The organism is Pseudomonas sp. MPB26, from assembly GCF_046605355.1.
GTDB lineage: Bacteria > Pseudomonadota > Gammaproteobacteria > Pseudomonadales > Pseudomonadaceae > Aquipseudomonas > Aquipseudomonas cedrina.
In genome coordinates this window covers 1-230,686 of the sequence record NZ_CP176793.1, presented here as the reverse complement: position 1 = coordinate 230,686, position 230,686 = coordinate 1, and the positions used below count along the sequence as shown (strand labels likewise).

General features: G+C 61.5%; 194 protein-coding genes and 3 pseudogenes (1 of these 197 cut by a window edge). 96 read left to right on the top strand and 101 right to left on the bottom strand.

The features are described 5' to 3' along the window. From ACLH0H_RS00985 to ACLH0H_RS00965, 5 genes and pseudogenes are all read left to right on the top strand, one after another. Positions 1-446 carry the 3' portion of an IS110 family transposase gene (locus ACLH0H_RS00985; protein WP_411380618.1) on the top strand. Its footprint begins 46 nt before the window's first position, so 446 of the gene's 492 nt are visible here — the last part of the coding sequence; its start codon lies beyond the left edge, outside the window; the stop codon is at positions 444-446. A gap of 117 nt (positions 447-563) precedes the next feature. Beyond that, positions 564-965: a transposase gene (locus ACLH0H_RS00980; protein ID WP_411380617.1), complete on the top strand. Its 402-nt coding sequence runs from the start codon at positions 564-566 to the stop codon at positions 963-965. Between the two features lie 377 nt (positions 966-1,342). Continuing rightward, positions 1,343-1,825: pseudogene (locus ACLH0H_RS00975) on the top strand (anaerobic ribonucleoside-triphosphate reductase activating protein); the annotation flags it as partial. A 67-nt stretch (positions 1,826-1,892) separates the two neighbouring features. Then, positions 1,893-3,512 (top strand): methyl-accepting chemotaxis protein, encoded by a 1,620-nt coding sequence (locus tag ACLH0H_RS00970; protein WP_411380616.1) that lies wholly within the window; start codon positions 1,893-1,895, stop codon positions 3,510-3,512. 297 nt (positions 3,513-3,809) lie between these two features. After that, on the top strand, positions 3,810-4,019 hold the full coding sequence (locus ACLH0H_RS00965; protein ID WP_411380615.1) for a DUF3079 domain-containing protein: 210 nt from the start codon (positions 3,810-3,812) through the stop codon (positions 4,017-4,019). On the opposite strand, the gene ACLH0H_RS00960 is transcribed toward ACLH0H_RS00965, so the two are convergent. Next, positions 4,008-4,298: a hypothetical protein gene (locus ACLH0H_RS00960; RefSeq protein ID WP_411380614.1), complete on the bottom strand. Its 291-nt coding sequence runs from the start codon at positions 4,296-4,298 to the stop codon at positions 4,008-4,010. The two genes, ACLH0H_RS00965 and ACLH0H_RS00960, sit on opposite strands and share 12 nt — an antisense overlap. Positions 4,299-4,390: 92 nt before the next feature. Then, positions 4,391-4,867, bottom strand: a complete 477-nt coding sequence (locus tag ACLH0H_RS00955) for a hemerythrin domain-containing protein (protein ID WP_076950605.1) — start codon at positions 4,865-4,867, stop codon at positions 4,391-4,393. Positions 4,868-5,133: 266 nt separating this feature from the next. Here ACLH0H_RS00955 and ACLH0H_RS00950 point away from each other — a divergent pair, with 266 nt between their 5' ends. After that, a complete protein-coding gene (locus tag ACLH0H_RS00950) occupies positions 5,134-5,340 on the top strand; it encodes a PLDc N-terminal domain-containing protein (RefSeq protein WP_076950604.1) in 207 nt (68 codons plus the stop codon). Between the two features lie 135 nt (positions 5,341-5,475). Here ACLH0H_RS00950 and ACLH0H_RS00945 read toward each other — a convergent pair whose 3' ends face one another. Together ACLH0H_RS00945 and ACLH0H_RS00940 are read right to left on the bottom strand one after the other, a co-directional pair. Then, complete coding sequence (locus ACLH0H_RS00945) at positions 5,476-6,036, bottom strand: type 1 glutamine amidotransferase domain-containing protein (protein WP_411380613.1); 561 nt, start codon at positions 6,034-6,036, stop codon at positions 5,476-5,478. Between the two features lie 30 nt (positions 6,037-6,066). Then, entirely contained in the window at positions 6,067-6,570 is a 504-nt protein-coding gene (locus ACLH0H_RS00940; protein WP_411380612.1) for a DUF4142 domain-containing protein, read from the bottom strand. A gap of 194 nt (positions 6,571-6,764) precedes the next feature. On the opposite strand from ACLH0H_RS00940, the gene ACLH0H_RS00935 reads away from it, so the two are divergent. From ACLH0H_RS00935 to ACLH0H_RS00920, 4 genes are all read left to right on the top strand, one after another. Continuing rightward, positions 6,765-6,989, top strand: coding sequence for a hypothetical protein (locus ACLH0H_RS00935; RefSeq protein ID WP_411380611.1), 225 nt, complete (start codon positions 6,765-6,767; stop codon positions 6,987-6,989). Positions 6,990-6,991: 2 nt separating this feature from the next. Then, positions 6,992-7,423 (top strand): DNA methylase, encoded by a 432-nt coding sequence (locus ACLH0H_RS00930; RefSeq protein WP_411380610.1) that lies wholly within the window; start codon positions 6,992-6,994, stop codon positions 7,421-7,423. Then, entirely contained in the window at positions 7,420-8,142 is a 723-nt protein-coding gene (locus ACLH0H_RS00925) for a DUF72 domain-containing protein (protein ID WP_411380609.1), read from the top strand. Before ACLH0H_RS00930 ends, ACLH0H_RS00925 begins: the two co-directional genes overlap by 4 nt. Positions 8,143-8,240: 98 nt before the next feature. Further along, a complete protein-coding gene (locus ACLH0H_RS00920; protein WP_411380608.1) occupies positions 8,241-9,401 on the top strand; it encodes an L-lactate dehydrogenase in 1,161 nt (386 codons plus the stop codon). Positions 9,402-9,593: 192 nt separating this feature from the next. Here the strand turns inward: ACLH0H_RS00920 and ACLH0H_RS00915 are convergent, their stop codons facing one another. Continuing rightward, a complete protein-coding gene (locus ACLH0H_RS00915) occupies positions 9,594-10,520 on the bottom strand; it encodes an alpha/beta hydrolase (protein WP_411380607.1) in 927 nt (308 codons plus the stop codon). A gap of 182 nt (positions 10,521-10,702) precedes the next feature. Between ACLH0H_RS00915 and ACLH0H_RS00910 the strand changes: the two genes are divergently transcribed. After that, positions 10,703-11,290 (top strand): NUDIX domain-containing protein, encoded by a 588-nt coding sequence (locus tag ACLH0H_RS00910; RefSeq protein WP_411380606.1) that lies wholly within the window; start codon positions 10,703-10,705, stop codon positions 11,288-11,290. A gap of 154 nt (positions 11,291-11,444) precedes the next feature. Here ACLH0H_RS00910 and ACLH0H_RS00905 read toward each other — a convergent pair whose 3' ends face one another. From ACLH0H_RS00905 to ACLH0H_RS00885, 5 genes are all read right to left on the bottom strand, one after another. Then, positions 11,445-11,855, bottom strand: coding sequence for a hypothetical protein (locus tag ACLH0H_RS00905; RefSeq protein ID WP_411380605.1), 411 nt, complete (start codon positions 11,853-11,855; stop codon positions 11,445-11,447). A gap of 125 nt (positions 11,856-11,980) precedes the next feature. Then, positions 11,981-12,298 (bottom strand): contact-dependent growth inhibition system immunity protein, encoded by a 318-nt coding sequence (locus tag ACLH0H_RS00900; RefSeq protein WP_411380604.1) that lies wholly within the window; start codon positions 12,296-12,298, stop codon positions 11,981-11,983. Beyond that, positions 12,295-12,666 (bottom strand): RNase A-like domain-containing protein, encoded by a 372-nt coding sequence (locus ACLH0H_RS00895; protein WP_411380603.1) that lies wholly within the window; start codon positions 12,664-12,666, stop codon positions 12,295-12,297. Before ACLH0H_RS00895 ends, ACLH0H_RS00900 begins: the two co-directional genes overlap by 4 nt. A 7-nt stretch (positions 12,667-12,673) precedes the next feature. Next, the gene (locus ACLH0H_RS00890; protein WP_411380602.1) at positions 12,674-13,033 is read right to left on the bottom strand and encodes a hypothetical protein; all 360 of its coding nucleotides are present in this window, start codon (positions 13,031-13,033) and stop codon (positions 12,674-12,676) included. 7 nt (positions 13,034-13,040) lie between these two features. Then, the gene (locus ACLH0H_RS00885) at positions 13,041-17,864 is read right to left on the bottom strand and encodes an RHS repeat-associated core domain-containing protein (protein WP_411380601.1); all 4,824 of its coding nucleotides are present in this window, start codon (positions 17,862-17,864) and stop codon (positions 13,041-13,043) included. A gap of 202 nt (positions 17,865-18,066) precedes the next feature. On the opposite strand from ACLH0H_RS00885, the gene lexA reads away from it, so the two are divergent. Genes lexA through ACLH0H_RS00865 form a run of 4 tightly spaced genes read left to right on the top strand, consistent with a single transcriptional unit; the run spans position 18,067 to position 23,786 of the window. Then, positions 18,067-18,684: a transcriptional repressor LexA gene (gene lexA / locus ACLH0H_RS00880; protein WP_169376630.1), complete on the top strand. Its 618-nt coding sequence runs from the start codon at positions 18,067-18,069 to the stop codon at positions 18,682-18,684. Next, positions 18,684-19,298 carry a translesion DNA synthesis-associated protein ImuA gene (gene imuA, locus ACLH0H_RS00875; RefSeq protein WP_411380600.1) on the top strand — a complete coding sequence of 205 codons (615 nt, stop codon included), beginning with the start codon at positions 18,684-18,686 and terminating at the stop codon, positions 19,296-19,298. Before lexA ends, imuA begins: the two co-directional genes overlap by 1 nt. A 7-nt stretch (positions 19,299-19,305) precedes the next feature. Next, the gene (locus ACLH0H_RS00870; RefSeq protein ID WP_411380599.1) at positions 19,306-20,718 is read left to right on the top strand and encodes a Y-family DNA polymerase; all 1,413 of its coding nucleotides are present in this window, start codon (positions 19,306-19,308) and stop codon (positions 20,716-20,718) included. Further along, the gene (locus ACLH0H_RS00865) at positions 20,694-23,786 is read left to right on the top strand and encodes an error-prone DNA polymerase (protein WP_411380598.1); all 3,093 of its coding nucleotides are present in this window, start codon (positions 20,694-20,696) and stop codon (positions 23,784-23,786) included. The genes ACLH0H_RS00870 and ACLH0H_RS00865 overlap by 25 nt, the downstream gene beginning before the upstream one ends. A gap of 104 nt (positions 23,787-23,890) precedes the next feature. Here ACLH0H_RS00865 and ACLH0H_RS00860 read toward each other — a convergent pair whose 3' ends face one another. Then, a complete protein-coding gene (locus ACLH0H_RS00860) occupies positions 23,891-24,400 on the bottom strand; it encodes an Lrp/AsnC family transcriptional regulator (protein WP_411380597.1) in 510 nt (169 codons plus the stop codon). A 199-nt stretch (positions 24,401-24,599) separates the two neighbouring features. On the opposite strand from ACLH0H_RS00860, the gene ACLH0H_RS00855 reads away from it, so the two are divergent. From ACLH0H_RS00855 to mdeB, 4 genes are all read left to right on the top strand, one after another. Next, positions 24,600-25,616, top strand: coding sequence for a 1-aminocyclopropane-1-carboxylate deaminase (locus tag ACLH0H_RS00855; protein WP_186689263.1), 1,017 nt, complete (start codon positions 24,600-24,602; stop codon positions 25,614-25,616). A gap of 155 nt (positions 25,617-25,771) precedes the next feature. Then, positions 25,772-26,233, top strand: a complete 462-nt coding sequence (locus ACLH0H_RS00850) for a transketolase (RefSeq protein ID WP_411380596.1) — start codon at positions 25,772-25,774, stop codon at positions 26,231-26,233. Between the two features lie 17 nt (positions 26,234-26,250). Then, positions 26,251-26,682: a hypothetical protein gene (locus tag ACLH0H_RS00845; RefSeq protein ID WP_186689257.1), complete on the top strand. Its 432-nt coding sequence runs from the start codon at positions 26,251-26,253 to the stop codon at positions 26,680-26,682. Beyond that, positions 26,666-29,365: an alpha-ketoglutarate dehydrogenase gene (gene mdeB / locus ACLH0H_RS00840; RefSeq protein WP_411380595.1), complete on the top strand. Its 2,700-nt coding sequence runs from the start codon at positions 26,666-26,668 to the stop codon at positions 29,363-29,365. The genes ACLH0H_RS00845 and mdeB overlap by 17 nt, the downstream gene beginning before the upstream one ends. Before the next feature lie 10 nt (positions 29,366-29,375). On the opposite strand, the gene ACLH0H_RS00835 is transcribed toward mdeB, so the two are convergent. The 7 genes from ACLH0H_RS00835 to ACLH0H_RS00805 all read right to left on the bottom strand — a co-directional run bounded on the left by ACLH0H_RS00835 (position 29,376) and on the right by ACLH0H_RS00805 (position 37,433). Further along, positions 29,376-30,530 carry a M20 family metallopeptidase gene (locus ACLH0H_RS00835; RefSeq protein ID WP_411380594.1) on the bottom strand — a complete coding sequence of 385 codons (1,155 nt, stop codon included), beginning with the start codon at positions 30,528-30,530 and terminating at the stop codon, positions 29,376-29,378. Then, positions 30,527-31,951: a M20 family metallopeptidase gene (locus ACLH0H_RS00830; protein ID WP_411380593.1), complete on the bottom strand. Its 1,425-nt coding sequence runs from the start codon at positions 31,949-31,951 to the stop codon at positions 30,527-30,529. Before ACLH0H_RS00830 ends, ACLH0H_RS00835 begins: the two co-directional genes overlap by 4 nt. Then, entirely contained in the window at positions 31,948-32,937 is a 990-nt protein-coding gene (locus tag ACLH0H_RS00825; protein WP_411380592.1) for an ABC transporter ATP-binding protein, read from the bottom strand. Before ACLH0H_RS00825 ends, ACLH0H_RS00830 begins: the two co-directional genes overlap by 4 nt. Then, positions 32,934-33,950, bottom strand: coding sequence for an ABC transporter ATP-binding protein (locus ACLH0H_RS00820; RefSeq protein WP_411380591.1), 1,017 nt, complete (start codon positions 33,948-33,950; stop codon positions 32,934-32,936). Before ACLH0H_RS00820 ends, ACLH0H_RS00825 begins: the two co-directional genes overlap by 4 nt. A 31-nt stretch (positions 33,951-33,981) precedes the next feature. Beyond that, the gene (locus ACLH0H_RS00815; RefSeq protein ID WP_186689240.1) at positions 33,982-34,884 is read right to left on the bottom strand and encodes an ABC transporter permease; all 903 of its coding nucleotides are present in this window, start codon (positions 34,882-34,884) and stop codon (positions 33,982-33,984) included. 9 nt (positions 34,885-34,893) lie between these two features. After that, a complete protein-coding gene (locus ACLH0H_RS00810; protein WP_186689236.1) occupies positions 34,894-35,811 on the bottom strand; it encodes an ABC transporter permease in 918 nt (305 codons plus the stop codon). Positions 35,812-35,912: 101 nt separating this feature from the next. After that, entirely contained in the window at positions 35,913-37,433 is a 1,521-nt protein-coding gene (locus ACLH0H_RS00805) for an ABC transporter substrate-binding protein (protein ID WP_411380590.1), read from the bottom strand. Positions 37,434-37,619: 186 nt separating this feature from the next. On the opposite strand from ACLH0H_RS00805, the gene ACLH0H_RS00800 reads away from it, so the two are divergent. The 3 genes from ACLH0H_RS00800 to uvrA all read left to right on the top strand — a co-directional run bounded on the left by ACLH0H_RS00800 (position 37,620) and on the right by uvrA (position 42,931). After that, a complete protein-coding gene (locus tag ACLH0H_RS00800; RefSeq protein ID WP_411380589.1) occupies positions 37,620-38,537 on the top strand; it encodes a LysR substrate-binding domain-containing protein in 918 nt (305 codons plus the stop codon). A gap of 165 nt (positions 38,538-38,702) precedes the next feature. Next, positions 38,703-40,415 carry an ATP-binding protein gene (locus ACLH0H_RS00795; RefSeq protein ID WP_411380588.1) on the top strand — a complete coding sequence of 571 codons (1,713 nt, stop codon included), beginning with the start codon at positions 38,703-38,705 and terminating at the stop codon, positions 40,413-40,415. Further along, positions 40,412-42,931 (top strand): excinuclease ABC subunit UvrA, encoded by a 2,520-nt coding sequence (gene uvrA / locus ACLH0H_RS00790; protein WP_411380587.1) that lies wholly within the window; start codon positions 40,412-40,414, stop codon positions 42,929-42,931. Before ACLH0H_RS00795 ends, uvrA begins: the two co-directional genes overlap by 4 nt. Before the next feature lie 114 nt (positions 42,932-43,045). Here uvrA and tkt read toward each other — a convergent pair whose 3' ends face one another. Next, complete coding sequence (tkt, locus tag ACLH0H_RS00785) at positions 43,046-45,109, bottom strand: transketolase (RefSeq protein ID WP_411380586.1); 2,064 nt, start codon at positions 45,107-45,109, stop codon at positions 43,046-43,048. A 176-nt stretch (positions 45,110-45,285) separates the two neighbouring features. Between tkt and ACLH0H_RS00780 the strand changes: the two genes are divergently transcribed. Next, positions 45,286-45,510, top strand: a complete 225-nt coding sequence (locus ACLH0H_RS00780; RefSeq protein WP_137200603.1) for a DUF465 domain-containing protein — start codon at positions 45,286-45,288, stop codon at positions 45,508-45,510. Between the two features lie 56 nt (positions 45,511-45,566). Here the strand turns inward: ACLH0H_RS00780 and ACLH0H_RS00775 are convergent, their stop codons facing one another. Beyond that, positions 45,567-46,943: a VOC family protein gene (locus ACLH0H_RS00775; RefSeq protein WP_411380585.1), complete on the bottom strand. Its 1,377-nt coding sequence runs from the start codon at positions 46,941-46,943 to the stop codon at positions 45,567-45,569. A gap of 243 nt (positions 46,944-47,186) precedes the next feature. On the opposite strand from ACLH0H_RS00775, the gene ACLH0H_RS00770 reads away from it, so the two are divergent. After that, complete coding sequence (locus tag ACLH0H_RS00770; RefSeq protein ID WP_411380584.1) at positions 47,187-49,823, top strand: MGH1-like glycoside hydrolase domain-containing protein; 2,637 nt, start codon at positions 47,187-47,189, stop codon at positions 49,821-49,823. A 125-nt stretch (positions 49,824-49,948) separates the two neighbouring features. Here the strand turns inward: ACLH0H_RS00770 and ACLH0H_RS00765 are convergent, their stop codons facing one another. Continuing rightward, complete coding sequence (locus ACLH0H_RS00765; RefSeq protein ID WP_411380583.1) at positions 49,949-50,263, bottom strand: SCP2 sterol-binding domain-containing protein; 315 nt, start codon at positions 50,261-50,263, stop codon at positions 49,949-49,951. Between the two features lie 56 nt (positions 50,264-50,319). Further along, complete coding sequence (locus tag ACLH0H_RS00760; protein ID WP_411380582.1) at positions 50,320-51,030, bottom strand: histidine phosphatase family protein; 711 nt, start codon at positions 51,028-51,030, stop codon at positions 50,320-50,322. A gap of 207 nt (positions 51,031-51,237) precedes the next feature. Between ACLH0H_RS00760 and sohB the strand changes: the two genes are divergently transcribed. Further along, positions 51,238-52,263 carry a protease SohB gene (gene sohB, locus ACLH0H_RS00755; protein WP_307392419.1) on the top strand — a complete coding sequence of 342 codons (1,026 nt, stop codon included), beginning with the start codon at positions 51,238-51,240 and terminating at the stop codon, positions 52,261-52,263. Between the two features lie 272 nt (positions 52,264-52,535). Here the strand turns inward: sohB and ACLH0H_RS00750 are convergent, their stop codons facing one another. After that, on the bottom strand, positions 52,536-53,651 hold the full coding sequence (locus ACLH0H_RS00750; RefSeq protein WP_411380581.1) for an MDR/zinc-dependent alcohol dehydrogenase-like family protein: 1,116 nt from the start codon (positions 53,649-53,651) through the stop codon (positions 52,536-52,538). A gap of 68 nt (positions 53,652-53,719) precedes the next feature. Next, positions 53,720-54,727: a substrate-binding domain-containing protein gene (locus ACLH0H_RS00745; RefSeq protein WP_411380580.1), complete on the bottom strand. Its 1,008-nt coding sequence runs from the start codon at positions 54,725-54,727 to the stop codon at positions 53,720-53,722. A 479-nt stretch (positions 54,728-55,206) separates the two neighbouring features. Between ACLH0H_RS00745 and ACLH0H_RS00740 the strand changes: the two genes are divergently transcribed. Then, positions 55,207-56,775, top strand: a complete 1,569-nt coding sequence (locus ACLH0H_RS00740; RefSeq protein WP_411380579.1) for a TerC family protein — start codon at positions 55,207-55,209, stop codon at positions 56,773-56,775. Positions 56,776-56,827: 52 nt separating this feature from the next. On the opposite strand, the pseudogene ACLH0H_RS00735 reads toward ACLH0H_RS00740, so the two are convergent. Further along, positions 56,828-57,088, bottom strand: a pseudogene (locus ACLH0H_RS00735) (thioredoxin family protein); the annotation flags it as partial. Between the two features lie 73 nt (positions 57,089-57,161). Next, on the bottom strand, positions 57,162-57,410 hold the full coding sequence (locus ACLH0H_RS00730; protein WP_076950578.1) for a hypothetical protein: 249 nt from the start codon (positions 57,408-57,410) through the stop codon (positions 57,162-57,164). Between the two features lie 321 nt (positions 57,411-57,731). On the opposite strand from ACLH0H_RS00730, the gene ACLH0H_RS00725 reads away from it, so the two are divergent. The 8 genes from ACLH0H_RS00725 to ACLH0H_RS00690 all read left to right on the top strand — a co-directional run bounded on the left by ACLH0H_RS00725 (position 57,732) and on the right by ACLH0H_RS00690 (position 64,326). Then, complete coding sequence (locus ACLH0H_RS00725) at positions 57,732-58,580, top strand: transporter substrate-binding domain-containing protein (protein ID WP_076950577.1); 849 nt, start codon at positions 57,732-57,734, stop codon at positions 58,578-58,580. Positions 58,581-58,632: 52 nt separating this feature from the next. Then, positions 58,633-59,295 (top strand): amino acid ABC transporter permease, encoded by a 663-nt coding sequence (locus ACLH0H_RS00720; RefSeq protein WP_411380578.1) that lies wholly within the window; start codon positions 58,633-58,635, stop codon positions 59,293-59,295. Between the two features lie 11 nt (positions 59,296-59,306). Continuing rightward, on the top strand, positions 59,307-59,969 hold the full coding sequence (locus ACLH0H_RS00715; RefSeq protein ID WP_186689209.1) for an amino acid ABC transporter permease: 663 nt from the start codon (positions 59,307-59,309) through the stop codon (positions 59,967-59,969). Beyond that, a complete protein-coding gene (locus tag ACLH0H_RS00710; protein ID WP_307392443.1) occupies positions 59,966-60,748 on the top strand; it encodes an amino acid ABC transporter ATP-binding protein in 783 nt (260 codons plus the stop codon). Before ACLH0H_RS00715 ends, ACLH0H_RS00710 begins: the two co-directional genes overlap by 4 nt. A gap of 15 nt (positions 60,749-60,763) precedes the next feature. Next, positions 60,764-61,153 (top strand): RidA family protein, encoded by a 390-nt coding sequence (locus ACLH0H_RS00705; RefSeq protein WP_010210958.1) that lies wholly within the window; start codon positions 60,764-60,766, stop codon positions 61,151-61,153. Positions 61,154-61,319: 166 nt separating this feature from the next. After that, positions 61,320-62,084, top strand: coding sequence for an IclR family transcriptional regulator (locus ACLH0H_RS00700; protein WP_307392448.1), 765 nt, complete (start codon positions 61,320-61,322; stop codon positions 62,082-62,084). A 9-nt stretch (positions 62,085-62,093) separates the two neighbouring features. After that, a complete protein-coding gene (locus ACLH0H_RS00695; RefSeq protein ID WP_411380577.1) occupies positions 62,094-63,302 on the top strand; it encodes an amino acid deaminase in 1,209 nt (402 codons plus the stop codon). A 118-nt stretch (positions 63,303-63,420) separates the two neighbouring features. Continuing rightward, the gene (locus ACLH0H_RS00690; protein ID WP_411380576.1) at positions 63,421-64,326 is read left to right on the top strand and encodes a sugar kinase; all 906 of its coding nucleotides are present in this window, start codon (positions 63,421-63,423) and stop codon (positions 64,324-64,326) included. A gap of 159 nt (positions 64,327-64,485) precedes the next feature. On the opposite strand, the gene ACLH0H_RS00685 is transcribed toward ACLH0H_RS00690, so the two are convergent. From ACLH0H_RS00685 to ACLH0H_RS00630, 12 genes are all read right to left on the bottom strand, one after another. Further along, the gene (locus ACLH0H_RS00685; protein WP_411380575.1) at positions 64,486-64,761 is read right to left on the bottom strand and encodes a peptidylprolyl isomerase; all 276 of its coding nucleotides are present in this window, start codon (positions 64,759-64,761) and stop codon (positions 64,486-64,488) included. A gap of 44 nt (positions 64,762-64,805) precedes the next feature. Continuing rightward, on the bottom strand, positions 64,806-67,301 hold the full coding sequence (locus ACLH0H_RS00680; RefSeq protein ID WP_411380574.1) for a PAS domain-containing protein: 2,496 nt from the start codon (positions 67,299-67,301) through the stop codon (positions 64,806-64,808). 135 nt (positions 67,302-67,436) lie between these two features. Further along, positions 67,437-69,395: an acetoacetate--CoA ligase gene (locus tag ACLH0H_RS00675; RefSeq protein ID WP_411380573.1), complete on the bottom strand. Its 1,959-nt coding sequence runs from the start codon at positions 69,393-69,395 to the stop codon at positions 67,437-67,439. 121 nt (positions 69,396-69,516) lie between these two features. Continuing rightward, complete coding sequence (locus tag ACLH0H_RS00670) at positions 69,517-70,290, bottom strand: 3-hydroxybutyrate dehydrogenase (RefSeq protein WP_411380572.1); 774 nt, start codon at positions 70,288-70,290, stop codon at positions 69,517-69,519. Positions 70,291-70,297: 7 nt separating this feature from the next. Beyond that, complete coding sequence (locus tag ACLH0H_RS00665; RefSeq protein ID WP_186689175.1) at positions 70,298-71,689, bottom strand: GntP family permease; 1,392 nt, start codon at positions 71,687-71,689, stop codon at positions 70,298-70,300. Positions 71,690-71,977: 288 nt separating this feature from the next. Then, positions 71,978-73,384 carry a sigma-54 interaction domain-containing protein gene (locus tag ACLH0H_RS00660; RefSeq protein WP_411380571.1) on the bottom strand — a complete coding sequence of 469 codons (1,407 nt, stop codon included), beginning with the start codon at positions 73,382-73,384 and terminating at the stop codon, positions 71,978-71,980. A 141-nt stretch (positions 73,385-73,525) separates the two neighbouring features. Further along, positions 73,526-75,097, bottom strand: coding sequence for an ABC transporter ATP-binding protein (locus tag ACLH0H_RS00655; RefSeq protein ID WP_411382479.1), 1,572 nt, complete (start codon positions 75,095-75,097; stop codon positions 73,526-73,528). Between the two features lie 10 nt (positions 75,098-75,107). Then, on the bottom strand, positions 75,108-76,130 hold the full coding sequence (locus ACLH0H_RS00650; protein WP_076950563.1) for an ABC transporter permease: 1,023 nt from the start codon (positions 76,128-76,130) through the stop codon (positions 75,108-75,110). Then, positions 76,130-77,191 carry a microcin C ABC transporter permease YejB gene (locus ACLH0H_RS00645; protein ID WP_411380570.1) on the bottom strand — a complete coding sequence of 354 codons (1,062 nt, stop codon included), beginning with the start codon at positions 77,189-77,191 and terminating at the stop codon, positions 76,130-76,132. The genes ACLH0H_RS00650 and ACLH0H_RS00645 overlap by 1 nt, the downstream gene beginning before the upstream one ends. Beyond that, positions 77,191-79,050: an extracellular solute-binding protein gene (locus tag ACLH0H_RS00640; protein ID WP_411380569.1), complete on the bottom strand. Its 1,860-nt coding sequence runs from the start codon at positions 79,048-79,050 to the stop codon at positions 77,191-77,193. The genes ACLH0H_RS00645 and ACLH0H_RS00640 overlap by 1 nt, the downstream gene beginning before the upstream one ends. 130 nt (positions 79,051-79,180) lie before the next feature. Next, entirely contained in the window at positions 79,181-79,462 is a 282-nt protein-coding gene (locus ACLH0H_RS00635; protein ID WP_076950560.1) for a peptidylprolyl isomerase, read from the bottom strand. Between the two features lie 98 nt (positions 79,463-79,560). After that, entirely contained in the window at positions 79,561-80,055 is a 495-nt protein-coding gene (locus ACLH0H_RS00630; protein WP_411380568.1) for a DUF1543 domain-containing protein, read from the bottom strand. Between the two features lie 106 nt (positions 80,056-80,161). Here ACLH0H_RS00630 and ACLH0H_RS00625 point away from each other — a divergent pair, with 106 nt between their 5' ends. After that, positions 80,162-80,983, top strand: a complete 822-nt coding sequence (locus ACLH0H_RS00625; RefSeq protein WP_411380567.1) for an aldo/keto reductase — start codon at positions 80,162-80,164, stop codon at positions 80,981-80,983. Positions 80,984-81,034: 51 nt separating this feature from the next. On the opposite strand, the gene ACLH0H_RS00620 is transcribed toward ACLH0H_RS00625, so the two are convergent. After that, entirely contained in the window at positions 81,035-81,550 is a 516-nt protein-coding gene (locus ACLH0H_RS00620; protein WP_411380566.1) for an Hcp family type VI secretion system effector, read from the bottom strand. Between the two features lie 478 nt (positions 81,551-82,028). Between ACLH0H_RS00620 and tssA the strand changes: the two genes are divergently transcribed. From tssA to ACLH0H_RS00540, 16 genes are read left to right on the top strand one after another with little or no spacing between them, the layout of a single operon-like run. Beyond that, positions 82,029-83,582 (top strand): type VI secretion system protein TssA, encoded by a 1,554-nt coding sequence (gene tssA, locus ACLH0H_RS00615; protein ID WP_411380565.1) that lies wholly within the window; start codon positions 82,029-82,031, stop codon positions 83,580-83,582. Positions 83,583-83,614: 32 nt separating this feature from the next. Next, the gene (gene tssB / locus ACLH0H_RS00610) at positions 83,615-84,112 is read left to right on the top strand and encodes a type VI secretion system contractile sheath small subunit (RefSeq protein ID WP_411380564.1); all 498 of its coding nucleotides are present in this window, start codon (positions 83,615-83,617) and stop codon (positions 84,110-84,112) included. A 29-nt stretch (positions 84,113-84,141) separates the two neighbouring features. Beyond that, positions 84,142-85,617 (top strand): type VI secretion system contractile sheath large subunit, encoded by a 1,476-nt coding sequence (gene tssC, locus ACLH0H_RS00605; RefSeq protein ID WP_411380563.1) that lies wholly within the window; start codon positions 84,142-84,144, stop codon positions 85,615-85,617. A gap of 14 nt (positions 85,618-85,631) precedes the next feature. Further along, complete coding sequence (gene tssE / locus ACLH0H_RS00600) at positions 85,632-86,033, top strand: type VI secretion system baseplate subunit TssE (RefSeq protein WP_411382478.1); 402 nt, start codon at positions 85,632-85,634, stop codon at positions 86,031-86,033. Continuing rightward, a complete protein-coding gene (gene tssF / locus ACLH0H_RS00595; protein WP_411380562.1) occupies positions 86,023-87,810 on the top strand; it encodes a type VI secretion system baseplate subunit TssF in 1,788 nt (595 codons plus the stop codon). Before tssE ends, tssF begins: the two co-directional genes overlap by 11 nt. Further along, positions 87,774-88,781 carry a type VI secretion system baseplate subunit TssG gene (tssG, locus tag ACLH0H_RS00590; RefSeq protein ID WP_411380561.1) on the top strand — a complete coding sequence of 336 codons (1,008 nt, stop codon included), beginning with the start codon at positions 87,774-87,776 and terminating at the stop codon, positions 88,779-88,781. The genes tssF and tssG overlap by 37 nt, the downstream gene beginning before the upstream one ends. Positions 88,782-88,793: 12 nt before the next feature. Next, the gene (locus ACLH0H_RS00585) at positions 88,794-91,226 is read left to right on the top strand and encodes an AAA family ATPase (protein WP_411380560.1); all 2,433 of its coding nucleotides are present in this window, start codon (positions 88,794-88,796) and stop codon (positions 91,224-91,226) included. Beyond that, positions 91,223-92,755: a sigma-54 interaction domain-containing protein gene (locus tag ACLH0H_RS00580; RefSeq protein ID WP_411380559.1), complete on the top strand. Its 1,533-nt coding sequence runs from the start codon at positions 91,223-91,225 to the stop codon at positions 92,753-92,755. Before ACLH0H_RS00585 ends, ACLH0H_RS00580 begins: the two co-directional genes overlap by 4 nt. A gap of 42 nt (positions 92,756-92,797) precedes the next feature. Beyond that, on the top strand, positions 92,798-92,929 hold the full coding sequence (locus ACLH0H_RS00575; RefSeq protein WP_411380558.1) for a type VI secretion protein: 132 nt from the start codon (positions 92,798-92,800) through the stop codon (positions 92,927-92,929). 15 nt (positions 92,930-92,944) lie between these two features. Then, positions 92,945-94,114, top strand: coding sequence for a type VI secretion system-associated FHA domain protein TagH (gene tagH, locus ACLH0H_RS00570; protein WP_411380557.1), 1,170 nt, complete (start codon positions 92,945-92,947; stop codon positions 94,112-94,114). A gap of 5 nt (positions 94,115-94,119) precedes the next feature. Further along, a complete protein-coding gene (gene tssJ, locus ACLH0H_RS00565) occupies positions 94,120-94,620 on the top strand; it encodes a type VI secretion system lipoprotein TssJ (protein ID WP_411380556.1) in 501 nt (166 codons plus the stop codon). After that, positions 94,607-95,935 (top strand): type VI secretion system baseplate subunit TssK, encoded by a 1,329-nt coding sequence (gene tssK, locus ACLH0H_RS00560; protein WP_411380555.1) that lies wholly within the window; start codon positions 94,607-94,609, stop codon positions 95,933-95,935. The genes tssJ and tssK overlap by 14 nt, the downstream gene beginning before the upstream one ends. A gap of 5 nt (positions 95,936-95,940) precedes the next feature. Beyond that, a complete protein-coding gene (icmH, locus tag ACLH0H_RS00555; protein ID WP_411380554.1) occupies positions 95,941-96,801 on the top strand; it encodes a type IVB secretion system protein IcmH/DotU in 861 nt (286 codons plus the stop codon). Continuing rightward, positions 96,802-100,140, top strand: coding sequence for a type VI secretion system membrane subunit TssM (gene tssM, locus ACLH0H_RS00550; protein WP_411380553.1), 3,339 nt, complete (start codon positions 96,802-96,804; stop codon positions 100,138-100,140). It abuts the gene before it with no gap. Next, complete coding sequence (locus ACLH0H_RS00545; RefSeq protein ID WP_411380552.1) at positions 100,137-100,850, top strand: PP2C family protein-serine/threonine phosphatase; 714 nt, start codon at positions 100,137-100,139, stop codon at positions 100,848-100,850. Before tssM ends, ACLH0H_RS00545 begins: the two co-directional genes overlap by 4 nt. Then, positions 100,847-101,692 carry a serine/threonine-protein kinase gene (locus ACLH0H_RS00540; RefSeq protein WP_411380551.1) on the top strand — a complete coding sequence of 282 codons (846 nt, stop codon included), beginning with the start codon at positions 100,847-100,849 and terminating at the stop codon, positions 101,690-101,692. Before ACLH0H_RS00545 ends, ACLH0H_RS00540 begins: the two co-directional genes overlap by 4 nt. Positions 101,693-101,696: 4 nt before the next feature. Here ACLH0H_RS00540 and ACLH0H_RS00535 read toward each other — a convergent pair whose 3' ends face one another. Next, complete coding sequence (locus ACLH0H_RS00535; protein WP_076950542.1) at positions 101,697-102,026, bottom strand: DUF6388 family protein; 330 nt, start codon at positions 102,024-102,026, stop codon at positions 101,697-101,699. A gap of 284 nt (positions 102,027-102,310) precedes the next feature. Between ACLH0H_RS00535 and ACLH0H_RS00530 the strand changes: the two genes are divergently transcribed. After that, positions 102,311-104,386, top strand: coding sequence for a PTS sugar transporter subunit IIC/EAL domain-containing protein (locus ACLH0H_RS00530; RefSeq protein WP_411380550.1), 2,076 nt, complete (start codon positions 102,311-102,313; stop codon positions 104,384-104,386). On the opposite strand, the gene ACLH0H_RS00525 is transcribed toward ACLH0H_RS00530, so the two are convergent. From ACLH0H_RS00525 to ACLH0H_RS00515, 3 genes are read right to left on the bottom strand one after another with little or no spacing between them, the layout of a single operon-like run. Then, positions 104,383-105,216, bottom strand: a complete 834-nt coding sequence (locus tag ACLH0H_RS00525; protein WP_411380549.1) for a metal-dependent hydrolase — start codon at positions 105,214-105,216, stop codon at positions 104,383-104,385. The two genes, ACLH0H_RS00530 and ACLH0H_RS00525, sit on opposite strands and share 4 nt — an antisense overlap. 15 nt (positions 105,217-105,231) lie before the next feature. After that, complete coding sequence (locus ACLH0H_RS00520) at positions 105,232-106,122, bottom strand: SDR family NAD(P)-dependent oxidoreductase (RefSeq protein ID WP_411380548.1); 891 nt, start codon at positions 106,120-106,122, stop codon at positions 105,232-105,234. Further along, positions 106,119-107,657 carry a flavin-containing monooxygenase gene (locus ACLH0H_RS00515; RefSeq protein ID WP_411380547.1) on the bottom strand — a complete coding sequence of 513 codons (1,539 nt, stop codon included), beginning with the start codon at positions 107,655-107,657 and terminating at the stop codon, positions 106,119-106,121. The genes ACLH0H_RS00520 and ACLH0H_RS00515 overlap by 4 nt, the downstream gene beginning before the upstream one ends. Before the next feature lie 202 nt (positions 107,658-107,859). Between ACLH0H_RS00515 and ACLH0H_RS00510 the strand changes: the two genes are divergently transcribed. The 10 genes from ACLH0H_RS00510 to ACLH0H_RS00465 all read left to right on the top strand — a co-directional run bounded on the left by ACLH0H_RS00510 (position 107,860) and on the right by ACLH0H_RS00465 (position 121,517). Then, positions 107,860-108,921: an alpha/beta fold hydrolase gene (locus tag ACLH0H_RS00510; protein ID WP_411380546.1), complete on the top strand. Its 1,062-nt coding sequence runs from the start codon at positions 107,860-107,862 to the stop codon at positions 108,919-108,921. A 294-nt stretch (positions 108,922-109,215) separates the two neighbouring features. Then, positions 109,216-110,496: an alkane 1-monooxygenase gene (locus ACLH0H_RS00505; protein ID WP_411380545.1), complete on the top strand. Its 1,281-nt coding sequence runs from the start codon at positions 109,216-109,218 to the stop codon at positions 110,494-110,496. A gap of 130 nt (positions 110,497-110,626) precedes the next feature. Then, on the top strand, positions 110,627-111,121 hold the full coding sequence (gene praA, locus ACLH0H_RS00500) for an alkane oxidation protein activator PraA (RefSeq protein WP_411380544.1): 495 nt from the start codon (positions 110,627-110,629) through the stop codon (positions 111,119-111,121). Between the two features lie 131 nt (positions 111,122-111,252). Beyond that, a complete protein-coding gene (praB, locus tag ACLH0H_RS00495; protein WP_411380543.1) occupies positions 111,253-111,777 on the top strand; it encodes an alkane oxidation protein activator PraB in 525 nt (174 codons plus the stop codon). Between the two features lie 121 nt (positions 111,778-111,898). Continuing rightward, positions 111,899-113,341, top strand: coding sequence for an outer membrane protein transport protein (locus ACLH0H_RS00490; RefSeq protein ID WP_411382477.1), 1,443 nt, complete (start codon positions 111,899-111,901; stop codon positions 113,339-113,341). A 229-nt stretch (positions 113,342-113,570) separates the two neighbouring features. Further along, a complete protein-coding gene (locus ACLH0H_RS00485; protein ID WP_411380542.1) occupies positions 113,571-116,096 on the top strand; it encodes an acyl-CoA dehydrogenase in 2,526 nt (841 codons plus the stop codon). Positions 116,097-116,249: 153 nt separating this feature from the next. Next, on the top strand, positions 116,250-117,593 hold the full coding sequence (locus tag ACLH0H_RS00480) for a 3-oxoacyl-ACP reductase (protein ID WP_411380541.1): 1,344 nt from the start codon (positions 116,250-116,252) through the stop codon (positions 117,591-117,593). A 3-nt stretch (positions 117,594-117,596) separates the two neighbouring features. Beyond that, positions 117,597-118,487 (top strand): MaoC/PaaZ C-terminal domain-containing protein, encoded by an 891-nt coding sequence (locus tag ACLH0H_RS00475; RefSeq protein ID WP_411380540.1) that lies wholly within the window; start codon positions 117,597-117,599, stop codon positions 118,485-118,487. After that, on the top strand, positions 118,484-119,782 hold the full coding sequence (locus tag ACLH0H_RS00470; RefSeq protein WP_411380539.1) for an acetyl-CoA C-acetyltransferase: 1,299 nt from the start codon (positions 118,484-118,486) through the stop codon (positions 119,780-119,782). The genes ACLH0H_RS00475 and ACLH0H_RS00470 overlap by 4 nt, the downstream gene beginning before the upstream one ends. 31 nt (positions 119,783-119,813) lie before the next feature. Then, positions 119,814-121,517, top strand: coding sequence for an AMP-binding protein (locus ACLH0H_RS00465; RefSeq protein ID WP_411380538.1), 1,704 nt, complete (start codon positions 119,814-119,816; stop codon positions 121,515-121,517). 357 nt (positions 121,518-121,874) lie between these two features. Here ACLH0H_RS00465 and ACLH0H_RS00460 read toward each other — a convergent pair whose 3' ends face one another. Further along, positions 121,875-122,990 carry a Gfo/Idh/MocA family protein gene (locus ACLH0H_RS00460; RefSeq protein ID WP_411380537.1) on the bottom strand — a complete coding sequence of 372 codons (1,116 nt, stop codon included), beginning with the start codon at positions 122,988-122,990 and terminating at the stop codon, positions 121,875-121,877. A gap of 308 nt (positions 122,991-123,298) precedes the next feature. Between ACLH0H_RS00460 and ACLH0H_RS00455 the strand changes: the two genes are divergently transcribed. From ACLH0H_RS00455 to ACLH0H_RS00430, 6 genes are all read left to right on the top strand, one after another. Continuing rightward, positions 123,299-124,339, top strand: coding sequence for a WD40/YVTN/BNR-like repeat-containing protein (locus ACLH0H_RS00455; protein WP_411382476.1), 1,041 nt, complete (start codon positions 123,299-123,301; stop codon positions 124,337-124,339). Positions 124,340-124,354: 15 nt separating this feature from the next. Further along, entirely contained in the window at positions 124,355-126,730 is a 2,376-nt protein-coding gene (locus ACLH0H_RS00450; RefSeq protein WP_411380536.1) for an efflux RND transporter permease subunit, read from the top strand. A 196-nt stretch (positions 126,731-126,926) separates the two neighbouring features. Continuing rightward, the gene (locus ACLH0H_RS00445; protein WP_411380535.1) at positions 126,927-127,214 is read left to right on the top strand and encodes a DUF5629 family protein; all 288 of its coding nucleotides are present in this window, start codon (positions 126,927-126,929) and stop codon (positions 127,212-127,214) included. Beyond that, positions 127,204-128,376: a lactonase family protein gene (locus ACLH0H_RS00440; RefSeq protein WP_411380534.1), complete on the top strand. Its 1,173-nt coding sequence runs from the start codon at positions 127,204-127,206 to the stop codon at positions 128,374-128,376. Before ACLH0H_RS00445 ends, ACLH0H_RS00440 begins: the two co-directional genes overlap by 11 nt. Positions 128,377-128,532: 156 nt before the next feature. After that, the gene (locus ACLH0H_RS00435) at positions 128,533-128,712 is read left to right on the top strand and encodes a hypothetical protein (protein ID WP_076954567.1); all 180 of its coding nucleotides are present in this window, start codon (positions 128,533-128,535) and stop codon (positions 128,710-128,712) included. Positions 128,713-128,881: 169 nt separating this feature from the next. Beyond that, positions 128,882-129,007, top strand: coding sequence for a hypothetical protein (locus ACLH0H_RS00430; RefSeq protein ID WP_267903512.1), 126 nt, complete (start codon positions 128,882-128,884; stop codon positions 129,005-129,007). Here the strand turns inward: ACLH0H_RS00430 and ACLH0H_RS00425 are convergent. From ACLH0H_RS00425 to ACLH0H_RS00415, 3 genes are read right to left on the bottom strand one after another with little or no spacing between them, the layout of a single operon-like run. Next, positions 129,004-129,612: a glutathione S-transferase gene (locus ACLH0H_RS00425; protein WP_411380533.1), complete on the bottom strand. Its 609-nt coding sequence runs from the start codon at positions 129,610-129,612 to the stop codon at positions 129,004-129,006. The two genes, ACLH0H_RS00430 and ACLH0H_RS00425, sit on opposite strands and share 4 nt — an antisense overlap. Then, positions 129,609-133,247 carry an AAA family ATPase gene (locus tag ACLH0H_RS00420; RefSeq protein ID WP_411380532.1) on the bottom strand — a complete coding sequence of 1,213 codons (3,639 nt, stop codon included), beginning with the start codon at positions 133,245-133,247 and terminating at the stop codon, positions 129,609-129,611. Before ACLH0H_RS00420 ends, ACLH0H_RS00425 begins: the two co-directional genes overlap by 4 nt. Continuing rightward, positions 133,244-134,485, bottom strand: coding sequence for an exonuclease SbcCD subunit D C-terminal domain-containing protein (locus ACLH0H_RS00415; RefSeq protein WP_411380531.1), 1,242 nt, complete (start codon positions 134,483-134,485; stop codon positions 133,244-133,246). The genes ACLH0H_RS00420 and ACLH0H_RS00415 overlap by 4 nt, the downstream gene beginning before the upstream one ends. 403 nt (positions 134,486-134,888) lie before the next feature. On the opposite strand from ACLH0H_RS00415, the gene ACLH0H_RS00410 reads away from it, so the two are divergent. Beyond that, positions 134,889-135,125, top strand: a complete 237-nt coding sequence (locus ACLH0H_RS00410; protein WP_411380530.1) for a hypothetical protein — start codon at positions 134,889-134,891, stop codon at positions 135,123-135,125. 99 nt (positions 135,126-135,224) lie between these two features. On the opposite strand, the gene ACLH0H_RS00405 is transcribed toward ACLH0H_RS00410, so the two are convergent. Beyond that, the gene (locus ACLH0H_RS00405) at positions 135,225-135,524 is read right to left on the bottom strand and encodes a DUF6124 family protein (protein ID WP_411380529.1); all 300 of its coding nucleotides are present in this window, start codon (positions 135,522-135,524) and stop codon (positions 135,225-135,227) included. Between the two features lie 433 nt (positions 135,525-135,957). On the opposite strand from ACLH0H_RS00405, the gene ACLH0H_RS00400 reads away from it, so the two are divergent. Then, positions 135,958-136,566: a hypothetical protein gene (locus tag ACLH0H_RS00400; protein WP_411380528.1), complete on the top strand. Its 609-nt coding sequence runs from the start codon at positions 135,958-135,960 to the stop codon at positions 136,564-136,566. A 101-nt stretch (positions 136,567-136,667) separates the two neighbouring features. On the opposite strand, the gene ACLH0H_RS00395 is transcribed toward ACLH0H_RS00400, so the two are convergent. The 7 genes from ACLH0H_RS00395 to ACLH0H_RS00365 all read right to left on the bottom strand — a co-directional run bounded on the left by ACLH0H_RS00395 (position 136,668) and on the right by ACLH0H_RS00365 (position 144,157). Next, the gene (locus tag ACLH0H_RS00395; protein ID WP_411380527.1) at positions 136,668-138,308 is read right to left on the bottom strand and encodes a BatD family protein; all 1,641 of its coding nucleotides are present in this window, start codon (positions 138,306-138,308) and stop codon (positions 136,668-136,670) included. Beyond that, positions 138,305-140,044 (bottom strand): tetratricopeptide repeat protein, encoded by a 1,740-nt coding sequence (locus tag ACLH0H_RS00390; RefSeq protein ID WP_411380526.1) that lies wholly within the window; start codon positions 140,042-140,044, stop codon positions 138,305-138,307. Before ACLH0H_RS00390 ends, ACLH0H_RS00395 begins: the two co-directional genes overlap by 4 nt. Beyond that, positions 140,041-141,129, bottom strand: coding sequence for a vWA domain-containing protein (locus ACLH0H_RS00385; RefSeq protein ID WP_411380525.1), 1,089 nt, complete (start codon positions 141,127-141,129; stop codon positions 140,041-140,043). The genes ACLH0H_RS00390 and ACLH0H_RS00385 overlap by 4 nt, the downstream gene beginning before the upstream one ends. Next, positions 141,122-141,616 (bottom strand): DUF4381 domain-containing protein, encoded by a 495-nt coding sequence (locus tag ACLH0H_RS00380; protein WP_076954577.1) that lies wholly within the window; start codon positions 141,614-141,616, stop codon positions 141,122-141,124. The genes ACLH0H_RS00385 and ACLH0H_RS00380 overlap by 8 nt, the downstream gene beginning before the upstream one ends. Continuing rightward, positions 141,613-142,545, bottom strand: coding sequence for a DUF58 domain-containing protein (locus ACLH0H_RS00375; RefSeq protein ID WP_076954578.1), 933 nt, complete (start codon positions 142,543-142,545; stop codon positions 141,613-141,615). The genes ACLH0H_RS00380 and ACLH0H_RS00375 overlap by 4 nt, the downstream gene beginning before the upstream one ends. A 5-nt stretch (positions 142,546-142,550) precedes the next feature. Beyond that, positions 142,551-143,510 carry an AAA family ATPase gene (locus ACLH0H_RS00370; RefSeq protein ID WP_003174327.1) on the bottom strand — a complete coding sequence of 320 codons (960 nt, stop codon included), beginning with the start codon at positions 143,508-143,510 and terminating at the stop codon, positions 142,551-142,553. A 293-nt stretch (positions 143,511-143,803) separates the two neighbouring features. Further along, positions 143,804-144,157: a hypothetical protein gene (locus ACLH0H_RS00365; protein ID WP_411380524.1), complete on the bottom strand. Its 354-nt coding sequence runs from the start codon at positions 144,155-144,157 to the stop codon at positions 143,804-143,806. Positions 144,158-144,412: 255 nt separating this feature from the next. On the opposite strand from ACLH0H_RS00365, the gene ACLH0H_RS00360 reads away from it, so the two are divergent. Next, positions 144,413-146,020 carry a dermonecrotic toxin domain-containing protein gene (locus ACLH0H_RS00360; protein ID WP_411380523.1) on the top strand — a complete coding sequence of 536 codons (1,608 nt, stop codon included), beginning with the start codon at positions 144,413-144,415 and terminating at the stop codon, positions 146,018-146,020. 459 nt (positions 146,021-146,479) lie between these two features. Continuing rightward, positions 146,480-151,339, top strand: coding sequence for an NAD-glutamate dehydrogenase (locus ACLH0H_RS00355; RefSeq protein ID WP_411380522.1), 4,860 nt, complete (start codon positions 146,480-146,482; stop codon positions 151,337-151,339). 86 nt (positions 151,340-151,425) lie between these two features. Here the strand turns inward: ACLH0H_RS00355 and ACLH0H_RS00350 are convergent, their stop codons facing one another. The 4 genes from ACLH0H_RS00350 to ACLH0H_RS00335 all read right to left on the bottom strand — a co-directional run bounded on the left by ACLH0H_RS00350 (position 151,426) and on the right by ACLH0H_RS00335 (position 155,484). Continuing rightward, positions 151,426-152,475 carry a hypothetical protein gene (locus ACLH0H_RS00350; protein WP_411380521.1) on the bottom strand — a complete coding sequence of 350 codons (1,050 nt, stop codon included), beginning with the start codon at positions 152,473-152,475 and terminating at the stop codon, positions 151,426-151,428. A gap of 104 nt (positions 152,476-152,579) precedes the next feature. Next, positions 152,580-153,272, bottom strand: a complete 693-nt coding sequence (locus ACLH0H_RS00345) for a GntR family transcriptional regulator (protein ID WP_411380520.1) — start codon at positions 153,270-153,272, stop codon at positions 152,580-152,582. 15 nt (positions 153,273-153,287) lie between these two features. Beyond that, positions 153,288-153,989: a FadR/GntR family transcriptional regulator gene (locus ACLH0H_RS00340; RefSeq protein ID WP_411380519.1), complete on the bottom strand. Its 702-nt coding sequence runs from the start codon at positions 153,987-153,989 to the stop codon at positions 153,288-153,290. A gap of 169 nt (positions 153,990-154,158) precedes the next feature. Beyond that, positions 154,159-155,484 (bottom strand): C4-dicarboxylate transporter DctA, encoded by a 1,326-nt coding sequence (locus ACLH0H_RS00335; RefSeq protein ID WP_411382475.1) that lies wholly within the window; start codon positions 155,482-155,484, stop codon positions 154,159-154,161. A gap of 217 nt (positions 155,485-155,701) precedes the next feature. Here ACLH0H_RS00335 and ACLH0H_RS00330 point away from each other — a divergent pair, with 217 nt between their 5' ends. Beyond that, positions 155,702-156,331 carry a DNA-3-methyladenine glycosylase I gene (locus tag ACLH0H_RS00330; RefSeq protein WP_411380518.1) on the top strand — a complete coding sequence of 210 codons (630 nt, stop codon included), beginning with the start codon at positions 155,702-155,704 and terminating at the stop codon, positions 156,329-156,331. Between the two features lie 341 nt (positions 156,332-156,672). Here ACLH0H_RS00330 and ACLH0H_RS00325 read toward each other — a convergent pair whose 3' ends face one another. From ACLH0H_RS00325 to ACLH0H_RS00315, 3 genes are all read right to left on the bottom strand, one after another. Beyond that, positions 156,673-157,074, bottom strand: coding sequence for a cupin domain-containing protein (locus tag ACLH0H_RS00325; RefSeq protein ID WP_411380517.1), 402 nt, complete (start codon positions 157,072-157,074; stop codon positions 156,673-156,675). Between the two features lie 96 nt (positions 157,075-157,170). Beyond that, on the bottom strand, positions 157,171-157,452 hold the full coding sequence (locus ACLH0H_RS00320; RefSeq protein WP_411380516.1) for a putative quinol monooxygenase: 282 nt from the start codon (positions 157,450-157,452) through the stop codon (positions 157,171-157,173). A gap of 84 nt (positions 157,453-157,536) precedes the next feature. Next, on the bottom strand, positions 157,537-158,970 hold the full coding sequence (locus tag ACLH0H_RS00315; RefSeq protein WP_411380515.1) for a PLP-dependent aminotransferase family protein: 1,434 nt from the start codon (positions 158,968-158,970) through the stop codon (positions 157,537-157,539). 154 nt (positions 158,971-159,124) lie between these two features. Here ACLH0H_RS00315 and ACLH0H_RS00310 point away from each other — a divergent pair, with 154 nt between their 5' ends. Beyond that, on the top strand, positions 159,125-159,568 hold the full coding sequence (locus tag ACLH0H_RS00310; protein ID WP_411380514.1) for a carboxymuconolactone decarboxylase family protein: 444 nt from the start codon (positions 159,125-159,127) through the stop codon (positions 159,566-159,568). Positions 159,569-159,684: 116 nt separating this feature from the next. Here the strand turns inward: ACLH0H_RS00310 and ACLH0H_RS00305 are convergent, their stop codons facing one another. From ACLH0H_RS00305 to ACLH0H_RS00290, 4 genes are all read right to left on the bottom strand, one after another. Then, entirely contained in the window at positions 159,685-160,452 is a 768-nt protein-coding gene (locus ACLH0H_RS00305; RefSeq protein WP_122488127.1) for an SDR family oxidoreductase, read from the bottom strand. An 18-nt stretch (positions 160,453-160,470) separates the two neighbouring features. Then, on the bottom strand, positions 160,471-161,538 hold the full coding sequence (locus ACLH0H_RS00300; RefSeq protein WP_411380513.1) for a phosphotransferase family protein: 1,068 nt from the start codon (positions 161,536-161,538) through the stop codon (positions 160,471-160,473). 129 nt (positions 161,539-161,667) lie between these two features. Next, positions 161,668-162,621 (bottom strand): 2-hydroxyacid dehydrogenase, encoded by a 954-nt coding sequence (locus tag ACLH0H_RS00295; RefSeq protein WP_411380512.1) that lies wholly within the window; start codon positions 162,619-162,621, stop codon positions 161,668-161,670. A 123-nt stretch (positions 162,622-162,744) separates the two neighbouring features. Then, positions 162,745-163,269: a cysteine hydrolase family protein gene (locus tag ACLH0H_RS00290; protein WP_411380511.1), complete on the bottom strand. Its 525-nt coding sequence runs from the start codon at positions 163,267-163,269 to the stop codon at positions 162,745-162,747. A gap of 397 nt (positions 163,270-163,666) precedes the next feature. Here ACLH0H_RS00290 and ACLH0H_RS00285 point away from each other — a divergent pair, with 397 nt between their 5' ends. Beyond that, positions 163,667-164,944 carry a serine/threonine transporter gene (locus ACLH0H_RS00285; protein ID WP_411380510.1) on the top strand — a complete coding sequence of 426 codons (1,278 nt, stop codon included), beginning with the start codon at positions 163,667-163,669 and terminating at the stop codon, positions 164,942-164,944. Between the two features lie 215 nt (positions 164,945-165,159). Here the strand turns inward: ACLH0H_RS00285 and acnB are convergent, their stop codons facing one another. After that, the gene (acnB, locus tag ACLH0H_RS00280) at positions 165,160-167,769 is read right to left on the bottom strand and encodes a bifunctional aconitate hydratase 2/2-methylisocitrate dehydratase (protein ID WP_411382474.1); all 2,610 of its coding nucleotides are present in this window, start codon (positions 167,767-167,769) and stop codon (positions 165,160-165,162) included. Positions 167,770-168,165: 396 nt separating this feature from the next. On the opposite strand from acnB, the gene ACLH0H_RS00275 reads away from it, so the two are divergent. Continuing rightward, a complete protein-coding gene (locus ACLH0H_RS00275; RefSeq protein WP_186688897.1) occupies positions 168,166-168,639 on the top strand; it encodes a DUF1289 domain-containing protein in 474 nt (157 codons plus the stop codon). Between the two features lie 131 nt (positions 168,640-168,770). Here ACLH0H_RS00275 and ACLH0H_RS00270 read toward each other — a convergent pair whose 3' ends face one another. Beyond that, positions 168,771-169,634, bottom strand: a complete 864-nt coding sequence (locus tag ACLH0H_RS00270; RefSeq protein WP_411380509.1) for a universal stress protein — start codon at positions 169,632-169,634, stop codon at positions 168,771-168,773. Positions 169,635-169,784: 150 nt separating this feature from the next. Here ACLH0H_RS00270 and ACLH0H_RS00265 point away from each other — a divergent pair, with 150 nt between their 5' ends. Next, the gene (locus tag ACLH0H_RS00265; RefSeq protein ID WP_411380508.1) at positions 169,785-170,387 is read left to right on the top strand and encodes a tRNA-(ms[2]io[6]A)-hydroxylase; all 603 of its coding nucleotides are present in this window, start codon (positions 169,785-169,787) and stop codon (positions 170,385-170,387) included. On the opposite strand, the gene ACLH0H_RS00260 is transcribed toward ACLH0H_RS00265, so the two are convergent. Further along, positions 170,343-171,542 carry an MFS transporter gene (locus tag ACLH0H_RS00260; protein WP_411380507.1) on the bottom strand — a complete coding sequence of 400 codons (1,200 nt, stop codon included), beginning with the start codon at positions 171,540-171,542 and terminating at the stop codon, positions 170,343-170,345. The two genes, ACLH0H_RS00265 and ACLH0H_RS00260, sit on opposite strands and share 45 nt — an antisense overlap. Before the next feature lie 157 nt (positions 171,543-171,699). Here ACLH0H_RS00260 and ACLH0H_RS00255 point away from each other — a divergent pair, with 157 nt between their 5' ends. Next, the gene (locus tag ACLH0H_RS00255; protein WP_411380506.1) at positions 171,700-172,407 is read left to right on the top strand and encodes a winged helix-turn-helix domain-containing protein; all 708 of its coding nucleotides are present in this window, start codon (positions 171,700-171,702) and stop codon (positions 172,405-172,407) included. Next, positions 172,408-173,685, top strand: coding sequence for an ATP-binding protein (locus tag ACLH0H_RS00250; protein WP_411380505.1), 1,278 nt, complete (start codon positions 172,408-172,410; stop codon positions 173,683-173,685). Positions 173,686-173,835: 150 nt separating this feature from the next. On the opposite strand, the gene ACLH0H_RS00245 is transcribed toward ACLH0H_RS00250, so the two are convergent. The 5 genes from ACLH0H_RS00245 to ACLH0H_RS00225 form a co-directional block, all read right to left on the bottom strand. Further along, on the bottom strand, positions 173,836-174,627 hold the full coding sequence (locus ACLH0H_RS00245; protein WP_411380504.1) for a MipA/OmpV family protein: 792 nt from the start codon (positions 174,625-174,627) through the stop codon (positions 173,836-173,838). 16 nt (positions 174,628-174,643) lie between these two features. After that, a complete protein-coding gene (locus tag ACLH0H_RS00240; protein WP_411380503.1) occupies positions 174,644-176,458 on the bottom strand; it encodes a serine hydrolase domain-containing protein in 1,815 nt (604 codons plus the stop codon). Positions 176,459-176,841: 383 nt separating this feature from the next. After that, entirely contained in the window at positions 176,842-177,990 is a 1,149-nt protein-coding gene (gene ampC, locus ACLH0H_RS00235) for a class C beta-lactamase (protein ID WP_411380502.1), read from the bottom strand. A 61-nt stretch (positions 177,991-178,051) separates the two neighbouring features. Then, positions 178,052-178,939, bottom strand: coding sequence for a YghX family hydrolase (gene yghX, locus ACLH0H_RS00230; protein ID WP_411380501.1), 888 nt, complete (start codon positions 178,937-178,939; stop codon positions 178,052-178,054). A gap of 44 nt (positions 178,940-178,983) precedes the next feature. Then, complete coding sequence (locus ACLH0H_RS00225) at positions 178,984-179,478, bottom strand: PaaI family thioesterase (protein ID WP_411380500.1); 495 nt, start codon at positions 179,476-179,478, stop codon at positions 178,984-178,986. Positions 179,479-179,565: 87 nt separating this feature from the next. Between ACLH0H_RS00225 and ACLH0H_RS00220 the strand changes: the two genes are divergently transcribed. Then, complete coding sequence (locus ACLH0H_RS00220) at positions 179,566-180,117, top strand: YceI family protein (RefSeq protein ID WP_411380499.1); 552 nt, start codon at positions 179,566-179,568, stop codon at positions 180,115-180,117. Here the strand turns inward: ACLH0H_RS00220 and ACLH0H_RS00215 are convergent. Next, on the bottom strand, positions 180,114-181,004 hold the full coding sequence (locus ACLH0H_RS00215) for a DMT family transporter (protein WP_411380498.1): 891 nt from the start codon (positions 181,002-181,004) through the stop codon (positions 180,114-180,116). The genes ACLH0H_RS00220 and ACLH0H_RS00215 overlap by 4 nt on opposite strands. 91 nt (positions 181,005-181,095) lie before the next feature. On the opposite strand from ACLH0H_RS00215, the gene ACLH0H_RS00210 reads away from it, so the two are divergent. Further along, positions 181,096-182,421 (top strand): PLP-dependent aminotransferase family protein, encoded by a 1,326-nt coding sequence (locus ACLH0H_RS00210; protein WP_411380497.1) that lies wholly within the window; start codon positions 181,096-181,098, stop codon positions 182,419-182,421. A 28-nt stretch (positions 182,422-182,449) separates the two neighbouring features. Here the strand turns inward: ACLH0H_RS00210 and ACLH0H_RS00205 are convergent, their stop codons facing one another. Next, positions 182,450-182,881, bottom strand: coding sequence for a nuclear transport factor 2 family protein (locus ACLH0H_RS00205; protein ID WP_076954624.1), 432 nt, complete (start codon positions 182,879-182,881; stop codon positions 182,450-182,452). A 213-nt stretch (positions 182,882-183,094) separates the two neighbouring features. Here ACLH0H_RS00205 and ACLH0H_RS00200 point away from each other — a divergent pair, with 213 nt between their 5' ends. After that, positions 183,095-184,192 carry an SMP-30/gluconolactonase/LRE family protein gene (locus ACLH0H_RS00200; protein WP_411380496.1) on the top strand — a complete coding sequence of 366 codons (1,098 nt, stop codon included), beginning with the start codon at positions 183,095-183,097 and terminating at the stop codon, positions 184,190-184,192. 96 nt (positions 184,193-184,288) lie between these two features. Next, positions 184,289-184,507, top strand: coding sequence for a DUF6434 domain-containing protein (locus ACLH0H_RS00195; protein ID WP_411380495.1), 219 nt, complete (start codon positions 184,289-184,291; stop codon positions 184,505-184,507). A 559-nt stretch (positions 184,508-185,066) separates the two neighbouring features. Here ACLH0H_RS00195 and ACLH0H_RS00190 read toward each other — a convergent pair. Continuing rightward, positions 185,067-186,776: an amidase gene (locus ACLH0H_RS00190; protein WP_411380494.1), complete on the bottom strand. Its 1,710-nt coding sequence runs from the start codon at positions 186,774-186,776 to the stop codon at positions 185,067-185,069. 54 nt (positions 186,777-186,830) lie between these two features. Beyond that, on the bottom strand, positions 186,831-187,625 hold the full coding sequence (locus tag ACLH0H_RS00185) for a helix-turn-helix domain-containing protein (RefSeq protein ID WP_411380493.1): 795 nt from the start codon (positions 187,623-187,625) through the stop codon (positions 186,831-186,833). 77 nt (positions 187,626-187,702) lie between these two features. On the opposite strand from ACLH0H_RS00185, the gene ACLH0H_RS00180 reads away from it, so the two are divergent. Continuing rightward, the gene (locus ACLH0H_RS00180; protein WP_411380492.1) at positions 187,703-188,008 is read left to right on the top strand and encodes a DUF2834 domain-containing protein; all 306 of its coding nucleotides are present in this window, start codon (positions 187,703-187,705) and stop codon (positions 188,006-188,008) included. A gap of 181 nt (positions 188,009-188,189) precedes the next feature. Here the strand turns inward: ACLH0H_RS00180 and ACLH0H_RS00175 are convergent, their stop codons facing one another. Genes ACLH0H_RS00175 through ACLH0H_RS00165 form a run of 3 tightly spaced genes read right to left on the bottom strand, consistent with a single transcriptional unit; the run spans position 188,190 to position 191,125 of the window. Further along, positions 188,190-189,113, bottom strand: coding sequence for a sugar ABC transporter substrate-binding protein (locus tag ACLH0H_RS00175; RefSeq protein ID WP_411380491.1), 924 nt, complete (start codon positions 189,111-189,113; stop codon positions 188,190-188,192). Positions 189,114-189,155: 42 nt separating this feature from the next. Beyond that, complete coding sequence (locus tag ACLH0H_RS00170; protein WP_411380490.1) at positions 189,156-190,289, bottom strand: phytanoyl-CoA dioxygenase family protein; 1,134 nt, start codon at positions 190,287-190,289, stop codon at positions 189,156-189,158. After that, positions 190,289-191,125 (bottom strand): SDR family oxidoreductase, encoded by an 837-nt coding sequence (locus ACLH0H_RS00165; RefSeq protein ID WP_411380489.1) that lies wholly within the window; start codon positions 191,123-191,125, stop codon positions 190,289-190,291. Before ACLH0H_RS00165 ends, ACLH0H_RS00170 begins: the two co-directional genes overlap by 1 nt. Positions 191,126-191,248: 123 nt before the next feature. Between ACLH0H_RS00165 and ACLH0H_RS00160 the strand changes: the two genes are divergently transcribed. Then, positions 191,249-192,274, top strand: a complete 1,026-nt coding sequence (locus ACLH0H_RS00160; protein WP_411380488.1) for a LacI family DNA-binding transcriptional regulator — start codon at positions 191,249-191,251, stop codon at positions 192,272-192,274. Positions 192,275-192,317: 43 nt separating this feature from the next. After that, on the top strand, positions 192,318-193,322 hold the full coding sequence (gene iolG, locus ACLH0H_RS00155; protein WP_411380487.1) for an inositol 2-dehydrogenase: 1,005 nt from the start codon (positions 192,318-192,320) through the stop codon (positions 193,320-193,322). Positions 193,323-193,357: 35 nt separating this feature from the next. Here the strand turns inward: iolG and ACLH0H_RS00150 are convergent, their stop codons facing one another. After that, complete coding sequence (locus tag ACLH0H_RS00150; protein ID WP_411380486.1) at positions 193,358-194,482, bottom strand: ATP-binding protein; 1,125 nt, start codon at positions 194,480-194,482, stop codon at positions 193,358-193,360. A gap of 114 nt (positions 194,483-194,596) precedes the next feature. After that, positions 194,597-195,808 (bottom strand): MFS transporter, encoded by a 1,212-nt coding sequence (locus ACLH0H_RS00145; RefSeq protein ID WP_076954631.1) that lies wholly within the window; start codon positions 195,806-195,808, stop codon positions 194,597-194,599. A 98-nt stretch (positions 195,809-195,906) separates the two neighbouring features. On the opposite strand from ACLH0H_RS00145, the gene ACLH0H_RS00140 reads away from it, so the two are divergent. Then, a complete protein-coding gene (locus tag ACLH0H_RS00140; protein ID WP_411380485.1) occupies positions 195,907-196,728 on the top strand; it encodes an AraC family transcriptional regulator in 822 nt (273 codons plus the stop codon). Between the two features lie 12 nt (positions 196,729-196,740). Here ACLH0H_RS00140 and ACLH0H_RS00135 read toward each other — a convergent pair whose 3' ends face one another. The 3 genes from ACLH0H_RS00135 to proP all read right to left on the bottom strand — a co-directional run bounded on the left by ACLH0H_RS00135 (position 196,741) and on the right by proP (position 201,478). Beyond that, positions 196,741-199,314 (bottom strand): EAL domain-containing protein, encoded by a 2,574-nt coding sequence (locus ACLH0H_RS00135; RefSeq protein ID WP_411380484.1) that lies wholly within the window; start codon positions 199,312-199,314, stop codon positions 196,741-196,743. Between the two features lie 106 nt (positions 199,315-199,420). Then, positions 199,421-199,924, bottom strand: a complete 504-nt coding sequence (locus tag ACLH0H_RS00130) for a GAF domain-containing protein (RefSeq protein ID WP_411380483.1) — start codon at positions 199,922-199,924, stop codon at positions 199,421-199,423. Positions 199,925-199,975: 51 nt separating this feature from the next. After that, positions 199,976-201,478, bottom strand: a complete 1,503-nt coding sequence (proP, locus tag ACLH0H_RS00125; RefSeq protein WP_411380482.1) for a glycine betaine/L-proline transporter ProP — start codon at positions 201,476-201,478, stop codon at positions 199,976-199,978. Between the two features lie 268 nt (positions 201,479-201,746). Between proP and ACLH0H_RS00120 the strand changes: the two genes are divergently transcribed. Together ACLH0H_RS00120 and ACLH0H_RS00115 are read left to right on the top strand one after the other, a co-directional pair. Continuing rightward, the gene (locus ACLH0H_RS00120; RefSeq protein WP_411380481.1) at positions 201,747-202,277 is read left to right on the top strand and encodes a GNAT family N-acetyltransferase; all 531 of its coding nucleotides are present in this window, start codon (positions 201,747-201,749) and stop codon (positions 202,275-202,277) included. A gap of 142 nt (positions 202,278-202,419) precedes the next feature. After that, complete coding sequence (locus tag ACLH0H_RS00115) at positions 202,420-203,823, top strand: MFS transporter (RefSeq protein ID WP_076954637.1); 1,404 nt, start codon at positions 202,420-202,422, stop codon at positions 203,821-203,823. Here the strand turns inward: ACLH0H_RS00115 and ACLH0H_RS00110 are convergent. Next, positions 203,810-204,787, bottom strand: coding sequence for an EamA family transporter (locus ACLH0H_RS00110; protein WP_411380480.1), 978 nt, complete (start codon positions 204,785-204,787; stop codon positions 203,810-203,812). The two genes, ACLH0H_RS00115 and ACLH0H_RS00110, sit on opposite strands and share 14 nt — an antisense overlap. Positions 204,788-204,881: 94 nt before the next feature. Here ACLH0H_RS00110 and ACLH0H_RS00105 point away from each other — a divergent pair, with 94 nt between their 5' ends. Continuing rightward, on the top strand, positions 204,882-205,787 hold the full coding sequence (locus ACLH0H_RS00105; protein ID WP_411380479.1) for a LysR substrate-binding domain-containing protein: 906 nt from the start codon (positions 204,882-204,884) through the stop codon (positions 205,785-205,787). A gap of 30 nt (positions 205,788-205,817) precedes the next feature. Here ACLH0H_RS00105 and ACLH0H_RS00100 read toward each other — a convergent pair whose 3' ends face one another. Together ACLH0H_RS00100 and ACLH0H_RS00095 are read right to left on the bottom strand one after the other, a co-directional pair. Beyond that, the gene (locus tag ACLH0H_RS00100; RefSeq protein WP_411380478.1) at positions 205,818-207,110 is read right to left on the bottom strand and encodes a PQQ-dependent sugar dehydrogenase; all 1,293 of its coding nucleotides are present in this window, start codon (positions 207,108-207,110) and stop codon (positions 205,818-205,820) included. Then, the gene (locus tag ACLH0H_RS00095) at positions 207,107-207,532 is read right to left on the bottom strand and encodes a DUF2231 domain-containing protein (RefSeq protein WP_411380477.1); all 426 of its coding nucleotides are present in this window, start codon (positions 207,530-207,532) and stop codon (positions 207,107-207,109) included. The genes ACLH0H_RS00100 and ACLH0H_RS00095 overlap by 4 nt, the downstream gene beginning before the upstream one ends. A gap of 361 nt (positions 207,533-207,893) precedes the next feature. Here ACLH0H_RS00095 and ACLH0H_RS00090 point away from each other — a divergent pair, with 361 nt between their 5' ends. Then, positions 207,894-208,922, top strand: a complete 1,029-nt coding sequence (locus ACLH0H_RS00090; RefSeq protein WP_186688828.1) for a UV damage endonuclease UvsE — start codon at positions 207,894-207,896, stop codon at positions 208,920-208,922. A gap of 18 nt (positions 208,923-208,940) precedes the next feature. Further along, the gene (locus ACLH0H_RS00085) at positions 208,941-209,420 is read left to right on the top strand and encodes an AAA family ATPase (protein ID WP_411380476.1); all 480 of its coding nucleotides are present in this window, start codon (positions 208,941-208,943) and stop codon (positions 209,418-209,420) included. A gap of 589 nt (positions 209,421-210,009) precedes the next feature. On the opposite strand, the gene ACLH0H_RS00080 is transcribed toward ACLH0H_RS00085, so the two are convergent. From ACLH0H_RS00080 to ACLH0H_RS00070, 3 genes and pseudogenes are all read right to left on the bottom strand, one after another. Next, the gene (locus ACLH0H_RS00080) at positions 210,010-210,777 is read right to left on the bottom strand and encodes a methyl-accepting chemotaxis protein (RefSeq protein WP_411382473.1); all 768 of its coding nucleotides are present in this window, start codon (positions 210,775-210,777) and stop codon (positions 210,010-210,012) included. A gap of 87 nt (positions 210,778-210,864) precedes the next feature. Next, positions 210,865-211,866, bottom strand: a pseudogene (locus ACLH0H_RS00075) (cache domain-containing protein); the annotation flags it as partial. A gap of 230 nt (positions 211,867-212,096) precedes the next feature. Beyond that, positions 212,097-216,071, bottom strand: a complete 3,975-nt coding sequence (locus tag ACLH0H_RS00070) for a molybdopterin-dependent oxidoreductase (protein ID WP_411380475.1) — start codon at positions 216,069-216,071, stop codon at positions 212,097-212,099. Between the two features lie 573 nt (positions 216,072-216,644). Here ACLH0H_RS00070 and nirB point away from each other — a divergent pair. After that, entirely contained in the window at positions 216,645-219,185 is a 2,541-nt protein-coding gene (gene nirB / locus ACLH0H_RS00065) for a nitrite reductase large subunit NirB (protein WP_411380474.1), read from the top strand. Next, on the top strand, positions 219,185-219,547 hold the full coding sequence (gene nirD / locus ACLH0H_RS00060) for a nitrite reductase small subunit NirD (protein ID WP_411380473.1): 363 nt from the start codon (positions 219,185-219,187) through the stop codon (positions 219,545-219,547). The genes nirB and nirD overlap by 1 nt, the downstream gene beginning before the upstream one ends. A gap of 199 nt (positions 219,548-219,746) precedes the next feature. On the opposite strand, the gene ACLH0H_RS00055 is transcribed toward nirD, so the two are convergent. Further along, a complete protein-coding gene (locus tag ACLH0H_RS00055; RefSeq protein ID WP_411380472.1) occupies positions 219,747-220,316 on the bottom strand; it encodes a TetR/AcrR family transcriptional regulator in 570 nt (189 codons plus the stop codon). Positions 220,317-220,456: 140 nt separating this feature from the next. Between ACLH0H_RS00055 and ACLH0H_RS00050 the strand changes: the two genes are divergently transcribed. Then, entirely contained in the window at positions 220,457-221,149 is a 693-nt protein-coding gene (locus ACLH0H_RS00050) for a glutathione S-transferase (protein WP_411380471.1), read from the top strand. 202 nt (positions 221,150-221,351) lie between these two features. Here the strand turns inward: ACLH0H_RS00050 and ACLH0H_RS00045 are convergent, their stop codons facing one another. Beyond that, positions 221,352-221,915: a cysteine hydrolase family protein gene (locus ACLH0H_RS00045; protein WP_411380470.1), complete on the bottom strand. Its 564-nt coding sequence runs from the start codon at positions 221,913-221,915 to the stop codon at positions 221,352-221,354. A 276-nt stretch (positions 221,916-222,191) separates the two neighbouring features. On the opposite strand from ACLH0H_RS00045, the gene ACLH0H_RS00040 reads away from it, so the two are divergent. Further along, on the top strand, positions 222,192-222,668 hold the full coding sequence (locus tag ACLH0H_RS00040) for a DUF6882 domain-containing protein (protein WP_411380469.1): 477 nt from the start codon (positions 222,192-222,194) through the stop codon (positions 222,666-222,668). 106 nt (positions 222,669-222,774) lie between these two features. On the opposite strand, the gene ACLH0H_RS00035 is transcribed toward ACLH0H_RS00040, so the two are convergent. The 7 genes from ACLH0H_RS00035 to ACLH0H_RS00005 all read right to left on the bottom strand — a co-directional run bounded on the left by ACLH0H_RS00035 (position 222,775) and on the right by ACLH0H_RS00005 (position 230,511). Beyond that, a complete protein-coding gene (locus ACLH0H_RS00035; protein ID WP_411380468.1) occupies positions 222,775-223,341 on the bottom strand; it encodes a TetR/AcrR family transcriptional regulator in 567 nt (188 codons plus the stop codon). Positions 223,342-223,366: 25 nt separating this feature from the next. After that, a complete protein-coding gene (locus tag ACLH0H_RS00030; protein ID WP_411380467.1) occupies positions 223,367-225,007 on the bottom strand; it encodes an AMP-binding protein in 1,641 nt (546 codons plus the stop codon). A gap of 70 nt (positions 225,008-225,077) precedes the next feature. After that, on the bottom strand, positions 225,078-226,367 hold the full coding sequence (locus tag ACLH0H_RS00025; protein WP_411380466.1) for a methyl-accepting chemotaxis protein: 1,290 nt from the start codon (positions 226,365-226,367) through the stop codon (positions 225,078-225,080). Positions 226,368-226,378: 11 nt separating this feature from the next. Next, complete coding sequence (locus tag ACLH0H_RS00020; protein WP_411380465.1) at positions 226,379-227,626, bottom strand: GTP-binding protein; 1,248 nt, start codon at positions 227,624-227,626, stop codon at positions 226,379-226,381. Then, positions 227,623-228,285: a nitrile hydratase subunit beta gene (gene nthB, locus ACLH0H_RS00015; protein ID WP_411380464.1), complete on the bottom strand. Its 663-nt coding sequence runs from the start codon at positions 228,283-228,285 to the stop codon at positions 227,623-227,625. Before nthB ends, ACLH0H_RS00020 begins: the two co-directional genes overlap by 4 nt. Positions 228,286-228,326: 41 nt before the next feature. Then, a complete protein-coding gene (gene nthA / locus ACLH0H_RS00010) occupies positions 228,327-228,920 on the bottom strand; it encodes a nitrile hydratase subunit alpha (RefSeq protein ID WP_411380463.1) in 594 nt (197 codons plus the stop codon). 76 nt (positions 228,921-228,996) lie between these two features. Next, positions 228,997-230,511, bottom strand: coding sequence for an amidase (locus ACLH0H_RS00005; RefSeq protein WP_411380462.1), 1,515 nt, complete (start codon positions 230,509-230,511; stop codon positions 228,997-228,999). Between the last annotated feature and the right edge of the window lie 175 nt (positions 230,512-230,686).

The window sequence follows — 230,686 nt, the reverse complement described above, 5'->3', positions numbered from 1 at the left end:
TCCACTTGCACGGCCAAGACGCACAAGGCCATCAGGTATTGCGCAAGAAGCTCAATCGCCGACAGTTGCTGCCATTACTTGCACAAATGCCACCCTGCAAAGTTGCCATGGAATCCTGTGGCGGATCACAGTTTCTTGCCAGAGAAATCACCAAGCTCGGTCATCAGGTCCAACTGATTGCGCCGCAGCATGTGAAGGCTTACGTCACCGGCAACAAGAACGACTTCATTGATGCCGAGGCTATTTGCGAAGCCGCATCACGTCCCAGAACGCGATGTGTACAGGTGAAATCAGTTGACCAGCAGGTGCTGTCGACCGTGCATAAACTGCGTAAATCACTGGTGAGTCGACGCACTGGAGTGATCAACCAGGTGCACGGGTTCTTACTTGAGTTGGCGTTATCTTTCCCGCCGGCTATGCTGCGTTGGAGCGGGTTCCTGCATTGATGGAAGAGCACAATCTACCTCTGCGCCTGCGGCAGGCTATTAGTCGGATGCTTGATGACATTCGTCAATTGACTCGCGAAATCAAAGCGCTGGATACCGAGATCAAGCAGCAAGTAAATGGGAGTGACGCCGGCAAAAGATTACAAGCATCCCGGCATCGGCCCCCTCATCGCTAGCGCGCTGGTGGCCGATGTCGGGACGCTTCGATGTATAAATCGTCCCGAGATTTTCGGCGTCCTTAGGGTTGGTGCCGCGGCAATACTCGACTGGAGGGCAAATCACTCTCCTGGGTATCAGCAAGCGTGGGACAGGTATTTGCGAACCTTGCTGATGCAGGGCGCCCAAACCCTGCTTTATCGAATCGATAAACGAAACGATGCCCTTGGGGTCTGGGCCAGAAGTCTATTAGCTCGAAAACCGCTCAACAAAGTTGCCTGTGCGCTGGCTAATAAAATGGCCAGGATTGTCTGGGCGCTATTGACCAAAGGTGGCACCTACAACGGGCATGCCACCGCATAATCCGGCTTTACCACCAGCTTTTGCGACGTCAGTAGCTGATGACGATAAACGGCAGACATCCTGGCTGAGAACCTGATAACCAAAGCAGCTTTCGCAGCTGAAGCGCTTTTAAGGACAGGCAGGAGCGAATACTCATCAAGGGCCGAGCGTGTACCGCGCTCACGAGGAGCCCGGATACATTAGCGCAAGCCTGATTTACCGTTCATCGTGACTGGATAGCAAAAGGTGGGCTGACCATACATTTGGTTACTTTGGGGCTCTTTTCCAAAGTGACCCGCCGTAAGGGCGGAACCAATAGCCGCCGTTACCCAAATAACGGATATGTACACGATCAACCCGCCCGAAGGCCGCCACGTCCCCCCCAAAGTGCGACCCCAGTGTTCAGCGGGGGCGAACCGACGCTGCAGGAAGGCCTGTCGGCGGCCATGGACGAAGTGCGCGCCATGGGTTTCCACATTGGCCTGCACAGCGCGGGGATCAAGCCGGGCGGGTTTACCCATGCCTTGCGCCATGCCGACTGGGTCGGGTTTGACGTCAAGGCGCTGGCCGAAGACTGCCAATCGATCACACAGGTCAGGGGCAGCGGCGCCGCCAACTAGCGCAGCCTCGATGCCTTGCTTGCCAGTAGCGTGGAGTACGAATGCCGCACCACGGTGCATTGGCACCTGATCGACCGATCGCGCCTTTTGCTGCTGGCCCAACGTTTGCAAGCCCTCGGCGTGCAACGCTTCGCCGTGCAGATGGTGCGCACGGCCAGCATGCTTGACACGCAATTGCCGAGTGCACCGCTACAGGCCGCATTGCCGGAGTTATGGGGCCGCTTGCGCGAGTTGTTTCCCGCTTTTGTATTGCGTGGGTGATCAGTGCCCTCAGCGATTTAATAGATGCTGCCCACGCTGGGCAGGTGTTCATCAAGGAATGTTAAGAATGAAACAGTTAACCACGGCACAACGCATCGTCATCGGCTTTGCGATTGCGCCGTTGGCCCTGGTCGGCTTGGTGTTCTATGCCTTGCACGACCTGGCAACCCTCAAGCAGCAATCCGAGCAGATCGTGCAGCAGGACTGGCCCCGAATCGCACCGATCATGGTGATCGCCACCGGCGTGCGCGATAACGGCCGCAACACCCGCGACCTGCTGATCGACCAGGACAACAGCCAGGCCCAGGAGGCCATCGGCACCACGCGGCAGCGCATCACCCAGGCGTTCGCCACCCTCGAGCCGTTGCTCGACACCGCCGAAGGCAAGGCTGCCTACGCGACCTTGAAGGCGCATCGCGAAACCTACGTGGCCGCCTTCACCCAGGTGCAGGCGCTGATCAAACAGGGCGCCCGCGAGCAGGGCCTGGCCCAGCTCAAGCAACAGGTGATGCCGGCCGAGCTGGAAGTGTTCAAGAGCCTGGACGCGTTGATGGCCATGCAAGGGCGCCTGTTTGCCGAGCGCGAGCAGGCGGCGCAGGTGCTGTACGACGAGGCCCGGCGCAACATGCTCGGGCTGTTCCTGCTGTGCATGGCTTTGGTAGTGGCTGCCGCCGTGATCGTCACGCGCAGCGTGATCCGGCCCTTGGGTGGCGAGCCGGACGAAGCCGCCCGCGTGCTGAGCCATATTGCCCAGGGCGACCTGACCGTTGTGGTGCCACTGGGCAACAGCGTCGAAGGCAGCGTGATGCGCAACCTGCACCAGATGCAGCAGAGCCTCAACCAGATGGTGCGGCACATCGCAGCATCGGTGGACGGCGTGGCCAGTTCGTCCGAAGAGCTGAGTGCGGTGAGCGGCCAGACCAGCAGCAGCTTGCAGGCCCAGGGCCAGGAAATCGAACAGGCGGCCACGGCGGTGAACCAGATGACCGCCGCCGTGGACGAAGTGGCGCGCAATGCGGTGAGCACCAGCGAGGCCTCGCGCCTGTCGGAACAGACCGCCCACCGCGGCCGGGCCCATGTGCAGGAGACCGTGGCGTCGATCAACACCCTGGCGAGCGGCGTGGTGGAGACCTCGGAACGTATCCAGCAACTGGCCGGGCGCGTGCAGGACATCAGCAGCGTGCTGGACGTGATCCGCAGCATCGCCGACCAGACCAACCTGCTGGCCCTCAACGCTGCCATCGAAGCGGCCCGTGCCGGCGAGGCGGGGCGTGGGTTCGCGGTGGTGGCCGATGAGGTGCGGGCATTGGCGCATCGCACCCAGGCGTCGACCCAGGAGATCGAACAAATGATCGGCAATATCCGCCAGGACACCGAGCAGGCGGTGGCCGCCATGCATAGCAGCAGCGAGCGGGTACAGGCCACCCTCGGCGTGGCGCAGCGCTCCGGCGAGGCGCTGGATGAAATCACCCGGTCTATCTCGCAGATCAATGAGCGCAACCTGCTGATCGCCAGCGCCACCGAAGAGCAGGCGCTGGTGGCGCGGGAGGTGGATCGCAACCTGGTGGGTATTCGCAACCTGTCGCAGCAGGTGTTGCAGGGGGCGATGCATACGCAGACGGCGGGGCAGGACCTTGCCGGAATGGCGGGCGCGCTGCATCAGATGGTGGGGCGGTTCAAGGTGTAGCGGCGACTCTCCAAAACTGTAGTGAGCGGGCTTGCCCCGCGCCGGGTGGCGAAGCCGCCCTAAATCAGCCGACTCGGTGATAGCTGGAAAACGGAGGTGCCTTTGTTAGGGCGGCTTCGCCCCCCAGCGCGGGGCAAGCCCGCTCACTACGTCGACAGTGCCGCACCACCCTGAGGCGCCAACACCAAACCAAAGGGCCGAAACAGTGCGAGATCACCCTGGCTTGATGCGGATCAAGGTCACGCGTTCGCTGCATGATTAAAGTGAACACACCGTTCGCCGGCAAGGACTCCCATCATGGCCAAGCCTTTTCCTCTGCATCCCAAACACCCCGAGCGCATCTGCTGGGGGTGTGACCGCTATTGCGCCGCGACCGACCTGGCCTGCGGCAACGGCACCGACCGCACCATGCACCCGGCAGAAATGCTCGGTGACGACTGGTACGAACACGGCGACTGGGGGCTCGCGCCCGAGTCGCCGACTGTGGATGAGCCGTCAGCTGCCTGATCGGGTTTTTGACCGGCTGTCTTCTTCGGAATCTTCAGGGGGCTGGGCAGGCTCAGCCGGTCTGCGCGGCTGCTCGTCGGTGTCTTTGCTTTTCTTGTCGCTGTCCGAGGGGCTGCTGGGAAAATTTCCCGGCGGCAGCGCGGAGCCAGCGGCGCTGTCACCACTCAAGAGGTTCGCGGCAGGTTCAGGGTTGTCGCCAAAGGCGGCGAGGGCGGGGCCGGTGAGCAGGGCTGACAGGCCGACGATAAGCAAAATCCGTTGGGACAATCTGGTCTTCATGACGCAATCCCCTATCGTGTAGATAATTCGTCTGATAACTCTCGCAATAGACCCGAAGCCTGGATCATCTCCAGGCCCCGGTCATGCCTGGGTCATGCCGCCAATGGCTTGGCCGACTGCGACTTCTTGTACGCCGCCTTCATGGCTTCCATTTCGGCACCCAGCTCTTCGAGTTGCGCCTTGCCCAACAGCTTTTTAGCCTGCGGGAACATCTCGCTTTCCTCTTCTTCGATATGGTGCTCGAGCAACTCCTTGACCACTTTGACGCGCCCCGAGAACTCGGTGGTGGACGGGTCGGTCTGCTTCAGGTCCGGCAGTACCAGTGAGTCCACGGTGCGGTGCTCTTCCTTGGCTTCGTGGTACATGATGTCCTGTTCCTTGCCGCCGGCTTTGCGGAAAGCCGGGTAGAGGATTTCTTCTTCAAGCTTGGTGTGCAGGGTGATTTCCATCTCCAGCTTGGCCAGCAGCTCAGTACGTTTTTTAACCCCGCGTTCGGTGGACTCACTCAATTGAGTCAACAGGGCCTTCACGCGTTCGTGGTCGGCGATGAGCAGGTCAATGGCATTCATGGGTGACACCTCACGGAAAACTCAGGGCGTGTCGAAATGCACGCCTCGTCCATGGGAGTAGTGCATCAGGTGTACCAACTCTAAAAATCTATAAATATCTATTAAAATCAATTAGATACTGTGATGTTGAGACGAAGCTTGTCGTGCAGGTTGCATGGTTGGCCGCGCGGGACATTGCATTCCACAACGAAGCGGCGGCGTCGCAAATTTAATGGAACCCTGGCGGCAAATACTTGACCTAATGCATACGACCTAGGAGGTGAAGCATGGAAATCCACTATATCTGGATTGGTTTGGCAGTGATTCTGCTGTTGTTGGAATTGTGGGCGATCAATGTCGTCTTGCGCAGCACCGGTGGCTGGGAGACCAAAGGGTTGTGGCTGATCATATTGATCTTCGTGCCGTTGTTCGGCCTGATTGCCTGGGCGATGTTCGGGCCCAAGCGTGAGATGCCGGAACACCGCAGGAGCTGAGGCAAGCCCCTCCGGCAACCTGCACACAGGCTCCGTATCGTAAGATGCGGAGCCTGTTTCGTTTCGGTTGCAGCCAGCTTTGTAACGCACAACGCCCCGAAATCATTCGGGGCGTTGTTTTCCATCGCAGCCGGCTCAGCCAGCCAGTGTCTTGGCAATCGCCTCGTTGAACGCCGGCAGATCGTCGGGCGTGCGCGAGGTGATCAGCGTCCAGCCATTGGCCGTGCACAGCTTGACCTCGCCATCGACCCAACCGGCGGCGCCGGCGTTTTCCAGGTCGATGCGTACGCTCTTGTAGGAGGTCAGCGTCTTGCCCTTGACCACGCCCGCATCGATCAGCGTCCATGGGCCATGGCAGATGGCGGCAATGGGCTTGCCGGCCTCGGCGAAGTCCTTGATCAAGCGCAGCGCTGCTGCGTCCTGACGCAAGGTGTCGGCGTTGACCGTCCCGCCTGGGATCACCAGGGCGTCAAAGTCCTTGCTGACCACATCCGACAATTGCACGTCGGACTCCACGGTCTGGTCCTTTTCGGTGTCGCCGACAAAGGTCTGGGTAGTTCCGCCTTTGCTGGAGCCATGGGTCACGGTGGCGCCAAAACCGCGCAGCGCTTCCAGGGGCTTGAGCAATTCATCGCGCTCGATGCCGGTGTTGGACGTGATGATCAGGATTTTCTTCCCGTTGAGTTGCGCACTCATGTTCGGATGCCTCCTGTGCAGTGAATGAAATTACTTGGCGTACTTGCTTTGCAGTTCCTTGGCTTTTTGCAGGTGCTGTTCCAGGGTCGGCAGCTTCTGACTGGCGAAAGCCTTCAGCTCGGCGTTGTCCGAGGAAGTGGACTCTTTCTTGAACAGTTCGACCGCCTGTTCATGAGCGTTGACCTGGTTGTTGGCGTAGGCCTTGTCGAACGATTCATCACGCATTTCGAGGATGGCTTTCTTGGCCTTGTCCATCAGGGCGGCGTCGTCCGGCACTTCCAGATCGTGTTTCTTGGCCAGGGCCATCAGCTCCTGGTTGGTTTTAGTGTGGTCATCAATCATGTGCTGGGCGAAACTTTTCACGTCAGCCGAGCCGCTCTTTTGCAGCGCGAGCTTGCCGGCTTCGATTTCGGTGATACCGCTTTGCGCAGCCCCTTCGACGAAGTCATTGGAGGTTGCCGCCATGGCGACGGAAATCGAACCGGCGACCAGTGCGAAAGTCAGGCCCATCTGTTTCATCAGCTTGGTAGTCATGGTGTATCTCCTTGTGGATGACGTGATGTCGTTACCTGAAAATTGAGCGGGGGGCTGTGCAAAAGGTTTAATTTTTTTTGGATTTTTTTCGCCAGTGGTGGGCCGGGCAATTTACTTGAACTATCGAAATGCGCCGGGCTCTGCTGCATAGCTGCCCGTTGTTTTAGCGGGCTTTCACTGCCAGGAGATGCACCGTGACCGATCACAACCCCGCCGACAAAACCCCCGACCCCATCAGCTCCGAGCAGACGCAAAAAGGCAGCGAGCGTCCGTCGAAGGGGCAGACCCTGGAAAACCCGAATCCCGACACCAAAACCGTCGACAAAGTGATCACTCCCACGTCCATCAAGGACACCGAGCGCCAGACCGACGCGATCAATGAACAGGCCGCCAAGGCCGAGCGCAAGCTGGACCGCTGAACATGGCCAAGGCTATTTCGGCGTCCGAACTGGGCATCGAGCTTCAGCGCGAAGATGACGCCAGCCTGTTCAAGTGGTTTATCGCCAGTTTCCTGATGGGCAAGCGAATACAGGCGCCGATTGCGGCGCAGGCCTACAAGGTAATCGTCGAAGAACAAGGTTGCGACACCGCGCGCAAATTGCAGCACTGCACCTCGCGTGAGTTGGTGGCCATGCTCGGCCGTGCGCATTACGTGCGCTATGACGAGACCACGGCGCAACGCCTGCTCGACCTCAGCGCCAAGCTCAACGCTGAATACGCCGGCAGCATCACCCGCATGCGCAGCGCCAGCGATAGTCCTGAAGCCTTTGAAAAGCGCCTGGCTGAATTTGACGGCGTCGGGCCCAAGACCATCGAGATTTTCATGCGCGATGCGGCCAAGGTGCTGTTTTGACCGCAGCGCTTTACATTGGCTGTGCGGGCTGGAGCCTGCCGCGTGAGTCCTGGCCGGCCTTTGCCGGTGAAGGCACGCACTTGCAGCGCTACGCTTCACGCTTCAATGCGGTGGAAATCAACAGTTCGTTTTATCGCCCGCACTTGGCCAAGACCTATGAGCGCTGGGGGCAATCGGTGCCGCCGACGTTTCGTTTCTCGGTCAAGGTGCCCAAGCGCATCACCCATGAATTGCGCTTGCAGCGCTGCGAAACAGCGTTGGATGAGTTTCTTGCTCAATGCGTGCAATTGGGCGCGAAACTTGGCTGCCTGTTGGTGCAATTACCGCCTTCGCTGCACTTCGAACCGGTAGTGGCCAGTGTTTTTTTCAGGGCCTTGCGCCAGCGCTTTACCGGCGATGTGGTGCTCGAACCGCGTCATCCGAGCTGGCTGGCCGCTGAAGGCCTGCTGCAGGACTTGCAAATAGGCCGCGTGGCCGCCGACCCGCCGGTGATCGAAACGGGCGATGCGCCGGCCGGTTGGCAGGGCGTGCGGTATTGGCGCCTGCATGGATCGCCGCGTATCTACCACAGTGCTTATGGACCGCAACGGGTGCAGGCACTGTCGCGGCTGTTGAGTCGGTCTGTGCAGGACTCCGTTCCCACCTGGTGCATCTTCGACAACACCGCCAGCGGCCATGCAACGTCCGACGGCCTGCGCTTGCTCGACCTCCACTCATAGGCGTCCACGTCGCCGTCTAAACGATATAAGCGTAATGGCTGGTTGCGCAGCCGATGGGCGGCTACTCTCAGCGTTCAGTTCAGGGAGAGGTGACCTCGATGTCGTTGATGACCACCATCGAAGATTTACGCAGGCTGGCGCAAAAACGTGTCCCACGGATGTTCTACGACTACGCCGATTCCGGCTCTTGGACTGAAAGCACTTACCGCGCCAATGAAAGCGATTTCGCCAGTATCAAATTCCGCCAGCGGGTAGCGCGCAATATCGATGAACGATCGATCCGCGCGACGATGATCGGCCAGGACATGGCCATGCCGGTGGCCCTGGCGCCGACCGGTCTGGCCGGCATGCAGCATGCTGACGGCGAGATCCTCACCGCCCGCGCCGCCGCCGCCTTTGGCCTGCGTTACACCTTGTCGACCATGAGCATCTGCTCCCTGGAAGACATCGCTGAACACGTCGGGAAGCCCTTCTGGTTCCAGTTGTATGTGATGCGCGACCGTGCCTTTATCGAGCAATTGATCGAACGCGCCAAGGCTGCCGGCGTGGATGCCTTGGTGCTGACCCTCGACTTGCAGATCCTCGGGCAGCGCCACAAGGACCTGATCAACGGCCTGTCGGCACCGCCCAAACTGACCTTGCCGAATATCCTCAATATGGCCACCAAGCCACGCTGGGTAATGGGCATGCTCGGCACCCGGCGCCGTGGCTTCGGCAATATCGTCGGGCATGTAAAAGGGGTGGCCGACATGAGTTCACTGTCTTCCTGGACTGCCCAACAGTTCGACCCGCGCTTGAGTTGGGACGATGTGGAGTGGATCAAGAAGTGCTGGGGCGGCAAATTGATCATCAAGGGCATCCTCGACGTGGAAGATGCGCGCCTGGCCGCTAATTCCGGTGCCGATGCATTGGTGGTGAGCAACCACGGTGGTCGCCAACTGGATGGTGCGCCGTCGAGCATCAGCCAACTGCCTGCGATTGTGGCCGCGGTGGGCGAGCGCATTGAGGTGTGGCTTGATGGTGGCATTCGTTCCGGCCAGGACGTGCTCAAGGCGATGGCCCTGGGCGCCAAAGGCACCATGATCGGCCGCGCGCACCTCTATGGCTTGGGTGCGATGGGCGAGGCGGGCGTGACCAAGGCACTTGACATCATCGCCCGCGAGTTGGATGTGTCGATGGCGCTGTGTGGGTATAACGATATACGCGATGTGAATCGCGAGATTTTGTTGCCGGGTACCTTTCCAGAAACAGTTTATTGAGCAAAAAAAACGTAAAAATATAAAAAGAGTTGTCCACGGAAACCGTGGGTATCTCTGTGGATAACTTTGCGAAGCCCCGGCAGGGTTGGCGATTTGAGCCGAGGTCATTATTTGATCAACTCTTGTTTTGGCCCAGCATGGGCTGGGTTTGCGCTTGACAGGCAAGCGCGAACCCAGTGCCGAAAAGCTTTTTTACGAGTCGCCGCGACGGCCTGTTGAGTGCGTGACAACCCGGGGCGGCATCTTCACGTGCATCAGCTTGTCGAGCGCCTGGCCATAACTGCGCCCGGCCAGGCTCATGCTGTTGTTATGGCTGGCGCCGGGCACCAACAGCAGGCGCTTGGGTTCCTGGGCGGCTTCAAACAGCTGCTGGCTGAAACGCGGTGGTACGTAGCGGTCGTCCAGTCCGTGAACCACCAGCAGCGGCATATGGATATCGGCAATCTTGTCGATGGAATCGAATTTCTGTGACAGCAGCCAACGCACGGGCAACGAAGTGTTCGCCACCGCCGTGGCCACATCCGCAAGCGAAGTAAAGGTGGATTCGATCACCAGGCCGCGCACCGGCAGCGGCGTTTGCCTGCCCAGCTCGGCAGCCAGGTCGATAGCCACCGCGCCGCCCAGGGAATGACCGTAGATCAGGCGTTTGCCGGGGTCCGGTTGCAGCACCTGGAAACGTTCCCAGGCGATGCGCGCGTCCTCATACACGGTGGTTTCCGACGGCAGCTCGCCGTGGCTCTGGCCAAAACCGCGATAGTCGATGGCCAGTACCGAATAGCCCAGGGCGTGCAATTGTTCGATGCGAAACAACTGCCCGGTCAGGTTCCAGCGCACGCCGTGCAGGTAGAGGATGGCGGGTGCGTCCTTGTTGTCCGCCGGGTACCACCAGCCGTGGATCGTCTGCCCCGATTTGAAACTGGCCGGCTTCAGTTCGAATTCCTGCACGGCCTTGGGCAAGCCGCTGTACCAGCTGGCGGTACCCGGTTCGATGCGAAACACCAGTTCACGCTCCTTGTGCTGCAGCATGGCGCAGCCCACCGGCAGGCCGACGATCAGCAAAGCCATGCACAGCAGGGGAAACCAGCGCAGGCTCAGGCGCGAGAAAAAACGAGAGGACATGAAGGTTCCAGGGAAAAGGTGAAGCAGGGGTTTTACCAGATGGCGCCCACGGGCAGGAATTAATACGACAGCCGTATACGGGGATTGCTTGCAAAGTGTTACAGCTTCGCAAGCGCGCCGTCACCTTGACGCTGACGCCGCCCCCACGACATGCTCTTGCTCCTTTGAGCCAAGGACTGATCATGGACAACAGCCCCGTTCGCATCACTGCCGAAGAGACACTCTCGGAAAACTGGTACCTGCTGAAAAAATACAGCTTCGACCTGCGCCGCCGCGACGGCAGTTGGCAAGCCCAGACCCGCGAGGTATACGACCGCGGTAATGGCGCGACCATCCTGCTGTACAACCGCGAGCAGCGCACGGTATTGCTGATTCGCCAGTTCCGCATGCCCACCTTCGTCAATGATTACCATGGCTACCTGATCGAAGCGGCGGCCGGGTTGCTCGACAATGCGAGCCCCGAGGAACGTATCCGCCTGGAAGCGGAAGAAGAAACCGGCTACCGCGTGAGGCATGTGGAGAAGGTCTACGCGGCGTTCATGAGCCCGGGTTCGGTGACGGAGCGGGTTCACTTTTTTATCGGTGAATATCAGCCTGGAGATCGGGTTGGAACCGGTGGCGGGTTGGCGGAAGAGGGGGAGGATATCGAGGTGCTGGAGTTGGGTTTCGAGCAGGCGTTGGGGATGGTGCAGGGCGGTGAGATTGTGGATGGAAAGACCATCATGCTGCTGCAGCATTTGGAGTTGCGGATGCTTAAAGAGGGATGGTGAGCCCGCATTCTCCCGGGCAAACCTGCGTTGCCATTGATCGTTCCCACGCTCCGCGTGGCAACCGCCTGGGACGCTCCGCGTCCCGCCGTGTGACGCAGAGCGTCACGGGATGCGTTACCACGCGGAGCGTGGGAACGATCACATGGAATGCTTACTACATAGACCCTGAACCATATCGCTGTTCCTGGAATGATTCGGCCCAGCGCAGACAGAAGTCATGTTGCCCCTGTATGTCGTTGGTCAGATCACATTCTTCGTAGGCAAAGATATGGACAAGTTCACCGTCTGGCTGTCCCATCGTCAGCTCATACGCGACAAGGCCGTTTGACATATGGGAAGACATGCCGGATGTATGCACATTGATCCTGGCGCCCTTGCACAAGAATTGGATGTCTTTCAAATCGGCTCTCATCAGGCCGAAGCTGTCGTACAGATCGAGTGCGGTATAGGTTTTACGCAGCCCGTTGTTCAGCAGTAAGTTAAGGGTTGGCTTGCCCGCTTCGTATTCGACCACTGCGTTTTCACGGATACCGTTTTTGATGAGGGTGATCTCACGTGATTTCATGGGTATGTCCTATTAGGATTCAATATCGTGTACCCCTTGAAGGTGCCATCTTAATTGTTCGGATTGGGGCCGCTGTGCGGCCCAACGCGAGCAACAGGAGTGGGTGTCGCTTCCTTGGGCATCGTTCAGAGTTTTCCATTTGACGGGGTTGCGTTTTTGAGGATTGATATAACATGCCTCAACCAAGTTATTCCGTCGGGCCATTCGCTGCGATAATAATAGTAGCAGCCGATATCGCTGAGTAAGTAATCTTCAAGCTCTTGTTCTGTCTTTCCGCTGCGCATCAGCTTATCTAGTTCTGCTTGCACTTCTAATAATGTCTCTTCAGACGATTCGGAGATGAAGAAATCAATAACATCGTCTGCTTTTTTGTGGTCATCAACCCAGTCTTGATTGAAGAAGCCAGCAAGAAACTGCTGTAATTCGGGATAGTCTTTATTCATGGGTTTGGAAATCCAGTATGAATTCGGTAGCCAGTTTTCATGTTATGGTCTCTGCGGATTATCAGATAAATTTCCTTTCCAGAAACCGCTGTTGTGCTGTTCTTTTTAAAGCTCGTGCCTACGGGGCATTTGGTTTTTTGAATGATGACAATTTGATTACTTGTTCCTTTTAAAAACTTATCGATTTTTGCTTTGTTTTCGTCCAGTACGATCGATACTTCCCGCTCCGCTGTTGCTCTATCGTTGATCGTTCCAACGCTCCGCGTGGGAATTCCGCCTGGGACGCTCCGCGTCCCGCCGCACAGTGTGTATAGGTGATGCAGAGCGTCACGGGATGCGTTACCACGCGGAGCGTAGGAAACGATCAAGTTGTTTTTAACATTCTGGCTTCGAAGTGTTGTAATAGTTTTTTAAGCAGTTTAAAAGAACTTGCATGAATTTATTTTGATCAATTACAGGTGCGCTGAAATAAGTCGCCATTGTTTTAAAAATCGAATCAAAACTGTCGTTTGTGGCGAGAAAATGTGTTATTGAGTCGATGAACCACTCTTGCTCAGCTTTCGTGTAACTCTGGAAGTCTGGTTTGGTTAGTTTGTCAAAAAGTTCTATGAGTTCTTTCTCGTTGTTTATGTTCTTTGATGCGATAAATTTTTCTCGCTCTATATCATCTGTGTTTTCAATGTCGTAAGTGAACAGTAGTCCACGGATTATGGACATGCTGGGCTTGTTTTTCATTTTTTCATCACTCCGTGTAAGCTGTTTTTGGGTCGCCTTGGTTATTTAATATCACCCTTGCTTTGCGCTTCTGACTGTATCCCATTCCATTATTTGAGTATCCTTCCCCAGTAATCTTGTCCATGTCCATAGGTCTCATTGATGCGGCGAGTCCGTTTCTTCTAAAGATGAGCTGGGCTCGGTATATCGAATTTAATTGGTCCCGGTGGCTGAGATATTTGGTTGCAGCCGGTGGGTATTTAGGTTCCCCTGTCTTCGGACCTGACGTGTAGCGTTCAATAATTCCTGTCGTCGGGTTTTTTGCGGTATTCAATCGTTCGAGCTGAGATTCGAGTGTTGTTTGCGCGCCATGTTTCTCAAGGAAATGTGCTCCTGGAATTGATTTCTCAAGTTCGTCCAGGCGCCTATAGGCGTTTGCTTCGGCAAGCGCATCAATTTTTGCCTGACGCTCAGCGCGCGTCAGTTGGGGTAAAGCGGCCTCTCCGTCGTTAACACTTGGCGCAGAGCTTTGTGCAGTCGCGTGCGGTTTGCAACCATCTTTACCAGGACATGAGTTCAATCCTAACGGATCTATCCATCCCGTAGGATTTGGCACGTACTGGTAAACGTTGATCCCACCCGCCAACTTCACCGGGTCGGGCGTTAGGTAACGACCAATATCCGGATTATAGTAGCGATGGCGGTTGTAGTGCAGTCCGCTTTCCTGATCGAAGTACTGCCCTTGGAAGCGCAATGGATTGTCGATTTTGTTTACGTCGAGCCGGGTGATTTCGCCGTAGGCGCGGTAATGCGCTGACCAGACGATTTCGCCGTCCGGCGCGGTGAGTTCCTGTGGCGTGCCGAGGTGGTCGAGTTGATAGTAGTAGGGCTTGGTTTCTTTTGGACCGAAGCCTTCCAGCAGCGCCAGCGGGCGGAAGCTGTCCGGTTCGTAGAGATAACTGCGATGCCGGCCCGCGTGGTGTTCGGCGATGAGTTTGTCGCCTTGCCAGAAGAACTCGGTGGTGATGCCGTCTACCGTTTTGCTGATTCGACGGCCAAACGGGTCGTAGCGGTAGCTGGCGGTTTTTCCGTTGGGTTGGGTGAGGCCGATCAGGCGGTGCTGGCAGTCGTAGCGGTATTCGGTGACGAGTTGTTGGCCTTTGCCGCGTCGCTCGCGGATGAGGTTGCCGAAGGCGTCGTAGTCGTAGTGGCGGTCGCCCTGGATCATCAGGCGGTTGCCGGCGACGATGTCGGGGCCGGGGCGGTCTTGCATGAGGAGGTTGCCGGCCGGGTCGTGGGCGAAGCGTTCCTGTTCACCGTAGGAATGGTCGGCGCGGGTGAGGCGGTTGAGTGGGTCGTAGTGGTAGTGGTGTTCGCCTTTGCGGGTGTCGCTGAGCCGGGTGAGGTTGCCGGAGTTGTCGTAGTCGTAGTGGCGCTCGTAAAGGTAATGCTCCTGCTGAGTAATGGCGTGGGTGTGCAGGCGCTGCTGATCGTCGTAGTGGTAGCGACTGATCAATTGGCCTTGTTGGCGTTGGTGTTCCTGGCCGGATTTGAACAGGTGTGAGGTGAGGGTTTCACCATTCAGTTCGACGGTGGCGAGATGACCGCCCTTGTCGTGGTTGAAGGTGAGGCGGTTGTTGTCGGGAAGGCGCAGTTTTTGTAACTGGCCGCAGGCGTCGTAGCCGTAGCGCAGGGTGCCCCAGCCTTGGTGCTCGGCGGTGAGGCGGTTTTGCGCGTCGTATTCGTAGGCCAGGGCCCAGTGGCCGTCGTCGACGCTGAGGAGATTGCCCTGGCGGTCGTAGGCGTAATCGATGATGTTGCCGTCGGGCAGGGTTTTTCTGACGAGGCGCCCGGCATGATCGCGTTCGTAGCGGGTGATTAGCTGGCTGCCGTCGTCGCCGTGTTCGGTTTTTTCCTGCAGGTTGCCGTTGAGGTCGTAGACGTAGGCGGTGCGTTTTCCGTCAAACCCGACTTCCTGTTGGATCAGGCCATTGGCGTGGTAATCGAGTCGGTAGGTCTCGCCGGCTTCGTTTTCGATCTCGGTCAGCAACAGCCGGGCGTTGTTGTAGCGGTATTTGACCTGAGTGCCGTCGGCATTGATGCGGCGGCTGATCAGGTGCAGGCCGTCGGCGTATTCGTAGCGGGTGATGTGGCCCAGTTCGTCGCGTTCGGAGGTGATTTTTCCGTAAGCGTTGTAGGTATATTTACGGGTGTCGCCGCTCGGCAGGACGATTTGGACTAGCCGCCCGACGTTGTTCCATTCAAATTTCGTGAGCGCGCCGTGTTCATCTTCGTGCGCAATCTGCCGGCCTAGATCGTCATAGCGATAGCGCTTTACGCCGCCATTGGGCAACTGCTCTTCCAGCAACTGGCCACGCGCATTCCACACCAAGCGATGACAGCTGTGATCAGGGTACCAAACGCCAATCAGTTGGCCGTGTTTGTTGTAGGTATAGTAGGTGCAATTGCCGTCAGGATCAGTCCTGCGCGTAACGTCGCCCTGATCATTGCGCTTGTATTTCCAGACCGCTTCACCACGGCGCACAACACGAACGAAACCGTTGTCATGTTCGTAGGAAGTCGGTTCGTCGTCCCCTGGAAACAACGCCACCAAGCGTCCGACTTCGTCGTACTGATACGCCGTGATTGCCCCGAGCGGATCCTGCTCAACCGTCAGCCGGCCTTTGTCGTCGTAGGATTTGAAGTGCTGGGCACCGTCCGGATCGATGCGTTGCACCAGCCGTGCACGATCATCGTGGACATACACTTCTTGGCTGCCATCAGCGTTGTGAACGACAACGCTGCCGTCATCACTCCAGGCATACTGCGTGTCCATCTGCGAAAAACTCGCCCAATGCCGGACACACCGCGCCGCCTTGCCAGTCCTTTCCCACTCCCAATAGAAACTCGCCCCACCGGCCAACCCACGCTCAAGAATGACGTGCTGCTCGTCGTACCGATAAACCTCACTTTCGCCGACAGCATTGGTCGCCGAAACCAACCGTCCAAGGTCGTCATAGGCGTAGGAAACAATGGTCTTTTTCGTCACCCAGACAAACGGACCGTCGTCCACCGCCCTCTCAATCTGGTAATCCACCGCCACGATGCGGCCCGACGCGTAGCGCAAAAACAGCGAACGCCCGACGCCGTTATCCAGCCGCTCAATGCGCCCCAGAAAATCTCGGGAAATACGCAGCCGGTTGTCATACGCATCGCTGATCGCTATCAGCACACCGTCGCGAAAGTGGTAGAAGCGCGATGCCTGGGCCAGCACCAACTCATCCGGCAACGACCCTAGATAAATCGCAGCTTCCGCCAGGCTATTGGTAATGGCTGGTCGAGACACCGTGGGCAAGGGCAGGGTGGTCGACCGATTTTCATGGTCGATCCAGACCACTGAATCCCCCTCAACCACCAGCCGATGCGCCAGTGAGTGACTCCAACCAAACCCCAACCCGCCATCCACTTCCACGGCACTGGTGCGGTACAACCGTGTCCATTCAAACGGCAAAACCCCGTCCAGCACCCCATCGGTCAGCGTCAGCAATTCCTCGCCAGTGACCATCGACACCGGGCAACCGTTGGTCGCGGTCTTGTCCGAAGCCGCCGCCGCATCCCCCGCCGGATTCTTCGCCACCGCAGGCACGTCATCGACATGTTCCTGCCGCACCAACGCCGTCCGCTGGGACTTGTTGCGCACCACCGGCACCGGATTCGAAACCAACTGATCCCCAGCCTTCAATGGCGCAACCGGCACGGCCTTGATCGGCGTCGCCGCGCTCCCCAGCAACAACGGTTTGGCGGCTTCGACATGCGGCTCCAACCCAGGCCCCACAAGCTGATCCGCCATCCTTTGCAACCACGTGCGCACCCACCCGGACTTGATAGGCCCCAGCGTCTGGACCCCCAGCCGAACCTGCACCCCCATGCCCCGCGTCGCCCAGGCCAGGAACAGATTGATCAGCACCTCGCCGGTGATCTCGCCGAGCAGCTCGTACATCTGCGGCGGCGGCAGCAGGCGTATCCAGGCCACCATGGCTGACAGGTAGATGAACAACAGCGGCTCATCGCTGAGCACCAGCAGGCCTTTGGCAACGGCGTCCTTGCCCAGCTTCAGCAGCGCATCGAGTTCGGCCTGGGAGAGGTATTGCAGCAGCTTCTGGCTGTTCGCCTTGAGGTCCGCCAGCAGTCCATACAACTGCGTGAGATCGTCCCAAAGGTTGTAGAGTGCCTTGCCGATCCCGGTCGAGAACGCCAACCCTTGCATGGCGCTGCGCTCGAAAGGCGTGGCGTTGGCAAACTCATCCCATTGCGGCTTGAAGGTCTTCTTCCATTCCTCGCGCAGGCGCTCGTCCAGCCCCGCGATCAGCGACTGATAAGACGCATACAGCGCCTTGACGTGATCCTTGGAAACGTTGGGGTAAAAGGTGATCTGGTATGGCTGATCGCGGGTGCAATCGTCGATTTGAAGAATGCCGTTGGGGCCGATCGTTCGATGGAGCGGCGCGCCCGTTGGACTGCCATCCGCAGCAATCGCCTGCAGCATCACCGGCGTGTTGCCGATGGGCACAAACCGCGTGCTTTCGAACATGTGCACCAGCGTCAGCGAGCCCTGGGCCTTGCACACGGCAACGGTACGACTGGGTTCTTTAGACGACGCGGGAGCGACGAGGGAGACTTCGTCACCCACTTTGAATACCTGCTCCACTTCCAGCGCCGAACCCGTCCAGAAACTTTCGGCCCATGCGTCAAAGGTGTTCAGGCACTGGCGCAAGTCACGAAAAACGCTGCCGACGTCCGGCTGCCTGACGTCCATGGGGGACAGGACGAACTTGCCGATCACCGGAATCAAGAGGCAACCCCACCCACCGGGGCCCATACAAAAAACATCATCTGCAATCCCTCGCACTGTGTATTCAGGCGAGGGACTTTGCAGAGGTTCCCGGAGCAGGGCAGTAGAGCTAATCCGGCCGTAACGTGGGACGCTTCGACATCGCTCGTCCTCCCCCCAAGCGACTGGCGGCTATTGTCAGAAATTTCCCGCAGGAGTACAAATGTACTCCATGACGACTCTAACGCCCCGCCGTACCGCCATCCTGACCTTCATCCGCGACCGCATCGCGCAGCAAGGCCAGCCCCCCAGCCTCGCCGAGATCGCCGAGGCGTTCGGCTTTGCCTCGCGCAGCGTGGCGCGCAAGCATGTGCTCGCGCTGACCGAAGCCGGGTTTATCGAGGTCAACCCCCACCAGGCCCGAGGCATTCGCCTGCTCAACCAACCGGTGCGCCCGGAATGGCTGGATGTGCCGGTGCTCGGGCGCGTCGCTGCCGGCTTGCCCATCGGCGCCGATGCCGAAGTGCACAGCCGCCTGCAACTGGACCCGTCGACCTTCGCCAAAACCCCGGACTATCTGTTGCGGGTGCAGGGCGACTCCATGATCGAAGACGGCATTCTCGACGGTGACCTGGTTGGCGTACGCCGCAGTGCCGAGGCCCTGAACGGGCAGATCGTGGTGGCGCGCCTGGATGGCGAAGTGACCATCAAGCGTTTCGAGCGTAATGGCGACAGCGTGCGCCTGTTGCCGCGCAACCCCGCGTATCAACCCATCGTCGTCGGGCCCGACCAGGACCTGGCCATCGAAGGGGTGTTCTGCGGCCTGGTGAGGCAAGGCTGATGGGCGCAGTGGTTGCCCTGGACACGCTGTTCAATGGCGGGCGTGTCTGGAAGGGCCGGCCCGCCGCACCGCCGGCCAGCGTGCACCCCACCGGGCTGGCGGCGCTGGACGCGGTGTTGCCCACGGGCGGCTGGCCGGAGGCGGCCTTGAGTGAAATCCTGATGGCCAAGGAGGGCGTGGGCGAACTGCAACTGGTGCTGCCGACCCTGGCGCGCTTGTCAAAGGCGGGGGAGCGCATTGTGCTGGTGGCGCCGCCTTATACGCCGTATCCCCACGCCTGGCAGAACGCCGGGGTGGATTTGCGCCTGCTTTCAGTGGTCCAGGCGCAGGAGCGCGACGCCTTGTGGGCAGCGGAGCAGTGCCTGCGTTCCGGCAGTTGTGGCGCGGTGTTGTGTTGGCCGCGCAAAGCCGATGACCGTGCGCTGCGGCGCCTGCAAGTGGCGGCGGAAACCGGGCAGACCCTGGCGTTTGCCTGGCGCGCCTTGAGTGAGGCGGTCAATGCATCGCCCGCCGCCTTGCGCCTGGCCGTGGAGGCCAGGCCCGCCCAGGTGCGCGTGCTCAAGTGCCGGGGCGGCTTGGCCCATCCGGCGCCGATTGCGCTGGCGGCGCACTGAGCTTGCCATGCGCTGGGTGTGTATTGTCTTCCCGCAATTGGCGCTGGACGGAGTGCAGCGTGTGCACCCCGAGCCGGACCAGCCGCTGGCCCTGCTGGCCGGCACGCCGCAGCGGCGGGTGCTGCAGACCGTCAATGACGCGGCCCGCGCCCTGGGCCTGCGCCCCGGCCAGTCGCTGACGGCGGCGCATGCCCTGGCCAAGACCTTTGCCTGCGCCGAATACGATCCCGCCGAGATTGAACGCAGCCAACAGTTTCTGGCCGCATGGGCCTACCAGTTCAGCTCCCAGGTCAGCCTGTACTATCCGCGCGCCTTGTTGTTCGAGATTGAATCGAGCCTGGGCCTGTTCGGGCCCTGGCCGCGGTTCGAAGCGCGCTTGCGCAAGGAATTGACCGAACTGGGTTTTCGCCACCGCATCGTCGCCGCGCCCAACCCGGCCGCGGCGCGGGTGCTGGCCAATCTCTATGATGGCCTGGCGGTGCAGGATGACGGCTTGCCGCAGGCCCTGGCGCCGTTGCCCATCGACCGCACCGGTCTCGATCCGCAGGCCGCCACTGCCTTGGCACGCATGGGCCTGCGCAGCCTGGCCCAGGTGCAGGCGCTGCCCCGGCATACCTTGGCGCGGCGTTTCGATGCCGGCCTGCTCAAGCACCTCGATGCCCTGGTCGGGCAGCGACCACTGGCCCTGGCGTTCTATCAACCGCCGGACCGCTTCGATGTGCGCATCGAGCTTAATTTCGACGTGCAGTCCCACCAGGCGTTGCTGTTTCCTCTAAGGCGTCTGACTGGTGATCTGTCCGCGTTTCTGTGTGGCCGCGACAGTGGCGTGCAGCGCTTCGACCTGCACCTGGAACACGCCCAGGCGCCGGACACTGTGATCAAGGTCGGCCTGCTCAGCGCCGAGCGCGAACCGGCGATGTTGTTTGAATTGGCCCGAGGCCGCCTGGAGCAGGTGCAAGTTACTTCACCGGTGCGCGGCTTTCGCCTGGTGGCGCAGGACTTGCCGGTGTTCGTGCCGCAGCGCCAGGACCTGTTCGACGACCGCCCGCACCAGACCCTGCCGTGGGAGCAGTTGCGCGAACGCCTGCGCGCCCGTTTGGGCGATGAGGCGGTGCAGGGCCTGCGCTTCCATGGTGACCACCGTCCCGAATGCGCCTGGCAAGCGGTGGCGGATAAACACCCGTGCCCGGCCTTGAGCCCCGTACAACGTCCCGGCTGGCTGCTGAACGAACCCGTGCTCCTGGCCGAGCACGGTGTGCACATCCTCATGGGCCCGGAACGCATCGAATCCGGCTGGTGGGACGGTGCCGATATCCGCCGCGACTACTACCTGATCCAGACCCGCGCCGGCCAGCAAGGCTGGGCGTTCCGCAACGTTGGCCAACACGATGGGTTGTGGCTGCAAGGCTGGTTTGCATGAACTACGCCGAACTGCATTGCCTGTCCAACTTCAGCTTTCAGCGCGGTGCGTCGAGTGCGCTGGAGTTGTTCGAACGCGCCAAGCGTCAAGGCTACGGCGCCCTGGCGATCACCGACGAATGCACCCTGTCGGGCATCGTGCGTGCCTGGCAGGCAGCGAAGGCGGTGCAGTTGCCGCTGATTATCGGCAGCGAGGTGCGCATCGAGAACGGCCCGAAACTGGTGCTGCTGGTTGAAGACCTCAGCGGCTACCAACACTTGTGTCGCTTGATCACCCTGGCCCGGCGGCGTGCCGAAAAAGGCCGCTATCGCCTGTTGCGCGAGGACTTCGAGCAACCGCTGCCTGGCCTGCTGGCGCTGTGGGTTGCCGAAGACAGCGACACCCAGGCCTCGATCCAGTGGCTGCGCCGCACCTTCGCCGAGAGCTTGTGGCTGGCGGTGCACCTGCATTGCGGCCAGGACGATGCGCGCCTGCTGGAGCAACGCCTGGGCCTGGCCGCCAGCCTGCGCATCCCGGCGGTGGCCTGTGGCGATGTGCATATGCATGCGCGCGGCCGCCGGGCCCTGCAAGACACCATGACCGCCATCCGTCATCACGTGCCGGTGGCCGACGCGGGCACGCGCCTGCACCCCAATGGTGAGCGGCATTTGCGTAGCCTGGAGGCGTTACAGGCGCTGTATCCCGCGTCGCTGCTTGAGCAAACCGAGGTCATCGCGCGGCGTTGCACCTTCGACCTCAGCCAATTGCGTTACCACTACCCGCGCGAGCTGGTCCCCGCCGGCTACGACGCCAAGACCTGGTTGCGTGCCGTGACCGAGGAAGGCATGGCCCGGCGCTGGCCGCAAGGTGTCGACGCCAAGACCTTGCAGCAAATCAACAAAGAACTGCAACTGATCAGCGAGCTGGGCTACGAAAGCTATTTCCTCACGGTGCATGACATCGTGCAGTTCGCCCGCAGCCGTTCGATCCTGTGCCAGGGCCGTGGCTCGGCGGCCAACTCGGCGGTGTGTTTTGCCTTGGGCATTACCGAGATCAACCCGAGCCTTTCGAACGTGTTGTTCGAGCGTTTCCTGTCCAAAGAGCGCAATGAGCCGCCGGACATCGACGTGGATTTCGAACATGAACGCCGCGAAGAGGTGCTGCAGTACGTGTTCCAGCGCTATGGCCGCACCCGCGCGGCATTGACGGCGGTGGTCAGCACTTACCACGCGACCGGCGCGGTGCGCGATGTGGCCAAGGCCCTGGGTTTGCCGCCGGACCAGATCAACGCGCTGGCCGAGTGTTGCGGGCGTTGGAGTGACGACGCGCCGCCTCTGGAGCGCCTGCGTGAAGCCGGTTTCGACCCCCAGAGCCCGATCCTGCGCCGCGTGCTCACCCTCACCCAGCAACTGATCGGCTTCCCCCGGCACCTGTCTCAGCACCCCGGCGGCTTCGTGATTTCCGAATACCCGCTGGACACCCTGGTGCCGGTGGAAAACGCCGCCATGGCCGACCGCACCATCATCCAGTGGGACAAGGACGACCTCGATGCCGTCGGCCTGCTCAAGGTGGATATCCTGGCCCTGGGCATGCTCAGCGCGATCCGCCGCTGCTTCGACCTGCTGCGCCGCCATCGCAATCGGGACCTGTCCCTGGCCGGCATCCCCAAGGAAGACCCGGCCACCTACGCAATGATCAGCAAGGCCGACACCATCGGCGTGTTCCAGATCGAGTCGCGGGCACAGATGGCGATGTTGCCCCGGCTCAAGCCGCAGACCTTTTATGACCTGGTGATTGAAGTGGCCATCGTGCGGCCGGGGCCGATCCAGGGCGGCATGGTGCACCCGTACCTGCGCCGGCGTAACAAGGAAGAGCCAACCACTTACCCTTCGCCGGAACTCGAGGCCGTGCTGAAACGGACCCTGGGCATCCCGCTCTTTCAGGAACAAGTGATGCAGATCGCCATGGTCGCCGCCGACTACAGCCCCGGCGAGGCCGACCAGCTGCGCCGTTCCATGGCCGCCTGGAAACGCCACGGTGGCCTGGAGCCGCACCGGCAACGCCTGCGCGCCGGTATGCTGGAAAACGGCTACACCGAAGCCTTCGCCGCGCAGATTTTCGAGCAGATCAAGGGCTTTGGCAGCTATGGCTTCCCCGAGTCCCACGCCGCCAGTTTCGCCTTGCTCACCTACGCCAGTTGCTGGCTCAAGTGCCATGAGCCGGCGGCATTTGCCTGTGCGCTGATCAACAGCTGGCCCATGGGGTTCTACAGCCCGGACCAGATCCTGCAGGACGCGCGGCGCCATCGCTTGCAGATCCGCCCGGTGGACGTGCAAGCCAGCGACTGGGATTGCAGCCTGGAGCCCATCGACGGCGCGCAGCCGGCGATTCGCATGGGCCTGCGCATGATCTCGGGGTTTCGCGAAGAGGATGCGCGGCGCATCGAAGCCGCACGCCAGCGTCGCGCGTTCAGCGGCATTGCCGACCTGGACGAGCGCGCCGGGCTGGATGCACGCGCCCAGGCGTTGCTGGCGGACGCCGGCGCCTTGCGCGCCCTGGCCGGCAACCGGCACACGGCACGCTGGGAAGTGGCGGGCGTGCAAAAACAACTCGGGCTGTTTGCCGGCCTGCCCAGCCCGGAAGAAGCGGTGGTGGAATTACCGGCACCGACAGTGGGCGAGGACCTGCACGCCGACTACGCCACGGTCGGTACTACCCTTGGCCCCCATCCGTTGGCGTTGCTGCGGGCTGAATTGCGCAAACGGCGCTGCCGCAGTTCGCAGGAGCTGATGTGGGTCGAGCACGGGCGCAATGTCAGCGTCGCCGGGCTGGTCACCGGTCGGCAGCGCCCAGGCACCGCCAGCGGGGTGACCTTCGTGACCCTGGAAGATGAATTCGGCAACCTCAATGTGGTGGTCTGGCGCGACCTGGCCGAACGTCAACGCCAGGCCCTGGTGGGTTCGCGCCTGTTGAAAGTGGACGGGCGTTGGGAGGCCGTGGGCGAGGTGCGGCACTTGATTGCCGGGCGACTCACCGACCTGACGCCGTTGTTGGAAGGGATAAACGTGCGCAGTCGGGATTTCCACTGAGGCCAGTGGCGTGTGCAGCCGTAACCTCTCGCTGCACAATGTTCTAGCCGCTGCGTCGGCTGCACAGATTCATGCCCGGCCGCCTGTCCGGGCCGGTCTGAACCTTAAAAAGGGATATGGGTGGTCGACAAGACCTGGCGTAACCCCATGAACGAGCGGATCTGGCGAACCCCAGGCAGGTAAAGCAATTGTTCCGCGTGCAGCCGGTTGAAACTGTTGCTGTCCTTGGTGCGTAGCAACATGAAATAGTCAAACTCTCCCGTCACCACATGGCATTCCATGCAGCCGGACACCTTCTGTGCGGCCGCCTCGAATGCGGCGAAAGACTCCGGTGTGGAGCGGTCCAGCACGACACCGATCAAGACCACCATCCCCGCATCCAGCGCTTCATTGTCCAGCAACGCGACGATGTCCTTGATCAGGCCGACCTGCTTGAGCCGCTCAACGCGCCTGAGGCAGGCCGGGGCGCTCAATTTCACCTTTTCCGCAAGCGCCACATTGGAGAGGGAAGCATCTCGCTGCAGGAGCTTGAGAATGGCGCGGTCGGTTCGATCCAGTGGCTGCGGCGCCGGGGCTGTATCGCCTGTCTTCTTGTGACTGTTTGTTGCTTTCATGTGCAGTTCTGCGCAATTAAAGTGTGTTTTATAGGTTTATCAATAAATTATGGTTCTTGAAACGATTAAAACTTGCAACACATATTTTCTGATTTTTTCTTAAGATTGAACTCATCGGAGCCCATCCTCAAAGCGCTCGCCATGCGGCCTTTGGTTGTCGGTCTGGCGCTTGGATATCCAATCATCAAGGAGCAAAGTCATGAACCTGAGTCGTTTCAAGCGTTACCCATTGACCTTCGGTCCATCTCCCATCACGCCCTTGAAGCGCCTCAGCGAACACCTGGGTGGCAAGGTCGAGCTGTATGCCAAGCGTGAAGACTGCAACAGTGGCCTGGCTTTTGGCGGGAACAAGACACGCAAGCTCGAATACCTCATTCCCGAAGCGCTCGAGCAAGGCTGCGATACGCTGGTTTCCATTGGCGGCATCCAGTCGAACCAGACCCGTCAGGTCGCTGCAGTCGCCGCGCACTTGGGCATGAAATGCGTGTTGGTCCAGGAAAACTGGGTGAACTATTCCGACGCCGTGTATGACCGCGTCGGCAATATCGAGATGTCGCGGATCATGGGCGCAGACGTGCGGCTTGACGCAGCAGGCTTCGACATTGGCATTCGGCCAAGTTGGGAAAAAGCCATGAGCGATGTGGTGGAGCAGGGCGGTAAACCGTTTCCGATTCCGGCGGGGTGTTCCGAGCATCCCTTTGGCGGCCTCGGTTTCGTCGGCTTTGCCGAAGAAGTGCGACAGCAGGAAAAAGAACTGGGCTTCACATTTGACTACATCGTGGTCTGCTCGGTGACCGGCAGCACGCAGGCAGGCATGGTGGTCGGTTTCGCGGCTGACGGCCGTTCGAAGCATGTGATTGGTATCGATGCATCGGCCAAACCGGAACAGACCAAGGCACAGATTCTGCGCATCGCTCGACACACGGCTGAGCTGGTGGAGTTGGGGCGCGAGATTACGGAGGAGGATGTGGTGCTCGATACCCGTTTCGCCTACCCGGAATATGGCTTGCCCAACGAAGGCACCCTGGAAGCCATCCGACTGTGCGGCAGCCTTGAAGGGGTGCTGACGGACCCGGTGTATGAAGGCAAATCAATGCACGGCATGATTGAAATGGTGCGTCGTGGTGAATTCCCCGAAGGTTCCAAAGTGCTCTACGCCCACTTGGGCGGCGCACCGGCGCTGAACGCCTACAGCTTCCTGTTCCGCAACGGCTGACGTAGTGAGCGGGCTTGCCCCGCGCTGGGGGCGAAGCCGCCCTAATCCAAACACCGCGGTGTACCAGGCGAAATTGGGGCGCCTGGTTTTGGGGCGGCTTCGCCCCCCAGCGCGGGGCAAGCCCGCTCACTACAGGTTATGTCGGGGGTACCACCATGCATGGGATGTCGCAGTCTGCACTCTGGGTGAAAGAACCGCTGGCGGAGAACGGGGTGGTCATCGTGACCAGCGCCGCATTGCCCACCTCCATGATTGACGCGCTACACAGGGCGATCGACGACTGGGACCAGGTTGCTTACCTGGTGGTCAAGCAAGCCGAGGTGTTTATGCTCGACTGGCTGCGGTTCGGGGCCGACCCGATAGCGCCGGCGCCGGTCAGCACCTGCAGGGCCAGCCAACTGCTGTGCGGCGTGTCCAAAGGCTGCTTTTTATTGGCTGTGGAAGACAGCCCGGTACCCGCATTCACCTGGCTGGGATCCGTCTGCGGTCACCCACTGCGTGTCTTCCAACGTGGAGACGCAGGCTCCCAGGCAGCGATTGATAAACAGGTGGAAGAGATTTTATCGGTGACGCGCACGCTGGTGAAAAGCGTGTTGCAGGAACGTTGTTTCAGTTAGATAGAAAGGCCACGCCCATGAGCCGTTCCGGCGACTGTCGTTCCAACACCGTGAAGTGGATGCGTGAACCATCGAGCTGTACGCGCATCGTTGTTATCGTGGCCGCCATTGACAGTGATCATATTGACCTCATGCATCATGGCTTCAGCTGTTTTGACAATATCGCGCTGCTACAGGTTGAGGCTTCGGATATGAGGGCTGACAGGGGCGTGGAAGTACCCGTCGCGACGTGTGATTACCGCGTTGTGGTTTGCGGTGAACTGGATGCGTATCTGTTGGACTCACTTTCCATCGGCAACCCGAGTATCTACCGGATAGGCCAAGACTGCCGGGCCGAGCGTTCTGTGATTGAAGCGATAGAGCAGGTCAAGAAACTCGCCCGATTGAGCTATTCGCGCCTTGAAGCGTTACCCGACATGACAGGAGATGCCTGTGACCTCGTCCAATAGTTATGCCCAATGGCCGGGCCAGACCGCCGAAGATGCTCAAGAGCTGGCCGAATGGCGCGACGCCTTGCTGTCGGTGATCGCCCATGGCGGCACGGCTCAGGCCAAGCAGATCCTCGACATGCTGATGGCGGTGGCAAGTGCCTCGGATATCGGTTGGCAGCCCAGCCATGCCACGCCCTACATCAATACCATCAGTGTCGAGCACCAGCCGGTATTTCCCGGGGACCTGGCCACCGAAGAGCGGCTGGCCTCGATCATGCGCTGGAACGCGTTGGCCATGGTTGCCAGGGCCAACCACGCCTATGGCGAATTGGGCGGCCATATCGCCAGTTATGCCAGCGCGGCGGATCTGTTCGAAGTGGGCTTCAACCATTTTTTCAAGGCGCGAACCGACAGTTTCGGTGGCGATCTGGTGTTCTATCAGCCGCACTCGGCGCCTGGGGTCTATGCGCGGGCGTTTCTTGAGGGACGCCTGGAAGAAAAGGATCTGCTGCACTACCGGCAAGAGATCGGCGCGCGTGCCAAGGGGGCCCGAGGTTTGTCGAGTTACCCGCATCCCTGGTTGATGCCGGACTTCTGGCAGTTTCCGACGGGCTCGATGGGCATTGGCCCGATCAGCTCGATCTACCAGGCGCGCTTCATGCGCTATCTGCAGCATCGAGGCCTGCAGGACACCGCCGGGCGCACCGTGTGGGGCGTGTTTGGCGACGGTGAAATGGATGAGCCGGAAAGCATGTCGGCCCTGACGGTGGCCGCCCGGGAAGGCCTGGACAATCTGGTCTGGGTGGTCAATTGCAACCTGCAACGGCTGGACGGGCCGGTACGTGGCAATGGTCGCATCATCGACGAGTTGGAGGCATTGTTTGACGGTGCTGGCTGGAACGTCATCAAACTGGTCTGGGGTTCCGACTGGGACGGTTTGTTTGCGCGCGATACGGAGGGGGCGCTGGTCAAGGCCTTGTCCGCTACCGTCGATGGGCAGTTCCAGACATTCGCGGCAAAAGACGGGCGCTTCAACCGTGAACATTTCTTCGGCCAGAACGAGGCCTTGGCGCAGTTGGCGCACGGCCTGAGCGATGAGCAGATCGACCGCCTGAAGCGCGGCGGTCACGACATGGTGAAAATCTTCGCGGCCTATGAAAGCGCACGGCGCGAAGGCAGGAAACCCACGGTGATCCTGGCGCAGACCAAGAAGGGCTACGGCATGGGCGATGCCGGGCAAGGCAGGATGACCGTGCACCAGCAGAAGAAGCTCGACCGCGAGGCGCTGATCGCGTTCCGCAACCGGTTCAACCTGCCGCTGACCGATGAACAGGCCGCTTCGTTGAGTTTCTTCAAACCCGCGCAAGACAGTGCTGAAATGCGCTACCTGCATGAGCGTCGCCGTGCATTGGGCGGATACATGCCATCGCGGTCTTCGGCTGGCCAATCATTGGCGGTGCCTGACATCGGCAGCTATGGCGGGTTTGCCATTAACGCCGAAGGCAAGGAAATGTCCACCACCATGGCGTTCGTGCGGATGCTCAGCGGCCTGCTGCGCGACAAGCAACTGGGCCCGCGCATCGTGCCGATCGTGGCGGATGAAGCGCGTACGTTCGGCATGGCCAGCCTGTTCAAGCAAATCGGCATCTACTCCAGCGTGGGCCAGCGCTATGAGCCGGAAGACATCGGTTCGATCCTGAGCTATCGAGAGGCGCTGGACGGCCAGATACTCGAAGAGGGCATCAGCGAGGCCGGGGCGATCAGTTCCTGGGTCGCGGCGGCGACCAGCTATTCGGTGCATGGTTTGCCGATGCTGCCGTTTTACATTTATTACTCTATGTTCGGCTTCCAGCGCATCGGCGACCTGATCTGGGCGGCGGCGGATCAACGGGCCCGTGGCTTTCTGCTCGGGGCCACCGCCGGGCGCACGACGCTGGGCGGCGAAGGCCTGCAACACCAGGACGGCAGCAGCCACCTGATGGCGGCCATGGTGCCCAATTGCCGTGCCTACGACCCAGCCTTTGCCGGCGAATTCGCGGTGATCCTGGACCACGGCATGCGCCAGATGCTGGAGCATCAGGTGGACGAGTTTTACTACGTCACCTTGATGAACGAAAACTACCCGCAGCCGAGCCTTCCCGAAGGCGTCGAACAGGCGATTATCAAGGGCATGTACCTGTTTGCCCGGCATGAAGTCGAGCAGGCGCGTGGCAGTGTGCAGTTGCTGGGTTCCGGCGCGATCCTGCGCGAAGTGATTGCCGCCGCCGAGTTGCTGGCCAGCGATTGGGGGGTCGACAGCCAGGTGTGGAGCGTGACCAGCTTCACCGAATTGGCACGCGATGCGCGTGAAGTGGAACGCTGGAATCGGCTGCATCCAGGGCAACCTGCGCGCTGCAGCCATGTCCAGGCGTCACTCAACCAGGCTGCGCCGATTATCGCCTGCACCGACTACGTTCGCGCCTTGGCGCAGTTGATCGCCAGTTATCTCGATGCCCGCTACACGGTGCTCGGCACCGACGGATTTGGCCGTAGCGATACCCGCAGTCAGTTGCGCGGCTTTTTCGAAGTGGACCGCCACCAGATTGTCCTGAGTGCACTGACTGCCCTGGTGCACGAAGGGCACCTCGAGGCCAATGTGTGTGTGCAAGCCATTGAACGCTACGCGATTGACGTTGATGCGGTGGCCCCATGGGACGCCTGAAACCGGACAATCAAGCGTTATCGCCGACGGCCAGAATGGTCGCCACCAACGCCAGGGCGCGCGGCACCAGCGTGTCCAGTTCCAGGTATTCACGGTCGGTATGCACCTTGCCACCCACTGGCCCGAGACCGCACAGGGTGGGAACGCCCAGGCTGGCGGTGAACCCGGAGTCGGCACAACCGCCGGTGAATTCGCCTTCGACGCTGAACCCCAGCGCCCGTGCGTTTTGCTGGTAGAGGTGCAGCAGGCGTTCGCTGTGGCGTGCTTCCATGGGGAGAAAGGTGGTTGCCTGCGTGAGCACGGCGCGGGTGCCGGCGAGCTCTTCTTCGGCGACGATGGCCTGGATTTGGGTAAAGAGGCGATCCCAGTGCTTGAGTTCAATGAAGCGTACGTCCAGCCGGGCGCTGGCGCCAGGCGCGACGGTGTTGCTGGAGGTGCCGCCGGTAATCAGGCCGACATTGGTGGTGATGCCTGCCGCGTAATCGGTCAAGGCATGCAGCTTGATGACCTTGCGCGCCAGGGCTTCGATGGCACTGGCGCCGTCGGCATGGTTGACCCCGGCATGCGCCGCGCGGCCGCTGACTTCGATGACCAGCGTGGCGCCGCCCTTGCGTGCGCTGACCACGTTGCCGCTGGCCCGGCCGGGTTCGGTATTGAGCACGGCACGTGCGCCACGCGCGGCTTTTTCGATGTGTAGCCTGGCGCTGCCGGAACCGATTTCTTCGTCACCGGTGTACAGAACCTGCACCGGGTAGGGCAGCTCACCGGCGCGTTTAAGGGCCTTGAGCGCGAAGCAATTGAGCACCAGGCCGCCTTTCATGTCGGCGACACCGGGGCCATAGGCGCGTTGGGCGTCGCGGCTGTAGCCGCGCGTCGTGGTGGTGCCCTTGGGGAACACCGTGTCGCGATGGCCCAGCAGCAGCACCGGCCTGGCGGCCTTGCCGGGGACTTCGGCGAGTATCACGTCGCCAAAGTCGTCGACCGGCATGCGCGTGAGCAGGATGCCATCGGCTTCCAGCTCCGCCGCAAGCAGCGCGCCGACTGCGTCTACGCCCACCTTGTCATAGCTGTTGGAGTCGGTGTCCACGAGACGCTGCAGCAGCGCTTCCATGGCCTGGCGCTGGCCGGCCAGCCAGTCCAGCGCCTGTTGCGACGTGGCGCTCATTGCGCCTGCTCGCGCAAGTGATGTTCCTGGGTCAGGCGCGCCGCGTCATCGCCCAGGTCCCAGAACAGACCGGCCATGATTTGCAGGCTTTCCTTGACCACCGGCGCCAGCAGGTGCTCGTTGGGCGCATGTTGCGAGCAGGCCGGGTACGAGTGCGGCACCCACAAGGTAGGCAGGCCGAGCACATCCGCGAACACATCGTTGGGCAGCGAGCCGCCGAGGTTGGGCAGCAGCGCAGGTTTTTTGCCGGTGGTTTGTGTCAGGGAGCGCAGGGCCCAATCGACCCACGGGCTTTGCGGGTCGAGCCGCGTGGCATGCATCACGTCGATACGGCTTGGCTTGACCTCCACATTACTGAAACCATGCGCATCCAGGTGAGCGCGCACCGCCGGAATAAAGGTTGTGTAGTCGCTGTTGACCACGAAGCGGATGTGGCAATGGGCATTGGCTTTACCGGGGATCGCATGCACCGGAGCTTCCGGGTTGCCGGTCTTGAAGGCGATGACGTCGAGGGTGTTCCAGCCGAACACTTTTTCGCTCAGCGAGAGCTGCGGGTTACCCCAGTTGGCGTCGATTTCCGGATCGCCCGGCCCGCCACCCACGTCAATATCGGCCAGTGCCTGTCGCACCGGCTCGGGCAGTGTCTCGGGCTGCAGGCCGGCCACCTTCACCCGGCCCTGTGCATCGATCATGCTGGCGATGGCGTTGGCCAGGATGATGCCCGGGTTGGCCAGCAACCCGCCCCAGTTGCCGGAGTGATGGGCGCCTTCGCGCAAATTCACCGCCAGCTCGAAGTTGAACACCCCGCGCGAGCCGAGAAACAGGGTCGGGCGCGAGGCCGCCAGGCGTGGGCCGTCCGAAGCGATGAAAATATCCGCCGCGAGCGCTTCACGGTGCGCGGCACAGAACGCATTCAAACCCGGCGAGCCTTCTTCTTCGCCCATTTCCAGCAGCAGCTTGACGTTAAATCCCAGCTTGCCGCTGCGCGCCTTGAGGGTTTGCTCCAGCGCGGTCAGGTTGATCAGATGCTGGCCTTTGTTATCGGCGGTGCCACGCCCGTACCAGCGATCACCTTCGACTGTGACTTGCCACGGTGACAGGCCTTCGCGCCATTGGGCTTCATAGCCACGCACCACATCACCGTGGCCATAGCTGAGTAGCGTCGGCAGTTCCGGATGCTCGATGCGCGTGGCGATCATGAAGGGGCCACGCTCTGCCACCGGGTTGTCATGGATCGTGACGCAAAAGCCCATCGCCTCGACATGTGGGGTGATGAAGTCCCTGAGGTAGCGATACAACTCGGGCTGGCTGTCCGCTGCCTGGCTTTCGGTGTGCAAGGCCACGCTGCGTTCGAGCAGGCTGAAGAATGCGCCGTTGTCGAATTGCGCGGTGGTGTTGCTGATGGCCAATGAACGACTCATGAGTGGGCAAGCTCCAGTGTTTGGGCAGGACTGTCGTGAAGGTGGCAACGCACGTTGCCGCCGATAATGGAATCGCTGGCCGGGTAGGCTGTTTTGCACGGTGCGGAGCAGCTCGGGCAGCGCGGGTGGAACGCGCAACCGGACGGCGGTGACATCGGGTTGGGAAAGGTGCCGTGCAGGCCGATATCGGGAATGCCCAGGCGTGGATCGGGCGTGAGTACCGAGTCCAGCAGCGCACGGGTATACGGGTGGCCGGGCTGGGCAAACAACGCTTCGCGCGTGCGTTCCTCGACGATGCGTCCCAGGTACATCACCGCCACCCGGTCGGCGAGATGTTCGATGACCGCGAGGTTGTGGCTGATCAGCAGGTAGGTCAGGCCGAATTCGCGCTTGAGGTCTTGCAGCAGATTGAGAATTTGCGCCTGCACCGACACATCCAGCGCGGAGGTGGGCTCGTCGCAGATCAATACATCGGGGCGCATGATCAGTGCCCGTGCGATCGCGACGCGCTGGCGTTGACCACCGGAAAGCTGGCTCGGGTAGCTGTCGATCACGCGCTTGGGCAGGCCGACCACATCGAGCATCGCTTCGGTCTTGCGGCGCCGCTCGGCGGGGGCGCCGATGGCATGCACGATCAGCGGCAGGGTAATGATCTCGCGCAGGGTCTTGCGTGGGTTCAACGAGGAATACGGGTCCTGGAATATCGGCTGGATGTGCCGCGACATTTGCTTGCGGTCAGTTGCCGCCAGATGTTTGCCATTGACCAGCACATCGCCGCTGGTGGGCGTCAGCAGACCGAGCAGTAGCTTTGCCAGGGTACTTTTTCCGCAACCGGACTCACCTACCAGGCCGAGGGTCTCGCCACGCATCAGGCGCAGGGACACGCCATCCACGGCTTTCAGGGTGGCGGCGGGTTTGAAAAAGCCCTGGTTGATCCGAAACTCACGACGGATGTCGCACAGCTCCAAAGCGATGTCTTTCTTCATGACCTTGCACGCTCCTGAAGGCGAATCGGTGCCGCGGCCGGTGCCGCAAACAGGCAGCGGGCCATGTGCCCGTCCTGTTCGACTTCGGGGACGTCTTGCCCGCACGCCGGTATCGCCTTGGCGCAACGATTGCGGAACGCACACCCGTGCTGCTCGCCTACCAGGCTGGGCACCAGGCCTGGAATCGAACCCAGCGCCTCACCCGGCCGGGTCTGGCCGGGGATTGGAATACTGGCCAGCAAGCCACAGGTATACGGATGCTGCGGGTTCTCGAACAGTTGCCGGGCAGGTGCGGTTTCGACGATTTCCCCGGCGTACATCACGGCGACCCGATCGGCGATCCGTGCCACCAGCCCCAGGTCGTGAGTAATGAAGATCACCGCCAGGCCGAACTCTTTCTGAATGTCGCGAATCAAGCGCAGGATCTGCGCTTGAATGGTCACATCCAGGGCGGTGGTGGGTTCATCCGCGATGATCAGGTCCGGTTCGCACATCAACGCCATGGCAATGATCACCCGCTGGCGCAAGCCGCCGGACAGTTGATGCGGGTACTGGCGCAAGCGCTCGGTGGCATTGCTGATGCCGACTTTCTCCAGCATTTGCCCGGCGCGCACCAGGGCTGCCTTGCGTGACACCTTGCGATGCCGGGTCAGCACTTCGCTGAGCTGATCGCCAATGCTGTAGGCCGGGTTGAGCGACGTCATCGGTTCCTGGAAGATCATCGCCAGGCGGTTGCCGCGCAGGTCGCACATATGCCGTTCGCTCTGGCCGATCATGTCGATACCGTCCAGCATCAGCCGCGACGCGGTGCGCGTGGCCTTGCGCGGCAACAGGTCCATCAGCGCCAGCGAGGTCAGGGATTTACCGCAGCCGGACTCCCCGACGATGCACAGCATTTCACCGCGCTCGACTTCAAAGTTCAGCCCACGCACGGCATGCAGCATGTCATCCGGCGTCGGGCTGTTGCCCATGGGAATATCCACGCGCAGGTTTTCTACATGGAGTAGTGCCATGTTCGGTGCCCTCTATTTGTTACGGCGTCTATCAGTTGCGCCCGTCGGGCAGGATCAGGTCGCGCAGGCCATCGCCGACCAGGTTGATGCCCAGCACCAGAATCATCAGGGCGACACCGGGAATGGCGATAACCCACGGGGAAAAGAACATGTAGGGTTTGCCTTCCGCGATCATCAGGCCCCAGGACGGCGTTGGCGGCTGCACGCCAACCCCGAGGAATGACAGCGCCGACTCCAGCAGGATCGCGTGGGCCATTTCCAATGTCGCGACGACGATCAGCGCGCCGACCAGGTTGGGCAAAATTTCACTGACCAGAATGCGCAGGGTCGAACAGCCAAGCGCCTGGGCCGACGCCACATATTCCGCGTCGCGAATCTGTTGCACCGACGCCCTGACCACCACGGCGAAGCGATCCCACAACAGGCAACCGAGCAGCACGATGACCACTTTCAGCGAGCCGCCCATCAGCGAGGCCGAGGCCAGCGCAACCATCACCACCGGCATCGCCAGCCGCGTGGTGATCAGGTAGCTGATAAACGCATCGACCTTGCCGCCGTAGTAGCCTGCCAACAACCCCATGACGGTGCCGATAAAACCGGAAATAAGCGCTGCCGCAATGCCGATGAATAATGAAATTCGCGCGCCGTAGAGCAGGCGTGACAGGTAGTCGCGGCCCAGCTTGTCGGTGCCCAGGATGTACTCCCAGGTGCCATGGGCCATCCATACCGGCGGTTTCATCCGCAGCATCACGTCTTGCGCATAAGGGTCATAAGGCGCCAGCCATGGCGCAAAGAGTGCGCCCACGAAGATAAGCAGTAGCAACGCCATGCCGATGGCAAAGCCACGGTGACGCAAGCTCTTGCCGAGCATTCGGCCCAGGCTGCTCGGGGGTGGCAGATAGTCGTTGATCGCGAGGGTAGTGGGGGTGCTCATGTCAGCCTCCTAGCGCACACGAATGCGCGGGTCGAGCAGTGCGTTGAGTACATCGGCCAGCAAGGTGAGGACGATGTAGATCACTGCGATGAGCAGGACCACCGCCTGTACCACCGGGAAGTCATCACGGGCGATGGCGTCCCAGGCGAGTTGCCCGATGCCTTGCAACGAGAATACGGTTTCGATCACCACCGAACCGCCGAGCATGAAGCCAAACTCCACCGCCGCCAGCGCGACGACCGGAATCAACGCGTTGCGCAGTGCATGCTTGAACAGCACGCGGGCAGGGCGCAGGCCCTTGGCGCGGGCGGTGCGGATGTAATCGGAACCGAGCACATCGAGCATGCCCGCGCGCGTCAGGCGCATGATGGCCGGCGTCGCGTAGTAGCCCAGGGCAATGGCCGGCATGACGAAGTGCAGCAGGGTCGAATTGCCGGACACGGGCAGCCATTTGAGCGTCACCGCGAATACCACGATCAGCATCAGCGCAAACCAGAAGCTCGGCATGGCCTGGCCCAGTACCGCAATGCTCAGGGCCAGTCGGTCAACCCAGGTGTCGCGCTTGACCGCGGCCAGCACGCCCAGTGGAATCGCCACCAGCAGGGCGATGCCCAACGCCATGGCACCCAGCCCGAGCGTAATCGGCAAGCGGCTGGCGACGAGGTTGTAGACCGATTCCTGAAAGAAAAAAGAGTTGCCCAGGTCCAGCCGTACCAAATCGCCCAGCCAGTTGAAGTACTGGGTCGGCAGCGGTTTGTCCAAGCCGTATTGCACGCGGATCTGTTCAATCTGTTCGCTGCTGGCTTCCGGCCCGCCGATGGCGGTGGCCAAGTCGCCGGACAGATGCAACAGGGAGAAGCTGATCACCGATACGGTGATGGCAACGCAAATGGCGATGCCCAGGCGGCGCAGGAGGAATCCAAGCATGACGAGTTGCCTCATATCCAGTGGATGACGTTGAGGAGGTGTCCCGGCGCGGACGTGTCCACGCGTCATGACACCCTTCGATCAATCTGCCCGGTCGCGTATTACTTCCACGTGGCCTCGACGAAGCGCGGCAGTTCATCCGGGTAAGGCGTGAAATTCAGATCGGCGGTGTAGGCGTAGTTCATCGAATAGTTGAACAACGGCGCCCAGTACGCCTGTTCGCTGATGCGCTGCAAGGCCTTGCGGTAGTTGTCCTTGCGCACCTGCGGGTCGAGCGCGTTGTCGGCCGTCTGCAGCCAACCCTGGACCTGCGGGTCCTTGATGTTGTCGTCCGGGTTGCCCTTGAACCAGGTGCCGGCCGACGCCGACGTGTCGAGGATCGAAAACGAACCCCAGGCCTGAAACGACATAGGCACCTTGCCGCCACGTTGCTGATCGCGCAGGGCCGCGTACTTCAAGTAGCGCAGCTTGGCGTTGATGCCGACGGCACGCAGGTTGCCGATGATGGCTTCGACGTAGTCACGGTCGCGATAAGCGAAGATTTCCGTCTCGAAGCCATTGGGGTAACCAGCTTCGGCGAGCAGCGCCTTGGCCTTCGCCGGATCGTAGTCGTACACCGTGGCCGCGCTGGTATCGCAGCCGAACTGGGCTGGATAACAGGCCACCTGCAAGGGTTTGGCTTCGCCGCCCACCAATTGCGTGGCCAGTGCAGTGCGGTTGATCGCATGGTTGATGGCTTGGCGCACCTTGAGCTGCTTCATTGGCGAGTTTTCACTCGAGGTGCCCCGGGCATCAAGGATCAGGAAACCGATGCGCATGGTTTCGCCGCTGGTTACGGTCAGGTTCGGCATCCCTTTAAGGTCGACGGCCTGATCCGAGGTTACGCGCCACGTCCAGTCGACCCCATCGGTCATCAACTCGGCCAGGCGGGTTTCGGCATCCGGAATCACCCGGAATTTGAGGTGGGCGATATGGGGCTTGCCTTGTGGACTGTCCGCAAAATAGTCCTTGTTGATCGCCATGGTCACGCCTTCGCCAGCCACCACCGACACCGCTTTGTAAGGCCCGGTGCCTATCGGCTTGCGACTGAACTCGGCCAGGCCGACCTTCTCGAAGTACTGCTTGGGAAACATCGGAACGGCGTTGGAGAGGTATTCCAGTGCCGGAGGGAAAGGCTTCTTCAAATGCAGGCGAACGCTGTAGTCGCCGGTTTTTTCGGCGCTCTTGATCCAGTCCACGTTTTGCACGGTGACGACTTTAGCTTCGGGCGACACCACGTAATTGAGGGTGAACACCACGTCGTCGGCGGTAAACGCGTCGCCGTTGTGAAATTTCACGCCCTTGCGTAGCTCGAAGTCGAGGGTGGTGTCGTCGATCTGCTTCCAGGCGGAGGCCAACATGGGTTTGTATTCGCCGCTTTTGGGGTCGCGGTAAATCAGGTTGTCCCAGATCAGCCGGCCGAGAATCACCCCTTCGCGCAAGTCGTTGTGATAGGGGCTGATGTTTTCAGGTTCACTGTCGGAAGCGTAAACCAGGGTGTCGTTGGCTTTACCGGCGTGCGCCGCAAAGCTGCTGATGAGGCCTGTCAGCGCAATGCTGCAGGCGAAACCTTTGATGCCCATGCCGTCGTCTCCGTTGGCGAGAGTGGTTGAATCAAAGGGCAGCGGATCGCAAATGCGTGAAAGGAGGATGAGCAGGTCAGGTCATGTTTTTTTGGTCTGGACACGAATGTAGGGAAAGGCTATGAATGCCACAAGAATAATATTTCGATACTTGCGTTGCCAAAAAAGCAACTCATGGAGGCGCCTATGCAGCTGTACGGCGTGCAGTCCACGGCACTGCGTTATTTCCTGGAAGTCGCGCGATGCGGGTCGGTCAGCGAAGCCTCGGAACGCTTGAATGTGGCCGCATCTGCCGTGAGCCGACAAATTTCCAAGCTTGAATTGGCGCTGGGTACGAGCCTGTTCGAGCGCCGTGCCCGAGGCATGGTGCTCAGCGAGGCGGGTGCGCGGCTGGCGGCCTATGCGCGCAAGTCGCAGCTTGAGGCAGAGCAGGTGGTGCTGGAAATTACCGAGCTGCATGGCTTGCAGCGCGGGCACGTGCATGTGGCCTGCTCGGAAGGCTTTGCACTGGAATATATGCCCCGAAGCATCAGCGCGTTCCGGCGTGAGTACCAGGGTATTCATTTCACCCTGGAGGTCTGTGCGCCCGCGCAGGCGACCGAGAAGGTTCGTTCCGGCGAAGCCGACCTGGCGATGACCTTCAGCCTGACGCCGCAAAAGGAAATCAAGGTCGAGCACGTCCTGAGCGGGGCGATCTTTGCCGTGGTCGCCAATTCCCATCCCTTGGCCGGGCGTGAAGCGGTCAGCCTGGCCGAGCTGCAGCCCTGGCCCATCGCGCTGCCCAAGGCTGACACCACGATACGGCAACTGTTCGACATCTGTTGCGGTGTACAGGGGTTGCTGTTCGACCCGGTATTGACCACTAATTACGTTGCCGCGCTCTATAGCTTCGTGCGTGAAGAAGGGGTGATCAGCCTGGCCAGCGAAATGACCTTGCAAAAGCAGGTGGCGGACAAGGCCCTGCAATGCGTGCCGATTCTCGACGAAGGCATGCAGGCACGGCGCATTGAACTGCAGAGCATGGCGGGGCGCAATTTACCGGCGGCGGTTTGCGCGTTCAGGGATTTTCTGATTGCTGATCTGGTGAAGGCACAGCGTCATTGAAAACCGGCACCCTGTGGAGCCCATGAACGAGCAGTGTGTCTGCGTGATTTTCACTGGAGCCATTGGTTTTCCAAGGCGGTAATACCCTAATTCATACAATATGAAACCATCCGCGTCTGACGCGCTCCAAATTTGGCGACTGTCTTCCCCCGCGCAGAGTTTACTATGCAGTTTTTATCCAACCCTCACGGCTGTGAAGGCTGGGCTGGAGAAATGGCCCGGCGTATTCGCTCCTTCGATTGGTCTACCACTGACTTGGGCGCCATTGAAGATTGGTCCACCAGCCTGGCCTGTACCGTGCAGATGATGCTCGCTTCCCCCGTGCCGATGGTGATGCTGTGGGGCCGGGCGGGTTACATGATCTACAACGACAGTTACTCGGTATTTGCCGGCGGCCGACACCCGAAGCTGCTGGGCATGCCGGTCGAGCTGGGCTGGCCGGAAGTGGCTGACTTCAACCGGCACGTGGTCGACACTTGCCTGGCCGGCGGCACCTTGTCGTTCAACAACAAAGACCTGGTCCTGTCGCGCAACGGCAAGCCGGAAACTGTCTGGCTGGATCTGTATTACAGCCCCGTCGCCGGCGACGACCAGCGACCCGCCGGGGTGCTGGCGATTGTGGTGGAGACCACCGAACTGGTGAAATCCGAGCAGGTGCGCCAGGAGCTCACCCACAACCTCGAGCAACGCGTGGCTGCGGAAGTGCAGGCGCGCTCTGCCGCCGAAGAGCAGTTGCGCCAGTCGCAGAAACTCGAAGCCATCGGCGGCCTGACCGGCGGCGTGGCCCATGACTTCAATAATCTGCTGCAAGTGATCGCCGGCAACCTGCACCTGCTGGCCCGCCATGAACCGGAGAACGCCCAGGTGCAGCGGCGTGTCGCCGCCGCCATTGCGGCGGTGGAGCGCGGGTCCAAGTTATCCTCGCAACTGCTCGCGTTTGCCCGCCGCCAACCGCTGTCGCCGGCGGTGTACAACCCGCAACGCATCTACGCAGGCCTCGGTGAACTGTTGCAACGCGCGTTGGGGGAAACCATTCATATCGATGTGCAACTGCCCCAGGATTCCTGGTGCATCAATGTCGACCGCAACCAGTTGGAAAATGCACTGCTCAACCTGGCGATCAATGCCAGGGATGCCATGAAGGGCGAGGGGGTGATTCGTATCACCGGCGAGAACGTTATCCTCAACCCCGACGATTGCGCGGGTAAAAGCATCAAGCCGGGTGAGTACGTGCGCCTGGCGGTTATCGACACCGGCGTCGGCATGTCCGAGACCACGCTCAAGCGTGCGTTTGAACCCTTCTTCACCACCAAGCGCGAAGGCCATGGCACCGGCCTGGGCCTGAGCATGGTGTTCGGCTTTGTGCGTCAAAGCGGCGGGCATGTGGAGATGTGGAGCGAGGAGGGCAAAGGCTCGGTGGTGCAGATGTATTTCCCTCACAGCCTGGAGCCTGAATGCCTTGATGGGGATATAGACCACCTGCCCCCCAGCGGCGGCCAGGAAACCATCCTGGTGGTCGAGGACAATGAAGGCGTACGCCTGACCGTGGTGGAGTTGCTCGAACAATCCGGCTACACCGTGCTCACGGCCGAGGACGGCGACCAGGCCATGCTCAAACTGCAAGAAGGTCTGCATCCGGAGCTGATCTTCACCGACGTGGTAATGCCCGGCCGCATCAAGAGTACCGACCTGGCTGAGTGGGCCCGCCAGCAAACGCCGCCGGTGCCGGTGCTGTTCACTTCCGGCCATACCCGCGACATCCTGTCCAGCAACCATTTGCTGACCCCCGATATTCATCTGCTGAGCAAGCCCTACAGCCCCGAGGCCCTGACGCAACGGGTGCGCAGCGTGCTCACCGCCCGACAAGGTTGTCCATGACTTCACAGCGCAACATCCCGCCTGTCACCGCTCAATCAACCGGCTTCGTCCGCGTGCGTGGCGCCCGCGAACACAACCTGCGCAACGTCGACGTGGATATCCCGCGCGACGCCCTGGTGGTGTTTACCGGCGTATCGGGTTCCGGCAAGTCGTCACTGGCGTTTTCCACGGTGTATGCCGAGGCCCAGCGGCGCTATTTCGAGTCGGTGGCGCCGTATGCGCGACGGCTGATCGACCAGGTCGGCGTGCCGGATGTGGACAGCATCGAAGGCCTGCCGCCCGCGGTGGCCCTGCAACAGCAGCGCGGTACGCCGAGCGCGCGCTCGTCGGTGGGCAGCGTTACCACGCTGTCGAGCCTGGTTCGCATGCTGTATTCCCGCGCCGGCAGTTACCCGCCTGGCCAGGCGATGCTGTATGCCGAGGATTTTTCGCCGAACCTGCCCCAGGGCGCCTGCCCGCAGTGCCACGGTCTGGGGCGCGTGTATGAAGTGACCGAGGCGCTGATGGTGCCGGATCCTTCCCTGACGATTCGCCAGCGCGCGGTGGCGTCCTGGCCGTTGGCGTGGCAGGGTCAGAACCTGCGCGACATCCTGGTGACCTTGGGCTATGACGTGGATATTCCATGGCGCGACCTGCCGAAAAAGCAGCGCGACTGGATCCTGTTCACCGAGGAAACCCCGACCGTCCCGGTGTATGCCGGCTTCACCCCGGCCCAGACTCGCGATGCGCTGAAGCGCAAGTTGGAGCCCAGCTACCAGGGCACCTTCAGTGGTGCGCGGCGCTACATCCTGCACACCTTCAGCCACACCCAGAGCGCGCTGATGAAAAAGCGCGTCTCGCAGTTCATGCAGGGCAGCGCCTGCCCGTTGTGCGAGGGCAAGCGCCTGACCAAGGCCGCGCTGTCGGTGAAATTTGCCGGGGTGGATATCGGCGAGTTGTCGCAACTGTCGCTGGCGCAATTGGCCGAGTTGCTGCGCCCGGTGGCGGCCGGGCAGGACAAGATGAAACTGTCGGTGGAAAAGCGTTTGGCGGCGCAGCGCATTGCCCAGGACCTGCTGGAGCGGGTCAGCACCTTGACCGAGCTGGGCTTGGGGTATCTGTCCCTGGAGCGCAGTACACCGACCTTGTCGTCCGGCGAGTTGCAGCGGCTGCGCCTGGCCACGCAATTGGGCTCGCAGCTGTTCGGCGTGATCTATGTGCTGGATGAACCCTCGGCGGGCCTGCATCCGGCGGACGGTGAGGCGCTGTTTATCGCGCTGGAACGTTTGAAAGCAGCGGGCAATTCGTTGTTTGTGGTGGAACACGACTTGGAAACCATGCGTCGCGCCGACTGGCTGATCGATGTCGGCCCGGCCGCCGGTGAGCACGGCGGGCAAGTCTTGTACAGCGGACCGCCGGCCGGCCTGGCACAGGTGCAGGCGTCGCAGACCCGTGAATATCTGTTCGCCGAAAAGCGCGTGCCGAACCCGCTGCGCCGCACGCCTTCCGGCTGGCTGAAACTGGAAGGCGTGACGCGCAATAACCTCAAGGACTTGACTGTGGATTTCCCGTTGGGCTGCTTTACGGCGGTCACCGGCATTTCCGGTTCGGGCAAGTCCAGCCTGGTCAGCCAGGCGCTACTGGAACTGGTGGGCAGCGGCCTTGGGCGGGCAGTGGAAAACGACGAAGAGCCGAGCCTGGAAGACGACGTGCCGCAAACCAGTGGCGGGCGCATCGGCGCTGGCCTTGAGCAGGTCCGCCGCCTGGTCCAGGTGGACCAGAAACCCATCGGCCGCACCCCGCGCTCCAACCTGGCGACCTATACCGGTCTGTTCGACAACGTGCGCAAACTGTTCGCGGCCACGCCGGCCGCGAAAAAGCGCGGTTACGACGCCGGGCAGTTTTCGTTCAATGTCGCCAAGGGCCGCTGCCCGAACTGTGAAGGCGAGGGGTTTGTCAGTGTCGAGCTGCTGTTCATGCCCAGCGTCTATGCGCCATGCCCGACCTGTCACGGGGCGCGCTACAACCCCGAGACCCTGGCGATCAAATGGCAAGGCTTGAGCATCGCCCAGGTGTTGGGCTTGACGGTGGAGCAGGCGGTCGAGGTGTTCGCCGAACAACCGGGGGTGTTGCGTTCGTTGCAGGTGCTGCGCGATATAGGCCTGGGCTACCTGCGCCTTGGGCAGCCGGCCACCGAACTGTCGGGCGGCGAAGCGCAGCGCATCAAACTGGCGACCGAGTTGCAACGCAATGCGCGGGGCGCCACGTTGTACGTATTGGATGAGCCTACCACCGGCTTGCATCCACGGGATGTCGACCGCTTGCTCAGCCAGTTGAATCACTTGGTGGAGGCGGGGCATACGGTGGTTGTGGTGGAGCATGAGATGCGCGTGGTGGCGCAGAGTGATTGGGTGATCGATATTGGGCCGGGGGCAGGGGACCTGGGCGGTACGGTGGTGGCTTGCGGCACGCCGCAGACAGTCGCCAAGAGCAAGGCCAGCCGCACCGCGCCATTCCTGGCCAGAGAACTGATCTAACCCTCGAAGGAGATCAACTGTGGGAACGGGCTTGCTCGCGAAGGCGGTGTGTCAGTCAATGCATCTGCTTATTGAACCGCCGCCTTCGCGAGCAAGCCCGCTCCCACATTTTGCTCAACGCTCAGCCAGTTGGATTTGCTGCTTGGCCTGCTTCACCACATTCTCCACCGTAAACCCGAACTTCTCCTGCAACTTGGCCAGCGGCGCCGACGCGCCAAAGCTGTTCATCACCACCTTGGCCCCGGTCTGTCCCACATACCGATCCCAACCCAGCGGCCCCGCCTGTTCCACCACCACCCGCGCCTTCACCGCAGGCGGTAAGACACTGTCGCGATAAGCCTGGTCCTGATCTTCAAACAGCTCCCAACTGGGCATTGACACAACCTGTGCGGCAATCCCTTCGCTTTTGAGTTGTTCATAGGCCGCCACCGCAAGGCTGACTTCGCTGCCCGTCGCCAACAGGATCACGTGAGGTTCATCCGCGCCCGCCAGCACATAAGCGCCTTTGGCCGCGCCGCTGGCGGGCGCATATTGAATGCGGTCCAAGGTCGGCAACGGCTGGCGCGACAACACCACGCAGCTGGGCCGATGGGTCTGTGCCAGGGCCACTTTCCACAGCTCCAGGGTTTCATTTGCATCGCCCGGGCGCAGGGTCAGCAACCCCGGTGTGGCGCGCAGTTGTGTGAGGTGCTCGATCGGCTGATGCGTCGGCCCATCCTCGCCCACGCCAATCGAGTCATGGGTAAACACAAATATCACCGGCAATTCCATGATTGCCGCCAGGCGAATCGGCGGTTTCATGTAGTCGCTGAACACCAGGAATGTCGAGGTGTACGGGCGCAGATAGGACAGCGCCATTCCGTTGGCAATCGCGCCCATGGCATGTTCGCGGATGCCGAAGTGCAGGTTGCGCCCACTGTAGTCGTCGGCACTGAAACGCCCGGCGCCGTCGAAGGTGAGGTTGGTCTTGGTCGAAGGCGACAAGTCCGCCGAACCGCCGAGCAGCCAGGGAATCTGCCGGGCAAATACATTCAGCACTTCGCCACCGGCGGCGCGGCTGGCCACGCCCTTGGCATCACTGTCGAAGTGAGGCAGATCGCTTTGCCATTGCTCGGGCATTTCCCCGGCACGCATGCGCCGCAGTTCGTCGGCCAGTTCCGGCCGGTCGTGCTCAAGCTGCGACAGCTGCCGCTGCCAGGCGTCGTACAACGGCTGGCTGCGTTCCAGCAGCGCCTCTTGCAATACGCTGCGGGCTTCGTCGGGTACCAGGAAGCTGGAATCCTGCGGCCAGCCGTAAGCGGCCTTGGTCAGGCGGATTTCGTCATCGCCCAGTGGCTCGCCATGGGCGGCGGCGGTGTTGTGTTTGTGCGGCGAGCCGTAGCCGATCACGCTGTCGACCACGATCAGGGTCGGTGCGCCGGTGTTTGCCTGGAAGGTCTCCAGCGCCGTGCTCAAGGCCTGCAAATCGTTCGCGTCGGTGACGTGCAAGGTGTGCCAGCCGTACGCCTGGAAACGCTTGATCACGTCCTCGCTGTAGGCCAGTTCGGTGTGGCCTTCGATGCTGATGGTGTTGTTGTCGTAGATCCAGCACAGGTTTTCAAGCTTGAGATGCCCGGCCATCGACGCGGCTTCGCTGCTGATGCCTTCCATCATGTCGCCGTCGCCGCACAGGGTGTAGACGTTGTAGTCGAACAGCACCTTGCCATCGCGATTGAAACGCTGGCCCAGCCAACGCTCGGCCATCGCCATGCCGACGCTGTTGGCGCAGCCCTGGCCGAGTGGGCCGGTGGTGGTCTCGACGCCGGTGGTCATGCGGTATTCGGGGTGGCCCGGGGTTTTCGAGTCGGCCTGCCGGAACTGCTTGATATCGTCCAGGCTGATCGCCAGCTGGCCGGAGCGCTTGCCATGGGCGTCGATCTCGACTACGCCGGCCAGGTGCAGCAGCGAATACAGCAGCATCGACGCATGCCCCACCGACAACACAAAACGGTCGCGGTTGGGCCAGTCGGGATGTTCCGGGTGGTAGCGCAGGAAGCGACTCCACAAGGTGTAGCCCACCGGCGCCAGGCCCATGGGTGTGCCCGGATGCCCGGAATTGGCCTTCTGCACGGCGTCCATGGCCAGGGTGCGAATCGTGTTGATGCATTGGGTGTCGACTGCGGTGGCGGCATGCGTCATGAAACCGGTCTCCCTCGAATGGCTATCTAGAGTGGAGGGCAGGGCGGCGCAAAGGTTTGATCCAAACGCCTGCGCTGCGACGAACGGGGATGGATCGCCCTCCCGTACATGACAAGACCCCCCGCAATGGTCTAGCTTCTAGGGCGTAAGCCATAGATCAACTGCGGAGGTACGCCATGCCAGTGAAACACGACCTGTATCAGGACTTGGGATTGAGCAAGGAAGTTGTTCACGAACGCAGGGCGGGCGACAAACGCCTGGACTCGCTGCTCACTCAATACGACGCCGCCGACGGGGAGGTGCTGAAGGCGGAGTCGGCAAGCGCCAGCGATGAGGATGTGGAAAAACTGAAGAAGAAACGGCTGTTGATCAAAGACGAAATAGTCGCGAAGTTGGCTTAAGCGCAAAGGACGATTGCAGGAGCAGGCGTCCCCTTGCTCCTGCAATCCATGTCAGGTCATCCCAGCAGCGCCTGGGTGCATTCATCCACCGAGCGCTGCTGCGTCTCGCCATACAGCTTCAGTTCATCCACGGTCCGACGCCCCAGCGCCTGTTCAAACTCAGCCTTGTTCGCGTTGGCCGCGTAGTGGCTCTGCGCGGCATCCCCCAGGTTCGACTGGAAAATCCCCGCCGCGCTCACCGGCAGGAAATCCTCATACACCAACGGCTCCACATCGATGTGACCGGCCGCGACCAGTGCGTCCAGGCTGCGCGGTTGATCGGCGCTGCCCCGCGCGGCCAGGCCTTGCTCGGTGGCAAAGTAGCGGAAATACGCCAGGCCCTGTTCACGCATCTGCGCGTGGTTGTCCGGGAAGGCCTGGAAGTGCTGTTCCATCAATTGCGTATACCGTGCGGCATTGCCCTCATTGGGAAAAGCGCCCAGTTCATCGCGCGCGGCGTTCAGCAAGCGGTCGTACAGCGCGCGGCCTTTGGGCGTGAGCGCGACACCGCGTTGTTCGATTTCGCCAAAGCGCGCGCTGTGGCTGCCTTGGGCATCGGTGAAGGCGATGGCTTCGTCGAGGGCCTTGAAGCTGGTCTGGCGCAGCAGGATCGGACAATGGCGGCGCGGTGGGCCTTCGATCACGGCCTTGGGCGTGATGCCTTTGCCGGGCATGGCGGCCTGGACCTGGTCGATGTCCAGGGTGCGTGGGGTCAGGTGGTTGATATGCGGACCCTTGAAGGCCACCACGTCGGCGATCAGGCGGTGCTGGTCGCTCAACTGCCGGTACTGCGCACTCGTGACCGTGGCGGTGGGGTGCCAGCGAAAGGTTTCCAGGGCCTGGCGCACGAATTCATCGGCATCCACGGCGTTGAGGCCGCCGTCCTTTTCCGCTTGTTCGATCAGCGCGAGAGCGCCGGGGGTGAAGATCGAGCGCTTGGCCAGGGCGGTTTCGGCGAAGGCGCGCAGTTCGGGATTCTCGATCAGCTCCAGGCGCAGCAATGACGTGAATACGCGAAACGGGCTGGTTTGCAGCGCCTGTTCGTGCACCGCGCGAAACGCTGTGGAGTGCACAGGCACGCCGGCCGGCGTCAGGTCGTAATAGCCCACCGGCTGCATGCCCATCACCGCAAACAGGCGGCTGATGGTCGCCAGTTCCGAGGCCGCGCCCAGGCGGATGGCGCCATGGCGTTCCATGTCCAGGCGCTGGATTTCGCCGGTGCGTTGCAGCTGTTGCGCCAGCAGCGGGTCGGTGTCGAGCACGCGGGTATTGGTCTCGGCCACCAGTTCCATCAACGCGCCATATAGGGGGACTTCTTCTCGGTACATATCGGACATGGCCCTGGAAAAGCCCTTGCGGATCTCGTCGGGGCTGACATGTGCGGTGGCGTGCATAGAAAAATTCCTGGTGGCGACGGCGATGGAAAAAGCCTTTGCCTGAGTTTGTTGAGCCAGAGGGTTGCTTGCAAACGAAGATTCCTCAGAACTTCATTCTGCAAATGAATGAAATGACGCGGATATGACAAAAAACGGCCTGCGATCTTCAACGACACCTACGCCCTCTTCCAAAGCTTCATGTGCACCCGGACGTCATTGGGCTCTACACTGCCGCTCACCCGGTAGGCGATGGAGGACCCGATGACGGCCACACCCGGCACCCGACTGCTTGAGACCACCGAAGGCCAGCGCCTGGCGACGCCGCAGGCCGAGCGTTGGCGCGAGTGGGGCCCTTACCTGAGTGAACGCCAATGGGGCACGGTGCGCGAAGACTACAGCGCCGACGGCGACGCCTGGGCCTATTTCCCCCATGAGCATGCACGCAGCCGCGCCTACCGCTGGGGCGAGGATGGCCTGGCCGGCTTCAGCGACAAGGCGCAACGCTGGTGCCTGGGCCTGGCCCTGTGGAACGAACGTGACGCGATCATCAAGGAGCGTCTGTTCGGCCTCAATAATGCCGAAGGCAACCATGGTGAGGACGTCAAGGAGCTGTACTTTTTCGTCGACGGCGTACCGAGCCATGCCTACATGCGCATGCTCTACAAATACCCCCACGCCGCCTTTCCCTACGACGATTTGATCCGCGAGAACGCGCGCCGTGGCCTGGAGGATGCCGAATACGAGATCCTCGACACCGGGGTGTTCGAAGACAACCGCTACTGCGATGTCAGCGTCGAATACGCCAAGCATCAGCCGGATGACATTTTCATGCGCGTCACCGTGCACAACCGTTCGGACCAGCCGACGCGTTTGCAGGTGCTGCCCCAGTTGTGGGCACGCAATGACTGGAGCTGGACTTTCGATGCGCCCAAGCCGCAACTGAAGATGGACGCAGACCAGGTCCTGGCGTGCCATCCCGAACTGCCTGACCGGCATCTCGGCGCCTGGGGCCAGGATGGGGTGCAGTGGTTGTTCTGCGAAAACGAAAGCAACGTGCCCAGGCTGGAGGGGCAGCCGGCGCCGGGGCCGTTCAAGGACGGGATCAATGATTACGTGGTCGGGGGAATTGAATCGGCGATTCGCCGTGACCTCGGCACCAAAGTCGCGGCGCGTTTCATCCTCGAGCTGGCGGGCCTGGAAAGCAAAACCCTCTACCTGCGTTTTGCCCCCGTGGGTGCGCCTCGGGTCAGCGCCCGACGCCTGTTCGAACAGCGCCGCCAGGAGGCCGATGACTTCTACGCCGCCCTGCAACACGGCATCGCCGACGACGATGCGCGCAACGTGCAGCGCCAGGCGTTGGCCGGTTTGCTATGGTCCAAGCAGCTGTACTATTTCGACGTCAACCAATGGCTCGACGGCGACCCGGCGCAACCCACGCCGCCGTCCGAGCGCCTGCACAGCCGCAACGCTCATTGGCGGCACTTGTCGAATTTCGACATCCTCTCCATGCCCGACACTTGGGAATACCCGTGGTATGCCTCGTGGGACCAAGGCTTCCAGGCGGTGGCCATTGCACTGATCGACCCGCACTACGCCAAGCAACAGCTTCTGTTGCTGGTGAAAGATCGCTTCATGCACCCCAACGGCCAGTTGCCAGCCTATGAATGGCGCTTCGATGACGCCAACCCGCCCGTACACGCCTGGGCCAGTTGGCGGGTGTACCAGCAGGACAAGGCGTTGACGGGCGTAGGCGATATGGATTTCCTTGAGCGGATATTCCATAAACTGCTGTTGAATTTTTCCTGGTGGGTCAACCGCAAGGATGCCGAGGGGCGCAACCTGTTTCAGGGCGGTTTCCTGGGGTTGGACAATATCGCTGTGTTCGACCGCTCGGCCGCGTTGCCGCCGGGTTACCAGTTGGACCAGGCCGACGGCACGGCATGGGTCGCCGCCTACGCGCTGGACTTGATGCGCATCGGCTTGGAGCTGGCCAAGCGCAACGTGGTCTACGTCGACATCGCGGTGAAGTTCTTCGAGCATTTCCTGTATATCGCCGGGGCCATCAACTGTGTCGATGACAGCGCCGAAGGCCTGTGGGATGAGCAGGATCTGTTCTTCTATGACGTGTTGCACCGGCCCGACGGCCAGAACGAGCCCGTGCGCCTGCGCTCCATTGTCGGCCTGATGCCGCTGTTCGCCGTGCTGGTGCTGGAACAGCGCGAGCATGAAGGCCTGGAGGGACTGCGCGAGCGTTTGCTGGGGTTCATGCAGCACCGGCCCGATCTGGCCAAGCTGGTCTCACGCTGGAATGAGCCCGGGCAGGGCAATCGCCTGTTGTTGGCATTGTTGCGCGGTGAGCGTACCAAGGACCTGCTGCGGCGCATGCTCGATGAAAGTGAATTCTTGTCCTCTTTCGGCGTGCGCTCCCTGTCCAAGGCCTTCGCCGAACAACCCCTGGCGCTGAAGATGAACGGCGACACCCTCAGCGCGTGTTACCGGCCGGGCGAATCCGACTCGCGCCTGTACGGCGGCAACTCCAACTGGCGCGGGCCCTTGTGGATGCCAGTCAACTATATGTTGATTGAATCGCTGCGTGAATTTCACCGCTACTATGCCGATAACTTTTCGGTGGAGTACCCGACGGGCAGTGGTTATCTGTCGTCCCTGGAAGAAGTAGCCGACAGCCTGAGTCAGCGGCTGACCGGGTTGTTCCTGCGCGATGAAAATGGCCTGCGCCCGTCAATGGCGGGGTATGCGCAGTTGGAGGCAGATCCGGCGAGTCGGGATCTGGTGTTGTTCCATGAATACTTTCATGGCGAGACGGGGCGTGGGCTGGGCGCGTCGCACCAGACCGGCTGGAGTGCGTTGGTGGCGTTGTTGCTGCAACCAAAAACCTAGGCAACACCGCAGACTAAATGTGGGAGCGGGCTTGCTCGCGAATGCAGTAGGCCTGTCGACAACTCTATCGACTGACACTGCGCATTCGCGAGCAAGCCCGCTCCCACAGTTAAATTGCAGCGTACTCAGGAAGGGAACAACTCGCTCAGCTTCATGGCCAGCATCATGTCGCCTTCGGTACGCAGCTTGCCGCCCATGAACGCCTGCATGCCGTCGGTGGAGCCGTCGACGATGCCTTCCAGGGTTTCGCTGTCCATCACCAGGGTCACTTGGGCGTCCGGGTTTTCGCCTTCCTGCAGCGAGCAGGTCTTGTCCTTGACGATCAGGGAGAAGTTCTTGGTGTCGTCGATGCGGAAACCGAACACCAGGTCCAAGCCTTCGGCAGCGCTTGGGTTGAATTTGGCTTTCATTGCTTCTACAGCTTTGGCTACGTCAGTCATGGTTTCGATCCTTTGGGGTAGAGTCCAGTGACCTTTGGGTCACGGTTGGCCGCGGTTCATCGGTAGGTGATGAGCTGCGGCGCCTTCAACAACTGCAAATGGGTATGGCTGTTGAAGGAAGCCAGTGTCACCTCGCGACCGCGGAATTTCAGCTGGTTGAGCGAGGTGTTAACAATCTGCCAGTTCAGTTCGAAGGCCTGGGCGGCGGGCATTCGGGTAATCAGGTGGAGCAGGGCGGTGATGGTACCGCCGGAGGTGAATACCGCAATTTTCTGCGTGTTGTCCGCCGCTTCGAGAAGGCGCTGCAGGCCACCCTGGACACGTTCCACGAACCCCAACCAGCTTTCCAGCCCCGGCGGGTCGTAGGTACCGGCCAGCCAGCGTGCGACGATCAGGGCGAAGATGCGCTGGAATTCGCTGCGGTTATGCGTGGCATTGCGCAGGATCTCCAGGGCTTCGGGTTCGGTGGTGAGCAGGTCGGGGAGCAGGGCGCGGATGACCGCGTCGGCATCGAATTCATTGAAGGCGCTGTCGGTTTCAAGCAAGGGTACCGGCAGGCCCAGGGCGCTGTATTGGTCGAAGGTGGCAGTGGCGGTGTGCTGCTGGCGACGCAGGTCGCCGGCCACGCAGCGGTCGAACACCAGGCCCATGTCCGCCAGGTGGCGACCGAGCACTTGCGCTTGTTCCACGCCGACGGGCGACAGGACGTCATAGTCGTCTGCACCGAACGAGGCCTGGCCATGTCGAATCAAATAGATGCTGCCCACGTCCGCTCACCCGGTACGTTGAAAGTCAGGCGAGGTTATGGGGATGCCTTCAAGCTGTCAATGGAAAAACATACGCTTGTTTTAAAAGCCTGTTGGAGACCGGCTTGCTGGCGGTTTGATCACTGGCCCGAACGCGGCCCCGTCGGTATGCTTGGGCCATTGCGCGCCTGGCGCACATCAAAATCATTGTCCTGAATAGAGAGAAATATGGATTTCCTGGCCGAATATGCGAGCTTTTTAGCAAAGACCGTCACCCTGGTGGTCGCTATTCTGGTGGTCCTGATCAGCTTCGCGGCGCTGCGCAGCAAAGGCCGTCGCAAATCCGCCGGCCAATTGCAGGTCAGCAAGCTTAATGACTTTTACAAGGGCCTGCGTGAACGCCTGGAATCGAGCCTGCTCGACAAGGACCAGCTCAAGGCCCTGCGCAAGTCTGAAGGCAAGGCCGAAAAGAAGAAGGGCAAGCAGAAAGCCGAGGCCAAGCCACGAGTGTTTGTGTTGGATTTCGACGGCGATATCAAGGCCTCGGCCACTGAGAGCCTGCGCCATGAAATCACCGCCTTGCTGAGCCTGGCCACGCCGAAAGACGAAGTGGTGCTGCGCCTGGAAAGCGGCGGCGGCATGGTCCACAGCTACGGCCTGGCGTCTTCGCAACTGGCGCGTATCCGCCAGGCCGGCGTGCCGTTGACCGTGTGCATCGACAAAGTCGCGGCCAGCGGCGGCTACATGATGGCCTGCATTGGCGAGAAGATCATCAGCGCGCCGTTTGCCATCCTGGGCTCCATTGGCGTGGTCGCGCAGTTGCCCAACGTCAACCGCCTGCTGAAAAAGCACGATATCGACTTCGAAGTGCTGACCGCCGGTGAGTACAAACGCACCCTCACGGTGTTTGGCGAAAACACCGAGAAAGGCCGCGAGAAGTTCCAGGAAGACCTGGACATTACCCATCAGCTGTTCAAGAACTTCGTCTCGCGTTATCGCCCGCAGCTGGCAATCGATGAGGTAGCGACCGGAGAAGTGTGGCTGGGTGTTGCAGCCCTCGACAAGCAACTGGTCGATGAGCTGCAAACCAGCGATGAATACCTGGCGACCAAGGCCAAGACCGCCGAGGTGTTCCACCTGCATTATGCCGAGCGCAAGAGCTTGCAGGAGCGCGTGGGCCTGGCGGCCAGCGGCTCGGTGGACCGAGTGCTGCTGACCTGGTGGAGCCGATTGACCCAGCAACGGTTCTGGTGAGCCGCTGCTGAAAATGCAGGCGGCTCCATGTGAGCGGGCTTGCCTGCGATGGCCATAGATATCTACACAACTTTCAAAGGTTGAAAAATCTCTCTGTAGTGAGCGGGCTTGCCCCGCGCTGGGCTGCGAAGCGGCCCCAAACCAGGCGGCTCGGTTCCATCTGGAACTCGGCGGTGTCTTTATTGGGGCCGCTTCGCGGCCCAGCGCGGGGCAAGCCCGCTCACTACAAAAATGTGTAAATACCTATGCCCCACATTTGCTTTGTGGCGGTATCAGGGCTCAAGTACGACCTTGAGCGATTTATCGCCGCGCTCCATCACTGCGAACGCTTCCTTGAAGTCCGCCAGGGCGAATTTGTGGGTGACCACGTCGCGCATGTCGATCTTGCGGTTGCCGATAAAGTCGATGGCGCGTGGGTACATGTACGGGCCCAGGTGCGAGCCCAGCACATCCAGCTCTTTGCGGTCGCCAATGATCGACCAGTCCACCGTGGCCTCGTCATTGAATACGCTGAACTCGACGAAGCGCCCCAACTTGCGCAGCATCGCCAGGCCCTGGTTCACCGCCTTGTGATGGCCGGTGGCTTCGATGTAGATGTCGCAACCGTAACCGTCGGTGATTGCGCGGATCTTCGCCAGCACGTCGACTTCGGCCGGGTTCCACACTTCGTCGGCGCCCATGCGCAGGGCGAGGGCGGCGCGTTCGGGTTTCATGTCCAGCACGATCAGCTTCTTCGGATTGCGCATGCGCACCGCGCCAATGATGCCCAGGCCCAGCGTGCCGGCACCGGCGACCACCACCACATCATCGAAATCCACATTGGCGCGCTCGGCGGCGTGCAGTGAGCAGGCCAGCGGCTCGATCAGGATGGCTTCGTCCGGCGCGATGGAATCCGGGACTTTATGCACGATGCCTTCCTTGGTGAAGATCATGTACTGGGCCATGGCGCCCTGTACATTGTTCTGGAAGCCATACAGGTCGTGTTTCTGGCACATCCAGTACTGGCCGTGGTTGCAGAAGCGGCAGCCCCAACACGGTACGATCTGCTCGGAAATCACCCGGTCACCGACCTTCACCCCGCGTTTTTCCGCACCGGGGCCTAATGCGACCACGCGGCACACGAATTCATGGCCGGGAATCATCGGCGGTTTCACGTAGCGCGGTTGCTCGGCGTCGCCCCAGAACGAGGGCGCGCCGCGATAAGTCTTGATGTCGCCCATGCAGATCCCACACAGCTCGACCTTGGTGAGGATCTCCTCCGGACCGGGCGTGGGCACATCGACGGTTTCCAGGCGATAGTCTTCCGGGCCGTAACAGACTACGGCCTGCATGGTTTTCGGGATGACCGGGGACAGTTGATCTTGCGGGCGTTCGATAACGGTGGACATGGCAGACCTCGCAGCATGATGAACTCATCGCTCCCGCGCAGGCACGGGAGCGATCAATCGGCAACGGTTTACTTGGAGCCGCTGACTTGCTTGTACAGCGCGTCGGCGTTGGCGTTGGTCACCGGCACCCAGGGCAGGATGTAGTTCTTGGCGGTGCCATCGCCCCATTTCACGTCCTTGGCGTAGCGCTGCCAGATCACCGATTGCGGCTTGTAGTCGCTGCCGGCCAGCGCGCGCAAGGCTACATCCAGTGCGCCTTGGGATTGGGCCTGGGCGTCTTGCAGGAAGGTGGTGACTTCGTCTTTTTTGGCCGCCTGGATCGCATCCGGCATGCCGTCGATGGACGTGACCGGCACGTCCTTGGAGGTCAAACCGTGGGATTTCAGTGCCTGTATGGCACCGAGCGCCATATCGTCGTTCTGCGCGATTACGCCGTTGATGCCTTTGGGGTGGGCGTTCAGCCAGTCTTCAGTCAGCGTCATGGCCTGGGCGCGGTCCCAGTTGGCGGTCTTTTTCTCGATGATCTTGATGTCCGGGTGCTTGCCCAGCACCTCCAGCTCGCCTTTTTCCCGGTCGATCTGTGCCGACTGGCCAATCGGCCCCTGGATGATCACGACATTGCCTTTGCCGTTGAGCTTGTCGACCATCGCCTGGGCCTGCAGGCGGCCGCCCTCTACGTCGTCGTTGCCCACGTAGGGCACGGAGGCATCGGCTACTTTCGTATTGGAGGCGATGACCACCACGTCGTTGCTCATGGCTTGCTTGACGGTGCCCACGCCGGCCTTGGTGTCGATGGGCACGAAGAGAATGGCGTCGTAGTGCTGGGTCACCATGTTTTCGATCTGGTTGTTCTGGGTCAGCGCGTCGTAGTTGCCGTCGAACACCGTCAACTGCACGGTGCCGTCTTTAACGGCAGGGTGTTCCTTGAGCTCGCGCACCCAGTTCTGCATGAACTGGCCCTTGAGGCCATAGACCGCGGCGCCGACTTTGTAGGTCTTGCCATCGGCGGCCAGGGCGATGCTGCTGGCGAGGAGGGAGAGGGCCGCGGCGGCGGCGAAGGTCGTACCAAGTTTCATGATGAGAACCCCGTTTTATTGTTGTAGTCAGTCGTTCGTTCATTGCCTTGTTGTGATCATATGTTTATCAAATGAAATTCTGATCAGTCAAACGCTTTCGCTAAAAACGGCAAAATAGGCTTGTTTACCCGATTAAAAGCCGGGCTTGCCTGGTTTTGGCATGTTTTTTGTTATGTTTGGCCTGATATTAATTTCATCTGCTGATCATATGATCGAAAGCGGTAGGGTCCGTTCACAGATCTTGTAATAGTTTCGGACTGTGGGAATTTTCCTGTTCGCCTGTACGATTCAAGTCCTATTGTCATCGCAGGATTTGCATGAACACCCTCTCGGAGCCTCCCAGTCGTCTCTCTCCAAGACATCCGCTGCCGCTGTTTCCCATGAAGCATCCCGTATTCCGACTGCTAGCCTTGTACCGGTCCACCGACCGCGCCTTGCCGTGCCCGGCATTCGGAACATCGATCAGAGAGACTCAATAAATGGAATGGTTAGCGGATCCAACGGCCTGGCTCGGCCTGTTGACCTTGATTGTGCTGGAACTGGTACTAGGCATCGACAACCTGGTGTTTATTGCGATCCTGGCGGACAAGTTGCCGCCGGAGCAGCGCGACCGTGCGCGGTTGATCGGCTTGTCCCTGGCCTTGCTGATGCGCCTGGGCCTGCTGGCGAGTATTTCCTGGCTGGTGACTCTCACTCAGCCGCTGTTCGAGGTGTTCGACAAGAGCTTCTCCGGCCGTGACCTGATCATGCTGTTTGGCGGTGTGTTCCTGCTGTTCAAGGCCACCATGGAATTGCATGAGCGTCTGGAAGGGCATGTGGCCCAGCGTTCAGGCAACGTCGCCTACGCGATGTTCTGGCCGATCGTGGCGCAGATCGTGGTGCTCGACGCGGTGTTCTCTCTCGATGCAGTGATTACCGCCGTGGGCATGGTGGACGAGCTGGCGGTGATGATGATCGCGGTGATCGTGTCCATCGGCCTGATGATTATCGCGAGCAAGCCGCTGACCCGTTTCGTCAACGCACACCCGACAGTGATCATGCTGTGCCTGGGCTTTTTGATGATGATCGGTTTCGCCCTGACCGCCGAAGGCCTGGGCTTTCATATCCCCAAGGGCTATCTGTATGCGGCGATTGGTTTCTCGATCCTGATCGAGGTATTCAACCAGATCGCCCGGTCGCGGCGCAAAAAGTCGGCGCAAGGCGTGTTGCCGGTACGTGAACGCACGGCCCATGCGGTGATGCGTTTGCTCGGCGGGCGTAGCCTGGCGGTGGAAGAGGTGGGTGAAGACGTGGCGGACCTGCTCGGTGAGCCGGATGCTGCGCAAGGCCCGCTGTTTGACCGACGTGAGCGCGTGATGATCAGCGGTGTGCTGCAACTGGCTGAACGGCCGATCCGCAGCCTGATGACGCCGCGGGCCAACGTCGACTGTATCGACCTGGCGGACGGTCCCGAGGCTATTCGTCTGAAGTTGATGCATTCGTCCTACTCGCGGCTGCCGTTGATCCGCGACGGTGCCGTCGATGAGCCGTTGGGCTTCGTGCACAAGAAGGAGTTGCTCAAGGAATACTTGGCCGGCAACGAGCCGAACCTTGCGCACCTGGCGCGCCGGGCGATCAACCTGCTGGAAAGTTTTTCGATCCTCAATGCCTTGGAGCAGATGCGCCAGGAATCGACTCATATCGCGTTCGTGATCAACGAATTCGGCGACTTCATGGGCGTGTTGAGCATGACCGATATTCTCGAGTCCATCGCCGGTGAGTTGCCGGACGCCAGTGAGATCGCGGGCCCGGATATTGTCGAGGAGGGCGATGGCTTCCGTGCCAATGGCGCCTTGAACCTGAACCTGGTTCGTCAGCGCATCGGCTTCAACGCTAATGCAACCCAGGACTATCAAACCCTGGCAGGTCTGGTAATGAGCCTGCTCGACCGTCTACCGGTGGTGGGCGATAGCCTGGAGCATGAGGGCTGGCGCCTGACGGTAGCGGCGGTCGAGGAGCGTCGGGTGACGCAGGTAACTCTGGAGCCTGCTGCCGGGCATAGCGGCTGAAGGTGCTTCTCAGTGTCCGCTTTTGTGTCTCCCAAGGTCCAAAGCCCTTAAGCATATCCACGATTTTTCCGTTTCGGTGAATCACGAGAAATGGCGTTCCGGTGACTATCGCGAGCCTGGGCGTTTCTTCTACGTAAAGCACCATGCTCTTCACGAACGCAGCGTATTTCTTGGCCATGCGTTCGAACAGCCCGGTGGCGGGAGGGCATGCCGGGCATGTCTTCGAAACAAACAGTAGGAACACAGTTTGATGGGATGTCACCACCTGCTGATATTGCTCGTTCGTGTGAATGCCGTCGGTAGCTTGTCCCATGGTGATTTCCCGCTTGCCTGATCCATTTCTGTGCAAGCTAGCGCTCAGTTTCGCCCCCGTCTACTGTCAACCTTCACAGGTCCCCTTTACGCTCCACGCGTTCACGGGCCTTGCGCGCCTGGCTCGCGCATTTTTTGTATTCCAGGTTGTCCCTCGAGGCCTTTGCCTGGCGATAACCATGGTGATTCTGGCTGGTGTAGTTGGTGCTCAAGGCTTCATTGAGCTTGCGCAGCTCTGCCTTGCACTCGCGACGATCATTGCTCGCCCAGGCGCTGCCCGTGGCCAGGAAGCTGAGCACAAGCAGGGTGAGACTGAACTTCATCAAGGCGTCGTCCTTTATTCGACCTGTATCCGCCAAGGCTAGCGCAGCGCAGGGAATTTTCCATCACCGGCGTGCACGGTAACGCGGCAGTGGCGCACCCGTGTGGGGCCTGTCACGGCTGCTTGGGGCCTTGGGTAGCAAATTGATTCCAGATGCTGGCGCAACGCCTTATCGCTATCAGTGTTTATCTGGCTGATTCCTAACGTATTTACCGTCTGCCTGTTTTCCTATTACAGCCTGTGGCACACTTTCTGCTGTCTATTCCGTTGTTACATACTAAGTTCCGGTATAGCGGAATACACAATCCCTGGAGTGCTTGTCATGCATCACCGACCTTCCGTGTTCAAAGCGTGTGTTTTTCTCTTCGCCGCATCGGCTTCCCTCGCAAGCCTCGTGCAGGCGGCGGACAGCAAGCTCGATAACGTGCTCAAGCGTGGGCACCTGATCGTGGGTACAGGCAGTACCAATGCGCCGTGGCACTTCCAGGGAGCGGATGGCAAGTTACAAGGGTTTGATATCGATATCGGCCGCATTGTGGCCAAGGGCTTGTTCAACGACCCGAGCAAGGTTGAGTTCGTGGTGCAGTCGTCCGACGCGCGCATTCCCAACCTGCTGACCGACAAGGTCGACATGAGTTGCCAGTTCATCACCGTCACCGCCAGCCGTGCGCAGCAAGTGGCGTTTACCCTGCCGTACTACCGCGAGGGCGTCGGCCTGTTGCTGCCGAACAACAGCAAATACAAAGAGATTGAAGACCTGCAGGCGGCCGGCGACGACGTCACCGTGGCCGTGCTGCAAAACGTGTATGCCGAAGAACTGGTGCACCAGGCGCTGCCCAAGGCCAAGGTCGACCAGTACGACAGCGTCGACCTGATGTACCAGGCCGTGAACTCCGGTCGCGCCGACGCCGCCGCCACCGACCAGTCCTCGGTCAAGTACCTGATGGTGCAGAACCCGGGCCGCTATCGCAGCCCGAGCTACGCCTGGAGCCCGCAGACCTACGCGTGCGCCGTCAAGCGTGGCGACCAGGACTGGCTGAACTTCGTCAACACGGCGCTGCATGAAGCCATGACCGGCGTGGAGTTCCCGACCTACAAGGCGTCGTTCAAGCAATGGTTCGGCGTGGATTTGCCAGAGCCTGCGATTGGGTTCCCTGTCGAGTTCAAGTGATTCGTGAAAATCGGGGCGCCGCGCGCGGCGCCTCCCTCAGGTACTGTCCAACATGAACTATCAGTTGAATTTTGCCGCCGTCTGGCGTGATTTCGACACCCTGCTGGCGGGGCTGTGGCTGGGCCTGGAATTGGCATTGCTGTCGATCGCCATTGGCTGCGTGATCGGCCTGCTGATGGCGTTCGCCATGCTGTCCAGGCACCGCGCGTTGCGCATCCTGGCCTCGGTGTACGTCACGGTGGTGCGCAATACGCCGATTCTGGTGCTGATCCTGTTGATCTACTTCGCGCTGCCCAGCCTGGGCGTACGCCTGGACAAGATCCCCTCGTTCATCATCACCCTGTCGCTGTACGCCGGCGCCTACCTGACCGAAGTGTTCCGCGCCGGGCTGCTGAACATTCCCAAGGGCTTGCGTGAAGCCGGGTTGGCCATCGGCCTGGGTGAGTGGCGTATCCGCGCCTACATCACCGTGCCGGTGATGCTGCGCAACGTGCTGCCGGCGCTGTCGAACAATTTCATTTCGCTGTTCAAGGACACTTCCCTGGCCGCCGCCATCGCAGTGCCGGAGCTGACCTATTACGCCCGCAAGATCAACGTCGAAAGCTACCGGGTCATCGAAACCTGGCTGGTCACGACCGCGCTCTACGTGGCTGCCTGTTACCTCATTGCCATGTTGCTCCGTTATCTTGAGCAGCGTCTGGCGATCCGTCGTTAGGAGCGGCTTGCATGTACCAATCCCCCAGCTGGCTGCAGGAGTTGTGGATCGCCCGGGATACGCTTTGGGCGGGGTTTCAAACCAGCGTGTACGTCTCGGCGCTGGCGATTATCTTTGGCACCCTGATCGGCATCGTCGCCGGGTTGGTGCTGACCTACGGCAAGTTCTGGATGCGCGCGCCGTTCCGTCTGTACGTCGACCTGATCCGTGGCACGCCGGTGTTTGTGCTGGTGCTGGCGTGTTTCTACATGCTGCCGGCGCTCGGTTGGCAAATCAGCGCGTTCCAGGCCGGCGCCGTCGGCCTCACGCTGTTTTGCGGCTCCCACGTGGCCGAAATTGTGCGCGGTGCGCTGCAAGCCATTCCCCGTGGGCAACTGGAAGCGGGCAAGGCGATCGGCCTGACGTTCCCTCAGTCCCTGGGCTACGTGCTGTTGCCTCAGGCGCTGCGCCAGATCCTGCCGACCTGGGTCAATTCCTCCACGGAAATCGTCAAGGCGTCGACGTTGCTCTCGGTGATCGGCGTGGCCGAGTTGCTGCTGAGCACCCAGCAAGTGATCGCACGTACCTTTATGACCCTGGAGTTCTACCTGTTCGCCGGGTTTCTGTTTTTTGTCATCAACTACGCCATCGAATTATTCGGGCGCTACATTGAAAAGCGGGTGGCCTTGCCATGAACCAACCTCAAACCAACCCACCGCTGCTGGACATACGTGGCCTGCGCAAACAGTACGGCGAGGTCGAAGTGCTCAAGGGCGTCGACCTGTCCATGCAGCGCGGCAACGTGGTGACCTTGATCGGCTCCAGCGGCTCGGGCAAGACCACGCTGCTGCGTTGCGTCAACCTGTTGGAAGAGTTCCAGGGCGGGCAGATCACCCTGGACGGCGAGTCCATCGGCTACAGCGACATCGCCGGCAAGCGCGTGCGTCATCCTGAGCGCGTGATTTCCCAGCACCGTGCGATGACCGGCATGGCGTTCCAGCAGTTCAACCTGTTCCCGCATTTGACCGCGTTGCAGAACGTTACCCTGGGCTTGTTGAAAGTTAAGAAAATGCCTAAGGACGAGGCGGTGGCATTGGCGGAAAAATGGCTCGATCGTGTAGGACTGTTAGAGCGCCGCAATCACTTCCCCGGTCAGCTGTCCGGCGGCCAGCAACAGCGTGTGGCGATTGCCCGAGCCATTGCCATGAACCCCAGCCTGATGCTGTTCGATGAAGTCACCTCAGCCCTGGATCCGGAGTTGGTGGGCGAAGTCCTCAGCGTAATCAAGGGCCTGGCGGAAGAGGGCATGACCATGTTGCTGGTCACACACGAAATGCGCTTTGCCTATGAAGTGTCGGACCAGATCGTGTTCATGAACCAGGGCCGCATTGAAGAGCAGGGCAGTGCCAAAGCTATTTTCGAACGCCCGCAGTCGCCGCGACTGGCGGAATTTCTCAAGAACATTCGTTTTTAATCAAGGAGCTATTTTATGAGCATTACGCGTTACGGTGCTGGCAGCACAGCCGGCGGTGGCCAGCCACGTCCTTTCGCCCGCGCGGTGGAAGCGGACGGCTGGTTGTACGTCTCAGGCCAGGTGCCTGCGGTGGATGGCGAAATCATCACCGGCGGGATCATCGAGCAAACCCGCCAGACCATGCGCAACGTGGTGGCAATCCTTGAAGAGGCCGGCTACGAGCTCAAGGACGTGGTGCGCGTTGGCGTATGGCTGGAAGACCCACGGGACTTCTGGAGTTTCAACAAGGTATTCGGCGAATATTTCACTCCGGAGCACGCCCCGGCGCGTGCGTGTGTGCAGGCCAACATGATGGTCGATTGCAAGGTGGAGATTGATTGCGTGGCCTACAAGAAAAAAGGCTAAATGCCCCAATCTGAAGCCCAAAGCAGATCACATGTGGGAGCTGGCTTGCCTGCGATAACGGAGTGTCAGACAACACCTGCGCCACTGACCCGCCGCAATCACGGGCAAGCCCGTTCCCACAGGGAATCGCTATGCGACACACCACTCTGACCGGACCCACACCACCATGACCGAAGACACCATCAAACGCCGCGCCAAAGGCCTGGACCGTGCATTCGATATCCTCGATTTTCTCAAGGAAATCGGCCAGCCCCTGCGCCCGAATGATATTGCCAGCGGCATCGGCAGCCCCAAATCCACGGTCTATGAATTGGTCGCGTCGCTGCTTGAACGCCGTATCCTGGAAACGGTGGGCAAGGACGGCCACGTCTATCTCGGTCGCCAGCTGTACTTTCTCGGCCAGGCGCACCTGCGTCATTTCGACCTGACCCGCGAAGCCGACCACGCCTTGCAGGAAATCGTCAGCCAGACCCACGAAACCGCGCAAATGTGCCTGCTCAACGGGCGCAAATACACGGTGGCGCTGATGCGTGAAGGCGAGCGGCATTTCCGTATTTCTTCGGACATCGGCGAAAACGCGCCGATCCCCTGGACCGCTTCCGGGCGCCTGTTGCTGGGGCACTTGAGCGACCAGCAGATCGTCGACCTGATCGACCCCGATGACTTTATCCTGCCGGACGGCCAGCGCCTGGCGCTGGACACCTTCCTGGCGCAAATCCGTCAGGCCAGCCTCGATGGCTTCTTTTCCTTCGACAGCGTGGCCGACACCTTTACCCACTGCTTTGCCGCCCCGGTGCGGGACGCGCAAGGCATCAGCATTGCGACCCTGTGCATCGTCGCCCCACGGGCCGATGCGCTCAAAAACTACAGCAGCTATCGCCGGGTGTTGATCGACAGCGCCAATAATCTGGCCCGGCGCATCAACGAATAGGAGCTTTCCATGTCTGCCATCAACGCCGTTGAAAAGGGCGCCGCCGCCGTCGGTGCCCACTTGGTCCGCGACGTCAGCCTGCCTGCCCTGGTGCTGCACCGTGACGCCCTGAAGCACAACATCCGCTGGATGCAGGACTTTGTCAGCAAGAGCGGCGCGCAGCTGGCGCCCCATGGCAAGACCAGCATGATGCCAGGTCTGTTCCAGCGCCAGATCGCCGCGGGCGCCTGGGGCATTACCCTGGCCAACGCGGTGCAGACCCGAGCCGCCTATGCCGGCGGTGTACGTCGCGTGCTGATGGCCAACCAACTGGTAGGCGCGCCGAACATGGCGTTGATCGCTGACCTGTTGGCCGACAAGGATTTCGACTTCCACTGCATGGTCGACCACCCGGACAACGTCGCCGACCTGGGCCTGTTCTTCGCGGCCCGTGGCCTGCGCCTGAACGTGATGATCGAATACGGCGTGGTCGGCGGCCGTTGCGGCTGCCGCAGCGAGCAGCAGGTGCGCGACCTGGCCAAGGCGATCAAGGCCCAGCCCGCCTTGGCGCTGACCGGTATCGAAGGCTATGAAGGTGTGATCCATGGCGAGCATGCGATCAGCGGCATCCGCGACTTCGCTGCCAGCCTGGTGCGCCTGGCGGTGGACCTGCAGAACAATGGCTCTTTTGACCTGCCCAAGCCCATCGTCACGGCATCGGGTTCGGCCTGGTATGACCTGATCGCCGAATCGTTCGAGGCGCAAAACGCCGCCGGCCGCTTTCTAAGCGTGCTGCGTCCGGGCAGTTACGTGGCCCACGACCACGGCATCTACAAAGAGGCGCAGTGCTGTGTACTTGAGCGTCGCAGCGACCTCAGCCAAGGCCTGCGCCCGGCATTGGAAGTCTGGGCCCACGTGCAGTCTTTGCCTGAGCCGGGCTTTGCGGTGATCGCCCTGGGCAAGCGCGACGTTGCGTACGACGCCGGTTTGCCGGTGCCGCTCAAGCGCTACAAGGCCGGTATTGTGCCTGCGCATGGCGATGATGTGGGCGCGTGCAGGGTGACGGCGGTGATGGATCAGCATGCGTTCATGAGCGTGGCGCCCGGGGTTGAGTTGCGCATTGGCGACATTATTTCGTTCGGCACTTCGCACCCTTGCCTGACCTTTGACAAGTGGCAAGTGGGTTGTTTGGTGGATGAGCAAATGCAGGTGGTTGAGAGTTTGCGTACCTGCTTCTAAACCGAGTCGCTGCCATCGCAGGCAAGCCAGCTCCCACATTTGAATGCATTCACAAGTCTGAATGTGGGAGCTGGCTTGCCTGCGATGAGGCCCTCCAGCACACCGAGAGACCCAAGGCATGAACCCAAAGCCCCACATCGCCCTCATCGGCGAATGCATGATCGAACTGCAACACCGCGCCGACGGCAGCCTGCATCAGAGCTTCGGCGGCGACACCTTGAACGCGGCGGTGTACCTGCGCCGCGAGCTGGGCGATAACGGCAGCGTCGACTACGTCACCGCCCTGGGCGACGACAGCTTCAGCGACGCCATGTGCAAACACTGGGCGCAAGAAGGCCTGGGCCTGTCAAGGGTCCAGCGCTTGCCTGGCCGTTTGCCCGGTTTGTATTGCATTCAAACCGATGCCAAGGGCGAGCGAAAATTCCTTTACTGGCGCAACGAAGCCGCCGTGCGTGACTGTTTCACCACCCCCGCGGCCGAGCCGATCCTGGCGGCCTTGCCGGACTATGACGTGGTGTATTTCAGCGGTATCACCCTGGCCGTGCTGGGTGAAGTCGGCCGCGAGCGTTTGCTGCAGGCGCTGATCGAAACCCGCAGGCGTGGTGGCAAGGTGGCTTTCGACAATAATTACCGGCCGCGCCTGTGGGCCGATGTCGAGGCGGCGCGCTTGGCTTATCGGTCGGTGTTGGCCGAGGTGGATATCGCCTTGCTCACCGAGGATGACGAGCGTGCGTTGTTTGGCTATGCCGGCAGTGAACAGGTATTTGCGGCGTATGCAGGGATTGAAGAGGTCGTGCTCAAGCGGGGGGCGGATGCATGTCTGATCCGTTGCCAGGGTGAGCGCTATGCGGTGCCGGCACTGAAGGTGGAGACGGTGGTGGATACGACGGCGGCGGGGGATTCGTTCAGTGCGGCGTATCTGGCCGGTCGGCTTAGGGGCGGTTCACCGCAAGAGGCTGCTTTGGCAGGGCATCGGTTGGCAAGTCGAGTGATCCAGGTGCCGGGGGCCTTGATTCCCAGGTGAATGGCCGCCTGCGGCGGTTCGCAGGCAAGCCAGCTCCCACAGTTGATCGTTCCCATGCTCTGCGTGGGAATGCAGGCAGGGACGCTCCGCGTCCCAAAAGCGGACGCAGAGCGTCCGGTGAGGCATTCCCACGCAGAGCGTGGGAACGATCACGCTCCTCTAGTCGCGGTAAAACACCTGCACCAAGTGATACCCGAACTTGCTCTTGATCGGCCCATGAATCACCTTCACCGGCTTCTTGAAAATCACCGCATCAATCGCCCCCACCATCTGCCCAGGCCGCACTTCACCCAAGTCACCGCCACGCTTGCCCGAGGGGCAGGTGGAGTACTTCTTGGCCAGTACATCAAACGCCTCGCCCTTGGCGATGCGCAGCTTGAGTTGTTCGGCTTCTTCGCTGGTTTTCACCAGGATATGACGGGCTTGGGCTTTCATAAAATCTCTACCGGGTGGGCGACGGCGCGCGATTATGCCTGAACTCATTCCTCTACGCTGATCATGCCGCGGATTTTCGTGGCCAGCAGGTCAATGGAAAACGGCTTGGCGACCATGTCCATGCCTTCTTCGAGGAAACCCTGGCGCTCGGCGGCTTTTTCGGCGTAACCGGTCATGAACAGCACCTTGAGCCCCGGCCTGTGCTGGCGCGCAATTTCCGCCAACTGCCGGCCGTTCATGCCCGGCAGGCCGACGTCGGTGACCAGCAGGTCCACGCGCAGGTCCGACTCCAGCAGGGGCAGCGCGGCCCGTGCGTCCGCCGCCTGGTGCGCGGTATAGCCAAGCTCATCGAGCACATTGACCACCAGCATGCGCACCGCCGGATCGTCCTCGACCACCACCACCGCCTCACCGGCCAGGGCCAACGGCGCCTCGCTCAAGTGCGTGGGCAGGTTGCTTTCCAGCGACGTACCGAACAGGCGCGGCAGGTACAGGCGCACGCATGTTCCCTGGCCCGGCTCGCTCTGGATGGTCACGTGTCCGCCGGACTGCTGGGCAAACCCGTAGATCATCGACAACCCCAGGCCGGTACCCTGGCCGATGGGCTTGGTGGTGAAAAACGGATCGAACGCCTTGGCCAGGATCTTCGGCGCCATGCCGGTGCCGTTGTCGCACACGCCAAGCATCACGTAGTCGCCGGCCTTGACCGGTTCAAGGGTGGTGATGTCGCTACCGTCCAGGTAGCTGTTGGCGGTCTCGATCAGGAGTTCACCGCCGTCGGGCATGGCGTCGCGGGCGTTGATCACCAGGTTGAGCAAGGCGTTTTCCAGCTGGCTGGCGTCGGTGTTGACCGGCCAGATATCGCGCCCCAGCCGCACCTTGAGGTCGATGTGCGCGCCCTTGGTGCGGCGGAACAACTCTTCCAGGGACGCCACCAACTGGTTCGGGTCCAGCGGGCGAAGATCCAGTGATTGGCGCCGCGAAAAGGCCAGCAGCCGGTGGGTGAGGGCGGCGGCACGCCGGGCCGAAGACACCGCTGCATCGGTAAAGCGGCCGATCTCGTCACTGCGCCCGGCGGCGATATAGCGCTGCATCAGGTCGAGGCTGCCGATGATGCCGGTGAGCATATTGTTGAAGTCATGGGCGATGCCGCCGGTGAGCTGGCCCACGGCCTCCATTTTCTGCGCATGGCGCAGGGCGTCTTCGGCGCGCTCGCGCTCGTACATCTCGTTTTGCAGGCGCTGGTTGGCCTCGGCCAGCGCCTGGGTGCGCTGTGCCACGCGCTCTTCGAGATTTTCGTTGAGGTGGCGCAGGGCTTCTTCAGTGAGTTTGCGTTCGGTTTCATCGATCACAAAGATGTAGAACCCGTTCACCGAGCCATCATTGCTGAAACGCGGCAGGTACTTCATTAAGGCATGGCGCGGTCGGCCGTCGCGGTGCGGTGTGACGGTCATGAAACTGCAGGCCTTGCCCTTGAGCGCGGCGGCGATCTTGTCGGCACGGCCGGCGTACACCTGCTCGCCGAGCACGTCGCGGATGGTCCTGCCGTACAGCTCCTGGGGGGTCATGCCGTACCACTCCAGGTACGCGCTGTTGTTCAGGCGAAAGCGTTCCTCATGGTCGACATAGCCGATCAGCACCGGCATGGCGTTGATGATCAGTTGCAGTTCGGTCTGGCTTTGGCGCAGGGCCTGCTCGGTGTTCTTGCGCTCGGTCAGGTCCAGCGCGGCACCGAGGAACCGCGCGGGGCGGTCCTGATGATCCTTGTAGCAGCGGCCCCGGGCAAATACCCAGCGCACTTGGCCGTCGGCCTGCAAGAGCCGGTATTCCTCGGCGTATTCGGTGCCGAAGGTTATGCAATGCTTGATGCTGCGCGCCACCATGCCACGGTCTTCGGGGTGCACGCCTTGCAGGTAGTCGCTGATCGGCAGCCGGCCCGCGTCGCTGGGGTCCACGCCATGCAGGTAGGCGAAGTGCGCGTCGGCGATGAAGCGGTCTTCGCCGATATCCCAATCCCAAGTGCCCACCGCGTCGGTGGCCGCCAGTGCGAGCTGCAGGCGTTGTTCGGTGTTGTGCTGGGCCTTGCGGCGCTCGTTGGTTTCGATGGCGGTAACCAGGATGCCGGCCACGTTGGCGCTTTCATCGCGGATCGGACTGTAGGTCAGGTCCAGCCAGATTTCGGTGTCGCGGTTATGGCGTTGCAGCACGAAACGCTGCTCGCTGAAGGTGCGCGCCTGGCCACTGAGCACGGCGTCGTAGATCGGCGCGGTAAAGCTCTCCAGCTCCGGCCAGGTCTGGTGCGTCGGCTGCCCCATCGCTTCGGGGTGTTTGTTGCCAGCGAGCAGGGCGAAGCCGTCGTTGTAGAGTTGCGTGAGCTGCTTGCCCCACAGCAGCAGCATCGGCATCGGCGAATGCACGACGATGTCCACTGCGGTGCGCAGGCTTTGCGGCCATTCATTGGCCTCACCGAGGGGGCTTTGCGCCCAGTCCAACCGCGCAATCAATGCGGCGGTTTCGCTGCCGGTGGATGTTCCATTCATGAAGAAGCCCTGAGCGTAACGCTTTGAAAGATGACAACACCCATTATCCCGCGAGCCGGGAATGAGTGACTACCCCCAAAAAATAGCATGCCTTGGGGGTTTTTCTTCAGCTCCGTACGTCGGGGCTGAAACCTTTCATCCTTCAGCCAGCTCCGGGCGATCGCGAAACTGCTCCAGGGCCTGCGGGTTGGCCAGGGCATCGGTGTTCTTCACCGGTTCGCCGTGCACTACATTGCGCACCGCCAATTCAACGATCTTGCCGCTGATGGTGCGCGGGATATCGCTGACCGCCAGGATCCTGGCCGGCACATGACGCGGCGTGGTGTTGGCGCGGATGACCTGGCGAATCTGCTGCTGCAGCGCTTCGTCCAGCTGCACGCCGTCATCGAGGCGCACGAACAGCACCACGCGCACGTCGTCCTGCCAGCGCTGGCCGATGGCCAGGCTCTCCAGCACCTGTGGCAGCTTTTCCACCTGGCGATAGATCTCTGCGGTACCAATGCGCACGCCGCCGGGGTTGAGCACGGCGTCGGAGCGTCCGTGGATCAGCAGGCTGCCATTCGGGCGTTGTTCGGCATAGTCGCCCTGGGCCCAGACGCCGGGGAACTGGCTGAAATACGAGGCGCGCAGCTTCTGGCGGTCCGGGTCGTTCCACAGGCCGATGGGCATGGCCGGGAAATGCCGGGTGCACACCAGTTCGCCTTTTTCGCCGACCAGCGCCTGGCCGTCGTCGTCCCAGACCTCGATGGCCATTGCCAGGCTCTTGCACTGCATTTCGCCGCGACGCACCGGCAACACCGGGTTGCCGATCACAAAGCAGGAGACGATATCGGTGCCGCCGGACATCGACGACAGGCACAGCTCGTCCTTGATTTCGCGGTACGCATAGTCGTAGCTCTGCGGCGAAAGCGGCGAACCGGTTGAGATCAGCCCCTTGAGGCTGCCCAGGTCGTGGCTCAGGCGCGGCTGCAGCCCTGCTTTTTCCAGGGTCGCGAGAAACTTGGGGCTGGTGCCGAACACGCTGATGCGTTCTGCGTCGATCAGGTCGATCAGCCGCTCGTGGCCTGGATGAAACGGCGAGCCATCATACAGCACCGCCGTGGCACCGATGGCCAGCACCGAGACCAGCCAGTTCCACATCATCCAGCCGCAAGTGGTGTAGTAGAACAGGCAGTCGTCCCTGGACAAGTCGGCATGCAGGCCGTGTTCCTTGAGGTGAGTGAGCAACACGCCGCCAGTGCCGTGGATGATGCACTTGGGCACGCCGGTGGTGCCGCTGGAATAGAGGATGTACAGCGGATGATCGAAGGGCACCGCGACGAAATCCGGCTCGCCGCCGGGTTGGTAGAAGTCCTGCCACAGCGTGACGCTGGCGTGTGTCTGATAGTCCTCGACCCGCGCCTGTGGCCGTGCGTAGGGCACGATGATCAAATGCTCCAGGGACGGCAGGCGCGTGAGGATTTCATTGAGCTTGGCGCTCTGGTCGATGGTTTTGCCGGCATAGCGATAACCCGCGCAAGTGATCAGGACCTTGGGCTCGATCTGGCCGAAACGGTCGATCACGCCCTGGGTGCCGAAATCCGGCGAAGAGCACGACCAGATCGCCCCCAGGCTGGTGGTGGCGAGCATGCCCACCAGGGTTTGCCAGGTGTTGGGCATACACGCAGCGACGCGGTCGCCTTGGGTAACGCCAGCGGCGCGCAGGCTGCTTTGCAGTCCGGCGACGTGTGCAGCCAGCTCGGCGTAGGTGAGTTGTTCGCGCTGGCCGTCTTCCCCAATGGCCACCACCGCCGTGTGATCGTCGCGACGGCGCAACAGGTGCTCGGCAAAGTTCAGGGTCGCGCCGGAGAACCACTGGGCGCTGGGCATCTCGGTGCCTTCGACCAGCACCGCCGTGGGTGGGCTGCGAAAGCGCACATCGAAATATTCGACGATGGCCTGCCAGAAGGCCGGGCGCTGGTCGATGCTCCACTGGTGCAGGGCTGGGTAGTCGCTGAGCTGCAGGCTGTGGCGCTCGTTGATGTAACGCCGGAACTGGTCCATTCGCGTGTTGCGGATGCGTTCGGGGGAGGGTTGCCAGAGGATGTCGGACATTGATGTTGCCTCTTCTCGTTCCCGCGCTCCGCGTGGGAATGCCTCTTTGGACGCTCCGCGTCCGCTCTTGGGACGCGGAGCGTCCTGGGCTGCATTCCCACGCGGAGCGTGGGAACGATCACTATTGAGCCAGCCAGCCGCCGTCGATATTCCACGCCGCACCGCGTACCTGGCTGCCGGCTTCGCTGCATAAAAACAGCACCAGTTCGCCCAACTGTGGCGGCGTCACAAACTCCAGCGACGGCTGCTTCTCTGCCAGCAACTCCTGCTGCGCCTGCTGCGGGTCGACGCCATGGGCGGCGCGATCATCGATTTGCTTCTGCACCAGCGGCGTCAGTACCCAGCCGGGGCAGATGGCGTTGCACGTCACATTGCTAGTGGCCGTTTCCAGGCCCACCACCTTGGTCAAACCGATCACCCCGTGCTTGGCCGCCACATACGCGGCCTTGCCCACCGAACCGACCTGGCCATGCACCGACGCGATGTTGACGATCCGCCCCCAGCCCTTGGCCTTCATCCCCGGCAAGCTCAGGCGCGTGCTGTGGAACACCGATGACAGGTTGATCGCGATGATGGAATCCCAGCGCTCGGCCGGGAAGTCTTCCACGGCGGCCACGTGCTGGATCCCGGCGTTGTTCACCAGGATATCCACGCCACCGAATTCGCGCTCGGCGTAGGCGATCATCTCGGCGATCTGCGCCGGGTCGCTGACGTCCGCCGGGTGATGCCCGACCCTGCCGCCAAACGCCCGCACCTGGGCGACCACCGCGCTGGCGTCGCCGAAACCATTGAGAATCAGATTGGCGCCGGCCTTGGCCAGGCTCAGCGCGATGCCCAAGCCAATGCCGCTGGTGGAACCGGTGACCAGGGCGGTCTTGCCATTCAATGTCGTCATTAACACCTCACACAATGCCAGTGGCGTAGAAAGTACCGATCACCACGAACACCGCGAGGGTCTTGATGAGGGTGATGCCGAAAATGTCCTTGTAGGCTTCGCGGTGGGTCAGGCCGGTCACCGCCAGCAGGGTGATCACCGCGCCGTTGTGGGGCAGGGTATCCATGCCGCCGCTGGCCATGGCCGCGACCCGGTGCAGCACTTCAAGTGGGATATTGGCCGCATGGGCCGCCGAAATAAAGCTCTCGGACATCGCCGCCAGGGCGATGCTCATGCCGCCCGACGCGGAGCCGGTGATACCGGCCAGCAAGGTCACGGTGATCGCTTCATTGACCAGTGGATTGGGGATGCCCTTGAGCCAGTCCGCCAGCACGAGAAAGCCCGGCAACGAGGCGATGACCGCGCCAAAGCCGTATTCCGACGCGGTATTCATCGCCGCCAACAGCGCGCCGCTGACCGCGCTTTTGCTGCCCTCGGCGAGCTTGCTCTTGATCGCCGACCAGCCAAACGCCAGCACCATGAGAATGCCCACCAGCAACGCCGCCTGCACCGCCCAGATCGCGGTGAGCTTGGCGATTTCGGTGGTCACCGGTGCGCTCATGCCCGGCAGGCTGAGGCTGTGGGTCTTGCCGTACCACTGCGGGATCCAGTGGGTGAACAGCAGGTTCATCACCCCGACCAGGATCAGCGGCGACACTGCGATCCAAGGGTTGGGCAGGGTGAGGTTCTCGGCGGTTTCCGGCTCGTTGCGCAACTCGGTGCCATAGCCTTCACCGGCGCGTTGCGCCTTGTTGCGCTGGCGCGCCAGGTACAGCATGCCGGCGCAGAACACGAAGATTGTGCCGATCAAACCCAGCCAGGGCGCCGCCCAGGCGGTGGTGTTGAAGAAAGTGCTGGGAATGATGTTCTGGATCTGCGGCGTGCCGGGCAGTGCGTCCATGGTGAACGAAAACGCACCCAGCGCGATGGTGGCGGGAATCAGGCGCTTGGGGATATTGCTCTGGCGGAACATCTCCGCCGCGAACGGATACACCGCAAACACCACCACGAACAGCGACACGCCGCCGTAGGTGAGCAGGGCGCAGACCAGCACGATCACCAGCATCGCCTGGCGTGTGCCGAGCAAACGGATCGCGGCGGCGACGATTGAGCGCGAAAAGCCCGACAGCTCGATCAGCTTGCCGAACACCGCGCCCAGCAGGAACACCGGGAAATACAATTTGATGAAACCGACCATTTTCTCCATGAACACGCCGGTAAAGGCGGGCGCGACGGCGGACGGGTCGGTGAGCAGCACAGCGCCGAGCGCGGCGATGGGGGCAAACAGGATGACGCTGTAGCCACGGTAGGCGGCCAGCATCAGCAGCGCGAGGGCCGCCAGGGCAATGATCACACTCATGGTGTGTCTCCAGGTTGGATTGTTATTTTTGTGGGGTGTTGGCTATGGGGAAGGGCTATAGCGAGATGCGTGCCAAAAAATTAACTTATTGAAATATAAGGAAAAAATATCTTTCTCGGCGAGTGAGCTTGAATTTAGTCTCGTATTTGAGATAAATGAGGACCCCCGTGGGAGCGGGCTTGCTCGCGAAAGCGGTGTGTCAGCCAGAGAATTCGGTACTGAACCACCGCATTCGCGAGCAAGCCCGCCCCCACATTGGAATGTCTCTGTATGTGGAATTTCGTCTCTTTATTGAGACTCGCTAATGCCCAGCGCTACCATCTTCTTGTACAACGTTGACCGCCCAAGCCCCAGCCGCCTGGCCGCTTCCACCACATTCCCGCCGCACGCGCTCAATGCCGCCCCAATCACCTGCCGATCGAACCGCTCCCGTGCCGCGCTGAACGATTCACCCTCGACGGCTGGCACCGGGTTGCGCTCCACCGGGGTAAACGTACCTATCGCTGCACGGATTTCCCGGGCGTCCAACACCAGGTCATCACTCAACAGCGCCGCGCGCTCCAGCACATTGCGCAGCTCACGGATGTTGCCCGGCCACGCATGCTGTGCCAGCAAGGCCAAGGCGTCCTGATCCAGCTCGTGCTGGCTGCGCAGTTCCTCAAGGATGGCCTCGCTCAACGCCGGAATATCATCCAGGCGCTCACGCAACGGCGGCACCTGGATTGGCAGCACGTTCAGCCGGTAATACAAGTCCGCGCGGAATTCGCCGCGCTTGATCGCCGCTTCCAGGTCCATGGACGTGGCGGCGATCACCCGCACATCACTGTGCAGCATCTCGTTGGAGCCCACGGGTTCGAATTCCTTTTCCTGTAACACCCGCAGCAATTTGCTTTGCAGTGGCAAGGGCATGTCGCCGATTTCATCCAGAAACAGCGTGCCGCCCTGGGCAATCTGGAATTTGCCCGGACGGCCCTTGCGATCGGCGCCGGTAAACGCGCCCGGCGCGGTGCCGAAAAACTCGGCTTCCAGCAGGTCGGCGGGGATGGCGGCGCTGTTGATACTGACAAAAGCCTTATGTGCACGCGTCGATGCGCCGTGAATCGCCTGGGCCAGCAACTCCTTGCCGGTGCCGGTTTCGCCCAGCAGCAACACCGGCGATTCGGCACTCGCACTGCGCCGCGCCCGGCGCTTGACTTCGAGGCTGGCCGCGCTGGTGCCGATGAAGTGCGCGAAGTTGTATTTGCTCTGCCGTGAGCGCAGCAGCGAGCGCGTGGAGGCAAGCTCCTGCTGCAGGCTCAGGTAGCGTTCGATCAATGGCGACAGGTTGCGCAGCTCATCGAACAGCGCAAAGCCAATCGCCCCGATCACCGCGCCGGCATCGTTGTGAATCGGCAGGCGCATCACCACCAGCGGGCCCTTGGGCGTGTCCTGGATGTCCAGCAATATCGGCTGGTCATTGCGCACGACCTGGCGCAACAGGCTGTTGGAGATCACTTGTTCGCACGGTTGGCCGATGGCCTGGTCGGCGCTCTTGAGCCCGAAGCGCCTGGCGTAGCGCTCGTTCATCCACACGATGGTGGCGTCGCGGTCGACAATCACCGTGCCTTCGCTGGACTGCTCGATGATCTCGAACAGCGACTGGATGGCCAGGCCACGAACCTGTTGGTAGTCCTTGAGGCTATCGGTGGTGTTCATGTTCAGGCTACCAACACAGATGGGGAATGGAATCGCGATCCTTGTGCGAGCGGGCTTGCTCGCGAAAGCGGTGTGTCAGCCGGCTTATACGGTACTGATACACCGCCTTCGCGAGCAAGCCCGCTCCCACAGGGGGAGTGTCTATAAAGGAATGTGCGCCGCCGCCAGCAGTTCCTTGGTATACGGATGCTGCGGCGCATCAAACACCTCGTGGCTCGCGCCGCGCTCCACCACCTTGCCGTCCTTGATCACGATCATGTCATGGGCCATGGCGCGCACCACGGCCAAGTCATGGCTGATAAACAGGTAGGTCAGGCCGTATTTATCCTGCAGCTCACGCAGCAACCCCACCACCTGTTTCTGCACGGTGCGGTCGAGGGCCGAGGTGGGTTCGTCCAGCAGCATCAGCGCCGGCTTGAGCACGAGGGCGCGGGCAATGGCGATGCGCTGGCGCTGGCCGCCGGAAAACTCGTGGGGGTAGCGGTGCCGGGTGGCGGGGTCGAGGCCGACGTCCTTGAGCACCTGGATCACCTGCGCATCGCGCTCGGCCAGGCTGCACGGCGCGTGCACCTCCAGGCCTTCGCTGATGATCTGCGCCACGGTCATGCGCGGGCTGAGGCTGCCGTAGGGGTCCTGGAACACCACCTGCATCTGTTTGCGCCAGGGGCGCATTTGTTGGTTATTCAGCGGGTCGAGGGCTTCACCCTGGAAACGAATGCTGCCGGTGGAATCGAGCAAGCGCAGGATTGCCTGGCCCAGGGTCGATTTGCCCGAGCCGGACTCGCCGACAATGCCCAGGGTCTTGCCACGCTGCACGCTGAGGCTGATGCCCTCCACCGCGCGCAAGTAGCGCTTGCGCCGAAACAGCCCGCCGCCGAGGGGGAATTGCACGCTCAGGTCATTCACCTCCAGCACCGTCTCGCGTTCGCCAACGCACACGGCGTCGCCCGCGGGTTCCGCATCCAGCAAGAGCTGGCTGTAAGGATGCTGCGGCGCGGTGAACAAGGTCTCGCAATTGGCCTGTTCGACAATTTCGCCGGCGCGCATCACACACACGCGCTGGGCAATGCTGCGCACCAGGTTGAGGTCATGGCTGATCAGCAGCAGCGACATGCCCAAGCGCTGTTGCAAGGACTTGAGCAGCAGCAGGATCTTGCGCTGCACGGTAACGTCCAGCGCGGTGGTGGGTTCGTCCGCGATCAGCAGCTCGGGCTCGCAGGCCAGGGCCATGGCGATCATCACCCGTTGACGCTGGCCGCCGGAGAGCTGATGGGGATAGGCCTTGAGCCGTTCCTGGGGTTTCTGGATGCCCACCAGCTCGAGCAGTTCCAGGATGCGTGCCTGCGCCGGCTTGCCGCCCAGGCCCTTGTGCAAGAGCAGGGTTTCACCGATCTGCTTTTCGATGCTGTGCAGTGGGTTCAGGGACGTCATCGGCTCCTGGAAGATCATCGCGATGCGGTTGCCGCGCAGCTTCTGCAGGGTGGTTGTCGACGCACCGATCAACTCCTGGCCGCGATACTTCACCGAACCGGTGGTGTGCGTACCGGCCTCGGGCAGCAGTTGCAGGATCGAATGGGCCGTCACCGACTTGCCCGAACCCGACTCGCCCACCAGCGCCAGGCATTCGCCGGGGCGCATGTCCAGGCTGAGGTTGCGCACCACGGTCTGGCCGCTGAAAGCGACGTTGAGGTCGCGTATTTCGATGAGGTTCATACGCACGTACTCACGAACGGGGGTCGAAGGCATCACGCAACGCCTCGCCGATAAAGACCAGCAGCGACAGGATCAGCGCCAGGGTGAAAAACGCCGTCAGGCCCAGCCAGGGCGCTTGCAGATTCTGCTTGCCCTGGGCGATCAGTTCGCCCAGCGACGCGCTGCCCGCCGGCATGCCAAAGCCGAGGAAATCCAGGGCGCTCAGGGTGGAGATCGCCCCCGTCAGGATAAACGGCAGGTAGCTCAGCGTCGCCGTCATGGCATTGGGCAGGATATGCCGACGAATGATCTTGCCGTCACCCAAACCCAACGCCCGTGCGGCCTTGACGTATTCCAGGTTGCGCCCGCGCAGGAACTCGGCGCGCACCACGTCCACCAGGGCCAGCCAGGAAAACAGCGCCATGATCCCCAGCAGCCACCAGAAATTGGGCTCGACAAAACCCGACAGAATGATCAACAGGTACAGCACCGGCAACCCGGACCACACCTCCAGCACGCGCTGGCCGATCAAGTCCACCCAACCACCGTAATAACCCTGCAACGCACCGGCCGCGATACCGATGGCCGCGCTGATCGCAGTGAGCGCCAAGGCAAACAGGATCGACACCCGCGCGCCAAAGATCACCCGGGCCAGCACATCCCGCGACTGATCATCAGTGCCCAGCCAATTTACCGATGAGGGCGGGCTGGGGGCAGGGCGGGTCAGTTCGTAGTTAGGGGTGTCGTCGCTGAACGGGATCGGCGGGAACAGCATCCAGCCGCCGTCCTGCTTGATCAGCTTTTGCACGTAGTCACTGCGGTAGTCGGCCTGGAACGGCAGCTGGCCGCCGAACTGTTGCTCGGTGTAGCGCTTGAACACCGGGAAATACAGCTCGTTCTTGAAACTCAGCACCAGCGGCTTGTCGTTGGCGATCAATTCGCCGCCCAGGGTCAGCAGAAACAGCCCGATAAACAGCCACAGCGACCACCAGCCGCGACGGTTTTTCTTGAAGCGCTCGAAGCGCCGACGGGCAACGGGAGACAGATCAAGCATCAGGCGTTCCTCGCGGCGAAGTCGATACGCGGGTCCACCAGGGTGTAGCAGAGGTCGCCGATCAGTTTTATCAAGAGGCCGAACAAGGTGAAGATAAACAACGAGCCGAACACCACCGGATAATCGCGCGATACCGCCGCTTCGTAGCTCATGCGGCCCAGGCCGTCGAGGGAGAAGATCACCTCGATCAGCAAGGAGCCTGCAAAGAACACGCTGATGAATGCCTGGGGAATCCCCGAGATCACCAGCAGCATGGCGTTGCGGAACACATGGCCGTAGAGCACGCGCCGTTCGCTCAAGCCCTTGGCGCGGGCGGTCACCACGTATTGGCGCGTGATTTCATTGAGGAACGAGTTTTTGGTGAGGATGGTCAGCGTGGCGAACCCGCCGATGACCAGCGACGTCACCGGCAACACCAGGTGCCAGAAATAATCGGCGACCTTGCCAATCGTGCTCAATTCTTCGAAGTTTTCCGAGACCAGCCCGCGCACCGGGAACCAATTCAGCGAAGTGCCGCCGGCAAATACCACGATCAGGAACATCGCGAACAGAAACGCCGGCATCGCATAGCCGATGACGATGGCGGTGCTGCTCCATACGTCAAAGCTGCTGCCGTGGCGCACCGCCTTGCGAATGCCCAGGGGGATCGACACCAGGTAGGTGATCAGCGTGGCCCACAGGCCCAGGGAAATGGTCACCGGCATTTTTTCCAGGATCAGGTCGATCACCGTCTTGCCGCGAAAGAAGCTGTGACCGAAATCCAGCTGCGCGTAGTTCTTGAGCATCAGCCACAGGCGTTCCGGCGCGGACTTGTCGAAGCCGTATTGTTTTTCAATGTCCTTGATCAGCTTGGGGTCCAGGCCACGACTGGCGCGGGACCCGCTGCTGACACCTTCGCCGGACGCGCCACCGATGCCACCGCCGCCGATGCCTTGCAGGTGAGCGATGGCTTGTTCCACCGGGCCACCGGGGGCGGCCTGCACGATCACGAAATTCACCAGCAGGATGATCACCAGCGTCGGGATGATCAGCAGCAGGCGCCGCACGATATAGGCAAACATCAGCGCGTACCCCCGTGTTTTTTCAACTCAACGTTCATTTGCTCGTTGGTCAGTGGCGTGGGGCTGATTTCCCACCAGGTTTCCAGTGCTTCTTCGTTCTTGGCCTCGATGGCCGGGCGGCCGAAGCGGTTCCACCACGCAGCAGAGGTGCCGGGCGGGTAGTAATTGGGGATCCACAGGTAATTCCATTGCAGTACCCGGTCCAGCGCGTGGGCGTAGGTGAGCATCTGCGCCTGGGTGTTGGCCTTGACCAGGCCCTTGATCAGGCTGTCGACGGCCGGGTCCTGGAGCACCATGTAGTTGTTCGCGCCGGGATCGAAGGCGGCGGCCGAACCGAAGTAGTTGTACAACTCCATGCCGGGCGACGTGGTGACGGGGAAGCCAGTGACGATCATGTCGTAGTCCCTGGCCATTAATCGGTTCACGTATTGGGAGGAGTCGATGCGGCGGATATTGAGCGTGATGCCGATCTGCGCAAGGTTGCGCTTGTACGGCAACAGCAGGCGCTCCAGGCCGGCCTGGGCATTGAGGAAGGTGAACTCCAGCGGCTTGCCTTCGGCATTGACCAGCTTGTCGCCGTCCGGTTTCCAGCCGGCTTCCTCCAGCAGGGCCAGGGCTTGCAGCTGTTTATCGCGGATCATGCCACTGCCATCGGTGACCGGGGCCTTGAACACTTGAGTGAACACTTCGTCGGGCACCTGGCCGCGCAAAGGTTCGAGAATCGCCAGTTCCTCTTGGGTCGGCGGTTGGCTGGCTGCGAGTGGGCTGTTAGAGAAAAAGCTCTGCTGGCGGATGTACATACTGCGCATCATCTGCCGGTTGGCCCATTCGAAGTCCCACAGCATCGCCAGTGCCTGGCGCACGCGGCGGTCCTTGAACATCGGGTTTTGCACGTTAAACACGTAACCTTGGGCCGGTTGCGGCATTTCCTTGGCCAGGTGGGCGCGCTGCAGGCGGCCATCGTCCAGGGCCGGGCCGTTGTAGCCGATGGCATAACCGGTGGCGGAAAATTCACGATTGAAATCATAGGCGCCGCCACGCAACACCTGGCGGGCCACTTCGGTATCGCCGAAATATTCCAGGCTCAGGTGATCGAAGTTGTACAGGCCGCGGCTGACCGGCAGATCCTTGCCCCACCAGTTCGGGTCGCGGGTAAAGGTGATGGTGCTGCCGGAGTCTATCTTGCTGACTGTGTAGGGCCCGCTGCCCAGTGGTGCTTCATAGCCGCCGCCGTTGGCGAAGTCGCGGGTCTTCCACCAATGTTCCGGGAAGACGGGCAGGGTGGCGATGTCCAAGGGCAGGGTGCGGTTTTCATTGCTGGAGAAATCGAAGCGTACCTGGCGCTCACCTTCGACTTCTACGTGCTTGACGTCGGCGAACAGGGTGCGAAAACGCAGGCTGCCTTGGGTCATCAGCAGGTCGAAGCTGTAGCGCACGTCTTCGGCGGTGATCGGCTTACCGTCGGCAAAGCGTGCCTTGGGGTTGATGAAAAAACGCAGGGACAGGCCGTCATCGGCGCGCTCCATCTGCTCGGCGACCAGGCCGTAGACGGTGTAGGGCTCGTCCAGGGAGCGCTGTGCCAGCGGCGAATACACCCAGCCGTCGACCTGGGTAACGCCGATGCCTTTGTCGATATACGGCAGCACATGGTCGTAGCGCCCGATCTCGATGGCCGAGCGGCGCAGGCTGCCGCCCTTGGGTGCATTGGGGTTGGCGTAATCGAAATGGGTGAAGCCGGCGGCGTACTTGGCCGGTTCGCCGTACACCGTCAGATACGGTTGCGGCGTCGCGAACGCCGCAGTGCTGGCCAGCAGCAGGGCCAGGCTCGAACTTAGTAGATAGGAAAAAGCCAATCGCATTATCAGCCTTGAACGCCGTGTGAAGAAGAAAAGGGATTTGTACGCTAACGGCATCAGCGTCGCCAGTCATCACATGCACAACGGCCCACCAGAAGGCGGGCCGTTGTTTATCGCATCAGCACAGACCGGATCAGTCCTGGCGGCTGGTGACTTCCAGCAGGTGGTAGCCGAACTGGGTTTTCACCGGGCCTTGCACGGTGTTGACCGGGGCGCTGAATACGACGGTGTCGAATTCCTTGACCATTTGGCCCGGACCGAACGAACCCAGGTTGCCGCCATCGCGGCTGGAGGGGCAGCTGGAGTTGGCTTTGGCGATTTCTGCGAAATCGGCGCCGCCTTCGATCTGGGTCTTGAGTTCGTTGCACTTGTCTTCAGTGGAAACGAGGATGTGACGGGCGGTGGCTTTGGCCATGGGGAGTAACTCCTTGAGTTAAAAAGGGTGAGCCTACCGGATTCAGGCGGTTATTTCCCGGCAAAGTTCCTGGCGATTGCCGAGCGGTTCGGGTTGGGTCAAGACAGGACGATATAGTCGTTCTGTTGGATGACCGGTCGGTGCGGGCCCTGTACGAGGTGAATGTAGCGCCCGGCTACCAGGTCGATGGGCAGGCAGTCGTCGATATCCATCACAGCGTCCGTATGGGCCTGGGACCAATGGCGCAGCGTATTCTGCTTGCCCTTGCTCATTGCTTCCTGCTTGTTGCGAGCAACCACCAGCAGGTAGTGGTGGGCTTCGCCAAAACTCTTGGCTTCATAACCGCCGAGGTTAATGAAATACAGATGATGCGCTCCAGCGGCAGGTGCGAGGTGGCTGAGTTCGACTTTCCAACCGTCGACACCGTCCACGGCCATCCACGAATCGATATGCACGCCCTTGGGGCTGCCGAACCAATCGGCGCGTAATTGCGGGTAGGTCGATTCAAGCGTGTCCGCGGCAGCGAACACCACATCGTGAACTTCAATTTTTGCCCGTGGGTGCTTGCCCCCGAGCATCACGACAAACAGCATTGCGGGTTCTTCCTGGCGACTTGGCAAAGCGTAACCATACTGCGATTGAACCCTTTTGTCCGGTCAGTGCCACACTGTTAATCCGCGAACTCACCAGGAGGTTGTCATGCGTACCATTGATCTGGCGGGGGTTCCCGTTCCTGTCATCGGCCAGGGAACCTGGCGCATGGGGGAACACCCCGACCGGCACCGTGCCGAAGTGGCGGCACTGCAACTGGGCATCGACGAGGGCATGACCCTGATCGATACTGCCGAAATGTATGGTGAGGGCGGCGCCGAAAGGGTCGTCGGCGAGGCCATTCGCGGTAGGCGTGACCAGGTGTTCCTCGTCAGCAAGGTCTACCCGCACAATGCCAGCCACCAGGGCGTGCCCCGTGCCTGTGAGGCCAGCCTCGAGCGCCTGGGTACGGACTACATCGATCTGTATCTGTTGCACTGGCGCGGCCAATACCCTCTTGAAGAAACCGTAGAAGCGTTCGAGCGCCTGCGCGAAGCCGGCAAGATCGGTCGCTGGGGTGTTTCCAATTTCGATGTCGCCGACCTGCAGGAACTCGCATCCCCGGCCTGCGCCACCAACCAGGTGCTCTACAACATCGAAGAGCGCGGCATTGAATTCGACCTGCTGCCCTGGTGGCAACAACACCACTTGCCCTTAATGGCCTACTGCCCGATCGCCCAGGGCGGTGAACTACTGTCCAGCCCGACCCTCAAGCAGATCGCCCGTCGCCACGAGGTCACACCCGCCCAGGTTGCCCTGGCCTGGGTGTTGCGCCAGGACGGTGTGATCGCCATTCCCAAGGCGGTCACCCCGGAGCATGTGCGACTCAACGCAGCCGCTGCCAAGCTGGTGCTGGATGAGCACGACCTGGACGCCATTGATCGCGTGTTTGGCGCACCCAAGCGCAAGCATCCGCTGGCGATGGTGTAGCAACCGATAGAGGTGGCGCCTTCCCTGGCGCCGCCTCTGCGTCAATCCGGCTTAACCCGCAACCGGGCTGCGCCAGTCATCCGACCCGGAAGTTCCGGACACTTCGTGGGTCCACACAATCTTGCGATAGGTGAAGTACACATCTTCCAGGTGAGTGAAGTGGGCGTTGTCCGGGTCCTGGCAATTGGGCATGCGTGACTGGATGTCCACGATGGTCGCCCCCTCCAGCTCAATGGTGAAGTAGTGCTCCTGGGTGCCGGCCGAAGAGGTGCGCAGCCATTCGAGCCGGCACTTGACCTCTTCGCCGCTGGTCAGTGCGCTGAACAGCAAGGGCGACGACTTATCGAAGACCTTGCTGATCATCAGGGGTTTATGAACCCTCTGGCCTGTCGGCTGGCCCGATTGCGGGTCGCGTGGAATGATCACTTGATGAGCAAACGCCTGCACCAGGATCTGGTCCTCATGGCCTTCCTGATAGATGTTACCTACCGAGTCCTGGGTAAACGTACCTGCCGTTATCAAACCTTGTTTGACACCGGTGACGGAAAGATACGCGGGTGTTGGCATGACGGGTTTCCTTGTCTGATTGATTAGGTAGTTCCAACCGGTCATTGGGCCGGCTGGACAATGACCTATAACAAGAAGCGTGCCTGAAAGTGCGCTGACCAATAAAAGCAGGGGTGGCGTGTTATTTGAATTCCTATTTTTGAAGGAGTGCACGGTTTTTGGTTGATTTAGTGACTGCTGGGTTGCGCATAAGTGTGCATTTAGTTGCTCACATCGATTGTCGCGAAAATAGTGGTATGGGCCGCAGGGGCCTTGTATATACAGTGGTTTAGGTGCGCAAAATCCTGCGCAATCTCGCATTCAGTGCGCTTGTAGGAAAAGGATTAAGTGTCGTTCCGTCGCTTGCTGAATGTTTTAGCCGTGACTAAGGTTCGTGAGCTTTGCGGGAATTACCGGCAAAGGGTAGATGGCTTTCTGATGCACGGTTTAAATGTGCTTAGTTGGCCTTTCCTGTCATGGACGAGTTGCGCGGTATCAAATGGCTTATTCAAGCAAGCTTTGTGATTATTACCTTGAAGTTGCACGGTCACCCTGCACGCAAACATGTTTTGCGGGCGGTGATGTGCGCTTTTCAAGTGAATATGAAGCGCTGGAATTGGAGCTGGCCAAGGCGCAATCGATTCATGGCGGTGGCCAGCCCGATTGGCAGAAGGTCCTGGAAACCAGCGAGATCCTGTTGCACCGTCAGTCCAAGGACCTGAAGGTCGCCGTCTGGCTGGCCTGGGCATTGCATCAGTGTGAATCCTATCCGGGCCTGCTGGCCGGGCTCGGGTTGCTGCGCTATCTCTGCGAACATCATTGGTCGGTGGTCTTCCCGGAAAAACCGCGTACCCGTGGCGCGGCATTCGGCTGGTTGGTGCTGCGCCTTGAACCGTTGTTTGTACAAGGCCTGCTGCTGCAGAACCAGCAACCGCTGTTCCGCGCCGTGCTTGAGCATCTTGAGTGCCTCGATGAGCTCTGGGCCAGGCACTTGGGGAACGACGCGCCGTTGTTGCTGCCGATTCGCAGGCAATTGGCCCAGAGGCTGGAGCGCGCCGCGCAGGACGATCCCCCAGCGGTGGGGCTGAGCGGCGTCAGTGCCCACGTCAAGCAGGCAACCGGCCAATTGCTCAGGCCCGAGGCGGTGGTGGACAACGAAAAAGACGCCCACAAGGTGCTGCGCAACTTGCAGGAACAGGCTCGTGCGCTGTGTACCTGGTGGTTACGCCAGAACGCCACTGACGCACGTGCCTTGCGCCTGAATCGAACATTGACCTGGCTTGCGCTGGTCAGCTATCCGGACGCCGACAATGAACGGGTCACAGTCTTGCGCGGGCCGGCTCCCGACAAGCTCAGGCGTTATCAGGAGCGCTTTGCCCAAGGCCATTACGCCGACCTGGTGCTTGAGCTCGAAGCCAGCCTGGCCGGCGCGATGTTCTGGTTCGATGGGCTGCGCATGCTCTGGCAATGCCTGGAGGCCTTGCAGGCCGAGCAGGCCATGGTTGAGCTGGAAGTGACCTTCGCCCTGTTGTTGCAACGCCTGCCGGACCTGCCGGCGTTTCACTTCCATGACGGCGTCCCGTTTGCCGACGCCGCCACGCGGGACTGGATCACGCAGCAGGTTTCCCGCCATCTGCAGATGCCCGAATCAACCGCAGTAACGGTCGATGCCGATGCCGCGCCCTGGGAGGTCGCCTTGCAGGCGGTAGCCCAGCGGTTGCGAAAGGACGGGCTCAAGGCCGCCATCCATGAACTCAAGCAAGGCATGTACACGGCGCGCAGTGATCGTGCGCGTTTTTATTGGCGGCTGGCCCTGGCGCGCCTGTGTGTACAGGCCGGCAAGCATGAGCTGGCGAAGATCCAGCTTGAACACCTCGACCACGAACTGCAACGCACCGGCCTGGAGCGTTGGGAGCCGGAGCTGGCCCTTCACGTCACCCAGCTTCTTTACCGCTGTTGCGATGTATTGCCGCAAAACCACGCCGTGCGCGAGCGCAAGGAAGAAACCCATCGCAGGCTGTGCCTCTTCGATCTTGAAGCGGCACTTGAATAGGCTTTCGGGCCACTTGAAAACGGAGATGCACCATGGCCAAAGAAGGTTCGGTAGCCCCAAAGGAACGTATCAACATCACATTCAAGCCCGCCATCGGCGGGGCGCAGGAAGAAGTCGAGCTGCCGTTGAAACTGTTGGTGCTGGGCGATTTCACCCAGCGTGAGGATGTGCGCAAGCTCGAAGATCGCAAGCCCATCGCGATCGACAGGAACACCCTGGATGACGTGCTGGCCAAACAGGCGTTGAGCCTGACGCTGAACGTGCGCAATCGCCTGCAGGAGGAGGCGGATATCGAGGAACTCGCCATTCAGGTACGCATTAATTCCATGAAGGACTTCAACCCCGCGAACCTGGTTGAGCAGGTGCCTGAATTGCACAAGCTGATGGCATTGCGCGAGGCGCTTATGGCACTCAAGGGACCCTTGGGCAACACCCCGAGCTTTCGCAAGGCGATCGAACAGGCCTTGGCCGATGACGAGTCCCGCGCCCGCGTACTGGCTGAGCTGGGCCTGGGCAACACCGACGCCTGACATTTTTTCAGTAAAAGGACACTGACCCCATGACTTCCCAACAGTACGCGCTACCTGAACAGACCACTGTCCAGCACAGCATCCTCGACAACATCGTTGCGCAGACGCTACTGAGCGCGGATGACGAGGCCTATGGCATCGCCCGACGTGGCGTGTCGGCGTTTATCGAAGAGTTGCTCAAACCGCACAATCGTGGCGAGCCCGTCAAGAAACGCCTGGTCGACCGGATGATTGCCGAGATCGACACAAAACTCAGCCTGCAGATGGACGAGATTCTGCACCACCCGCAGTTCCAGGCCCTGGAAGCGTCCTGGAAGGGGTTGCAGCTGCTGGTGGAGCGCACCAACTTCCGCGAGAACATCAAGATCGAACTGCTCAACGTCTCCCGGCGGGACCTGCTCGAAGACTTCGAAGACTCGCCGGAAGTGACCCAGTCAGGGTTGTACAAGCATATCTACAGCGCCGAATACGGCCAGTTTGGTGGCCAGCCGGTAGGGGCGATTATTGCCAACTACTTCCTGTCCCCCAGTGCGCCTGATGTGAAGCTGATGCAGTACGCATCCAGCGTGGCCTGCATGGCCCATGCGCCTTTTATCGCCGCAGCCGGGCCCGCGTTCTTCGGGCTGGAAAGCTTTACCGGTTTACCGGACCTCAAAGACCTGAAGGACCATTTCGAAGGCCCGCAATTTGCCAAATGGCAAAGCTTTCGCCAAAGCGAAGACGCCCGTTATATCGGCTTGACCGTGCCGCGCTTCCTGCTTCGTACGCCCTACGATCCCCTTGAATGCCCGGTCAAGACCTTCGCCTACCAGGAAAACGTGGTCAACAGTCATGAACACTACCTGTGGGGCAATACCGCCTACGCCTTTGCCACGCGCTTGACCGACAGCTTCGCGCGCTTTCGCTGGTGCCCGAATATCATCGGCCCGCAAAGTGGAGGGGCGGTGGAAGACTTGCCGTTGCATCACTTCCACAGCATGGGCGAAATCGAAACCAAAATTCCGACGGAAGTGCTGGTTTCCGACCGCCGCGAATACGAACTCGCCCAAGAGGGCTTCATTGCCCTGACGATGCGCAAAGGCAGCGATAATGCCGCCTTCTTCTCGGCCAGCTCGGTCCAGAAGCCGAAGCACTTCGGCCTCAGTCCCGAGGGCAAGGAAGCGGAGCTCAATTACCGCCTGGGAACCCAACTGCCCTACATGATGGTGGTCAATCGCCTGGCCCACTACCTAAAAGTCCTTCAGCGCGAACAACTGGGTTCATGGAAGGAACGCACCGACCTGGAACTGGAACTCAATAAATGGATTCGCCAGTACGTTGCCGATCAGGAAAACCCGAGCGCCGAAGTGCGTGGACGGCGTCCGTTGCGGGCAGCCCGCATTGTTGTCAGTGATGTCGAGGGCGAGCCCGGCTGGTATCGCGTAAACCTGAGCGTGCGTCCCCACTTCAAGTACATGGGGGCGGACTTCACCCTGTCCCTGGTTGGGAAGCTCGACAAAGAATGAGTGCAGGCCACGGAATACCCCACCATCAAAGCCTTTTCGAGCGGCTTGAACGCCCGGCAGCTACCCCTTCGTGTCGCGTGACGTCCGTCGCATTGCATCTCGGGAAAATGCTCGGCATCCGTGCAGGCAGTGTGCAGACACTGCCGGACTACGGCTTGCCTGACCTCAACGACATGAACCAGAGTCTGCATGAGTCATTGACCCAGGCGCGCCTGTTGATAGAGCGATTCATCCGCACCTATGAACCACGCTTGAAGCAGGTGCGGGTCACGGCATTGCCGCGGGATTACGACCCATTGGCGCTGGCATTCGCCATCGAAGCCTTTCTGGTGGTCAATGGCAGTAAAAAGCCGGTGGCGTTTACCGCGCGGCTGAGTGATAGCGGTCGGGTAGAGGTCTTGCCGGATGTCCTTTAACCGTTATTACCAGAGCGAACTCAGTGCCTTGCGTCAGCTAGGGCGGCGGTTTTCGGAACGTAATCCCGCGCTCGCACCCTTTCTGGCGGAGTCCGGCCAGGATCCGGATGTGGAGCGCCTGCTGGAGGGCTTTGCGTTTCTCACCGGTCGCTTGCGCCAGAAACTGGATGACGAGCTTCCAGAGCTGACGCATTCGCTGATGCATTTGCTTTGGCCCAATTACATGCGCCCAATGCCGGCGTTCAGCATCCTGCAGTTCGACCCGTTGAAACGTTCGGGGCCGCCCGTTTCGGTTGCGCGGGATACACCGGTAGAAAGCGCCGCCGTCAATGACCAGCGTTGTTGTTTTCGTACCTGCTACGACACGCAAATCCTGGCGCTGCAACTGAGTGCGCTGGAGTACAGCACCAGGGCGGACCGGGGGGTGTTGAGCCTGCGTCTGGAGATGAACGCCGAGGGTAATTTCGGTGAGTGGGCCTTCGATCAGTTACGCCTGCACCTGGCGGGAGACCGTTATATCAGCCAGGCACTGTACCTGGGCCTGTTGCGTCATCTTGAGGGTATCGAGCTGCTGCCCTTGGGGCGCGACGGCCTGCCGATCAGCGACCTTGATGGTCAGGCTGTCTCGCTGAGGCTGGGCGCTGACCGTGTGCAACCGGTGGGCTTCAGTGAAGATCAGGCATTGATCCCGTACCCGCTGAATACGTTTCACGGGTATCGCCACCTGCAGGAATACTTTGCCTTTCCCGACAAGTACCTGTTTGTCGATGTGGGAGGACTGGACGTACTGCACGGATTGCCCGGTGAGCTGCTCAAGCAGGTGTGCGGCGTAATGATGCGCTTTGAGTTGCGCATCCCCTGGTGCGAACCTCAACAGCCCACCCTGGATAACGTGAAGCTTTACTGCACGCCCATCGTCAACCTGTTCAAGCATGACGCGGTGCCCATTCGCCTGGACGGCAAGCAAGACGAGTATCTGCTGATGCCAGGCGAATATTCGCGGGAGAACGCCAGTGTATTTTCAGTCGACCGCGTGACGGGCTGGCAGCCGGGCGGGCTTGGATACCAGGCGTATGTACCCTTTGAATCCTTTGAACATGATGGCAATAACGACGCGTCGGAACGCCCTGAGAGCTACAGCGTTCGCCAACGGTCATCGGCACAGCATGCAGGGCTCGATACTTGGCTTGGGTTTGATAACAGTCAGGAGCAGGCGCCACAAACCCTGTCGATCGAGTTGACATGCACCAATCACAACCTGCCCAGCCTGCTGCAGGTAGGGGATATTAATCAGCCGTGCGAAAAAACGCCGGAAGGGCTGTCGTTCCGCAATATCTGCGCACCGACAGCGAGCTTCTCTCCGCCCCTGGACCAGGATTTTCTCTGGCGGCTTATCAGCAACATGTCGCTCAACTACCTGTCCTTGAGCGACATCAACGCCTTGAAGACGATCCTTCGAACCTATGACTTTGCTCGCTATCACGACCGACAGGCGCAAAAGGTCAGCGACAGAAGGATGGGCGCGCTGCGCTCCGTCAGCCACGCCGCTGTCGACCGACTGCACCAGGGTTTGCCGTTCCGCGGAGTCCGAATTGAACTGACCATCGACCCCCAAGGCTTTTTGGGGCAAGGCGAGGTGTTCGTGTTCGCCTCGGTGCTCAACGAATTCTTCGCACTCTACGCCGGCCTCAATACCTACCACGAACTAAGCGTCATCAGCACACAAGGAGACGTGTACCTATGGCCACCACGGATGGGGCAGCAGCCCCTGCTTTGACGCAACTGTCGCGGATCATCCGCGAGTACTCGCTGTTCCAGGCGGTTTTGCAGGTGATCAAGCGGCTGCGCGATGCCCACCCACTGTTGGGTGACGACGCGCTGTATGACCTGCTGGAGTTTCAGGCCAACCCAGGTATGGGGTTTGCGGGGCACGATATTGATCGGCTGGAGTTTTTCATCGAGCACGACCAGTTGCGTGCGCGTCTTCGCCTCAACGTGTTGGGCTTGTGCGGCGCGGGGTCCCCATTGCCTGCGTTTTATAGCGAACAGGCGTGCGCCGACGGGACGAGTGGCAACACCACCCGCGACTTCCTGAACGTATTTCACCACCGCCTGCAACGGCTGATGTTGCTGATCTGGCGCAAGTACCGCTATCGGGCATGTTTCCAGGCGGGCGCAGGGGACGCCTTTTCCGAGCAAATGTTTGCGTTGATCGGCTTGAGCGGGCGGCAGATTCGCAGTGCTGCCCCATTGGATTGCAAGCGACTTTTGCCGTACCTGGGGTTGCTCAGCCTGCGGGCGCATTCGGCCGCCTTGATCGAGAAGGTGCTGCGCTACTACTTCAAGCATGACCGCTTGTTTATTGAGCAATCGGTCCTGCGCACGGTGGACGTTCCTGACTCGCAGCGCAATCGCCTCGGCGCTGCGAACAGCGTGCTCGGCCACGACCAGGTGTTGGGACGCCGGATCGCCGACCGCAGTGGCAAATTCAGGGTGCATCTGCAGGACCTGGGCTGGCAACGGTTCCATGGGTTCCTACCCACTGGCACGGACTACGCGCCGCTGTGTTCGTTAGTGAGGCTGACGGCCCGGGAACCTCTGGCCTATGACCTGTGCCTGGTGCTGGCCAAGGAAGAGATCAAGCCGCTGCACATTGGCGAACGCAACATCTGTCGCCTCGGCTGGACCAGTTGGCTGGCACATGAGCGCGCCGATGGCGTGGTCATGGTGTCGAGCAACGCTCATTAAGGACGAATCGTTATGATGAATGTGGACCTGCAACACCTTATCCGGACCTTGTCCGCCCAGGCTCGCCGCGACCTGGAGCGCTCGGCCGAACGTTGCATCCTGCGCGGCGGCAGGGAAGTGCTGGTGGAAGACCTGCTGCTGACCTTGCTCGATCATCAGGATGGCCTGGTGGCAAGGGCCTTGGCCGATGCGGGGATCGACGCCGGCGAGCTGCAGGCCACGCTGCAGCCCAAGGTGGAGGCGAGTGCCACGCGCAATCCGGTATTTGCCCAAGCGCTTGTGCAATGGCTGCAACAGGCCGTGATGGTTGCCCATCTGGAGCTGCATCAGACTGAGGTCGATCATGGTGCACTGTTGCTGGCCTTGCTGCGCCACCCGCTGCATCACGCAGGGAGCGCTTACCAGCGACTACTGAATCGGTTGGATGTGCAGCGTGTGCATGGCTTCGTATTGAACCAGGCGCCTGAAACGCACCCAGTGCCCACGGATGAATCACTGCTGGAGCGCTTCACCCATGACCTGACACGCCAGGCCCGTGACGGGCGTATCGATCCGGTGTTGTGCCGTGATGCCGAGATCGGCCAGTTGATCGATATACTCATGCGCAGGCGCAAGAACAATCCCATGCTTGTCGGCGAAGCCGGGGTAGGCAAGACGGCCGTCGTCGAAGGCCTCGCGCTTCGCATCGCCACCGCGCAGATACCGGCGTTACTGCGCGAAGTCCGGGTGTTGACCTTGGACATGGGCCTGCTCCAGGCAGGCGCCAGCATCAAGGGGGAATTCGAACGGCGCCTCAAGGGTGTGATCGACGAGGTCAATGCTTCGCCCAGACCGGTGATCCTGTTTATCGATGAGGCGCATACGCTGGTAGGGGCGGGTGCGCAGGCCGGTGCGTCGGATGCGGCCAACCTGCTCAAGCCGGCCCTGGCCCGTGGCGAGTTGCGTACCATCGGCGCCACCACCTGGTCGGAATACAAGAAATACTTCGAAAAAGATCCTGCGTTGGCGCGGCGCTTCCAGCCTGTTCTGGTGGACGAGCCCAGTGTCGAGCAGGCGGTTTCGATTCTGCGCGGATTGGTGCCGGTGTATGAGCGCAGCCATGGTGTCTACGTGCGCGACGATGCGGTCGTGGCGGCGGCGCAGTTGAGCGCCCGTTACCTGACCGGGCGCCAGTTACCCGACAAGGCGGTGGATGTGCTGGACACCGCCTGCGCCCGATTGAAAACCAGCCCGGAGACAGCGCCGCACGCACTGCAATGCCTCTACGCGGAACATGCGCAGAGCACCCGCCAGCTTCAGGCAATGAACCGAGACAGGGACGCAGGGTTCTGCGTGGATGAGAAGCTCCTGCTCGGATTGAGCCTGCGCATGCAGGCCGTGGCAAACGAGCGTGAACATCTGGAGCACTGCTGGCGGGAACAGCAAGGATCGGCGCAGCAGGTGTGTCCGCGCCTGGTGGCTCAGGTTATCAGCGCCTGGACCGGCATCCCGGTTGAACAGCTGGCATTCGAACACAGTGAACAGCTCTTGGGTTTTGCCGATGCGCTACGTTCGCGCATCCTCGGCCAGGAGCAGGCGGTGCAGGCGCTGGATCGCAATCTACGCGCCGTGGCCGCAGGGCTCAACAATGCTGATGCGCCGGTTGGTGTATTCCTGCTGGTCGGCCCAAGTGGTGTAGGCAAGACCGAGACTGCGCTGGCCGTTGGCGACCTGCTGTACGGGGGCGCGCGTTTCGTCACCACCCTCAACATGTCGGAGTTCCAGGAAAAACACTCGTTGTCTCGGTTGATTGGGGCGCCGCCCGGTTACGTCGGTTTCGGCGAGGGCGGTGTGCTGACAGAAGCCGTACGCCAGCGACCGTATTCTGTCGTACTGCTCGATGAAGTCGAGAAAGCCGACCCGGAAGTGTTGAACCTGTTCTATCAGATTTTCGACAAGGGCCGGGCCAATGATGGGGAAGGCCGGGAAATCGACTTTCGCAACACGCTGATCCTGATGACTTCCAACCTGGGCAGCGAGTGCATCAGTGAACGCTGCGCGGGTGGCCGGCGACCTGATGCTCACGTGTTGCAAGAGGCGATCCGCCCGCTGCTGCGCGAGCACTTCAAACCCGCCTTGTTGGCCCGGATGCGTGTGGTTCCGTATTACCCGGTCACCGGTGAGGTTCTGCATGACCTTGCAAGGCTCAAGCTGGAACGCCTGGGGCAGCGGCTGCACCTGCGCAAACTGGCGTTCAGCTACACGCCGGAGCTGGTTGCCCACATGGCCGAGCGTTGTGTTCACGGGGACAGCGGCGCTCGTTATATCGACCAGTGGATCGAGCTGCATGTGTTGCCGCAGATCGTGGATCGGCTGTTGACCGCCATGGCTCAAGGGGAGGCGCTGGCGCATGTGCATGCGCGCCTGGAGACCAATGGCTATCCACTGTGTGAGTTCAGCCAATGAGCGATCAGCAGTTCATCCAGCCGCCCCACATCCCGGCCTACGCCGATGCGCTGCTGGGCTGGTTCATTCGCCTGGGCATCGATGCCGACGAAACCACCTTGCCCGGCCTGTGCGTTGCTGCGGCGGCGCAATTGAGCCAGTGCGAACTCAGCCAGTGGTACTGGCGAGATGAATCCACTGGCCGACTTGAGCTGATTGCGCAGCATCTGCCCGGAGCTCCTCGCCCCGTCGATCCGGTCTGTACCAAGGACTTTCAGCACGAGCAAGTGTTGCACTATGTGCTTAGCCATCACACTGCTCTCAGCCTGCAGGACCTTGCAGGCAGCGTATACGAGTGCGGGTTCCTGCCAGTGATGGCGGTGCCCTGGCAAGCAGTGTCATGCGTGCCGCTGTTCAACCGCGGCAGGGCCATCAGCGGCGTGTTGTTGTATGCGAGCCAATGTCGAAAAAACCTGCAGGGCTGCAGCGTTTCCCTGGGTCAGCTGGGCAGTTTTGCCTCGAGGCAACTGGCTTTGCTGCGGTGCCAGCGTTCCACGGGGCATGTCCTCCCACCCAAGGGATGCCCACCGGCTCTACGTGCGGAGTTTGGGTTGATCGGCAGCAGCAGGGCCATGGATGAGACATGCCACCTGATCGGCAAGGTTCTCAATGCGCCCTACACCGTACTGCTGCGCGGCGAGACCGGAACAGGCAAGGAGGTGGTGGCGCGCGCTATTCACGCGGCGGGGCCGCGCAGCCAAAAAGCCTTCGTGGTGCAAAATTGCGCGGCCTTTCCCGAAGGACTGCTGGAAAGCGAACTGTTCGGCTATCGCAAAGGTGCTTTCACGGGCGCCGAACGTAACCACGCAGGGCTGTTTGACGCGGCGCATGGCGGCACGCTGCTCCTGGACGAAATCGGCGATATGCCGCTGTCGCTGCAGGCCAAGTTGCTGCGGGTTTTGCAGGAAGGCGAAGTGCGCCCATTGGGTGCCAGTGCGGCACACAAAGTCGATGTACGCATCATCGCCGCGACTCACCGCGACCTTGGCGCGATGGTAGCCCAGGGTAGTTTTCGCGAGGATCTTTACTACCGGCTGGCGCAATTTCCCATCGAGCTGCCGCCGTTGCGCCAGCGTGATGGCGATGTGTTGCTGTTGGCGCGCGAGTTTGCGCAAAAGGCCTCAGTTGCACTGGGACGCTCACCAGTGGCGTGGTCCAGCGCCGCCCTTGACCAACTGTCCAGCTACGCCTTCCCGGGCAATGTCCGCGAACTCAAATGCCTGGTGGAACGCGCCGTGCTGCTCTGTGACGACGGCGTGATCCTGCCGGCGCACCTGTCCTTGCCCGCGCCGACCGCCGATGAGCCTATCGATGCAACGTTGCGCCAGCGCCTGGAGCGTGTGGAGCGGGTGTTCCTGATCGATTGCTTGCACAAGAACCGTGGCAATCGCACCCGCACCGCGCGCGAGTTGGGCGTGGCGCGGCGCACGCTGCTCTACCGGTTGGCGCGCCTGAAGATCCCGGTTGGCGATAAGCGCGAGGAATGCTGAATGGGCGACGTGTGGGCACTTACTTTTTATAGGAGATACCTGATGCCTTTTCATTCCTGGCACGCCGTGGTGCTTGTGTTGTGTGTGTTGAGCGGCTGTAACGCCAATTACGTGTTTGATGATGCTGACTACCGTCCGTTGGGCGACCCCCAGGCGGTCCGCCGTGGGCAGTAAACAAGGGGAGCTGCCATGCAATTAATTTTTGAAATCTGCAGTACCACAAGTGGTGAGCTGCCTGCTCGCAAGGCGTTTGACGGAGTGGGCGGCGTGATCGGCCGCGGAGCGGGCTGTGACTGGATCATCCCGGACGCCGATCGCTTGATTTCCAGCCATCACGGCTTGATCGGTTATCGGGAAGGCCACTACTTTCTCACCGATATCAGCAGTAACGGCATCGGTGTATCAGGCAGCATGGAACGCTTATGCAAAGGCCAGGCGCGGCTGATCGGCGACGGTGATGTGTACCAACTGGGCAGGCTGGATATTCGTGCGAGCCTGGTGGTGCGGGAACGGCAGCCGTTTGCCCGTGAGGACATGATTCCAGACGATGCTTTCCTGGGGCTTGACCCGGTCTGTGCGCTGGAGCGCGAGCATCTCGGTGGCGACTCACCGACTGAGCTGGGCGCCTCGGCGTCTTCAACGCAGGTGCTGCCCCCATCGCTATGCCAGGGCCCAGTGGATCACGATCATCTGGTCGTTCCGAAATGGGCGGAACCGGCCGAGGAAACCCTGTCTTGCGAGCCCGCCCCGGTCGTGCCTGCCTGTGGAACCTTCTGGCTGCAGTTTGCCCGCGCATTGGGCATGTCGCTGGACACGCTCGATACGCCGGCGCGTGAGGCGCTGGCAATCAAGGCGGCGGGCCTGCTCAAGCTGACCATCGAGGGCTTGCAGCAAAGTTTGCGAACCCGTGATGAGCTGCACGGCGAGTTGGACGAAGCATCAACCGTCCCGGTTCCAGGTCCTCTCAATCCGTTGAAAGACTGTGCCGACAGCCACGCAGCCATGGCGTCACTGCTGGGCGCAGGCGAGTTGAAGGCGCTCTCTGCCGAACAGGCGGTGACCCAGGTTTGTCGTGATTTGCAAGTTCATCAACTGGCGCTGGTAGTGGCCTGTCGAGCCGCTGTACGCGGTGCATTGGCTGCCTTCGCGCCCGGTCAACTGCTGTTGTGTTTCGAGCGCGAGGACAAGTCGCCCAGGTTCTTCAGTGATGGTGCCCACTGGCGGGCGTATCAACGCCACTATCGCCGGCTGACGGAAGAGGAGGCCTTCGGCGAGCAGCTGCTACGTAGAGACTTCTCCAAGGCCTACGCAGAGCAGGTTCGCCTGGTCTCCACCCTGCACGCCGGGTACCCAGGATGATGTTCATGTATCGGATTGCTGCTTCATCGATGCTGTTGGCGCTTGGCCTGCTGGCCGGCTGCAGCACCCTTTCACCTTTTTCGAGCATGACCAAACTGCACCTGACATTGGCGGCCGCTGACGAAGTCAACCCAGACCTTCACGGCCGTCCATCCCCCGTGGTGGTGCATCTGACTGAGCTACGGCATCCCGTGGCCTTTGAACACGCCGAGTTCTTCAGCCTCTACGGCAGGGCCGAACAGACATTGCCCAAGGACTGGGTCGCCAGCGAAGAGTTGGAATTGCGCCCCGGCGAACACCTGGCACTCAAGCTGAGTGTCCAGCCGCACAGCCGTTATGTCGGCGTGCTGGCGGCCTATCGAGACTTGCCCCACGTGCAATGGCGGCTGGTGCTGCCCGTGAATCCTGGGCAATTGACCCGCGCCGACGTTGTACTGGACCAGGCGGGCATCCGTATGGCAGCGCCCCACACTGACAGGACGGAGGACTCGGATGCACGTCCATAACGTTATCTGGCAAGAAGGCATGTTGCTCAGGCCTCAGCACTTGCAGCACAGCGATCGCTACTACCATCGGCAACTCAACCGTACACGCCTGTTGAACGCTGATGCCTGGGGATTCCTGAGCCTGGAGGTGGATGTGCAGTACCTCAACCTGGGCAAGATAGTGGTCAACCAGGCCAGCGGCGTATTGCCGGATGGCACCCTGTTCGAGCTCAGCGGCGCGATGGAGCCCCTGGTATTGCAGGTGCCTGCGAATGCGGGCCGACAAGCGGTGTATCTGGCGTTGCCGCTGGCGACGGCGAATCAGGTTGAAGTCCGCAGGAAGGAGCAAGGCGATGTCCTGGCGCGCTACGTAGCCTGTGAAACGCAGATCGGAGACTCCAATGCCGGCGTCGACTCGCGCTGCCAGGTCAACTGTGCACGCCCCGATTTGCGCCTGGTGTTGGGGGAGGGCCCCAGTGACCCGTTCTACGTGAAACTCCAGGTTGCCCAGGTGCAGGATTCCACCCTTGAAGGCGGCGCCAGGCTGGATGCGGATTTTGTACCGACGTTCATCTACCTCCAGGACTCGGGGTATGTGTGGTCGTGCCTCAAGGAAGTGATCAGCCTGCTGGCGACCCGCGGCGATGCGATTGCCGCGCGCATCCAGGGCAGCGGTGCCTCGGCGGGTGCGCAGGTCGGCGACTTCCTGATGCTGCAACTGATCAATCGTGCCGAATTGATGTTGCGTCACTACCTGAGTCAGGCCCAAGTGCGTCCGGAGCGGTTGTATCGGGAGCTGCTGTCGATTCTCGGCGAACTGTCGACCTTTGCCAACGACAACAGGCGCGCGCCATTGGCGCTTCAGTACCAGCATGGCGACCAGGCGGCGAGTTTCCGTGGGCTGATGGAGGGGCTTCGCGCCGCGTTGTCGCGGGTGCTGGAACAACACGCCATCGAGCTCACGCTGCAACAACGCCAGTACGGGGTGCTGGTCTGCCCGGTCAATGATCTCAAGTTACTGGGCACCGCGACGTTCGTTCTGGCGGCCACCGCCCAATGTGACAGCGAAGAGCTGCGCCACCGCCTGCCGGCGCATCTGAAGATCGGCCCCGTGGAGCGCATCCGCGAACTGGTGAACCTGCATCTGGCCGGTATCAAGGTCAAGCCGTTGCCGGTAGCGCCGCGACAGATCCCGTTTCATGCCGGCAAGACCTATTTCATGCTCGAACTCAGCCCGCGCGACATTGCGCAGTTGGAACAGTCGGGTGGTTTTGCCTTCCACGCCAGCGGCGAGTTCGCCGAGCTGGAACTCAACTTCTGGGCTATCAGGAACTGAACACCATGACTATGGACAGTGAATACCCGCAGGACGAAAAAACCGTGTTGCTTGACCGTGACGGGCTCGGACCTGCGCAGGGGCCAGTCACCGATTTTCCAACGCCGCCGCGCTTCGAGCAATTGGAAGACCGGCTGATCTATGCCGCCCGTCTGCAGGGCAGCGAGAGCTTCAAGATAAGTCCGAACATGCTGTTGGCGGCGGCGTGGGATCTGTTGTCACAGGTTGTCGACCTTAAGTTCAGTTCCGGCCGGGAAAGCCTGCAGGCGCTCAATGACCAGCTTTCATCAGGAATTAACGCGTTTGAGGCCCATGCATTGCACTTGGGCGTGCAGAATAGTCAGTTGATGTCGGCGCGCTATGTACTGTGCAGTGTCATTGACGAGGCGGTGGTTACCACGTCGTGGGGCAATCGCAGCGACTGGTCGAACAGAAGCCTTTTGAGCCGTTTTCACAACGAAACCTTCGGCGGTGAAAAGTTTTTCCAATTGCTGGAGCGTTTGTCCCGTGACCCCGTCAAGCATGTGGCCACGCTTGAATTGATGTACCTGTGCCTGTTATTGGGGTTCGAAGGTAAGTACCGGGTCATGGAGCGGGGAAGGACCCAACTTGAAGCGGTACACGACGCGGTTTATCGCCAGATCAGGCATGTGCGCGGTGACCTGCCGGCATCCATCGCGCCGCACGCGAAGAGGGCATCGCCGCCACGGCTACGCATTGTCTCAGTCACCTGGGTCGCCGTCTGCGTACTGGCCTGTTTGCTCGTGATGTATTCGGGGTTTGCCTGGATGCTGGGCCAGGAGCGCATGACGGCGCTGCAACCTTTTCAATCTGTCCCGGACGCCCTCGTAACGTTGGAGCAATGAATGAACGCATTCTTCAAGGACGCGGGTATGGTGCTGCGCAAAAGTTGGGTATGGAGCTTGCTGCTGGTGTTGTTCAGTGCACTGCTGGTGTGGTTTTTCGGGCCTTTGCTGGCGGTGGATGACCACCGTTTTTGGCGAAGCCCGACGTCCCGCTTGCTGACCATCATCGGGTTGCTGCTGATGTGGGGGCTGGCGATGGTAGGGGTGGGCGCGCGCCGCACCGCTCGGCTGCATGAGCCCGAGCACCAGGCGCGTCACCAGCGGCAGGAACTGATCAGTCATGAAATAAGACAGGTGCAAGGGCGCTTCAAGGAGGCGCTGCAGACGTTGAAAAGCTCGCGACGCTACGGCTCGCGTAGCGAGCGATGGCGCAACGAATTGCCCTGGTACCTGTTGGTTGGCGAACAAGGCAGTGGCAAGACCTGCCTGTTGGCCGCCGGTGGCTTGCAGTCTCCGCTCGACCAGGCTGAAACGGTCGCAGGCACTACGCCTTACTGTGACTGGTATTTTGCCGAGGAGGCCGTGATGGTCGAGACGGCCGGCCGCTATCTTCGCCAGCCCGATCCTTCGGTCGATGCGACGGGATGGACGGCACTGTTGGGGCTGCTCAAGTCGCGGCGCAGGGGGCGGCCGCTCAATGGCGTAGTGGTGACATTGTCAGTCGATACACTTTCAAGCAGCAATGAACATGACCTTGAACGCCATGCGCGTGACGTGCGCACCCGCCTGCATGAGATCCAGCAGACACTGCATGTGGATGTGCCGGTATACCTGGTATTGACCCAGGCGGATCGGTTAGCCGGGTTTGCGCAGTTTTTTGAAGCGCAACAGGGCGACGGCGTAGAAGAAATCCTGGGTGTGCATCTGGTCGCCGGCACGTCCGATACGGACATCGCCCAGGTGAGGGACGGGTTCGAGAGCATGTTGCAACGCTTGGGGGCGGAGCTGATCCCGCGCTTGCATCAGGAGCGAAATATCGAACGTCGCGGCCGGATGCTGGACTTCCCCCGGCACGTTGCACGCATCGGTGATCCATTGTGCCTGTTCATTGAAACCGCGTTTTCCGCGCATCGCTACCAACGCATCAATGGTCTGCGAGGGGTTTACCTGACTTGTGCGAAAACGGACGGTGTACGTCCGCATTTTGTCCGGGGCCTGTTCAATCGCGTGATATTGGCCGAGGCTGATCTCGCCGGGCTGCATACCCCGGAGCGGCAGCGTATACATCGACGCCATGGGTTGCTGGCGCTGGCCGCAACCTTGGTGATCGGCACAGCGGCGGTGTTGTGGATGCACAGTTTCTCGTTCAACCATCAGCGGCTGCTGGAACTGAGTACTCTCCAGCCCTCTGTTGCAGCGGGTTCAGACGAGAGCCTCGCGTTGCTGGCCCTGTTGGATAGCCGCCTGGCGGCGACAAAAGTCTTTGCACCGCTGACAGACGTCCGGTGGGTCGATCGGGCGGGCCTGTACCAAGGGGAGTTGACCCGCCCGCCGGTGGCCAGCGCCTATGAACAAGCCCTGCGCCTGCAACTGCTGCCCTACGTGACCAGGCTGCTCGAAGGACAGGTGCAAGGCCGCCTGGCTGACCGCGAGCGGTTGCTGGACAGCCTGCGCGCCTATCTGATGCTCAACCTGCGCGAACGACGTGATACGGCATGGTTGGCGGAGTATATGGCGGGCCAGTGGTCAACAGACCCCTCGACGCGAAAACGTCTGAATCAACACCTTGCACGGCTCCTTGAGCAGCCGTTTCTGGCGCCGTTGAATGACGAGTTGGTGGCCCAGGCCCGCCTGGTATTGCGTGGTGAGTCGCTGGCGGAGGTGGTTTACCGGACGCTGCGCGAGCAAGCGCGGAGCCTGGAGCCTTACCGCCTGGCCGAAGGTCCGGTGTTTTCGAGGGTTGAGCCACCTATACCTGGGTTTTACACCCGCAAATATCTGCAGTTCTTTGAACAGCAGGGCCCTCAATTGGTGAATGCCATCGCCCAGGATAACTGGGTGCTTGGCGAAGGCACCGACCTCAGCGTCATGGACTTACGCAAGTTGGTACTTGAGTTGGAGCAGCGCTACTTCAGTGAATATGCGGATGCATGGAGTGAGGCCCTTGGTCGGGTCAGGCTGCTCGACAGTGGCAATCTGCGACAAGGTGCGCAGCAGCTCGCAAGCCTTGCTTCGGCCCAATCGGTCTTGGTGCAATTGTTGCGGCAGGTTCGCGAAAACACGCGGCTGGTACCGCTCCTCGATCAGCTTGAGACGGTGAGCCAACCGGTCGGCGAGCTGGGCGCTGCAACGTCCAGCGTGCTGGCCCGGACGGCGCTGCCTGATACCGCTCGACGGGCCTTGCAACGCCGCTTCGAACCCTTGCATCAATTGCTCGATGAAGAGCAGAACCCCGGGGGCGAATTGGTGCAGGCCTTGCGTTTGCTTGATGAGCTGCACCTGCAATTGTCGACACTGAGCCGGCATGGTTCGCCGGAGCAGGCTGCGTTCAACATGGCCAGGCAACGCATGGATGGGCAGCAGCCGCTCCTGGGCAACCTGCGTGATGCGGCGGTCCGCTTGCCGCACCCGCTCAGGGGGTGGTTCGAAGGGATGGCCGACCAGAGCTGGCGCCACCTGCTCGAAGATGCCTACGTCTATGTGAATCAGCGGTATCAAAGCGAGCTCCATGGCTTCTACGCGAAAGCCATCCAGCGCCGATACCCGTTTGATGCCCACGCCGGCGGCGACGTTGCCCTGGGCGATTTCCAGGAGTTTTTCAAACCACGGGGGGCCATGGCGCGCTTTTATGAGGCCTACCTGCGACCGTTTGTGAGTGTCGAGGGTAACCGCTATCGCCTGCGGACCCTGGAGGGGCGCAGCCTGCCGATGTCGCGTCTGGTGCTGGAGCAGTTGGCCAGGGCGCAGGTTATTCGCCAGGGTTTTTTCAGCGAGGACCAGGGAGATTGGGCCGTGCGGTTCACGCTGGCGCCCTATAGCCTTGACCAGGCTGTCAGCCGGGCGACGCTGCGGGTGGGTAATCAGCAGTTGGAGTACCGTCATGGCCCAATCGTGCCGATGATGTTTCATTGGCCGAGCGAGGCAGAGAATGGCCGCAGCAGCCTGGTATTGGAGCGCGGTTCAGAGCGGCCGTTGGGGATCGAAAAAGACCGGGGTGCCTGGTCGTTGTTCCGATTTTTCGAGCTGATGCAAACCGAGCCTGCCAGCGGCAGGGAAGCGCTGATTCTCAAGGCTGAACTGGCGGGCCTGCGTGCCAATTACGTGTTGGCCAGCCAACGCAGCCCAAGTCCGTTCCAGATGGCGACATGGCGCACCTTCCGCCTGCCGGAGCAGTTATGAGCCCACCTTACCCTTGGCGAAGTGCCGGGCGCACGGCGCAAGGCAAGAGTCGCTCGCGCAACGAGGACGCGTTTCTCGATTGCCCGCAGCGCGGTTGTTGGGCGGTGGCCGACGGCATGGGTGGCCACCGTGCCGGAAATGTAGCCAGTCAAAGCGTAGTCAGCGGCCTTGCCGCGCTGCCAGGTCAAGGTGCCCTGGATCAGCGAATCGAGGCCGTCCGACGCTGCCTGCGAGGCCTCGACAGCCAATTGCAACAGGCCTGTGGTGTGGGCGGCGTCATGGGCAGTACCGTGGTGGTGCTGTTACTGGAGCAAGACCGCGCGGCCTGCCTTTGGGCAGGTGACAGCCGATGCTACCTATGGCGAGGGCAGCGCCTGTATCAACTGTCGCGGGACCATTCCCTAGAACAGCATTTGATGGATAAGCAGCAATTGAGTCCGCATCTGGCCCAGGCTCATCCAGGGGCAAGGGCTTTGACCCGCGCAGTGGGAGCGCGCCAGCCATTGAGCCTTGAGGTTCTTGAACTGCGCGCTCGGCCCGGGGATGTGTTCCTGTTGTGCAGCGATGGTCTGTACCAAGGCCTCAGTCACCGTGTATTGGGGAGGGCCATGAGTGCAGGAACGCCACGGCAAGTGGTGGAACAGCTGTTCAGCGACGTACTGCGGGGGCCGGCGCTGGATGACCTCACGGCCGTGGTGATCCAGCCATGAACAGCGCTGCAGGCTCACCGCAACTGCTTGTGGGACGCTATCAGCTTGAACGCGTCCTCGGGACTGGCGGCATGGGCGTGGTCTATCGCGCCCGTGACCTGTTGCATGAGGCATTCGGCGAGCCGGATTGCCGTGTGGCGCTCAAACTGTTGGGCGACAGCCTTTGCGCGTCAGCCGATGCTCATGTGTTGCTGTACAGCGAATTCGCGCTGACCCGAAGCCTGCAACATGATCACCTGGTGCGTGCGTTTTCGTTTGAGGTCGACACGGCCCACCAAATGGCATTCTTCACCATGGAAGTGATGCCTGGCCTGACCTTGGACCGCATGCTCGCGCAGTGCCCGCAGGGGCTGGCGTGGCATGAGCTGCAACCCATGGCCTTGCAATTGCTGGATGCACTCGTCTACATCCAACGCCAGGGTGTGGCGCATGGCGATGTGAAGCCAACCAATATCATGGTGGGAGAGCACGGGGTGCGCTTGTTCGATTTTGGCTTGGGCCACGCTGAGGCCCAGGCAAGGGCAGGATTGCCCGGCTTGAGCCGCAGTCGCCTGAATGCCTGGACCCCAGCGTATGCCGCACCGGAGCTGATGGCGGGAGGGCTGCCGTCGGCCAGCGCCGATCTGTATGGCGCGGCCTGTGTGCTGTATGAACTGGCCGAGGGACGCCGCCCCGATGAGCGCCAAAGCAATCTGCGCCTGCCTCGGCCCAGGCAATTGCCCAGGCAGTGCTGGCCCTCGTTGCGTGCGGCATTGGCGCCGGACCCCGAACAGCGAACCGTCTGCGCCGCCGAGCTACGTGAAGGGATGGCGGACCAGCGTCGTCGCTGGTTCATCGGGTAATGCGTCAGCCGTCCAGGTTGTGCAGTTGGCAGTATTCTTCCCAACTCATGCCCGCCATCTGCGCTACTTCCTTGTGTACCTCAAGGCGTTGGGTTTCAAAGGCGTCGGGGGATTCGGCGGTCAGTTTGAGGGTCAGCTCCCAGGCAAACAGGCCCTGGCGTTCGGCTTCGGCCTCAAAGGCTTCATGCAGCCGTTCGGCGCGATATTGCGCCAGGGTTTCGCCCTTGGCCTGGGCGGCCAACGGGTTCAGGGTGTCGAGTTCATTGGCCACATCGGGGTGTGCGTCGAGAAATCTGTCCAGCGCGAGCTGGTGGTTATCGCCGGGTGCTGACAAGGGCTTACTCCAAACAATGGCAAGGTCAGGGGGGGCGTTGAACGCCGTGGCATCGTGCGTCTTCGCGTAGTACAGACAGTACGCATTGAAGCAGATTCAGAAATTGGCTTGGACGGGAATTCAAATAAGCGCAAAAAGCAGGGAATTGCCTGTCATCCCATACGGAAAATTCACACGGACGAATGGTAAAAGGCTTTCGCTCACCGTGCCAGGACGTGTAGCGTTAGCCCGTGTTTACGGCGCTGCCTTCCAGGGACAGTGTGCGATGGGCAGAGGGATAGGTCATGGCGCAAACGCTGTTCAAGCTTTTCTTTACCCAACGGTTGGCTGCCTTGGCCAGCACGGAGTCGCTGCGAGCGATCCGCGAAGGCTTGTTGTGGATCCTGCCGTGCCTGCTGGTGTCGGCTTGCTTCCTGGTGTTGTCCGAATGTGCTCGGGTATTCGGGTTCGATCCGCAGGTGGTGGCGTTCCTGGCTGGCCTGCACAATCAGATCAGCTCCGTCATCCCACTGCTGGTGGCGGCATCCATCGGCTACATGCTGGCTATCCAGCATCGCCTGCCGCAATTGCCGGTCGCGTTTCTTTGCCTGGCCAATGTGCTGCTGGCAACGTTTATTTTGCGCGAATATCCCCGCGCTTCGGCCACCTTCGTGCTGTTCATCGCCATTGCATCACCGCTGTTGAATGTGCCGACGATGGCTTGGCTGCACCGTTACCGTTGGACCCGCCTGGTCAACGAAGAACTGGTGGGGCACAACCTGCGCGGCACGATCAATATGGTGATGCCGGGCTTCATCACCGCCTTGGCGTTGGTGGTGGCGTTGTCGTTGTTGCTGCAGGTCCCCTATGTAGCGCAGCTTCAGGGGCCGCAGGTACTCGACGCCTTGCAATCGCCTTATGGCAGCGGGCTGTTTGTGACGCTGATGAATTCGTTGCTGTGGTTTTTCGGGATCCACGGTGTGTACGCCATGCAGCCGCTGTTCGATGTGCTCGACCAGGCCGTGGTGCTGAACGGTGCCGCGCTGGCGGCGGGCGAGCCGATCAAGTACGTATTGAACGGTGGCCTGCTGGGCAGTTTTGCGTTTATCGGTGGCTCGGGCGGTGCGCTGTGCCTGCTGCTGGCGATCCTGTTGGTCTCCAAAAGCCAGTCCATGCGCCTGTTGGCAATGGCGAGTTTGCCGCTTTCACTGTTCAATGTCAGTGAAGTGTTGCTGTTCGGCTTGCCGATCATCCTCAACCCGCGCTTATTCATACCGTTTTTGATCGTACCGGCGTTGAACGCCATGGTGGCGTTGTCCGTCGTGCACATGGGATGGGTGGCACCTGCGGTGGTCAGCGTTCCGTTTACGGCTCCGGTGCTGCTCAACGCCTATCTCAGTACCCACGGCGACCTGGCGGCGGTGTTGCTGCAAGTAGCGTTGGTGGGGCTGGGCACCCTGGTGTATGTGCCGTATGTCCGCGCGATCCATCGCCAGGCCAGCGAAGGCGGCACGGTGTACCTCAAGTCCCTGGACATGACCTTCCGTGGCCTTGAGGAAAAGGGCCGGCTGCGCGAGCTGGACCCGGTGCTCGCCTCCCACAGGACCTTGGCGCGCCAGGCCAGCGAGTTCAGCCGCATCCAGCAGATCAGCGACTACGAGTTCTACCTTGAATTCCAACCGCAGGTCTCGACCCGCACCGGCCTGTGCACCGGTTGTGAAGCATTGATGCGTGCCCGTGACGCCAAGGGCACGGTGCATTCACCCTGGGAGTTCCTGCAGTGGCTGGCCCAGGCGCGGTTGATGCCGGATGTGGATGTGTGGGTGGCGTCCCAGGCGGTGCGCCAGTACCAGAAGTGGCGCAAGCTCGGCTTTGCATTGCCGATGACGATCAATGTTTCCAGCGCGACCCTGACCGATGCCGCCCATGGCGAACGCCTTGTGGAGATCCTCGCCCAAGCCCACGGCCAGGTGTCGGTGGAGATTACCGAAGAGGCGCTGGTCGGTGATATCCAGGTCACGCGCCGGACCATCCAGAAGCTGCAAGCCATCGGCGCCAAGGTCTATATCGATGATTTCGGCACCGGGTTTTCAGCCTTGAGTTACCTGCACCAGTTTCCGGTGGATTTCATCAAGATCGATCGCAGTTTCGTCGTGGCCCAGCACGACCCCAAGGGCGCCCAGGTCATGACCGGCATGCTGCGCTTCTGTGAAGCGCTGAACCTGGGCGTGGTGGTGGAAGGCGTGGAAACCGCAGAGCAACTGGCCTTTTTGAATACCGGCGCCGAACTGATTATCCAGGGTTGGTATTTCAGCAAGGCGCTGCCGGGCGATCAGTTGGAGGGTTTCGTGCGTGAGCGCGCCGCCCTGGCGCGGAGCTAATACCCGCGCTGGGTCTGCTCGATCTCTTCGACCAGCTCATCAATGCCCGCCAGGCGCGCACGGTTGTCGTGGTCCCAGGGGTGAAATCCGGGCTTGAAGTAGTGCAGCCATGGCACCACCATCCGTGGGAAAACCCCCTTGGGCCCATACAGAAATTTCAACATGCGCCAGAAACCCTTCAGATGCCCTCCCGACTTGCGGTCGGCCATCAGCAGGCGCAGGTGGAAATCGAATACCACCAGCCAGAACAATAGCGTGGTGGTCAGCATGGTCCCGGTACGCAACAAGTAGCGCTTGGGGCCAGGCTTGATTACGCGGTTCCAGACATCGAAGGCCACGGCCTTGTGTTCGGTCTCCTCAAGGGCGTGCCAATACCACATTTGCTGGTAGCCCTTGAGTGAGTCTCCGAAGCGTGACGGGTCGCTCAGCAGTATTTCTGCAAGCATCGCGGTGTAGTGCTCAAGGGCAATGGTCACTGCCAGGTTGAAGGACGGCGGCAGGTGTTTTTTCTGCAGGTCGAGGATGAATTTCAGCCGGCGGTCCAGGGTGTGCGCCGGCAGGCCAGCCGCCTGCAAAAGGTCGTTGTAGGCCACGTGCTCACGGCTGTGCATGGCCTCCTGGCCGATAAACCCCTGGACCGCCTTCTTCAGCTCGGGATCGTCGATGCGCTGGCGGTAGTGGCGCACGCTGTCCATGAAAAACAGCTCACCCTGTGGGAATAGCAGCGACAGGGCATTGAAGAAATGCGTGATGAACGGGCCCTGTTCATGCCAGTCCTTGATGCGCTCGGCGGGCAGGGCGAAACGGATGTCTCGGCGGATCGGCAACATAATGCGTGCTCCTGTTCAGTGGCGGGGTTCGTCATTGGTTTCCAGCACCGGCCGGCGTGCCTTGGGCGCCATGCGTTTGCTGGCGAACACCACCAGCGCCTGATAGGCCGCCGGCAGGCAGCGGGCGAGCAGGTCGAGGAAAAACGCGTCGCGGCCGATCAGCACGCGACGTTTGTTTTTACGCACGCCTTGCAGGATCACTTTGGCGGCCTGGTCGGCGTCGGTGATGAACAGCTTCTCGAAATCGGCGCGGGCCTGCTGTTCGCTGTGGATGAGGAAGCCGGTCATGTTCGCGTCGATACGGCTGCTGCGGCAGATGTCGGTGCGAATGCCGCCGGGGTGCACGCAGGTGGCCGATACGCCGCAGCGTTGCAGGTCCAGCTCCTGGCGCAGGGACTCGGTAAAGCCGCGCACGGCGAACTTGGTGGCGTTGTAGCCGCTCATGCCCGGCTGCGCAAATAGGCCGAACACGCTGGACGTGTTCACCACATGGCCATCACCGCAGGCCTTCAAATACGGCAAGAACGCCTTGGTGCCGTAGACAACGCCCCAGAAATTGACGCCGACGATCCATTCCAGGTCGGCGTAGTCCACACCTTCCACCGTGCTCGACAACGCAACCCCGGCATTGTTGAACACCAGGTTGACCTGGCCATGGTCGGCAACGCATCGGGCGGCCCAATCCTCCATGGCCTGGCGGTCGGCAACATCCAGCGCCTGGGTGGTGACCCGCACCGGCACCAGGGTAGAGCGCTTGATCAACGCCAGCGTCTGTTCCAGTCCCTGGGTATTTTTGTCCGCCAGGGCCAAGTGGCAACCTTCCCGCGCGAGAGCCAGGGCCAGGGCGCGTCCCATGCCGGATGCCGCGCCGGTGATTGCCGCGACGCGGCCGTTGAATGACTTCATGACAGACTGCCTTCTACGGTGGAGTGGGGCGCCGCCACAGGATGGCCAGGCGCATTGATCGGCTGCAGATCAGTCGCATAGTCCTTGAGCGCAAACTGCCGGGTGACCTGCTTGAAACGCCAGGTTGACCCCGGCCACAGGGTGGTGTTCTTGCCGGTGCGCGGGTCGAGGTACCAACTTTGGCAACCGCCGGTGTTCCAGATGGTGCGCTTGAGTTTGTCTTGCAGTTGTCTGTTGTAGGCGCTTTCCACCGCGGGCTTGACGTCCACGGTGGCGATGCGATGGCGCTGCATCTGCTTGAGTGCGTCGAGGATGTAGGTCACCTGGGCTTCGATCATCAGGATCATCGAGTTATGCCCCAACCCGGTGTTGGGGCCGACGATCAGGAACAGGTTCGGGTAGCCCGGCACCGTGGTGCCCTTGTAGGCGTGGGCGCCGTTTTGCCAGGTGTCCATCAGGTCCATGCCGCCACGCCCGATGATGCAGTCGCGTGGCAAGGGGTCGGTGGCCTGGAAGCCGGTGCCGAAGATCAGGCAATCGGCCGGGTGCTTGATGCCGTCGGCGGTGATTACGCCATCGGCTTCGATGCGCGCTATGTGATCGGTGACCACCGCGACATTGCTGCGCGATAACGCCGGGTAGTAGTCGTTGGAGATCAGCACGCGCTTGCAGCCGATGGTGTAGTCCGGCGTCAGCGTCTTGCGCAGGGAAGGGCGCGCCACTTGTTTATGCAGGTGGCGCAGGGCGATTTTCTGCACCATGTTCATCAGGCGTGGGTGCAGCGCAAAGCCGATCACACGGCCTTCCAGCGCCCAGTAGAAAGCGCTACGCACCAGGCGTTGAGTGAAGGGCAAATGCTTGAACAACCAGCGCTCGAACGGTGAAACCGGCCGGTCGGGCTTGGGCATGATCCATGGCGGGGTGCGCTGGAACAGGTCCAGATGCGCCACGTGCGGCGCGATCTGCGGCACGAACTGAATAGCGCTGGCGCCGGTGCCGATCACCGCCACGCGCTTGCCCTTCAAGGCATAGTCGTGGTCCCACTGCTGGGAGTGAAAGCGCTTGCCCTTGAAGCTGTCCAGCCCTGGAATATCCGGCAGCGCCGGGCGCGACAGACCGCCCATGCCCGACACCAGCACCCGTGCGCTCACCTTGCTGCCGTCGCTGAAGTTCAATTGCCAGCGTTGCCGGGCCTCATCGAACACCGCGCGCACAAGGCCCATGTCGAAACGCAGGTAGGGCGCCAAGTCAAAGCGCGTAGCGCATTGCTCCAGGTACGCACGAATTTCCGCCTGCGGCGCGAACTGTCGCGTCCAGTCCGGGTTGGGCGCGAAGGAAAACGAATACACATGGGACTGCACATCGCAGGCGCAACCTGGGTAGTGGTTGTCCCGCCACGTGCCGCCGAGGCTGTCGGCCTGTTCGGCGATGAAGAAGTCGGTGAACCCGGCCTCCTTGAGCTTGATCGCCATGCACAGGCCGGCGAAGCCTGAGCCGATGATGGCAATGTCGATTGAATCACTGCGGGCATTCATAAGCAGTCCTTCGGGGGCATTGCGTGTGCTCCTTTTCTTGTTGTGTCTTTTAGATAGAACACCATTGCAAAGAAAAATTGAATTACTTATTTTAAAAAAGATTTTAAATAATCTACCTGAAAATATCGCCTACGCTAGTCCCTGGTCTCTTATGTGCCGATTGTCCGACGGACAGGCACGCCGTTCAGGTCCTGGTGAGGCGATGGCTGAGGCCTTGATCAATTCCGGTCGGGTCGCCAGCAGCAGGGACGCAGAGGACCGAGCTATGGCTGTTGAATGGGTGATCGCTGCAGCTGTTTTTATCGGCGTGAGTGCCGCTCTATGGGGGTTCAGTGCCTGGATGACGCGCCGTATCGAAGCGGCCGTACCAAACGACGGGCATTTTGTGGAGGTCAACGGTGAGCGCTTTCATTACTACGATGAAGGCAAGGGCCCGCCGCTGGTAATGATTCATGGGCTGATGGGCAGCAGTCGCAACCTGACCTATGCCTTGTCCGCGCAACTGCGCGAACAGTTTCGCGTCATCACGCTTGACCGCCCGGGGTCGGGCTATTCCACCCGCCATAAAGGCACCGCCGCGGACCTGCCGGCCCAGGCGCGGCAGGTGGCTGGGTTCATCAACACCCTAGGCCTGGATAAACCGCTGGTGCTGGGGCATTCACTTGGCGGGGCCATTTCCCTGGCGCTGGCCCTGGACCATCCCCATGTGGTGGCGGGGCTGGTGTTGGTGGCGCCGCTGACCCATCCCCAACCCACGCTGCCACTGGTGTTCTGGTCACTGGCGGTGCGACCGGCCTGGCTGCGACGCTGGGTGTCGCATACCTTGACCGTGCCCATAGGGCTGTTGACAAGCCGATCGGTCGTCAAGGGCGTGTTTGCCCCGGACAGTGCCCCGCAGGATTTCGCTACCCGTGGCGGCGGGCTGCTGGGCATGCGTCCCGATAACTTCTACGCCGCGTCCAGCGAAATTGCCCTGGTCAATGACGACCTGCCGAACATGATCAAGCGCTACCCGCAGCTGACGCTGCCCATCAGCCTGATCTATGGCGCGCGCGACAAGGTCCTGGACTTTCGCAAACACGGCCAGGCCCTCGCCGACAAGGTTCCGGGCCTCAAGCTGCAACTGGTGGAAGGGCACGGGCATATGTTGCCCATCACCGCCACCGCGCGTGTAGTCGAAGCGGTTCAGCAGTTGGCCAAGCGCGCGCGGCCACTTGAGACCACCAAGGTCTTGCATCCACCGTTTGCCCTGGTCGACAAATAATCGTGGCTGTCATTTCGGGTCAGCCACTGCGAAATGCTTGCGCTAGAGACCTGACCCAAGCGCAGAAAAACAGACTGCCCGGTCACGTTGAAAAGGCCTCGAAAAACTAGTTGACGACCTATCGATTCCGCGCTATTTCTTTAAAAAAATATTTCAATGTTTATTTTGAAATTGTTTTTGAAATGCCTAAGAGCGAATAAAAATGAAAAAAACGTCTTTTATCGCATGGTTGATTTCCTGGAGCACTCAGCGCTCCCTGAACCTGTTTTGCGCTTGCCTGCCACGGAGGCTGCCATGAACCAGACCCTGGCAGCCCCAAGCGTATGGACCGACAGCAAGCGTCACCTCTGGTGGCTGGGCATCATGCCTTTGGCCACGCCGCTGCTGTCCGGGGCCCTGGCGATCACCACTGGTATTCAGCCACTCTGGTGGGTCGGCGTGCTGGTGATCTTCGGCCTTATCCCGCTGATCGACGCCCTGCTCGGTGAGGACGTAAGCAACCCGCCCGAATCCGCCGTCAGCCACCTTGAGTCCCAAAGCTACTACCGCTGGATCGTCTACACCGGCGTGCTGTTCGTCATTTCATCGCTGGTGATCACCGGTTGGCTGGCCGCCGGCGGGATCGACTGGATCATCCACGGCGGCTTGTTGCAGACGACCGCGAACCTCGAACCCTCCAGCGCACTGTCTCAACTCGCCAGCTACATCACCGAGCGCACTCAACTGCATGGTGAAGTGAGCGCGCTGACCTACCTGGGTATGGCCATGTCGACCGGTGCCGCCACCGGCATTGCGATCAACACAGCCCATGAACTGGGCCATAAACCCAATGCGCTGGAAGTGTTCCTGGCCAAGGTCACCCTGGCCCCGACTTTCTACGGGCACTTCTACACCGAACACAACCGTGGCCATCACGTACGTGTTGCCACACCGGAAGATCCGGCCAGCTCGCGCCTGGGAGAAAGCTTCTGGGCGTTCCTGCCGCGCTCGGTCTGGTTCAGTGCGCGCTCGGCGTGGAACCTGGAGCGCGAACGCCTGCGCAAACTCGGCCTGCCGACCTGGCACTGGCGCAACGGCGTACTCAGCGCGTGGATGTACAGCCTGGTGCTGTGGGGCGCGATGATCGCCTGGCTGGGCGTGGCGGTGATCCCGTTCCTGATCATCCAGGGCATTTACGGGTTCTCGCTGCTGGAGGTGGTGAACTACGTCGAGCATTACGGGCTTAAACGCCAGAAGTTGCCCAATGGTCGTTATGAACGTTGTTCACCACGGCATTCATGGAACAGCAATCGTATTGTCACCAATATCTTCCTGTTCCAATTGCAGCGTCACTCCGACCACCATGCCAACCCGACCCGTAGTTATCAGTCGTTGCGCCACTTTGATGAATCGCCGCAACTGCCCTATGGCTACGCGAGCATGATTGTCTGGGCCTATGTGCCTTACTTATGGCGGCGGCGAATGGATCATCGCGTGCTCAACCATTATGCCGGCGATATCAGCCTGGCCAATCTTCAACCTTCGCAGCGGTTGAAGTATCTGGAGAAATACAGCGGCGCTGCAAAGCCGTTCTGATGTGAATTGAAAGGTGTGGGTGTGTTCGGGGCTGTGTATCTCGCGGTCGCTGTCGCCCACTGTTTCCCACGCCAGTTGCACATTAAGTAGTTTGACCCGAACAACAAAAATTTAAAGGGAAGGACGCACCATGCACTCACCCGCCAAGTTCACTGCTCATATCCTATTGGCCGCCCTGGGGCTGATCGCTTATCACCAGGCCCAGGCTGCCCGCATCGAACCCGCCGGCAGCGCCTTCACGGCCCAAGGCCCCATCAGTTTCTCCAAAGGTGCGCTGATCAGCGCCGATTGCACCATCAAGGTGGCTGGCAACGTGGCGGCCGATGGTTCATCGGTGAATGTCGACAAGGTTGAATTCGACGGCGGCCTCAAGTGCAGCCGGGTCGAGGCCATCAACTTGCCCTGGGTATTGGTTGCCAAGGACACCAAGAGCGGTTCCATGTCGAAAATCAGCGTGGATGTGCATGCGTTTGGCCTGGGCGGCAAATGCGGGCCTTCTACCGCAGAAGGTACTTGGGACAACGCCACCGGCAAGTTGGAAGCCGCCAATGTACCGATTGGAGAAGACTGCACGATCGAGACGGTGTCGATCAAGATGCCGCCGAACTTTAAAGTTGTTGAATAAGCCACGAATGTTGTTGCGGTAATTGAATTGAAATTTGGCTGGGAAAGGGACGTTCTGCAGTTTCACCGTGACCTCTCGTTCATGGCCATTACCCCTGGCGAATAACTCGCCATAACATGTGAGGAAAAACAATGAAAAGTTTGAAAACCCTCGTGTCGTTGTCTGCTTTGGCTGTTTGCATGGGTGCGGCATCCATGGCGAACGCTGTCAGTATCGCCCCCGTCAGCAGTAATTTTTCTGCTTCCGGATCACTCACCGTGAAGTCGCCGTCATCGTTTCAGTTGCCCATTACCTGTGATGTGAAGTTTGATGGCGCGGTAAACGGCGCGGGTATTGCGAGCATCAATACCGTGACTGTCTCGGGTTCCAACAACTTGTGCAAATTGCCGAAAATTACTGGCGTGCCATGGACTCTGACTGCCACAGCACTTTCGGGCAGTACAGGCACCGGTAACGTGACGAACGTTGGCTACACCATTCCCGGCTCCGTGTTTCCCGCTTCGAATTGCGGTCCGGCAACTGTCACGGTGTCTTACAACAATGGCACTGGCGTGTTGACCGCTACCCCGGCGAACCAGCCGCTGGGTTCGAGCTGCACACTTCAAAGCCTGAGTGTGACGGTGACCACGTCGCCGCTGTTGCAGATTGTCCCTTGATGATGTTGTGAACTCGGGCTGATCACCTGCAGTGAAGGCAGGTGCCTTCCAGAAGGCACCTGTTGAGGCAAACCAACGCACTTGCGGGTTGGTGCTGCATAAAAATAATAAGGAGTGGAGCATGAATAATAAGAAACAGCAGGTACACGCATCTTTCAGCCTGGCCTTGCTGGGCGGGTTGATGATCGTGTCGGGAGCGGTCCAGGCGGGGGCGTTCATGACTCCAACCACCAACGCCGCCGGCTGGGGCCGTGCATTCGGGGGTGGTTCGTTGTTCAAGAACGATCCGTCAGCGGCTTATAACAACCCGGCGGCAATGGCGTTTATCGATAAGAGCATTTCGCAGTTCACGCTCAACTACGCCAATATCGACATCAAATATAAAGGCAACGCTTACGATTACTCCGGACGCCCAACCGCTGCCACTACGCTTGACCCGGATACCTTTGAATCGACCTACAACACCCGCACAAGTAATGGAGGCCAAGCCGGTTTTGAAGCGTGGGTGCCCACCGGGTTCATGGTCATGCCGATCAACGATCGGTTGAGTTTTGGCCTGAGTCAGGTCGTGCCCATGGGCGCGCGCACCAGCTACGACGATGACTGGAAAGGCAGGGACTTTGCGGTCGACACCAAAATTGAAACCGTCGGGCTCACAGGTTCGCTATCGTTCAAAGTCAATGATCGGTTTTCCGTCGGTGCCGGCGCCATACTCCAGCACACTTCGGGCTTTGTGAGCCAAAACGTTGACCTCTATGCGGCGGCGTCACAGTCACCCGACTTCGGAGGGGTTGAATTTGCGGCGGGCCAAGGTGGCGCGTTGATGCGCGTGAAGGTCGACAATACTTCGCTGGGCTGGTTTGCCGGTATCGCCTGGAAACCGACTGATCAAGACACGCTGGGGTTGAACTATCACGCCAAGATAAAGAACAAGCTGGAAGGTAAATACAACATGTATGCCGATCCACAATCTCGGCTGATCATGACGACGCCCGTGGTCGACGGCAAAACCCTGGTGGAGTTGGCGTACCCAGGCCTTCATCTTTATCCGGACGGCGCCAATGCCTCCACCCAACTGGATATTCCCGCCACCGCGTCTTTCGATTGGGTACACCAATTCTCTGAGCGCTGGGGCGTCGGATTCAGTGCTACCTGGACAGACTGGTCGTCGTTCAAGGCGCTGACCCTCAAATCAGAGGGTTCCACCATCGTATCGATTCCCTACCGCTATAAGGATGCCTGGCAGTACTCGGTCGGCACCGATTACAAACTCACCGATGACTTGACCGTGCGCACGGGGGTTTCTTTTGATCAGACGCCCACGCCTGACGCCACCCGCGACCCGCGCATCCCCGATGGTGATCGCACGTTTGTTTCCTTGGGCTTCGGATACAAGATCCGTGCGGTTCCCGGGCTAAGCGTCGACGGCGCGTATTCGCACCAGTTCGTGGAAACCGTGAAGCTGAGAACTGAAAACGTCAATCGTCTAGGCGGCGCCACGCTTGATGGCAAGTCAGAGGCCCGGGGTGATGTGGTCAGCCTGTCCGCCACTTACGAGTTCTGAGCCAACGAGCCTCGCATCGGCGGGTCGTCACAGCGACCCGTTCCGATCTTCCTGCAGATAGGTAGACCCGGCGAAACCCGTCGTGCCTATTTTTTTGCCTAGCGATTAAATAAAAATTTCAAACAATAATTTTAATTTGGTTTGTCGAGGTTGTAGTGTGGTTTTACGCCGCGGGTCACACGGCCTGCCGGCGCGAGAGCCAAGCCCTGAATCGAGTAGAGGTATTCCCATGGTTATCTGGTTATTGGCGGGTTTCATTGCAGCAATTGCCTTGGCGTATCGACAAGCGAGTGCCGTTCTGTGGTTGAGCGCCGGCCTGATCTGGCTCGCGGCGGGTTACCTGTTCAACGCGGTAGCCGGTTTTGGCGCCACCGTCGCGGCGCTGCTGGTGGTGTTGCCCGCGCTCCTGATGACGCTCAAGCCCCTGCGCCGCACCTTGCTCACCCGCAAGGCCTTAAACCTGTTTCGCACAATTATGCCGGCGATGTCCGACACCGAGCGCGCCGCCATTGAGTCCGGCACCGTGTGGTGGGACGCCGAGCTGTTCAGCGGCAAGCCTGATTGGCAGCGCCTGTTGCAAGCCGCACCGGCCAGCCTGAGCGCCGAAGAACAAGCCTTCCTGGACAACGAAGTGGAAACGCTGTGCGACATCGCCAACGACTGGGAAACCACCCAGGTCTGGCAGGACATGTCGCCCGAAGGCTGGCAGTACACCAAGGACGCTGGCTTCCTGGGCATGATCATTCCCAAGCAGTACGGCGGCAAAGGTTTCTCCCACTATGCGCACTCGCAGGTGGTGATGAAGCTGTCGACGCGCTGTTCGGCGGCGGCGATTTCGGTGATGGTGCCCAACTCCCTGGGGCCGGCCGAGCTGCTGTTGCATTACGGCACCGAGGCCCAGCGCAATTACTACCTGCCGCGTCTGGCGCGGGGGGAAGACATCCCGTGTTTCGCCCTGACCAGCCCCTATGCCGGCTCCGACGCCGGGGCGATCCCGGACCTGGGCATTGTCTGCAAAGGCCTGCACGAAGGTGAACAAGTGTTGGGTTTTCGTGTCACCTGGGACAAGCGCTACATCACCCTTGGCCCGATTGCCACGGTGCTCGGCCTGGCGTTTCGCGCCGAAGATCCGGACGGGTTGCTCGGCCAGCCGGGTTCGCTGGGGATCACCTGCGCGCTGATCCCCACCTCCCATCCCGGCGTCAACAGCGGGCGGCGTCATTGGCCCCTCAATGCCGTGTTCCAGAACGGTCCTACCACCGGCAAGGATGTCTTCATCCCGCTGGGATGGGTGATCGGCGGCCGCGAGCAAGTCGGCAACGGCTGGCGCATGCTCATGGAATGCCTGGCCGCCGGGCGCGCGATTTCCCTGCCGTCGTCCAACGTTGGCCTGGCCAAGGTCGCAGTGCGCGGCACCACCGCCTATGCCGCGATGCGCAAGCAGTTCGGCCTGCCCATCGGCAAATTCGAAGGCGTGCAGGCGCCCCTGGCGCGCATGGCAGGGCACCTGTATGCCTGCGATGCGGTGCGCAAAGTCTCGGTGGCTTCCCTGGATGCGGGTGAGAAACCCTCGGTGATCTCGGCCATCGCCAAATACCATGTCACCGAGCGCGCGCGGATCATCGTCAATGACGGCATGGACATCGTCGCCGGCAAGGGCATTTGCATGGGCCCCAATAACTTCCTGGCCCGCGCCTACCAGCAAAGCCCCATCGCCATTACGGTGGAAGGCGCGAACATCATGACGCGCTGCCTGATCATCTTTGGCCAAGGGCTGATCCGCTGCCACCCCTATGTGTTCCGCGAGATGGAAGCGGCGCGCAACCCTGACCGGCGCAAGGCACTGGAAGACTTCGACAGCGCCATGTTCGGCCATGTGAGCTTTGTGCTGGCCAACACCGTACGCGCAGCGGTGCATTCGCTGACCGGCGGGCGGCTGATTTCCGTACCGGCCAAGACCGAGCCAGCCCTGGCGTCCTACTACCGTCAAGCCAATCGCCTGTCGGTGGTGCTGGCGCTGATTTCGGACGTGTCCATGGGCGTGCTGGGCGGTGCCCTCAAGCGCAAGGAAAGTATTACCGGGCGCCTGGGAGATATTCTGTCGCAGTTGTACATTTTGTCTTGCGTGCTCAAGCGTTTTGAGGACGACGGCCGGCCCCAGGCCGACCTGCCGCTGGTGCACTGGTCGGCCCAGGATGCATTGCTGCGCGCCCATGAAGCCTTGGCCGAAGTGCTCGATAACTACCCGTCCAAGCCTGCTGCCGCAGTGCTGAAGGCGTTGACGTTCCCGTTCGGTATCCCGCTGCGCAAACCTTCGGACCGTCTGCTGGCCCAGGTGGCCGATGTGGTGCAGGTACCGGGCGAAACCCGCGACCGCTTGCTGGCCAACTCCTACATTCCACGCCCGGAAATCGACAAGTTGGCCTACGGCGAACTGGGCTTGCGCCTGTTGCCGCAGGTCGAGCTGATCGATGCCCGACTCAAGCCCGCCGTCAAGCAAGGCCTGATCGAACCGATGCCGATCTCCGCTACGGCCTTCACCACCTGGCGCGTCGAGGCGCGGGCACTGGACCTGATCAGCGACGACGAAGAAGTCTTGCTGGCGCGCTATGTGGAATATGCCGATCACGCGATCCAGGTGGATGACTTCCCGCAGGACTTCGGCCTGCTGGAGGCGTTGCAGCAGCGTAAGCAGGCGTTGGAACCGACGCTGAAACGCCGCACGACCCCGGTCGAAAGTACCTCGGTTAATTAGGAGAAACGCGGTCCAAATGTGGGAGCGGGCTTGCTCGCGAATGCGGTGGATCAGTCAAAGTATCCGGTGACTGAAAGGGCCCATTCGCGAGCAAGCCCGCTCCCACACTGATCGGGTTTACAGGCCAAGACAGTGTGGTGAGTAGAGCCAACTATGAGTGACAGCTACCTTTCGTTCGTCAATTCCCCCTGGGGCCGTCGCCTGGCCCAGGCCGTCGGTTTGCCGCAGCCCTTGCCCCTGCAACGGCATCGCAGCGGCCAACAAGGCCTGGCCAACCCGGCCATCGTCGCCGGGGCAGGGCGCCTGGCCGCCGAGGTGCAGCGGATTTTCGCGGCTACCGACACGGTTACCGCCATCCCGGCCACGCTCAATGCGCCGTCCACGGTGAAAGTGCAAGGCGCGGTATTCGACGCCAGCGCCGTGGCTGGTCCGCAACAACTGGATGAGCTGTATGGGTTCTTCCACGCCAATGCCAGGCGCCTTGGCCAACATGGCCGGGTGGTGGTACTTGGCACCGCGCCGGAGCATTGCGAGGGTTTGCCCCAGGCCATCGCTCAGCGCGCCCTTGAAGGCTTGGTGCGTTCGCTGGCCAAGGAACTGCGCCGGGCAATCACCGTGCAGTTGATCTACGTGGCACCTGGCGCCGAAGACGCCCTGGACAGCAGCTTGCGCTTCTTCCTGTCGCGCCGTTCGGCCTATGTGTCGGGGCAAGTGGTGCGCTTGGAAAAACCGGTGGACGGCCACGTCAGCGTCAATTGGGACAAGCCTTTCGCCGGCCGCCGCGCCCTGGTCACCGGCGCGTCCCGCGGCATCGGCCTGGCGATCGCCCAGGTGCTGGCGCGCGATGGCGCCCACGTCGTCTGCGTGGATGTGCCCCAGGCCCAGGCCGCGCTGCAACAGGCGGCGGACAGTGTCGGTGGTTCGGCGTTGCCCTTGGATATCACCGCGGCAGATGCCGTCGCACGGCTGCAAGCCCATGTCAGCCAATACGGTGCTTTCGATGTGCTGGTGCACAACGCCGGGATTACCCGCGACAAGACCATCGCCAAAATGACCGAGGCCGCCTGGCGCAGCGTGCTGGCGGTCAACCTTGAGGCGCCGTTGCAACTGAGCGATGCGTTGCTGGAAAGCCAGGGCCTGAACCCCGGTGGGCGCATCGTCTGCGTGTCGTCGATTTCCGGCATTGCCGGCAACCTGGGGCAAAGCAATTACGCGACGTCCAAGGCCGGTGTGATCGGTCTGGTGCAGGGCCTGGCACCGCGTGCGGCAGCGCAGCATGTCACCGTGAATGCAGTGGCGCCGGGGTTCATCGAAACCCAGATGACTGCAAAAATCCCGTTGATGATCCGTGAAGCGGGGCGGCGCATGAATTCGCTGTCCCAGGGCGGGCAACCGATCGACGTGGCCGAGACCATTGCCTGGCTGGCGCACCCGGCGTCTGGCGGGGTCAACGGCCAAGTCGTACGCGTGTGCGGCCAAAGCCTGCTGGGAGCCTGAGCCATGGACTACGTGACGCAGATTATCGACTCAGCGCCCTCGCGTACTCGCTTGTTGCTGGACGGCGTGCGGGCCTTGCGCAAGCCCAAGCTCGACGGTGCGCCTGTTCTGCCCAAGGCGCGCCTGGTGCGTTCGGCGGTGGAACTGTCCGCCACCGGCATCGCCGCGTATGCGCGTGCTTGTGGTTTTCGCCGCGAGCAGGGCGTGCCGTTGTCGTACCCCCACGTGTTGGCATTCCCTCTGCACCTGATGCTGCTGACCCGCCCGAATTTCCCGTACCCGGCCAGCGGCATGGTGCACCTGGCCAATCGCATTCGTCAGCACCAGCGCCTGCACCAAGGCCAGGCGTTGCGCCTGGAAGTGTATTGCGAGCGCTGGGTCGCCCATCCCAAGGGGCAGGCGCTGAGCATTGCCACTCGCGCCTACGGCAACGGCAGCCTGGTGTGGGAGAGCGACAGCCTGTACCTGCGCCGTGATGTCCAGGACCCGATTGGCGAGCCGTGGGAGGACGCGCTGCCTTTGTCGGAGGAAGGGCTGTTGCGCACCCAACGCTGGGTGCTGCCCGCCGACCTGGGCCGGCGCTTTGCCAAGGTCTCGGGCGATTTCAACCCGATCCACACGTCGGTGATCGGCGCGAAGCTCTTCGGCTTTCGCCGCGCCATCGCCCACGGCATGTGGACCCTGGGCCGCGCGCTGGCGGCGCAGCAACCGCGCGGCGGGCTGGACCAGGCCGAGGCCCATTGCGACTTCAAGCTGCCGATTTTCCTGCCTGGCCAAGTGGCGCTGTGGAACCTGCCGGTGACAGGCCCGCGCCGTGAGTTCGAGGTGCGCAATTTCGCGGGCGACAAGCCCCATATGCGTGGGTTGTTCATCTGGAATGAGAGCCTTAAATGACTGACTACAGCTTTAACCCGGCCCCGGTCCGCCGCGTCGCGATTATCGGCGGCAACCGCATCCCGTTCGCGCGTTCCAACACCGTCTACGCCCACGACAGCAACCAGGACCTGTTGGTCGCCGCGCTGCAGGGCCTGGTCGACCGCTACCACCTGCACGGCCAACGCCTGGGTGAGTTCGCCGCCGGCGCGGTGATCAAGCATTCGCGGGACTTCAACCTGGCGCGTGAGTCGTTGCTCTCGACCACCCTGTCCGCCGACACGCCGGCCTACGACGTGCAGCAAGCCTGCGGCACCGGCCTGGAAGCGGCGTTGCTGGTGGCCAACAAGATCGCCCTCGGGCAGATCGAGGTGGGCATTGCCGGCGGTGCCGACACCACCTCCGACGCGCCCATCGGCATCAACGAGTCCTTGCGTCACACCTTGCTCGCGGCCAACCGCGCCAAGGGCATGGGCGACAAGCTCAAGGCGCTGCTTAAAGCCCGACCCTCGATGTTCTTCAAGCCGCTGCTGCCGCGCAATGGCGAGCCGCGCACCGGCCTGTCCATGGGCGAGCACTGCGAAGCAATGGCCAAGCGCTGGCAGATCAAGCGCCTGGCCCAGGATGAGCTGACCCTCACCAGCCATCAGCGCCTGGAGGCGGCTTACAAACGTGGCTTCTTCGACGACTTGATCAGCCCCCACCGCGGCCTGGCAAAGGACAACAACCTGCGTGCCGACGCCAGTCTGGCGAAACTCGCCGGCCTGGCGCCGGCCTACGACCGACAGGACGGCACGCTCACCGCGGGCAACTCCACGCCGCTGACCGATGGCGCCTCGGTGGTGTTGCTGGCCAGCGAAGAATGGGCCGCCGCCAATGGCTGGCCGGTGCTGGCTTATCTGCGCACCGGCGAGACGGCGGCGGTGAGTTTTGTCGACGGCACCGAAGGCTTGTTGATGGCCCCGGCCTACGCGGTGCCACGCATGCTCCAGCGCGAAGGCCTGGGCTTGGAGGACTTCGACTTCTTCGAAATCCACGAAGCCTTTGCCGCCCAGGTGCTGTGCACCCTCAAGGCCTGGGAAGACGCCGATTACTGCCGCACGCGCCTGGGCCTGGATGCGCCGCTGGGCGCCATCGACCGGGCGAAGATCAACGTCAACGGTGGCTCACTCGGCTGCGGCCATCCCTTCGCCGCCACGGGTGGCCGGCAATTGGCGACGCTGGCCAAGACCATTCACGAAAACGGCGGCGGCCGCGGCCTGATTTCCATCTGCGCGGCGGGCGGGCTGGGCATTACCGCCATCGTCGAAAAGTAGTTTTGCCAAAAACAACAACAAGGAAACTGCCATGAACGCTGTAAGCCTGGAACACACCGAACGGATCTGGCTGAACGCTTACTTGCCCGGCGTCCCGGCGGATATCGATGCGGCTATCGAAGCCTACCCCTCGTTGCGCGAGGTGTTCCTCGAGCACCTGGAAAAATTCCACGAGCGTGTGGCGTATGTCAGCATCGGCACCGAAATGACCTACGCCGACTGGCAGGTGCAGGGCATTGCATTTGCCGCCTGGCTGCAGGCCCAGGGCGTGCAGAAAGGCGACCGCGTGGCGCTGATGATGCCCAACTGCTTGCAGTACCCGATCTGCCTGCTGGGCACGATCCTGGCCGGCGCGGTGGTGGTCAACGTCAACCCGTTGTACACCGGCCACGAGCTCAAGCATCTGCTCAAGGACAGCGGCGCGCAAACCGTGGTGATCTTCGAAAATTTCGCCCACACCCTGGAGAAAGTCATCGCCGGCAGCAGTGTCAAACGCGTGGTGATCGCCGCCATCGGCGACCTGCTCGGCACCTTCAAGGGGGCGGCGATGAATTTCATCCTGCGCACTGTGCAGAAGCAGGTGCCAGCGTTCAATTTGCAGGGATCGGTGCGGTTCAACCAGGCATTGAAGCTGGGGCGCGGGCTCACCCATTTCCCGGTGGATCTGCACCGCGACGACCTGGCCTTCCTGCAATACACCGGCGGCACCACCGGCGATGCCAAGGGCGTAATGCTCAGCCACCGCAATATCATCGCCAACCTGTTGCAAGCCAAGGCCTGGGTCGGCGACCAACTGGACCAGGACAAGCAGGAAACCAACGTCACCCTGCTGCCGCTGTACCACATCTTTTCCCTGACGGTGAACTGCCTGATGTTCATGTGCCTGGGCGGGCGCAACATCCTGATCGCCAACCCTCGGGACGTGAAGCGGGTGCAGATGATCCTGCGCAAGGAACGCTTCAACGGCATTGCCGGGGTCAACACGCTGTTCAATGGCTTGCTGGAAAACAAGGCGTTTTGCGCGCGGGATTTTTCCGACCTGCGCATGGTGATCGCCGGCGGCATGGCCACGCACACGGCGATCGCCAAGCGCTGGAAGGAAGTCACCGGGTTGCCGATCATCGAAGGTTACGGCCTGACCGAGTGCTCGCCGGTGGTGAGCATCAGCCCGATCAACATCGCCCGCATGCGCGAGATGGAATTCACCGGCAGTATCGGCGTGCCATTACCGTCGACCTGGGTGCGGTTCATGCGCGAAGATGGCGAACTGGCCGACATCGGTGAACAGGGCGAACTGCAAGTGCGCGGCCCCCAAGTGATGCAGGGCTACTGGAAACGCCCGGAGGCCACGGCCGAGGTGCTGGACGCCGACGGGTGGTTGTCGACCGGTGATATCGGCGTGATGGATGAGCGCGGCTATATCCGCCTGGTGGACCGCAAGAAGGACATGATCCTGGTTTCGGGCTTCAACGTGTACCCCAATGAAATCGAGGACGTGGTGGCGTTGCACCCAGGGGTCGCGGAAGTGGCGGCCATTGGTGTGGAAGACGGTGTGACGGGGGAACGGGTGAAAATCATTGTGGTGCGCAAGGACCCGAACCTGACCCAGGAGCAGCTCCTTGCCCATTGCCGGGTCTACCTCACGGGGTACAAGGTGCCCAGGTATGTGGAGTTTCGGACCACGGAATTGCCCAAGACCACCGTGGGCAAAGTGCTGCGCCGGGCTTTGCGTTAAGCCTTCACCGCTAATCCTGTGGGAGCCGGGCTTGCCCGCGATGGCGGTGTGTCAGGCACTTCATTCATCGACTGATACACCGCCATCGCAGCATAGGTGTCTAAACATCTGGGTTTGGCGCTGAACCTCAGTGAATGAGCTGTTGTGGCGAGCGGGCTTGCCCCGCGTTGGGCTGCGCAGCAGCCCTAAAATCAGATTCTGCGGAATGTCTGATACACCGCATTCTGCTGACTGGGGCTGCTGCGCAGCCCAACGCGGGGCGAGCCCGCTCGCCACAGGGGGACTCGCCAGTCTGTGAAAGATGTGTAGATACCTATGGCCATCGCAGGCAAGCCAGCGCCCACTGGGTTCGGGGGGCTAGATCGAGCTCACGTTGACCCAGCGCTCTTCCTTGGCCGCCACGCGAATCGCCGCCGCCAGTCGTTCTACCTCCCACGCTGCCTCGAAGTCACTGCCATCGGCGCCCTGGCCGGCCACGGCCATGATCAGTTCCTGTACCTCCAGTGTTTTCAACTCGTTGTATCCCAGTTGATGCCCCGGCGCCGGGCTGAATGCCGCATAACCAGGCAGTTCCGGGCCGGCCAGCAGCGTTTGGAACCCCGCTTGCCCGGCGCAATACAGGCGCAATTCATTCAGGCGCTCCTGATCGAAGGCCAGGGTGCCCAGGGTGCCGCCGATCTCGAAACTCAGGTGGTTCTTGTAGCCGTGCTTGATCCAACTGCTGCTCAACGTACCCCGGGCACCGTTGGCGAACCGCAGCAACGCATGCACCTGGTCGTCGACGCTGATCGCACGCAGGTCGAGGCTGTCGGGGCTGGCGGGGCGCAGGGGGTGCACGGTCTGTGTGTCGGCGCAGACACTGATGATATCGCCCACCAGATAGCGCGCCATGGCCAGCGCGTGGCTGCCCAGGTCCGCCAGCGTGCCGCCAGCATGGGTGGCTTCGCAGCGCCAGCCCCATGGCGTTTGCGGGTTGGCCAGGAAGTCCTCGGAATTCTCAAACTGGACGGTGGTGATCTGGCCCAGTACACCGCTGGCGATCATCTGCTTGGCCAGAACGATCATCGGGTTATGCTGATAGTTGTAGCCCACCCGCGTCACTACACCGGCCACGCTGGCGGCGCGGCGCATTGCCTCGGACTGTTCCAGGCTCACGGCCAACGGTTTCTCGCAATACACCGCTTTACCCGCTGCAATCGCCGCCATGGCCATGGGGTAATGCAAATGGTTCGGTGTGGTGATCGCTACCACGTCCACATCGGGGTCATCGATCAGCGCTTGCCAGTCGCCATGGGCCCTGGCAAAGCCCCACGCCGTGGCGCAGTGCTGGGCGCGTGCGGTATCGGCATCGGCCAGGGCGGCCAGTTTGAGGTGTACGGGCAGTTCAAACACCGTGCGCGCATTATTGAACGCCAACGCATGGGCACGCCCCATGAAGCCCGTGCCAATCAAGCCGATTCCGAGTTCACGCATCGCCAGGGTCCTTTTGAATTATTGTTGTTCAGAAGGCGTATTAATGGAATAAAAATTCTCAAAACTCAATAGATGGAATAAAAATTCATATCATGATCAGTGATCACCCCGGCGAATACAGCTACATTCACCCTATGGCCAAACGCCGTCAGTTAACAAAAGATAACGTAGCGCCGATTGTCAGACGATTCGAAAGCCCGATAGGATGGCCGCTGCTTCCTCCGGGCGCTCTAGATTGCAGGTTTCAAGGCCGCGGAAGGCAGCGATAACAATAATAAATGGGAGAAAGGTCTATGAGTGAGCCTGTCATGGGTTGGGTTGTTTGCCGCCCGCGCGCCGCACGCAAGGTTGCGTTGCTGGCCACAGCGCTCTCGCTGCTGATCGGTGGCGCGTTGTCGACACCGGTACTGGCAGCCAGCGATACCACCGCAACGCCTGCGTTTGCGATTGAATCGCCCAAGGCCGTCAAAGGCCTGATGATCGACGTGGTGCATGCCGGCAAGCGCCTGGTGGCCGTCGGCGATCGCGGGCACATCCTCTATTCCGATGACGAGGGCAACACCTGGACCCAAGCCAAAGTCCCCACCCGGCAACTGCTCACGGCGGTGTATTTCGTCGATGACAAGCAGGGCTGGGCGGTGGGCCACGATGCGCAAATTCTCGCAAGCGTCGACGGCGGCGCCACCTGGACCCAGCAATACCAGGACCTCAAGCGCGAAGCCCCGTTGCTCGATGTGTGGTTCAACGACGCCAGCCACGGCCTGGCCGTCGGCGCCTACGGTGCATTGATCGAAACCACCGACGGCGGCAAAACCTGGGCAGACGTCAGCGACCGCCTCGACAACGAAGACCAGTATCACCTCAACGCCATCGCCCACATCAAGGACGCCGGCCTGTTTATCGTCGGCGAACAGGGCAGCATGTTCCGTTCCAGCGACGACGGCCAGACCTGGGAAAAACTCGAGGGTCCCTATGAGGGCTCGCTGTTCGGTGTGATCGGCACCGCTCAACCGCAGACCCTGCTGGCCTACGGTTTGCGCGGCAACCTGTACCGGTCCACGGATTTCGGCGGCACCTGGGAGCAGGTCGAATTGAATGCGGCGCGGGGAGCGCTGGAGTTTGGTCTGTCCGGCGCGACCTTGCTGGAAGATGGCGCCATCGTCGTCGTCGGCAATGGCGGCAGCGTTGTGGTCAGCCGCGACGGCGGGCAGACCTTCAGCGTGTTCAATCGCCCGGACCGTATATCACTCTCGGCGGTCACAGCGGCGGGCAATGGCAACTTGATTCTGGTCGGGCAGGGCGGCGTTCGCATCGCTACCGCTGCCGGCGCCGAACCGACAAAACAATAAGAAGGCGGGCAAAGAATGAGCAGTCATCACAACGATAAAGCGACCTTTCTTGAGCGCCTGATTTTCAACAACCGCCCGGCGGTGATCGTCATCTGCCTGCTGGTGAGTATTTTCCTGTTCTGGCAGGCGACCTTGATTCGCCCGTCAACCAGCTTTGAAAAGATGATCCCCCTCAAGCACCCCTTCATCGAGAAGATGATGGAGCACCGCAACGATTTGGCGAACCTTGGCAATACGGTGCGCATCTCGGTGGAAGCCAAGGACGGCGACATTTTTAGCAAGGAGTACATGGAGACCCTGCGCCAGATCAACGACGAGGTGTTCTACATCTCCGGCGTCGACCGCTCGGGCCTCAAATCGCTGTGGAGCCCCAGCGTGCGCTGGACCGAAGTGACCGAAGAAGGCTTTGCCGGTGGCGAAGTAATCCCGCAGAGCTACAACGGCTCGCCGCAAAGCCTCGATCAACTGCGCAACAACGTGCTCAAGTCCGGCCAGGTTGGGCGCCTGGTGGCCAACGATTTCAAATCGAGCATCGTCGATATCCCGCTGCTGGAGTCTTACCCGGACCCGCAGGACCAGGGCAAGCTGCTGGCCCTGGACTATCGCAAGTTCTCCCATGAACTCGAAGACAAGATTCGCGACAAGTTCGAAGCGCAGAACCCCAACGTAAAAATCCACATCGTCGGTTTCGCCAAGAAGGTGGGCGACCTGATCGACGGCCTGGTGATGGTGGTGCTGTTCTTCGGCATCGCATTCGTCATCACCCTGGTGTTGCTGCTGTGGTTCACCCACTGCCTGCGCAGCACCATCGCCGTGTTGAGCACCACGCTGGTGGCGGTGATCTGGCAGTTGGGGCTGATGCACTTCTTCGGTTTTGGCCTCGATCCCTATTCGATGCTGGTGCCGTTCCTGATTTTCGCCATCGGTATTTCCCACGGTGTGCAGAAGATCAACGGTATCGCGCTGCAATCCAGTGAGGCCGACAATGCGCTGACCGCGGCGCGACGCACGTTCCGGCAACTGTTCCTGCCGGGGATGATCGCGATCCTGGCCGACGCCGTGGGCTTTATCACGCTGCTGATCATCGACATCGGCGTGATCCGCGAGCTGGCCATCGGTGCGTCCATCGGTGTGGCGGTGATTGTGTTCACCAACCTGATCCTGCTGCCGGTGGCGATCTCCTATGTCGGCATCAGCCAGCGTGCCATTGCCATCAGCAAGAAAGACGCGCACCGCGAGCATCCGTTCTGGCGCCTGCTGTCCAGGTTCGCCAGCGCCAAGGTCGCACCGGTCTCGATCCTGCTGGCGCTGGTCGCCTTCGGTGGCGGCCTCTGGTACAGCCAGAACCTGAAGATCGGTGACCTTGACCAGGGCGCGCCGGAACTGCGCCCGGACTCGCGCTACAACAAAGACAACAACTTCATCATCAGCAACTACTCCACCAGCTCCGACGTGCTGGTGGTGATGGTCAAGACCAAGGCCGAAGGCTGCTCACGCTATGAAGCCATGGCGCCCATCGACCAGTTGATGTGGAAAATGCAGAACACCGAGGGCGTGCAGTCGGCGATCTCGTTGGTGACCGTGTCCAAGCAGATGATCAAGGGCATGAACGAGGGCAACCTGAAGTGGGAAACCCTGTCGCGTAACCCCGATGTACTGAACAACTCCATCGCCCGTGCCGATGGCTTGTACAACAACACCTGTTCCCTGGCGCCGGTACTGGTGTTCCTCAACGACCACAAGGCCGAAACCCTCGACCGTGCGGTGCATGCGGTGCAGGACTTCGCCAGGGAAAACAACAAGGACGGCCTGGAATTCATCCTGGCCGCCGGTAATGCCGGGATCGAAGCGGCCACCAACGAGGTGATCAAGGAGTCCGAGCTGACCATCCTGATCCTGGTGTACCTGTGCGTAGCGACCATGTGCATGATCACCTTCCGTTCCTGGGCGGCGACCTTGTGCATCGTGCTGCCGCTGGTGCTGACCTCGGTGCTCGGTAACGCGCTGATGGCTTTCATGGGCATCGGCGTCAAGGTCGCGACCTTGCCGGTGGTGGCCCTTGGCGTGGGGATCGGCGTGGATTACGGCATCTACATCTACAGCCGCCTGGAAAGTTTCTTGCGCGCCGGCCTGCCGCTGCAAGAGGCTTATTACCAGACGCTCAAGTCCACCGGCAAGGCGGTGCTGTTCACCGGTTTGTGCCTGGCGATCGGCGTGTGCACCTGGATCTTCTCGGCCATCAAGTTCCAAGCCGACATGGGCCTGATGCTGACCTTCATGCTGCTGTGGAACATGTTCGGCGCGCTGTGGCTGCTGCCGGCGCTGGCGCGGTTCCTGATCAAGCCAGAGAAGTTGGCGGGGCAGAAGGGCAATTCGTTGTTTGCCCACTGATCCAGGGCCCAACACATTCCAACCCTGTGGGAGCTGGCTTGCCTGCGATGGCGGTGGTTCAGTCAACAGATGTATGGCTGACACACCGCTTTCGCGAGCAAGTCGAATCGTCGCATCGCCGCTCCCATATTGGGTTCTGTGTCCATGCGACTGTTTCCGCTATCATTGCGACCTTCCTCGTAAATGACCGACCACCATGACCGCCACCCCCCTGACCACCGCCCTTACCACCAGCGACATGCTGATCATCGATGGGCTGCACGCCTTCGACTTCACCTTTGACCAGCACTTGCAGATCGAAAGCATGGATGGCCGGGAACTCAAGCGTTGGACGTTCAGTCCAGATCAACTGAACGCCGCCACCTTTGATGACAGCTTGCAAAGCTGGCTGCTGAGCAACGAGGACGGTGAACACCGTCTGGTCTGCCTGAGCGCGATCAAGGGCGACAACAACAACGATGAGGACGAAGCGGATGATGCGTAGATTCTGGCCCCTGCTGATGGCGGGCAGTGTCGGTGCGATGTCGGTACAGGCTGCACCGGCCGAGACGTATGAAGTGCTGGTGGGCAGCTACACCGCCGGCACCAGCGAAGGCATCTACCGCCTGCAGTTCGACAGCCGCACCGGCCGGTTCCAAGGCCGCCCGGTATTGGCGGCCACGGCCGATAACCCCTCATGGCTGACGCTTTCCAAGGACCAGAAGCACCTGTTTGTGGTCAACGAGAATGGTCCCGGTCAGAAAGACCCGGTAGGCCGCGTGAGCAGCTACAGCATTGACCCGCGCAACCACCAACTGACCCTGATCAACCAGGTGCAGAGCCTGGGCAACGAGCCCACCCATGCCAGCGTCGCCGCCGATGGCCGCTACCTGTTCGTCGCCAACTACTCGGTGGTCGAAGACCCGGGTGGAAGCCTGGCGGTACTGCCGGTCGATGCCCAGGGCAAGCTGTCGGCTCCGGTGCAACTGAGCGGGCACCCGGCCAGTCGCGTGAATCCCGAGCGGCAGGCGTCCAACCATGTGCACTCGGTGGTGTCCTCGCCGGATGGCAATTACGTGTTTGTCCAGGATCTGGGCGCTGACAAGCTGTTCGCCTACCGCTACGACCCCAAGGCCAACCACGAGCTGCCACTGACGCCGGCCAACCCGGCCTCGGTGCAACTGCCACCTGGCAGCGGCCCGCGCCACCTGTTGTTCAGCGCCGATGGCAAGCATGCCTGGCTGACCACCGAAATGAGCGCCCAGATTGCGGTGTTCGACTACAAAGACGGCCAACTGACCCAGACCCAATTGGTGGACTACGCCGCCGGCCAACCGGTATCCGACAAGGCCGGTGCGGCGCTGCATGCGTCAAGCGACGGCAAATTCCTGTACGTGAGCAATCGCGGCACGGCCAACCACATCGTGGTGTTCGGCATCGACCCGGCCACCGGGCACCTCAAGGAGCTGCAACGCCGTTCCGTTGAGGGTGACCATCCGCGCGAGTTCAGCCTGGACCCGACCGGCAGATTCCTGCTGGTCGCCAACCAGAAGAGCAATGAAATCGTGGTGGTCGAACGCGACCCTAAAACCGGCCTGCTCGGTAAAACCGCGCAGAAAATGCCGATTGATGCGCCCAGCGATCTCAAGTTCCTGGTGCGTCAATAAGCCGCAGGCCCCGCGCAACGGGGCCTGAACCCTGCTATTAATTCTATTGATGGCGGCTAGTGTTTCAAAGCATTTCTAAGACTCAGCCCTCGGGCGTAAGTTGAGTTCCAAGGCCTTCCCCGGCCACTCAACCAAACGCACACGAGGGTTACCGCCATGAACTTGAATCTTTTCTCCGTCATTGCCGCTTCTGCCGTTTCCGCCACTGTGGCCTTGCCGGCCGCGGCCAGCGTGGAAGTCTCCGGCAAGCCGTCCAGCACCAGCGCCTATACCCAGAAATACCTGCAACAAAGCGCTAATTTCTACGCCGCGCTGGACCACAAAACCCAGCCGTGAACGCTGATTGACCCTGCACACCCGCAGACGCCAAACCACTGGAACGAAGCCTGCCTCGTTCGAGTGGTTTGGCGTTTGTGCATCTGCTGCATAAAATCATTGATATCACATTGCCATGAGTTTAAATTTGGCGCTCGAATATTGACGCCTATCTCCTGGAATCGACAGCATGGCACTCCGACTCGCGGCACTCATCCTGGTCCTTTATTCCGCTCCTATCCTGTCCTCGGTACAACTGGCGGACGGCGAGCCGGAGATTGCCCGCGAGCGGTTGTTGAACCTGGTGCAGGGTTAAATCGTCAGCAGGTGGGGTTTTGCCATCACGCTAATAAACAGCGGCGAATTCAAAAAACACTCCAGCCACCTCTGCAACTTTGGATACGGCGCACCGGCGAACCATTCCCGATCCACGTGGGCAAACTGTCGCACAAAAGGCGCCAGGGCCATGTCCGCCAGGCTCGGGTGATCGGCCAGCAGGTACTCGCGTTCGGCCAGCAATTGCTCCAGTTTTCGCAGGAACACTTCGCCCGCGGCCCGGTAATCTTCCATGGGCTGTTCGGGATAACGTTCGGCGTACTTGTATCGATCCAATTGATACTTGAAGCTGTGGTCGTTCTCGGCAATCAGTGCCAACACCGCTGGATCGCCTTGCAGCAGCCAGTCATCCGGATCGTGCCGTGCCAGCGCCCACTGCATGATTGCCAGGCTTTCATCGATCACCGCGCCATCCGCACTCAACACCGGCACCGTGCCCTTGGGTGACAGCGCCAGCATTTCAACCGGTTTGGCCTTCAGGCTTACCTCGATGATGCGCACGGGCACACCGCAATAGCGCAAGGCCAGGCGCGCACGCATCGCATACGGGCAACGCCGGAACGAATACAGCCGTATCTCGCTCACGTGACCTCCAGGGTGCTCAAGCCATTGCCTTGGCGCTTGACCTGGATCTGCACCGGAATGCGTTCGTGCATTTCCTGCACATGGGAGATCACCGCCACCTTGCGTCCCTGGGCCTGCAAGCCATCCAGCGCGTCCATGGCCAATTGGAGCGACTCAGGGTCCAGGCTGCCAAAGCCTTCGTCGATAAACAGCGACTCGATCTTCAGTGTGCTGGAGGCCATCGACGCCAAGCCCAGGGCCAGCGCCAACGACACCAGGAAGGTTTCGCCGCCGGACAACGAATGCACCGAACGCAGTTCGTCGCCCATTTCAGTGTCCATCACCAGCAGGCCAAGCATGCTGCCACCGCGCTTGAGGCGGTAGCGCCGCACCAGCTGGCGCAGTTGCACGTTGGCGTGGTGCACCAGCAAGTCGAGGTTATAGGCCTGGGCGATCTTGCGGAAAGTGTCGCCGGTGGCCGAGCCGATCAGCGCATTCAAGCGTGCCCAACGCTGCCATTCGTCATAAGCCTGGGCGATCTGCGCGGCGAAGGCCTGGTTGGCCTCCTGGCGACGCTGGTCTTCGGATTGGCGCGCGCGCAGTTCGGCGCAGGCTTTTTCAGCCTCGGCCAATTGCTGGTTGAGTGTGGCCAGGGCGCTGTCCAGTGCTTCGGCTTCGAGGTTGCCGTTGTGCAGGGCCTGGTGCTCGGCGAGCCGTTGTTCGCGCTCTTGCAGCAGGACCTTGGCTTGTTCGACGGCTTTTTCGCTGTGCTGCACCTGCTGGCGCAATTGGCTGACCTGGGCCTCATCGACGGCGAGCAGGCGGTTGAGGCCTTCGTCGTCGAGTTCCGGGTGCAGGGCGCGCCACTCGCTGATGCGCGTGTCGAGTGTCTGCTGCTCGGCCTGCAGCGCCTGCTGGCGTTCCTGCTGGGCCTTGAGATCGGCGGCAAGTTGGACCAATGCGTTGTGGATCTCTTGCAACTGCTTGTTGGCGTCGGTCTCACTCTGGCGTGACTGGCTGCCGGCTTGGTCCAACTGCTGCTGCCATTGTTCGGCGCTGCGGTGTTCGCCGAGCAATGCGCCGAGCTTTTCCCGGGCCGCCTGTTGTTGGGTGGCCAGTTCGGTGACCTGCTGCACCAACGCATCGAGTTGTTGCTGGCGATGCTGCTGGTGGGTCTGTTCCTTTTCTATCGCCTGTTGGCGTTCCTGTTGCTCCGCCAGTTCGTCGCGTTGATAACCGAGCTGTTCAAGGCGCTGGCTGACCTGCTGGTCCAGTTGCATGAAGGTGGCGGCAGGTTCAGCGCGCAGACCTTCCAGGGTGTCGGCAGGCAACAGGCTGGCGAAGGCGTTGAGTTCCTGGTCGAGGCGTTCACGGTCGCTGGCCAGCTCGCGTTGCTGGTCTGCCAGTAATTGGCGGGCCTGCTGGCTGGCTTCCTGGGCGGCTTGCAGTTGCTGCTGCAGGCGCCCGGCGTTTTGTTGCAGGTTGAGCAGGGCGCCTTGGCGTTGTTCGTCCTGGGCGATGCTCTGGGTGAGTTGGGCCAGTTGCTGGGCCAGCCAGGCGCTGCGCTTGGCCGCATCCTGGTTGAGCAATGCCGCGCACAGCGGGTGCGCGTCCATGCTCGGCTTGAGCGCTTGCTGTTGCGCCGCCAGTTGCTCCTGCTGTTGCAGGTATTCCTTCTGCTGGGCGATCAAGCCGCCCACTTCACCGCGCAGCTCAGTGAGTTTTTCCTTGAGCGTATCCACGGCTTTCTGCGCCAGGGCCTCCTCGTTTTCATCATGGCGGCCGAGGCTTTGCAGCAGCGCTTCGGGTTGATGGTACGGGTGCTCATGGCTGCCGCACACCGGGCAGGGCTGCTCGTCCTGCAACCGCGCGCGCAATTCCTCGACGCTGGCGCTGCGGGCCAGGCGCTGGCGTTCCAGCAGCTGTTTGGTCACCGTCAGGGTCTGTTCGGCCACGGTCAGCTCGGCCTTGGTCTGCAAGCCGGTCTGGTTCAGTTGCTCGCGTTGCTGGTGGGCATCGGCAAGCTTCTGCGCGAGGACACTGGCCTGGTGGTCGAGCTGCTGCTGGCTGTCCCACAGGCGCGTCAGGTCTTCGAAAGCGCGTTGCTGTTTACGATTGTCTTGCAGCAGGCTGGCCAGCAGCTGGATCTGTTCGGCCACCGCATGGGGCTCGGCGCCGGCCTCCTGATACAGCAGGTCCAGGGCCTCGCGTTGCTGGGTGAACTGTGCGGCGGCGTGGGTGGCGCGTTGCTCCAGTTGCGGCAGCTCGGCCTGGCCTTTGTTCAAGCGGTTACCGATCAGCATCAACTGCTGCAGGCGGTCGCGGTAGGCGCTCCAGGCCTCGCTCAGCGGGGCGAGGGCGGCGCTCTGTTCAAGTCCGGTGGCCAGGCCTTGCAGGCGTTCGGCGACCTGGCGCTGCTTTTCGAGCAAGCCATTGAGCTGGACCTGTCCTTGATGGCAGGCGTTTTCATGCTGCTGTTTGTCCTCGGTGCGCTTGGCCAGTTCTTTAGTCAAGTGGGCGAGGGTGTTTTGCTCCTCAAAGGCCTGGCGCAGCAAAGGCAGGGCGTCAGCCTGGTTTTGCATGGCTTGGGCCAATGCGGCTTGCGCCATGGCTTGTTGTTGCTGGGCCTGTTCCTGGCGGGTATGCAATTCGCCTTGTTGTTGGCTATGCAGCTGAATCTGCGCGGCTAACGGCTCAAGCACGGTGCGCAGTTCTGCCCGGCGCGCGAAGTGGTGGCGCTGCGGCGCCAACTGGTCCAGGCGGCTCAGGTCCTGGCGTTGCTGGCCCTGGTTATCCCACTCGGCCTGCGCCTGCTGCAGCGCTTCGGTGGCGGCGAGTTGGCGCGCTTGCCATTCACGCAGCTCCTTGAGCCAGGTGTGCTGCAACTCCAACTGCTTGAGCTGGGCTTGCTGGGTCTTGAGCTGTTGTTGTGCGGCGTCCAATTGCTGGTCCAGCTCGGCACGGGCTTCGGGCGCGAGGGGCACCACGCCGGTGGCTTGGTCCTGCAACTGCTTGTGCACGTCCCGGGCGTCCTTGGCCTTGTCGAAGGCGCGTCGGCCGAGCTGGGTGTAGAGCGCGGTATCGGTGAGCTTCTCCAGCAGTTCGCTGCGTTCGTTGTCGTTGGCCTTGAGGAAGGCGCTGAACTCGCTTTGCGCCAGCAGCACGGCGCGGGTGAACTGTTCAAAGTTCAGGCCCAGGGCCAATTCCAGCTGGGTTTTGTATTCGGTTTTCTGGCTGGCCAGCAGTTGGTCGCTGTCCAGGTCGATCAGGCTCTGGCGGCTGTTCTGCAACTTGCCGCTGGCCTTGTCGCGGGCGCGGTTGGCTTCCCAGCGCGCACGGTAGCGACGGCCACTGACGCCGACAAAGTCCACTTCGGCATAACCGCCGCCGGTACCGCGCCGCAACAATGTGCGGGGGTCGCCGATGGAGATATCGCTGTCGGCGTCCGGCATTTTCGCCTGGCCGGTATCGCCCAGGCGTGGTACGGCGCCAAACAGCGCCAGGCACAGTGCATCGAGCAAGGTACTTTTGCCGGCGCCGGTCGGCCCGGTAATCGCGAACAGACCGGCGCTGGCCAAAGGCTCGGCGGTAAAGTCGATCTCGAACGGGCCGGCCAGGGAGGCGAGGTTCTTCAGGCGGATGGCGAGGATCTTCATGGCTGTTCGCTCTCCTGTTGCACTTCCTGGAGCAGCACGGCGAAATCCTTCAAGGTCTGTTCATCCACCGCACTGCCGTAGCTGTCCTGCCAGGCGCGGCTGAACAGCTCCTGGGGCGTGAGCTGGTCAAGTTCGATCAAGCGCTCTTCGTCGGTAGCGTCGCTGCCGCGTTTGCCGGCGTATTCCGCGGCGATGCGCACCAGGCGCACGGCCTTGCCGTCCAGGGCGTTTTCGATCTGCTGGCGCAGGTCGGGTTGCGGTTCGTCGAGGCGTACGCGCACTTCCAGCCACGGCTGGCGCTGGGTGTCGGCCAGCAGGTCGACGTCGGGCAGGTCGGCCAGTTGTCTGAGAATATCGGCCAGGGGCGCGGCTTCCAGGCGTTGCAGGTTGACGGCGCGGGGGATCAGCAGCGGTTCGACGCTGACCAGCGCCTGGCCCTGGAACGTCACGTCGAGAATCTGGTGCTTGTAGTTGATTTCTGAAAAAGACAGCGGAATCGGCGAGCCGCTGTAGCGAATGCGTTCTTCGCCATTGACCTTTTGCGGCTTGTGCAAATGGCCGAGGGCCACATAGGCGACACTTCTATCGAACAGACTGGCCGGCAGCGCCTCGGCATTGCCGATGATCAGGCTGCGCTCGGAGTCTTCCGACACCGAGCCACCCGCCATGTGCGCATGGCTGATGGCAATCAGCGCCTGGCCTTTCTTGCGCTTGGCGTTGGCGGCGGCGATCAGCCATTCATGCACTTGGCCGATGCCGCGCTGGTAGTCGTCGCCCAGGTGTGCACCGGTGACTTCCGCCGGACGCAGGAAGGGCAGCGCCAGGCACCACGCGGCGACCTTGCCCTTGGCATCCGGCAGGGGGATCAGCAAGCGCTCGGCATCGAGTTGGCCATCGTCCAGCCACAGCACGCGGCCGAGGGCATGGGTGCGCAAGCGGCGCATCAACGGCGCGGGCAATTCGATGCGCGAGCCGGAGTCGTGGTTGCCGGCGATCATCACGATGGTCAGGTTGGGGTTTTGTTCGTGGGCGCTGATGATGAAATCGTACAGCCGCTCCTGGGCCTTGAGCGGTGGGTTGACCGTGTCGAAGATATCGCCGGCGATCAGCAGCGCATCCGGACAGTGGGCCTTGAGTTGGCCCAGCAGCCACGCCAGGAAACAGGCATGTTCGAAGTCGCGTTCCTGGCCGTGAAGGTTTTGGCCCAGGTGCCAGTCGGAGGTGTGGAACAGACGCAAGGCGAACTCCGTGAATAACAGAAAAGTGAATGACCGCCATGAACAGAGAAGGGCGGTGAAAAGGAAGGGAGTTTACCCGGAATGTGACCACGTCGCCCCAGGCAACTCAGATCCAATGTGGGAGCGGGCATGTGTTGTTTGATTGATCGTTCCCATGCTCCGCGTGGGAATGCATCCCGTGACGCTCTGCGTCACCTGTGCGAGCTGTTCGGCGGGACGCGGAGCGTCCCAGGCGGCATTCCCACGCAGAGCGTGGGAACGATCAAGCGAATGAGTGGTTAAAGGCAGTTTCGAAATAACCTTGATTAGAAAAATATTTAACCCTATGAATTTTCACAGGTTCTCAAGTCGTTGGCCGAGGGCATGATCAAGATGTGTTAACTAACTGTCAGAGGACATAATCATGGCTAATAAAGCGGATATACCTGTTGAATCGTCACTTGGCACGGCAGACGTTGCCCCGAACGAAGGCCAGGGTCCATCGGCACCCACCACCGACAAAACGGCAGTGGGTGCGGATAGCCAGCCTAAAAGTCGTGTAGCCAAGTACAACAAGTACAACAAGTACAACCAGTTGCTTCGTATTGAGGAGGAGCTTGGTGATAGCGCAACGGCTAAAACCCGTGCGCCTACGAAGTAGCGTGTCTGGGAACATGCCTGGCGATTTAAATCCGTCTTGAAGATACGCCCTCGCCTCGGTGAGGGCGTTTCAGTTAATGGACCCAAGTGTGTGAGCTGATCACTCGGTGTGCAGGCAATCCAGCGCTCGGTCGGCCAGGGTTTTGGCGTTGCTGATCAAGTGCTCGGTGGCGCCGGCCATGTGGCGCTGTTCGCCGCTCAACGCCTGGCAGGTGCTTGCGGCGGTTGCGGCGGCGCAACGCAGCAGGTCGCAGATTTGCGCGAGTGCGTCTTCGAAGCTGAGGTCTTGGTGCACGGTGAAGGGTGGTGCTGAGGCGGGTTGCAGGTAGTGGCTCAGGGCGCGTTCGAAGATTTTGCGGTCGGGGGTGAAGCGGGGTGGGTCGGGGACGATTTTGTTCATGTAATGAAGCTCCTGCAGTGCTGGGAGCCATTCTTTTGCCGATCTCACTCGTCAAAAGGTGGCAGCTATGTGCGGGGTGAGATTACCGGGGCAGGAGAACCCGGTCAGACCGAAGTCTGCCCGCACACAGCCGCCATAGAGCATGTTGCTCGCGGTTGTGACACTTGGCTCTCCCGAACACAGGATCTCACCCCTGATCGCTGATCTGCAGCGACGGAACGAAGGCTAGCCAGTGAACTGAACAGGCGCAAGGCCGTGGGATTGTCTAGGAAACTTCCTGCAAATTAAAGGGATATGGATTGCTGGCCTTTAACAACCCATGTCGAACCGCGGTTTCTCACTGCATGTGGAACCGAAAATCCTTCATGCGCCAATCATCACTCGCACCCGCCAGATGGCGGATCCTGATATGACTGGTTGAGAAAACTACGTGATGACTATTTCCCCGATTCACCAAGCGATTATTTCTTCGTTGGAGTCGATGCGCGCAAACGATGCCCCGCACGCCGCGCCTTTGTCGGTGGCTTTCAAGGGTGAGAAGGAGCAGCACTATGTGCCTCAGGAAAACGTCAAGCGCGCGCCGGAGGATCGACGCAGTGCCGAACAGATCATCGATGACAATCCGATCCTGAAGAACCTGGGCCATCAAAAAGATATCAATCGTGAATTGGCTTACGAGCGCCTGGGAGACTGGACTGCAAGCAATCCCGATCCCGAATCCAGGGCGGACGCTGCCTACAATGCCGCCCGGGTACTCAACTGGATTGATACCTCGCATACCGCCCGTGGCAAGAGCCGTGGTGAGTATTCGGACAACGGTGACTTGGAAGGTATTACCAGCAGTGGCGATGCTCGGCGTGGAACGCCGGCCGGGATGTGGAAGGATTTCACTGAGAAGGGTTACAGCGCGTTACGTAGCGATCATCGGTTGGACGACAATAATGACAGTCATGTGACGGCTAAAGGCACCAACTACGATAATGCGGATATGATTTTCGCCTATACGGTCGATGACCGATACGAAAAAGCGGGATTACATTGACGCCTGATCAGTACCTGACCTATCGCCGGGCAGGTTTCAATCAGGAATCGGTTGTGTTGCTTCGGGTATGACGTTCGATCGTTCCCAGCGCGTGGGAACGATTATTTGGGGTAAAGCGGCGGCAAGCTGGTGGTATCCGTTACAGTGTCCAATTCACGCTCGGCCATAGGAATCGCCTTCACCGCGCGCCACAAGTCTTCACCCAACCAATAGTGCCCACCTTCGCTGTAGAGCGCGCCGTTCAACCCATCCAAGGCATCCGACAGCGGCACGAACCGCGCCGCCATGTCCGCGAGGGTTTCCGGTTGTTGTCGCGCCCAGGCGTCCAGCGCCTGGCGGGTGGCGTGGGGGTCGTTGGCCTGGGTGGCGCGCTTGAGGTCGTCGAGCAGGCTGCGTGGGCTTGGGCCGGTGTGCGCGGCGCGCAGCACGGCGGGTTGCCAGCGCGCGCGCCACCACAGGCCAAAGCCCAGCAGGGTGGTGCAGGCCAGAAGCAAGGTGCTCAGTTGCCACAGCCACAGGTGGTTGTCGTCGGGGGCGGTGATCACGGTGGGCGTGGCGGGTGTGTCGACCGCCAGGCTCGGGTTGGCCGCCACTTGCAGGGTGCGCGCCGGCAGGCTGGTGCGTTCCAGATGGTCTTCGTGGGTGTTCCACCACACCACATCCACGGCGGGCAGTTCCAGCGGGCCTGCGCGGGTGGGCACCAGCGCTTCGCGGTCTTCGCGGCTGCCGGTCAGGCCACGGTCGTTGGCCTGGTTGCCGAGCACCGGCTGGTCCGGGTAGCGGCGCAGTCCGTTGATGTCGGTGCTGGGCAGGGCCGGCAATTGCGCGCTGGACAGGCCTTCGGCCTTGACCGTGAGACTGCGGGTGAGGGAGTCGCCCACTTGCACCTGTTCGGGCTCGGGGTTCCAGCTTTCAGTCAGGGTCAGGCTGCGCGCCGGCAGCCACGGCGTGTCGGTCGGGTACAGTGCCGGTTTGGGCTTGACCACCAGCGGCAACTGCGCCGAGCTGACGTGGATCAGCTTGCCCGGCTTGGTGCCCTGCAGCGTGTTCTCTTGCGGCGGGCGCGATTCCACGAGTGTCGCGCTGAAGGTCTGGGCCGGAATCGCCAGCGTGCCGCTGTGTTGCGGGTAGATGGCGTAGCGGGTCTCGATCACGCCGTGGCGGATGCTGTTGATGACCTTCTCATAGGTGCGCGACTCGCCCAGTTGCTCCACGCGTGCATCGGGAATCTGCAACGGCGTGAGGCTGCTGTCGTCATACAGCGACACCGAGTGGTACACGCGCACGGTCAACAGCGCCTGGGCCTGGACGTAGACGCTGGTCTGGTCGAGGTCGGCCTCGACAAACACTGGCGCCAGTTCAGCGGCGGTGTTCTGGCTGGCGGTTTCCACCACTTGCAGGCTGATCGGCTGGGTTTTGTACTCACCCACTTGCAGGGGCGGGATGATCACCGTGCCGTTTTCCTTGGGCAACAGGGTGATGATCCAGCGCGTCGTGGCGTGATTGTCGCCGTCCAGGGTGGTGAGCTGGTTGATCTGCCGCGTACCGCTGACTTCGAACTGTGCCTCAAGGGGCGACAGGTCGGGCTTGCCGAACTGCGTGACATCGCTGGACTCCACCGTCAGTTCCACCGTTTCCCCCGAATTGAGGCGGCTACGGTCGACGCTGGCGCTCAGGTTCGCCGCCTGGGCGTGGCCTGCCGACAAGGCGAGCAGGAGCAGTAGGGTGGTGCGGCGGCTCATCGAGTCTTGTCCTGATGTTGTTGCTGTTCGTACCAGAATTTGCGGCGCAGCAGTTCACCGGGGTTGTCCGGGATCTCCCGCAGCCATTGCTCCAGGGCCTGGCGCTGCTCGCCATCAAGGCTGGCATCGCTCGGGCGCAGCGGCGGGGTGGTGGTCTGTTCATCGCCCAGTTCGCTGCCGGGCACTTCGTTGCCGCCAGCGTGGGGCGTGGCGCCGGTTTGGCTATCGCCGGTGCCGGCCTCGCCTTGGCCTTGGGATGACTGCTCGCCACCCGTGGCGTTTTGCCCATTGGCACCCGGTTGCGCAGTTTGGCCGGGTTGGGTGGTTTCGTCATCCTCGTTTTTTGCCGGCGCAGGGGGTTCCGGTTGCGCCTGCTGTTGCATCAGGGTTTCGACCAGGGCTTTGTTTTTCAGCGCCGGTTGCAGGTCGGGCTGCGCTTCCAGGGCCTGTTCATAGGCGTCGATGGCGGCTTCCAGTTCACCGGACTTGGCCAGGGCGTTACCCCGATTGTAATGAGCATAGGCGTCATTGCCCTCGGCGAAACGCTTGGCGGCTTCGGTATAGTTGCCCGCTTCGTACAGCGCTACGCCCTGCCATTGCGAGTCCTGGAAGCGTTCGGCCGCTTCGGCGGGGCGTTTGTGCTTGAGCAGGTATTGGCCTTGCTGGTCGGGACGCAGCCACAGGTCCTGCAGGCCAAAGGCATAGCTGGGCTGGGGCGCGCTCAACAGCAGCAGCGGCAGGCAGAACAACCAGCCACGCCGCCCGGCGCAGGCGGCCAGCAGCAACAAGGGCAGGAGCAGCCAGTAACCCTGGTCGGCCCAGGTGTCCAGGTGCAGTCGTTGGCCGTCGTTGCGCAGGCTTTGTGGCGGGTCGAGAACGCCGAGCTGGCGCAGGTCTTTATCGTCCAGGCGTGCGGCGCGGTAGCGTCCGCCCATTTCGCTGGCAAAGGCCTTGAGGGTCGGGCTGTCGAGGCGCGGCACCAGGATCGCGCCTTGTTCGTCCTTGAGGAACTCGCCACTTTCCTGAGTCACCGGGGTGCCTTCGCGGCTGCCGATGCCCAGGATCGACAGGCTCGGCGCCTGGGCGCTTTGCAGTTGCAGGCGAATGCCCTGGCGTTCCTGTTTGGACAGCGAGGAACCTATCAGCAACAAGCGCCCTTGGCCAAGGCTGCCTTGCTTGAGCAGGCCCAGGGCTTTCCCAACCGCAAGGTCGGCACGGTGGCCGGGCTCGGGCATGATCGACGGGCGCAAGGCCTCCAGCAGGTTGCGGCTGGTGCCCAGGTCGTCCGACAGCGGCACCAGCGTGTGGGCGCTGCCGGCGTAGACGACGATGGCGGTTTGCGCATCGCTGCGTGCCTGCAGCATGTCGTACAGCTTGCGTCGCGCCTGTTCCAGGCGGTTCGGCGGGCTGTCGGTGGCGAGCATCTCCGGGGTCAGCTCCAGCAGCACCACCAAAGGATCGGACGGCTTCTGGCTGGACTGCTCAACCCGCTGCCAACTGGGGCCGAGCAGCGCCAGCACGGTCAACAGCCAGGCGATGCCGAGCACCACCCATGGCGACTTGCTTTGGCGCCCGTTGCCGCCACTGAGCAATACGCCGTGGAAGGCCGACGGCAGGATCATCTGCCAGCGCCCGGCGCGTTTTTGCCGGTGCCACAACTGCCACAGCAACCAGCCGAGCAACGGCAACAGCAGCAACCACCACGGACGGAACCAATGCGGCCACAGGTCGATCATCGACGCCTCCGCAAACGCAGGCGTTTGAGGCGCTGGCGCCATTCGGGGTGTTGTTGCAGGAAAATCCCCTTGCTTGACAGCCGATTGAACGCCCGCTGCAAGGCGTTGTTCGGCCAGCGCTCCTGGATCACCAATAGCATGCTCAGCAGCAAGGCCAGGGCCAGCGGCGCGCTGTACAACGCCAGCGCCGGGCGAGCCTGGGTGGGTTGTTGCTCGACGGGTTCAAGTGTGTCGAGGGTTTGCTTGATGGCTTGCAGTTCTTCGCCATCACGGGCGCGAAAATACTGGCCACCGGTGGTTTCGGCGATGGCCTTGAGCGCCGGCTCGTCGAGGTCCAGGCTCGGGTTGACCCCCAGAATGCCCAGGGAGCCGGTCTGTTCAGGGTCGGCTCCGATACCGATCGGGTAGATCTTCACGCCTTCCTCCGCGGCCAGGCGCGCGGCGGTCAGCGGGTCGATCTGCCCGGCGTTATTGGCGCCGTCGGTGACCAGGATCAGCACGCGGCTTTGCGCGGGTCGCTGGCGCAGGCGTTTGAGGGCCAGGCCGATGGCGTCACCGATCGCGGTGTTCTTGCCAGCGATACCGATGCGCGCTTCATCCAGCCAGGTGCGCACGGTACGCCGATCAAAGGTCAGCGGCGCCTGCAGGTAGGCCTGGCTGCCGAACAGGATCAGGCCGACGCGGTCGCCTTCACGGCCCTCAAGGAAATCGCCGAGCAGGTGTTTGACCAGGCTCAAGCGGCTCACGTCCTCGTCCCGCCAGTGCATGTCCGGGAAATCCATGGAGCCGGACACGTCCACCGCCACCAGCAGGTCGCGGCCGCTGGCGGCAATCGGCAGCGGCTCGCCGAGCCATTCCGGGCGCGCGGCGGCGCTCAACAGCAGCAGCCACAGCACCACGAACGGCGCTTGCTGGCGCCAGCCGGGCAGATTGGCGCGGGCACGGCGCCGGGCCAGGCCTTCAAGGTCGCTGAGGTAGCTGACTTTCAAGGCGGGCTCGCCGCTGTCGGCCGCCGGCAATACAAGGCGCATCAGCCACGGCAACGGCAACAGGGCGAAGATCCACGGCCAGGCGAACTCAAACATGTTTGCGAATCCACGTGTCGACGGCCTGGGTCAGGCCGGCGATGGCCTTATCGTCGAGTTTGCACTCGGGCTTGTAGGCGCCCTCCACCAACACCATCCAGCGAGTCAGGCCGGCGGCGGGGCAGCGGTTGTCGAGGAATGCCAGCCACTTGCGACCGTTGAGCGTGTGGCTCTGGCTGTAGGGATAGTCGTTGCGGCACAGGCGCTTGAGCAGGCCGTTGAGTTGCTGCAGCCAGGCGCCGGCCGGAGCGCCGTCGTAGGGTTTGGGCATCAGCGCCAGCTCCGCCAGGGCGGCGATGCGCAAGGGGTCCAAGGGTTGTTCGGCGCGGGCGATGGGGCGGCGGGTCGGCAGGAACCGTCGCAGTGACCACAAGCCCCAACCCAGCAGGGGAATGATCAGCAACAACAGCCACCAGCCCGGCGCAGGCGGCCAGAAGCCAATGGCCGGCGGGGCGATCAGCGGTTGCAGTTGGTCAAGGCTGCTCATTGTTTTTTAGCCGGGCGTTGCGGGTTGAGGTAGTCGCGCAGTTGCTCGACCATTTCGCTCTGGGTGCTCAAGGGCATCAGCAAAATCCGCAGTTTCTGCGCAAGCAGTTCCCAGCGGGCGATGCGCGCTTCGGCCTGGGCCTTGTAGGCCTGGCGCAAGTCGAAGTTCAGCGTGTCCAGTTCAAGTTGCGCGCCACGCTGCGCGAAACGCAGCAGCCCGGCGGCGGGCAGGGCGTGGTCCAGCGGGTCGGAGATCGGCAACAGCAGCAGGTCGCAATGGCGTGACAAAAGACTCAACTGTTGCTCGGCGCCTTCGGTGAGCGCGCGCTCGTCGCAGATCACGATCACCAGGCTGCCTGGGCGCAGCACTTCGCGTCCCCGGCGCAGGGCCATGCCGAGGGCGTCGGCTTCGGGACGGCTTTCGGTGCTCAGGCTCTGGTTGACGCGCACCAGGCGGTTGAGCAGTTGCAGCAGGCTTTGCTTGCTGCGGCGCGGCTTGATTTCGTAGTGCTCGTTGTCGCCGAACACCAGGCCGCCCACCCGGTCGTTATGCCCCAGCGCAGCCCAGCCGATCAGGCTCGCCGCCTGGGCGGCCAATACCGACTTGAACATCTGCCCCGAGCCGAAGAACAGCCGGCAGCTTTGTTCCACCATGATGAAGATCGGCCGTTCGCGTTCTTCATGGAACAGTTTGGTGTGCGGTTCCTGGGTGCGCGCGGTCACGCGCCAGTCGATGGTGCGCACGTCATCGCCGGCCTGGTACACGCGCACCTGGTCGAAGTCGACGCCGCGCCCGCGCAATTTGGAGTGGTGCAGGCCGATCAATGGGCTGCGCTGGCTTGGCGTGGAGAACAATTGCACTTCGCGCACGCGATGGCGCATCTCGATCAATTCGCTGAGCGTGACGCGGATCCCATCGCTTGCGTTCATGGGGTTCAAGCGACGGCAACGACGTCGAGAATGCGTTGCACGACGCGGTCCTGGTCAATTCCGGCGGCCTCGGCCTCGAACGACAGAATGATGCGGTGGCGCAGCACGTCGAACAACACGGCCTGGATGTCCTCGGGGCTGACGAAATCACGCCCGGCCAGCCAGGCATGGGCGCGCGCGCAGCGGTCCAACGCAATGGAGCCGCGCGGGCTGGCGCCGTAGGCGATCCACTCGGCCATTTCCGGATCGAACTTGGCCGGGGTGCGGGTGGCCATCACCAGCTGCACCAGGTATTCCTCCACCGCATCGGCCATGTACAGGCCGAGGATTTCCTTGCGCGCGGCGAAGATCGCTTGCTGGCTGACGCGGCGTTCTGGCTTGGTTTCACCGTTGAGCGCTTCGCCACGGGCCTGTTGCAGGATGCGCCGTTCGACGGCGGCATCGGGGAAGCCGATCTTGACGTGCATCAGGAAGCGGTCGAGCTGGGCCTCGGGCAGCGGGTACGTGCCTTCCTGCTCGATGGGATTTTGCGTGGCCATCACCAAAAACAGCGGCGACAGGTCATAGGTGCTGCGCCCGACGCTGACCTGGCGCTCGGCCATGGCTTCCAGCAGCGCCGACTGCACCTTGGCCGGTGCACGGTTGATTTCGTCCGCCAGCACCAGATTGTGGAAAATCGGCCCCTGCTGGAACACAAAGCTGCCGGTTTCCGGACGGTAAATCTCGGTGCCGGTGATGTCGGCGGGCAACAGGTCAGGGGTGAACTGGATACGATGGAACTGCGCTTCGATACCTTCGGCCAGCTCTTTGATGGCCTTGGTCTTGGCCAGTCCCGGCGCGCCTTCGACGAGCATATGGCCGTCGGCGAGCAAGGCGATCAGCAGGCGATCGATGAGTTTTTCCTGGCCGAGAATCTGCGTAGAAAGAAAGGTTCGCAGCGCAAGCAGCGCTTCACGATGTTCCATCGATGACGGTTCCTGGAAAGATGAGCCTGGGGCACCATGACACGCGCGCTGGGCTGGGGCGCCTACTTTAATGCATGGGAGGGGGCGGCGACTAACGACGTAACGGGTATTTTTGGCAAAACTTGTAGGATTTTTGTGTAGATCGCACAAATTGTGTTGAGGGCGCTTCGTGTTGTGAACACGGTCAATGTGGGAGCTGGCTTGCCAGCGAAAGCATCACCTCGGTGTGCCTGGTGCACCGAGTCGTCTGTATCGCACGCAAGCCAGCTCCCACATTTGACTTCTGGCAACGACTAGATCCGGACGAACGTACCGGTACCCCTGAGAATGTTGCGCAAGGTTTCTTCCACCTCCTCCAGATCCGACGCGGCCGTGTTGTGGGTGATCTGAAGTTGGTCCTTGCCACCCAGCGCATCGGCATCGCCCGCGGCCAGCTCAATCAGCAAGGTCGTGGCGCCCAGGGTGATCTTCAGCCCGTCCAGGGTCGATGGTTCGTAGTCCCAGGTAAGCTCGACTTCCTCTTCATCCGGGTAACGGCTGAGCATGAACATTTCGCCGTGCTTGCCGTGGCAGCAGAGCATGGCCATGTTGTCTTCTTCTTCGTCGCAGGGCGTCGCCATGAGGGCGTCGGTTTTCAATTGCAGCATGGGGAGTCCTGTGGGTAGAAGAAGTCCGCAAGGATAGTCCCATCCATTGTCCAGCTCAACGATAGGCACGCGGCGTTCGCCGATAGATTTTTTTGCGCAATGCCATAGAGGTAAGTAATGGACTCAGTCGTAGTGAATTCACCAATTACGTACGTGGTAGCAAGGATTTACATGCACTTGCCACGACGAGCTGAATGAACACGGAAGGCGATTCTTTACAAGGGATGAGTCAATAACGTGCCGGATGAAATTCACATGACTACCCAAGCGCTGTCGAAAAAACCATCGTCCTCGTCGATTCAGGCGCCCGCGACGACGCCCATCGCCCAATCGGACACAGACAATAAAGCGACCGGTACCGCACACAGCTTCCCGCCGGCCTACTTCAAGGCCCCGGTTCAATCCAACGAAGCCGTGGAACAACGTCTGCGGGCCTACACCAAGCCGCTGACGGCCAACCAGGTGACCTCGGTGCACGTGCGGCGCCAGATCATGGAGAAGGGTAAGGACCTGGACCCCGACAAAACCTTCCTGGTAACCATCGCCTATGATCACCGCACCAATACTCCACCGTATAAAGGGGTCATCGTTCAGAAAATTTCGCTGACCGACGCGGCGAAACTCAATATACAGGACGTCGATTTACCGTCACGCATGGGTAAGCGCACGGGCGAGGACGGGCCCTTTCAGATAAAACCGAGTTCAAGGCATAACGAAACACCGACGGCAACCGGTACGTTTGAGCTGCCAGATCAGGAAAGCGGGTTCACCAGTTATTACCAAGGCATTTACACCGAGCCTGCGCAAGGTTCTGAAAATGTCTATGACCAGCACAATAAAGTTGATATCCCACCCGCCGATTTCAAGCAAATGGTCTGGGAGTACAGCTATAAAACGCCCTACGACGAATATCTGGACGATTACTGGGATAACAATTCCCGTCATGCCTACAAGAGCGCGGCCACCGGCGCGTACTTGAAAACCGCGCACACGCAGCATCATGACGGATCGCTCAGCGAAAATGATCGGCGCATCGCCATGGGCGTGGCAGGCCTGCCCGCCGATAAAAAATACGCCGATCTGAATGATCATGACCTGAGCCAGCCTTACAAGGCCGACCCCAACCTTGAAACCAAATTCCTGACGTTCAACGGTTTTGAAATGCGCGCCTTCTACACGCGGGACAAGACCACCGGCAGAGTCCTGCTGTACCTGCCCGGCCAGACCCCAGCGCTTAAAGGTTTCAACGCTGTGCAGGACATGAATAAGTGGCTCGGCGAGCAAGTGAAGGATCCTCAAAAGGCCGCAGCCCTGAAGTTTTACTTCAGGCCCCAGGATCGCCCGACTGAGTTCAGGACGCTGGGCGCCGATGCGCGATTGGATTTTGTTGGCAGCTTCCTGGCGGGTGATTTTCCCGAGGAGAAAAAACAAAAGCAGGGTTATTGGGAAGAGGGCGGCTTATTCGGGGGGCAAGTGACTCACGGCAACCCGTTCGAAGAAATGCAGCGACGCACCGAAGCCGACACGAAGGCGGCCACCTCCCAGCAATTTGTGCTCAATCGCGACGTCAAGGAGCAGATAGCGTTCAAGTACCTGAATTACGCGAGCTATGGCTTGATACTTCTCGCCCCGCTGGGCGTTGCGTTTCCTCCGGTAGGGGCGGCGCTGACGGGGGTGGCCATCGGTATAGGGGCTGCGAAGCTGGGTATTGGTATCGACAGCTATAACAATGGCCGGCCCGGCGCAGACAAACGTGTGGTCGAGGGCATCCGTGATGTGTTGAAACCGCTGTTTGTTGAGGGCTTCGGGCAGGCTGGCAAACCTATCTCCGCTTTCATAAAGGGGCTGGTGTTCAAGGCGTGAAACGCCTTGGCCGAAGCGCGGGGCGTTGTATGGCAACATGTTCGCGTTGCTCAGGCATGACTTGACAGGCTCGCTGGGTCATTCCCGGTACTCAGTCGAGCGAAAAGCCGGGGTTTTTGCCCGGTATTCGCCGGTTGCACCCATCACAACCCCGCCTCCTGCTTACCGATGACCGAATATGTCGCAGCGTCGCAAGCAGCTGTCTTCCCACACTCGTTAAGCTGCGTAGCGGATGTGCATGTGCCTGGCGCCTGACCTGCCCGTCGTACCGTCACCCGGCACGGTGCGCATCTTATGGAAGTTGTATGTGACCTCATTGTCTTGTCCAGCTTCACCCACCTGTCACTCCGATCCGTTAAGCTGCCCTATGCTTACCTGCGAATCAGAGCTGACGGTCTCCCCGCAAGGGGATAACACGCGACGCTTCCATCAATAACAAGCCCAAGCGGAGTACCACAGATGGCGTTCTTCACCGCAGCCAGCAAGGCCGACTTCCAGCACCAACTGCAAGCGGCACTGGCGCAGCACATCAGTGAACAGGCACTGCCACAAGTGGCGCTGTTCGCTGAGCAATTCTTCGGCATTATTTCCCTGGATGAACTGACCCAGCGTCGCCTGTCCGACCTGGCCGGTTGCACCCTGTCTGCCTGGCGCCTGCTTGAGCGCTTTGATAACACCCAACCGCAAGTGCGGGTCTACAACCCCGATTACGAGCGTCATGGCTGGCAATCGACCCACACCGCGGTCGAAGTGCTGCACCACGACCTGCCGTTCCTGGTGGATTCGGTCCGTACCGAACTGAACCGCCGTGGCTACAGCATCCACACCCTGCAGACCACCGTGCTCAGTACACGTCGTGGCAGCAAGGGCGAACTGCTGGAAATTCTGCCCAAGGGCACCCAGGGCGAAGGCATCCAGCAAGAATCGCTGATGTACCTGGAAATCGACCGTTGCGCCAACGCCGCCGAACTGAACGTGCTGAGCAAAGAGCTTGAGCAGGTGTTGGGCGAAGTGCGCGTGGCCGTGGCCGATTTCGAACCGATGAAAGCCAAGGTCCAGGACCTGCTGGCCGGTATCGACGCCAGCCCGTTCAGCATCGACGGTGAAGAAAAAGCCGAGATCAAGAACTTCCTCGAATGGCTGGTGGGCAACCACTTCACCTTCCTCGGCTATGAAGAGTTCGTGGTACGTGACGAGGCCGATGGCGGTCATCTCGAATATGACGCCAGCTCGTTCCTCGGTCTGACCAAGCTGCTGCGCGCCGGCCTCACCGCCGATGACCTGCGCATCGAGGACTATGCCGTGGCCTACCTGCGCGAGCCGACCGTGCTGTCGTTCGCCAAGGCCGCGCACCCGAGCCGCGTGCACCGCCCGGCTTACCCGGACTACGTGTCGATCCGCGAGATCAGCGCCGACGGCAAGGTCATCAAGGAACACCGTTTCATGGGCCTGTACACCTCCTCGGTGTATGGCGAGAGCGTGCGGGTGATTCCTTACATCCGTCGCAAGGTCGCGGAAATCGAACGCCGCTCCGGCTTCCAGCCCAAGGCTCACCTGGGCAAAGAGTTGGCTCAAGTGGTTGAAGTGCTGCCGCGCGATGACCTGTTCCAGACTCCGGTCGATGAACTGTTCAGCACCGTGATGTCGATCGTGCAGATACAGGAACGCAACAAGATCCGCGTGTTCCTGCGCAAAGACCCGTACGGGCGTTTCTGCTACTGCCTGGCCTATGTGCCACGCGACATCTATTCCACCGAAGTGCGCCAGAAGATCCAGCAAGTACTGATGGATCGCCTGAAAGCCTCGGATTGCGAATTCTGGACCTTCTTCTCCGAATCCGTGCTGGCACGCGTGCAGCTGATTCTGCGGGTGGATCCGAAGAACCGCCTGGACATCGACCCGCTGCAACTGGAAAAAGAAGTGGTACAGGCCTGCCGCAGCTGGCAGGACGACTACGCCAGCCTGGTGGTCGAAAGCTTCGGCGAAGCCCATGGCACCAATGTGCTGGCGGACTTCCCGAAAGGCTTTCCGGCCGGCTACCGCGAGCGGTTTGCCGCGCATTCGGCCGTGGTCGACATGCAGCATTTGCTGAGCCTCACCGAAGCCAACCCGCTGGTGATGAGCTTCTATCAGCCGCTGGGCCAGGTCTCCGGCCAGCGCGAGCTGCATTGCAAGCTCTACCATGCGGACACCCCGCTGGCGTTGTCGGACGTGCTGCCGATCCTGGAAAACCTCGGCCTGCGCGTGCTCGGCGAATTCCCTTACCGCCTGCGTCATGCCAATGGCCGTGAGTTCTGGATCCATGACTTCGCGTTCATCGCCGCCGAAGGCGTGAACCTGGATATCCAGCAGCTCAACGACACCCTGCAGGATGCGTTCGTGCACATCGTGCATGGCGACGCCGAGAACGATGCGTTCAACCGCCTGGTGCTGACCGCCGGCCTGCCGTGGCGCGACGTGGCCTTGCTGCGTGCCTACGCGCGTTACCTGAAGCAGATCCGCCTGGGCTTCGACCTGGGTTACATCGCCAGTACCCTGAACAACCACACCGACATCGCCCGCGAGTTGACCCGGTTGTTCAAGACCCGCTTCTACCTGGCGCGCAAACTCACCGCCGACGACCTGGAAGACAAGCAACAACGCCTGGAACAAGCGATCCTCACAGCGCTGGACGACGTCCAGGTGCTCAACGAAGACCGCATCCTGCGTCGCTACCTGGACCTGATCAAGGCGACCCTGCGTACCAACTTCTACCAGACCGACGCCAACGGCCAGAACAAGTCGTACTTCAGCTTCAAGTTCAACCCGCACGCAATCCCCGAGCTGCCCAAGCCGGTGCCGAAGTTTGAAATCTTCGTGTACTCGCCGCGCGTCGAAGGCGTGCACCTGCGCTTTGGCAACGTGGCCCGCGGCGGCCTGCGCTGGTCCGACCGTGAGGAAGACTTCCGTACCGAAGTGCTCGGCCTGGTAAAAGCCCAGCAAGTGAAGAACTCGGTCATCGTGCCCGTGGGCGCGAAGGGCGGCTTCCTGCCGCGTCGCCTGCCATTGGGCGGCAGCCGGGACGAGATCGCGGCCGAGGGCATCGCCTGCTACCGCATTTTCATTTCCGGCCTGTTGGACATCACCGACAACCTCAAGGACGGCGCCCTGGTGCCGCCGGCCAACGTCGTGCGTCATGACGACGATGACCCGTACCTGGTGGTGGCGGCGGACAAGGGCACTGCGACCTTCTCCGACATTGCCAACGGCATCGCCATCGACTACGGCTTCTGGCTGGGCGATGCGTTCGCCTCCGGCGGTTCCGCCGGTTACGACCACAAGAAAATGGGCATCACCGCCAAGGGCGCGTGGGTCGGTGTGCAGCGTCACTTCCGTGAGCGCGGCATCAATGTGCAGCAAGACAGCATCACCGTGGTCGGTGTTGGCGACATGGCCGGCGACGTATTCGGTAACGGCTTGCTCATGTCCGACAAGCTGCAACTGGTTGCGGCTTTCAACCACATGCATATTTTCATCGATCCGAACCCGAACCCGGCGACCAGCTTCGTCGAGCGTCAGCGCCTGTTCGATTTGCCGCGCTCGGCCTGGACCGACTACGACACCAGCATCATGTCCGAAGGCGGCGGTATCTTCTCGCGCAGCGCCAAAAGCATCGCCATTTCGCCGCAGATGAAAGAACGCTTCGACATTTCGGCCGACAAGCTGACCCCGACCGAACTGCTCAACGCCTTGCTCAAGGCGCCGGTGGACCTGTTGTGGAACGGCGGTATCGGTACCTACGTCAAGGCCAGCACCGAGAGCCACGCCGACGTGGGCGACAAGGCCAACGACGCGCTGCGCGTCAACGGCAACGAGCTGCGCTGCAAGGTAGTGGGCGAGGGTGGTAACCTCGGCATGACCCAGCTGGGTCGTGTGGAGTTCGGCCTCAATGGCGGCGGTTCCAACACCGACTTCATCGACAACGCCGGTGGCGTGGACTGCTCCGACCATGAAGTGAACATCAAAATCCTGCTCAACGAAGTGGTGCAGGCCGGTGACATGACTGACAAGCAACGCAACCAGTTGCTGGCGAGCATGACCGACGAAGTCGGCCACCTGGTGTTGGGCAACAACTACAAGCAGACCCAGGCCCTGTCCCTGGCGGCGCGCCGTGCCTACGAGCGTGCCGCCGAGTACAAGCGCCTGATGAGCGACCTGGAAGGTCGTGGCAAGCTGGACCGCGCCATCGAGTACCTGCCGACCGAGGAGCAGCTCGTCGAGCGCGCCTCGAATGGCAAGGGCCTGACCCGCCCGGAGCTGTCGGTGCTGATTTCCTACAGCAAGATCGACCTCAAGGAAGCGCTGCTCAAGTCCCAGGTGCCGGATGATGAGTACCTGACCCGTGACATGGAGACCGCGTTCCCGCCGAGCCTGGTAGCCAAGTTCGGCGAAGCCATGCGCCGTCACCGCCTCAAGCGTGAGATCGTCAGCACCCAGATCGCCAACGACCTGGTCAACCACATGGGCATCACCTTCGTTCAACGGCTCAAAGAGTCGACCGGCATGAGCCCGGCGAACGTGGCGGGCGCTTATGTGATCGTGCGCGACATCTTCCACCTCCCGCACTGGTTCCGTCAGATCGAAGCCCTGGACCACCAGGTGTCGGCCGATGTGCAGTTGCAGTTGATGGACGAGCTGATGCGCCTGGGCCGTCGCGCCACGCGCTGGTTCCTGCGCAGCCGTCGCAACGAGCAGGACGCCGGGCGCGATACCGCGCATTTCGGTCCGCACCTGGCTGCGTTGGGCCTCAAGCTTGACGAACTGCTGGAAGGCCCGACCCGTGAAGGTTGGCAGACCCGCTACCAGGCCTACACCGAAGCCGGCGTGCCGGAGTTGTTGGCGCGCATGGTGGCAGGCACTACGCACCTGTACACCTTGCTGCCGATCATCGAGGCCGCCGACGTCACTGGCCACGATGCCGCCGAAGTGGCCAAGGCCTACTTCGCCGTGGGCAGCGCGCTGGACTTGCCATGGTACCTGCAGCAGATCAGCGATCTGCCGGTGGCCAACAACTGGCAGGCCCAGGCCCGTGAAGCGTTCCGCGACGATGTGGATTGGCAGCAGCGCGCGATCACCATCTCGGTCCTGCAAATGGCCGATGCGCCACAAGACATGGAAGCCCGCGTGGCCCTGTGGCTTGAGCAGCACCAGGACATGGCCGATCGCTGGCGCGCAATGATGGTGGAAATCCGTGCCGCGGTGGGCACGGACTACGCCATGTATGCGGTGGCCAACCGTGAGTTGCTGGACTTGGCGTTGAGTGGTCAGTCGGTGTTGTAACAGCCAGACTGAAGGCTGACGCGTAAAAAATCCCCGGATCTTTTGATCCGGGGATTTTTTTATGTCCAGGAAGTCGTGGTGAACCGTTATTTTGCGGTACCTGGGATGATCAAATCCTCCACGCGACTGAACAGCTGGAATATCCTTGAATCAAGGCTTGAAAAAATTTGCATGACTCTTTGCTTATCCGAAGGCGTCATTCGCCGTTCGATGTGATGCAGGTCAGCCGGGAGCTGGGGTGCGGTAATGGGGCCTTCCAGATTTTTATGTACATACTGTAAATAGGCATAAGCAACCGGGAGATCTGTTGCTAGCCCATAGCGGTTGGTTACCGGCAGCGGATGGCCATTCTGGTCCTGCACCGGGTCTTGGCTGTTCGGAATATTAGCGAGTGCGTATCCATACTCCAGCATCGACCTCAAGTGGCCGTCTCGCGCCAAATGGGCGAGCCGAATCTGCTTTTCCGCAAGGTTGGCGGTGGAGTCCGTGGCGAAGACTCTCGCATACATCGCCAGCGGGAGACCCGCGTCGGCGGATTCTTGATACAGCTCCTCGATTCGCGCCAGGCGCAGCGCCTCGTTGGCGATCAAGCTCGGTTTGCGTCGATATTGTTCGGCGAGTTTGAATTTAGCCAAGTCCCAGCCGGCGGCGGCGGACTTTTCAAGCCAGCTGATATCATTGGTGATGAGGTACATGTAATACATACCGTTGGGCGCTTCTTCCCGCGAAAAGCCGTTGACCAGTGTCTTGGCCTTTTCCAGCGACGCGGTATCCCCCAGCTGTATAAGCGCGGGAACGTAGTTTTGCGCCGCTGCAAGGTTGAGCCACTTTCTGGTTTCTTCGCTGGCTCGAGAAGATAACGTTCCGTCCTCGTTGTACCAGATACCGTCTTGTAATGCGTGGCAAGTGGCCATGTAGAATTGGCAAAGGACGCACCCGCCGGCTGCGCCAATGGTCAGGTAACGCTCAGCTTCGTCGAAAGCATTGAGCCCGAACAGTTTTATACCGGCCAGTGAAGCAGTCTTGTTCAAGACCTCCAGGTTTGCGTTCAGCGAGGGTGACAGGGTTTCTTTTTGCACAGTCAGTTGCGACAGCAAATCGAACAGCGCAGGTCTTACAGTTGACGCGGCAGACATGGTCCAAACCTCTAATAAGCACCGAAAGGGTGCGTATTCAGGTTATTGAAACAGCCGATTAAACGGGGATACATATATCTAGATGAAGTGTTGCCATGCCTCAATCAAGTCGTCAGGTAACTTGCAAGGCGATGCTGCAGATGGTCCAGATGCCGAGCCATCATGGCTTGAGCCTGGATAATGTCACGGCGTTCCAACGCGTCGACAATCGTCTGGTGTTCTTGCCATGCACACCCGTTGCAAGGCTGGGTCTCATACTGCGCAATGACCAGCGAGGTCAATGGCACCAGGCTGTTAAGGAACTGCGCCAAGGGGCCGTTGCCGGCAATCACCGCCAATTTAAGATGGAACTCGCCGGACAGGCGGATGGCTGCCGCGCGCTGATCGCGTACCAGGCATTCCTGCTCCATCAGGATAAGTTCACGTAACTGTCGCACCTGCTCCGGCTTGGCGTGAGTGCAGGCGAGTCGCACCACCGTCATTTCTGTCAGCCTTCGGGCCTCCAGAATCTGCTGGGCCTGTTGCCTATCTGGAGTGGCGACCTGGGCCCTCTGGTTAGGGCGCAGAATGACCACTTGCTGATGCGATAGCTTGGCGAGCACCCGGCGAATCACGCTGCGGCTCACGCCAAAGGTTTCGCCCAGGCTCTCTTCGGTAAACCGGCTGGCCGGGACGATGCGTTGTTCGAGAATGGCGTCGAACAGGCGTGGGTAGATATCGTCCACCGAAAGCTTTTTACCCGCGATCAGGCGCAGGGCAGGGAAGATCGGGTCGCGTTGCAGTGCGTGAGCGGTCATGGCCAGTCTCCAAAGTCAGCTGCCCAGATGGTCGTCCGGGATGTTCAGGGCAATGCCCATGCGCAAGCCTTCCTGGAGGATGTGCCGGCGCATTTCGGCACTGGCCAGGGCGCTGTTCTTGTTGCGGATGGCGCGCACCACGGCTTCGTTTTCCTGCAGGCGTTCGGCCAGGTGTTCCGGCGAATTGCGCAGCACCTGGGCGCTTTGCTTGAGGGCGTTGCTGGTCTGCTGCACCACGTTCTGGAAGATCGGGTTGGACGTGAGGGCAAACAGTTCTTCGTGAAAGCCGATGTAGGCATTCATGCCGGCTTCGGCGTCGCCTGCGTCGAGGGCTTCGCGCATGTCCATCAGGGTCAGGCGCAGTTGGCCGACTTCCTTGCTGCTGATGGATTGGGCCACCAGGCCGACGATGAAAGGTTCGAGGGTGTAGCGCAGTTGCAGGATATCTTCCAGGCTGGCATCCGCCACCGCGTCGCTTGATTGCGGCTCGCTGATGCGGGTCTCGAGGACCACCACGCCTTTGCCGGGCATGGAACGCACCAGGCCGAGGGTTTCCAGCACGATCACCGCTTCGCGCAGGCTCGGGCGGCTGATACCCATCTGTTCGGCCAGTTCGCGCTGGCCGGGGAGCATTTCGCCCCGGCGCCACTGGCCCCGCGCGAGGGCGGCGCGCAGTTTTTCTACCACTGAATTGACGACGGTTGAAGTGCTGATCACGTCGTACTCCTTTAAGTGCATACACAATAATTGAATTGGCGATGACCCAGTGTGGGAGCTGGCTTGCCTGCGATGACTGACTGCCAGGCAATGGATCTGGCGCCTGACCCAGCGCTATCGCAGGCAAGCCAGCTCCCACACTCTGCTAGGTGTTGTTCTTTTAAATGGATCAGAACTCCTGACGCGCCGGCAACACCGGTTTCTTGGCCTGGAAGGCATAACCTTGCTGACCCTCCAGCACTTTGTTGGCGCGCTGGATGTCGATGTCTTTCTCCCAGCGTGCAATGGCCACGGTGGCGACGCAGTTGCCGATCAGGTTGGTCAAGGCGCGACCGATGCCCATGAACCAGTCCACCGCCAGCACCAGCACCAGGCCCACCACCGGAATCGCCGGGATGGCGGTGAGGGTCGCCGCCAGGATCACCAGCGCCGAACCGGGTATGCCGTGGGCGCCCTTGGAGGTAATCAACGACACCAGCAAGATGGTCATCAGGTCGGTCATTGACAGCGGGGTGCCGGTGGCGTTGGCGATAAACACGATGGCCAGGGTCAGGTAGATCGAGAACCCGTCGAGGTTGAACGAATACCCGGTCGGGATCACCAACCCGACGGTGGAGCTGCCAATCCCCAGGTGCTCGAGTTTACGCATGACTTGTGGCAGCACCGCGTCGGAAGAGGCGGTGCCCATCACGATCAGCAACTCTTCACGCAGGTACTTGAGCAGCGGTAACAGGCGCAGGCCCGATACGCGCATCACCACGCCGAGGATCAGGCCGACGAACGCGAAGCAGGTCAGGTAAAACAAGCCCACCAGGCTACCCAAGTGCTGCAGGGAGTCCAGTCCGTACGTGCTGGTGGTGAAGGCGATTGCGCCGAACACGCCGATCGGCGCCAGGCGCACGATCATGCCCATGATGCGGAAAATTACGTGGCTCAGTTCATTGATCAGCCGCGTGATGCCCGAGGCCGCCTCGCCCACCAGGTTCAACGCGCTGCCGAACAGTACGGAGAACAGCAGCACTTGCAGCACGTTGTTTTCGGCGAAGGCGCCGATCACCGAGTTGGGGATCAGGTCCATCAGGAACTGGCTGGTGCCCTTGATGTGCTGACCCTTGTCGGCCAGTTCGTGGAGGCCCGCCGATGACAGTTGCTCCAAGTGGATATTGGCACCGGTGCCGATACCGGTACTGAAGGCCATGACCAGGCCGATCACCAGGGCGATAGTGGTGAGTATTTCAAAGTAGATCACCGACTTGAGGCCGATGCGCCCGACTTTTTTCAAGTCGCCGGCGCCGGAGATGCCGCTGACCACCACGCAGAACACGATCAGGCCGATCAGCATCTTGATCAGCTTGATAAAGCCATCACCCAGGGGTTTGAGTTGCGTGGAGAATTCGGGAAGGGCCAGGCCGCAAATGACGCCGAGCATCAGGCCAATCACAACTTGCAGGAAAATCGAACGCGAGCACCATCTGAGCATGGGAGGGATCTCTATTCGGTGCCCTGGTGGTTCCAGGGCTTAATTGTTGTGGTCATACCGGTAAGTCCAGTGCGTCGCCAGTCTAGGCCAGGTATTTTTGAAATAACAACTCATTATTTGTCGGTTGACGAGTCCCGGTCTGACCAGTTGGTCGGCGAGGGCGGTGCTTGAGCGGTTGGCGGGGTGGAAAATTTTTCGCTTATCATCCACCGCTCGGCTCATGAGGTGATGGATGGACAAACCAGGACTGACCACCGACGAAACCGGGCAGGCCCACTGCACCTGGCGCACGGCCGCGCCGGAATATCCGCGCTACCACGACCATGAGTGGGGCGTGCCGGTGGCGGGTGACAGTGCGCTGTACGAGAAGATTTGCCTGGAGGGCTTCCAGGCGGGCATGGCCTGGATCACCATTTTGCGTAAGCGTGAGCAGTTCCGCGCGGCGTTTGACGGGTTTGATTTTCGCCGGGTGGCGCAGTACGGCGAGGCGGATATCGCGCGGTTGATGCAGGACCCGGGCATCGTGCGTAATCGGGCGAAGATCGTGTCGACCATTAACAATGCGCGCAGGGCCTGTGAGCTGGTGGAGGCGACGGGTTCGCTGGCGCGTTGGCTATGGGCATTCGAGCCCGGCGATGAGGAGCGCCCTGCGGTGGTGGACTTGGCTTACTGGACGGCAAACCCCACGTCGCCGGCGTCGGTGCGTTTATCCAAGGCGCTGAAGAAGCGCGGCTGGACGTTCGTGGGGCCGACCACGATGTATGCGCTGATGCAGGCGGTGGGGATGGTCAATGATCATCTGGAAGGCTGCGCGTGTCGGCCACGGATTGAAGCGCTGCGTCGCCAGTTCATACGCCCGTGAGTTCCTGGCTGTATGCGATTCAAACTGTTGGAGCTGGCTTGCCTGCGATGGCCATAGGTATCTACACAAGGTTCAAAGGCTTACAAATCTCCCTGTAGTGAGCGGGCTTGCCCCGCGCTGGGTGGCGAAGCCGCCCCAATAAAGACACCGCGCAGTTTCAGATAAACCCAATTCGCCTGGTTTGGGGCTGCTTCGCAGCCCAGCGCGGGGCAAGCCCGCTCACTACAAAGATGTGTAGATACCTATGCTGCGATGGCGGCGGTTCAGCCAACACAACTGTGCCTGGAACACCGCCATCGCAGGCAAGCCAGCTCCCACATGGGCATCGCTGGTGTGGCGGGTTATTCTGGCAATGGCGTTAGCACCTCGGCTTTGTCATCCAGCACCATCACCACCAACAATCTGGCCGGTTTCGTCCGGCTGGCATTGCTCGACTCAAAATGCCGCGAGCCCGCCGGTTCATAGAACGATTCACCCACCTTGTAGGTTTTCGCCTTTTCATCATTCACCCGCGAAGTGACCGCGCCCTCCAGTACATAGGCCACGGCGGTGCCGGTGTGGCTGTGGGGTACGGTAGCCTGCCCCGGGGCGTAGCCGACGGTGAGCAGGATGGTTTTCTTGCCGGGCACATTGGTTAACGCGTGTTCTTGCAAGACCTTGATCGACTCCTGGTGGTAAACCGGTTCGTGGGCAAAGGCGCTGAGCGAGGCAAGGATCAGGGCAGCAGCAAGCAGTGATTTCATGGCAAGGTTTCCAAGTGGTTCGAGACCACTTCACCCTACGCCGCGCGGCCTGGGGGACCAATGACCAATGGCGGCGAAGTCCGGTAGACCAATAGCTCAATGGTCGAAAGTCAAACAGCGCGCCAGATGCTCGCCAGTCAGTTCGATATAGCCTTGCAGGGCGGGTAGCCTGAAGTGTGCGTTGAGCTGTTCGGCGCAGACCCATCGGCCGCTGACGGTCCACAGGTCGAGGTTGGCCGGGTCACGCTGCACCGTGTAATCCAGGCAGCCGGGGGCGCTGCGTATGGCTTGGGCGATCTGCTGCAGGCGCTCGCCCAGTTGCGTTGAGCGCCCGGCGGTCGCGTGGACATGGACGGTGTTGAAGGCACAGGCTGGCATGGCGATGGTCTCCGGGTCAGGTGTCAGTGCACAGCCTAGAACCTCGTGGCGACAGGACCAATGACCAATCCGGCGCAAAGTCCGCTAGCCAATCTGCTTGAGGATATCGCGGACCTTGTCCAGCGCCGGGTCGATATCCAGGGTTTCGATGGCGCCAAAGCCGACGATCAGGCCCGGACGTACCGGGGCGTCGTGGAAAAACACATCCAGGGGATACAAGCCCACTTCGACCTGGCGCGCCAGCTGCATCAGCAGCGGGATGTCCACCGGCACTTTGCACAGCGCCGCCATATGGAACCCGGCCACGGTAGGCACGGCTTCGAACCAGGGCGACAGATCCCCCGCCAGGCGCTGCAGGATTCGCTCGCGACGCCCGGCATACACCGCGTGACAGCGGCGGATATGCTTGAGCAGGTAGCCTTCACTGATGAATTTGGCCAAGGCCCATTGCGGCAGCGTCGAGCTGTGCTGGTCGGTGAGTTGCTTGGCCTTGAGCACCGCGCCATGAATCGCCGGCGGCAGCACCGCATAACCCAGGCGCAGCTCCGGCAGCAAGGTTTTGGAAAAGGTCCCGACGTAGGTCACCACGCCACGGTTGTCCATGCTTTGCAGGGAGTCGGTAGGCCGCCCTTCGTAGCGGAATTCGCTGTCGTAATCGTCCTCGATAATGATCGCGCCCAGCGCGAACGCGCGCGCCAGCAAGGCTTCACGGCGCGCCGGGCTCATGGGCATGCCGAGGGGGAATTGATGGGAGGGCGTCACGTAGATCAGCCGGGTGCCGTCGGGAATCCGGTCGACCTGGATGCCTTGGTCATCCACCGGCACGCTGGCGACGCGGGCCCCCATCGCCATGAATAACTGGCGGGCGGGGCTGTAGCCTGGGTCTTCCATGGCCACCATGCTGCCCGGCTCCAGCACCACGCGGGCGATCAGGTCCAGCGCCTGCTGAGCGCCGTTGGTGACGATGATGTCGCTGTCGCGGCATTTGACGCCGCGCGAGAACGCGATATGCCCGGCGATTGCACTGCGCAACGCCGGCAAGCCTTCGGGCTGGCTGTAGAACCCGCTGTTCTGGGCAATGCGGCGCAGCGCGTCCTGGGTGCAGCGCCGCCATTCGTCCTGGGGGAACTGGTTGCGGCTGGTGGCGCCGCCGATAAATTCATAGCGCAGCGTGCCGTCGCGGGTGGGGTGGCGCATGGGCGAGGGCAGCGCTTGCCACTTCGCCAGTTGGGCGGCGCAGGCCAGGTCGGTGGCGGTTTGCAGGTGCTCGCTCTGTGGCGTGCCAGCGTTGACGAAGGTGCCACGCCCGGTCTTGCCGATCAGCAGGCCTTCATAGGTGAGGGTGGAGTAAGTGTCGGACACGGTCTTGCGCGACACGCCCAATTGTTCGGCGAGCAGGCGGCTGGGCGGCAGTTGCGCGCCGGCGGCCAGGCGCCCGGAACCAATGGCTTCACGCAGCTGTTGGTACAGCTGTTCGGCCAGGTCCTTGCGGCCATTGATCACCACGTGCAATTCCATGTTGTATTCCAGGCATTGAGTCTGCGCCAAGATTACGCGCGTGCGTGGCAGGCGCAAAATGGTCTGCGCACAAACCGCCCGATTGGCTATAGGGCTTATGCCTGGCGGGCCCTAGGCTGGACTTTCATTGGACCCGCCGTCAGAGAACTGCCCCATGGAATCGCGCCTGGATTACTACACCGCCTCGCCGCAAGCGCTCAAGGGCATGCTGATGCTGGAGGCGACGACCTTTGGCTTGTCCATCGAGAAACCCTTGCTGGAGCTGATCAAGATTCGTGTGTCGCAGCTCAATCACTGCGGTTTCTGCACCGATATGCACTCGATGGCGGCGCGTCAGCGCGGTGAAACCGAGCGACGCTTGTTCGCGTTGTGCGTTTGGCGTGATTCGCCGTTCTTCACGGCGCGGGAGAAAGCCGCGCTGGCCTGGAGCGAGTCGGTCGCGACACTGCCGAGCTCGACGGTATCGGATGAGTTGTACGCGGCGGCGCGCGTGGAATTCAGCGAGCAGGAACTGGTGGACCTGACCATGGCGGTGTCCAGCATCAGTGGCTGGAACCGCCTGGCGGTAAGCTTTCGGCAACAGCCGCCGAATGCGTAGGAGCGAGCTTGCTCGCGAAAAGCCTCAACGATAACGCGTGCATCCAGGATGAATGCGGTGTCCTTGAGTGCTTCGCGAGCAAGCTCGCTCCTACAGGGCTGGCGTCGTTTGAGAGGTCAGGACAGAAAGCCACCGTCCACATTCAACGACACACCGGTGGTGTAGCTGGAGGCATCGCTGGCCAGGAACAGCACCGCGCCGGCCATTTCGCTTGGGTCCGCCACGCGCTTGAGCGGGATTTGCGCCAGGGCCATTTTCAGGATCGCGTCGTTCTTCACCAACGCCGAGGCGAACTTGGTATCGGTCAGGCCCGGCAACAGGGCGTTGCAGCGAATGCCGAACTCGGCGCACTCCTTGGCGAACACCTTGGTCATGTTGATCACCGCGGCCTTGGTGACCGAGTAGATGCCCTGGAACACACCCGGCGATATCCCGTTGATCGAGGCCACGTTGATGATGCTGCCGCCGCCGTTTTCGCGCATCAGTTTGCCGGCTTCCACCGACATGAAGAAATAGCCGCGGATGTTCACGTCCACGGTTTTCTGGAAGGCGCCCAGATCGGTATCCAGTACGTTGCAGAACTGTGGGTTGGTCGCGGCGTTGTTGACCAGGATATCCAGGCGGCCGAATTGTTCGCGGATACCGGCGAACACCTGGGTAATCTGCTCCATTTCACCGATATGGCACGCCACGGCCGTGGCCTTGCCGCCGTCGGCGATGATCGCATCGGCCACATGCTGGCAGCCTTCCAGCTTGCGGCTGGACACGATCACGTGGGCGCCTTGCTGGGCCAGCAACTTGGCGATGGCCTCGCCGATGCCACGGCTGGCGCCGGACACGAATGCGATCTTGCCATCGAGGTCGAACAGGTGGGTCTTGGACATGGGGGTTCCTTATTGTGATCAGAGCGCCGATTTGCCGATGACGGTCAGGCTCATCTGCTCCAGCAGCTTGTTCATGTGAATGAACTGCGCAAAGCGTTTGTCCTGGGTCTGGCCATGAAAGAAGCGGTAATAGATCTGCTGCACGATGCCGGCCAGGCGGAACAGGCCGTAGGTGTAGTAGAAGTCGAAATTGTCGATCTGAAGGCCCGAGCGCTCGGCGTAATAGTCGACGAACTCGCGGCGGGTCAGCATGCCGGGGGCGTTGCTCGGCTGGCGGCGCATCAGTTGCACCGGCGCAGGGTCACCGGCTTCGATCCAGTAGGCAAGGGTGTTGCCCAGGTCCATCAGCGGATCACCGAGGGTGGTGAGCTCCCAGTCCAGCACGCCGATGATCTGCATCGGGTTGTGCGGGTCGAGGATCACGTTATCGAAGCGGTAGTCGTTGTGCACGATGCTGGAGGTGGGATGATCGGCCGGCATCTTGTCGTTGAGCCAGGCGCGCACGGCTTCCCAGCTCGGTGCATCGGGGGTCAGGGCTTTTTCATAGCGGTCGCTCCAGCCACGGATCTGACGCGCCACATAACCTTCAGGCTTGCCCAGGTCCGCCAGGCCACAGGCGGTGTAATCCACCTGGTGCAGTTCGACGAACTTGTCGATAAAGCTTTTGCACAAGGCTTCGGTCTTGCTGACGTCCAGGTCCAGCTGTGCCGGCAGGTCAGAGCGCAGGATGATGCCATTGACGCGCTCCATCACATAGAACTCGGCGCCGATCACCGACTCATCGGTGCAATGCACATACGCCTTGGGGCAGTACGGAAAGCCGTCTTTGAGCTGGTTGAGGATACGGAATTCGCGGCCCATGTCGTGGGCGGATTTGGCCTTGTGGCCAAAGGGCGGGCGGCGCAGCACGAATTCCTGGCCCGGATATTCCAGCAGGTAGGTCAGGTTGGACGCGCCGCCGGGGAACTGGCTGATGGTGGGCGTGCCGCTCAGGCCGGGGATATGGGCCTTGAGGTAAGGATCGATCAGGCCGGCATCAAGTTCTTCGCCTGGGCGAATCTGGGTCGATTGGTCGTTCAGCGCCATGCTTATCCCTTCTGCTTATTCTAGAGGCCTTGGACTATTTCCTAATCTAATGCGCGCAACCGCCCAGCGACAAGGTCGGGGCGGCTTAATAGGTTAGCGTGTTGCAGGATGATCAGCGTGCCTGATCGGTCATTTATTGGGCGCGGGCAAGGCCACCGGCGTGAGCACCGAACGCCCGGCGAAGTATTCCACCAGGTTGTCGGCCACGCGCTGCACGGTGTCATGGGCGGCTTCCGGCGACAGACCCGCCACGTGGGAGGTGAGCACCGTATTGGCGAGCGTCTTGAGCGCGTCGGGCACCTTGGGCTCATCGTCGAACACATCCAACGCGGCGCCACCGATGCGGCGTTGCTCCAGGGCCGCGACCAGGTCGGCGGTGACCACCACGCTGCCACGGCCGATGTTGACCAGGTAGCCATTGGGTCCGAGGGCATCCAGGGCGTGGCGGTCGATCAGGTGCCGGGTGCCGCCGCCGCCGGGCGTGGCCAGGACCAGGAAGTCCGAGGTGCGCGCCAGTTCCACGGCGCTGGCGCAATAGGTGTAGTCGACGTCATCGCGCGGCTGGCGGTTGTGATAACTCACCTGCATGCCGAACCCCAGCGACGCGCGCTTGGCGATCTCCAGGCCCACCGCACCGAGCCCGAGAATGCCCAGTTGCTTGCCGCCCAGGGAAGGGCGCATCACCTTCGGCCATTCGCCGCGGCGCACGGCGGCGTCCGTTTGCGGGATGCCGCGTACCAGCGCCAGCAGCAACGCCATGGCATGGTCGGCCACCGACGGCGCATTCACACCCGCGCCGTTGGTGACGACAATCCCGCGATTGCTGGCGGCCTGCAGGTCCACGTGTTCGTAGCCGGCACCGATCACGCAGATGATTTCCAGCAGTGGCAGGGCGGCAATTTCCTCGGCGTACAAGCCCAGCGGGCCGCGGGTCAGCACCGCCTTGATCTGGCCGCCGTGGGCCTTGATGGCGGCGGTGCGTTCGGCGGGCGTCGGCGCCAGGATCACATGAAAGTCGTTGCTCTCGATGATGGGCAGGTATTCGTTGATGGTTTCTACCAGGACCAGAACGGTGGCGGTCATCGGAAGGCTCTTCCTGAAGGGTTTGAGTGGGTCAGTATGCGGGATTTGTAAGGCAAGGCGTTTTGTCGGGGTAGAAAAAATACTGCAGGAACGAGCAAATTCGTTCCTGCAGTCGCCGCGCTGTCAGAACAAAACTTCGGCTGCTTTCACCCGCTTTACGAAGGCCCCTGTCAGGGTTGCATTGTGATGTTCGATAATCGCCTCGGCCTTGAGTGCCGGCGTGTCCATGCAAGTATGAGCGTCCTGCGGCAATACCACTGAAAAGCCCAGTTCCACCGCCACACGGCATGTGGTGTCGATGCAGAACTGGGTTTTCATGCCCACGATCACCAGCTCATCGACGTGCGCCGCTTTCAGATGCTGCTCCAGACCCGTGCCCAGGAAGCAGCTGGGGCGGCTCTTGTTGAACAGATGATCGCGGGACGCGTCTACGTCCAGCGCATGCCACGGTTGCCAGAGGGGGCTGCCGGCTTCAATCGGCGAACCTGCCGGGCCGGTGTGACAGGCCACGTAGATCGGCTTGCCTGCGCGGCGTGTGCGCTGGATCAGCTGGTTGATGGTGTGCAGCACGCGTTCGCGTTCGAAGGGTTTTTCCGGACCATCGTATAAACCGGTCTGCATGTCGATGATCAGCAGGGCGTCAGCCATGGTGTTGCTCCTTGTGATTGCCGAATGGCGGAGCAATAAAAAGGCCCCGTCCATTGCTGGCGGGGCCTTGGGTTGAATCCGTGGAGTGTCTAGCTCAGGCACCCACAGCCACCGCACGGCCCGCCGGAAGCGGTCGTGGTGGTGGTACGGGTGAGGTTCAGCGCAATAAAATTCATGGGCCGATCATGCTGGCGTGGGCGAGGCGCTGTCAACCGGCAATGCCCCGGGTAGCGGCGCGTTGCTCCCAATTCTGGCCGCTGCACCGGCCCACCGTTGCTCAGCTAAGTCTTTGCTTATTCGAAAGAATCCCGGACAATCCGGCCCCTTCTATGGTTGGGGCGCTGCCTGTCAGGTTTTCTGACACGTCCCGGCCATGTCAATGCGGAGATCCGACCGGATGAATGATCAGGCCAATAGCGTCGACGAACGCTATGAGACGACACCTGCAACCCTCACAACCTGGAGCCGTCAGGACACCACCTGGATGCTTGGCCTGTTCGGCACCGCCATTGGCGCCGGCACGCTGTTCTTGCCGATCAACGCGGGCCTGGGCGGCTTCTGGCCGCTGGTGATCCTGGCACTGCTGGCCTTCCCGATGACGTTCTTCGCCCACCGTGGCCTGACCCGTTTCGTCCTGTCCGGGCGTGAAGGCTCCGACATCACCGATGTGGTTGAAGAGCACTTCGGCATCAAGGCCGGTGCGCTGATCACGTTGCTGTACTTTTTTGCGATCTTCCCGATCCTGCTGATCTACAGCGTGGCGTTGACCAACACCGTAGGCAGTTTCATGGAGCACCAGTTGCACATCCTGCCGCCGCCACGGGCGATCCTGTCGTTCTTGCTGATCCTCGGCCTGCTGGCCGTGGTGCGTTGCGGTGAACAGGTGATCGTCAAGGCCATGAGCCTGATGGTGTATCCGTTTATCGTCGCCTTGCTGTTCCTGGCGGTGTATCTGGTCCCGCATTGGAATGGCGGCATCCTCAGCACTGCCAGCGTGGTCCCGGCACCCTCCACATTGCTCAATACCCTGTGGTTGGCGATTCCGGTAATGGTGTTTTCGTTCAACCATTCGCCGATCATCTCGGCTTTTGCGGTGGACCAGAAGCGCCAGTACGGTGCCCGCGCCGATGAACGCAGCTCGCAGATCCTGTTCCGCGCACATCTGTTGATGGTGGCGATGGTGCTGTTTTTCGTGTTCAGCTGTGTGTTGACCCTGTCGCCGGCGCAGTTGGCCGAAGCGAAAGCGCAGAACCTGTCGATCCTGTCCTACCTGGCCAACCACTTCAACAACCCGACCATCGCGTTTGCCGCGCCGCTGATCGCGTTCGTGGCGATCGCCAAGTCCTTTCTGGGCCACTACATCGGCGCCAGCGAAGGCCTCCAGGGCCTGGTGCTGAAGACCGGCCGCCGTCCGAGCGCCAAGAACCTGAACCGCATGACGGCCGCCTTCATGCTGGTGGTGTGCTGGATCGTTGCCACATTGAATCCAAGCATTCTGGGGATGATCGAGACCTTGGGCGGGCCGATCATCGCCTCGATCCTGTTCCTGATGCCGATGTACGCGATCCGCAAGGTGCCGGCCATGGCCAAATACCGTGGGCAGGCGTCGAATGTGTTTGTCACGGCGGTGGGGTTGGTGGCGATTACGGCGTTGGTGTATTCGTTTATCGCTTGAGGCTCACGCGGTCTATATGACTGAACAGGGCTGAAACTGTGGGAGCTGGCTTGCCTGCGATGGCGGTGTATCAATGTCAGATGGGCTGACTGAGACATCGCTATCGCAGGCAAGCCAGCTCCCACATTTGTTTCGGGTTGTCATTAATACTGTTCCAGGCATAAAAAAACGCCGCGTACCTTGCGATACGCGGCGCCTTTCACATCAATACATCCTTAGGCTTGAATCACCGGGATGTTGGCGCTTGCTGCGATCTTGCGGAACTCGGCGATCTGGTCGAAGTTCAGGTAGCGGTAGACGTCACTGGCCATGGTGTCCAGTTTCGCCGCGTAGCCCATGTATTCCTCGACGGTCGGCAGGCGACCCAGGGTCGAAGCCACTGCCGCCAGCTCGGCCGAAGCCAGGTAGACGTTAGCGCCGTCACCCAGGCGGTTCGGGAAGTTACGGGTCGACGTGGATACCACGGTCGAGTTCGGCTCGACACGTGCCTGGTTACCCATGCACAGCGAGCAGCCCGGCATTTCCATGCGCGCGCCGGCCTTGCCGTAGATGCCGTAGTAGCCTTCTTCGGTCAACTGGTGAGCGTCCATCTTGGTCGGCGGCGACAGCCACAGGCGAGTTGGCAACTGCCCCTTGACCTGCTCCAGCAACTTGCCGGCAGCGCGGAAGTGGCCAATGTTGGTCATGCACGAACCGATGAACACTTCGTCGATCTTCTCGCCGGCAACGCTGGACAACAGACGGGCATCGTCCGGGTCGTTCGGCGCGCAGAGGATCGGCTCGTTGATTTCCGACAGGTCGATTTCGATGACTTCGGCGTATTCAGCGTCGGCGTCGGCTTCCATCAGCTCAGGGTTGGCAACCCAGGCTTCCATCGCTTGGGCGCGACGTTCCAGAGTACGTGGGTCACCATAGCCTTCGCCGATCATCCAGCGCAGCAGGGTGATGTTGGAGTTCAGGTACTCGGTGACGGACTCTTTGGACAGCTTGATGGTGCAACCGGCCGCCGAACGTTCGGCCGAGGCGTCGGACAGCTCGAAAGCCTGCTCCAGCGTCAGGTCGTTCAAACCTTCGATTTCCAGGATGCGGCCGGAGAAGGCGTTCTTCTTGCCCTTCTTCTCGACTGTCAGCAGGCCCGACTGGATCGCGTAGTAAGGAATGGCATGAACCAGGTCACGCAGGGTGATGCCAGGTTTCATTTTGCCTTTGAAGCGCACCAGGATCGATTCCGGCATGTCCAGTGGCATCACGCCAGTGGCTGCGGCGAACGCGACCAAGCCAGAACCGGCCGGGAACGAGATGCCCATCGGGAAACGGGTGTGGGAGTCGCCACCGGTACCCACGGTGTCCGGCAGCAGCATGCGGTTCAGCCAGCTGTGGATGATACCGTCGCCTGGACGCAGCGATACACCACCGCGGGTCATGATGAAGTCAGGCAGGGTGTGGTGGGTGGTCACGTCGATCGGCTTTGGATAGGCCGCGGTATGGCAGAAAGACTGCATTACCAGATCGGTTGAGAAGCCCAGGCACGCCAGGTCTTTTAGTTCATCACGGGTCATGGGACCAGTGGTGTCCTGAGAGCCCACGGTGGTCATCTTCGGTTCGCAGTAGGTGCCAGGACGAACGCCTTTGCCTTCCGGCAGGCCGCACGCCTTGCCGACCATTTTCTGCGCCAGGGTGAAGCCTTTGCCGGTGTCGACAGGTGCTTCAGGCAGCTTGAACAGGTCGGTAGGGCCCAGGCCCAGCTCGGCACGGGCCTTGTCGGTCAGGCCGCGACCAATGATCAGCGGGATACGGCCGCCGGCGCGAACTTCGTCCAACAGCACCGGGGTTTTCATTTCGAAGGTGGTGATGACTTCGTCGGTACCGTGTTTGCAAACCTTGCCGGCATGCGGGTACAGGTCGATCACGTCGCCCATGTTCATGTTGGAAACATCGAACTCGATTGGCAGTGCGCCGGCATCTTCCATGGTGTTGTAGAAGATGGGAGCGATCTTGCTGCCGAAGCAGAAGCCGCCGGCGCGCTTGTTCGGTACGTAAGGAACGTCGTCGCCGAAGAACCACAGCACGGAGTTGGTCGCGGATTTACGCGAGGAACCGGTACCAACCACGTCACCGACGTAGGCGATCGGGAAGCCTTGGCCGCGCATCTCTTCGATCTGCTTCATCGGGCCGGTCTTGCCTTGCTCGTCCGGTACGATGCCTTCACGCGCCATTTTCAGCATGGCCAAGGCGTGCAGCGGGATGTCAGGACGGGACCAGGCATCCGGCGCGGGGGACAGGTCGTCGGTGTTGGTTTCGCCGGTGACCTTGAATACGCGCAGGCTGATCTTGTCGGCCAGGGTAGGGCGGTTGCTGAACCACTCGCCGTCAGCCCAGGACTGGATCACGGCCTTGGCGTGTACGTTGCCGTTGCGGGCTTTTTCAGCCACGTCATGGAACGCATCAAACATCAGCAGGGTGTGCTTGAGCTGGGCGGCAGCGACAGGTGCCAGTTCGGTGTCGTCCAGCAGCTCGACCAGGGTCACGATGTTGTAGCCGCCTTGCATGGTGCCAAGCAGTTCAACGGCGCGTTTCTTGTCGATCAGGGGGGAAGTGGCTTCACCCTTGGCCAGGGCGGAGAGGAAACCGGCCTTGACGTAGGCAGCTTCGTCAACGCCTGGTGGAATGCGGTTGGTGATCAGGTCAACGAGGAATTCTTCTTCGCCAGCCGGGGGATTTTTCAGCAGCTCGACCAGGCCTGCGGTTTGTTCGGCGTTAAGCGGCTGGGGAACGATACCCAGGGCGGCACGCTCTTCGATATGTTTGCGGTAGGCTTCAAGCACAGTTATTACCCTCATCAGTGGTCCCACGGGACGCTCATCCAGAAATGACCTGCACGCGTGCGCTCGGGGGCTTTTTGGGCCGCAAAGCCAGCGCTGCCGGCATCTCTCACAGAAGCTGCTTTCAAAGTTTTACGCCTGCAGAACGGAGCTGATGAGGGTTGGCGAGGGCATGACCTACCGAGTCATTGACCATCGCCAACACCGTTCTGAAGGAACGACTGTGCTCGTGACGCTTTGAAAACAGCTTCCAGCGGATTATTGGCGCCTTACAAGGCCGGGTGATTCTACGGCAAAAAAATGCTAAAGGTAAGTTGCCCCGCCAAGTTTGCAGGGTGATGAAGGTTAGACAAAGGGCTAACATGGCGCAGTGTTTCGCTGATCTGCGTGTCGTTGCCCATGTCCCACCAAACCATCAAGACCCCTTGCGTCGGCCTGTGCTCCACGGTTTACGGCGATCTCGTGTGCCGTGGCTGCAAGCGCTTCCACCATGAAGTGATCCAGTGGAACGGCTATAACGAAGAAGAAAAACGCGCGGTCTGGCTGCGGCTGGAGCAACTGCTGGTGCAGGTGATGGTCGCCAAGCTGGAAGTGTTCGACCCCAAGACCCTGCGCGGTCAACTGGAGCAACGCAAGATCCGCTTTGTGCCGCATCAGTCCGAGTACTGCTGGGCCTACCAGTTGATCGCCCGGGGCGCGCGGGTGATTTCCAACCTGGAGGCGTATGGCATGGTGCTGCTGCCGGAGTTTCGCGACTGGGCCTTGCCGGAACTGCGGGATGCCATCGACCGCGAGTTCTTTATCCTCTCCGAAGCGCATTACCAGCGCTATATCGCCCCAGGTTTCCTGAAGGATGCATTTTCCCAGGAATAACACATAACCCAATGTGGGAGCGGGCTTGCTCGCGAATGCGGTGTATCAGCCAATTATGTATTTACTGACACACCGTATTCGCGAGCAAGCCCGCTCCCACATTTTTGATCTGCGTGGTCCGGAACATCGAATCAGGCCTTGGTCGCCAGCTCCTCCAGGTGATCCATCAACGTTTGTGGCTTGAGCACCAGCACATCACTCTCCACGGCATCCAGTATCACCTCCGCCGTATTCCCGATCAGCGCCCCCGAGAGCCCGGTGCGCGCCACGGTGCCGATGATGGTCACCGCCGCCTGCCACTTGTGCGCTGCAAAGGGAATCAACACATCCGCAGGCCCTTCCTCGATATGCAGGTGCGAGTCGTCCACATCAAATTCTGCTTGAAACGCCTTGCACTGCTCGCGGTAACGCGCCTGGATGGTTTCCCTGAGCTGGAACGTCGGATCCGCCGCCGACAACATGGGCGACGGATGGGCGCTGATCACATGCAACTGCGCCTTGGCCAGGCCGGCGATTTCAAAGCCGTGGTCGATGATCGTGTTGTGCAGTTGCTGATGTTCTGGATCGGTGTTACCCACATCAATCGCCGCCAGGATGATGCTATCCGTCCACGACCTCGCCGTCTTGACCAGCAACACCGCGCACGGGCAATAACGCAGCAGTTTCCAGTCCGCAGGCGTCAGCAGGGCTTTTTTCAGCGAGCTGTCGGGGAAATGCTGCTTGATCACCAGCCCGCACCCTTCGGCCTGCTGCACGTCGATGATGGTTTCGTGCAGGCTGGTGTTCCACGCCTGCTCAGTGCTGACGCTGTAACCGTCTTCCTGCAAGCCCGATTTGAGCAGGCTCAACAGCGCTGAATGCTCATGCTGTTTGTCGCAGACCAGCAAATGCAGGTGCGCGCCGGTGACGCCGGCGATCAGCTTGGCACGCTTGAGGGCCAGGCTTTCCGAATGTTCGGGCTCGATGACCACCAGGATGCTGCGGATAGCTTGCATGGTCGGGATCTCCAGGAAGGGGCATAGGCAACAACTATAGTTGCTCTGGGGCAGCCGTCATGTTGATGCGCATCAAGGCCGGTGACTGGTGGTCTGCGGCGCGGTCGGTATAATCGGCGCCCTTTTGTGATGCTTTTGCCCGTGAGCCCGATGAACCTGCCAGAAATCCACGAATTCCTCGGTTGCCGCACCCCTGATGCCTGGGTCCAGACCGCGCTGGCCGATCAGGACACCCTGCTGATCGACCACAAGAACTGCGAATTCAAGGCCGCCAGCACCGCCCTGAGCCTGATCGCCAAGTACCACGGCCATGTTGACCTGATCAGCATGATGTCGCGCCTGGCCCGCGAAGAGCTGGTGCACCATGAGCAAGTCATGCGCCTGATCAAGAAGCGCAAGGTGGAGCTGCGCCAGTTGCATGCCGGGCGTTATGCCTCCGGTTTGCGCAAGGTCGTGCGCAGTCACGAGCCGGTCAAGCTGGTGGACACGTTGGTGGTGGGCGCCTTTATCGAAGCGCGCAGTTGCGAGCGTTTCGAGGCATTGGTGCCGCATTTGGACGAAGAACTCGGCAAGTTTTACTTCGGCCTGTTGAAAAGCGAGGCGCGGCACTTCCAGGGTTACCTGAAGCTGGCGTACCAGTACGGCGACGCCAAGGACATCGCCCAGGTCATCGAGCGGGTGAGGGCGGCCGAGCAGGCACTGATCGAATCACCCGACGTCGAGTTCCGCTTTCACAGTGGCGTGCCAGCCTGAGGCCACGGCCACGCCGATCAATGCGCTGACCCCGGTCAGCAGCAGGATCACTGTCTGGGTACTCAAAGGCGCGGCCAGCACCGCAATCGCGAGGCCGGCCAAGGGTTGCGCCAGGTTGTTGAGCAGCGTGATGACGCCTACCGTTTTGCCGAAATCCTGCGCGGGGATAACCCGCTGACGCGTGCTGCGCATGTACACGTTGAACATCTTGTCGAAGCCGGTGACCAGCAGGAAGCCCAGGCTATAGGCCCACAGGTCGGGACTGAATGCCATGACCAGTGCCCCGACGCCGATCATCGAATACGACAGCCCGCCCAGCACTTTCAACGCCAGGGTGGCGCGTGCCAGGTAAAACAGGATGGCGATCGTCACCCCCGCGCCGGCCGCCTGCAACAGCGCGTAGGCATCTTTACCGGCGGCGAATTGCCCCGTGACCAGCGCTGCCGATGTGGCCAGTGTCACGCCGACGATCAGGTTCACGCCGACCGCCAGGGCAATGATGCGCTTCAGTTCCGGTAGGGTGCGAATATGCCCGAAGGCGATACGCAGCGGCTGCAGCCAGATACCCGCGTGCTGATCGACGCGCTCCAGGTTCACCGTGGTGTTGCGCTGCCAGATCAGCATCGCCAGGTCGGCCAGCACAAACAGCCCGGCGATCCCCAACACCACCCAATGCCAGGCCCACACCTCCAGCATCAAGGTCGCGATAAGCGGGCCGAGCACCAGGCCGCTCTGGTCGGCAATCTGAGAATAGGAGAGGGTCTTGGCGTAGGTGTATTGCTCGAAGACCCGCGGCATCAGCACTTCCCGCGCCATGATGCCCTGGGTGGTCAGTACCCCGCACAGCGCCGAGAGCAGCACGATCCAGTGAATACCGCCGAACACCCCGTACAAGGCGACCGCCAGCACACAGGCCAGCGCCCGATAAACCTGGCTGATGTGCAGGATGCGCGCCGGTGCGAACCTGTCGCACAATGCGCCGCACACCGGGAATGCCAGGTAACGTGGCAGCGATTCGACAAAGAACGCCAGCCCGGCCCAGGCGACGCTCTGGGTGGTCTGGAACACAATCAACGGCACGATAAACAGCAGAATCTGGTCGGCGAGTCGCGACAGGAACAGTGATACAAAGAACGCCAGGTAATCCTTGCGCATACAACTCCCTGTGGGTGGCGTTAAAGAGTGCAGGTTATTTGTTAAAAGCTGTTAAAAGCATGAAGCTTCATCGGCCAATGCTGGCCAGCTGCTCTGGTCGCCCAGCTTGCCACCTATAATGCCTGCTTTTCAATCCGCGTCGGCACACTGAGAACTTATGGAAAACCTGGGGCTGGGCAAGGTCTTGCTCGTTGAAGACGACGAAAAACTGGCTGGGCTGATCGCGCATTTCCTGTCGCAGCATGGTTTCGAGGTGCGCGTGGAGCACCGCGGCGACGACGCCCTGGCGGCGTTCCTGGACTTCAAGCCGAAGATCGTCGTGCTCGACCTGATGTTGCCCGGTCAGAGCGGCCTGCACGTGTGCCGCGGGATCCGTGCGGTGTCCGACACGCCTATCGTGATCCTGACGGCCAAGGAAGACGATCTGGACCATATCCTTGGCCTGGAGTCCGGTGCCGACGACTACGTGATCAAGCCGATCAAGCCTCCTGTGCTGCTGGCGCGCCTGCGTGCCCTGCAACGGCGGCAGGCGCCGGAGCCCACGGTGCGCGGAGCCCTGGCATTCGGGTGCTTGTCCATCGACCGCAGTTGCCGGGTGGTCAGCCTGGGCGACGACAAGATCGACCTCACCACCATGGAGTTCGAGCTGCTGTGGCTGCTGGCCAGCAATTCGGGCACGATCCTGTCCCGCGATGACATCCTCAACCGTATGCGCGGCATTGCCTTCGATGGCCTCAACCGCAGCGTCGATGTGTACATCAGCAAACTGCGCGGCAAACTCAACGACAACCCGCGCGAGCCGGTGTGCATCAAGACCATCTGGGGCAAGGGCTACCTGTTCAACCCGTTCGCGTGGGAGGTCTAGATGCTGCGGCTGTATATCCGCCTGTACATCATCCTGGCGCTGGGCCTGGCGGGGGCGATCTGGCTGGTCAACTACACCTACGACGAGCTGCTGCCTGAAGCCAATGAAACCTATAACCGCGAAGCCATGCGTGGCCCGGCCTATGGTTTGGTCGAGCAGTTGCGACCGCTGCCGGCGAGTGCCCGCGAGGCCCGGGTGCGCGAGCTGCAGCCCTATTACGGCCTGCGCCTGGACCTGGTGCAGCGCGATGAACTGGGGTTGAGCCAACGCGAGCGGCAATTGCTCGCGGACGGGGAGTTGGTGGTACGTGGCGATTTTATGGAGTTCATCGCCACCATCGACGGCGGCCCGCAACTGCTCAATATCAAGCTGCCCGAAGAGCCCAAATGGCTGTACTTGTGGGCCTACGGCCTGCTGGGATTGAGCCTGGCGATCGTGCTGTATTTCTGGGTGCGTCCGCACTGGCGCGACCTGGAACACATTCGCCTGGCGGCACAACGCTTTGGCAACAACGACCTCAGCTCACGCATCCTGTTGCCAAGGCGCTCCACCGTGCGCGCGTTGGCCGGGCATTTCAACCAAATGGCTGAGCGCATCGAAAGCCTGATCGCCAACCAGCGCGACTTGACCAACGCCGTGTCCCATGAGCTGCGCACGCCGATTGCGCGCCTGTCGTTCGAGCTTGACCAGCTCAAGCAGCAGAGCGAGCCGCGCCAGCGCAGTGAATTGATCGCGGACATGTATGCCGACCTCGGCGAGCTGGAAGAAATGGTCTCCGAGCTGCTCACCTACGCCAGCCTGGAGCGTGGCGCCACCCAGGTCACCCGCGAGCGCATCGAGGCCCACAGTTGGCTCGACAGTGTGATCGGCAGCGTGGCGCTGGAGGCTGAGGCCGCCGGCATCCAACTATCGTTGCGCACCTGTGAGGTGGATTTTATCGAGATCGAACCGCGCTTCATGGCGCGTGCGGTGATCAACCTTCTGCGCAACGCGATCCGCTACGCCGAGCGCCGCGTGGAAGTCTCGCTGGTCAAGTTCGGCAGCGGCTACGAAGTGCGGGTGTGCGACGACGGCCCCGGCGTGCCGGAGGAGGGCCGGTCGAGGATCTTCCAGCCTTTCATGCGCCTGGACGCCAGCCGCGACCGTCGCACCGGCGGCTTCGGCCTGGGCCTGGCGCTGGTGCAGCGGGTGTCGCAGTGGCACGGCGGCCAGGTGCAAGTGCTGGATTCAGAGTGGGGCGGGGCGTCGTTTCGGATGACATGGGCGTATGCCGACTAACAACCCCGTAGTGAGCGGGCTCGCCCCGCGCCGCGCCGCGAAGCGGCCCCAATCGGGACGCTGCGGTGCGTCATTTGAAGCTGCGGCGACTGGTTTGGGGCGGCTTCGCCACCCAGCGCGGGGCGAGCCCGCTCACTACAAGTACAGCGCTTAGAAGGTGTATTCGATCGCGCCCATTACCGACGTCTGCAGCCGCCGCTCCACAATCGGACTTTTGCCCGCTTCATCCGCCAGGTACTGCACGTCCAGCAAGGTCGAGAACCGGGTGTGCTCGCTGATCGGCAAGCTCCACACCAGGTTCATGCCATTGCTGATATTGCCCGCACCCGCCTTGTAGGCCTGGAAACGGCTGCGCGCGGCCTGGCCAGTGGTCACGCCGTACCAGGTCTGCAGGTAGTTGCGGTCGCCAAAATGGCTGCTGAGGCTGGCATCGACGGAGCCGTAGCGGCCTTCGTACAGCTGGGTGCCAAGGCTCAGTTCCAGGTGGGTAAACGCCTTGCCGCTGTCCTTTTGATCTTCTTCTTGGAGAGCGTGCTCCAGGGTGGCGCCGACCATCATGCGGCCCAGGTTGTAGTGGGCACTGACCCCCAGTTGCGCACGCGATTTGATTTCGCCCATGCCTTTGAGGCGTTTGGAACCCGCGTGCATGGACGTGTTTTTATCCTCGCGCGATTCGCTGGCGCCAACATAGGCGCTGAAGCTCAACGCATTGCCTTCGTAGCCCCAGCCCAGGCCTTTGTCGGTGTCGAGGAAAATCCCCCAGGGGCTGACGACGGCAGCACCGACCACGGGAGTGGTCCTGCGCTCGTCGCTGCCGCTGTAACGCGGCAGGTTGGCCACGCCGGCCTTGAGGCTGTAGGCCCAGTCCTCGGCCATCACGCTATCGACGCCGGTTAGCAAGCACAGGGACGTGAAGGACAGGCAAAGGTGTTTGGCATTCATCAGGGTTTTCATGGGCTCAGAAACTCAAGGAGGGGTGGGTACGTTTGAAGGAGTAGCCCGAAGCGCTCAGGCCGTTGACCTGGCGGCTGACGGTGTCGCCCAGGCCGTAGCCGGTGCCGGCGAGCACCGCATGGGCGTTGTCCACGGGCAGCAGGATGTAGTCGGTCAGCGGCTCGTCGTGCAGTTGGCCGCGAATCACCAGAAAACCTTCTTCCAGGCGCACGCTGATGCCGCTCAACGGCGCATCGGGTTCGTGGGTATTGAGCACTTGATAGGTGCCGACGGTGTCGGCCCAGGCCAGGGGCAGCGGCGGCGGGTTGATGCGCTCACCGATGGCGACGCGCTGGCCGTGGCTGCGCGCGGTGAGCATCTGTCGGCCTTGCACGGTGATAACGTCGAGCTGCACGCGGCCCAGTTCGCCCAGGTCCTTGAGCCAAAAGCCCAGTACCTTTTTTTGCGCGCGCAGCCAGCCCTGGTCGTCACGCAGCAGCTCGAAGTCATGGCCGGCCAGCTCGCCGTGCAGCCGATGAGCGTCCTCCTTGATCCGAAAGATACCCCAGGCGGTGGCATAGAACCCGGCCAGGCGTTGGCGGTCGATGGCGGCCGGCACCTGGCGCAACTTGAGCCCGTGGCGGGGCGCCTGGCAGTCGTCGCCGCACATCGGCTCGCCGGTTTGCGCCTGGAGCATCAGGCGCAGGGTATCGGTGGCCAGTGTGGCGACCAGGTCTTCGGCATTGCTGTCGTTGGCCATGATGATCACGGCCAACTGCTGGTCTGGCAGCAGGGTCAGTTGCGCGGCAAAATCATCACCACCGCCGCTGTGCTGGAAAGCACGCACCCCAGGGCCCACTGGCTCGTCACCGCAGGGCGCAAGAAACCAGGCCAGCCCGATCTGGCAATCGAAGTCCAGGGCGTTGCCGGTGTTCTGTTGGGTGAACATTTCATCGATGGAGCGGCCGGCCATCACCCGGTTGCCTTTGTAGAGCCCCTTGGCAAAGAGCATCTGCACGTAATGGCCAAGGTCCTTGGGGCTGGCCCACAAGCCGCCGGCGGCGAGGTCACGGACTTGCGCGTCGGTGCTGGCGATACCGTCCTGATAGCCCTGGGCGCGATAGCCTGTCTGTGCAGCGGTCCCGACAAAGCTCGCACGGTCCATTTGCAGCGGTTTTAGCAGGCTGTGCTGCAGTTGGGTTTCAAAATCGTAGCCGCTGCTGCGCTCGATGGCCGCGCCCACCAGCGCGTACCCCAGGTTGGAATAGGCCACCTGCGTGCCAGGCGGTGTGCTCAGCCAGACGCCTGAAAGGCGCATCGGCATCTGCCCCATGGCATAGCGGTTGTGAAGGTCGCGCAGGTGTTCGCTGGGCAGGCCGGATTGGTGGCTGAGCAGGCGACGCAAGGTGATATCGCGGTCGGCGGCCTGCTGGTCGGTGTGGAAGCGCGAGCGCACATGGAATTCGCGCAGGGTCTGCTGGATCGGCGCGTCCAGCGCCAGCCGCTGCTGTTCAACCAGTTGCAGGGCGGCGCTGGTGGTGAGTAGTTTGGAGATCGCGCCGGCCCGGAAGGCAGTGTTCGGCGTCACCGGCAGGCCCTTGGATTTGTCGGCCATGCCGAACCCACGGGCCCAGATCAACTCTTGGCCGTTGATCAGCGCAATCGACAAACCTGAGGTATTGGCCTGGGCCATGTCACGGGGGATGCGATTTTGCAGGTAGCGGATAATCGCGCTGTAGTCGCCCTTGGGGATCGACGGCGGAGCAGGCGGCTGCCCATGGCAGCCGATACTGCCCAATAGGCAACCGAGCAGCGGAATACTGCGCAATGTGCGAAGCATGAAGAGCACCCGGCAGGTGGTTTGGATGCCGGGATGTTAGGGGCGCGGCGCCCGAGGGTCTTTGACAGCTTTGTCGAAAAACTGTCAAAGACTGTTAACGCGCGAGCCCTGGTGGCTCCTGTCAGTGCAATACACGCTGGAGGAACTGCCGAGTCCTATGAGGTCAGCATTGCTTTGTAGAGACAGAGAACGATGACGCCAATGAGCAATGGGGCCTGATAGGGGAGCGGGTTAGCTCGCGCTGTGTCAGTCGCCGCATGCATCCACTGATACTCCGCCTTCGCAGGCAAGCCAGCTCCCACAGTTTGACCGGGGCCGACATAAGGAATCGATCGATTCCACGGTCGCCGCGGGTTTTCCACACTGGGGTTTCGCACCCGGCGTTATCGGCCCATCGCTTCCAGGATCCCATAGGCAGCCTTCACCCGTTCTGCATTCGGGTAGTTCCTGTTCGCCAATATCACCACGCCCATGCCCTTGCTCGGCACATACGCCACATACGCGCCAAACCCATTGGTGGAACCGGTTTTGTTCACCAGTCTATCGGCATCGGGTGCCTGCGGCGGGGTCAGCCAGTTGACCTTGTGCGGCTCGATGGCCATTTGTGGCGAATTGCCGGCCACCAATGCATCAAGCTTGATCGGGTAGGGGTACATCTCCCAACCCAGGCCCTGGGTCATGCCTTCGACGGTGTAGTAACCGGTGTGGGTGGTGGCGATAGCCTTTTGCAGCGCAGGGTCCAGCGTCGCCGGGCGCATGTTTACCTGCACGTAGTGCAACAGGTCCGAAGCGCTGGTCTTGATGCCGTAGGCTTCGCTGTCGAGGGCGCCGGGGCCCACGCGCATGGGATTGCCGTCCTTGCCGTAGCCTTGGGCGTACAGTTTCATCTGGTCATTGGGTACCTTGATGAAGGTGTGCTTAAGGCCCAGTTTCGGCAGCAGGGTGTTCTGCATCAACTGATCGAAAGGCTGCTTCAGGCTTTGCGCCGCCAGGTAGCCGAACAGGCCCAGGCTCGGGTTGGAATACAGGCGGTGGGTGCCTGGGGCGAAGTCGGGTTTCCAGTGCTGGAAGTAGCTGATCATGCGCTGGCTGTTATCGGCCTCACGGGGGAACTGCAGGGGCAGGCCACCGGCGCTGTAGGTGCCCAGGTTGAGCACGCTGATATGCTCGAACGGGCTGCCGCGCAAGGCTGGCAGATACCGGCTGGCCGGGTCGGTGAGGGTCAGGTTGCCGGTTGCCACGGCATACCCGGCAAGGGTGGCGGTGAAGGTTTTGCTCACCGAACCGATCTCGAACAAGGTGTTCTCGCTGACGGGCTGCCGGGTGTCTTTGCTGGCGACACCGTAGCTGAAGTACGCCGTCTTGCCGTCCTTCACGACGCCGACGACAAGGCCGGGAATGGACTGTTGCTGCATCAGTGGCTTGACGCTGGCGTCCACCACCGCCCGCAGGTCTGGCGCGGCCAGGCAGTTGCCGGCCACGAGGCACAACGCCAGTGCGGTTGAATGGCGTGCTACGAACGTTTGGCGCATGGCGGGATTCCGAACAGGGGGCAGCGCATTTATGAACGCCTGCCACGTAGTAAAAACTGCATTACACCAGATACTTGCTGAACCAACCTAATGTCCTTTCCCAAGCCAGATTCGCCGCAGCCTCGTCATAACGCGGTGTCGAGTCGTTATGGAAACCATGGTTGGCGCCCTTGTAGATATAGGCTTCATAGGTCGTGCCCGCCGCCTTCAACGCCGTTTCGTACGCGGGCCAGCCCTCGTTGATACGTGTATCCAGCTCGCCGAAATGCAGCATGATCGGCGCCTTGATCCGTGGTACGTCCTTGGCCTCTGGCTGGCGCCCGTAAAACGATACCGCCGCGCCCAACTCCGGATAAGCCACCGCGGCCGCGTTGGTCACGCCGCCGCCATAACAGAAGCCCGTGATGCCGACCTTGCCGGTGCTGCTGTCGTGGTGCATCAGCCATTCGATGGCGGCGAAGAAGTCGTTCATCAACTTGGTCGGGTCGACGGTCTGTTGCAGCGCCACGCCTTTCTCGTCGTTGCCGGGATAACCGCCGACCGAGCTCAGGCCGTCGGGAGCCAGAGCGATGAAACCAGCCTTGGCCAGGCGTCGGGCGACGTCTTCGATATAAGGGTTCAGGCCACGGTTTTCGTGGACCACCACCACGGCCGGCAATTTGCCTGCAGCCTTGGCCGGACGCACCAGGTAGCCGCGCACGCTCCCGTTGCCTTTGGGTGAGGGGTAGGTGATGTAGTCGGCGACGATATCCGGGTCGGTGAATTTCACCTGTTCGGCCAGGGCATAGTTGGGGCTCAGCGCCGCCAGCAGGGCCGAGGCGGTGAGGCCGCCAAAGGTGAACAGCGCGGCGCGGTCGAGAAACTCGCGGCGGTTGATCTTGCCGTGGGCGTAGCCGTCGTAGAGCTCCAGCAGTTCGGGCGCAAAGTCTTTGGCGGTGAGACGAGTCATCGGTGCAATCCTCGATTGGCGGTGGCAATCAATGTAGACCAGGTTCAGCCCTCGCGGCCATGGGCGGCGGCGGCCAGTTGCGCGGTGTCGACCCGCACGAACACCGAGTCACCGATTGCGGTGAGCACGTCGCCGGCGTATACCTCACAGACCACGCGGCTTTTACGGCCCACGTCGCCTTCGACCCGCGCGCGCAGGGTCAGCGGGATGCCCATGGGGGTGGGCTTGATAAATTTGATGCCCAGGTTGCCGGTGACGCAATCGATACGCGGCAGGCTGCCCGGTTCGCGGTGTTCGGCCTGGTAGTGGTAGGCCATGGCGGTCCAGTTGGAATGGCAGTCCACCAGCATGGCGATCAGGCCGCCATAGACCAGGTCGGGCCAGCCGGTGTAGTGGGGCTCGGGTTGATATTCGGCGATGACGTGGATGCGGTCTTCGTCCCAGCGGCTCTTGATGTGCAGGCCGTATGGGTTGCTGGCGCCGCAGCCGTAGCAGACGCCTTCCGGGGCGGTGATGTCTTGCAGAGACGGGGAATGCATGCAAAGTCCTTATTGTGGTGAGCAGCTACTCTGTTTAGCAGGACAGGCGCCTGATGGGAATACATGCATTTGTTTGGAGAACGCGGCATGAAACGTGGAATTCTACTGCTCGCCCTGGGTTGTATCGCCAATGCACAGGCGGTGGAGTACACCGACGTCAACCCTGCCGCCAGTCAGATCAGCTTCACCTACCAGCAGTTGGGGCAGCGCGTGTATGGCACGTTCGGCCAGTTCGAGGGCACGCTGACCTTCGATACGCAGCGGCCGGAGACGGGGCATGCGCTGCTCAAGATTCAGCTCGCCAGCATCAACGCGGGGAGCGACGATGCCAATGACACCCTGCAACGTGCGTCCTGGTTCGATACCGCGACCTATCCGGTGGGCGTGTATGAGTCCACCTCGGTCAAGGCGCTGGGCGATAACCGCTTCAGGATCAGCGGTCACTTGACCATCAAAGGCACCACGCGGCCGGTTGATGTGCAGGTGCTGCTCAAGGAGCTGGATGGCATTGGCGTGTTCGACGGTGAGTTCATTCTCAAGCGTGGCGACTTCAGGATCGGCGAGGGCGAATGGGCCGGCAACAGCGTGGTGTCCAATGACATCAACATCAAGTTCAAGATGGTCGCGCCGCAGCGTTAACGCGCGAACTTCCTAGCACCGGCCACGCAGCCGATCACCGCGACCGTCACGAGCACCATGCCCAGGCTCACCTGTTCGTGCAGCAGGCCCGCCGCTAGCGCCAGGCCGAAGAAAGGTTGCAGCAATTGCAACTGGCCAACGGCGGCGATGCCCCCCTGCGCCAGGCCGCGATACCAGAACACGAAGCCGATCAACATGCTGAACAACGCCACATAACCCAGGCTCAGCCAGGCGGGCAGGCTGATGTCGGCAAAGCTCGACGGCGCCAGGATCAGGCTTAGCGGCAAGACCACCGGCAGCGAGATCACCAGCGCCCAGCAGATTACCTGCCAGCCACCCAGGCTGCGCGACAGCGTGGCGCCTTCGGCGTAGCCCAGGCCGCACACCAGCACCGCCAACAGCATTAACAAGTCCCCGATGGGGGCGGCGCTCAAGCCTTGGGCGACGGCATAACCCATTACCAGCGCGCTGCCCAGGGTTGAAAACAGCCAGAACACCGGGCGCGGCCGCTCGCCGCCACGCAGTACGCCAAACACGGCGGTGGCCAGGGGCAGCAGGCCGATAAACACAATGGAGTGGGCCGAGGTCAGGTATTGCAGCGCGAGGGCGGTGAGCAGCGGGAAGCCGATGACCACGCCAAGGGCGACGATAGCCAGAGGCATCCATTGGTGGCGCACGGGGCGTTTTTCCTTGAACAGCCATAGTAGCAACAAGCCCAGGCTGGCGGCGATGGCGGCACGGGCCAGGGTAAGGAACACGGGGTCGAATTCCATCACGGCCAGGCGCGTGGCGGGCAATGAGCCGCTGAAAATCAGCACACCGATAAAGCCGTTGATCCAGCCTTGGGTGCTGGTGTCCAGGGTGCTGAAGGGGGATGTACGTTCCATGAAGAGTGCCCGCCAGAAAGAAGGGTTGCGCTTGGGCCATCCTAGGGGCGAGCATTGGGACAATCAAAAAATTGTCATGGATACATCCCAAATGCCACGTGCCCGCTACAAGTTACTGGTCGATGGGTTTGCCGAGGACATCCGCAGCGGGAAGATGCCGCCCGGTATGCGGCTGCCAACTCACCGCCAACTGGCCGCCGAGCACGGCCTGGCGTTGGTCACCGCGAGCCGCGTGTACAGCGAGCTTGCGGCCATGGGGCTGGTCAGCGGTGAAACCGGGCGTGGCACCTTTGTGCGTGAGATCTTGCTGCCGCCAGGGCAGGGCACTGGGCAGATGACGGTCGCAGCGGGCATGTGCGACCTCAATTTCAACTACCCCTCGTTGCCCGGCCAGGCCGACCTGTTGCGCACGGCGTTACGCCAGTTGGCGCTGTCCGGCGACCTCGAGGCCCTGCTGCGCTACCAGCCTCACGCGGGGCGCTTGCATGAACGAGCCGCCTTCGCCCGGCATTTGCTCAGTCGCGGGTTGACCGTGCAGGCCGAGCAGGTGCTGCTGGTCAGCGGCGCCCAGCACGGCTTGGCGGTGACGCTGATGGCGCTGCTTAAGCCCGGCGATGTGGTCGCCGTGGATGCCTTGACCTATTCGGGGTTCAAGGTGCTCGCCGAGACCCTGCACCTGGAAATCGTCGCGATCCCGATAACATCCGCCGGCACAGACCTGGACGCCCTGCAAAACCTGTGTCGCCGGCGCCCGGTGCGGGCCGTGTACAGCATGCCGACGCTGCACAATCCTTTGGGCTGGGTGATGGACCGGGCCCAGCGCGAGCGGTTGGTCGCCATCGCCCGCCAGCACGACCTGATCATCATCGAAGACGCGGCCTACGCGTTCCTCGCCGCACACCCGCCGCCGCCCGTGGCGAGCCTGGCGCCGGAACGCACGGTGTATGTGGGCGGGCTTTCGAAAAGTGTCGCGACTGGTCTGCGCGTGGGCTTTGTCGCGGCCCCTCTGGAATGGGTAAAGACACTGGAACGCACAATCATGGCCACCACCTGGAACGTCCCAGGCGTGATGAGTGCGATTGCGGTGGCGTGGATCGAGGATGGCACCGTTGCGCAACTGGAGGCGCAAAAACGCGGGGATGCCCAGGCGCGGCAGACCCTGGCGGCGCAAGTGCTCAAAGGGTTGGCCTACACCAGCCATCCCTCATCGTATTTCTTGTGGTTGCCCCTGGCGGAAGATGCTCGCGCCGATCAGGTCGCCATGGCCTTGCAGCGCGAGCACATTTCGGTGTCCACCGCCGAGCCGTTTGCCGTTTCCGTCCATGTCCCGCATGCGTTGCGGCTGGCGTTGGGCTCGGTGACGATGCCGGCGCTGCGTGACGCGCTGCTGACGGTGCGCAAGGTGGTGGTATGGTGAGCCGGGTGCGGCGGCTCACCCGCGGCCATCAGTACTTGTAAGCCTGACGTCCGATCAGCAGCCATTTGCCTTTTTGCTTCTGCCAGACCTGGAAGTTGTCGATGTCGGTGGGGACTTCAACGCCACTGTTCACGGCCAACGCGTGGAAATGATTGCGGACCAGCGCGGTATCGCCCTGCAGGGTGATGGTCTGGTTCTGCATCTCCAGGGTCTTGAAGGCGCTGGTGCGGGTTTCCAGGTCAGCGATGAATTGCGCCTTGTTCTGCACCTTGCCGCTGGAGTGGCCGTAGGTGAGCTTGTCGGAGGTCAGCGCGTGAAGCTGCTTGAGGTCCAGGTGCAGCATGGCTTGGGTCAGTTGGTCGACCGCTTGGGCTACTTCCTTCTCGGCGGTCGCGGGCGCCGCTGCGACATAACCGGTGAACAGGCACAGAAAACCGATCAGCAGTTTGAGTTTTTGCATGGGGGTTCCTTATTATTGTTGGAGGGCAGACACGTTACAGATTGTGTCGTCGTACAACATTGCAATATCCGGCTCGGTTTTGGAACGTAAATTTCGATAATTTTTATATGTTCCCGTATTCAAGCGGCATTTAGATCGTAATGTTCTTGTACGACGTCCCATCACCAGGCAAGAATGATCCTCCGTCTAACAATAAAATAACGGAGACACACCATGGCATTTCCTCCTCTGCCTGCGCAGGCCGACCACAGTCGCCGCGTCTTCCTCAAGCGCTCCCTGGCCGTTTCCGCATCGGTCGCGGTGTTCGGCGATTTGCCTGGCCTGGCAGAAGCCGCCGACCCCTTGAGCCAGCGTTATCCCGACCCACTGATCAACGTGCTCGATGACAGCTTCCTCGAGTTGCGCCTGTTCAACGCCAGCGTCGAACGGCTCGCGACCGGCCTGCGCTGGGCCGAGGGGCCGGTATGGATCGGCGATGGCCGCTACCTGCTGGTCAGCGATATCCCCAACAACCGCATCCTGCGCTGGGATGAAGTGACCGATAGCCTGTCGGTGTACCGTGACAACGCCAACTTTTCCAACGGCATGTGCCGTGATCGCCAGGGCCGTCTGCTGGTGTGCGAAGGTTCGACCACCACGAATGAGGGCCGGCGAATCAGCCGGACCGAACACAACGGCCGCATCACCGTGCTGGCGGACAGTTTTGACGGCAAGCCTTTCAATTCGCCCAACGATATCGTGTGCAAACGTGATGGCTCGGTGTGGTTCACTGACCCGCCTTTCCAGACCGGCAATAACTATGAAGGGCACAAGATCACACCCACCCAGCCCCACGGCGTTTATCGTATCGACGCAGACAGCGGCAAGGTCACGCGGGTGATCAATGACCTCAGCGGGCCTAATGGCTTGTGCTTTTCCCCGGACGAAAAAATCCTGTATGTGGTGGAAGGCCGGGCCAAACCCAACCGGCTGGTCTGGGCCATCGACGTGAAGGACGACGGCACGCTCGGCGCACGCCGCAAGCATATCGAAGGGTTTGACTACGCAGCGCTGGACGGCATCAAGTGCGACGAGAGCGGCAACCTGTGGTGCGGCTGGGGCGGCAACGGCGACCCCAAGGCTGATCTGGAAAAACTCGACGGCGTGCGCGTGTTCAATCCACAGGGCAAGGCGATCGGGCATATCTCGCTGCCGGAGCGCTGTCCCAACCTGTGTTTTGGCGGCCGCGAGGGCAATCGCCTGTTCATGGCGGGTAGCCATTCGATCTACGCGCTATTCGTCAATACGCGCGGCGCCGATTTCGCCGCGTGACGCGAAAGAAACCACGGTGAACGTCGGTTGACCGGCTTTCACCGCGGCATTTTGGCGCTATGCTGCGAGCTCCTGAGGCATCGGAGCGTCAAGCAAATGGACTTCAATTGGCACAGCGACCCCATCACCCGCGCCACACCCGTGACCCGTCACTACAAAAACACACAGAACGTGCGCCGCTTCATGCTGGAACACTGCGGCCCGGGGTTCAAGTTCGACCGTCCCTTCATGGCCTGGATTCGCAACGACCAGCCCAAGACCCTGGGTGATGTGGTGGATGAGTGGCAACGTCGAAACGAGGGTTCACGCCCATGACGCCCGATGAAAAGTACCAGGGTGCCCAGCGACGCCTCGGTGATAGCGGTGGGTCAGTCGGCATATCTGTCACTGAAGAACCGCTTTCGCAGGCAAGCCAGCTCCCACAGTTGAGCTGCGCTTAGTCTGCCGCCAGCGGTGGGATCTGGGGGGGTGCGGTCAGTGACGGTGTACGCCAAGTCGGCCTGAAATACGCTCAAAAAGGTGGGAACTGGCTTGCCTGCGATGGCCCTAGGTATCTACACAATTTTCAGAGGTGGCGAATTCCCCTGTGGCGAGCGGGCTTGCCCCGCGTTGGGCTGCGCAGCAGCCCCAAAACCAGGCGCAGAGGAAAGCCTGATACTCCGCATTCGTCTTCATTAGGGCTGCTTCGCAGCCCAACGCGGGCGGTGCGACGATTCGACAAGCCCGCTCGCCACAGAAGCCCCTGTTCACTGGGTTTCAGCGACGAGCCAAAGTTGTATAGATACCTAGGCTGCGAAAGCGGTGGGTCAGTCGGCACATTTGTCACTGAAAGACCGCAATCGCCGGCAAGCCAGCTCCCACAGTTGAGCTGCGCTTAGTCTGCCGCCAGCGGCGGTGTTCGCGGCGGGATCTGGCGTTTGCTGCCCGTCGCTTCATACGCTGAGGCAAATCGCAGCAGCGCCGAATCGTCATAGGCACGCCCGGCGAACGTCAGCCCCACCGGCATGCCGATATCCGCCATCACTCCCATTGGCACGGTGACGGTCGGCACGCCGAGGTGGCGGATGGCGAGGTTGCCGTTTGCCACCCAGACGCCGTTGCTCCAGGCGATATCCGCCGAGGCTTCGTTCACGTCGGCATCCGCCGGGCCCACGTCGGCCACGGTGGGAAATAGCACCGCGTCGAGGCCGAGTGTGTCCATCCAGTCTTCCAGATCGATGCGCCGGGTTTGCTCCAATCCGCGCAGGCCGTCGGGAACGCTGCTGATCCGGTCCCACGGGGTAATGCCGCGCTCGGCCATGCGCACGTATTCGTCCATGCCGGCCGCCAGGTCGTCTTCACGGTTGGGCAGGGTGCCTGGGTCGTGGGGGAAGATCTTCGGCCCGTCCACATCCGCCAGGCGGTTGAGGGCGGGGTCGTTGTTGGCGCGCAGGAAATCATCGAAGGCCCAGGCCGACAGTTCCCACAATTCATCGTGGAGGAACTCCTTGGACACCAACCCGCGGGTAAACACGGTGGGCGCGCCGGGGCGGTCGCCTTCGCAGTTGGACACCAGCGGGAAGTCCACTTCCACCACTTCGGCACCGGCAGCTTGCAGCGCCTGGCGTGCGGCTTGCCACAGCGCGATCACGCTGGCGCGGGTGTTGATCTTCTGCCCGGTCGGGCCACCGATCCCCGGTTTTTCGCTGGTGCCGGCATCCGGGTCTGCATTGATGTACATGCGCGGCACGCCAAAGCGCTTGCCCGCGAGGGACTCGGGCGTCGCCGCCAGCTCAGCGTAGGACGCCGGGCGCACCGAAGCGACACTCGGGATCGGCACCCACGGCTGCAGGCGCCACAGGTCGCCACGGGTGTCCGGGTCTTCGGCCACCACCACCTCGAGTATCTCCAGCAGGTCGGCCATGGTGCGGGCGAAGGGCACGACCACGTCCATGGTCGGCGTCAAAGGCCAGTTGCCGCGCACCGAAATCACCCCTCGGGACGGGGTGTAGGCGCACAGGCCATTGTTCGACGCGGGGCCGCGTCCGCTCGACCAGGTTTCTTCCGCCAAACCGAAGGCTGCAAAGCTGGCGGCCGTCGCGGTGCCGGCGCCGTTGGACGAGCCGGAGGCAAACGGTGCAGTCAGGTAGCCGGCGTTATACGGGCTTTCCGCGCGGCCATACACGCCACGCTGCATCCCGCCATTGGCCATCGGCGGCATATTGGTCTTGCCCAGGCAGATGGCGCCCCCGGCGCGCAGGCGCTCGATGGTGAACGCGTCGCGCTGGGCGACCAGGTTGGCAAACGCCGGGCTGCCGGAGGCCGCAGTCAGGCCCTTGACCAGGTAACTGTCCTTGGCGGTGTAGGGAATGCCGTCCAGTGGCCCTAAGGTTTCGCCCCTCCTCCGGCGTGCATCGGACGCCTCGGCTTCCTTAAGGGCGTCAGGGTTGCGCACCACCACGGCGTTCAGCGCGGTGGCCGTCTGCGGACCGTCATAGGCGTCGATCCGCGCGAGGTAAGCCTTGACCAGTTCAACCGCGGTGGTCTGGCCGGATTCGAGCGCAGCGCGCAATTGGGCAATGGAGACTTCGGTAACTTGCATCACGTTTTTTTCGCCGCCTTCAAGTGGGGGTATGGCGGCAGTCTACGTACAGCTATTTCACAAAACCAGCGCCGCATCATCCCCCTGGGCGCCGCGCATCACCTGCCAGGTGGCCGCGTCAGCGGGAATCAGGTGTTCGATGCGCAGGGAGGCGAGGGTGATGTCCTGGGGCATGCCGAAGGTGGTGAAGGTAGACAGAAAGCTCAGTACGCCCTGGGTGGAGCGCACGCGCGTCAGCACCAACGGTGGCAGATGCGCGGGCAGCTCGGTGTCTGTCGGCGTGGGCAAGGTTGCGAGTAGCGCGGCCAGTTCGGGATTGCCCAGCGCTTCGCGGGCCGCACGCTGCCAGGCCAGGGTACGAATCTCGTCGGCATTGAGCAGGTGATCGCCCAGGCCGCCCGCTTGCAGCAAGGTGACCAGCAGGTTCACACCCTGCGCCGCATCCGGCGGGATGCCCACCAACGCAAACAGCGCATGGGTACTGGCATTCGCCGCCAGCACTTGCCACTGGCTGTCCAACAGGATGGCGGGGGCTGGATTGTTGGCGTGCAGCACGTGGCTGACCGCTTCGCGGATCGCGGCCATGGCGGGGGAGGCGAGCGGCGTGGCGGGGTAGCGCGGGGCATAGCCGGCCGCGAGGAATACGCGGTTGCGCTGGTCCAGCGGCGCCTCCAGCGCCGCGAGCAGCGTATGCAAGGTGCCGGGGCTCGGCTTGGCACGGCCCGTCTCGATGCAACTGAGGTGCCGTTGGGAAACCCCCGTGATTAACGCCAGATCGAGTTGGCTCAGCTTGGCCAGCCTGCGCAAGTGGCGCAGTTGTTCGCCAGCGGTGGAAGAGTAGTCCGTGACCAAACCATGACCTCCGAGGTCATTGCGAGGGGCTGAACCTTACCACTAACTTATGCCTTGATCACTCCAAGGAAGAGACCATGAAAAGACCCTCTATCGCCCTGGCCGCGTTGCTCGGGTTTTCCCTGTACACCCTGGCGACGATGCTGACTGCCGAGCAGTCGCTGTTGTCGTTTGGCCGGGAGTTGATCTCGCGTCCGGACACCGCGCAAGTGGTGATCGACCTGTACCTGATGGCGGTGCTGGCGTGTGTGTGGATGTACCGGGACGCGCGGCGCCGGGGGCGTTCGGTGGTTTCGGTCATGCCGTATTTTTTGCTGACGGCGGTGTTTGTGTCGGTGGGGCCGTTGCTTTATCTGGTGGTGAATGGGGACCGGGATGAATGAGCGTTTGCAGCTCTAGGCACTGTGTGCTGGTGCTGTGCCTGAAGATGTTCGCAATATCCTGCGCAGACCAATGTGGGAGCGGGCTTGCTCGCGAAGGGGGCGTGTCAGTCAATACATTTTTCGACTGGTTCATCGCCTTTGCGAGCTAGCCCGCTCCTACATCGGAGGTTGGTGTCTGCATTCAGGGATTCAGAAAGGCCTGGTAATTCTCCTTGGTGATCTGCTGATAAGGAATCGTCAGCTCAGCGGTGTACGGTTGCTTCTTCACCATCTTTACCGCCAGATCAATCGAGCCCACCGCCTGGCCTTTGTTGTCCTGATACACCGTCACCAGCAACTGGCCTTTCTTCACCGCATCCAGCCCGGCAGCACCGCCATCACTGCCCGCTACCAGGATATCCTTGCCCGGCTGCATTCCCGCCTGGCTGATCGCCATAGCCGCGCCAATCGCCATTTCATCGGCATTCGCCGCCACGGCATCGATCTTGCGCCCGGATACGATCCAGTTGTTCATCAAATCAATCGCCTTGCCGCGCTGCCATTCTGCGGATTGCTCCTCGACAATCTTGATATCGGGATAGTCCTTGAGCACGGTTTTCACGCCCAGCGTTCGATTGTGCGTGGCGTTGTTGGACAGCAGCCCGAGCATGATCGCCAAGTTGCCCTTGCCGCCCATTTTCTCCGCCAGGTAGCGCATCTGGATTTCACCGGCCTTGATCTCATCCGAACCGACATACCCCACACCGGCGGGCACTTCCTTGAACTCGGGACGGCGGTTGACGTACACCAGCGGGATCTTTGCCTGCTGGGCGTTGACCGTCATCTTCTGCGTGGCTGCCGTGTCCACCGCGTTGACGATGATTGCGTCCATGCCTTGGGCGGTGAAGTTCTGCACCTGGTTCAGTTGGCGCACCACATCGCCCTGGGCGTCTTCGAATTGCAAGGTCACGCCGGGCAGTTCCTTGGCGTGAGCGGCCATGTAGTCACGCATCTGCGCGAGGAACACGTCGTCAACCTGGGCGATACTGACGCCAATACGAATGTCGGCCAGCGCCCAGGGGGTTATCGCCAGCGTAAAGAGTGCCGCAAGAAGTTGCTTTTTCATGGTGTCGCTCCGTTCTTTTTGTTGTTGTTAAAGCAGGATGATTCACGCTTGGCGCTTGGCCCGCATCTGCGTCACGGCGGTGGCAAAGTCCGCCTGCGACCAGCGTTCATCGAAGGCTTGCTGCATCAGTTGCTGACCGGTTTGCGGGGCCAGGCCCTTCAAGGGCGGGTCGGTGTCGAGGTTGGTGGGGAAGGAGTAACCGTCGGCGGTACAGGCAATCACTGCCTCTACGGCCTGCGCATCCAACGCGCGGTTATCGAGCAAGGCGGGGTATACCGCCAGCATCATGCGATCGCGATCCAGAGCCTCCATGGGCTTGCCGAACGCCGAGGAAATCTGCAGCAGGTTGGCCATGCGCTGGCGATCCGGCGTTCGGTTGGTGCCGGCGGCATGGAACAGCGCCGGGTTGAAGAACAGCAGGTCGCCCTTGTACAACGGCAACTGCACGGCGTGCTGTTGGAAGTAGTCGATAAACTCGGGGCGCCGCCACGCCAGGTAACCCAGGGCGTACTGCTGGGAAAACGGCAGCAATTGGGTCGGGCCGGTGTCCAGCGGCATATCCGAGTGCGCCACCGCGCCTTGCAGGGTCAGATACTGGGATAGCAAGTGCAAGGGCAGGGGAAAGCGCTCCACTGCAGCGTTGGTCTGAAAGCCCAGATGGTAGTCACGGTGGGGTTGCTGGGCCTGGCCGCCGGGATGCACTACGTTGACCTGAGCGGTGACTTGATAGCCTGGCCCCAGCCACGCTTGGGCAATCAGCCCCAGCAGGGGGTTGGCGTAATACTCGACAAAGGACTCCGGCGACTGCAACGCCGCCTTCTGCAACGAATTCCAGATACGCCCATTGCTCCCGGCCTTGGCGAAGTGGTCCGCGGCCACGCCTTGCGCGGCCTCATGGGCAAAAATGGCTTCGAACACCCGGCTGTGGCGGTCCACTACCTCCAGGTCTTCGTAAGCCCGACGCACCACCATTACCCCAGGCCCATCGCGAAACAGGCGGTGCAACTCCTCCATCACCGCAAAACGGTCGCTGTTGCGCAGGGTGTGCGCCTGGTAGATCGGTACATTGCTCAGCACTTCCGAGCACAGAGGAAAGTCGTCAGTACTCACCTGTTGCGCGCACATGCCGATGAAGTCCTCCAGGCGCACCGCCCGTTCAGTCACAAAGGCCGACATCACACACCTCCCAGGGCCTGGTGGGGCTGCGGGCTGCCGCCGTCGGTACAGCCGACTACGCCTTGTTCCAGGTCGATCACCGAACCGGTCATCATTCCCGACTCGCTGGACAGCAAAAACGCCACGCTGCGCGCCACCTCCTCGGGCTTGAGCAGGCGCCCGAAAGGCTGCGCGCGTTCTGCCTTTTCCAGCCACCCATCCTGGGCACCGTGATACTGGCGTTGGATGTCATCTTCATGGGGGGTGTCCATCCAGCCGATATTCAAGCCGTTGACCCGGATGCGGTTGCGCAGCGCGCTGAACGCCACGTTTTTGGTAAGGATCGCCAGCGCGCCCTTGGACGCCGCATAGGCGCTCAAAAACGATTGCCCGCCATGCCCGGTGACGCTCTGGATATTCACTACAGCGCCTTCCACGCCCTTGCTGATCATCAGCTTCAAGGCTTCCTGCATCAGGAAGAACGGTGCCCGCACGTTCACTGCAAACAGCCGCTCGAACAGCTCGGGCGATGTATCGAGAATGGTGCCGCGATCAGACATTCCCGCGCAATTGACCAGCCCATGCAACGTGCCGAAATGGGCGCGCGCCGCCTCGATGATCGCGCGGCAATCCTCGACTTTCTCCAGGTCGGCCTCGACAAAAAACGCTTGGCAATCAAGCTGCGCCAACTGCCGCACCTGTTCGTCGCCCTGGGCCCGACGCCGCCCGCAAATGATCAGCCCGGCGGCGCCCCGTCGGGCCAGGGTATGGGCTACGGCAGCGCCCAGGCCTTGGGTGCTGCCCGTCACGACAAAATACTGGCCGCTGAACGAAGTGGCGAGATCGGTGGTGGGCATGGGTTTCTCCTGTTTTTTGTTGTTGTGGGTGGCGCGGCTCGACGCCGGGCAAAACTGAGACTAGCATTGCATCACCTCAATAACGCCCAAAAAAGACCTCAAAAAAACCTCAGGCGAAACAGCATGCTCGAACGCGCAAAACACTTCTCTATCAAGCAAATCGCCACCCAGGCAGGGATGAGCAAAGCGACGGTCGACCGCGTGCTGCACCAGCGCGGCAGCGTGCACGCTCAAACCCGGCGGCGTATCGAGCAGGCGTTGGATGAGTTGGAGTCCCAGGAGAAAAACGGCCTGGCGGTGGGGCGCACCTTTCATGTCGACGTGATCATGCACACGCCCAAGCGGTTCAGCGCGGCGGTGCAGGCTGCAATGACGGCGCAACTGGCCAGCCTGGCGCCGTTCCGCATTGCCCCGCGTTTTCATCTGTTCGAAGAGATCGAGCCCCAGGCCATGCACGATCAATTGCTGCGTTGCCTGGAGACCGGCAGCCAGGGCGTGGTGCTCAAGGCCGCCGATGAGCCGGCTGTGAGCCAGGCGGTCAAGCAGCTTATTGCGGCGGGTATTCCAGTGGTCACACTGGTCACGGATCTGCCGCAAAGCGAACGCATCGGCTATGTCGGCATGGACAACCGCACCGCCGGCCAGACCGCTGCCTACCTGATGTCGCACTGGCTGCCGGCGCAGCCGCAGGACGTTGCGGTGGTCATTGGCAGTGAACTGTTCCGGGGCGAAGAGGAACGCGAGATGGGCTTTCGCGCGTGGCTGCGTGGGCGCGCCGCGCACTTGCGGGTGTTGGATATCAGCGGCGGCTACGGGGTGTATGACCGCACGTTCGAGCGGATCATCCAGGCCCTGCAACAACACCCTGAACTCAAGGCGGTGTACAGCGTCGGCGGCGGCAACCGTGCGATTGTCGATGCCTTCGCCGCCCTTGATCGGCCATTGGACGTCTTCATCGGTCACGACCTCGACGAAGAAAATCGCCAGTTGCTGCTGGAAGAAAAAGTCGCCGCGATCATCGATCACAACCTGCAGATCGACGCGCGCCACGTTTTCCTGCACATCCTGCAATACCACCGGCTATGGAAGGCCGGGCCAATTGCGCCGTCACAGGTGCAGATCGTTACACCGTTCAACCTGCCGGACTGAAGCGCTGATCCCACAAATCCAATAATGATCCAGGAGTTCGACCATGCTACGAATTGCCGTCCTAGGTGCGGGGCGTATTGCCAAGATCCACGCCGCCAATGTCGCCGCCCATCCCGATGCCACGCTGGTGCTGGTGGCCGACCCCTGGCGTGAAGGCGTCGATGCGCTGAGCACGCAACTGGGCTGTGAGGCCGCCTACGATTGTGCTGGCGTACTCTCCCGCCAAGACATCGACGCCGTGGTGATCGGAACACCCACTGACACTCACATCGACCTGCTCCTGGCGGCGGTGGCCGCAGGCAAGGCAGTACTCTGCGAAAAGCCTATTGACCTTGATCTCGGCAAAGCCCGTAGCGCCGCCCAAACCGTGGAGCGCCAGGGCGGCCAAGTGATGCTTGGCTTCAATCGGCGCTTCGACCCAGACATGCTGCGCCTGCGCCAAGCCCTCGACGCCGGGCAGATCGGCGCGGTGCGCCAAGTCATCATCACCAGCCGCGATCCAGGCCTGGCACCGCGTGACTACCTGGAGCACTCCGGCGGTATCCTGCGCGACATGACCATTCACGACTTCGACACCGCGCGCCACCTGCTCGGCGAAGAGCCGGTGCACGTCTGCGCCATCGCCAGCCGCCTGGTTGACCCGACGCTGGAGCAGATCGATGACTACGACAGCGTGATGGTGTTGCTGCGCACGGCGTCCGGTAAGCAATGCCATATCAACTGCTGCCGCCAGGCGGTGTACGGCTACGACCAGCGAGTTGAAGTGTCCGGCGCCAACGGCGTGCTGCTCACCGACAACCACCGCCCCAGCACCTTGCGCCATTGGAGCGTCGACCACACGGAAGCGCTGGAGCCGTTGCAGCACTTTTTCCTTGAACGTTATGCCGATGCGTACCGCAACGAGCTGACGCAATTCATCGATGCGCTGAACAGCGGCAAGGCACTGCCCACCAGCATGCGTGACGGGTTATATGCATTGCACTTGGCGGATTGCGCGTTGGAATCGGTGAAGACCGGGCGCAGCGTGGTGGTCAACTACGACCTCTAGCCCCAGGCACTGGAACGGCCAGCAACCCTCTCAAGTCACTGCACTGGCACCCTCGCGCGGAACACCGTGCCGGACGCCTGATCCGACTCGACTTCAATCGAACCTTGATGGGACGCTACAATTTCCGAGGCAATGAACAAACCCAGCCCAAGGCCGGCCGTGGGCCCGTGTTCAATCACCGAGCGCTGGGAAAAGCGCCCCATGGGGTTGAAGATAAACGGCAGCACATCGACCGGGATGGGGTCGCCGTGGTTGTGCACGGTAAACACAACCGTTTCAACTGATGCCGCCAGTCGCACCGTGATCGGTGACTGCGCATCGCCGTGCTGCACCGCATTGCCGATGATGTTGGAAAACACCTGCTCCATGCGTGGGCCATCGAAGGCGCCGATGGTCGGGGTGTCGGCTTCGAACAGGATGTTTGACGCGGGGTGAAACGCGCGCAGCTCCTCGACGATGCGTTCGCAGATCGGTGCCAGGTCGGTCGTCGTGCGTTTGACGGGAATGCCTGGGCCCATCTGGCAGCGCGTCAGGTCCAGCAGGTCGCCGACGATCTGGCTGGCGCGTTGCACACTGGAGTAGATTTGCCTGGCCACCCGCGTACCGCGTTCGTCTGCGGTGGGGGAGCGCCTGAGGATATCGGCGCCCAGCAGGATCGCGCCCAACGGCGTGCGCAGGTCGTGACCGAGGATGCCCAGGAACACATTGCGCGACGCTTCCACGGCGCGCGAGTAGCTGGCGATGGATTCCGCCAGCGCCTGATCGATAGCCTCGTGAAAGCGGTTCATGTCGTCGACTGCCAGCGGCGTGCCGTGTTTGATCTGATTGAGCCATTGGCTGAGCACGCTGGTGCGCAACGCCCGGTACTCAGACACCATCTGGTCGATGGAGAAACCCGCCATCAGGCGCGTGACCGCGTGGGTTTCAGCGGGGGTCTCGTCGTCCTGCTGCGGTGCCAGCCCTTGGGCCTTGTCAATTTGTTCCTGCACGGTCTGGGTGGTTCGCAGGTCGAGCACGATGGCGCGCAGCATCTGCTCGGCGTGGTCACGCAGGCCTGCACGGTCGAGGTCGGCCCCTGGGGTCTGGATGGTGCGGGCAAAGTCTTCCCAGGCCTGAAGGATCGGCTCGAGGTTCTCAAGAATGAAGTCGGGCAGGCGCATGCGAAGATCCTAGGAGGGGCAGAAACGCACGGGAAGCTGCCAAACAAGGATTTAAGCACGGAATGACCCGCTCATGCTGCGCAGGCGTCCTTGCCTGCGTCAATCATGGACTGGTCAGACGCCTTTGGTGGAAGGCAGCAAGACCGTCAGGATGCCCACCAGCGGCAGGAACGAGCACAGCGTGTAGACGTATTCGATGCCGTGGGTGTCGGCGAGCAAGCCGAGCAAGGCCGCGCCAATCCCGCTGAAGCCGAACATCAGGCCGAAGAAGATCCCGGCGATCATGCCGACATTGCCTGGCACCAGTTCCTGGGCAAACACCACGATGGCCGAGAATGCCGAGGCGAGGACGAAGCCGATCACCACGCTCAACACTGCCGTCCAGAACAGGTCGACGTAGGGCAGGGCGAGGGTGAAAGGCGCGGCACCGAGGATGGAAAACCAGATGACCTTCTTGCGACCGATCTTGTCGCCAATCGGGCCGCCGGCGAAGGTGCCGACGGCCACCGCACCGAGGAACAGGAACAGGTACATCTGGGAGCTGGCGACCGACAAATGGAATTTTTCGATCAGGTAGAAGGTGAAGTAGCTGGTCAGGCTGGTCATGTAAAAGTATTTGGAGAACACCAGCACGGCCAGCACCACCAGGGCGAAGGTCACGCGGCCCTTGGACAAGCCATGGGTGGCTTTGCCGCCCTGCTTGAGCTTGAACAGGTTGAGGTGGTTGCGGTACCAGCGGCTCAGGCCATACAGCACCAGGATCGCAAACACGGCGAACAGCCCGAACCAGGCGATATGGCCCTGGCCGTACGGAATGATGATCGCCGCCGCGAGCAACGGGCCCAAGGCGCTGCCGGTGTTGCCGCCGACCTGGAACGTCGATTGCGCCAGACCGTAGCGACCGCCGGAAGCCAGGCGCGCAACGCGCGAGGTCTCCGGGTGGAAGGTCGACGAGCCAACGCCCACCAGCCCGGCGGCCAGCAGAATCGCGGGAAAGCTGCCGACGTATGCCAGCAGCAGGATGCCGATCAAGGTGCACACCATGCCCGCCGGCAGCAGCCAGGGCTTGGGATGGCGATCGGTGTGGTAGCCGATCCACGGCTGCAGCAGCGAGGCGGTCAATTGAAAGGTCAGGGTGATCAGGCCCACCTGGGCGAACGACAGCCCGTAGTTGGCCTTGAGCATCGGGTAGATCGACGGCAGCACGGCCTGGATCAGGTCATTGATCAAATGCGCGAGCGCGCAGGCGCCGAGGATGCGCATGACCAAGGGACTGGCCTGAGGGGTGGTGGTTGCAGCGGCGGGTGACGCGGTGAGGGTCGACATGCAGGCATTCCATACAAGGCAGCTGATCAAAGGCGGCAACTTCTTAAGGTCGCCATCCATTACAAAATGATTCGGCGTTTATGCTAGATTCGGCGCAAATGCCTGTCTCGCGTAATTCGGGAGGCAACCATCGCAAAAAGGGCGAAATGATCAAATCACTGGATATATTTTTACAGGAGATCGACGAAGGTGACTGGGCGGTCATCAGTTCGGCCACCGATTATCCGGAAAACTGGGTAATCCCAGACCACAGCCATGAAAAGCACCAACTCTTGTACGCGACCGAAGGTGTGATGGTGGTGCATTCGGCCCAGAACCAATGGACCGTGCCACCCAACCGTGGCTTCTGGATGCCCTGTGGGCACGTGCATTCCTTGCGGTGCGTGGGGCCACTGAAGATGCGCAGCGTGTTCGTTCGCCCCGACAGCTTTCCCAACCTGCCCACCGAGACCAAGGCGGTGAGCATTTCGCCGCTGTTGAGCGAGCTGATCAAGGCGTCGGTGAGCTTGAAGCCGCCCTATGCCGAAGACTCGCGGGATGCGCGGATCATGCACCTGATCCTCGACGAACTCGCGCTGTTGCCCGCTTTGCCGTTGTCGCTGCCATTGCCGGCCGAGCCGCGTATCCATCGCATCTGCCTGGCGTTGCAGGATGAACCGGGCGATGCCTCCACCGTGGCGGACTGGAGCGAGCGCCTGCACCTGGACCAGAAAACCATCCAGCGCCTGTTTCGCAAGGAAACCGGCATGACCTTCGGCCAATGGCGCCAGCAGGCGCGGCTGTTGTTGGCGCTGGAACGCATCGCAGTGGGCGAGAAGGTGATCGATATCGCTCTGGAGCTGGGCTATGACAGCCCCAGCGCGTTCACCAGTATGTTCAAGAAACAGTTCGGCAAGACGCCGAGCCAGTTTTTCCGCTAGCGCCGGGTGGGATCACTCTACGCTGCTTGCGTAGAGCTCCAGCAAACCGTGGAAGGTTGCGTTATCCAGCGGTTGGCTGAGGAAGTAGCCCTGGCCTTCCTCACACGCCACGGCCTTGAGCAGCGCCAGGTGTTCAGCGGTTTCGACGCCTTCGGCGGTGACCGTCAGTGCCAGGGCGCGGCCCAGGCCGACGATGGCCTGGATGATCGCCTTGTCATCGTCACTGTCTTCCAGCCGGCTCAGGAAGCTGCGGTCGATTTTCAAGCCGTCGAACGGGAACGCACGCAGGTAACTCAGGGAGGAGTAGCCGGTCCCGAAGTCGTCCATGGCGATGCGGATGCCCAATTGCTTGAGCGTATTCATGACCTCAAGCGCCCCGGTGGCATCTTCGAGCATCACGCTTTCGGTGATCTCCAGCTCCACGCGCGCAGGGTCGATGCCGGAGGCGTCAAGCGCCTGGCGTACGCGCGCCACCAGGTTGCCGCGCTTGAATTCCGTGGGTGACAGGTTCACCGACACAAACAGATGTTCCGGCCACTGGGCTGCGCACGCGCAGGCGGTTTCGAGTACCCAGTCGCTCAGCGCCAGGATCAGGCCGGATTCTTCGGCAATCGGAATAAAAGTGTCCGGCGCGATCAGGCCGCGCGTCGGGTGTTGCCAACGCACCAGGGCTTCGGCGCCTACCATCTGCCCGTCGGCAATGCGATAGCGCGGTTGGAAGTGCAGGCGCAGCTCGGCGTGCTTGATCGCAAAGCGCAGGTCGCTTTCCAGACGGCGACGCTCGATGATGCGCGCGTTCATCTCGCCGGAGTAGAAGCGCCAGGTATTACGACCCGCCGCCTTGGCTTCGTACAAGGCAATGTCGGCGTAGCGCAGCAGCTCCGTGGCTTCGCGGGCATCGTTGGGGGCGATGGCAATGCCGATGCTGGCGCTGATGAACACTTCCTGCTCGTCAATCTTGATCGTCCGTTCGATGGACTCGATCAAGCGATAGCACAGGGCTTCGACTTCGTCCGGCGTGCCTGCATCCACCAGGATCAGCACAAACTCATCCCCGCCGACGCGGGCCACCAGGTCGCCGTGGCGCACGCAGTCGGCCAGGCGCGTGGACACTTCATTGAGTACCCGGTCGCCGGCGGCGTGTCCGAGCAGGTCATTGACCGGCTTGAACCGGTCAAGGTCCAGGCTGAGCATCACCAGCGACTGCTTGGAGGTGGGCAATGCCTTGAGCTTGCCGTCGAGGAAGCTTTGCAGGCGCGTGCGGTTGGCCAAGCCGGTGAGCGCGTCATGCTGGGAAAGGAACTCGATGCGTCGACGGGCCTCGACTTCTTCGGTCACGTCGGTGGCCGTGCCGCGAAACCCGCCGCACGGCATCTGCCGCGCCGACAAGCGCGTGCTACGCTCCTGTCCCCGCGCATCGACGTAGCGACATTGCACGCTGATGTCCGGGCGCCGTCCGGGCGCGTTGAGCCACTGGGACAGCAGGCCGGTTTCGGTCTCCAGCAAGTCGTTCATCGTGGCCCCGATCCAGGCATTGCGCGCGAGTCCGGTGACGCCTTCGAAGCGCTCCGACAGGTAGGTAAAACGCCAACCGGCATCGATTTCCCAGACCCAATCGGAGCTGGCCTCCACCACATCGCGAAAGCGGGCTTCGCTGGTGGCCAGGGCATCCTGGCTGTTGCGCAGCGAGGAATGGGTGGCGTCCAGGGCGAGCGCGGCGGCCGTGGTGCGGCGTGAAATCACCCAAGTCATCAGGCACACCAGCAATGCGGCCAGGCCCAGCAGCGGCAGGCCTACACCCATCAGGCGCAGACCGGGGCGGGCCGGTTCCCAGTGCAGGCTGCCGGCGGCGCCGTTGTCGCCGAGGGGGAAGAGCAGGGTCTTGCCGACTTCATCGTGGCTGGCGATGTGCAGTTTATCCACGCCGAAATCATTGCCGATCACGGCCAGCTTGGCGCTGTCGAGGATGTCGATGAAGATCAGCACCGACGGTTGCCGGCCATCGGTCGACACCGTGGGATCGGTGCCCGGTGTGATCGCGGCGGCGGCCACCAGCGCGGGGCTGCCGTGTACGTTGATAAAGGTCGTGGCCGGTGTTTCGCTGTCTGCGCCGGCACGTGCCTGTTCGAGGACATCGCTAATGGACCGGCCCAGCCATTGCGTGAGTTCGACGTTTTTCAGCTGGCCATCGATGACCGCATACACGGTGCGATTGGCGTCGTTGACCACAAACAGGCCCTGGAAACCGAAATCGTCATACAGCGTGGCGCCGATATTGCCTCGCACATAGGCCCAGTCCTCGTCGACCTTAACGTGCAGGTGCTTGTAGGCATCGCTCCAGAAGGCGTAGTCCTTGACCGTGACCCTCAGGGCTTTCTCCAGAGATTGCACGGCTTTACGGGTATAGAAGGCGCTTTCAACCTCTTCGGAGCGGTCCAGTTCGTGGGCAAGGTAAACCAGCGAGTAGGCAGCAGCCACGAAGACCATCGCCAGCAAGGCCATGAAGCGGAACAGGGAGGTGCGGGCCAGGGACAGGCTGGTTCGATCGGAAAGCGAGAGGGCGATAGGAGCGAGAGAGTTCGGCATTGTTTCCCGCAGGGCGTCGCTGCAAGTCAGGGTTATGTCTTGCTATCGGCCGCTGCGGCAAAAAATTTAGATTGGGCGGGGGCGACCGGGTCGCCAAGGCCCTCGGTCAATTATCGGCGGTCAAATTTGCGAAAAAAATGCAGCCGATCAGCCGCGCAAACAGGCTGAGGGTTTCCGGCAGGTTGGGGTCCTCGAACAGCATCGCTCGCGAATCCAGCGCACACAGGGCACCGAACAGGCGGCCATCGGGCAGAAAGATCGGTGCGCCGGCGTAGCTCTCGATGGCGTACTGCTTGACCACCGGGCGTGAAGCAAAACGGCCGTTCTGGCTGATCTGCGGGACGAACAGGGTATGGGGGTCGACGCAGAACTCACTGCACAACGTGGTTTCCAGGTCGAGTACGTCATCGACATGAATGCCCATGTCGATGGTGTCGTGTACCGAGCACACTATCCAATCCTGGTCGGTGAACTTGGCAATGCCGGCGAAGCGCATTCCGGTGAGGCGGGTGACCAATTGCAGGATGCTGGTGGTGGCTTCTATTTCGGCAATAGCGGCGCGTTCGTCTGCGCTGAGCAGAGACTGTGGCGCGGTGACGCTTGGAAGCATGTGGGACACTCCATTCGTGGGGTGGCCCGGGCCACCCCGTCTGTTCAGGCGTTAGTTGATACGCGGGTGCTGCTGCACCAGATTCTGGCGCTTGGCTTCCAGCGCGGCAATCTCGGCGTCGATATCTTCGATCTTCTGCTCGATATTGTCATGGTGCTCCTGCAGCAATTCCTTGGCTTCTTCCATGTCGGACGCGGCCGGTGCCGCACCGCGCAGGGGTTTGTTGGCGGTTTCCTTCATGGTCAGGCCGGTCACCAGGCCGACCACCGCAAACACCATCAGATAATAGGCGGGCATGAACAGGTCGTTGGTACTTTCCACCAACCAGGCCACGGCGGTCGGCGTGACGCCGGCGATCAGCACCGACACGTTGAACGCGCTCGCCAATGCACTGTAGCGCAGGTGGGTGGGAAACATCGCGGGCAGCGTCGAGGCCATCACGCCGATGAAGAAGTTCAGAACGATGGCAAGGATCAATAGGCCTGCGAAGATCAGCCCGATCTTGCCGCTGGTAATCAGCATGAACGCCGGAATAGCCAGGAACAGCAAGCCGACACTGCCGGCGATGATGAATGGCCTGCGGCCGATCTTGTCGCTGACAAAACCGATGAACGGCTGCACGAACAACATGCCGACCATGATCGCGATGATGATCAGCACGCCGCTATTTTCTTTGTAATGCAGGTTGTGCGACAGGTAGCTCGGCATATAGGTGAGCAGCATGTAGTACGTCACGTTGGTCGCCGCGACAATGCCGATGCAGGTCAGCAGGCTGCGCCAGTGTTTGGTCGCCACTTCCTTGAACGAGACCTTGGGGCCGTGGGTCAGGCCTTCGCGATCGCCTTGTTCGAGCTTATCCATGTGCTGCTGGAACGCGGGGGTTTCTTCCAGGGCATGGCGCAGGTACAGGCCGATGATGCCCAGGGGCAGGGCGAGGAAGAACGGCAGGCGCCAGCCCCAGGCTTCAAAGTCCGCTTCGCCCAGGACGCTGGAAATCAGCACCACGACGCCTGCGCCGAGCACGAAACCGGCGATGGAGCCGAAGTCCAGCCAACTGCCGAGGAAGCCGCGCTTGCGGTCCGGGGCGTATTCGGCGACGAAGATCGAGGCGCCGGTGTATTCGCCACCCACGGAGAAGCCCTGGGCCATTTTGCACAACAGCAGCAGGATCGGCGCCCAGATACCAATGGAGGCGTACGAGGGGATCAGGCCGATCGCGAAGGTGCTCAGGGACATGATCACGATGGTGGCGGCGAGCACCTTCTGCCGCCCGTACTTGTCGCCCAATGCACCAAAGAACAGACCGCCCAGCGGACGGATCAGGAAGGGCACGGAAAAGGTACCGAGCGCGGCGATCATTTGTACGCTGGGCGAGGCGTCGGGAAAGAACACCTTGCCGAGCACATAGGCGACAAACCCGTAGACGCCAAAGTCGAACCATTCCATGGCGTTACCCAGTGCGGCGGCGGTGATCGCCTTGCGCACCTTGGTGTCATCGACGATGGTGATGTCTTTCAATCCAATGGGCTTGACGCTTTTCTTACGTAATTTCATGCGGGACACTCTAAAGCAGAACAGGGGAGGTGCCATCGCAGCGATGGCACCGCTCTGTCAGTTCAGATACAAGCGGACATCAAATAATTCACCACTGTCTTGGTTTTTTTCTTGCTTGGTTTTTGTAGTGAGCGGGCTTGCCCCGCGCTGGGGTGCGAAGCAGCCCTGAAACCTGGCGACTTGGTTCTGGCTGAAACACCGCGATGTCTTTATTGGGGCGGCTTCGCCCCCCAGCGCGGGGCAAGCCCGCTCACTACAAGGATCATTTATGTATACGACCGAGTCGCGTCTTATCTACCGTGAGCCCCTTCCCAGCGACCTGCAGCGATTGTTCGAGATATTCGGCGATCCGCAGACCAACCACTTCAACCCTTCCGGGCCCCTGGCCAATGTGGAGGCGGCGCAACGCCTGCTGGGCCAATGGCTCCAACAGTGGGCGGCCGAGGGTTACGGCTGGTGGGCGATTGCCCGCAGGGAGGCGCCGGAATCCATCATCGGCTTTGGTGGCATCGCGCCTCTTAACTACCTGACCGAGCGGCGCGTCAACCTGGGTTACCGGTTCGCCGTGCAAGCCTGGGGGCAGGGCTACGCCACCGAAGTGGGTCGGGACGCCCTGACGCTGGCCTTCGAAACCCTCGGCTTGCCCGAAGTATTCGGCCTCGTGCGCCCGGACCACGCCGCGTCGATTCGTGTGCTGGAAAAGATCGGCATGCAGCCTTTCGGCCTGCTTGATGACCTGCCGGGCAGGGCGCCGAGTCGGGTGTTCAGGGTTTGTCATCCTACAACTGCTACAACCTGATACGTCACATAACCTCGCAATGGCTCGATAACGCGCAATCTTCAGATTGACAGCGTTAAGGCGTCCCGATATAAAAGCGGCAGTTGTACGACGACATATGTCGTTACATATGTCCTATCTAACAAAAATAAAAAGTGATGCCATGAATCTGATCGAGCCCATCCACGCTCACCGCGTTGGTCAAGCTGTAGGCAACTATCGCTGGACCATCTGCGCGATGCTGTTTTTCGCAACCACCGTCAACTACCTCGACCGCCAGGTGCTCAGCTTGCTGGCGCCGCAACTGTCGACGCAATTTGGCTGGAGCAACACCGACTACGCCAACATTGCCGCGGTGTTCCAGTTCGTCTACGCCATTTCCATGCTGTTCGCCGGGCGCTTCGTCGACAAGATCGGCACCAAGGCCGCCTACGTGGTGGCGATCGGCATCTGGTCCACGGGCGCGATCATGCATGCGTTCTCGGTGCCGATGGGCGAGGGCATCGCCGCCATCAGCGGTGCAATCGGCCTGGCGGTGATACCGGTGTCGATTGCCGGTTTCATGCTGTCCCGCGCGGTGCTGGCGATTGGCGAGGCGGGCAACTTCCCCATCGCGATCAAGGCAACCGCCGAATATTTCCCCAAGAAAGAACGCTCGCTGGCCACCGGGATCTTCAACTCCGGTGCCAACGTCGGCGCAATCCTGGCGCCTATCTGCGTGCCGTTGATTGCCGGTCTGTGGGGGTGGGAAGCGGCGTTCATCGTGATCGGTGGTTTGGGTTTCGTGTGGGTCGCGGTGTGGATCGCGCTCTATAAGAAGCCGGACGAGCAACCGCGCCTGTCCGCCGAAGAGCTGGCCTATATCCGCAGCGACCAGACCGTGCAGCCCTTCACTCCCACGCCAGTTGGCGCGGTGGAGAAAAAAGTCTCGTGGTTCAAATTGCTCACCTATCGCCAGACCTGGGCGTTTGCCTTCGGCAAGTTCATGACGGACGGCGTGTGGTGGTTCTTTCTGTTCTGGCTGCCCACCTACCTGTCGGCGCAATACGGCATGAAAGGCCCCGATATCGTGCTGCCGCTGGCGGTGCTGTACAGCATGACCATGGTGGGCAGCATCGGCGGCGGCTGGTTCCCCAGCTACTTCATGGCGCGCGGGGATGCCCCCTATGATGGCCGCATGAAAGCCATGCTGGTGATCGCGCTGTTCCCGCTGGTGGTATTGCTGGCGCAGCCTTTGGGCTACATCAGCTTCTGGGTGCCGGTATTGCTGATCGGCGTGGGTGCATCTGCGCACCAGGCGTGGTCGTGCAACATCTTCACCACCGTGTCCGATATGTTCCCGCAGAAGACCGTGGCTTCGGTGGTCGGCATCGGCGGCATGGCCGGCGGCCTGGGCGGCGTGGTGATGACCAAGATCGGCGGCTGGGTGTTCGACTACTACAAGTCCATCAACGACATCCACACCGGCTACATGATCATGTTTGCGATTTGTGCGCTGGCCTATCTGGTGGCCTGGAGCGTGATGAAGGCACTGGTGCCGCGTCACAAGGAAATCACCGACCTGTAATTGGCACGGGCAGGTCGGCGCCATGCCTGCCTGCCAGGATGATTCGCACTGCCAGGACCACGCCGATCAGCACCGTCGCCAGGCCCGCCGCTTCCATCGGCGTCGGGCCGCGGCCTTCGAACGCCAGGCCGAGCAGGCTGGCGAACACGGATTCAAGGGCGATCAACTGACCACTGAGCACCATGGGCAGGCGCCGCGTCGCGGCGTTCCAGGCCCAGGCGCCGACCACGGTCGACATCAGCGCTATCACCAGGCTCCAGGCGAACAGCGGCGCCGCCTGTTCAACCCCGACACCGAGGACCGGCAGCCTCAGCAGCCCAAGGGCCAGCAACGGCGGCAACAGGCAAAGCGCGGCCACACCGGCGCCCACCAGCATCAGCGCGGTCCATGCTCCGGTCGCCTGAACCGGCAACCGGTCCAGGTGCTGTTGATTGAGCATGCTGAACAGCAACCATAGGGCAACGGCCCCCAACGAACACAACAGCCCCGCCAGCCAGGCGCCCGGGTTCAACGCCGGTTGATGGAGGCTGCCGAGGTTCGCCAGCAGCAACCCCACCAGCAGGCACGACAAAGGCGCGATCAGCCGGCGCCATTCGACGGTCTTGTGATGGGCATTGCCCAGCAAGGCGAGCAACAGCGGCACCATCCCGACCATCGCCGGCGTGAGCACGGGCCCTGCCAGGTGCACGCCAGCGGCGATGCATACGCCGTAACCCAGGCAACCCAGCGCTCCCAGGCCTGCGGCGAGTAACCGGCGGCCTGGTGTAATCAGCGGCAACCGAGCGCGACACAGGATGAGCCCGCCGACGCCCAGCACGCCTACGAACAGGAATCGCACCATCATCAGGTCGTAGAGGCTGTAGGGGCCGGTGACGTAGGGCGTGATGAAGTTGAGCGCCCAGCCCAGGGTTGCCACCACCGCATACAGCAGGCCGAGAAACAGTGAGACAGCTGCCGGCTTCATCCGCGTACTCCATCCGGTAATCGACAGCCATGGTGCGCGGCCGCGCGGCTGTGCTACAAACGAGTTCTCGGCCCTGGATGCATAACCGCTGATTATGAATGCGCTCGGCAAAACCTTACCGCCCCTGGCCAGTTTGCTGCCCTTTGAATCGGCGGCGCGCCTGGAGAGTTTTTCCAAGGCGGCCGATGAACTGCACATCACTCAGGCCGCAATCAGCCGGCAGATCCGCGGGCTCGAGGACGACCTGGGGGTCAAGCTATTCGTGCGGCGTAATCGCGCCGTGTTTCTCACGCCGCAAGGGCGCGAACTGGCAGGTGTGGTCAGCGCAGCGTTGCACCGTATCGGTGAAAGTGCCGCCAGCCTGCGTGCGACACGCAACAGCCACCGGGTGGTGTTGCTGTGCCAGTTGTGTGAAGCGTTTTATTGGCTGATGCCGCGCCTATCGACCTTTCACCAGCAATGCCCGCATATCGAGATCCAGGTGGTGACCACCACCCGGCCATTGACTGAATTCAACGACCCCTTTGACGTAGCCCTGCAAAGCACGCGGCGCGCCAGCGGGGCTCACTCCCTGATATTCACCGCTTCGGACGAAGTCTTTCCGGTGTGCAGCCCGGCCTACCTCAGCTTGGGCGAACCGCTGCCCTTGAACGGGTTGCAACACCACACGTTCCTGCACCACAGCGCTGCGCCGCCGCACCTGATGGAGTGGGAGGAGTGGTTGCAGGTATTTGGCCAAACGTTACCCGAGCAAGCGCGCAGCGCGACGTTCGACAGCTACCCGCTGATGTTGCAGGCCGCCGTGGAGGGGCATGGGATTGCCATGGGCTGGCGCCGCACCGCGAGCCGCTTGATGCAAATGGGCGCGCTGGTGAGGCCGTGCGCAGAGAGCGTGCGCTTGCCCGAAGCTATCTCGGTTTACCGGCATCAGGCGGCGGGGCGGCGGGAGGAAGTGGCGGCGTTGCTCGCCTGGCTCGAGGCACAACTGCAGGAGGAGTGACAGGGGCTTTGTCGCCCCTGTCGTGCACGGTTACTGGTTACGCGTTACCCGCCAAACGGTGTTGGCCAGGTCATCGGCGATGATCAACGCGCCTTTCGGGTCCACCGTCACGCCCACCGGGCGCCCACGGGTCTTGCCGTCGTCACCGCGAAAGCCGGTGGCAAAATCGACGGGCTCACCGGAGGGCTTGCCGTTGCTGAAGGGCACGAAGATCACCTTGTAGCCCACGGGGTTGTCGCGGTTCCAACTGCCGTGCTCGCCAACGAAGACACCGTCGGCGAACTTTTCGCCCATTTGCGGGATGGAGAAGTCCACGCCCAATGCCGCAACGTGGGAACCCAAGCTGTAATCCGGCTTGATCGCGGCGGCGACTTTGGCCGGGTTCTGCGGCTGGGCACGCGGGTCGACGTTCTGGCCCCAATAGCTGTAGGGCCAGCCGTAGAACGCACCTTCACGCACGGACGTCAGGTAGTCCGGCACCAGGTCGGGGCCCAGTTCGTCGCGCTCGTTGACGACCGTCCACAGTTGCCCGGAACCCGGCTGAATGGTCAGCGCCGTGGGGTTGCGCAGGCCTGTGGCGTAGGGTTTGTGCGCGCCGGTCGCGGCGTCGATCTGCCAGACCATGGCGCGGTCGATCTCGACTTCCATGCCGCGCTCGGTGACATTGCTGTTGGAGCCGATCCCCACATAGAGCTGGCTGCCGTCTTCGCTCACCGCGAGGGACTTGGTCCAGTGATGATTGATCTGCGCCGGCAGGTCGGTGACCTTGGTGGCAGGGCCGGCGGCCTTGGTCTGGCCGTCGGCGTAGTCAAAGCTCACCAAGGCGTCCTGGTTGGCCACGTAGAGTTTACCGTTGGCGAACGCCAGGCCGTACGGCGCGTTGAGGTTGTCGGCGAAGACTGTCTTGAGTTCGTAGGTGCCGTCACCGTCGGCGTCGCGCAGCAACGTCAGGCGGTTGCCGCCCTTGACCTTGGTGTTGCCCTCGGCCTTGATCAGACTGGCGATCACATCCTTGGGCTTGAGCTTGGCCGCGCTGCCGCCCCGGCCTTCGGCCACCAGGATGTCGCCATTGGGCAGCACCAGGGTCTGGCGCGGGATGGCGAGGCCAGTGGCGATCGCGCTGATGCTGTAGCCTTCCGGTACTTTGGGTTTCTGTTCACCCCAGGGGGCGGGCTCGGCAATCTTCATGCTCGGCAACAGGCTGCTTTGTTGCTCCGGCAACTTGGGGTCAGGGCCACGTGCCTGGGTCTTGTCACCTTCGCCACCGCAGGCGGTCAGCAACAGGGCGGCACTTAACAGGGTCAGTGTGCTGGACGTTTTCATTGGGCGACTCCCGAGCGCAGGTTAGTCAGGCCGATCCACGCGGCAACCAATGCCAGCAGCGTGACGATCGCCGAGAGCACCAGGCCCGCAGGCATCATCGCGAAGGCGTCCTTGGCATGCTGGAAGGCATTGACCAGGCCCAGTACCCAGGCGGCGAGCAACAGCAGGAAATACGCGGCCGGTCGCCCGGATTTACGCTCGGCGCGAAGCAGATTGACCAGCGCGAACAACAGCGCGAATCCACTGAATACCAGCGCGCCCGCAATCAGCCAGGACGCGAAGTTGGCCCATTGAATCTGGAAGGTCTGGCCATAGGCAATGTCACTGAGCAGGGCGCCCAGAAACAAGGGGACGCTGCCAGCAAGCAAGATTGCATGCAGCGCACCGGGCCTTGTCGGATAGTAGGTGGGGAGGGTAGTCATGTGAAGGGCGGCTCCTTATTGACGATGCACAGGGGAGTGCATAGGAAAGGAGCGTACGTTTTGTCAGAAAGTTCATTGGCTTTCGTGTCGGGATGTTATCGGGCCACGGTGTCTACAAACCTTTGTAGTGAGCGGGCTTGTCCCGCGCTGGGTGGCGAAGCCGCCCCAATAAAGACACCACGGAGCTCCAGACAGAACCGAGTCGCCTGGTTTGGGGCGGCTTCGCCACCCAGCGCGGGGCAAGCCCGCTCACTACCTATCGCCTCTGTGTCAAATAGGAGAGTGGTTGAACAATGAACCCCTGGCCGGGTTATGCGCCTAAGCCCTTATAATCCCGACGATTGCCACCATCAGGCCCCCCATGACCCATCCCCGCATCGGCTTTGCATGCCAGTACAAGCATCCCGAACGCCTGCTGTCGACCAGCGCCCTGAAGCTGATCGAAGGCCCGTTCAACCCGCGTACCACCACCCTGCGCTGGATGGACGGGGTCACCGCGCAAGTCGCCCGCGACAAGCTGGTGGAAGTGGTCACCCACAACCTGGCCGCCCAACTGCGCCTGTTGGCCTATGTGGCCGAACTGCCGCCGACCTTGCGCATGCTGCGCTTGAGCAGTGACCTTCTGCCGTTCTACAGCCACCCGAAAGTCGCCGCCGTGTACAAAGACCCCGCCATCGAGCGTCAGTTGGCGCAAGGTTTCGCCGCCATCGGTGAACTGGCGCGCGCGTCGGACATTCGCCTGTCATTCCACCCTGGCCAGTACTGCGTGCTTGGTTCGGAAAACCCTGGCGTAGTGGAAAACAGCCTGGCCGAGTTCGAATACCACGCCGACATGATCCGCATGATGGGCTACGGCCGACGCTTCCAGGACCTCAAGTGCAACGTGCACATCGCCGGCCGCCTGGGTGTGGAAGGCACCCGCGCGGTGTGGTCGCGCCTATCTGAGGTGGCGCGCAATTGCATCACCTTCGAGAACGACGAGAAGACCTACGGCCTCGATTACTGCCTGCAAATGGCTGACCTGGCACCGGTGGTGCTGGACATCCACCATTGCTGGATCAATGAAAACGACTACATCGCCCCCGATTCCGAACGGGTTGCCCGCGTGATTGAAAGCTGGCGCGGCGTGCGCCCGACCATGCACTACTCGCAGCCGCAGGAAGTCTTGCAGGAACTGGGGTTCGACGCCGAGCAAAAGCTGGAAATGGAGGCGCTGTTGCAGGTGGTCTCCAAGCGCGATCTGTATGCTCACAGTGCGCAGATGTGGAACCGCTGGACCAATGACTACGCGCTGCAGTTTTTCGATCGCTTCGACATCATGCTCGAAGCCAAGGACAAGAACGTGGCGGCGCTGGCGTTTTATGAGCATTTCAAGCGCCGTTCAATCTAGAGACAGGAGCCTTCACCCATGCCGACCCTGCACCTGTTGTGCGGCAAGATCGCCTCGGGCAAATCCACGCTCGCCAAGCACCTAGGCGTGCAACACAGCGCAGTGGTGCTGAGTGAGGACCAGTGGCTCGCGCGGCTATACCCCGGTGAGATCGCGTCAGTGTCCGATTACCTGCGCTGCGCTCAACGCATCCGCGGCGTGCTGGAGCCGCTGGTGGTAGATATGCTGGCCGCAGGCGTCAATGTAGTGCTGGATTTCCCGGCCAACACCCTGGCCAATCGCACCTGGCTGGTGGGCCTGGCACGGACGGCGGGCGTACCGCACTGCCTGCACTACCTGGAACTGGACGACGCCACCTGCCGCGCCCGCCTGCACGCGCGCAATGCGCAAGGTGAACACGACTTTGCGGCGACGGATGCCGAGTTTGACCTGATTACGCGGCATTTTTGTGCACCCAGTGAGGAGGAGGGGTTGGTGATTGAGGTGTATCGGCCTTGAGCGCCCACCTAGAACCGATTCCTGTGGCGAGCGGGCTTGCCCCGCGTTGGGCTGCGCAGCAGCCCCAGTGAAGACGAACGCGGTCTATCAGAGACTCCTCTGCGCCGGGTTTTGGGGCCGCTGCGCAGCCCAACGCGGGGCAAGCCCGCTCGCCACAGAGACCTAGCTTGCTGCGCGACAGCGCCAAACCAAAGATCTGGAGGGGCCTCCCACGGTTGAGCTGCGGTGTGGCTCAAATTGGGCCAGTCGTTAGACCGCAAATCCAACTCACACAGCCGATCCCCTGTGGGAGCTCCCGAGCTTTAGCGAGGCTGCGAAAGCGGTGGGTCATGCGATGAAGATGCCAGCAATGCCGCCGCCTTCGCAGCCTCGCTGGGGCTCGACAGCTCCCACAGTTGAGCGGCGGTGCTGCTGAAAAGGGCGCCAGTCGCCACACCGCAAATCCAACCGACAAAAGCCGATCCCCTGTGGGAGCTGTCGAGCTTTAGCGAGGCTGCGAAAGCGGAGTGTCAGGCGGCGAAAATGCCAGCAATGCCGCCGCCTTAGCGAGGCAACGATAGCGGTGTGTCAGGCCATCGAAAAACCACGGCTACGACTTGAACCGTCCCACCAGCCCATTCAATTCATCCGACAGGTCCGACAATCGCCCCGAGTCGTCCTGCGCCGAATTGGCCAGGCTTTCCACCAGCCGCGCTTCGTCGTAGATCTGCTGGATATGGCGGTTGATCTCTTCGGCCACGCTGTGTTGTTCCTCGGCGGCGGCGGAGATCTGCAGGTTTTGATCGCGGATCTCGTTGACCGACGTCTGTATGCCTTCAAAGCTGTCGCGCGCGCTCTCGATGGAGGCGACGCTGGCCCGCGACAAGTCCAGGCAACTGCCCATTTTTTGCGTGACTTCCTCGGTCTTGCTGCCAAGGGTGCCGAGCAGTTGCTCGATTTCGCCGGTGGAGTCCGAAGTGCGCTTGGCCAACGCACGGACTTCGTCGGCCACGACGGCAAACCCACGGCCCTGGTCACCGGCACGGGCGGCCTCGATGGCGGCGTTGAGCGCCAGGAGGTTGGTCTGTTCGGCAATCGCGCGGATGGTGCCGATGATCTGGTTGATGCTGCGACTGCCAGCCTCCAGTTCGGCCATGGCCTCGGACGACTCGGTCAGGCGGCGCCCCAGGCGGTTGACGTTGTCGGTGGTGACTTCGATCTGCTGCTTGCCCTCGGCCACGCGGCGGTGCCCGTTTTCGGCGGATTCTGCCGCGCCGCTGCAGGAACGTGCCACTTCGTTGGCGGTAGCGACCATTTCGTTGAACGCCGTGGACACCAGCTCCACCGCTTCGCGTTGCCGGCCCGCGGCTTCGTTCATGTTGTGCGCCACTTCGCTGTTGACCTTCGAAGCGTTGTGCAAATTGGCCGACGCCGCGCCGATATGCTGGATCAGTTGACGAATCGCCGCCAGGAACTTGTTGAACCAGCCGGCCAGTTCGGCGGTTTCATCCTTGCCTTGCACCTGCAGTTCGTGGCGCAGGTCACCTTCACCCTCGGCGATAGACTGCAAGCCGGTGCTGACCTGGCCGATGGGCTTGACGATGACGTTGGAAAACGCCGCCGCGATCAGCCCGAAAATCAGCACCAAGACGCCCACGATAATGGCGGTGAGGTAGGTCATGCGTGTGGCTTCGGCCATGACTTCGCGCTGTTCGATCAGCCCGATGTAGCGCCAGCCCAGGCCGGGCGAGGTCCATATGTTGGCCATGTAGCGTACGCCATCGATCACCACTTCGGTGGAGCCCTGGGGTGTGTCGGCCAGGTGCGCATACGGCGCGCCCAAGTCCTTGAGCGGCTTGAAACCGTGGGCTGCGTCACGCGGGTCAACCAGCACCACGCCGTCTTCGATCAGCATCACGTAGCCGCTTTCTCCCAGCTTGATGCTCTTGACCAGTTCGGTGAGGTTTTTCAGCGAGACGCTGACCACGAACACGCCCTTGGCCTTGCCGTTTTCCAACAGCGCTCGGGCGGTGCCGACCAACGCCACGTCATCTTTGTCGTAGTAATAAGCGGGCGTGCGCACGGTCTTGCCGGGGCTGGCCATTGCTGCCTTGTACCAGGGCCGGGTGCGCGGGTCGTACTTGGCCAGCTGCGGGTCGTCCGGCCACTTGGCGTAGGTGCCGTCTTCCAGCCCGATCGACAGGATGGCCGCCGCCGGATGGGTGGCGCCAAAGCGCGCGAAACGCTCGATCACCCCTTGGGCTTCGGCAGGCATCGGCTGGCTGGCCGCATCGGCGGGCTGATAGTTCTTGAGTGTGTTCAGCGATGTGTATACAGGATCGGTGGCCATTTGATCGACGTTTTGCAGCGTGCCATCGAAGAACTGGCGGATGTTGCCGTCGATCTGGCGGATTTCCCGGGTGCTGCCATCGATAAACTGATCCACCGCCTGGGTGCGTGTGTTCATAACCGAGATCACGGCCACAAGGCTCACCGGGATAAAAGCGACCGAAACAAATGCCAGCACCAGCTTATTTTTTATTTTCATCGAGACGACCATCAGCGTGAAGGGCGGCCAAATCGTCGTGCTCACTCGTAGGCGCTACGGCGATTTGCTATCACTCTGTTTCGGCGCGGCTTCGAGAAACCTTTAGGGTTTTTTGTACACAATACAAATTGCGATTGTTCTGTATCCAATCAGTACACATCACGCAGATAACGTTTCTGCCCGCTCAACTGGCGCCAGTATTCCACGGCGCCTTCAGCGCCAAGCCCGCCGTGGGTTTGCGCGACGTGCCGCAGGGCCTGGTCGACGTCTTTGGCCATATGGCTCGCATCGCCGCAGATATACAGCTTGGCGCCATCCTGTAACCAACCCCAAAGTTGCGCACCCTGTTCGCGGATGCGGTCCTGCACGTAGACCTTCTGCGCCTGGTCGCGGGAGAACGCCAGGCTCAAGTGGGTGAGCAGGCCATCCTGTTGCATGCCTTGCAACTCGTCCTTGTAGTAGAAGTCACTGGCCGCGTGTTGTTCGCCAAAAAACAGCCAGTTGCGGCCCTGATGCCCCAGGGCGCGACGCTCCTGCAAAAACGCACGGAAGGGGGCGATGCCCGTGCCGGGGCCGATCATGATCATCGGCACATCGCCGTCGCTTGGTGCGCGGAAGTGCTTGGAAGGCTGCACGAACAGCGGCACTTCGCCGTCGCCGACCCGGTCGGCGAGGAAGGTCGAGGACACGCCTTTGCGCTTGCCGTAACGCACGGCGGCCACGGTGAGGTGCACTTCCCGCGGGAAGGCCTTGGCGCTCGATGCGATGGAATACAAGCGCGGTTGCAGGCGCCTAAGGGTGCCCAGCAGTTCGTCCGCCGAGCACTCGATGGGGTATTGCTGCAATACATCCGCCAATTGCCGGCCCCATAACCACTCATTCAGTTCGGCCTTGTGCTCGGGGTTGAGCAAATGCTTGAGGCCTGGATCGGCGCTGCGCTCGGCGATGAAGGTCAAGGTGTCGCTGCTGGGGCGGGCGATTTCGAAGTGTTGGGTGAGCGCCTGCTGCAGCGGTACGTCGCCGAAGGTATCGATGTTCACGCAGGTACTGGCATCCAGGCGCGTCAGTTCGAGCAATTCGCTGACCAGCTCGGGGCAGTTGCGTGGCCTGATCCCCAGGGCATCACCGGCTTCATAGCTCAGCCCGGAGTCGGCCAGGTCCAGGGCGAACTGGCGGGTTTCCTTGTGCGGGCTTTGCGGGTTCAGGTGACGGTTGAGCAGCAGGCGCGACCCGTACAGCTTGGTTTTACCGGCAGGCATGGCGGGCGCCATGGACTTTGCCGGGTTGAGGCTCTGCTGGAACCGCACCAGCCAGGCGTCGGCGGGGGCTTCGAATTCGGTGTCGCAGTCGACGCGCTCCAGCAGGCGGGTGGCGCCCAGTTCCAGCAGGCGCTGGTCGAGCCGCTTGCCGTGGTTGCAGAACTGGTCGTAATTCGGATCGCCCAAGGCCAGCACCGCAAAGCGCAGCGACTCCAGGCGTGTCTCGGCGGTGCTGAGGCTGTGCCAGAACCCCTCGCCATTGTCCGGCGGGTCGCCGTCGCCAAAGGTGCTGCTGATCAGCGCCAGGGTGTGAGTGCTCGCCAGTTTGCTTGCGGGAAACTCCGACATCGCACTCAGCTCCACGCTGATGCCGGCCTCGCGCAGACGCTTGGCAAACCGCTCGGCCAAGGCCTCGGCATTACCGGTCTGCGACGCCCACAGCAGGGTAACGGCTGGGGAGGGCGTTGCAATAGTGTGCGCACGGCTGAACAAGCCGCCGAGCAAGCCGTCCAGCCACAAGCGCGACTCCCGGGCCAGGGGCGCATTCGCCGGCAGCGTCGGCACGCCGTCGTCCTGACGCGCGGCACTGGACTGCAAGCCACTGAGAAAACCGGCGAGGTAGGTGCGTTCGCCGTCGCTCAACTGAGGCGGCGGCACATTGCGCAGGCCGGCGATGTCGGCGAAAGCGTCAAGGCGCGACATGGCGAGTTCCTCTGGTAGGGGGGCTTGACGGTCTAGAAGCTGGTGTTCGATCAGTTCAACCCGCGCCAGGGAAACAGCGCAGAACTTGAACCCGGGCTGCAACGAAATCGGGTCGACGGCATCATGGGTCACGGCGTTGATCGCCAGGTGTTCGCCGAACACATCATTCCAATGGAAAGGTGCAAAACAATTGCCGGGCCGCACCCGGTTGGTGACCACGGCAGGCAGCACGGCGCGGCCACGCTGGGAGCGCACTTCCACGGCGTCCTTGTCCTTGATGCCCAGGCGCGTGGCGTCTTCGGGGTGCAGTTCCACGAACGGGCCGGGGTTGAGTTTATTCAGCGTGGCGACCTTGCCGGTCTTGGTCATCGTATGCCATTGGTGCTGCACGCGCCCGGTGTTGAGCACGAAGGGGAATGCGTCATCGGGCATCTCCGTCGGCGGCATATGTGGGCGGGCGAAGAACCGGCCTTTGCCGTTTTCGGTGGCGAAGCTGAGGGCGCCGTCCTTTATGTAGCGGATCGGGTTACGGTCCGCTGCGTCGGCGGACGCGCAGGGCCATTGCAGCGGCTTTTCGCGCAGGCGCGGGTAGCTTGCGCCGCGGATGTCGTAGCCGGTCGTGGGGTTCCAGGCGCGTTTGATTTCTTCAAACACCTCGGCTGCGCAGGTGTAGGTGAAGGCCTCGGCAAAGCCCATCTCACACGCGACCCTGGCGATTATCTGCCAGTCGGGCAAGGTCTCGCCGGGGGCGTCGACGGCCTTTTGCATCAGGGTCAGGTTGCGCTCGGAGTTGATCATCACCCCTTCGGCCTCGGCCCATAGCGCGCCGGGCAGCAGAATGTCGGCGTAGCGGTTGGTCTCGGTGTCGAGGAAGGCATCCTGGGCGATCACCAGTTCGGCGGCTTGCAGGCCTTTGATAACGGTCTGCCGGTTGGGCACGCTGGCCACCGGGTTGGTGCAGATGATCCAGCAGGCCTTGATCTGCCCGGCAGCCATCTGCTCGAACATCGCCACGGTACCGTCGCCGGCCTTGCGCGGCAGGCTGTCGTGGGGGATCTGCCACAGGTCCTCGATAAAGGCACGGTCCGCCTCGACCAACACCGAGCGTTGCCCCGGCAGGCCCGGGCCCATATAACCCATTTCGCGACCGCCCATGGCGTTGGGTTGGCCCGTGAGGGAAAACGGCCCGCTGCCCGGCCGGCAAATGGCGCCGGTGGCCAGGTGCAGGTTGCATAGGGCATTGGTGTTCCAGGTGCCGTGGGTGCTCTGGTTGAGGCCCATGGTCCAGCAACTCATCCACTCGGCGGCCTGGCCGATCCAGTCGGCGGCCTGGCGGATATCGGCCTCGGCCAGGCCGGTGATGGCGGCGACCCGCTGGGGCGTGTAGTCCTCCAGGAACGCGGGCATGACCTCCCAGCCTTCGGTGAAAGCGGCGATAAAGGCCGGGTCGGTATGGCCGTTTTTCACCAGCAGGTGCAGCAGGCCGTTGAGCAAGGCCAGGTCGGTGCCCGGTTTTATCGGCAGGAACAGGTTGGCCTTGTCTGCCGTGGCGCTGCGCCGGGGGTCTACCACGATCAGCCTGGCGCCGGCCTTGACCCGGTCCATCATGCGCAGGAACAGGATCGGGTGACAGTCGGCCATGTTGGCGCCGATCACGAAGAACAGGTCGGCGCGATCGAAATCCTCATAGGACCCCGGCGGGCCGTCGGAGCCCAGGGACAGTTTGTAGCCGCTGCCGGCGCTGGCCATGCACAGGCGTGAGTTGGACTCGATGTTGGCGGTGCGCACGAAGCCCTTGGCCAGCTTGTTGATCAGGTACTGGGATTCCAGCGACATCTGGCCCGACACATAGAAGGCCAACGCGTCCGGCCCGTGCGTATCGAGGACGTGGCGCAAGCGGCCGGCGGTTTCGCTGATGGCCTTGTCCATGGCGATGCGCACCGGGTCATGGTCCCGGGCCTGGCGCACATAGGCGTGCTCCATGCGACCGGACTCGGCGATGGCTTGCCCGCAGGTGGTGCCCTTGGTGCACAGGCGGCCGAAGTTGGTGGGGTGGTCCTTGTCGCCGGTCACCTTCACCACTTTATTGTGTTCGACCTGCATGACGATGCCGCAGCCCACGCCACAATAGGGACACACGCTGCGTACGCTCTGGTTTGCCATCAATCACCTGTGTAAACAAAAAAGGCGCCTTGCAACCCTCCGTTGAACACGGGGATTACACGGCGCCTTTGTCGTGAGAGGCAGTCAGCGTTGACTGCTTGATTTGAATCTTCCTAGCAAATCACGCGCCAGGTTCGGCCCTGTAGTGAGCGGGCTTGTCCCGCGCTGGGCTGCGCAGCGGCCCCAAACCAGTCACCCCAGTTTCAAATGACACACCGCAGCGGTCCGATTGGGGCGGCTTCGCCCCCCAGCGCGGGGCAAGCCCGCTCACTACATGCACATTTATGAAGCGTGGTGCACCAACGGGAGGCGCAGGAGGAAATGTCTGGCTCCTGCGATTGGCGCCAGAGGCCGTTGCAATGGGCAGTGCAAGTGTTTGGCACAGACCCTGCAAGCTCCCCCTCAACCCACTTCGGTCAACGACGATCGACACCTTGGGCAATAGCGGTGGATCCGGCGCAGTCGCCCGGTCCCAACCTGCATAAGAACAGGCAAAGGCGCCTGGAACCGAAAGGTTTCAGGCGCTTTTTTTTGCTTTTTTTAAACCGTGATGAGCTTTGTCGGGTGCTTTATATGAACAGTCTCAAAACCCTGATCGTCGTCGGCAATGGCATGGTCGGCCACCACTGTGTGGCGCAACTGATCGAACGCGGTGCGCTGGATCACTACCGCTTGCACGTGTTCAGCGAGGAGCCGATGCGCGCCTATGACCGGGTGCATCTGTCCGAGTATTTCACCGGCCGCGATGCCGAGTCGCTGGCACTGTCCGAAGCCTCGTTGTACCAGACCCCAGGGGTGACCTTGCACTTGGGCGTGCCGGTGCTGGAGATCGACCGCGCCCGCTGCGAGGTGATCACCGCCGAGGGCTGCGTAGCCTATGACAAGCTGGTGCTGGCCACTGGTTCCTATCCCTTTGTGCCGCCCATTGAAGGCGCCGAGGGCGATTCGCGGTTGGTGTATCGCACGCTTGAAGACCTGGACGCGATTCGCAAGGCGGCTGCCAACGCCCGGCGCGGTGTGGTGGTGGGCGGTGGCCTGCTGGGTTTGGAAGCCGCCAACGCGCTGAAGAGCCTGGGCCTTGAAGCGCATGTAGTGGAATTCGCGCCGCGCTTGATGCCGGTGCAACTGGACGACTTCGGCGGCCTGGCGCTCAAGGCACAGATCGAGCGGCTGGGCGTGGGGGTGCATTTGTCGCGGGCGACCCAGTCGATCAGCGCGGGTGAGCAGTACCGCTTCCGCATGAACTTTGCCAATGAGGAATTTCTTGAAACCGACCTGGTCGTGTTCTCCGCCGGTATCCGCGCCCAGGATGCGCTGGCGCGTCAGGCCGGCCTGGAGATCGGCCCGCGCGGCGGCGTGGTGATCAATGACGAATGCCTGAGCATCGACCCGAATATCTATGCGATTGGCGAGTGCGCGTCCTGGAACGGCAGCCTGTTCGGCCTGGTCGCGCCGGGCTACCAGATGGCCCGCGGGGTTGCCGCGCTGCTCTGCGAGCAAAGCGCCGAGCCTTTTGTCGGCGCCGACATGTCCACCAAGCTTAAGTTGCTCGGCGTTGACGTAGGCTCCATCGGCGACGCCCATGGCCACACACCGGGCGCGCGCAGCTACCAGTTTATCGACGAAGCCAGCGCCAGCTACCGGCGCCTGGTGGTCGATGCATCAGGCAAGCATGTGATCGGTGCAGTACTGGTGGGTGACAACAGCTACTACGACACCCTGCTGCAGTACATGCAGAACAGCATTGCACTGCCGCCCGAGCCGGCCAGCCTGATCCTGCCCTCGTCCAGCGGCGCACCGACCCTCGGCCCCGGCGCCTTGCCGGAGTCGGCCACCGTGTGCTCCTGCCACAACGTGACCAAAGGCTCGATTTGCGCGGCGATCGACGGCGGCTGCAGCGACCTCGGCGCGCTCAAGGCCCAGACCAAGGCCTGCACCGGCTGTGGTGGCTGCGCCGGCCTGCTCAAGCAGGTGTTCGAGCATGAGCTGATCGCCCGTGGCGTCAGCGTCGACAAAAGCCTGTGCGAACACTTCGCCTATACGCGCCAGGAGCTGTATGCCCTGGTGCGCGTGGAAGGCATCATCACCTTCGACGAACTGCTGGCCAAGCACGGCCATGGGCACACCGGTTGCGATGTGTGCAAGCCGGCGGTCGGCTCGATCCTCGCGTCGTGCTGGAACCAGCCGATCATGGACGCGTCCCTGGTGCCGCTGCAGGACACCAACGATACGTTCATGGCCAACATGCAGAAGAACGGCACTTACTCGGTGGTGCCGCGTATTCCAGGCGGCGAGATCACTGCGGAAAAACTCATCGTGATCGGCGAAGTGGCGAAAAAATACGACCTCTATACCAAGATCACCGGTGGTCAGCGCATCGACTTGTTTGGTGCGCAACTGCACGAACTGCCGGACATTTGGGGCGAGCTGATCGCGGCGGGTTTCGAGACCGGGCACGCCTATGGCAAATCCACGCGCACGGTGAAGTCCTGCGTGGGCAGCACCTGGTGCCGCTACGGCGTACAGGACAGCGTGAAAATGGCGCTGCTGATCGAGGATCGCTACAAGGGCCTGCGCTCGCCGCACAAGCTCAAGTTTGCGGTATCGGGCTGCACCCGGGAGTGCGCCGAAGCCCAAAGCAAGGACGTGGGCGTAATCGCCACCGAGAAGGGCTGGAACCTCTACATCGCCGGCAACGGCGGCATGCGCCCGCGCCATGCCGAGCTGTTCGCCACCGACCTGGACGACGCCTCGCTGATCCGCTACATCGATCGCTTCCTGATGTTCTACATCCGCACCGCCGACAAGTTGCAACGCACATCGGTGTGGCGTGAAAGCCTGGAAGGTGGCCTGGATTTCCTCAAGGACGTGATCCTGCACGACAGCCTCGGCCTGGGTGCTGAACTCGAAGCGCAGATGCAGCTGGTGGTCGACCGCTACGAATGCGAATGGGCCAACGCCCTCGCAGACCCGGAAAAACTCAAGCGCTTCCGCACCTTCGTCAACGACAAACGCCCCGACCCGGACATCCACTTCGTCCAGGAGCGTGGCCAGCGCCGGCCCATCATGGCCGCCGAACTCAACCTGATCCCCGTGATCGAGGAGACTGCCTGATGAGCACGCTCAACACTCAACGCAACCTGGCCACCTGGAAAAGCGTGTGCAGCGAGAAGGACCTGGTGAGCAATTCCGGCGTGGTGGTGTGGTTGGATGGCGCACAAGTCGCGCTGTTTTACCTGCCGGGTGCGCAGGACAAGGCGCTGTATGCCATCGACAATCACGACCCCGAGTCCGGGGCGAATGTGATCGGTCGTGGTTTGATCGGCAACATCAAGGGCGAGCTGGTGGTGGCGGCGCCGATCTACAAACAGCATTACCGTCTTGAGGACGGCCAATGCCTGGAGGCGCCGGATCAGTACCTGCGGGTGTGGCCGGTGCGGTTGAACGGTGGAGTGGTGGAGATTGGGATGGAGTGATACGCCATCTACTGGAGTTGCGCCAGCCGCTGGAACGCAAATCTCACCCACACTGCCGATCCCCTGTGGGAGCTCGCGAGCTTTAGCGAGCCTGCGAAAGCGGAGTGTCAGGCGCTGAATAAGTTGGCAGTGCCGCCGCCTTCACAGCCTCGCCGGGGCTCGACAGCTCCCACAGTTTGTAGAAGCGATGCAGGCCTGATTAACCCGCATTAGGGATGAGTCCCACATCCCGATAGCTCTGGATCAGTTCGTCGAACACGCGCAGATCGGCGCGTGTGCGTGCAATCAATTGTGCGCCGGCGATGGCGGTGTAGATCGCCCGGGCGCGGCGCTCGCTGCTTTGCGCATCGCCTGGCGCTATTTCATCGAGCACCGCCGCCAGCCAGGCCACGTTGGTATCGGCAAACGCCAGGATCTCTTTCTTCACGCCTTCGGGCAGGTCCAGGTACTCGGCCGCCATGAAGCTGGACAGGCACAGGCGGTTGCCGTCTTCGAGGGATTTGCGAAAGATGCCCGGGTAGGCCCGCAGGCATTGCAGCGGGTCGGGGTTTTCCTTACGCATGATCTCGAGGACACGGGCAGTGTCTTCCCAGTAACGCTTGGCAACGGCTGCGCCGAGGTCGGCCTTGCTCGGGAAATGGTAGTAGATGCTGGCGTTCTTGATCCCCACCGTTTCACCGATGCTGCGGAAGTTGATGCCGTTATAGCCGTAATGCTGGGCGGCGATTCGGGCGGCTTCCAGGATGGCTTCCCGGGCGTTTTCGCTCACGTTTGGATTCCTCGGTGCGTAGGGAGATGGACGGATTCTACGCTTAAAACTTTTTACCTGCCAAGTGGTAGGTAGTGCTTGACAGTGCCGATGAAAGCTCACAATCTTTACCTACCACTTGACAGGTAGGCGAACACATCATGACGACGCAATCGCAACATTCCGCTGCTGCCCAACCTCCGATGATGAAGATTTATGACTGGTACAACGGCCCCTATCCGGCGCGTGTGCGCATTGCATTGGCCGAGAAAGGCTTGCTGCCCAGGGTAGAGTTCGTGTCGGTCAACCTTTGGAACGGCGAGCACAAGCAACCCGCGTTCCTGGCCCTCAACTACTCCGGGACCTTGCCGGTGTTGCAACTGGACGATGGCACGCTCATCGCCGAGTGCACGGCGATTACCCAGTACCTGGATGCACTGGACGGCGCCCCGACATTGACCGGCAGGACACCGACCGAGCAAGGCCTGATCCACATGATGACCAAGCGCGCGGAGATCGAGTTCATGGACGCGGTCAGTGTGTACTTCCATCATGGCACGCCTGGGCTTGGCCCGGAGGTCGAGCTCTATCAAAACGTCGAATGGGGCCTGCGCATGCGCGACAAGGCGGTGCGAGGCATGCGCTACTTCGACGCCGTGCTCAAGTCCCGGCCCTACGTCGCGGGCAATGAGTTTTCCATGGCGGACATCGCCGTGCTGGGCGGCATGATCTTCGCCGCGCTGGTGGAACTGCCGGTACCGGCCGAATGCGAGGCTTTGCAGGCATGGCTTGCCAAGGTGAACGAACGGCCTAGCGTTCAGGCGTGGCGCGAGATGGTGGCGCAACCGCGTTAGAGGCGATGGCTTGCACGGCCGATGTCAGAGGCTAACGATGTCCCTTGTGGCGAGCGGGCTTGTCCCGCGTTGGGCTGCGTAGCAGCCCAAAAACCAACCGCAAGGGAGTATCTGATACACCGCATTCGGCTTACCGGGGCTGCTTCGCAGCCCAACGCGGGACAAGCCCGCTCGCCACAACAGGCCTGTTGGCTGGCGGGAATCAAGCTGAATGAGCCAGGATTTGGTCAGTCTCGACCACTGCGGCATAGTCCATCGCCAGGTTGCTCAACGACAAAGCATGCACGTCCTCAGCCGGCCACAGGCGCCCGGATAAATCGGTTTGATCAAACGTGTAGCAGGCGTCCGCCACTACGCTCACGTCAAACCCCAGGTTGCCAGCGGAACGTGCCGTTGCCTCGACTGAGTTGTTGGTGATCACACCGACGATCACCAATTGCCGGATGGAGCGCGCGTGCAGCCAGCGCTCCAGCCCGCTCGCCGCAAAGGCATCCGGGACATTCTTCTCCACCACATGCTCATGCGCCAGCGGTTGCAGCGCGGGCTGAAACTCACAACCGGGCTGGCCCGGCCAGAATACCGAGTCGGGGGCGCGGGATATATGCCGGATATGGACGACAGGGCGGCCGGATTGCCTCCATGCACCGAGCAAGCGCTCTATTTGCACCTCGGCATCCGGGTTGTTGCGACGCCCCAGTTTCGGCTGGTTCATGCCTTGCTGCATGTCAATGATCAGCAGTGCTGCGTTGGTGGCTGGCGGTTGCATGGCACGTCCCGTTGCGTGTGAGGCTCGAAACATAACACTCAAATTGGATCGCTGGGCAAGATCATCACGACAGGCACCTCGCGGCGCCAAACGTGTGCGCGTTCGTTGAGTTCATGTGTGCTCGATACCCCCGACCGGTCGCTGGTTCTGACGGGTCAGGTTCTTCATAATTGCGTGCGTGATAAAAACCCGGCGCCGCACAGCAAGCATGATTCGCAACGGCTGTGCCCCAAACCGCCTTGTACCAACCGGTTGAGCCTCACCAAGGAGACGTCCATGACGGACCATGAATTCGAAGCATTTTTGGCGCAGGTGATGGATGAGCTGTCACTCAAGCAAACGGAGTTGGGCCGCACTTATGGGCTGGGCGAAATGGCCCGCTGGTGGTTCGAACAGGCCACCGGGGTGGTCCAGTTCTTCGATGACAATGATAGGCTGGCCGTCGTGGCAGAAGTACTGAGCGTCGGTAGTTTTTCGGCGAAGTTCAATACCTGGAAATGGGCCTGGAGTAACCCTAGCGTCGAACCGGCCTTGCGCGAGGCCGCGCTGCCACTCAAACAGCTCCAGGCCATTACCGGGCGTGAGATCTTTGGAAGCGATGAGGCCTTTGCGGTTCACGACGAAGGCATGGCCTGGGAGCTGACCGCCGCAGCCGTTCATCATCTCCAGGCGCAAGGCTGCTACCGGGCGCCGTCCGGTCCTCTGGGACCTACTACGTTCCTGGCGATCAGGGCGATCAGGACGGTTCAATGAGCCAGGCGACCAGGTTTTATCTGGAGTTCTGCGGTTTCTGTATTGGGGCGGCTTCGCCACCCGGCGCGGGGCAAGCCCGCTCACTACAGTTGCTCCTTCAGTTGGCTCAAGGCAGCGTATTGATCGCCTGCACCACCGCATGGGCGATGGTCTTGGTAATGACGCGGCGCTGAGCGTTGTCCATCATCGGGCTCAACCAGGCGGGCAGGTTGTTCAGCAGGGGCAATATTGCCTTGAGTGCACCTTCACGCAGGGGCCCGCCAGGTTCACGGCTCAGTTGCCCGACCAGGCTCAATAGTTCTGACTCGTAGGCTTTCCTCAATCGCCGCACCTGCTGCTCCATGGGCGGGCTCAGGCAACTGGCGTCCATGACGGCCAGCTTGAAGTGCCCGGTCATGTGTTCATGCAAGCGCAGGTGGTATTCGATCAGTGTGGTCAGGCGTTGCGCGGGAGGCAGTTTGCGCTTGTTGACCCGCTCAACTTGGGACAGCAACGCCTGATACAGCTCCACCAGCAGCTCGAACAGCAATGCCTCCTTGCTCTCCACATGGTGATAAATCGCACCAGGGCTGATGCCGATATGCGCCGCCAGTTCACGCATGCTGATCTGGCTGAAGCTGCGCTCCTTGAACAATTCCAGCGCTTTGCGCTGGAACTCCATGCGGCTTAGCATCCGAAAAGTCCGCCTGTGCTCACATTCATGTGTCGAGCGCCTGCTGTTTTGCAATCTCCTGGTTGCGCAAAATGAACCGTTGCAACTTGCCGCTGGGGGTCTTGGGCAAGTGCTCGACGAACTCGATTTCCCGCGGGTAAGCATGCGCGGCCAGACGCTCGCGGACATGCAGGCGCAGCACTTCAGCCAGCTCCGCGCTGGGCTGGTACTGATTGTTCAGTACGACAAAGGCCTTGATCAGTTCGGTGCGTTGCGGATCGGGCTTGCCGATTACGGCCGCTTCGACCACTGTCGGGTGTTCGATCAGCGCACTTTCCACATCGAAAGGCCCGACGCGATAGCCGGAGGTGGTGATTACGTCGTCGTTACGCCCAATGAAGCTGACACTCCCGTCGTCATTGAGTTCGACGATATCGCCGCTCAAGTAATAACGGCCGACGAAGGCCTTGGTGGGCATCCCCAGGTACCCCCCGAACCAGCACAGCGGCGAGTGCTCGCGATCAACCGCGAGTATTCCCGGCTGGCCGGGCGGCAGTTCCCGCTGAGCGTCATCCAGCACGACAATACGGTAGCCGGGCACTGCATAACCGGCCGAGCCCTCGCGTATCGGGTGGTGTAGCCCGTGGTGATTGCACAGCACCATGCCGATTTCGGTCTGGCCGTAGTGATCGTGAATGACCACCCCGAGTTGTTCGGCAAACCAGCGGATGACTTGCGGGTTGAGCGGCTCGCCGGCGCTGCTCACCGCCCGCAGTTGGCCACGCACGGCATCAGCGAACACGGCCCCCGCAGCGATCAGCAGGCGATAGGCAGTCGGTGAGCCGGCCAGGTTGTTGATTGCATACTTGGTAATGACCCGCTGGGTACTTTCCACCGTGAACGGCCCGTCATAGAACAGTGTCGCGTGGCCGCACGCGAGCGGCCCTGCCACCGCGTAATACAAGCCATAGGCCCAGCCGGGGTCGGCGAGGTTCCAGAACCGATCGTCCACACGCAGGTCAATCGCGTCATGCATGTAGCCCTTGAAGGCCAGAAGGGCGCTTAACGGCACCTCCAGCGGCTTGGCCGGCCCGGTGGTTCCCGAGGTGCACATCAGCAGGAAAGGCGCACTGGCGTGCAGCAGCACGGGGGCGCAGTCGTCGGGCTGGCGCTCGAGCACGCTCCAGAAGTCGTGATCACTCGGGCAGCTTGAGACGCCACCGGTCACGATGATATGGGGGCGGTTGGCAATGTCGTCGAGTTTGGGGCGGTTGTGTGCGTCGGTCACGATCCAGCGCGCGCCGGAACAGCCCAGTCGCTGCTCGATCGCCTTGGGCCCGAAAGCGGTAAAAAGCGGCTGGTAGACCGCACCGATGCGCCAGGTGCCTAAAATGGCGATCAACAGTTCAACCTTGCGCGGCATCAGGCCGGCCACGCGATCACCGGGCTTGACCCCTTGCTCGCGCAGGAAATTGCCGAAGCGTGCCGCGTAGGCCCGCAACTCGCGGAAGGTATAGTGTGCGGCGCGCCCATCCTGGGCTTCGCAATACAGCGCGACATCGGCGCCCTGGGTATGCCGGTCGCAGCATTCGATACAGGCATTCATGGCGGTCAGCTCACCGTGCAGAGCTCGGGCGGCGAGCGGCAGATAATCGAAGGATGTAACGGCTGATTCATAATCACGCATAACGATACCTGCTTATTATTGTTGGGAGCGGTCCTGCAAACACACGCGCCAGGCAGGCGCTTTCAAAGGTCTAGCTGTCGATCATGTCGGCGGCTTGCTGGGTCGCCTGGCTGGTGCGGGTCGCCAGCTTGCGCACCTCATCGGCGACCACCGCAAAGCCACGCCCGGCTTCACCTGCGCGTGCCGCCTCGATGGCGGCGTTCAGCGCCAGCAGGTTGGTCTGGCTGGCGATGCCCTGGATCGTGGCGACAATTTGCGTGAGCTTGCTCAGGGTTTCCTGCATGACCCGGTGCTGCTGCTCCTGAGCCTCGCGCATCGCACTTTCTTCATGCCGGGCGTGGATGTCGGTGATGGCGCCCACTACCCGTTGCGGTGAGCCGTCCGCTGCGCGGCGCGTTTGGCCACGCCCGCGAAACCAGCGGTACGTGCCATTTTGGTGCTTGAGCCGATAGTCCACATCGAATGGGGTTTTGCCGCTGCGGTCCTCAACGTGCGCCACAAATGCAGCGACGGCCCGCGCGCTATCTTCGGGGTGCAGGCGCGAGGTCCAGCTTTCGAGGGTGTTGGGAAACTCCTCGACCGTGGCGCAGCCTAACAGCCTGCGCATCTGCGACGACCACCAGATGACATTGTTCGGGTTCGCCGGGTCGCCGGCCACCACCTCGATATCCCACAATCCGTCATGCAGCATTTCGCGGGAAATTTCGAAGCGCGCAGCCGCCAGTTCGAGTTCCTCGTGCCGGATGTACTGTTCGTGGATATCCTGCAGGCTTCCGCCCATAGCGACAGCCACACCGTGCGCATCGCGGCGCGAATCACCGCGCAATCTGCACCAGCGATAATCGCCTCCCGGCGCGACTGCCATGCGCACGTCCAACGCAAAGCGTGTACGCCCGCTGCGATCGGCCAGGTGCCGCTCCACGGCCGTCAGATGGCGTTGCCGGTCGGCGGGATGCAGTTGTTCGTTCCAACGCTCCAGTTGATCAATCGATTGGGTATCGGGCGATATGCATCCACTCCAGCGCAGCGCACACGTCGGCGCCAGTGCATTCCCGTCCAGCTCAAGCTCCCAGAACAGTGCATCCGCACCTTGGGTAATCAGCGCCAGGCGGGCTTCCCATTGCTGCAGCAGCCTGTCACGCGCGGCCAGGCATGTGCTCAGCTCGGCGACGTCGAGCGTCAGCGTGCGTGTTTGTTCCTCCAAGGCCCGCCGCTCCTGCAGCACACGCTCGACGCTCGCCAGGATGCGGCGCAACAACGGGTTGTTCGACAACAACGGGGTGCCTGGCTGGTCCGGCTGGTCCAGTCTGTCGGCGAGGGGCGCCAATACCCAGCGGGTGGTTCGGTTGAAAAAGAGCATGGAACACCTCCTTAAATGGGATCAACAGCCAAGGCGCGCGCGGACAAAGCGGCGGCGTCAAAGGCGGCCGCTCCCGGCAATGCTTGCCAGGCCAGCGGGCCGGCGGCGATTTCCTCGGCGCTCAGCAGGCAGTTGTCGAGTTCGCGCTGCAACCTATGGGTATCGAGGCCCTGGCCGATGAAGACCAACTCCTGCCGACAGTCGCCGACAATGCCATCCCACTTGGCCATGAGGCTCTGCAAGCGATATTCATCCCGTGGCCATTGCGACGGCTCGATGAAGTTCCACCAGCGGCCCACATAGTCCCACTGGAATTGCTGGCCGCTTTGCGCGAGCAAACCGGTCTCCAGGTGCCGACTGGCCAGCCAGAAATAACCTTTACTGCGCAACAGGCGACCGTTGCACCAGGGACGCTGGAGAAAATCGAGCAAGCGCCGCGGATGAAACGGCGCGCGCTCGCGGTACACCCAGGACGTCACGCCATAGGTGTCCGACTCGGAAACCGCTGCGTCGCCGGCCTCCATTTTTTGCATCCAGCCCGGCGACGCCGCCAGGCTGGGCAAATCGAACAGGTGGGTGCCGAGGAGGGCGGCTGACGCCACCTGGCCGTGTGTCATCGGCATGATCCGCGCGGCCGGGTTCAGGCTGGCGAGGATCGCGCGCAACGCCAGGTAACCCGCTTCACCGATCAGGTCCAGTTTGTTGACGAGAATGACGTTGGCATACTCCACCTGTTCGATCAGCAGGTCTGCCAGTGGGCGCGCAGACGCGTCCTCGGTGCTGCCGCGAGCCACGCTGGCGCTCGACTCCAGCAGCGCCTGAAACTGACTGCCGTCGACCACCGTCACCAAGGTATCGAGCCGTGCCAGTTCGCTGAGGCTGAAGCCATCTGCGTCGAGGAAGGCGAACGTTTCCGCGACCGGCATCGGCTCGGAAATCCCGGTGGACTCGATGAGCAAGTAGTCGAAACGCTGCTGGCGCGCCAGGGCGCTGATCTGCTCGAGCAAATCGGCGCGCAGCGTGCAGCAGATGCAACCATTGCTCATCTCGATCAGCTCATCTCGACCACGCTGCAGCGATACGTCGCGCTGCACCGATTCGGCGTCGATGTTGACTTCGCTCATGTCATTGACGATGACCGCTACTTTAAGGCCTTCGCGATTGCGCAGAATATGGTTGAGCAGGGTGGTTTTTCCGGCGCCGAGGAAGCCCGAAAGTACCGTCACCGGTAGTCGGCCCGACTGGGCGCCGGCCATCATGCATTCACCGCTTGCGAAGGGTGGGCCTTGTCCAGATAGCCCTCGAAAAGATCGACTACCACGAAACCCTCATCCGCCGCGTCCCCCCAAAGATCCTTCACGCGAAACTCGACGTGGTAAGTGGGCTGATGCGCCGCGCTGGTATCGCCATGGCCAATCGCGTCGGGGAACGGCCACGTCGTCGAGGTGCGGTGCAGGACCACGCCCTCCTTGCCACGCACATAAGCCGGCATTCGCACATGCCCCGCCACGTACTCGTCTCGAACCACCACGCGCTCGCCCACTTCGAACGGCGGCCGACCAGTGATCGCCGAGCGTCCCTTGGCATGGGCGGGGTTTGCCAGCTTGAAGTGGGAGCCCAGGGCCTGATCGAGCTCGGCCTGGGTGATTACGCCTGTTTCAACCAGCAGCGTGGCGGTCGCAATGACATAACGCTCGTAGTACTGCGTGCCCACGTGCTGGCGCACATCCAGGCGTTCGACGGCGTGACGGACTTCGTCCACGCTGAACTTTTTCAAGTGATCGACGCCGATGAACATCAAGCTGTACGCGAGGTGCTCCCAGTCCTGCTTGAACACAGGTGTGTAGCTCAGGCTGTTGATGGTGTGGGGGACTTTGCCAAAGCCTTGGAAACCGCCGAGATCGTGAAAGCCATCCATTGTGCATACCTCCGGAAAGTGAAAGGGACAAAGCGCCTTGGCTACGCTACGTGGGGCAGCGCCACGCCGATCAGCACATCCTTGGTGATCAATGTTCGCAGCGTCTCTTCATCCATGGCTTCGCTGCCCACGGGTCTTACAGGCAGTACCAGGTAGCGTGTTTCGGCGCTGGTGTCCCACACCTTGACGGTAACTTCATCCGGGAGGTCCGTGCCCAATTCGCGCAGCACGGTGCGGCCTTCACGGACCAGGCGGGCACGGAATTCGAAGCCCTTGTACCACTCCGGCGGCAAGCCGAGGACGGGCCAGTTGGTGCAGGAACACAGGCTGCACACAATCACGTTTTTCAGCGTCGGCGTGTCTTCCAGGGCCACGATGTATTCGCCCTGTGGGCCGGTATAGCCGAATTGGGCACACGCGGCAGTACCATCCCTGAGCAGCAGCTCGCGAAATTGGGGGTCCACCCAAGCCTTGGCCACCACCCGGGCGCCGTTCTCCGGGCTCCAGTCGTGCGCCATCAGCTGTGTCAGCTGTTCGATGTAACCGTCGGGAATCAGCTGCTTTTGCTTGAGCACCTGGAATAATGCCTGCGCGCGCTCGCCTGGGGTCGACGTGCTGTTTTCATGGGTCTTCATTTTGGATTCCTCATCATTGAGCTTCGAAGCAGCGCCTGATGGCTTTACTGTTTGCGCTTCACGTGGGGCGAACCGGCTACAGGGTTTTCCAGTCGACAGACGCCTCGAAGGCAGCGGCGGCCTGGTAAATCGTGCCTTCGGCGTAATGCTTGCCCACCAGCATGAGGCCGACCGGCAACCCGTCCACCAGGCCGCAGGGAATCGACATGGCCGGATGGCCGGTGACGTCCTGGGCCGACGCATTGCCGATCATTTCCAGCGCGCTGGCCACGTATTCGGTGATCGAGCAATCCGCTGGCGGATGGGGCTGGGCTACGATCGGCACGGTCGGCATCACCAGCAGGTCGTAGTGCGCCAGTGCCGCGTCGTAACCGGCCCGTGCCATGCGCCGAAGGTTTTGCGCCTTGGCGTAGAACCGCCCGTTGTAGCGGTCCAGGCCGTATTGCCCCACGAACATGCACAACTTGAGCGAGGCGGACAGCGCATCGGCCTGCTCGCGCCATTGCGCCTGCTTGTCCAGCAACGCGACGTCATACAGCCCTTGCCAGTTAAAACCGGCGCCATTGCCGTGCATCATTTGCATGGTCAGGCCTTCACAGCCGATGGGGAGCCACAGCGAACCGGCGATCGTATGTTCCGGCACCGACACCTCCTCGACCTGAGCGCCCAGGTGTGCAAACCAGGCAATGGCATTGCGCACCGAAGCGGCGACGCGCGGATCCTGGTTCGCCAGTGCAAAGCCTTCCTGCAGGATGCCGATCCGCAGCCCCTGCACACCGCGCTCCAGGTAGTCGCTGTAGGTGTCGACCCGCGGCGCGGCCTGGCGCGGATCGAGCCCGTCCGTGCCCGCCATGACCTCCAGCATCAACGCGTTGTCGCGCACCGTTGCGGTAATGGGACCGGCGTGGTCGATAGTCGCTTCGATGGCCATGATGCCGGTGTAAGGCACCAGGCCGTGGGTCGGCTTCATCCCGTAAGTGCCGCAGAAGGCCGAAGGAATCCTGATCGACCCGCCCTGATCGCCGCCGACCGCCAGGTCGACCTCGCCCGTGGCCACCAACGCCGCGCTGCCCGAAGACGAGCCGCCCGACGAAAAACCCTGGCGGTAGGGGTTGTGCACCGGCGCGGGATCGGAGGTGTGACTGCCGCCGGACAGGCAGTAGTGCTCGCACGTGGCCTTGCCGAGGATGGTCGCGCCCGCATCCAGCAAGCGCGTGACTACAGTGGCGTCGAACGACGGCACGAAGCCGTCCAGCGGCTTGGCACCATTCATCATGGGCACGCCGGCCAGTGCGATATTGTCCTTGAGTGCGACTGTCTTGCCCGCCAATTTGCCAGTGGGTGCACCGTTGACTTCAGTGCGCACATACCAGGCGTTGAGCGGGTTGTGCGCCGCCGAAGGGCGATAGCCCGGCGTGCGCTCGTAGCGTATTGGCGGGATGCAGTCGGGCAACGCGTCGATCAGGTCGTAGGCGTCGAAGCTCGGCTGCATCAACGCCAGGTATTCGCTGGCCTGCTCGCGGTCGAGCTGCATGTGCAGGCTACTGGCGGTGTCCAGTAGCTGTTCGAGGGTGGGGCGAACGATTGCCATCGTGAGGCTTTCCTTATCGTAATGGCCTGTGAGCACTGTGGAGTTCAAGATAATCCGGGCCGGCCCACACAGGCTTGGCTGAAAAAGACAGCGGCTTGGTTGAAACGGACATAGCCTCCGTAGTGAGCGGGGCAAGCCCTAATGCCAGTCAGTTAAGCGCAATCCCCTGTGGGAG

Coding starts and splice junctions, on each gene's coding strand:
- ACLH0H_RS00435 (WP_076954567.1), top strand. CDS start 128,533: ATGAACTTGAATCTTTTCTCCGTCATTGCCGCTTCTGCCGTTTCCGCC.
- tssK (WP_411380555.1), top strand. CDS start 94,607: ATGCACGTCCATAACGTTATCTGGCAAGAAGGCATGTTGCTCAGGCCT.
- lexA (WP_169376630.1), top strand. CDS start 18,067: ATGTACTCCATGACGACTCTAACGCCCCGCCGTACCGCCATCCTGACC.
- ACLH0H_RS00950 (WP_076950604.1), top strand. CDS start 5,134: ATGGAAATCCACTATATCTGGATTGGTTTGGCAGTGATTCTGCTGTTG.
- ACLH0H_RS00270 (WP_411380509.1), bottom strand. CDS start 169,634: ATGCAAGCTATCCGCAGCATCCTGGTGGTCATCGAGCCCGAACATTCG.
- ACLH0H_RS00145 (WP_076954631.1), bottom strand. CDS start 195,808: ATGTCGACCCTCACCGCGTCACCCGCCGCTGCAACCACCACCCCTCAG.
- tssJ (WP_411380556.1), top strand. CDS start 94,120: ATGTATCGGATTGCTGCTTCATCGATGCTGTTGGCGCTTGGCCTGCTG.
- ACLH0H_RS00625 (WP_411380567.1), top strand. CDS start 80,162: ATGCGTACCATTGATCTGGCGGGGGTTCCCGTTCCTGTCATCGGCCAG.
- ACLH0H_RS00695 (WP_411380577.1), top strand. CDS start 62,094: ATGTCTGCCATCAACGCCGTTGAAAAGGGCGCCGCCGCCGTCGGTGCC.
- ACLH0H_RS00835 (WP_411380594.1), bottom strand. CDS start 30,530: ATGAGCGCCACGTCGCAACAGGCGCTGGACTGGCTGGCCGGCCAGCGC.
- tssC (WP_411380563.1), top strand. CDS start 84,142: ATGACTTCCCAACAGTACGCGCTACCTGAACAGACCACTGTCCAGCAC.
- tssF (WP_411380562.1), top strand. CDS start 86,023: ATGTCCTTTAACCGTTATTACCAGAGCGAACTCAGTGCCTTGCGTCAG.
- ACLH0H_RS00195 (WP_411380495.1), top strand. CDS start 184,289: ATGGACTTCAATTGGCACAGCGACCCCATCACCCGCGCCACACCCGTG.
- ACLH0H_RS00080 (WP_411382473.1), bottom strand. CDS start 210,777: ATGAACGAAGCCGCGGGCCGGCAACGCGAAGCGGTGGAGCTGGTGTCC.
- ACLH0H_RS00710 (WP_307392443.1), top strand. CDS start 59,966: ATGAACCAACCTCAAACCAACCCACCGCTGCTGGACATACGTGGCCTG.
- ACLH0H_RS00805 (WP_411380590.1), bottom strand. CDS start 37,433: ATGGGCATCAAAGGTTTCGCCTGCAGCATTGCGCTGACAGGCCTCATC.
- ACLH0H_RS00800 (WP_411380589.1), top strand. CDS start 37,620: ATGCAGCTGTACGGCGTGCAGTCCACGGCACTGCGTTATTTCCTGGAA.
- ACLH0H_RS00320 (WP_411380516.1), bottom strand. CDS start 157,452: ATGCCAGCCTGTGCCTTCAACACCGTCCATGTCCACGCGACCGCCGGG.
- ACLH0H_RS00745 (WP_411380580.1), bottom strand. CDS start 54,727: ATGAAACTTGGTACGACCTTCGCCGCCGCCGCGGCCCTCTCCCTCCTC.
- ACLH0H_RS00470 (WP_411380539.1), top strand. CDS start 118,484: ATGACTGACTACAGCTTTAACCCGGCCCCGGTCCGCCGCGTCGCGATT.
- ACLH0H_RS00780 (WP_137200603.1), top strand. CDS start 45,286: ATGCCAGTGAAACACGACCTGTATCAGGACTTGGGATTGAGCAAGGAA.
- ACLH0H_RS00815 (WP_186689240.1), bottom strand. CDS start 34,884: ATGAGCACCCCCACTACCCTCGCGATCAACGACTATCTGCCACCCCCG.
- ACLH0H_RS00915 (WP_411380607.1), bottom strand. CDS start 10,520: ATGTCCTCTCGTTTTTTCTCGCGCCTGAGCCTGCGCTGGTTTCCCCTG.
- ACLH0H_RS00645 (WP_411380570.1), bottom strand. CDS start 77,191: ATGTTTGCCTATATCGTGCGGCGCCTGCTGCTGATCATCCCGACGCTG.
- ACLH0H_RS00325 (WP_411380517.1), bottom strand. CDS start 157,074: ATGAAATCACTGCTTGCTGCTGCCCTGATCCTTGCCTCGCTCAGCGCC.
- tssM (WP_411380553.1), top strand. CDS start 96,802: ATGAACGCATTCTTCAAGGACGCGGGTATGGTGCTGCGCAAAAGTTGG.
- ACLH0H_RS00025 (WP_411380466.1), bottom strand. CDS start 226,367: ATGCTCTTTTTCAACCGAACCACCCGCTGGGTATTGGCGCCCCTCGCC.
- tssB (WP_411380564.1), top strand. CDS start 83,615: ATGGCCAAAGAAGGTTCGGTAGCCCCAAAGGAACGTATCAACATCACA.
- sohB (WP_307392419.1), top strand. CDS start 51,238: ATGGATTTCCTGGCCGAATATGCGAGCTTTTTAGCAAAGACCGTCACC.
- ACLH0H_RS00775 (WP_411380585.1), bottom strand. CDS start 46,943: ATGCACGCCACCGCACATGTCAGCCCCGACGAGATCCGCAAGGGCTTT.
- ACLH0H_RS00620 (WP_411380566.1), bottom strand. CDS start 81,550: ATGCCAACACCCGCGTATCTTTCCGTCACCGGTGTCAAACAAGGTTTG.
- ACLH0H_RS00660 (WP_411380571.1), bottom strand. CDS start 73,384: ATGAACACCACCGATAGCCTCAAGGACTACCAACAGGTTCGTGGCCTG.
- ACLH0H_RS00355 (WP_411380522.1), top strand. CDS start 146,480: ATGGCGTTCTTCACCGCAGCCAGCAAGGCCGACTTCCAGCACCAACTG.
- ACLH0H_RS00910 (WP_411380606.1), top strand. CDS start 10,703: ATGGACAACAGCCCCGTTCGCATCACTGCCGAAGAGACACTCTCGGAA.
- ACLH0H_RS00930 (WP_411380610.1), top strand. CDS start 6,992: ATGGCCAAGGCTATTTCGGCGTCCGAACTGGGCATCGAGCTTCAGCGC.
- ACLH0H_RS00135 (WP_411380484.1), bottom strand. CDS start 199,314: ATGCCGAACTCTCTCGCTCCTATCGCCCTCTCGCTTTCCGATCGAACC.
- ACLH0H_RS00205 (WP_076954624.1), bottom strand. CDS start 182,881: ATGCAAAAACTCAAACTGCTGATCGGTTTTCTGTGCCTGTTCACCGGT.
- ACLH0H_RS00965 (WP_411380615.1), top strand. CDS start 3,810: ATGGCCAAGCCTTTTCCTCTGCATCCCAAACACCCCGAGCGCATCTGC.
- ACLH0H_RS00945 (WP_411380613.1), bottom strand. CDS start 6,036: ATGAGTGCGCAACTCAACGGGAAGAAAATCCTGATCATCACGTCCAAC.
- ACLH0H_RS00575 (WP_411380558.1), top strand. CDS start 92,798: ATGCCTTTTCATTCCTGGCACGCCGTGGTGCTTGTGTTGTGTGTGTTG.
- ACLH0H_RS00455 (WP_411382476.1), top strand. CDS start 123,299: ATGGGTTGGGTTGTTTGCCGCCCGCGCGCCGCACGCAAGGTTGCGTTG.
- ACLH0H_RS00810 (WP_186689236.1), bottom strand. CDS start 35,811: ATGCTTGGATTCCTCCTGCGCCGCCTGGGCATCGCCATTTGCGTTGCC.
- ACLH0H_RS00960 (WP_411380614.1), bottom strand. CDS start 4,298: ATGAAGACCAGATTGTCCCAACGGATTTTGCTTATCGTCGGCCTGTCA.
- tssG (WP_411380561.1), top strand. CDS start 87,774: ATGGCCACCACGGATGGGGCAGCAGCCCCTGCTTTGACGCAACTGTCG.
- ACLH0H_RS00050 (WP_411380471.1), top strand. CDS start 220,457: ATGACGACGCAATCGCAACATTCCGCTGCTGCCCAACCTCCGATGATG.
- ACLH0H_RS00140 (WP_411380485.1), top strand. CDS start 195,907: ATGCCTGTCTCGCGTAATTCGGGAGGCAACCATCGCAAAAAGGGCGAA.
- ACLH0H_RS00175 (WP_411380491.1), bottom strand. CDS start 189,113: ATGAAAAAGCAACTTCTTGCGGCACTCTTTACGCTGGCGATAACCCCC.
- proP (WP_411380482.1), bottom strand. CDS start 201,478: ATGAAATTACGTAAGAAAAGCGTCAAGCCCATTGGATTGAAAGACATC.
- ACLH0H_RS00215 (WP_411380498.1), bottom strand. CDS start 181,004: ATGGAACGTACATCCCCCTTCAGCACCCTGGACACCAGCACCCAAGGC.
- praA (WP_411380544.1), top strand. CDS start 110,627: ATGCACTCACCCGCCAAGTTCACTGCTCATATCCTATTGGCCGCCCTG.
- ACLH0H_RS00770 (WP_411380584.1), top strand. CDS start 47,187: ATGACGGCCACACCCGGCACCCGACTGCTTGAGACCACCGAAGGCCAG.
- ACLH0H_RS00685 (WP_411380575.1), bottom strand. CDS start 64,761: ATGAAAGCCCAAGCCCGTCATATCCTGGTGAAAACCAGCGAAGAAGCC.
- ACLH0H_RS00255 (WP_411380506.1), top strand. CDS start 171,700: ATGGAAAACCTGGGGCTGGGCAAGGTCTTGCTCGTTGAAGACGACGAA.
- ampC (WP_411380502.1), bottom strand. CDS start 177,990: ATGCGCCAAACGTTCGTAGCACGCCATTCAACCGCACTGGCGTTGTGC.
- ACLH0H_RS00580 (WP_411380559.1), top strand. CDS start 91,223: ATGAGCGATCAGCAGTTCATCCAGCCGCCCCACATCCCGGCCTACGCC.
- ACLH0H_RS00450 (WP_411380536.1), top strand. CDS start 124,355: ATGAGCAGTCATCACAACGATAAAGCGACCTTTCTTGAGCGCCTGATT.
- ACLH0H_RS00485 (WP_411380542.1), top strand. CDS start 113,571: ATGGTTATCTGGTTATTGGCGGGTTTCATTGCAGCAATTGCCTTGGCG.
- ACLH0H_RS00100 (WP_411380478.1), bottom strand. CDS start 207,110: ATGAAAACGTCCAGCACACTGACCCTGTTAAGTGCCGCCCTGTTGCTG.
- ACLH0H_RS00260 (WP_411380507.1), bottom strand. CDS start 171,542: ATGCGCAAGGATTACCTGGCGTTCTTTGTATCACTGTTCCTGTCGCGA.
- ACLH0H_RS00465 (WP_411380538.1), top strand. CDS start 119,814: ATGAACGCTGTAAGCCTGGAACACACCGAACGGATCTGGCTGAACGCT.
- ACLH0H_RS00855 (WP_186689263.1), top strand. CDS start 24,600: ATGAACCTGAGTCGTTTCAAGCGTTACCCATTGACCTTCGGTCCATCT.
- ACLH0H_RS00460 (WP_411380537.1), bottom strand. CDS start 122,990: ATGCGTGAACTCGGAATCGGCTTGATTGGCACGGGCTTCATGGGGCGT.
- ACLH0H_RS00980 (WP_411380617.1), top strand. CDS start 564: ATGGGAGTGACGCCGGCAAAAGATTACAAGCATCCCGGCATCGGCCCC.
- ACLH0H_RS00750 (WP_411380581.1), bottom strand. CDS start 53,651: ATGTCCACCGTTATCGAACGCCCGCAAGATCAACTGTCCCCGGTCATC.
- ACLH0H_RS00045 (WP_411380470.1), bottom strand. CDS start 221,915: ATGCAACCGCCAGCCACCAACGCAGCACTGCTGATCATTGACATGCAG.
- ACLH0H_RS00870 (WP_411380599.1), top strand. CDS start 19,306: ATGCGCTGGGTGTGTATTGTCTTCCCGCAATTGGCGCTGGACGGAGTG.
- ACLH0H_RS00265 (WP_411380508.1), top strand. CDS start 169,785: ATGAACCTGCCAGAAATCCACGAATTCCTCGGTTGCCGCACCCCTGAT.
- ACLH0H_RS00130 (WP_411380483.1), bottom strand. CDS start 199,924: ATGCTTCCAAGCGTCACCGCGCCACAGTCTCTGCTCAGCGCAGACGAA.
- ACLH0H_RS00295 (WP_411380512.1), bottom strand. CDS start 162,621: ATGACCGCCACCGTTCTGGTCCTGGTAGAAACCATCAACGAATACCTG.
- ACLH0H_RS00105 (WP_411380479.1), top strand. CDS start 204,882: ATGAATGCGCTCGGCAAAACCTTACCGCCCCTGGCCAGTTTGCTGCCC.
- ACLH0H_RS00430 (WP_267903512.1), top strand. CDS start 128,882: ATGGCACTCCGACTCGCGGCACTCATCCTGGTCCTTTATTCCGCTCCT.
- ACLH0H_RS00095 (WP_411380477.1), bottom strand. CDS start 207,532: ATGACTACCCTCCCCACCTACTATCCGACAAGGCCCGGTGCGCTGCAT.
- ACLH0H_RS00905 (WP_411380605.1), bottom strand. CDS start 11,855: ATGAAATCACGTGAGATCACCCTCATCAAAAACGGTATCCGTGAAAAC.
- yghX (WP_411380501.1), bottom strand. CDS start 178,939: ATGACTCGTCTCACCGCCAAAGACTTTGCGCCCGAACTGCTGGAGCTC.
- ACLH0H_RS00330 (WP_411380518.1), top strand. CDS start 155,702: ATGGACAAACCAGGACTGACCACCGACGAAACCGGGCAGGCCCACTGC.
- ACLH0H_RS00860 (WP_411380597.1), bottom strand. CDS start 24,400: ATGAAAGCAACAAACAGTCACAAGAAGACAGGCGATACAGCCCCGGCG.
- ACLH0H_RS00920 (WP_411380608.1), top strand. CDS start 8,241: ATGTCGTTGATGACCACCATCGAAGATTTACGCAGGCTGGCGCAAAAA.
- ACLH0H_RS00540 (WP_411380551.1), top strand. CDS start 100,847: ATGAACAGCGCTGCAGGCTCACCGCAACTGCTTGTGGGACGCTATCAG.
- ACLH0H_RS00655 (WP_411382479.1), bottom strand. CDS start 75,097: ATGAACCTCATCGAAATACGCGACCTCAACGTCGCTTTCAGCGGCCAG.
- ACLH0H_RS00410 (WP_411380530.1), top strand. CDS start 134,889: ATGGCTAATAAAGCGGATATACCTGTTGAATCGTCACTTGGCACGGCA.
- ACLH0H_RS00545 (WP_411380552.1), top strand. CDS start 100,137: ATGAGCCCACCTTACCCTTGGCGAAGTGCCGGGCGCACGGCGCAAGGC.
- ACLH0H_RS00845 (WP_186689257.1), top strand. CDS start 26,251: ATGAGCCGTTCCGGCGACTGTCGTTCCAACACCGTGAAGTGGATGCGT.
- ACLH0H_RS00520 (WP_411380548.1), bottom strand. CDS start 106,122: ATGAAGTCATTCAACGGCCGCGTCGCGGCAATCACCGGCGCGGCATCC.
- ACLH0H_RS00290 (WP_411380511.1), bottom strand. CDS start 163,269: ATGGCTGACGCCCTGCTGATCATCGACATGCAGACCGGTTTATACGAT.
- ACLH0H_RS00285 (WP_411380510.1), top strand. CDS start 163,667: ATGAATGATCAGGCCAATAGCGTCGACGAACGCTATGAGACGACACCT.
- ACLH0H_RS00670 (WP_411380572.1), bottom strand. CDS start 70,290: ATGACGACATTGAATGGCAAGACCGCCCTGGTCACCGGTTCCACCAGC.
- ACLH0H_RS00515 (WP_411380547.1), bottom strand. CDS start 107,657: ATGAATGCCCGCAGTGATTCAATCGACATTGCCATCATCGGCTCAGGC.
- ACLH0H_RS00825 (WP_411380592.1), bottom strand. CDS start 32,937: ATGAAGAAAGACATCGCTTTGGAGCTGTGCGACATCCGTCGTGAGTTT.
- ACLH0H_RS00630 (WP_411380568.1), bottom strand. CDS start 80,055: ATGCTGTTTGTCGTGATGCTCGGGGGCAAGCACCCACGGGCAAAAATT.
- ACLH0H_RS00315 (WP_411380515.1), bottom strand. CDS start 158,970: ATGGAATTGCACGTGGTGATCAATGGCCGCAAGGACCTGGCCGAACAG.
- ACLH0H_RS00110 (WP_411380480.1), bottom strand. CDS start 204,787: ATGAAGCCGGCAGCTGTCTCACTGTTTCTCGGCCTGCTGTATGCGGTG.
- tkt (WP_411380586.1), bottom strand. CDS start 45,109: ATGACGCATGCCGCCACCGCAGTCGACACCCAATGCATCAACACGATT.
- ACLH0H_RS00160 (WP_411380488.1), top strand. CDS start 191,249: ATGCTCGAACGCGCAAAACACTTCTCTATCAAGCAAATCGCCACCCAG.
- imuA (WP_411380600.1), top strand. CDS start 18,684: ATGGGCGCAGTGGTTGCCCTGGACACGCTGTTCAATGGCGGGCGTGTC.
- ACLH0H_RS00445 (WP_411380535.1), top strand. CDS start 126,927: ATGACCGCCACCCCCCTGACCACCGCCCTTACCACCAGCGACATGCTG.
- ACLH0H_RS00400 (WP_411380528.1), top strand. CDS start 135,958: ATGACTATTTCCCCGATTCACCAAGCGATTATTTCTTCGTTGGAGTCG.
- ACLH0H_RS00240 (WP_411380503.1), bottom strand. CDS start 176,458: ATGCTTCGCACATTGCGCAGTATTCCGCTGCTCGGTTGCCTATTGGGC.
- tssA (WP_411380565.1), top strand. CDS start 82,029: ATGGCTTATTCAAGCAAGCTTTGTGATTATTACCTTGAAGTTGCACGG.
- ACLH0H_RS00715 (WP_186689209.1), top strand. CDS start 59,307: ATGTACCAATCCCCCAGCTGGCTGCAGGAGTTGTGGATCGCCCGGGAT.
- ACLH0H_RS00700 (WP_307392448.1), top strand. CDS start 61,320: ATGACCGAAGACACCATCAAACGCCGCGCCAAAGGCCTGGACCGTGCA.
- ACLH0H_RS00665 (WP_186689175.1), bottom strand. CDS start 71,689: ATGAGTGTGATCATTGCCCTGGCGGCCCTCGCGCTGCTGATGCTGGCC.
- ACLH0H_RS00765 (WP_411380583.1), bottom strand. CDS start 50,263: ATGACTGACGTAGCCAAAGCTGTAGAAGCAATGAAAGCCAAATTCAAC.
- ACLH0H_RS00245 (WP_411380504.1), bottom strand. CDS start 174,627: ATGAATGCCAAACACCTTTGCCTGTCCTTCACGTCCCTGTGCTTGCTA.
- ACLH0H_RS00490 (WP_411382477.1), top strand. CDS start 111,899: ATGAATAATAAGAAACAGCAGGTACACGCATCTTTCAGCCTGGCCTTG.
- ACLH0H_RS00275 (WP_186688897.1), top strand. CDS start 168,166: ATGTCCCACCAAACCATCAAGACCCCTTGCGTCGGCCTGTGCTCCACG.
- ACLH0H_RS00375 (WP_076954578.1), bottom strand. CDS start 142,545: ATGAACGCAAGCGATGGGATCCGCGTCACGCTCAGCGAATTGATCGAG.
- ACLH0H_RS00720 (WP_411380578.1), top strand. CDS start 58,633: ATGAACTATCAGTTGAATTTTGCCGCCGTCTGGCGTGATTTCGACACC.
- nirB (WP_411380474.1), top strand. CDS start 216,645: ATGAACAGTCTCAAAACCCTGATCGTCGTCGGCAATGGCATGGTCGGC.
- ACLH0H_RS00180 (WP_411380492.1), top strand. CDS start 187,703: ATGAAAAGACCCTCTATCGCCCTGGCCGCGTTGCTCGGGTTTTCCCTG.
- ACLH0H_RS00705 (WP_010210958.1), top strand. CDS start 60,764: ATGAGCATTACGCGTTACGGTGCTGGCAGCACAGCCGGCGGTGGCCAG.
- icmH (WP_411380554.1), top strand. CDS start 95,941: ATGACTATGGACAGTGAATACCCGCAGGACGAAAAAACCGTGTTGCTT.
- ACLH0H_RS00530 (WP_411380550.1), top strand. CDS start 102,311: ATGGCGCAAACGCTGTTCAAGCTTTTCTTTACCCAACGGTTGGCTGCC.
- ACLH0H_RS00690 (WP_411380576.1), top strand. CDS start 63,421: ATGAACCCAAAGCCCCACATCGCCCTCATCGGCGAATGCATGATCGAA.
- ACLH0H_RS00680 (WP_411380574.1), bottom strand. CDS start 67,301: ATGAATGGAACATCCACCGGCAGCGAAACCGCCGCATTGATTGCGCGG.
- ACLH0H_RS00900 (WP_411380604.1), bottom strand. CDS start 12,298: ATGAATAAAGACTATCCCGAATTACAGCAGTTTCTTGCTGGCTTCTTC.
- ACLH0H_RS00350 (WP_411380521.1), bottom strand. CDS start 152,475: ATGTCTGCCGCGTCAACTGTAAGACCTGCGCTGTTCGATTTGCTGTCG.
- ACLH0H_RS00070 (WP_411380475.1), bottom strand. CDS start 216,071: ATGGCAAACCAGAGCGTACGCAGCGTGTGTCCCTATTGTGGCGTGGGC.
- ACLH0H_RS00345 (WP_411380520.1), bottom strand. CDS start 153,272: ATGACCGCTCACGCACTGCAACGCGACCCGATCTTCCCTGCCCTGCGC.
- ACLH0H_RS00030 (WP_411380467.1), bottom strand. CDS start 225,007: ATGCGTGATTATGAATCAGCCGTTACATCCTTCGATTATCTGCCGCTC.
- ACLH0H_RS00370 (WP_003174327.1), bottom strand. CDS start 143,510: ATGGAACATCGTGAAGCGCTGCTTGCGCTGCGAACCTTTCTTTCTACG.
- nirD (WP_411380473.1), top strand. CDS start 219,185: ATGAGCACGCTCAACACTCAACGCAACCTGGCCACCTGGAAAAGCGTG.
- ACLH0H_RS00165 (WP_411380489.1), bottom strand. CDS start 191,125: ATGCCCACCACCGATCTCGCCACTTCGTTCAGCGGCCAGTATTTTGTC.
- ACLH0H_RS00210 (WP_411380497.1), top strand. CDS start 181,096: ATGCCACGTGCCCGCTACAAGTTACTGGTCGATGGGTTTGCCGAGGAC.
- ACLH0H_RS00480 (WP_411380541.1), top strand. CDS start 116,250: ATGAGTGACAGCTACCTTTCGTTCGTCAATTCCCCCTGGGGCCGTCGC.
- ACLH0H_RS00085 (WP_411380476.1), top strand. CDS start 208,941: ATGCCGACCCTGCACCTGTTGTGCGGCAAGATCGCCTCGGGCAAATCC.
- ACLH0H_RS00390 (WP_411380526.1), bottom strand. CDS start 140,044: ATGATCGACCTGTGGCCGCATTGGTTCCGTCCGTGGTGGTTGCTGCTG.
- ACLH0H_RS00035 (WP_411380468.1), bottom strand. CDS start 223,341: ATGCTAAGCCGCATGGAGTTCCAGCGCAAAGCGCTGGAATTGTTCAAG.
- ACLH0H_RS00525 (WP_411380549.1), bottom strand. CDS start 105,216: ATGTTGCCGATCCGCCGAGACATCCGTTTCGCCCTGCCCGCCGAGCGC.
- tagH (WP_411380557.1), top strand. CDS start 92,945: ATGCAATTAATTTTTGAAATCTGCAGTACCACAAGTGGTGAGCTGCCT.
- ACLH0H_RS00675 (WP_411380573.1), bottom strand. CDS start 69,395: ATGTCCGACATCCTCTGGCAACCCTCCCCCGAACGCATCCGCAACACG.
- ACLH0H_RS00955 (WP_076950605.1), bottom strand. CDS start 4,867: ATGAATGCCATTGACCTGCTCATCGCCGACCACGAACGCGTGAAGGCC.
- ACLH0H_RS00040 (WP_411380469.1), top strand. CDS start 222,192: ATGACGGACCATGAATTCGAAGCATTTTTGGCGCAGGTGATGGATGAG.
- ACLH0H_RS00170 (WP_411380490.1), bottom strand. CDS start 190,289: ATGTCGGCCTTTGTGACTGAACGGGCGGTGCGCCTGGAGGACTTCATC.
- ACLH0H_RS00795 (WP_411380588.1), top strand. CDS start 38,703: ATGCAGTTTTTATCCAACCCTCACGGCTGTGAAGGCTGGGCTGGAGAA.
- ACLH0H_RS00505 (WP_411380545.1), top strand. CDS start 109,216: ATGAACCAGACCCTGGCAGCCCCAAGCGTATGGACCGACAGCAAGCGT.
- uvrA (WP_411380587.1), top strand. CDS start 40,412: ATGACTTCACAGCGCAACATCCCGCCTGTCACCGCTCAATCAACCGGC.
- ACLH0H_RS00310 (WP_411380514.1), top strand. CDS start 159,125: ATGGAATCGCGCCTGGATTACTACACCGCCTCGCCGCAAGCGCTCAAG.
- ACLH0H_RS00405 (WP_411380529.1), bottom strand. CDS start 135,524: ATGAACAAAATCGTCCCCGACCCACCCCGCTTCACCCCCGACCGCAAA.
- nthA (WP_411380463.1), bottom strand. CDS start 228,920: ATGAAGACCCATGAAAACAGCACGTCGACCCCAGGCGAGCGCGCGCAG.
- ACLH0H_RS00305 (WP_122488127.1), bottom strand. CDS start 160,452: ATGTCCAAGACCCACCTGTTCGACCTCGATGGCAAGATCGCATTCGTG.
- ACLH0H_RS00115 (WP_076954637.1), top strand. CDS start 202,420: ATGAATCTGATCGAGCCCATCCACGCTCACCGCGTTGGTCAAGCTGTA.
- ACLH0H_RS00640 (WP_411380569.1), bottom strand. CDS start 79,050: ATGCGATTGGCTTTTTCCTATCTACTAAGTTCGAGCCTGGCCCTGCTG.
- ACLH0H_RS00850 (WP_411380596.1), top strand. CDS start 25,772: ATGCATGGGATGTCGCAGTCTGCACTCTGGGTGAAAGAACCGCTGGCG.
- ACLH0H_RS00440 (WP_411380534.1), top strand. CDS start 127,204: ATGATGCGTAGATTCTGGCCCCTGCTGATGGCGGGCAGTGTCGGTGCG.
- ACLH0H_RS00725 (WP_076950577.1), top strand. CDS start 57,732: ATGCATCACCGACCTTCCGTGTTCAAAGCGTGTGTTTTTCTCTTCGCC.
- ACLH0H_RS00020 (WP_411380465.1), bottom strand. CDS start 227,626: ATGATGGCCGGCGCCCAGTCGGGCCGACTACCGGTGACGGTACTTTCG.
- ACLH0H_RS00420 (WP_411380532.1), bottom strand. CDS start 133,247: ATGAAGATCCTCGCCATCCGCCTGAAGAACCTCGCCTCCCTGGCCGGC.
- ACLH0H_RS00635 (WP_076950560.1), bottom strand. CDS start 79,462: ATGGCCAAAGCCACCGCCCGTCACATCCTCGTTTCCACTGAAGACAAG.
- ACLH0H_RS00395 (WP_411380527.1), bottom strand. CDS start 138,308: ATGAGCCGCCGCACCACCCTACTGCTCCTGCTCGCCTTGTCGGCAGGC.
- ACLH0H_RS00475 (WP_411380540.1), top strand. CDS start 117,597: ATGGACTACGTGACGCAGATTATCGACTCAGCGCCCTCGCGTACTCGC.
- ACLH0H_RS00385 (WP_411380525.1), bottom strand. CDS start 141,129: ATGTTTGAGTTCGCCTGGCCGTGGATCTTCGCCCTGTTGCCGTTGCCG.
- ACLH0H_RS00380 (WP_076954577.1), bottom strand. CDS start 141,616: ATGAGCAGCCTTGACCAACTGCAACCGCTGATCGCCCCGCCGGCCATT.
- ACLH0H_RS00220 (WP_411380499.1), top strand. CDS start 179,566: ATGAAACGTGGAATTCTACTGCTCGCCCTGGGTTGTATCGCCAATGCA.
- praB (WP_411380543.1), top strand. CDS start 111,253: ATGAAAAGTTTGAAAACCCTCGTGTCGTTGTCTGCTTTGGCTGTTTGC.
- ACLH0H_RS00740 (WP_411380579.1), top strand. CDS start 55,207: ATGGAATGGTTAGCGGATCCAACGGCCTGGCTCGGCCTGTTGACCTTG.
- ACLH0H_RS00225 (WP_411380500.1), bottom strand. CDS start 179,478: ATGCATTCCCCGTCTCTGCAAGACATCACCGCCCCGGAAGGCGTCTGC.
- ACLH0H_RS00970 (WP_411380616.1), top strand. CDS start 1,893: ATGAAACAGTTAACCACGGCACAACGCATCGTCATCGGCTTTGCGATT.
- ACLH0H_RS00120 (WP_411380481.1), top strand. CDS start 201,747: ATGTATACGACCGAGTCGCGTCTTATCTACCGTGAGCCCCTTCCCAGC.
- ACLH0H_RS00300 (WP_411380513.1), bottom strand. CDS start 161,538: ATGGCGCTGAACGACCAATCGACCCAGATTCGCCCAGGCGAAGAACTT.
- ACLH0H_RS00510 (WP_411380546.1), top strand. CDS start 107,860: ATGGCTGAGGCCTTGATCAATTCCGGTCGGGTCGCCAGCAGCAGGGAC.
- ACLH0H_RS00820 (WP_411380591.1), bottom strand. CDS start 33,950: ATGGCACTACTCCATGTAGAAAACCTGCGCGTGGATATTCCCATGGGC.
- ACLH0H_RS00360 (WP_411380523.1), top strand. CDS start 144,413: ATGACTACCCAAGCGCTGTCGAAAAAACCATCGTCCTCGTCGATTCAG.
- ACLH0H_RS00730 (WP_076950578.1), bottom strand. CDS start 57,410: ATGAAGTTCAGTCTCACCCTGCTTGTGCTCAGCTTCCTGGCCACGGGC.
- ACLH0H_RS00940 (WP_411380612.1), bottom strand. CDS start 6,570: ATGACTACCAAGCTGATGAAACAGATGGGCCTGACTTTCGCACTGGTC.
- ACLH0H_RS00250 (WP_411380505.1), top strand. CDS start 172,408: ATGCTGCGGCTGTATATCCGCCTGTACATCATCCTGGCGCTGGGCCTG.
- ACLH0H_RS00365 (WP_411380524.1), bottom strand. CDS start 144,157: ATGCTGCAATTGAAAACCGACGCCCTCATGGCGACGCCCTGCGACGAA.
- nthB (WP_411380464.1), bottom strand. CDS start 228,285: ATGGATGGCTTTCACGATCTCGGCGGTTTCCAAGGCTTTGGCAAAGTC.
- ACLH0H_RS00200 (WP_411380496.1), top strand. CDS start 183,095: ATGGCATTTCCTCCTCTGCCTGCGCAGGCCGACCACAGTCGCCGCGTC.
- ACLH0H_RS00005 (WP_411380462.1), bottom strand. CDS start 230,511: ATGGCAATCGTTCGCCCCACCCTCGAACAGCTACTGGACACCGCCAGT.
- ACLH0H_RS00890 (WP_411380602.1), bottom strand. CDS start 13,033: ATGAAAAACAAGCCCAGCATGTCCATAATCCGTGGACTACTGTTCACT.
- ACLH0H_RS00090 (WP_186688828.1), top strand. CDS start 207,894: ATGACCCATCCCCGCATCGGCTTTGCATGCCAGTACAAGCATCCCGAA.
- ACLH0H_RS00830 (WP_411380593.1), bottom strand. CDS start 31,951: ATGAGTCGTTCATTGGCCATCAGCAACACCACCGCGCAATTCGACAAC.
- ACLH0H_RS00585 (WP_411380560.1), top strand. CDS start 88,794: ATGATGAATGTGGACCTGCAACACCTTATCCGGACCTTGTCCGCCCAG.
- ACLH0H_RS00150 (WP_411380486.1), bottom strand. CDS start 194,482: ATGCGCCTGCCCGACTTCATTCTTGAGAACCTCGAGCCGATCCTTCAG.
- iolG (WP_411380487.1), top strand. CDS start 192,318: ATGCTACGAATTGCCGTCCTAGGTGCGGGGCGTATTGCCAAGATCCAC.
- ACLH0H_RS00650 (WP_076950563.1), bottom strand. CDS start 76,130: ATGCTTGATCTGTCTCCCGTTGCCCGTCGGCGCTTCGAGCGCTTCAAG.